Source organism: Fulvivirga marina (genome assembly GCF_016775155.1).
GTDB classification, from domain to species: domain Bacteria; phylum Bacteroidota; class Bacteroidia; order Cytophagales; family Cyclobacteriaceae; genus Fulvivirga; species Fulvivirga marina.
This window is the reverse complement of sequence record NZ_JAEUGD010000064.1, coordinates 1-230686: the sequence shown is the minus strand read 5'-3', so window position 1 is coordinate 230686 and position 230686 is coordinate 1. Positions and strand designations below refer to the sequence as shown.

Sequence of the window (230686 nt, the reverse complement as noted above, 5' to 3'; positions counted from 1 at the left end):
TATTGGAAAGCAGGCTGCAAAAACATTTGCGCAAACTCGGGATCACTTCTTTCCAGAAATATATTGACAATATCTGTAGCCGCACCGAAAGTGAAGAAGTGGTCAATATGATCAACCTTGTATCGACTAACAAAACCCATTTTTTTCGTGAATCCCTCCATTTTTCATTCTTGCAAAAAGAGATTTTACCTCATGTCAAGTCCTCAGCGAAAAATAAATTCCAAATCTGGAGCGCTGCCTCCTCCACTGGAGAGGAAGTCTACAGCATAGCCATTACTTTAGAGGAGTTTATGGCTAAAAATGGTCAGCATATAAGCTATTCTGTTTTAGGTACGGATATTTCAACGGATGCCTTGCAGGCAGGCAATAATGCTATATATAGTGAAAAACAAGTGGAGGGATTGCCCTTGGACCTGAAGAGGAAATACTTATTGAAAAGCATAGATAGAAAAGAGGGAAAAGTAAGGGTGATTAAAAAAATAAGAGATAAAACGCTTTTTAAACGTTTTAACCTTATCCAGAACAGGTACCCTGCCCCGGAAACACTTGATGTAATATTTTGCAGAAATGTATTGATCTATTTTGACAAGCCTACCCAGGAGCGAGTCATAAGAAGTTTAGCCCGGTGTTTGCGGGTTGGAGGATATTTATTTTTAGGCCACTCGGAGTCATTAATGGGAATAGACTTACCCCTTAAACCACGGATGCATACAGGTTATCAAAAAATATCTATATGCTAGTCTCTGCCTGGATGAATACGGATTACTTTTTAAAACCCGGAGAGTTGATTGTGACAAAAAATCCCATTCATATAACTACCATTCTTGGAAGTTGTATCTCCGTTAGTCTTTTTGACCCGGTACTCAAATTAGGTGGCATGAACCACTACATGCTACCCTTCTGGAACGGCCGCGACCAGAATCCTTTTAAATATGGAAATTGTGCAATTAAAGCATTGATTAAGAGAATGGTCAATAATGGTGCCGTTCACGACCGCATAATAGCCGGGGTATATGGTGGGGCCTTTAGCAGCAATTCTGTATTTAAAATAGGCCACCAAAACGCTATGATAGCGCAAGAAGTACTTCATGAACAGGGTATTAAAATACATGAACAAAACGTAGGCGGAAGATATGGCAGAAAAATCAGGTTTTCGGTATCAACCAACGAGGTAATAATTAATTATTTGAATTGAGAAAATTTGAAAAAGCCCATAAGTGTTCTCATAGTAGATGATTCAGCCTTGATCAGAAAGCTCCTGACAGATATTTTAAATTCTGACCCGGATATAGAAGTGTTGGCTGCTGTAGGCGACCCGTATTTTGCCGCTAAAAAAATCAAGGAACAGTTGCCCGATGTCATCACACTGGATATAGAGATGCCCCGAATGGACGGCCTGACTTTTCTCAAAACTATCATGTCGCAGAAACCAATGCCGGTAATTATTTTATCGAGCTTAACGGAAAGGGGTAGCCAAACAGCCTTGAAAGCACTGGAGTTTGGGGCTCTGGATGTAATCAAAAAACCTACCATGACAGCCCTTCGCAACCATGATGATCACCTTCGAAATCATTTGCTGGATCTGGTAAAGGCGGCGGCCGTAGTAAAAAATACCAAGCTGAAAAAGCTCCACACAAGTAACAAAGTAACTGTACAGCAAGTCAATGTTCCGGCTACCTCCAAAAGTATGATAAAGACCACTGAAAAGGTAGTGGTAATTGGTGCCTCAACAGGTGGAACCGAGGCTATCAAGGAAATATTAATGGCCCTTCCACATGACTCTCCTTCCATAGTAATTGTACAGCACATGCCTGAGACATACACAAAGGCGTTTGCGGACCGACTCAATCAACTTTGTAATATCACGGTTAAAGAAGCCACCAACGGGGACTCACTCATCAGGGGTCAGGCTTTGATAGCCCCTGGCAACTACCATACTGTAATCAGACGAAGTGGAGCAAGGTACTATGTTGAGGTGAAGGAAGGGGAACGGGTCAACAGACATCGCCCCAGTGTAGATGTGCTGTTCGACTCTGCAGTACAATACCTCGGCAAAAACTGCGTAGGCGTACTGCTTACCGGTATGGGCAAAGACGGCGCCAAAGGCCTGCTGAAACTCAAAGAAGTGGGAGCCTTCACCGTAGCCCAAAACCAGGAAACATCAGTGGTATTTGGCATGCCCAAAGAGGCAATAAAACTGGAAGCAGCCCTTACCATAGAACCCTTACAAAACATACCCTCCGTAATCTGCCAGCAAACTATGCAGTAAGCTTGTTTTTTGTATTGCCTTGGCTGCATGCGCTCGGTCAGGGAAAGGGAGTTATAATTACTATTGCTCTCGTTTATTATATCAAAGAATACTCTTACTATTTTACAACGCTCCAAAATAAAATAACACCGACAACACCCAAACCCATCATTCCTGAACTTTCGAGTGCGAGCATATTTTTATGTAGAGATGAATGAAAATATCAGGAATCTCTTAGCTATGGAGTACCTGCCTGCTCCAAACTACATAGCCGAGTCTTTCTGAAATGACTCCGTCAATAGTACTACTGCCCAAAATGTCCCCTTTAGGAGATTATAGGGCACTTTCAGTTGTAAAAGAGTCTCTCGTAAAACTCATAGAGGACTCTGGACTAAGAAGGGTCAACAGTTTCCGTACCTTTATTTTTCCTGAAAATACTGGTGACGCCTTTCATGCCTGATTTGATGGTACTCTTCCCGGCATTTTTTATTGCAGTCATCACACTGGTCACCACTTTGCCAGAGGATTCAATGACCAGATTTTTCAATAGACCAGAGGCAGTAACAAATGAATTTTTTCTAATGGTTTTTCGGTCGGCAATATCCCAGGAACCACAATAGCGCTGAGTTACTATGCCTACCCTTAATGTCAGAAAAGCATTGGTGGAACCTTCTAAAAGACTGTCTGTAACTATATGGGCCGCATGACCAATAATCGGAACAGACCTGCCAGGGCTGCGAAGTACGGCGTTGATGATAGGCTCTATCTGGCGGGTAATATCAATTTCATCGAGCTCAGAGGCAATAAGTGCTGTCGCACCTACATTGCCATACAGCTTAACCATGTCTCTCAGGGCCGGTCTTTGCCAGTAGATATGAGCAACCTTCCAGATCATTCTGCTTTGGGTAATGAATACGGTCAGTGCATCTAGCTTTCCGTTTTGCGAAATAGCGGTGGTAAAAAAGACACTTTTGGCCGTTTGTTTTATAACATCCTGAGCTTCATTGTTCAGCAGCTCCAGAGCCTGCTTCATACCCTCTTCGGTCCTTACATCCAAACCAGCCTTCTTCACCAATTTATTTCGAGCCAGACGACCTTTAAGGATGGTGTGATATTGAGCTTCATCCTCATAGTTATCAGGGAAAGCCACTGACTTGGGCAGTCTGGCAATCAGAACAATGGGAATGAGTAATAAGAGAAAAATCGTGATGCTGATAAACCCCGTAACCAGCCAGGCCAGGGTTTCATTGATGGTGGTGAGGTTGGCATGGAAGGCTATAATCTGATTGACAGCAAATAGTATAAAGCCGAGTATGAACGCCAATGATACTAGTAAGCCAATTTTTCTCAAGGTCTTCATATGTTACTAGACAGGAAAATCGACCAAAAGGTTACAGTTTAATCTGGCAGTTGTAAGTAAGCATCAATGGCTACTTCTGCAGCGCTAAATAAACTAATCTCTTGTTCAAGGGTTATATTTTTTACTAAATGCTATCTAATAACATTAAATAATATACCCATGACCAGCGAAGCACTTATCGAATATATCCATAACGTACTAATCACCATCCATGAAAACATTAGGGAGACCAGTGACCGGAAGGGCTGGGCTAATGAAGGTGAATTAACCCATATTGAAAGCAGGTTGCTGACCTACAATGAAGTACTACAGACTTTTAAGATCATAGCTCGGGAGATGGATTTGCCGGAGAGGGAGTTGGGGTTGTGAATTCCCTCAATCACAACCCATCATAATACCTAAAAAAGCTACACTCATCAATGATCTTCGAATAGAACTTCGTTGATTGGTATTCTGCCTTCAGCTTTTGAAAACTCTTTTTATACGGTAGTTCAACTTCGCTGACTTCCCCTTTGTAGTACCAATACCTGTTCGGCGTTTCGTTATACAATCGATTTAGCTCACACTTAGCCATCATATATAAGCATCTGGCATTAAGTTCTGTATCTGTGGAGTTTTCAATTACTTTCTGGTAATGCTCATAAGCCTTTTCTGCAAGATGGTAATCCGATCTCTTCTTGCCATCCAGGTAGTAAAGGTTGTATCCCCTATTATCGGCGATATACTCTTCTGATGTCATTTCACCCTTACTATAAGGAAAATAGTCATAGTTGCAGCAATTACCATCTCCGACTAAGGTGCCTCTGAAATAACCCGTGTTTGATACATTGAAGTAATAGTTGGCCAGCAGGTAATGAGATAGCTTTCGCTTCCACTGTTTAGTGTCTTGCGTCATGGAGTCAAGCTTTAATAGATTGGCTGCTAAATCGGCCTTGCTGAATGTGGGCTTGATGAATGAATATACTGAGGCCAGAAATACAGAATCTTCCATTACTTCAATTTCCTCGCAGTCAAAGCATTCCATAATGTTGTTGCTGAATACTCTTGCCGAAACAAAATTTGACATATCAATACCTGACTGAGCACTCATGGGATTGTCTTTCAATTGAGCTAACGCCTTGGCAGGATCTGCCTGAAGCAGGTAGTAGACTCCCTTTACAAACTTAACATACTCAGCTAGCCCATGTTTTCCGGTAGTATTACGAGTCCTGTCTATCAACTGCTTTTCAAAACTATTGTAGGTGCCCTGAGCTGCCAGTTTTTCAAAGTCTTCTATCAGAGCCAGAGAATTGATATAGCGTAATCTATCAAGATCATTATGGGTAAGAAAAGCTTTAGCCAGTTGTCCTTTTCTATAGTACAAATGACCGGCTTGATCCTGAACCAGGTGTTTCCAGTTTTCACTGGACAGGTAATAATAAGCATCGCCTTTCAGATCACCTATTACATTGGCAAGATAGGCCTCTTCCTTGGCTCCTATTGACTTCCATGAAAACACTTCATAGATATGCTTCAGTGTATTGACCTGGTCTGCATAAATACTTGACTTGACCGCACTCAACTTATCCTTTGCCGCAATGATATCCTTTTGCAGGAATGAGAGATAGGAATCAGCCAGCTTCCAGAAGTCTTTATTTTCTGTTTTTTTGTCATTGTAAATGGTGTAGGCCAACTGTTGAAGTTCGCGTAATTGCTTCTGATCACTGTCTTTAAGTGCAGGCAATACATATTCTGACAGACCGACATTCGTAGGCCAGGCTTCACGCTCTATAGCGTTGAGTGCTCTTGTAAAAAGTAATTCCAGTTTTCTATCGTTGGGTGAAGTGGTATATAACTCTCTCAAACCACTAAGCACATCAGTGAAGTCTCTCAGACTTTTTATGGTAATATAAGTGGCCTTATCCTCGCTACCCTTAAAATAGGTTTTACCCTCAGCCCCTTCATCAACGCAAAACTTATAGCTCAGGTAGGCAGAAGGTTTTCGGTCAGTACTGTTTTCAAATACAGTGAGGAACATATAGGCGGCTTTCTCATAATCGTGTAAAGAATAATGACAGCCTGCAACCTGATCAAGCAGATAATAGTCTATTTCACTGGCCGCGTCCTTTGTTACATGGGCATTATAAAAATCGATGGCTTCCTGAAATTGCTCGGTGTAGTGCAATATCCTGACCACCTGGTAGGCATACCTTGTCTTCAGCTGTTCATTTTGCTCTTCCTGATATTTTAGCATTCCCTCTTTTAACAAGGCTGCAATATCTGCAGGCGTAGCTTTTTTAATTTCTTCATACTGCCATGAATAGTATGATCTGTGGGCAAAAGCCTGACTACATTTTCTCGCAAAGGCCATGTATACCTTTGCCTTGTTTTCCTGAGTTCCTCGTTTCCCTGACCAAACCTGGAGAAACTCTTCATCCGTTTTTGCAAAAAGCGCCTTTTTAATGTCTCCAGTTGACCAGTTGGAAAGCAGCTGCTGCCATTGAGCAACATTGCCTGAGTGAATGTCAATTTCCAATTCGCCATCCATACCTTCATAAAACGTATGACTTTCATCGCGAAGAAAAGGATAATAAGCCTTATTAGAAATGTTGGATTGATGGAATAGATTGTAGAAGAAATAGAGGTCATTATCCGGCCCCCAGCCACAACCTATAGCGGACTTAGAAACGAAGAAGAGTAGTATTACGATCAGGAAGTGCTTCATATTTTTTCGAGGAGTTTAGCCAAATCCACTTGGATTAAAACATCATCATCAAGATGATACAAAATAACATTATTTAGTTTCAGTTTGCTATCCCTGACGATGGAATATGCATCCAAAATTTCTTCTACCCCACTTTCTTCCAGTTTCAGGCGATAGCCTTTCGAAAGATAAAAACCATGGTAAAGTGTATCACGGGTAACTTCAAATAAGTGATTGTCCAATTGCCTGAAATGCAGTGAATCTTCCTTCAAGGCTTCCGGCATGGATCTGTTGACCAACCTGACCTGTCCTCTGTTGTTTTTTATTACCGTTTGTGAAAACAAAGGAAGAGCAACATCGAGTGTTAACGGGTACGTGGTATGGCTTTCGATATAATCATCTACTATATCAGCCTGGATGATCGAGTTTTGCTGCTCATTTTTTAAGTCACCCATGTTATAAAGCATGAGCACACCATGTGATATCGGTGGCACGCCTGTTTGGGTTTTATATTTGATCTGATGAAGCCGGATGGTGGGCACTACTTCCAGGTGTTGATTCAACGACCTGATCAATTGGAAATATTTATCTCGGGTAGTTTCAGACCAGTCACAATCTAACTGGATGGTTTTGTGTTCCGAGCCAAAGTGGTGCAGACCTATTTCGTTAACCAGGCTTAAGATTTGATCGCTTAGCTGTTCAATATGGATACCCTCTTGTTGTAAGGAACGGTTAGTCACAAATACAACAGGCACAATATTGTATGCCTTAAATGCACTATCCACATCGTTTAACACATATACAGGATAGACACCCTTCTCCGTTTTGTCTACATCAAAATAATGCATGTAAATGGTGTTGTCAATACGAGGGTGCCGGAGCGCTGAAGCCATACCAGAGTTATGTTCAGCATTGTATTTCCAATGGTAGAATGAAACCTTAGACTCCGTGCTATCTGTGCAGGCGGATAGGATGATAAGTATAGTAATGTATAAATAGCAGGCTTTCAGAAGGCTTCTCATCTAATTAGTAACACCTAATTTGTAAGCCGTGAAATTATGCTTTTTTAGATAATTTAATAGGATAAGTTCTTTTTCACTTCTATTCTAATTATATTCGGCAAAACGAAACGTACATTTTTTAAAAACCAAAAGTACATTTTTGGTAGCTGGCTTCAAAACAAAAAAGAGGCTCCTCTGAAGCCTCTTTTAACACCCGTTTAACAACGCTTAAAGACTACCTAAAATAGGGAGCTAACACTGACGCTGGCAAGTCACTCAATAGGTAAGGAAGAGACGCAACGGTCCATGAGGCCGTTCCCTCAATTCTCCTTGATCCACCAAGCTCCTCATCACTAGCCAAGTTAACATCAAAGTCCATAGGTATAACACCAAGCTCCTTATCCAAAGCTGCATATGGTCTGAAATCCTCAAAGATAAAAACCATACTCCACTCGTTTGAAAAGTTAACCTTGTTCCAGAAGGCTAGGTTTGAGTCAACACTGTAGTGTTTAAATGGTATAGCATAACTGAATGAGCTTGTTTTCTCTTTCTTAAAGGCCATACCAGCCTTCTTGTTAGCAGTAGCCTTAGGCCAGTTACCAGAGAAGCCAGTAAGGATCTTTACATCACCAGCTGTAACAGCGGCATCAATGGTAACGCTATCAACCAAAGTTGTAGCATCGAACCCCTTCTTTATAAGCATACCACCAACGATTAGCGAGCCTTCTGCGATACATTCCCCTTCAGGTGTAAAGTCACCTAAAACACCGGCACCGCCACAGTCGTCATAGGCGGTAATTGCAAAATTCATGTGAAAATTTTTCATAGTAGATTAAAATTTAATAAAGGATACAATGATTTATATTTAAATATTTAAAGTCGTTCTCTCGCATTCATAATTTCCATACTCATGCGCATTGCACTATATACCACATCTTCAAGATTGGCAGTTCCATCTAATCCTAATGTAGATATTGGTATATTTTGCCAAAAATAAAGATCTTTTATGGCCCCCTCTATTTCAGGACTAACAGGCTCGCCAGTTTCTGCATTTACGATTGTGCCATGTGTGCCCACAGAAATTATGATATTTTTGAATGTTTCTCTTTGCCGCTTTCTCTGATCCTCTGTAATAGGGAGGGTGTTTATAGCTGTAAGAGTTTTTTCCCCGTAATTACCTTCTACATTCTCATAAAAGACAATTTCAACATCATGAATCATCTCAAGATTTTTTAATATTCTGAGCTGCCTATGCTCTAATTTTCGCTTTTTACCAGTTACTGGATCATCTCTGATTTCTATTTCTATAAAGTCAGTCATGTTATGATGTGATTAATGATGAATATTCTGAATCTAATTTTAATGTATTTACTGCAAGCGTTCTGAAAGCATCACATTCAGCAATACTCTTACCTGAAAGGTCATAGATGGCCTGCATCTTTGCTTTAAACTCTACATTCCCAATAGAGTTAAAACATGCTATACTAGACGCTTGACCTGAACCAAATGTAGGATTAAAGGTGATTGACTTAGCTGTAGATTTTACGTAATACTTTAGATTATTCGTCCCTGTACCACTGCCGTAATACATAAGTTGAATAAGAACAAACTCCTCCAAAGGAATGATGTTATCATCAGCAGAGTTATTAAAGCCTCCTATATTTGTACCTGCATCATTTTGCCACAAACATCTTAGTCTTCTTGTGGATGGAGTAATTCCAAAATTAATTCCTGGTTTTCCTATAGCACTTGATAATGGAAAACTCAAAACAGTACCTATTGTATCATTGAGACTAATCACTGTCATAATTAAAAATGCGCTACCATTATGGAGCTTATTAATTGCAGCAGATGGTGCAGCGGTAAAACTTGTAATATTCCCTATGTTACCTATAGCATCGGCATAAACTATTGGTCTCCTAACGTTATTAGATACACTTGGACTATTTAATTGATATTGATTAGAACTACCATCAGCTAATGATATAGCTCGTTGAGTACCTGAAAAGTCTGCCTGATTTAACCCATTTCTATAGTCGTACCAAGTAATTAATTTTCCTATAGTACTCATATCAGGAGTAGCACTGTAATTATATCCCTGTACTTTTGATGCTGAAATTATCATATAGCAGGATATATTACGTAAGAAAAATCTACCCAACAATCATACACTTGACCAGTTGATTCATTCTGGAAACGAAATTCTATTTCATCAGTGGTATCATTGTAATTTACATTTGGTCCACCATCAGCAGCACCTAGTCTTAATACTGAAATTACATCATTAGCACCTGATGTTGTTCCCGCAACATTCCTTGCTATTATCTTGATTGGATTACCGCTTTGTACATTACCATCGGCGCCTCTACCCCCAAATTGCTGCACAAATACTTCCACCACATTACCTGAGGGAACTGGGATTGATCCTATTATATTTTGAGCACTATTAGAAGATGTGGTTATAGAAAAAGCTTGAGCCTTTATGGTTCTAAATCCTAGGCCCTGATTATGTACAAATTTTTGTATAACCACTGCGGCTCTACCTTCTCCAGATGTATCCGTTTTAAACGTAATGTAATCAAACGAAGCATCATCTTTCAATCGGTATGCTATTGGCTGGCTACTAGGAAACTGGATTCCTGCATTACCCGAAGTAATTCCCGCCTGTACTTGTAAAAATGAGCTTACGCTACCCCCAAACTCAACGCTCCCGTCATTCCAAACCTTTAGTAAATTGTTCCCAAGATCATCAACAATCCATAAGCTATAATCAGAAGACAGGTCAGATTTACCAGCTAGTAACAGGGCCTGCTCTGTTTGATCTAGTTCGAATACTGAAACTAAACCTCCTGACTTAAGTACCTTAAAATTTTTAAGGACGTCAAGTTCTATTTCCCCATCTAAAGAGTTGTTGTAAGCATCCTGCAATGTTCCCCCAGGATTTCTCCATGTTGTATTACCAACAGCGGCATCAATAAGCGCTATTAATTCCCCTTCTGTATCTATGGTTTTGATAAAGTCAACAAGTTCCTGTAACGTATCATAGTTAACATCGTTGGAGGCTACGGCTGTTAGTATTGCGTTAACTGATGTCTTCACCTCATTAACAGCAGCAACTAAGTTCGTCTTATCAGTTGTCTGTAGATTATTTAACAAACCTAACATACCCAATAAATAGGCCTTAATGCTCTGTTGTGTAGCTCCCTTCGTTGCGGAATCACTGACAAAATCATCCTCATCGAGAAGCTCAAAACCAATAATCTCCCAATCCCCAGCCAGGTACTCAGCTTCCAGATCAGCAGTCTCATAAGGCCTTGTAGCAGATACCAACCTCAGCAGACACTTAGGATAGCCTGCCTTAGGCACACCAGTAACATACACCTCCTCTTGTTTAAATACTCCAGGCTTATGAGGTATTAACCCGCTTTCATTAGCGGATACCTCAGTCCAGTTGACACCTTCCACCGGTTGATTGCCTTGATTGTCATCTGTTTCTGACCTCCATAGCTTGTTGTTGAACTCAGCATATGATGGATTGCCGCTAACCGCTGCTGTGGCAGGAGTATCATAAGTAACCTCTGGGTCATATGCAAGTGATGCAGACTGCCCTGAACCTGTTATGTTACTCTTCCTGATCTTATAATCCTTTCCCTCACTGCTCTTCCTTATTACAATGAAGTCATCAGGGCTAGCCTCAAGCAGCTCTTTTAATCGGTCAAAATTTGTCGTTGTAAATGTCGTCATGCCGGGTTTACTTCAAATAGGTCATTATTAAGTTCTAGGATATTAAGAGGGGTATCAACATCCCCCTGGTCATCTGAGTTGTCAGCAACAAAATCGTATTGTCTAAGCTTTGCATTAACATGGCAAAAAGGATCGTTCTTGAAGTACTCAACTTCTATATCTTCTGTAGTTTGGTATCTGACATCATTTATATTGATATGATCATGGCCAAAGGCAAGCCCTATCTGCTCATATAAATAGGGCGGTATGTCAGGAACAAATAACGATGGATTACGCGTCTTATCTTCAGCCAGCTTAATAGCCCTGTTTCGGCTATCTTCTGTTACAGTCCTTTCCCCTCCAAGGGTCGGCCATTTAAATTCAGCAACAACCCGAATCAAATTCGTTAGGCCGGTTGAGTAGTACAGCTTATAAGCATTCTCATTATTCCTGTAGTCGATTAGCACACAATCAGGATGAGTGTCTTTAATATCTATTGGCTCACTTGGCGCTCTGTAATCAAGGAACTGATCATCAGTACCCTCAAGAACTATATAGTACTTACCAGAATCGTATACAGCCCAGTTAATAATGCTCTCATACACTTCATAAGGTTCTACATCATATATTGCCGATACGGTACCGGATAAAGGCACGGCGGTTGTTGCCGTTATTATGATTACTTCAAAACCATCGGCCAGCAATGTCCCTGGTTGAATAGCCATAATCTCATAGTCGCCATTCAACCCAGCGAAATCCGTAAGAGTAATGAGTTGCCCAGGCTCTGCATATTCCTGCAGACCATCCGCAAAGTATATTTGTGTCTGTGTTGGAGTCTCAGAAGGAGCCGCATAAGCCTCTGAAGAATCAGTGTACTGGGTGAATGAAGTCTTTTTAACAGGTGTTAAAGTGTCTGTTAAAACCCCGTCAATATCATAGATATATAAGGTGTTATTTTCGTAGTTAGAGCGGAACTGTACCTGAGTAACATCTGCATGCTCTATTAAGGTGTAGTACTCACAAGGATCTACACCAGGTATGCGCGTGTCCTTGAATAGACGATTGTCAAAGTTTGGCCTGTCAGTATTATCAAGTACAAAGCGATGGGTTTGAGCTATAGGAATATCAATGTAAGCCAACCTAAACCGCTTCACCTCAACAAGAGCCGTAGCGATACACCCAACCTCATCCCTTACTCTGATCAGATATTCTCCAGGTGAAAGATCTGTAAAGGTGTCTTCACTTTGATAAGAGACACCATCATTAATGCTATATTCTATTCCTGCATTGCTGCCTGATGCTATAATTCTAATACTGCCATTATCACCAAATTTAGTTTGTTCATGCGTCACCACAATAGCATCAATTGTTAGGTCGCAATCAACAGCAAACACGGTTACTGTCCTGGTATCAATGCAGCTGGTTTGATCTTTATACCTTACCTGTACATCATAGCTGCCAGCGGCAAGGTTAGTGAAAACAGGATCATCCTGCCACGCTCCAGCATCAAGCCTATATTCAACAGGCTTGACTACGTTATTGACTGTGTCTATTGTAATACTACCGTTTGAGGCTCCGGTATCAGCAGTAACTAGTATATTGCCCAGGGTAAGGTTACATACAACCACATCAGATCCAACCGCAAAATCCTGAAAGTCTACACATGCTTTTTGTCCAGGGAAATAATGCCTTGCATAACCTCTGTAAGTGCCTGCAAGCAGGCCGGTAAACACATTTGAAGCAACCCAATTTAGTCCGTCAATTGAATACTCCTTTGTTCCTCCTATTCCGGATAACGCATTGATTGTAGCCGTTCCGTCTGCTGTTTCTGTAGTGCTGGCATTGACGGTATCTATTGAGAATATTGTGATGCCACATACCTGATCAGCAACCTGTACAACCTGAGCATAAGGGGCTGAGTTCTTTGGCTTCACCTGGTAAGTCACCAGACCTTCCTTGTGTTGATAGATTACTTCAGGTGTCGGGGTATTGCATCCGCTGCTATCATCAAACACGCCTGATTCAATGACGTGGGTAACGTTGTTATAGACAATGTCATAGCGCTTACCGCCTAATGCTAAATTACAATATGATAGATTTATTAGTGCCATTTACAGGTTCGCTCTTAATAAAGTGAAACTTACCTCTCTAGTCCTCTGATCAGGGACAGCCTCAAGTATATAGCCCTTTTTATGGTTTCTATCCGTTGGACTGAATTCTATGTACTTTGTAGGGTGTTGGTTTATTGTCCGCCATTGCATAAGGGAAAGGCGGTGTTTGAATAAGTATATTTCATTCCTCCAGATCGCTTTACCAAGTTGCTCTTTGGTAATTTCCCCTGACTCTATTATCAGATCTTCCCCCGTTTTCTGGCTTAAGACCCTAGTATTACCTTCTCCGAAAGACATTTTTATACCCTCTTCTGACTTGATTAATGAAGCGGCTATAATGGCTCCATTCCTGATCAGATTACGGGATATGCTTAAATTTGCATTGTATACTGTGTTTGGGTCAAGGATATTATCCAGCATTGTGAAATCCTGATTACGTGCAGGTTCAAAGCCCCCAGCGGTACGCCTTAACTCTATGATAAAAGTTTCATTATCATTTTCATTATCCTTTGTTGTAGCGTCTTTATAACGATCTCTGCGAGTAAACTCAAGAGTGTACCCTCCCGCTATAAATGGACTTATCAGGTCAAGTGAATTCTTAACCTGAGTAATTGGTAAGGTCAATTCTCTCCTGGATAGAAACTCATCAAGATTATTGTATTCCTCATTTGCCCATTTTTTATATCCGGCCTTGATTTCATTGTAGAACCTTGTTGCATCTACTTTTTTTCGTATATCATTAACCCAATTGAGTATGATTGACCTTTCTTTGCTATAGAAGTGAGAAACAGGCTCCACCCGTATAACTTGCTTAGTTCCTTCCTTATCTATTCCAACTCCAATGGAATCAATTGCATTGCAGCCTTCAAACATCTCTTTAAAGCTCGTATGCATTGGATTATCCTTTAATGGGAATCCTCGAAGGAGCGCACCGTCTGTTTGCCCTCGTAAGCTACCCTCTCCATCAACAGAATATTGTCTTGGTTCCGAATCTGTTCGACCATAATAATCACTCCTGAAGCTATCTTCTTGATCGGTTATACTTTGACACACTCTACTCCAGGCTTCATGAATCAGTACTACTGGAGAGATTGTTGAAGGGAATGAGGTAGCAGAATCTATCCGCATGTATGAAGTATCTTTAAGGGTAATCTTTTGGCGATAAATCCAATCTCCACCGGATTCCCCCTCGTAATCTACATCGCTAAAGGCATGTAAATAAACCTCCTGCCCAGCCGTGAAATTGAAAGTATGTTGGTAGTTTACTGTATAGGTTTTCTTTCTCTTCCTAAATTCACCTACAGCATTAGGAGGCTCGTTAAGATTCATAACCTCTTCACTAAAAAATGCCTTAGGCGTAGTTTCATTGTGAATCAATGTTAACCCATCCTTTATACCAAAGAACACCTGAAAGTAATGAGTAATGAGGTCAAGCGCCCCATCTATATATTCAACCTCAAAATCAAGCTTGATATCAACATTATAACTACCCGCCTCTTTAAGCTTCATCAGATATAGTGAATTTTCTACAGGGTCAAGCTCTGACGGCCCGAAATTCATAAATGTATCTTCAATCTCATCCTGATTAATAACATCAAACCCAACCTTTATGAATGTTGTAGCGTTTAATCCAGCATTTAGCACATTAATTGCATCCTCATAATATTCCTGATTTGTAGATGCTACATCAAGAACCTTTTTGATACTTTTAGAGTGTAATAATATATTTTGAGTCTCTGAATCATAAGGCGAAAGGGTTACCCCGCCTTGACTGATAAGGCTTTGCAGGTTAACCTTAACATCCATTCGGTTCTTGAATTTTTGCAGAAATCCTGTGTTTTCCACATTACATGTAGCATATAATTCAGATATCTCAAGCGTAGTCATATTAAACCGTCCCGTATAATCTGTCGAGAATATTCTGGTTACAGGATCTTGAAACGTGACTATAAGGTATAACTCAACTTCAATACCATATTTCTCCAAGAAATTGTGAATTATAGCTTTACCCTTCTTAATGAATTGAAGTTTTGGAGTATACTCAAAGAATACTCCGTGCAGTTTACTATCTCGGATAATTTTTTTTCCAAGACCATCCCAACCAACAGGATCTTCAATTCTGATACGCCCAATTTCCTTATGATATATGTAAAAATTATACATTAGCAGCTATACCGTTTAGATGCATAGTTAGTCCACATCTGACCATTCTGAATACTCACATTAAAACCATTCTCATCAACATTTATATGACTCACTGGCTTATTCATAATGGCCTTTTTAATGTCCCTTAATTCCTTCTTAATTTCACCATCCTCATTATTGCCTGTCTTAACCCGCATGATATCCCCCCTTAAATGATTAGGAATGTGCTGATCTACAAGCTCTCTTAATTTTATGTTGTCAAAGCTTGAGTCCTCAATCATTGGCTTCAATAACCATCCAAATTGATTAGAAGCTTTAGCATGAACCACGCTTTCATTTTTACTAAGCGCAGCTAGAATACTATCACTTGTTTCGGTACCAGGCCCATCAATACTATACACACCATCCTTATACTTAGGAATGTGTTGAGACTTTACAGCAGCCACTTGCAAAGCGCCCTGAGCAATTGCAAAAGCCGAAAAAGGTAAACCGAATGTAGTTGGAGATTCAGAGATAGCTTTAGCTACAGCTTGAGCAGTATAAATAGCTATATTAAACAGGGCCAAATCTTGCTCTCTTCTGGCGCTCTTTGCCTTTATCTTCCTTTCTTTAGCATCAAACTCCTCATTAATCTTATCCCTGGCATCCTTGTTTTCCTCTGCCATTTTCAGCTCTACCTGCCGTTGCCGCTCAAGTGTTGATAATCGCTCATCCAGTTTATTTTGTTCTATCTGAGAAAAAGATGAAATGGCTTCATCGAACAAATCGTTTCCCGCTTTCCATAACCTTTCAAGGTATTTCTGATGATCTTCCTCATCTTTTTTTTGCTTCTTAAGTCTTTCCTGATTGGCCTCATACAGTTGCTGCATGTGTTTATCAAAATCCTCAAGAAGGGCATCATTGATAGCCTCCATATCTGGAAGAAAATCCTCTCCAAAATGTTTGGTAATAGCATCTGTAAACCTTTTGGCTTCTTCCGCAGGATCTCTCTTATCCAATAGGTCTGGAGCTAGTTCTTTTTGAATTTTACCTAACTCTAAAAGTCGTTGTATTTCAGCGTCAAGCAACTGAATTCGAAGGTTTGCTTTTGCTAACTGATCCACAGTGATTGCCTCGTCCCTTTGCTTCTTCGCTTCATTGAGTTGTTTTTGAAGTTCTCCAAGTATTGAAGTTTGCTTCTTTATATCTTCAGAACCTTTATTAAACTCCTTCATAAAGGCCTTGAACGAATCTTCAGCAATCTTAAGTATTGCTTTTGTATGCTCTAGTTCGAAATTGTAATCTTCAAGGATTATTTCTACCTGAGCCATACTAAAACCAAACTTATCAGCGGCCTGCTTAAGCTCTTCAGTAGACTGCGCCTGTTTTGATTCTGCATAGAACCCCTCAAGCCTTTCTAGCTCCGCTCTCCAGCGCTGTATTTCTCGAACTGTTTTATTTATAGCCTCGGCCTGATCTTTCTTAGTTAACTTTATGAACTTCTCAAGTTCCTCAGTAACTTCCTTATTTACATAATCATCAAAAGGGTTCTTGTTGGCAACCTCTATGAATTTGGTTATAGCTTCGGTTAACTCTGTAAATTGAACTATGAAGTATTCAATTATCCCCCCTTGGTTTTCACCTAGGGCAGCAAAAAATCTATCCAATGCATCTGAAGCATTGGATAGCTTGCCTCCTAAAGTTTCACTCACTACAGCCATCGATCCGGCTACACCTTCCAACTCTCCGAGAGAGAGTATATAATCCCTGATTGCACGATCCGTAAACTCAACTTCTTTAGTGACCCCTTTAAAAGTGAACCTTACTTGATTACCAGATTTTAAGGCTCTAATTCCAAACTCCTTCAATCGTTCAAACTCGCCTGTTGTTGCATCAAGTAAAGCCTCAACTATCTGATCAAAGTCCTTACCCATCGCGGAGGTAAGATCTCCGAGTTTGGTAAGCTCCTCGTTGGTAGGAACAAAACCTCTGTTCGCCAGCTTGATAAACCCGTCCGTAATCTGACTAACTTGAAAAGGTGTTTTTGCTGCAAATGTTAGAATATTCTTAAATGCAGCAGCTCCGGCAGACTCCGAACCTAGAGTATTATTGAGTATAGCTTTAAAGCGCTGAAATTGTGCGGTAATTTCGACTGTTTTAGTGAGGAATTCTTTTGCTTTATCCACACTCCAAAGAGCTAATGCTCCTTTTGCTGCCTTATTCATTAGGCCGCTCATATTATCAAGACTTTTGTTAATCCCGTTAATATTTTTTTCAGCCCTGCCAGTATCTCTAATTTGCTTTTCTAGCTGAGCCATTTCTTTCTCAGAGAGGTCAGCGGCCTTACCTACTGCACGCAGTTTTTTAATAAGATCGTCCAGGTCTTTATCATCGACTTTTGCCTTTACCGGAAATTCAGCAGCCATTCAGGTTTTATTTAGTTTTAGATTTATAGGCTCGGTAGAGCCAGCTATAGAAGTCTTCTGAAGTTTTTTTCTTTACTCGTTCAGCCTGGATCTCATCACCATTGGTATAGTGATACACCAGCTTTTCAAAGTTGTCTCGATTTCGTTGCCTTATACGCCGTAAAGCGTCTGATTGTAAGCGCGTAGTTTTACCATGCTTAGTTTCAAATATTGGTCTATATTTTTGGGTAATGACTTTCCAGTAATTTTCAAGCTTTGTTCTAACAGCGTCTTCAAAAAAAAACTTTTGTCTGGTAGACTCTTGAACTTGGTTATCTTATCTTGATTATAGTCCAGGTCATAGCAACTGATATCCTCATCTTTATCGAAATACATCAAACTAGCCATGTTATATAAAACCTCTATAGGTGTGCAGTCATTTATTGAAGACTGAGCCATATACACCAAAGATCCTACTCTGCTGACTTCACCCGAATCATTAGCCTCCTTAATGGCACTGAAGTATTTGTTGAGTGTTGTTCTATCCATTCCCATTTGACTCTCATCTCGAAAGTCAAGGTAATGGACAAACCTATTTTGAGGTATGTCGGCAGGTTGTACAAACTCGTAATACTGTTTGCCATCAATGATCAACTTAGGCACTGGGCGGATCATCTTTTTATTTACCCCATCAAGATAGACTCCTTCATAAGTTAGCTTATACAGAAATGAGATGAGCGAAAGAAGTAACTTATTAATCATACTTTAAATGGCTTTTAAAAGTCTGGAAAACACTAGGTAGGAAAACAGGACAATAACCGCCCAAGCTGAGAATCCCTGAAAGCCACGCCACAACTTATTATACCAAGATAAACCTTGATCAGGATCTAAAACCACTGTATCAGGACATTCAGATTCAACCTCAACAGGAATTGATTTCTTTTGAATTATAGTGTCAGGCAAGCACTCAACCTTTGATTTTAATACATTGTTGTACTTATCCTTCCAATACTTTACCTGAGCACGACCTGTTTTAATTGCGAAGGTATCTGCAATGTTATTTTTCATTGGGACTGCCGCCAAAAGACTATCTATGTTCATTTCTACATAAATAGTTTCAGCAGGTACTATCAATGATACCTCCTTTTCAACTGTGTCTTTAACCACTATTGTATGAGTCTCATTTGTCCCATACTTATCCTGGCATTTATCCCACGTAACACATCCACTAAGCCACATCATAAGCATTGTCAATCCAACAATTGTTACTATTGTCTTGATTGTGCCTGATCCAGAAATTCTCGGATCTTTAATGCCCAGAAGACTAAGCCCAAGAATAATTACTGTTATGCATTCCAACACACTAGCAAGAGGCAAAAAGAACAGGATCACGCCTGTTATAATTAGAATTATGCCTAATACACTTGTTATTATTCCCTTCTTGAAATTATCAATACTGAATCTTTTCATTTGAATAGTACTTTAAAGATTGACTTTTCCCTTATAGATATTTTTATCAGACACACCGATTGACCTGAGCCAAAGAGGTACATTGAAACTCGGACATTTTTTAGCCGTTGTAAACTGATTATGCCCACCGATCATAATAGAAGGATGCTCTTCTATCGTTTTTCTCACATAGTTGGCTAATGACAATCTTTGGCGAGATGTTCTTGTATCCATAACCGTTTTGCCAGTCTTGTCTTTACCACCAGAATAGACTACATGTCTGCTGAGCCAGTTGATGCCCGCAACCCCATTTGTAATTTCCCAAGGGTCAACTTCATCATCATTATTATATGGCACCAAGTTTACAAGCTCTCCCTTGAGTTGGATTAGGTCGCTATAGCCAACTTGTTTCCATCCTCTTCCTCGCGGTTTTGGCGATGTATGCCAGTCTTTTATATCAGCTGCACTAACTTCCCTACCTGCGGGTGTATCAGTGCAGTGTATAATCAGGTATTTTAATTTACTCATGATCTTTTGATTTTGGTGGGAGATGCCGAATTGCACCTACTTACTTCCTACATTTTCTATGAAGCTGTTATCTTAGCAGGGAGGGGACCAGTTATGGCTCATCCCTCATGTTCGCTAAGCCTGCTTACTTTTTAGAGCTTTTGCTTTGGCCTCAATGTCTTCTTTGCTGTTCTCCTCAAGTATTTCTTCTTGCTCCTTCAAAAGCTTTTCTATTGACTTGCGTTCATACAGCTTTATCTCAATTTCATGCTCTTTCATATACTCCTCAACTCTGTCTTTCTGATCCACCCTGAACACTGTACCGTTCTCAGCTATAATAAATGCATCTGCCCTGGTATTTTTAAAAAGGTCTTGAGCAATAGTGTCAAGAGCTTCTGTTGATAGTTTTTTCATGTGATGATTTGATTATCTTGTTTTTGATGTACTTACAGAAAGTGGTTACCAGAAAACCCGTAGCGGCTCCAATTGCAGATACCACAATTGACTCAACTATAACACTGAATGATAAGGTGGCTAAAACTTCACCGCTTGTTTCAATTGCCTTGTTGACAAAGGCTAGTATGGCACCAGTAACGGTGCCTACTGTCTTCGTCTGGTCAAAGTGCCAATTCATATTAGGCCTCCTGTACTATGGCTACACAGCCAGCCTCATCCTTGCGCTCTTTTCTTCCTCCACACCTCACCAATGCACTATAGATATCTCCTTGAGCAAGCGCATCCTGTAGCGTTTCAAAGAATTCAATAGAACCTACTGATCGGTGTACAAATCGCTCATCATAACAAAGAATAGCATCATTATCTGTTGCGGAATTCTTAGCATCAGCAGACTTTATTACGGGTAAAACTTCATTATCGAACCTTGGAACCACGTCAGTGCGTACAATATCGAACCCATGAAGTTTTACCAGTTCTCCATCTTTCCACACTGCACCTAATGCCGCCTGCTTATTAAGATCATTTACATCAGGATCTGATTTAAGTTGATTGTAGGCATCCTCAGTCATAATTGCCAAACGGGGGCCAGAGTCTTTTTTTGTAGACTTGTTCATTCGTGTTTTGGCAGCGGCAAGATCATTGGGGGTAAACAGCTTTCTAGTTCCTGTTTGACCGGAAAGATAAACAGCCGTATCAGCGCCTGAACTCCTAAGTATATTGTTCTCTGCTGAAGGATACCATTGTGCTAGCACATCACGTGCGACCTCCTCAGATAATACCCCTCTATGATCTCCAAATACTGAATCCATTTTATCATAGCTTAACTCTGCTTTATCTGCATTTGGTATGCGAGTGGCCTCAGTACTGAACTCATTCAATGCATAAGTTACATCATCGTCATTACGTTGTACTAGTGGCACAGGATAGACATTTCTATTCTTTGCAGCTTTAGGCTTAGCCCCTGCTTGAGGTATATGAACTACTTTTCCGTTGAGCACGTGCTCTGACCTATCCTTTGACCTTGTTAACCAGGGATAATCTCGGAAAAGGTTTTCCGCAATAAAACTCTCCCATATCTCCACCTGTACTGCTCTTAGCACAAGCCCCTGAGGAACCTGAGAAAAAGCGCTAATGACTAACCCCGCAAAAAATACACAGGCAGAAGTGTGTACGGGGTTAAGAGCCATAGATACGGCAATAGCGGAACCTATGAAGGCCGCTACAAAAAGATTGATTATAAGAAGTTTAAAAAATTTCATTGTATCAGTTATTTAATTGAAATGGGTTGATTAAAGACTTTTTAAAATGTTGTTAAATACCCCTATTAAGATTACGCGGCATCTACTACCTTATTCCATACACCTCCTACGAAGGAGGTACCGTTCCAAACCAGGGCAATAGTGTCACGGTCATTAGGCACACCAACCAGATCCGGCGCTACTATTGTATCACCTGTATTACCAAATGTCACGTTACGGCCAGTTGCATCCTGTATTATGTCAACATGTACCTCAGAGCCAACCACCAGACCATCATTTGCAACCAGGTCAAGTGTAACCGCTTCTACTGGACTTACCTGGATCAGTGTTTTTGTGTTTGCCACATCAACCGATATAGCTGCTGCTGAGTCTGGGGTTTCAAGCGTTGCGGCTCCAAAGGGAAATTTTATTATACTCATAGTTTATAGATTAAAATGAACAATATGATTTAAGAAGGTTTAAAACTCGAACAGAAAAGCACGACTATGCCTGGTACTCTCTGCCCCATTTCGCTTTGAACATCTCCGCATATTTGTCAGGACTATTAAGCTTAATTTTCTCCAGCTTTCCATCCTTAAAGTTTTTATCCCATGAAGCTGCCAGATCCTCGTCATTGGTAGTCGCTCCTGAGGAATTTAATTGAGCACTAATTGGTTGATATGCTTTTTTCTCTGCCAATTCTGTCTTTACAAAATCAAAGCCTTCCTCACTTCCAGAAGCAAGCTTCAAGTATCTCTCTTTTTGCGCTTCCACAATCTTACCAGCCGCCAGAGCTGCATCAACTACGGCCTCTGCTTTTCCTTTAAGGGCATTCCCCTGAGCTGCTTCCAAATCTGCTGTAAGCTTCTCCTTCTCTGAGGTCAGCGTTGTAATTGTTTCGGTTTTGGCTGTAAGCTCAGCCTTTTGATTGCTAAGAACTTTATTCATAGCCACAAGTATCTCTTGCTCACTAGCAGTACTGGAGAGGGTAATGCCCGTTTTTTCATGATACTTATTGATTTCGGAAATGATTAAATCCATCTTTTTGTGAGGTTTATTAGTTAAAAAAAGCTTGTTTAAATCTTGAGGGTTACTATCTGAAAGGCCAATTGAAACAACTAGCTCCTTGCCAAATAACCTTACCGCATTCCCATTACCAGGAATATCAGCTATGCTTGCCTCTTTCAATATTGACTTTGTAACTGTCGGGAGAGTTTGCCCCTTACCCATTAGCTTTGGGTCTTCGCTATATTCCAGCACATCGAGACCAGCACTGGCAGTGTTGAGAATACCTTTATCTATCTTGCTACTGATCTTCATCGCAAACTCATCATCTTCATCAAACACCGCATCAGCAAGGAGCTGTGAATCCTCTTTCCTTATATTCTCCCATCGGCCTATAGGAAGTATTACGCCATCCTTACCTTTACTTTCAAATGACCGGATATGAGCATAAAGCATTACCGGATTCTTTTTGAACCTCTTTAGATCAATACCTGCTGTCAGTATCCGAAATCCATATTCATTAACCGACTCATCAGAAAGTATGAAAGTGTGTTTCTTCATCGTTTTGCTAAATCATTTAGGCAAATATGAAAGCTTAAAAGCCCATTTAAAAGGGTGTAAAATTCATTTGCTAATATTTTTAGCTGTATTGGAGAGAATATTAACATCCTAAAATAAAGCCCTTTCCAGACCTGTCATTAGTATGCACTTTTGTACAAATCAAATGCTTTTACTATGGCTAAGAAAGAAGCGCAGGCACTGGCTAAGAACCTTTTTCTGCATAGCAATAAGACTCAGGAGGAGATAGCTGCTATCGTGGGGGTTACTAACAAAACTATGACAAAGTGGGTGCAGCCCTGGAAGAACATTAGGCATGCCCGTAATCTTTTACCTGATCAGCAGGTAGCAAAGATTTATGCACAGTTAGAGGCCCTTGACACTCAGATTGAGGATCAAAACAATGTCCCAACCTCCAAGCAGGCAGATATTAAAAAGAAGCTGACAGCGGCTATCAAGGACATTCAGAATGTCAGTCTTAAAGAATATGTGCTGTGCTATGAAGAGCTATTAAATCACCTCAAGCCTGTAGACCTATCCCTTGCCAAGATCCTGGTAGATCATGTTAATGATTTCCTTTTAATGAAGGCAGAACAAATGGAGTCATAAAATGGCAAGTAATAACGATAAGTACCTAAAGCGATTTAATGCGTTTAGCCAATCCATAAAGGCTGCTACACCAGACCAAAAGCTGAAGGAGACGCACGCAGAAAAAGAGGCGCGTAAAAAGAAGCTACTTAACAATTTTGAACAATTTTGTTACTACTACTTCCCTAAAGTAGCCAAGGCAAAGTTTGCCAAGTGGCATAGGAAGTATGCCAAACACACAATTGCGAATGATAGATCTATTGTTGCAGTGATGGTCGCAAGGGATCAGGCGAAGTCTTCTGTTACCGACATGCTTGATATCTTCCTATATCTCAATGGTGAAATTAGGTCTATGGCATTATTCAGTCATACAGAGACGCAGGCCAAACTCCTTTTAAAATCAATAAAAACAGCCCTTGAAAAGAATCAGCGAATCATCAATGACTTTGGTGTTCAAAAAGGAGCGCGCTGGCAAGACGAGTGGTTCATTACAAAAAACGGGGCATCATTTCGCGCTTTCGGGGCTGGACAAAATCCGAGAGGTGGTAAAGACGATGAAGAGGCTACACGATTTGACAGGCTCAGGTTTGATGACTTTGACGATCCGGAAGTTTGCAGAAATCCCACAAGAGTAGACCAACACTGGAAGTATGTGCAGGGAGATTGCTTTGGAGCCTTACATATATCTGGAAAAAGACGTATTACCTTCCTTAACAATAAGATAGACGAGGATTGTGTAATACAGCGTGCCTATGACCTGGTTAAAGATAAGCCCGGAGGCCTTAGGCTTAAAGTCAACCTATTAGATAAGGATGGAAATCCCACATGGCCGGAGGCATACACCAAAGAACAGTGCCAGGAAATGATTGACCTGATGGAGGATGAAGCTGACACTGAATATTTCAATAATCCGTCAATTAAAGGAAAAGAGTTTCAGAAGGACTACTTCATCTTTGCAAAGCTTCCACCACTTAATACATACCGATACTTACTCAGTTACTTGGATGGTGGATTTAAGAAATCTGAGTATTCCGATACAAAATGCCTGGTACTCATCGGCCTGCTTAATGGTGAATACCACATCAGGAAAGTTTATCTGAGAAATGGCACTAAGAACGAACAGATAGAGTGGCATTATGATTTGGATGAGTTTCTAAGGAAAAATAATGCTACAGCACAAATGTGGATGGAAGAGGTTTTTCTTTTAGATATGCTTTATGATAACTTCTCTGATGCCGCTAAACCCGAAAACTACGGGTATCAGATACCTATAAAAGGAGATAAAAGAAAAAAACCAGACAAGGATTTAAGAATAGCTGCAAACGCAGGCATGTTTGAGCGCAAAAAAGTCATTTTTTGTGAATCCCTTAAAGAGGACCCTGATACTAAGCGCCTCATAAATCAATATTTAAAATTTCGAGTTGGATCAAACACAAAAAAAGACGGGCCGGATGCCGTTGAGGGTGGAATATTCAAACTAAAGGAAATGATTTTCTCATGCCAACCCCCTAAGACAGGTATAAGAAAGAGAAACAGCAATATGTATTAAAACTATTTTAAATATGTTTATAGAGACAAATGATTATTCAGATCATGTTCAAGCAGACATCCTTGATAAAGTGATCAACTCAGATTCCAGTACGAGAATACAAGCTGAAGTAAAAATTCAATCACTGATTGAAAGTTATCTTAGTGTAAGGTATGATGTGAAAAATATCTTCAACAAGTCTGGTTCAGCAAGAAACCCAACAGTTGTAATGTATATGATCGACATGGTTGTGTATCGGGTATTTTCACGTTTATCTCCCGGACAAATTCCACAGCATATAAATGATAAATATTCAGATGCACTATTGTGGCTAAAAATGGTTTCTGCTGGCAAGCTAGAGCCTGACCTGCCAAAGCCATTAGGAGAATCCCTTGGGAGTAAGTTCAATGTAAAATATGGTTCTGAAAGAAAGCGAAACCCATATTACTAACTAAGGCTATCCACAAGGTATTTAAGAGCGTTTAAGAGCGCAGTTCTTTTAGCAATCATATCAATAGACCAAATCATTACTTTAATGGCTGAAAAACCCACAAAAACAAAAGCCCCAAAGCAGCAGGAAATAGTTATTAACCAAATCAACGTAGGACAACTTACACGCGGCAATCAAACAATAGATAAATGGATATCAAATATAAAGGCAGCAGAGCGGACAAGAAATCCATACAAAAAACCTTTACTTGACACCTATCACGACATTGATATAGATCTGCATTTAGATATGGTAAAAAGTAAGCGTGTAAGACCTGTAAAAACATGTCCCTGGGAATGGATGGATATGGAAAACGATCTAATAAAACAAAACTTCCGTGCCCCTTGGTTCTTTGAGTTCATGGAATCAATAATGGAGTTTGTATTTCAAGGACATGAAGTAATTGAATGTATATTTAAAGATCACCTCATTTATGACACTGAGATTATTCCAAGGCAAAATATATATGGTCAGGAGGGTATTATAACAAAAGAAATGTATGGGTCTAAAGAATCAGGATGGAGGTACAGAGAAGAACCAAACTGTTACTACATGCTGGAGATAGGAAAACCAAAAGATTTAGGTTTATACAGTAAAATAGCACCGTATATTCTGCTGACAAGGGGTAATCTATCTGACTTTAGCAGATATAACGAACTGTTTGGAATGCCCTTACGCCTTTATGAATATGATCCACATGATCCAGGCTCAAGAGATGAAGTAATTAATCAAGCAGAGTCACAAGGTGCCGCTGCTTATGTAGTGGTACCAAAAGGCACGGGATTCACAATGCATGAAACCAAAGGAACAGGAGGAAGCTCAACATATAAAGATCTTCATACGATTTTGAGAGACGAAGTGACAATTGGCGTGCTGGGTCAAAAGCTTACATCAAGTTCAGATGGAAAAGGATCTTATGCTCTAGGATCTGTTCACCAAGAAGTTGAAAAATCTGTTAATCTTGAGGATAGAATGATGGTCGAGTATATCTTAAACTATCAACTAAAGAACAATATACTTATCCCACATGGCTACCCCCTGGAAGGAATTAATGGAAGATTCCTGGTAAGCGAAGAATTGCCAAAGGAAAAGAAAGCAGAAATGTGGCTTAAAATCGAAGAAAGAGTGCCCATTGCAGCCGAGGACTTTTATAATGAGTTTGGAGTACCACATCCAGATGAGGCCGCTGTAGAGCTTTGGACGCAACGAAAATCAATTACGCAGCCTGGAGGTGCTGCCACAGAGCGGGGAAAGCAAAGCTGACCTTGGTAGGTCAACTGAAGCAACTTTACTCTCCCCGATGCAATCACGCTCAGGAGCGTCATAGAGAAATAAAGCTAACATACCAGGATGATCTGACTAAGATCATAGAAAAGCTAATTGAAAAAATCTACAACGGAGAGTCAGTGGCTATTGACCAGGAGCTTTACGAGCTTACAGCTAAGGAACTATTTGGAGCTGTAGAACAAGGTTTTGGTATGAGTATGGAAATAGCAGAAGGGGCTAATCTGGAAATGCTCGGCAAGCTTAGAGAGAATGTTTATGTGTTCTCCGGCTTCAAGAATTATCAGATGCTCAGGGAAGCTACCGATCTTCTTATAGATGAAAATGGTGCTCGTAGATCGTTTTCCCAATTCAGAGATATGGTACTTAAGCTTAACCAGGAATACAATGTGAACTTCCTTAGAGCGGAGTATAACCACGCAACAGCTTCAAGCAGGATGGCGAGCAAATGGGTGCAGATATTAAGCCAGGCAGAGACTTTGCCATTACTTGAATACATTACCGCAGGAGATTCAAGAGTAAGAGAAAGTCACAAAACTATGGATAGGGTTATTCTACCTGTAACGCATCCTTTCTGGGATAAATATATGCCTCCAAACGACTGGGGCTGTAGGTGTACAGTAAGACAGTTGGCTGAAGGTGATAGAACGAAGCCTCAAGATATCCCAGAACCACAGCTAAAAGAGATGTTTCTCAGTAATCCTGGTAAAGATGGTGTGGTCTTCCCTAGTACTCATCCATACTACAATATAGTTAACCCAGAGGACGCAGATAACAATTTTGGACTAAACATACCAAACGCATAAAGTACTATGTCAATAACAAGCTATACAACTGCTAATGCCTAACTACAAAATAGTAATTCAACGCCTTCAGGCTCTAAAGCGAGATCTTCCAATTCTTGTAGCAAATGAAATGGTTAACCATGCTATTGACAATATCCGAGCTGGCAGTTGGGATGGTGCCAAATGGCCAGTCAGATCAGATAATGCCCCCAGAAATAAAGGAAGAGGCTTATTAATTGACACTGGAGATGGTTTGAGATCAATATCATTCAAAATTCAAAAGCCTTTTGTATTACTTCAAATGGAAATACATATGGCCGCCCATAATGATGGGGCAACCATATCAGGGACTCAGAATGTGAGGAGCCATCGCAGAAAAAGAAAAGGAAGGACAGAGCAAGTAAGTGCCCATACAAGGTCTGTTAGTTTCAACCTCCCAAAAAGGCAGTTTGCAGGAGAAAGTAAGGTTCTCAACCAAAACATTAAAAAGATATTTGAGAAACGATTTAGAAAGGTATTCATTTAACCACATTTAAAAGCATGTACATAGAGAGAGAAATATACAGTGCCATTGAACAGAGGATTACGGACAACTCAAATTGGTTATTAACAAATGGAGCCAAACCCGTGGCTGACTATCAATGGTACAACAAACAATATGAAGAACAGGAGAACGACCTCCCGTTTACTCGTCCTGCTGTCTTTTTAGAGATGTCGGATATAGCTTGGGAGCATCATACCGCATTCTCCAGGAAGGGAATCCTTAGAATAGCTCTTCATATTGTACAGGATTTATATGTAGATGGTCGAAGGGAATCACCTCAAAATGATGATTTCAAAATTCAGCTTGACTATCCGTATTTGATTAATGAACTTTTCGACTCATGGAAAGGGGCAGGTACTTGTTTTAAGAGAATGGTATTAATAGGAACCCGTACTGATCATGACAACAACAACCTCATGGCTCATGTCTTCACATATTCAGCAGAAGTGGTTTCAAAAAAAAGCAATAATGCTCCTAGCTGATTTTTAACGTATATTTAAACCAATTTTAAAAACTATAAACTACTAAAATTATGAAACGATTCCTCCTTCTATTCTCTCTACTGATTGTTTTAGGTCTTAGCTCTTGCTCTGACGACATTGATGATGAAATTTTTGATTCAGGAAACCCTACCCTTAATCTTGATCCTCCGACTGGTGGAGATGATGACGACGAGGACGGCACAGCTCCACCACCAGCTCCCTGAAAACCGTTACAAATTTTAATGTAAGGAAATCTATCATTTTGAAATTTTTAAGGCAGCTATTCTAAGTTGCCTTTTTGTATATTTGATAGTATATAATTTATTATAGTTTCAATATGAGGTTTTTATTTCTGGGCTGCATTCTTATTATTTCTTTAACGGCATATTCACAAGAATATCACCAATTATATGACAGTGCAAGAAGGTATTACGCGAGTGATCCAACGCTGTGCATAGAGTTTGCTACTCAAGCAATGAGCGTGGCAACATCCAATATCGAGTTTGCAAATGCAAACTTTCTGTTAGGCTCAGCAAACTTTAACAGCAAAAATAATACAAAGGCCCTCATGTACTATTTTGAAGCTCTACGTCAATATCAAAACATTAATGATAAAAAAATGGTCAGTGATGTAAAACTCAACATTGCTGTAATTTTCAAGCATGCCTATACATATGATAAAGCCCTTAAGTTATATAAAGAGGTAGCGGATTTAAAAGCCCAGGTAAACGACAGGTTCCTGCTTGCTGAGACTTATAGAAATATAGCTAAAGTCTATAGATTAACGAATAACTTTGATTCAGCAAGCATTTACAATACAAATGCGCTCAAAATATATACTGAACTTGACAACAAACCCAGTCAGGCAATCATATACAATGAACTTGGCATTCTCTACAAAGAAGCTGAAAGCTACGACACTGCAATTCATTATTACTTCATAGCCCTCCGTTTAGACCCGAAGCGTAAAGCAAAAACCTACAACAACGCTGGCAATGCATATTTAGGAAAGAATGATTTCATTAAGGCAAAGGATTACTTGCTTAAAAGCCTGGATTTAAAACAAGCTAAAAAACCTGACGAATCGGCGCTAAGAACGCTTAATAATCTTGCAGAAACTTACAGAAATCTAAACTCCACTGACAGTGCCCTGCACTACCTTAATCTGGCATCAATATCGAACGACACTTTAAGTGTTGAGTTTTTAAGAACCAGAGAACTATTGGTTGAGCTTTATAGGGAGTCTGGAGAAATAGAGAAAGCCTTTGCTGTCTATGAACAAATAAACAAGTATGCTAGGGACGTTGCTCAGGTGCAAGATTACAGCAATAAAATGCATAACTTCTATGAGTTACAAGCTGGATTATCTGAAGTTGAAAAGATAGAAAAAGACAAGGTAGCGCAGAAAGAACGATTTCAATTGTTGCTTATAATAGGATTGTCTATTGCAGCGACAATCATCATAAGCTTAGCATTATTTCGGCTTTATAGAGGTTTAAAGAAAGAAGAGGCTAAGAAAGCGGAGTATAAGAAAGCTATCCTAAAAGAATTTAGGAGATAGCCTATTAAAGGTATCTTTCTACTTTTTCAAGTAACCTGTCTCGATCCTCATAAAGCTTAATTACCTTATTCTTCAACTCAATATTCTCCTTACTGAGTTCATTAATTACCATTTCTACCAAGCCTACTAAATGAGCCTGTCTGGCATCATGAACCATACCCCTTAATTCCATAATAATACTGGCGGTATCCTTATTATTTTTCAGGTATACTACAAATTCCTCCGCAACTTGATTTTGCGAGTCCCCAGGTCCATTGCTGAGTAACATTTCTCCCTGTCCTTTTAGTAGCCATGTTGGAGATAAATCAGGGTATTCTGAGAATATTTTCTCAAACTTATCTGAGCCTATAGAAGATTTGCTCTTTAGAGGTTTTGAGATTGACCCATTGCTAAGACCTACAATGCCCTCAAAAGAAGAGGGTTTAAGCCCTAAATAGTCAATAAATTGCGCAAGTCTATCGTGCCAGCTGGAGTGGTTCATATTTCAAATTTAGAAAATTTTCTCAGTCAACATTGTGTTATTAGAAAATTCTCTATATAATTGTTCTACAATCGACAATCAAATATGAACAAATTACACCAATTATCCGAACAAAAAAGAGAGCAGTTAGAACGCAAACTCAAGGAGAATAGTATATCCAAAAAAGAGCTTGCGTCTCGCGCAGGAGTAACACAGAGAGCAGTATCCTACTTTTTCGCTGGACGTAGCAACAGTCGTAAGATACACAACGCAGCTATCCAAATGCTCAATGAAAAGCTGAACGCCCAAATCTACCAGATTCAGTGCAACCACACCGACATACTTAAACTACAGACGGCATGACAGGGCAAACCATCACACTAAATGGAAAGCTATGCCTTGCTCTTCCTTCAAAAGTTGCTTCCATACAAAGCGGCCAGCTATTCAAGACCCGAGAGGACGACACCATATACAAAGCTTATAAGGTGGAACGCGGAGAGCTTATAGCAAAGAAAATAAAAGAAAAAGGAACACATAGGTTCCCAATTACTAAGACAAACCTAATGGTGATCATATGAAGAAGATAACCCAAGCAAAACAAATCATTGAAGGCTCTACTAATCTGGCTAAGAAGATTGTAGGGGTAGCTAACAACAATGTAGAAACACTAGCTACTGAACGATACGCAGTTTGCCAGCAGTGCCCCAACCTTACCATTACCAGCAACTGCAAACTATGCGGATGCTTCATGCCATCAAAGACACGATCTACAACAGCGACCTGCCCAATAAACAAATGGTAGTTAGAAAAGACATAGTTTGGTTAAGTGCTAGGGAGCTTTTGGAGTTGGTTGCACCTGACTACAGAACACAACTGGAAGAGACCATAAACAAAGGCAAGTACCGTAACAAAAATAACGGCCTTGACTCTTGGCAACATGAAAAGGTTAGCGGTGATGTTCTTATCAACTATAATACTATTCCGACACCTACCCTGGACAAATACGATCTTCCAGAACCCGCTCAGCTATTCAAACGAAACATAGAGCAACTGATAAGCATTCCCGCTAAAGCTTACGATTACTTTCTAGGAAAACCTGAGGTGTATGAGATAGCCAGAGAGTTGAGCGAGACAGCAGGCTGGTTATTATTCCTTTCCTCCGTTTCAAGAAGCCAGTCCACAAGCATGGGTTATAACTCCCTCGATGATCTCTACAATGATGCTATTGAACTTATGGGAGCAAAAGACGACTGGAGTAAATGGAAGTGTAACAGCATACAAGTCTTAAAGAGGAAGCTAAAACCATTTAACAAACTATTTAAAAAGCCTTTAAATGGTAATTACACTGATCAGGATCTTTACGAGTCACTTGACAGCCTTATCAGTAAAAAGTATGGCAACAGCAACAGTCAGAAGCTTGGAGAAGAACAAGAGGCACTTTTAATACAAATCTACAGCGAACCAAACAAGCCTAGCATTGAGCAGACCTACAACATGTACATGCGCAAGGCCAACGAAATGGTTCAGGCCTATGTAGTCAGTAATGGACAATACGGATGGAGCCATAAAGCACTTGTAAGTGACAGCACTGTTAAGCACTTCCTTATGAGTAAGGATGTACAGCAATTGGTCTACGAGCAGAGACATGGCCGTCAGCAGTACAGAGATAAGTTTGAAATAGTAACCAAGAGAAAAACGCCATCTTATGCCAATGCCCTTTGGGTACTTGACGGATCACCTGTACACCGTTATTACTTCGATCCTAAAACCAAAAAGGCGTACAGTAGGCTCAATGCTTTTGTCATCCTAGACGCCCATAGTTGGTGTGTAATCGGATTTCATGTAAGTACTACTGAAACTACAGAGGCAGTTAAAGAGTCTTTAAGAATGGCTTGTGAACTTTCAGGCTACCTACCTAATCAACTACAGTTTGACAACAGTTCAGCTATTAAGAGCTACCATGCTCAGCAGTGCATGCATGCCCTCACGGCACACTGTACACCTACTGCTGTAGGAAATGCAAGATCAAAGATAATAGAGAGCTTCTTTTCTAAATTCAATGACCAGATACTGAAATTTAGAACAGGATACACAGGCGGAAACATTACAGCCAAAACCCTGGACAGAAGTGGAAACAGAGAGGCACTTGCTAAGCAGGTTAAAGATGGATTGCTGCCTACAATTGACCAGGCTATTAAAGAGCTCCACGAAGATTTCACCCTCTGGAATCATAAATCATTTAATGGCTCAAAGTCTCCATTGGAGAAATATAAAGAGAGTATTGCCACTACCCAGAACCAACAAAGGCCATACACTCACAAACATGAGATTGAAGCATTCTATGAGATGCCTGGAGACTTAAAGCAAGTTAAGGTAGTTGACCAGGGCAAAACAAGACAATTAAACCAATTTGTCCCTCAGCCATACCAATATACCAATGTAGGCATGAAGCTTCAAATTGATAACCAGAGGCATGAACTAATCATTTCGGACCCAGAATTCAACTCCTTACATATAGGTGAGTCCTTCAATATCAAATACGATCCGCGTAATATAGAAAAGGTTTACCTATATCGAGACGGACGACCTTACCTCTTTAATGATAGCCACGTCTTCGCAAGTACAAAGCAAGAGTTCTCAATGGCTCTGGCAGACCGGACTGAAGGAGAAACAAAGCTTCTTAATGATCATCTAAACAGTAAAAAGAAGCAAAAGCTTATCACCACCAACAGGTATAACAGATTAGTTGAAATAACTAAGGAAAACGGAACATATACCGAGGCCATTACAGCTAACGCATACGACAAAAGCATACTAAACGCGGCTAAGGCCGACATGCTTGAAAAGCTGGTAAATGGAGACAGCTACAGACTTGATAAGGAAAATAAGGACAGACCTGAAGGATCAAAAAAGCTAAACAGATTCAATCCTTCGACCAATCAAATAGAAAATACACCTACGAAACGAGTAAATCGATGGTAGTCAAAATTAAAATACATTCAATGGATTACGCAGCTATGGACTTTGAGAAAGCCAAACTGTACAGACCCAAAACAACTGAAGATCTGATAGCGGATCGGGAATAACACTTAATTAAACAATTTAAGCCATGACAAAAGTAAAAATATTCATCGTTGGAGAAGCTGAGTTAAACCCTCCTAAAACGGGGACAAATCAACCTGATGCAATCATATTCAAGAGAGGTTCCCTATATACAGCCAAAATCACTATTGGTGGAGAAGAACACTTTACCGGAGATGTTATAATAGACAAGAATGGATCTCTTCAGATATCTATATCTCCATCAACAATTATCCCTAACACCCTTTATAGCATTTTCAGTTTACTGCTGGAGGAAGACAAAGGAAGAACTATCAAAGAAATCAAGGCATCAAATGTCAATGTGATTGACATAGATAAAAGCAAAGCCCCTTGATCGCGCCAACTCTCAAGAGGCCTTAACTATAATTTAAACGTGAATTAAAATTATGAATTTACAACACAAACAAAAAATCACCGAATCAGTCATCGAATGGATTGATTTCTCAGAAGAGAGATCTGCAAACAAGCTTTCTCAACAGTCTGGAGTAGTCTCAGCCTATATATCGCGCATAAGAAATGGAGAGTATTCCATGAGTACAGGAGAAGGGAAAAACAGCCCTATACCTGACAAGGTGTTTAATACACTATCAGACTTTTTAGGACTAAGATTCGATACAGAACTACACTGGGATACCAAAAATTACTTGTTAGTTCAAACGGTCTGCCAAAGTGCCCAGAGCAAAAGGCAAAGAATACTCCTGGAGGCGGACACAGGGCTAGGAAAAACATACTCTCTTGAGAGATACGCCTTACATAATGATAAAGTTCTATACATCAAAGTAACCAGGACAATGAGCGCTAAAGATATGCTTGAAGAGATCTGTAAGAAGCTTCTCATAAAAGATCAATTGCGTGGCAATAGGTCAAAAATGTTAGCAATCCAGAGAAAAGTAACGAGCGTAAATGGGTATCTAATCATTATAGATGAAGCTGAGTACCTTAAAAACAACCTATTTGACCTGGTTAAAGAAATAGCAGACTTCACTGATCGCAAATGCGGAATGATATTATCAGGGATGAACCTGATCAGCAAGATAAATACTATGGCTGATAGAGCAAAGCCAGGATTCCCACAACTGAGGCGCAGGTTCTTCCCTAACAGGGTAGAATTAAAGGAGATAAGTAAGGAGGAGATCAAAGAGATATGTAAAACCTCTGGAATTACTGACACGACAGCTATTAATGTGTTGGCAAAATACATTTTCGATTATGACATGCTTAGTCAGTATGTTCAGGTTATCCTGGAAAACATTCGCAACTGTGGCGAACAACTCAACGGAAAAGATATCATTGATCTATTTAACCTCGATTACTAATGGCTATTAATGTATGGGAATTGACAGAAATGGTTAAGAATGATGAAAGCTATAAGGCTGCATTAGAAGTCCACAGAAAAATGTGGGATCAGGAATGGATTAAGCTTAACCGAGACTTAGAGAAAATCAATAGGGATGATTTTCCAGGTCGAGTAAAAACACGCCAAACCATCATCATGGAGGAGCGCAAAGGGCTACTTGAACTTTATATCTCAGAGGCTGATGGCAGGATTTTCAGTATACGAGAGAGAATAGAACAAGTCAAATCTCAGGATATTGATGGCGTGCTGGAAAACAATGACCAAGAGATCATGACAGCCGATAGGCGTGCTGACTTGATAGGTGAAACAATTACTGAGATTGTACAATTGACAGAGGAGCTTGATAAACTAAAAGCTAAGTACGGCCCTCCTTACTTTACAAAGCACATTGTCCAGGAGAAAATTGACTGGCTTAGAGAGCTTAATAGAAAACTCACACATTTAAGAAAGGAGGAACTTGATTTTTTAATCAGGAGACGTGATGTAATAAGCAAGGCCATTTCTAGGTGCTCTCCAGGAGAATGGGTGGAACTGGAAGGAATAAAGGGAGAAATTGACAGTAAGATCAATAGGCTTAGAAAGGAGTTGAATAATGAGTAGTTCTACAGTCAAAATCAACTCAAAAGGAAGTGTACAAATATCTCTCAGTAGAAATCAAGCAGAATTAATTAAGCCAATTATAACAAGGCTGGTTGAAAGAATAAGTGGTGAACTTTTACATCGAGGCGGGCAAAAGCCACTTACGCTATCAAACTCAAACCTGATGCAGAAAGTGTATTTATTAAGAGAGGTATACACCAAATATTACACAGACCTGGACATGATCAAGGACATTTATAAAATGACCTGGACACCAGCTCAGGCAATATGTTTCTGGGAATGCAGCCAACTCTTTAGTGAAGTTGTCTACTGCCATCCAGTTATAAACAAATTCATGTACGAACTCCACCAAAAATTAAGTTGAAAGTCATGGCTAAGAACTACGGAAAGAGCGATATAATGAACTGGAAGTTTGATGAGCTTGAAATGCCACAGGAATGGGCTGACCATTTAGGCACTGTCTGCGAAAACTTTAGAATGCTCATAGAAGGCCCAAGCGGTCACGGGAAAACTGAATATGTAATGAAGCTTGCAAAGATGCTGGCAACTCACTACGGAAAAGTAAACTTCAATAGTACTGAACAAGGCAAGTCATCCACATTCCAGATAGCATACAAGCGCAATAAAATGTATGAGATCAAGGGAAGCAAGTTTATGCTAGCAGAAAAGTCTCAAAAGGTTTTTGAACCATATTTCAAGAAGGTACAAAAGCCCAATTCTGGCAGGGTTCTAATAATAGACAGCCTTGATTATATGAAGCTAACATTTGATCAGTTTAAGCAGCTACATGAGCGATTTCCTCACAAGGCGATAATAATAACCTGCTGGAATGATCCGATGGACACCCACGCCAAAAAGATTAAGTACTGCTGTGATATTAAGGTCAGTGTGAAGGACTTTAAAGCGGCCATACGTAGTCGTTTCGGAGGTAACAAGCCCTTTATCATATGGGATCAGCGAAGCAGAATGAGCACTCAATTACAAATGTCACTATCATGAATCAAGCAGATAAAGTAAGGCAGTTACATAATATAAACAGGGCTAAGGTGTCAATGCTCACCGGCCTCTCTGTTGAAGAGCTCTTCACCATGACATTTGAATCAGCATATAGCTACCTGAAAAATGTAATGCAGGTGGATGATTATGGCATGCAGCACCTACCACAAACCTCAGAGTTTTGGGCGTGGTGGCGTATGGAATGGAACCGTGTTGATATGATATTCATGTCAAAGATAAGAAAGGATCTAGGGGTAGGTTTATGTGCCATCGAAGATCCTAGATATGGTAATCTATGGGCCATGTATAGCAAAGGCGATCTGGCTAACTACTACAGGTTATACCACTTGGTTAGCCATGATAATGTACATATCAATTCAGCGGTGATGAGTGCCAGTGCTCACCGATTAATCAAATATCTCTAGCAAAACCAAAAGTTTAACAAGCAATTAAATACTCTTTAAAATGACAACAGAAGAATTAGACCAGTTAACAGACGATCAGCTTGAGCAGCTCCTGGAGAAGCGCAGAAAAACCAAGCAGAGAAAAGAGGAGGCCCGCCGCAAGAAATATGAACAAGACAGAGAAAACTTGATCAAGGATCTTACAAAGGAGGCTGTAGAAATTAGCATTGAAATCAAACATTTCAAGCGGGATGCATTCAATAAGATGGATCAGTTTTACGAGGTTATGAAGCAGTATGGAGATATTAAGCCCAACAGTAAAGGAGGCTTTAGCATTGAGAATGCTGAAGGTACACTAAAGATCAAATACAGCAGTCAGACTCGTAAAGGATTCGATGAACGTGCTGATATGGCAGAACAAAAGCTAAAGAGCTTCCTTGAAAGGTTTGTTAAAGTACGCGCCAAGGAAACCTATAAGCTAGTACTACAACTCCTTGAGAGAACCCACAGTGGAGATTTTGATGATAAGCTGATAATGAAGCTATGGAACATGGAAAACGACTTTGATGATGAGGACTGGAGAGAAGCAATAAAGCTGTTTAAGGAGTCATACAACCCAAAGGAAACAACCAGGTACATAAACTTCTACCAGCGCAATGATAAGGGGCAGTGGGAGCTTATTAACCTGAATTTTGCAAGTATAAATTTTTGATTATGCCATTGAAAAACAAAACTGTAATAGTAGAAGAAGACAATTACCGACTTGTACTAGTTGGAGGGACAACCATTCAGCTTCAAATAGAAAATGATGGTGATGATACCTTCTTTGATTTAAATAGTGATGAAGCTATTCAATTGGCAAACGCACTTATGCTATATGCAAAAACACCTTCAAGTGAGTTTTGTGACGATGATCTAAGGGGTGATCCAATGCAACTTTAACCTGTATAAAATGAATGATCTTAAATACATAATATTCAGAATAGGCACAGCAAAAATGTATTGGTATAAAGCATGTGTCTTTAATGGAATGCTTGTTCACGCAGGTATTGCCGCTGAGCATGTGAAAGAGGATGCTTATGAAGTGCATAGCGCAGGTTTTTGTAAAGTATCCATCAACGGGTACCCTATGGTAAAGTGTTGGGGAGAGTCAGAATCATTAAAAGTTAAGAGTGATCCCTCATTTGATGAACAAGTAATTACAGAAACATTATTCAATTTAACCAAATTTTAATGATATGTACTATGAAAGAAAAGAACAACAATCTAACAATCTCAGTAGATGAAAATGTCTATGATCTTGCTAAGGATGGCAAGATAAACTCAATAATGATAGAGACTGACACTGAACTATCAAAGAAGGCTTTAGAAAGAGATAGTGATGAAGTAATCATTACCTGCTCAGAGAAGCGTGGAAGCATTAAGAGAAGAGTTGTCCTTGTAGACCATGTCAAACACAGCTATTTAGGCAAAGGCTATCCAGCAGCGTACAGAACACGCAAACGGATGACCAGGATAATGATAGATATGTTAATCCCAAACCTTGAGAAAAATGAGCCGGAGCAAGTTACAACAATCAAATAAGTCTAATACCTCCGAAAGGAGGTATTTTTCTTCTCAAAACAATCGCATGCGTAAGAAGCTCCTATACCTTGGATATCAGATGGGTTATGATCAACCACGTAATCAGTCTCAGAAGGATCTACCAGCACATGAGATTAATAAGCAAAATGTATCTGGCTGGTGTGAGTCAGAAAAGTGCAGCATTCGCAAGCGATTAGAAGCAATGACAGGAAAGGAACTTGTGGATGCTGTTAGCCAATTTGAAAAGGTATACCAATCATTTTTATTAAAATATGCAGGATCGAAATCCTATAGCAATAAGAGATCGTGAGATCCGTGATGTTATTAACCACCTTAAGAAGCGTCATAACAAAGACTACATCAGTGATTTTATTTTCAGAAACTACTGGGTTATTAACTATTACAACATTCTCAAGCGAGTTGACTCCCGTCCGGTAGATCCTGAAAAAGCCAGTATAGTATATTCAAAAGTAATGAATAATGAATATTTCCATCTACAAGATAACAACCAGGAAAGCCGGTAGCCTCAAAGGCGCCGCATATATCCTATTTAAAGACGATATTTTAAGTGCTGTTAATTGGGAGTTTAAGAGACCTTTAACAGACAGAGAAAAGGATATTGTCCGTGCTAAGTTTCCATTCAATCTGACCGATTTAACAGCGCTTAAAGAGGTATTTGAAGTTACTGAGATGGAAGCCAAGACTGCACACGACAAACTAAAGTTATTCTGTATGTACTTTAAAGCTAAAAGAGGTAGTACATACACGGCTAAGAAGCAAGAAAAAGCCAACATTAAAGAGGTGGTCGTAACTAAAGGACTGTTAAACACCTATTTTTCAAATGATAGCTTTCCTTTAACATACGCTAAAAGTATCAACGATTACATACGGCACTACAACTACATTAGAGACATCAACAGAAACGGTCTACCTGAGAAAAGTAAGTTTCCCAATGAGTATGACGCACGCTTTGAAAAGCAACTTTCTCCTGAGGAATTGTCACAATATTGGTCACATCTACGTAACTTAGGTTTTAGACAAAACGACCGGAGGGTCTGGATATCTCCAGGGAAGCTAGACATCTAAGGCTATAAACATTTAAGTTAAAGCAAGCATGAAAATAATTCTCGCCATTATCATCACCGTTTTCCCCTTTATTACATCCGCTCAAGACGCCATAACGGCAGAGAATGGACTGTACACTTACCAAGAAGTAGTTGAGGCCACAGGAGACGCTCAGGAGCTTTACGGAAAGGCTAAAGAGTGGTTTGTTAACAGCTATAAAGATGCAAACGCCGTCATACAGCTAGAAGATGCCGAAAAAAGGAAGTTAATAGGTAAAGGAGTGATTAATGTAGTTCACACAATGGTAGGTCGTGACGTATACCATACAGTCACGATAGAGGCTAAAGACGGGCGTTATAGGTACACCATAGATCATTTCATAATAGACTGGATTACGGACGGTAGACACACACCACTTGAGAAGTACAAAGGCAAGCCAGGCAGTAAAAAAATGTTTGAAAGAGTTGATGAGGAAGTGCAGGATCTAATAGCCACTTTAAAGACTCATATGAGTGCCTCTGAAACCGTAGAATGGTAGCCTTCCATGTCCAGTTATACGCGTCCAGTTCGATACTTTAACGCAAAACGAAAGGTACATATTTAAGTACCTTTTTTTATGCCATATATTAACTATACATTCACCAGAAGCAGAATTTAAATAGTATTGATTGTTATACCGTGTCCTATTATCTTTACCGCAATATGTACTTAAATGTACTTTTCGTTTTGCATTGTGGTAATCCGGTTTTGCTCCAAAATCCCGCTAATTTTCCAGATTTCCGCAAATTTCCGCTAATTTTAATCTTCTTTTAATATGTACGTTTCGTTTTACCCCCGTCATAATGATGTCTTTTTAGTGTAAGAATACCCAAGGTTGGGTATTTACTTTGTTATATATAACGACTAATTTGAACTTATAGCCTGAACTAATATTAGCAAGGATGAAAGATAATTTATCTAACTCTACAAATACACTTGGAAATCGGTTAACTCAAAACCGTACCAGTTTAGACAGCAATAAACTTAACAGTACTGTTCAATTTTTAGACAATTTGAATCCTTCAATAACTTCGGAAAGATCTACTGATAGTAATATGCAGGAAGTTAGCCGCAGTCATAGCAGCCCTTCACAAGGTTCATCAGGCTCTTCGGTTATTCAAATGCTAAAAAAGAAACCTGTACACCCTGACCAAACACAGGCAGTGGAAGTACGTAAGTCCTTAGGTAAAAGCAGAAGGTGTGCAGGTTCGGGGCGGGTGAAGCAGAACGGAGTTTGGTCTGAAGTAAAGGCAGGGTCCAGTGCCGGAGCGGTAGGACCTCAGCAGCATGCTGAGAGGTTTGTGTTAAATCATTTTGTTGAAGGCTTGTATAACCAATCGAAGGAAGGCGTTTCTGGAAGTGGGTTTGCCAAATGGTTAAATATAAAGCAGGGAAAAGAGGCTGGTGCCTTACTAAAGAGTGCAAAAGTTACGGATATTGAGATGTATACTGAATTGCCACCTTGTTGGGGATGCGATCCTTGGATAAGCGAAATAGATAGCGCCATAGAAGGCGAGGTTGAAAGCAGCTATTCAATTATGCTGCAAAAATACTATGAAGACTACAGCACTTTAAACGCCATGAAATTAGGTGAACGTAAAGGGACGGAGGTGTTGTTTGATGCGCATATTAGCTATATTTTAGGAGATCATGAATCTGAACAACAGGCCTATAAAGCATTAAAAGCGAAAAACTATAATTCATTATCACTTTCTTTGTATTGGAATTACTATGGCAGCTTGCAAAAAATTGTTTTAGACGAATATGAGAGGGCGAAACTGATGGAAATGGAAATTTATGCTAATGGTAAATATACAGGTTGGTTGACTGAGGTACTCAATAAGATAAATAACACTGATCCTTTTCTGATTGTTAATTCCTTTGATCATATTAAACAACAAGTTGAGAAAGACACCAGAGATAAAGTAAAACTAATAAATACAGATTATGATAGCATTCAAGTGGAGCTTGACATGCTAGACAATTTTGAAGAGGTTGAAATGGATGAATACTCAGATGAAATTCAAGAGGAAAACAATTTTATTGGAGACGACGAAGTTGAAATGGTTGAGTTTCTGGATGAAATATAGTCTAACAGAAATAACTCTCATTGGTTACATTTAAAATAAGGGGCTTGTTTGTGTTAAGCAATTGTTCATGGTCACTGATCACTTAGTGAGCAATTGTTGTTTATAGCAATATACAGCAGGTAATGGGGACTCCGGTTTACCTAGAATTGCAGCAATCTCATCAACATCTGTTCCCAGACCTAGAGAATTATCATTCACGTTGTTCATAGCTCTTCGTTTAACCAGTCCCATCCATCGCTTGCGCAGTTCAGCCCATTCCCTACTCTGAAATCCCTGGTCAATGATGGCCTCAAAGGGTCTCATTTCAATATAAATAGTACGACGGGCTCCATGCTTAATTTTTGCCTGAGATCCGTGTAGTACCATCATATCCTGTATCAGGATGTCTCCGGCTTTGGCTGGTTGTTCAACTACCTCAGGTATATCCCAACCATGGTTTCTGATCATTTCACAGATATCCTGGGCTTTAGATTGCGTGCCGGGCACGTAACTAAGGCATCCGTCACCTTCTTCGGCATCGTCTAGGTACACCCCTATATTGAGATATGGAAATCTGCGATTATGCAAAGCATCCTGATGCCAGGGTATGACAGAATCTTTACATGGATGCTTATAAAGCACATCGCATGACAAAGGTACTACATCAGGTCCACAAAGCTCTTCTACAATGGCTAGCATAGCCGGAGATGAAAGAAGGTCCAATACGGCATCTGGATATATGCCCAGGATGTTATTACATCGTGTCAAAATGTTCTTACCCAGGCTTTCAATAATATGCATATCCTGAAGTTGTTCATCTCGATGAATGCTGGTGGCATGTTGGTACAATTCATCGGTTAGATGCTGCCATTGCTTCAGTAAATTGGCAGGAATGGCTTTGGGTAGCAAAACAAAGCCCTGTTTTAAAAAGCTATGCTTTTGAAGTGGGCTTATGTCGTATTTTTGTGACATCGGTTTGGAGATATAATGATGGCTTAAGATAACTTTATATGACGAATAGTACAACTCATATCGCTATTAGAATGCTACATCAGTAGGGTTGCCATCACCCACTCATTTATGTTTTAAACAATTGATATTCAATGTGCTTTAATTGATTAGGGTGTAAGATTTTACTATCTTTATAACTATCCCAAAGACAAAACAAATTCAGCACTTGGTTTTGGTCTTGTAAGCCGGGTTATATGTCTGTAAGTACATTAAACTGGATGAAAGACAATGGAGGTACAACCACAAAAAGGCTATATATTGCTGGCCGATATTTCCGGTTACACTGCTTTTATGGCCAATTCGGAACTAGCCCATGCGCCGCTTGTACTAAGCCATATTATACAATTTCTGACTAAAGAACTGACTCCCACTTTACAACTGGCTGAAGTTGAAGGAGACGCATTGTTTCTATATGCCACTGAAGAGGCTATTTCCAGAGGAGAGTTGCTACTGGAGTTAGTGGAATCTACGTATGTCAATTTCAGAATCAATAAAAGGACCATGATCCACAATATCACTTGTCCTTGCAGGGCTTGTCAGGAGGTGGCTAATCTGGATTTGAAGTTTGTTGTGCATTATGGTGAGTTCATGCTTCAGAGAATTGCAGGTAAGGTTAAACCCGTTGGTTCCAGTGTCAACCTAGCTCACCGGCTTTTGAAAAACAAAGTAACTGATACTACTGGCTGGAAGGGTTATGTGTTGTTTTCCAATATTTGCATGGACAAAATGGGTATTAGCCCTTCAAGTGTGCATCATGGTCATGAGCACTATCAGCATTTTGGTAAAATAGAGACAACGGCTGTTAATTTTGAGGAAAAATATGTTCAGTATACGGCTAATTGCAAAGATTACATTTCTGATGATCAGGCTGATGTATGTATTGAGCACACTTTTACTGCTCCACCGCCTATCATTTGGGACTGGTTAAATGACCCCAATAAGCGCAATTTATGGTATGCTGGCAGTAAGGCCAACTGGGTGAAAAAAGACAGGCCGGAAGGCCGTACAGGGCCTGCTTCAAATAATCATTGTACCAACTCCAATTTCATAGAGCATATACTCGATTGGCGGCCTTTCCGCTACTATACAGTATGTAATGAACGAGGATGGGTCAAAGCTAAAATTACGGGAGAGCTATATGAGCAAGACGGGGGTACTCATTATAAATGGAGAGTCAGGCTTTTGGGCATATTACCACGCAGCATCTTACGCCTTTTTAGTAGGTTTATTACCCACTCTGTATTACAAATGAACCAAAGTTTGGACAAAATGGAGCAGCTGAGTTGTCAGGCGCTCATGAAAGGTATGGCGCAAGAGGTACAAAGGTATAAGCATGTTGCTTCATACCAGGAAGCTTAAATCATTATTAACTGACCTGTTGTTATATACTTGTAGATATGAAAAATAAGTGTTTCTAGATATGTTCCACCTAAATTATAACCACTATGAAAACAGTAAGAGAAGTAGCTAACAGACTGGTAGATCTTTGCCGCAAAGGGCAATTTGATACCGCCGAACATGAGCTTTATGCAGATAATATATTATCCCTGGAGCCTGATAATACACCCGGACAACGTGTAGAAGGCATAAAAGGAAAACTAGAAAAGAGTAAGCATTTTAACGAAATGACCGAGGAGATCCATTCCATGGAAATTTCGGATCCTATTATAGCAGATAACTTTTTTGCCATATCCATGAAATTAGATGTGACAATGAAGGGAGTGGGACGAACAACTATGGAGGAAATATGTGTTTATGAAGTAGAAAATGGAAAGATTGTCACCGAACGATTTTTCTTCTCACCCACACCTCAGGCTGCATAACCCCGCAACTTTTTAGTTTCCGGAATCTCTAAATAGGCAGGCCGCTATGAAATGTTACATGGCGGCCTGTCTTGATAGGGGGCAAATCGTGCAGCTATTTTTATGCTTGATTGGATAAGGAATAAGAAAGACAAAGGGCTGAATTAAAGTCAGTATCTCTGTGACTTATTATACAGCCCATTGTGCCCTATAGTGTACCGGGTCTAATTCAGATCAAACCGGTCCAGGTTCATTACTTTGTTCCATACTTTTACAAAATCTTGCACAAAGCGCTCTTGTGCATCTGAGCAAGCATAGACTTCTGCCACTGCCCTAAGCTCTGAGTTTGAACCGAAGATTAGGTCTACCCGGGTACCGGTCCACTTTAGTTCACCACTTTTACGGTCACGTCCTTCGAACTCTAACTGGTCATCTGAGATACTTTTCCAGGTTGTACTCATATCCAGTAGGTTAACAAAGTAGTCGTTAGTGAGTATTCCTGGACGCTTAGTGAATACGCCGTGTTTAGAATGGTCATAGTTAGTGTCTAGTACACGCATTCCACCAAACAGAACGGTCAATTCCGGAGCAGTCAGGGTCATCAATTGCGCCCTGTCGATCAGCATTTCCTCTGCCGAAGCCGTTACCCTGCTGTTCTTCTTTACATAGTTGCGGAAAGCGTCAGCATTAGGCTCAAGGATATAAAATGCTTCAACGTCAGTTTGCTCCTGCGTTGCATCCGTACGCCCGGGTGAAAATGGTACAGTGATGTTATAACCTGCATCTTTAGCTGCCCTTTCTACACCAGCACATCCCCCTAACACGATCAGGTCAGCGAGGGAGACCTTTTTATTGCCTGACTGTGCCTGATTGAAGGCTTGCTGAATCTCTTCTAATGTTTTTAGTACTTTAGCCAGTTCTTCAGGATTGTTAACTTCCCAGTTATTTTGAGGAGTCAGGCGGATACGCGCTCCATTGGCACCACCTCTTTTGTCCGAATTGCGGTAAGTGGAAGCAGAAGCCCAGGCCGTAGTTACCAGCTGAGATACAGACAAGCCAGAATCAAGTAGCTTGGCTTTCAGATCTGCTATATCTTTTTCGTTAATCAGGTCATGATCTAAGGCGGGCAGTGGATCTTGCCAAATCAGCTCCTCTTCTGGTACCTCTGGCCCCAAATAGCGTGATAAGGGCCCCATGTCACGATGAGTTAGTTTAAACCAGGCTCTTGCAAAAGCATCAGCAAACTCATCAGGATTCTCATAAAAGCGTCTGGATATTTTCTCATATTCAGGATCCATGCGCAGTGAGAGGTCAGTGGTAAGCATAAAGGGCGCATGTTTCTTTGATGGGTCGTGAGCATCAGGAATTGTTCCCACTCCTGCTCCATTCTTAGGTCTGTATTGATGTGCGCCGGCAGGGCTTTTAGTTAGCTCCCAATCATATTTAAATAGATTCTCAAAGAAGCTATTGCTCCATTGGGTTGGTGTTGATGTCCAGGCTCCTTCCAGACCACTGGTAATGGTGTCACCGGCATTTCCGGTACCGTAAGTGTTTTTCCAGCCCAGACTTTGCTCTTCAATACTGGCACCTGCTGGTTCTTTGCCTACATACTTAACAGGATCAGCAGCACCATGTGTTTTGCCGAAAGTATGGCCTCCCGCAATCAATGCTACCGTTTCTTCATCATTCATGGCCATACGACCAAAGGTCTCACGGATGTGATGTGCAGCTTCTACCGGGTCAGGGTTGCCGTTGGGGCCTTCTGGATTTACATAGATTAACCCCATATGAGATGCAGCCAGAGGATTTTCCAATACATCACCGGCATGACGTTCTTTGTTGCCCAGCCACTCTCCTTCTGAGCCCCAATAAATGTCATCTTCTGGTTCCCATACATCTTCTCGCCCACCGGCAAATCCGAAGGTTTCAAATCCCATGGATTCCAGTGCGCAGTTCCCTGCCAGGATCATGAGGTCAGCCCAGGATATTTTTTTGCCATATTTTTGTTTGATAGGCCAAAGTAATAATCGTGCTTTATCTAGATTGGCGTTATCAGGCCAGCTATTGAGTGGTGCAAAGCGTTGTGTACCTGAGCCTGCTCCCCCACGGCCATCGGCAATACGGTAAGTGCCGGCACTATGCCAGGCCATACGAATGAAAAACGGTCCATAATGGCCATAGTCAGCGGGCCACCATTCCTGAGAATCAGTCATCAGGTCGAAAAGGTCTTGTTTTACAGCTTTAAGATCGAGGCTTTTAAATTCTTCAGCGTAATTGAAGTCTTCTCCCATGGGGTCAGATAAGGAAGAATGTTGATGCAAAATTTTCAAATTTAACTGATTGGGCCACCAGTCACGGTTGGATGTTCCATGGCCCGCAGTGAATTTCACATCTCCATGCATGAATGGACACTTGGCGGCTCCATTGTCACTCTGAATGGGGCTATCTGTGGCTGCATTGCTGTTTTTGTTATTCTCCATATCGATAAAATTTTAAGATTAAGGGTTTTAACTATAGCACTAAGGGGTTGTCGACATTCTTAGTAAGTTGGTTAGTTAAATATACCCTTTTATAAGGCTGAGAGCCAGTTTTATTGATTCTAAAAAACTATACTCTAATAGACAAAAGCTATATACCCTTGCATGGGTACCAAAATGGTTTAAAGTGCCAGCGTATTCCTCCTTTTTCGTTAATTTGCGCTCATGTCTACTACCGACATAATATTGGTTGTGCTCAGTGGTCTTGGTGTTATCCATGGCCTGTTTCTTGCTCTATTTCTGTGGACCTACCCTAAAGGCAATACAGTAGCCAACCAATTGCTGGGCCTGCTTCTGATTGTTTTGTCATTCAGAATTGGAAAATCAGTCTTTTTAGAGTTTACTGAAAACCTGGACGTCAAATTCATTTTCACCGGGTTGGGGGCAATTTTTGCGATGGGGCCACTATTTTACTTGTTTGTACGGTCATGTTGCCATAAGAACTTTAGGCTTAGATTTGTCCATGGGCTCCACTTCATTCCACTTCTGGCAGGGTTAGGTTTTGGGCTTTGGGTAGAGGAAAGTCACCTGACTTCCCTACCGATGGGACTTTTTATAACCACGTTTGCAGCTTATTATCTGCATTTCCTTTTCTACCTGGTACTTGGTCATACTTATGCATTAAAGCAAAGGCAGTCAGGCTTAGACGCTGATGTTTACCACTTTTTAAAGCTGCTATTCTATGGACTTTTGGTTATCTGGGTGGTTTATGTACTTAATCTTTTTGAAGAGCAGGTACCCTATATTGTAGGCCCTATACTGTACTCCATTGTGGCGTATTCTGTTAGCTTCATAGTTATCCGCAAAGGGTACATGGAAAAAATAAGCTATACCAAGTACCAAACTACAACGGTATCCGGTAAACAGTCTGAGGAATTATATTCCAGGGTTTTACATTTGATGAATGAAGAAGCTCTGTATAAACAAGCTGACCTCACCTTAAAATATCTTAGTGAGCAACTCAAAGTGAGTCCGCAGGTATTATCAATGGTGATCAATAAAATGAGTCAGCAAAACTTTAACAGCTTTGTTAATCATTACAGAGTTACCGAAGCTACCCGTATACTTGGGGAAGAAAAATACAGCAACCATACTGTTGCTGCGATAGCTTATGATGTGGGCTTTAACAGCATTTCAAGTTTTAACACGGCATTTAAAAAGCAAACCGGAAAAACACCTGTATCCTACCGAAAAGAGGTGTTAAAATGATCTTTTAGTCTTTCGAAATGATCATTTCGAAAGACTTTATCCTGACATATGGCCTCATTTGTAGCAAAAACAACGAAATATTATGTCTAGGAAAAAAAGAATTATCAAATGGTCCTTAATCTCTCTATTATGTCTGATTTTGTCACTGGCAGGATTCGGATATTGGTTTATAAGCTTACTTTATCCCATCGATACTGCATTGACCGGACTTGAATCCATGATGCCAGGAGACTTATCTTATGTCATGGAAAACCAGCCTGAAAAGCGAGGTAAAATACTGGCCGTGGTAACCAGTAGTGACACCATGGGAGAAAGCCAAAAGCCGACAGGCTACGAAATGTCAGAGCTCGCAAGGGCCTGGTATGTATTTGTGGCTAATGGCTTCGAAGTGGATGTGGCCAGTCCTCAGGGTGGTAAAGCTCCAGTCGTCATAGATGATGAAGATATGGGGGTTTATGATCATGCTTTTTTAAATGACAGTACTGCCCAGGCTAAGGTCAGCAATACCATAGCGATGGAAGATGTAGAACCTGATGATTATATGGCCATTTACTTTGTTGGTGGCAAAGGGGCCATGTTTGACTTTCCTCAAAACGCCCCTATTCAGTCCATTGTACGTGATTATTATGAAAAGGGAAAGGTGGTTGGAGCTGTATGCCATGGTCCGGCGGCTTTGGCGAATGTCAAACTCAGTAATGGAAACCACCTTTTAGACGGAAAAGCTATTTGTGGGTTTACTAATCAGGAGGAGCTTTTTCTTATCAAAGATGCTGCCTCTATATTTCCCTTTTTACTTCAGGACAAGCTGGTAGCTAATGGAGCTAACTTCAAAGCAGGACAAATGTACCTGGAGAATGTAGTTCATGATGGCAACCTGATAACAGGTCAAAACCCCTGGTCTACCTGGACTTTGGCAGAGGCAATGATAAAGCAATTGGGTTATGAACCTAAACAGCGTAGGAAGACGGGTGAGGAGAACACGGTTAAGGTTTTGACTACATTTCATAAACAAGGGTATGACGAGGCAAAGGAACTCATTACTAACTATCGAACTGTTAAGAATGCTCCGGTGAATCGGGAGCTTTTGGCTGTGCATAGTATTTTAGCTGCAATGCAACTGGATGTTATTAAAGCCATCAAAATTATTGGCCTTTTAAAATATGCTAAGTCCTTGGTTTGATAGATTTAAGGAGGGAGAAGCTGGTATCCGGAATTCGGCCTCTCCCCCATTTTGAATCAGTATATTAACGATGGGCAATTATCTTAGTTTACTTTAGCCGTAATCGATGCCAGGTTATTTATACTTGCCCTTTATTTTTATGGACTTTTAATGAATGGTATTGAAACGATCTATTATCATCATTCTGGCTGCACTGGCGGGAGCATGTGCAGGCACAAAAATCACCAAATATACGGGTAGCCCGAGATTACTGGCTAATACCAAAATCTTGTTCTTGTCTACTTTGTGGCTGAATGATTACAGATCTCAAGAGCTATTCGGGCTTGCTCAAAAGAAACTGGACGATAACAGCCAGTTGTATTACCTCCCGGGAGAAGAATATAACTTGATAAAAGCCGGTGTTGGTAGAGATCCTATCGCCAAAGTGTCCATAAGGGACACCGCAAGTCTGGCAGTGATTGCTGAAAAGCTGGGTGTCAGGTATGTTATCGGAACGGAGGTTATCGGCTTAAGGGAAGGCGGTTCGTATGGAACATATACCGAAAACGAACTTGATCCTTCAAATAGCATGTACAATGCAGATAATGAATCGAATAGCGCAAGTCTGATGTTTTTCATCTATGATCTAAATTCACGAAGTGTCAATTCAAAGTTTCAGGTAAAAACTACCATTGGAGCAATGCGCTTTCAAGATGATGAGGGCGGGGAATCAAGTGTTAATGTGACTGATCAGATCACTGCTTTGACAGTGGCCTATGAAAAAGGTATTAAACTGATCAGGAAAGAAATGGTTTCTATTACAACTTAGGCTCAGTACTCATACTCTTCAACCATGCTGAGGGAACTCAGACTGTAAGTTTAAAGCCGATTACTAACACATCATCGGTTTGTTTATTGTCCCCCTTCCATGTTGCAAGTGCTTCGTCCAACCTGGCTTTTTGCTCTTCCATAGGGAGCAAGTGTATTTTTTCAATGAGCGTTTTGAACTTTTTACTCATAAACTTCATGTTATCGGGCCCTCCGAACTGATCGACAAAACCATCTGAGTACATGTAGAAGTACATTTCTCCTTCAAGGTCAATTGTATGTTGAGTGAAACTGGCAGGTACTTTTCTTATGCCTCCAATAGGGTGTTTGTCCCCTCTGATCTGAAACACCTCCCCTTCCTTGATATAGATGAGGTGGTTTTTGGCTCCTGAAAAATAGAGTTGATCCCTGTCTGTATCAATAACGCATAAGGCCATATCCATGCCATCCTTATTACCGGTTTCTTCCTGCTTCAAGGCATTAAGCACCCTGCGGTGCAGTTCATGTAAAATCTTATCCGGTTCATCTACATAAGTGTTTACAATACTGTCCAGCGCATTTGACCCGATCATAGACATAAAGGCACCGGGCACGCCATGACCAGTACAGTCTACAGCTGCAACGGCTATTTTCTCATTATAGAGTTCATTAATCCAATAGAAGTCTCCACTCACTACGTTTCTAGGCTTAAACAAAACGAAGGATTGCGGTAGCAACTGCTCGAATTTTTCCTTACTGGGTAGCATGGCCTGTTGTATTCGCAGTCCGTAATTGATACTGCTCTCTATATCCATTTGCTTTTTATGAATCTCTTCACTGGCTTTCATCTTATCCTTGTAGCCTTTATAAATAGCTGCTCCTAATAGCCCAACTAATAACAGGCCAAATATCAATGAATTACGGATTAGCTTATTATTTTCCAGTTCGGCTTCCTTGGCTTTTAAGGTTACATCGGTCAGTTCTTTTTCAACATTGAGCAGATCAATTTTGAGTTGTTGTTCTTTAGTGATCTTGGCTATTTCTTTGAGTGAATCAGATACTTTTTCGAGCGTTTGCTCTTTGCTTTTTAAGGTTTGTTCCTGGCTTTTCAATGCCTGCAGCTGGCTTTCGAGTGTTTGCTCCTGGCTTTCCAAGGTCTGTTCCTGGCTTTCCAGTTCCTTTTCCACAGAACTGATCTTCTCTTCCATCGTACTCAGTTCTGTTTTCCTTTCTATGTCTCTATTGATGAGTGTGAAACTATTGTCATATTGCACAGCCTTTTCCTCATTCCCCATGGCTTTGTGGCTTTTACTCAGCCATGAGTAGCATTCTTTCTGGAGGTCTAAGTCTTTTATTTTAAGCGCGATATTCAAGGCTTCTTCAAGGGCATTAACCGATCTGCGATTTCTACCTCTAAGGAAATAACTTTTCCCAACGTATAACTGACAACGAGCCATGGACTCCTGGTCGTTATTGGATTTCGCATATTCCAGACTCTCTTCGAAACTTTTGATGGCATCATTATACGCATTGGAGTTGTACTGAATAAGTCCCAGGCTATACCAGCCATATTGTAACTGACCACTCAGTTTATTGTCTTCTGACAACCTAATTCCTTTTTGAAATAATTCCTCAGAATTTTTAGTATCACCCCTTTTCCAGGCATCGGAACCCATTTTATAATAAAGGTCAACAGCCAGTGGGTAATTCTTATTCTTTAAGGCAGCCTCCAGATCTTCGTTGGTCTGGGCATTAAGTTGAGCGGAATAAGAAAGTAGCAGGAAAACCAGGTTAAAAAAGAAAAGAATTCTAAGCATACAGACTTTATAAGATATATGATACATCCAAGCTTCTAAAATAGAAAAAAATGGAAGTACTTCCTATGGCATGGCCATGGTAAATGTTACAATCCATTTCCTGACCGAGTGGTTCAATAGAGGAGTTGGAATTTAGTATACCAGCCGAGTGATACATTAGAATGCAAAATATAATGAATGTTAAAATAAATAGTTGCAGTACTTTTATGATTATGGCGTAGGTCAGGTCAAGGTCTTGTGGCATTGCTGATTATTCTTTAGTTTTCATGTTTCTTTATAAATCAATACTTTATGAGCATCTTAAGACTAATATTAGCCATCATCCTTCCTCCCTTGGGGGTGTTTTTCACGGTAGGCATCAGGGGAGCTTTTTGGTTAAACATTTTGCTTACTATTCTTGGCTTTATTCCCGGAATTATTCATGCAGTATGGGTTATTGCCAAGCATGATAAGTGATAATTAAGTATAGATAAATGCCAGTATTATTGGCATGTAGAGATTTGTAAAGAGCCGGGCTGTTAAGAGTTAAGCCCGGCTTGGAAATGAATTGATATAGAGGTTTATCCCCTCGCTAGTTAACCTCACCTCCCGTCAGGTAAAAAGCCGTAAGGCTGATAGTATTGATAAGCACATGAGATAGTATAACTATAAAAAGTCTGCGCTTGGCCAGTAAGTATACCGTACCAAAAATCACCGCAATAAAGCCAGTGGTGATGATACCGTGTAAGCCCTGATAGCTATGCATTGCACCAAAAATTATGGAATGGATACATAGTGCTATGATATGAGCAGACTTGTTACTGCCGAAGAAGCAAGCCAGCCTGTTTAATAGAAAGCCCCGCATCAGTAGCTCCTCTCCCAACGCAGCTCCAAACCAGATAACACCAATGAGGTAAGCGATAAACAGTGCCGGCTTACCAAGGAAAAACCTGAACCTGTCTGCTGCTTCTGCCGGTTTCACTAAACCCATATTATTCAGCAAGGGGTCTAAAACCAGTCCCATAAGTAGAAAAACACCAATTACAGTAAGTAAAGCCAGACCAAGCTGTATGAACCACTCTTTACTTCCTTTGGGCAGTTGTAATCCCCAGTCAGTCCAGCGTATGCCTTCCTGTTTCATAAATGCAGTGGCTATCAATATGCCTGTCCATATGCCTATGGACCCGGCGCCGTTAATGCCAAAATAGTCGGCGAGAGTTTTGACACCGACAGTTGAAGCCATCACTACAGTAATTTGAATTAAGGTTTTAATATGAAAAGGTTTTGCAATGTCATATTTTACAGCATTAGTCTCCATATGTTTGATTAGGGGTTTAAGGTTAATAGCCTAGTATAAAGGTTGGGTGACCCAATGCTATTTTTATTACCTTAAGCCACTCATATACAGAGGAATGACTTATTTGGTGGTCTTAAATAGCTTGGCGTGTATACGTAGAGTTAGACTCACCAAACCTGAATATGGTTTCCAAGAGCCTGGTAAGAAACTGTTTAGTGGTAGATTATACCCTTAACCGGAACCTGAACATGATAGGAAAGCAGGCCTGGGTTAAACTAAGATTGGTTTTTCCTAAAGTTCACCCACTTTATAGAGCATCATCTCATGGGTTTTACCCTTCAATGATACCCTCCCTATTTCCTGGATGTTGTAGTGCGATACAACTCCAAGAGTATGATCCATATTAATATGTGTTTTAAAATGCCGTATATCCTTATTTTGATGCTTATAGAAAATAAAAAGCAATTGTAGCCTCAGTATTGTGGTTAAAATTCGTGGTTAGTTATTTTTTCAGCAAGTCTTTGAATATGTTAAATATAGGCTTTAACATAAAAGATTATCTACTAACAACCAGCGTGTTATGATTTATGAAAAACTACAAAAAACATACTTATATGCTTTAATAGTCAAAAAGTACCTTGCATAAATACCGGTTTTCGGTGATTTTATATTTTTATCAGAGTATTAACTTTGTAGGTTGAGTCTTTTACTGTACAAAAATAATTATATATGAAAAGGAAGCTTTTATCCCCCTCTTTTTATACTGCCATTACGCCTGTGGCAGACCATTTAGAGAAAGATGAACATAAGACCGCTATAAGCAAGGTGGATTGGGAAACCGAAGCCGTAAGGTGTTATACTGACTTGGTGTCTTTTTTTGAGCAAGTAGATACAAATCACCTGGGTAATAACAACATCGACAAAATAGGTGTGGTGGATATTTGCTGGAATGAATACGGAGGTGATATTGAGGTAGATTTTTTGCCTGAAAATGATATAGATACTGCTTTTGATGAGGGCTGTATTATGAACACTTCGGCCATCGACAATAATGTTTTTTTTGAACAATATTTTAACATTAGTGGTGAAGACAGTTTCGAAGTCATAGACAGGGACTACTCCGGGCTAATCATGTTTTTTTATAAAATAATGGGGGAAATTATAGGCTCCGTTGTAAAAACACAAGAATTCAAAAAGCTGCCCCTTAAGGAGCCTTTTTATGTCACCTTCAGTTTTTTTCATGATGATGAAAGGGATGTGATTTTCAGGAGTGAGTAGTATGACGGATCAAATTTAACTGAATACAGGTTTAAAACATGGGGTTCTATTCAAACCCTTATAACGATGGACTGCCCCAGTTATTAAAGCTCAAAACAAGGGATAACCTATTGGTCATGATCTGTAATCTACAGACCATAAAAAATGCTTTTACCTTTCTTTAATCGTTACTTTCCTCCTGCTCCCTATCCGTCAAGGCTGATCTAAGCTCATTTTCAACAAGTTTGCCCTTCTCGGGGCTTAATACCTTAAAAGTGATTGTCACAGATGATTTACCTTGCTCATCCGTATGGAATGTTATCGCCGGAGGGCTTAGTGTGCTCCACGGATTTTGAAGAATAATCTCTTTTATCGTGGCAGACGACATGGTGATATCCTTTCTAAGTCTACACTTAACCGTATATTCAATAGTATCTGAGCTGTCTTCCGAACTTACTGTTTGGGTAGGCCTTAAGTTCTTTCTGAAGAACCTGGAGACACCATCTGATAATCTGCGTAACTTCAACTTCATCGTATAACCTCCCTTTCTTTAAGCGCTCTTATCACAAACGGATGCATGAATGGGTTGATATGATAAATTCCCGATGCCTTTTCCTGAACTATACCTGCCCGAAGCATAGCCAGCAACTGACTTTTAACTTCTGGAGCTGTCCAGCCACTTACTCTTGCCATTTTTGCCTCCGTTAAGCGCTTATGCAATATAAATTGAGTCAGGAGCATAACCCAGTCTTCATTAAGCTCTTTAATACAGGTGGTTGATGGGGCGTCCGGTTTGTCAATAATCAGGCTATGTGCATGATGTTTCTTAATATGAGCCAGCCAGCCATTTAATGCTGTACCCGGACTACCCTCACTATAATTAAAATATGCATCAAATAATCGGGCCAGCTGTACCTCGCTAAGCGTTTTTTCCTGAGCATTGAAACCAACACCAAGTCCACTTGAGCGGTGTCTTTTCATAATTAGCTCTTTAAGATCTTCTGCGTCAAAGGGCACAAAATTTATAATCTCTATAAACCGGTCAGACAGGCGTGTCAACTGATTGATCACCCTAAAGGCATGAGGATTAATGTTTACAATAAACAGAATACGTTGGCCATAGTCATCGATTAGCTGCTGGAGCAAGTGTATTAGTGCCAATCCATCGGAATGCCTCTCCCAAAAGAGTTCAAGGTCATCTATAACCAGGATACTATCCTGAGGGATGGCACTTAAAATTTGGTTTACATCACCATTCATTTGTGTAGCCTTGCTGAGTGCCTGAGAGAAGGCCAGCGCTGACGTATCGCCCTGAACCGGAGGGAAAAGCGTATAAACCGAACCTGATTTAAGTGGTTGGGTCACGTGTCTGCAAAATGCAGTTTTACCCGAATTTCTGTCTCCCACCAGCAATATTCCACCTCCGAAACCTTCACGGTACCGTTTCAAGGCTGTAGCAAAGGCTTTCTCCTCAATAGTTCGTGGTATCCAGAAATCTCTTCCGATATTGGATTTGCCATTAAAGAGGGTAACATAGTAAGAAGGTAGAGAATGGAGTATATCCGCCGTGGGTGATACTTTCTCCTTCAGGTCAAGCATTTTACTATTCGGTGAAGTGAGGTCTTTCGCCCTGTTTAACTTTTTAGCAATAAGTATCCCTTCACTTCGGCTGTAAAACAGCTTGATGGTAATATCGAGCACCTTCTTTTTAAACCAGTCGGATACATGACTTATTCCTGTCAGTACTTTCTTACCCTGATAGTTGCGTAGCCCCGCGACAAAAGTATTAGCACTCTCTTCTATTTTTAAAGAAGATAACGGGTCAAAAGCTTCTGCAAATTGCTTTTGAGTAAATGTAAGGTAGTCTTGGATCGACTCATTTACACTTGTTTTCTCCTTCTCAATTTTCGTAACCAGATCTTCCAGCAGCTCTTTATCTTCAATTTCAGAGTCCGTATTTTCCAGGTTAAACTCTGCCAGATTTATAAGATCTTTGACGGAGTACATGGACCTTTTTAGCGCTTCAATCAGTTTGCCGAACTGCTCTTCTACAACCACCTCATATTGAGATTTCAGATAGTACTCGGCCATCCTCGCAACCGGAATAGCCAAAGTTTCCTGGTCTCCCTGGCTGTTCTGATTAAACGAATATACCTCCATAGCTTCAGGCATATGTTCCGTGAGGCCAATCATTCTGGTCATGTTATCACGGAATGTCTCCTGCAGCTCCACCTCAAAATGATCATTTAAGCGGACCTTTTGTAAGTCCGTTTCTTTTTTGTGTTTGTCTATACTGGTGATCAGCTCATCCAGGTTCTTGACGTACTTGCTCTCAACAATATCTCTCACATCATTTCCGAACCTGACCTGTAGCTCTTCGAGCCTGTTTTTGGTAGAGTTAACGGATAACTCCATCAAGATCATGTTGAGCAAGGTCTTAATTCTTAAATGTCGTTCTTCACTGAAATCTTTGGTGTTAAGACTAATCTCCTGATAGTACTTGGCTGGCCTTGATTTCTTTTTGATCCGACTATTGATATCGATCTTACCCAGATCATTACTCATTAACTGCAGGTTTTTCCTGAACTCAATCAATAACCTTCCTTCGTAGATGTTCAGTAGCCCTTTCTGGCGTACAGATTCACCACTTAACAAGTCTGCAATTTCGTTTATTTTAGTCTCATCGTTCCAATCCGGCAGTTGCTGCCATATTTTCTGTTCTGCCAGGTCTATGGTGTTGATCAGGGACCCTATCGTTTTCCTCAGGTCATGGTAAAATGATTTTTCATCGTCACCAAACTGATTGAGCAAGCGATTAAAATAAACAATTCTACTGTTGACCTGGTAGTATTTTGCCACCGCTCTAAAATTGACATGATGCTTTACAGGCGGGCCACTAAACCAATGCTTTATCAGTTTTAACCTTTTATAAAAACGTAGTGAAGCACTATCATCAGGCTGTATAGCAAATTCTTCTTTGGAGTATTCTACAATAAGGTCAGCAGGCATGTGCTTATGGTCGTTGACCAATCGCTCCTCATACCAGTCCGTAACATCAGTGAGTGCCGTAGTTTCTGCTGGCAGCGTACTTTTCTTGATTTGCTCATCCAGCAGGGCGTTGACCTTAAAGAAAACTTCATTTTTAAGTTTATCAATCTGCTTTTTTCTGCGATACGTGTCCGGGATGCTTTCAATATCAGCCAGCTCCTTCTTAATGGCACCTATTCGGGACTCCAACTCTTTGATTAAAATCAGCCTGTCGCTAATAATGGGCTGAAACAACTTTCTGTGCAGAGCCTTAACCAGTTTTTGGCCGTGATAGTCAATCTTTTGAATCTCTTTGACCACTTCAGGGTGTGGTGAATCTTCCAGGTCAGGAAGCACGTAATTGGCTTCTTCCAAACCCTCGATTTTAGATTTTGCCTTAGCCGGTGCAATCACTTCCATTTCTGCAAAATCATCTGAGGCATTGATGATCAATGCTGTGCCGGTTACTTCAAGTATACCATTAAGCTGATCATAATACTTATCCATTTGTCGGAATCTTTGATTCGGGATACCTATGATGCATAGGTCTGCGTCTTTTGATTCCGTCTCAATAATTTCTCTTTCGGAGATAGGGTTAACACCATTATTGACCACCCGGACTTCTGCCTCTACTCTAAAATCATTCAGTATGGCCAAAGTAGATTTATAAACGCTTTCAGCTTCCTCATTGATAGGATTAATAACAAGCACCCTCACCTTGGCCCTATTCCAAATAGAGGAGTTGTTGATATGACGCAGCAGGTTGATGGCCAGCGTGAGGTTTCTGCCTGCTCCACTCCACCAAATATCAATATGCTGGTGCTCACCAAACTTCTTTTCCGAATCATAATTCAGAAAAATCGAATTGTAGTTATTTTGATCAAAGCTCTCTGCAAGTTCTATAAACTTCTCCCTGTTTTTCGGCTTTTTGCTCCACCCCATCAAAATGGTGTTGGGCTCTATACCGGAGAAACCATACACCCGGCTGATCTGGTCCATACCGTCATAGATATCTCTGCAGTAAAGCTTATGTTGAAAATACCCTGCCGACTCTTTCTCTTCATGCAGGTTAGACTCAGTTTTGGCAAGTAGTCTCTCTTCACTTTTTACCAGCTCAAAAGCGGATAGAATGCCCAGCTTTCCGGAAATAGCCTTACCGACTTCTACCATATACTCCCGCATATCAGGGCTTCCGCTAAACATGATGGTATTGGGTCTCCAGTTCCTTTTATGAAGTTTATCCCTTTTCAGGTTAGTGATCCCGGTTTTGACCAGAGAGGCCCATACCCCACTCCAGGCGTCTCCAGACTCCAAAGTGAGTTCTCGCCTTTTGAGGTATAAGAAAAGCAAACCCAGCACCATTATAGCCACAAGCATGGCCACAAAATCCAGCTTGATCATGACTAAAATACAGGCTGCAGCCCCCAATATGCTTATCCAGCCGGGCACTTTGAATTCCGGGCGGAAATCAGCACTGGTCCATCTTTCAAAGGTTGCGCTGATATTCAGGAATCCATAGGTGGTGATAAAAAAGATAGAGACCACCCTGGCGATTACGTCAAGTTCTCCGATCAAAATACCAGCTTCTGCGATAACAAATGTCAGTAGCAAGGCATTGCGTGGCTCATTGGTTGGGCCGTACCCTTTAGAAAATAGTCTTGGAGTAATTCTATCCACCGCTGTGGCTTGTAATATCCGCGGAGCCCCTAAAATACTCCCCAAAGCGGAGGAAAGTGTTGCTCCCCATATACCGGCTATAACCAGCTCAGGAATCCATGAAATATTGAGCAATACCTGAGGATCATTGGCAAGCTTATCGCCACTTACGGTATAGGCAAAGAAAAAAGCAAGGCCTATGTACACCAGAAAACCTACCACAATAGCCATAATAGAGCCACTGGGTATAGACTTTTTAGCATTTTTCAGGTCACCTGACATGGAAACCCCAGCCTCAAAACCGGTAACTGCCGGGAAGAAAATACCGAAAAGCACCATGACAGGAACCGTCGACGAAGGGTTGGAAAACAAGGGCGCTTCCGGGGTAAAATTATGGGAGCCGAAAAAAATGGATAGCAGTGAAAGCACAATGGCTGCCATGATGAAGTACTGCGTTTTTATGGCTAAGGATGTACTGATGAAGGTCACCGTGGTAACGGCTACCAGCACCAGGGTACCAGTAAGCCTTATGTTATTGATGTTGCTATCAAACCCCCAATAGTTCAGAAAGCTTTCTGAAAAACCGATAAGATATAAACTGACGCTGAAGGATAACCCAACGAAAAGAGCAATACCGAGTGTACCCCCAATGGGCAGCCCCAGGCTTCTTGAGATCATATAATAAGTACCTCCCGCTTCCACCTTCTTATCAGTGGCAATGGCAGAAACGCTGAGCCCCGTTGTAACCGAAATGATGTGGGCAATTACGATAATACCTATGGTTGCCCATAATCCAGCTTCACCAATGATCATGGGAAGCCTGAGGTACATAATTACTCCTAAAATGGTAAGTATAGATGGAACGAATACGCCTCCGAATGTTCCAAATTTATTCTGTTTGGCCATAAACGGGTTATAATTAACAAGATTTAATGGTCTACTGTAAAATACGTAAATGTTTGCCGTATTTTTTCCGGCTTGAACGAATTTCGTCGCAAAGTATGAAAATCAGAGGATATGGTATCCGTTATTATCTGCCAAATGCAGAAAGCATGGGTTGATGTTGGTGTGAAGACTTCCCTTCTTTAGGACAGGTTTAAATTTAATTTTTTTCTCAAAGGATTTGTTTATCGTATTTAGCTATTTATCAATGATCCCACATTGTATCTTTTGGTTGATAAATTAAACTTTTCAAATTTATATCGGATATAGGTTGACATCTCTATTTCATGAGTTGAAATAAATATTTGTCTATCGTTAAAATCATTTCGCAAAACCTCAACAAAGCCAGAGGTATTCATATCATCCATAGACTGAACGGGATCATCTATGAACAGCAGATTAGAATTTGAATATTTCTTGTTTAGAGCCAGAGTAAACGCTATAACAAGTGCAGAAAGTTGACCATTGCTCATTGAAAAGACCGCATCATAAGTTTTTTCTGGTGAAGTCACAAACTTAATTTTGTCATTTTTATTAATAATAAATAACCCCAAACCACCCTGAAAGTCTTGTACAATTCGGCCTGAATAGATATGAAATAGTAATTCAATATCGCTGATTATTTTAGCATTATATTTTTTTAGAGAATCTTCTTGAATACCAACAATGCCTGTCACTTTACTTAATGATTCTTCTAGCTTTGTCTGCTTAACTAAGGTTCTATCTATAAGTTCAGTTTTATCTTTTATTGTGTTATTTTGAAAGATTGAATATTGCCATTTAATATATTTAGTTTTTTCTTCAATTAAATCTGCATCGAATTCATTTAGCTCATCCTCATTCTCTTCAAAGTAGGTTATAAAGAGATCATCAAAAGAAGGTTCAATATTCTCCTCGTCAATCCCTCGTTTTTTATATGTTAACATTTCAACAAATTCCTCTAATCTCTCTTCCTTAAATATTGTTTCTTTCGACAAATAACTCTCATAATCTATATTCAGTTCTTCCAATTCTCTCCTTCTCAATTTTAGGACTCTTTGCAGATTTCTCCTGAAAAAATCGTCCCTGAAATATTCTGGTTCATATAAATATTCAACAGTAAGAGCTTCAATACTTTCAATAAACTCAGGAAAGACAACTTCTTTGAATACGTCTATTTTTGTTGATAAACTAGCATTTAGTTCATCATTTAATTCCTTAATAATTTTAGTTTGGTCGTCGATTCCCTGAATTAATGCCTCCTTTGTTTCCCAGTGCTGACCACAAAGTTGACATATTCCATTTTCTTCTATTTCATTATGGAACTCTGTTTGATGCTTAATTAAATTTTCTCTTGTACTTATTAACTTGTTAAGAACTTTTGATGAAGAATTAGAGTTGAGTATAGCTCGTTTTACCAAATTAAGGTTGTTCTCATAGTTTCTGAACAATTCTGAATTATCTGTTACTTCTTTCAAAAATTGAGGGACGTCATACTCTCCATTTTCTATATTTTCAATATCGAAGTCCTTATGTAATTCCTTTATAACTCGAATATAATCATATACCCTTTTTTCGTTTTCTAAAAGCTCAGTTTTATCAATGAAAAAGTAATAGTCACAGAAAGATTGTAGCTCATTTCTATTGATTAACAGTCGATCTATTTTTCTATTAACTTTTGCCTGCAAGAAATCTCCTCTATATCTCAACAATTTGTTTAATTGTGGTAATACCCCATTTTCAGAAGACAGCCAAGTGAAATACTTATTTTCATCAAACTTGATTACCTCTGAATCCCATTCAAAGTTTTTCTCTGAAAAAAGGCGTACATATTGACTTTCATTTTGGGTAAGCAAAGATTCTTGCACCTTACTTACTTCTTCTTTAAGAACACGAATTTCTTCTTTAACTTTTTTTAGAAACTCATTTATTGTTGATTTAACCCTTTTGTATTTTTCTATTTCATCCTGAAACCGTGATGTATTAAATAAATATGCGATGCTTTCCTTCTTATCTCTTTCACTTTTTTTCAGTAGATATAAACTATCTTCTTGTTCTATATAATGAAGAAATTCAAAATCATTTTTGTAATTATCTCCAAGTAATTCCTTAAGTACATTTTCTGATTTTTTATTATTGTCACCAAGCAAAGAATCAATTGTCTCTGGGGAATGTAATGTGAATAAACTAAAGTCAATATCAGCCCCTAAATTTTCTTTACCTGGACTCCTTCTTGCTAAAACAACTTCATTACCACTAACTTCGAATGATGCCCTAATTTCAATAGGATCACCATCTCCTTCTGTACAATAGAAAGGGTTTTCGGTTCGTTTTTCTCTACCGTCTATGAGTCTACTTTTTATATATTCATAACGTCTAATTCTTCCGGTGAGCAATAATTCAATAGCATCAAAGATTGTTGTTTTACCAAACCCATTAGCACCGTCAAAAACTAATAAAGGGACATTAGTGAAATCAAAGTTTTGAGATTTATAAACTTTGAAGTTCTTTATAATTAGCTTTTTTATTTTAATGGAAGTATCACTGTTCATTATTTAATGGCTTTAGTATTGTTAGCAATTTTTCAAGTTCGATACTATCAATGTTTGCCATAATCTCTTCAGTAAACTTTGATTCTAATTCCTGATAATCATTTAATAGCCCCTGTTCTTCTATCTTTTTTTTAGTCTCTTCAAAAAGGTTTTCCAAATCGGTAACTTTTATGGCTTCTAAATTGAGAAAAGGCAATTTAGTCGCTAGACCATATAATAAATTGTACCAGGAATATTCAGTTAACTTATGGTTTTGCTTGTATAATTTAAAAGTTTCTTCATCATTTATTAGCTTAATTAGCTCCGTTACTTCTCCATCCTTACTTTTACGTTTTAATTCTGATTTAACTTCATCGGTGAATCTCAATACGTATTTTTTAAATTGATAAGGATCTTCTTCAATCTTATAAACCTTTTTCTTCCATGTCTCAAAATCTTCAGAATAGTTATTAAGGACAAGCATAGAGGTGTTTTTATCAAAATCGGAAAAATTGAACTTTTGTTTACATTCCGCAAACCATTGATCTTGCTTTTTTAATATCTCATCAATGTTTTCAACTAATACAACTATCCAATAGTAGGATTTTCCAATACCACTGTCTGTAACAGAAGAGTAATACAGCGAGCCGAAAGTTAGCTCTTCTTTCGCTTTTGAAAATCCCTGATGAGCGAATATCTTATCAACTATATCAACCATTTATTTTGGCTTTTGCGACTTCTCTTTTTATTAGGTGAATATTTGACCATTTATTTACATTATTTCTATCCTCTTTTCCCTCAACACTAAACTGCTTATTTATGGTTGTTTCAATACTTCCTTCCAAATCAGAGGTAATTAGAAAATCCGTTTGGTACAATGTGCCTAAGTCAGTATTAATAACATTATTATAAATATCCTTACAAATCTCTTCTAGGCTACTTTCCCCCTCATTAATTGCTGTTGCTCTATATTGCTTATTATCACTATCATTCCAGATTAAACCATCAACAATACCTGTTTTAGATACTACCAAATGATGTAAACTTTTCAAATAGGCAAGTTTAAATTCATTTTTTTGAATGTTATGATCTTTAAAGTCCGTTATACTTTCATATTTAACCTTTCTATGTGGAAGTATTGATTTAATAAATGTTATAAGGCCTTTGTCACTTAGCACATTGATTTGCTTTATGTACCCATCGAGTTTCTCTTTATCTGAGTCTTTGACAATTGCCCCCTCTTCTAACTCAAAACAAAATTCATTGTAATAACGATTTAATAGTTCTTTTGTGAGAAATGAATAATAGTCTTCATTCAAGCCCATGGATGGATCTTCTTCTAAAATTGTTCTGAAATCCGAAATTTTAATTATTTGATAATACGCACCTTTACTGATGGAAACCTTATTGTGATTGCTAGAATGTACTAAAATAACATGATCAAATAATTTCTTTTCCAGCTTACTTCTAATGATTGCAGTATTCCCAACAAAGTGTCCAAATTCTTTCTGGACAAGATACGATCTGATTAGCGCCTCTAATTTCTCATTAATATCATTAAGCGAACAATAGTAATTATTGTCGCGATACATATATAGCTCTAAGTTTGGATGCTTCTTATTTATATCATTAGCAGATTTTTCATTTTCAATTGCCAAGTGAAAATAGGCTCGATCACAAGGGTACTCGTTTTTTCTTTTTTCTAACTTTATAAAAGCTTTTTTAAAAGAAGAGTAGTATTTACTATTGACCGCTTTAACCTGATGTAAAGATATCGGTGTAATATCTTCATTTACGATTGCAAAGTCCTCTAGTGAATCTAGCTGTAAAAAGCTTTCATTATCAGGGTTTTCAATAAGTAATGTTAACACATGGTATAACGCAACTTTTCCCTGATATACAAAGCCACTCCATGTATCAATAGCTGTATGAATGTCCTTAGGATCAATTACCTGCTTCATATTATTTGTTCTCTCCACCAATTATCAATATGCACCTAATTTGCATTTAACTAACTTCATCGATGTCTGTAAAGTTTGCCCAACTTCCTTTATAGTTAGTATTATCGCAAGTGTATCTTTTAACTGGACACACATGACATATGAATAAAGCTATAAAGTTATCAACACACCTAAATATATCGATTCAATTAGAGATTAACCTGCAAAATTTTCCCAACTGCGCTATATATTTTCCGTATGCTATGCAAAACACAGATTAAATCTCGCGCAGGCATTCATATATGTCAATACCCAACCTTAGGCATTTTTCACTCCGAACCACCCTAACCCCAAAAATTCCCCCATCCCCTCCCATTCCACTTAAAAAGATACTATTTTAGCAGCCTATGAATGTCCGACTATCTCAAGAGCAAAAGATCAAGGTACTCAACTCTGAGGACCTGTATAAAGTAATGCAGCAGGTACTGCTGCGTGAAAACAAAATTGACCGGAATAAGGAACACTTCTGGGTGGTTTGCCTGGCGAGCAACAACCAGATATTGCTAATTGAGCTGATCAGTCTGGGTACCGTTAACCAGACGCTGGTGGAGCCAATGGAGGTGTTTAGTTTTGCTTTGCAGAAGCGGGCCGTTCAGATCATAATGGTGCACAACCACCCGAGTGGTGAGCTAAAGCCTACCAAAAGTGATATAGAAGTTACAGATAAGATGCTGGCTATTGGCAAGTTCGTCAATGTGCCGGTGATTGATCACCTTATCATTACAGAAGAGAAATACTACAGCTTTGTAGACTCGGGCATGCTGGAGAAGATTGAGAAGGAAACGACCTACGACCTGTCTTTTAAGCAGATTGACGAGCTGAAGAAGGAGATTGCCGGAATTGAGAAGAAGAAAGCTATTGAAATGGCTACTAGAATGTTAGAGGATAATCAACCTATCAAGGTCATTGCTAAATATACAGGCTTGTCTGAACAGGAAATCACTCGTTTGAGTAATCAGTAAGTAGTGGTTGGTATTCGGTTTGTTCTCCGTAATGGGGGGACTGCTTCCTTGTTCCTCGTCGCAGTGACGTAACGGTTTATTTGGTCGGTTCGTCTTTGGTGTTCATTTCCTTTGCCCATTTTCTGGCCCAGGCTCCTAGCGGACTAAGCAACTCAAAAAGCTCCTCTCCTCTTGAGGTCAGCGCATAGCCATCAATCGTTCTCTCTATTACACCGGCATGGGTCAGTTCTTTTATCCTAACATTGAGCGTGGTGGGTGAAATGGTTTCGCAATGCTCCTGTAGTTTTCTAAACGTACTGGGTCCTTCTTTCAGATACCAGATAACCCCCATAGCCCAGCTTCTCCCTAATAAATCTAATAATGCCATTACGGGTTGGCCTGTCTTTGAACCCCTTACGGGCTCGCCTGGTTTCGGAAATTTCATAGTCACTGCATTTTAAACGTTCAAATCTACATATAATACGGCCATTTTTGGGGCTATTGGGCTAAAAGTTCAATCTATTGATACTCGGCTGAGCACCTAGGTGTGGAGCACTTGTGTTTTTCCAGGCCTGGTGGTGATTATACTTAGCCAGTGCCGCTGTCTGTTTTGGTTAGCAGTCTCTTCTAATGGGGCTGGTCACTGAGGTGGTGTAAAATCATCTCTGAATAAGGCCATCTGAGTTCAAAAATTTTAGTATAAAATCTATTTGCATATTGTTACATTTAATGTAGTGTTACTACATAATAAGTAGCAAATGAAAACACTTAAACTACTGATTTTCATAAGGGTAAAATCCACTGACAAGGTCACTGATACTCCGGCTGCATCTATAAGTAAAGCAACAGAAGATATCGAAAAGGAGTCGCCTACTGCAAAGCGGATACAGGCTTACTGCGACTGTCCGCTTCATCCATTGAAGTAGGCTGTACATTGTTCTCCGTGCTATGAAATATTGAATGGCTGAGTGTGTATAGTGGTAGCCGGAACAGTAAAGCTTATAACTAATTCTCTACCATGTCAGTATTAACGAAAACAATACGTGAGTTCGTCAATGAAGAAAAGCTGGCCTTCATAGCCGCGGTATGCCCCGACGGAACTCCAAACCTCTCCCCAAATGGAACTGTAAGGGCTTGGGACGATAACCATCTGGTATTTGCCGACATCCACTCACCTAATACCATAGAAAACCTCCTGTACAATTCCGCCATCGAAATCAACGTGGTAGATATTTTCACCAGAAAAGGCTTCCGCTTCAAAGGGCATGCAGATGTGCTCTCGGAAGGTGAATTGTTCAAAAGCATTTTAACTTACTATAAACAAGGAGGCACACAGCAGCACATAGCATCAGACATATTGTACTCATTAAAGTAGAGCGCGCCGTCCCTTTGGTATCACCATCCTACTTCACTCCCCTGTCCGGAGAAGATATCCGCAGCCAGTGGGTTGGATATTGGGATGAGGTGAATGCGGGACGGAACTGAGTTCGGTATTCGGTATTCGGTAAGAGGTAATCAGTAATCGGTGTAAAAAAATACCCCTAACCATTTACCGATTACTGGTTACCGGTCACCATTCACCAATAACATCGATCTTCCGACTTCAAACTTCAAACTTCAAACCATGCCGTCATCACGAGGAAGCATGACGAAGTGATCTCCTTAATTAATGCAGTGTATGGAATCAGTAGTTGCCCAGAACAAGGGGATTGCTTTGTCGTTCCTACGTCTCTCCGCGCAATGACGAAACCTTAACCGATCACCATTACCATGAAGAAAGTCTACCGATTACCGCTCACTGATCACCGGTCACCATTCACCAATAACTTCGGTCTTCGATCTTCCGACTTCCAACTTCAAACCTCAAACTGTGCCGTCATCACGAGGAAGCATGACGAAGTGATCTCCTTAATTAATGCAGTGTATGGAATCAGTGTTGCCCAGAACAAGGGGATTGCTTTGTCGTTCCTTCGTCTCTCCGTGCAATGACGAAACCTTAACCGATCACCATTACCCTGAAGAAAGTCTACCGATTACTGATTACTGTTTACTGACCACCGTTTACCGATCACCACTTTTCACAAAAGTCTACCCCAATCCATACCATCCAAAGGACTAAATGATTATATTCAACGCAAATTAACCTTGAATAACCATGTTTCGCATTATAGACCTGCACAACCACCCTAGTATGAAACCTTATAACAATGACACCTATCGTGATGATGTGGACTTGTGGGATGGCATGGAGGCTGATGCGGAGAATTACTTTAAGCTTAACGGCCTGATCAGGGGTGTAATTACGGAAACGGCCCGCGACTCCCAGGCCCAAATGAGAGAATGGGTAAAGGGCAACCTGTCGTTGAGCATATGTGCCTTGCACCCTACTGAGCGTGGCTGGTTTGTGCGAAGCACCGAAAAGCGGGGTCGTATTCGAAAATTTTTACTCAAGCTATTTCTAGGCAATGACGATATAGCCCCATTAGGTGCTGCGCTTACAGGCTTCCCCCTGGCCAAGGTACAGAAAGTTATAGACCGGGTTAATAACAATCAGGGCATCGACTACTTCAATGACCCTGCCCTTGGCGAGTATAGTTACCTTAAAACCAAGCAGACTATACCTGGTCCGTGGGGCTTCACCTATAAAATTGTCAATGATTACAATGAATACCTTCAGGTACGCGCATCTGATAACCAGCTGGCGATGATCATCAGTGTAGAAGGTGGCCATGCACTCACCTCAATCACCAAGGGTTCGTGGTTTAACACAGCATATCAATACCTTTCAGACACCGATAAGGATACTTTTAAGGAATCCTTAAAGACTAATATTAAGCATTTAAAAGGTGTTGGCCCTGACCCTCAGCTTAACTTTGAGCATACGCCTTTATTTGTAACGCTGGTACATATGTACAACAACTTGCTGGCGGGACATGCTAAAAGTTATGGCGCAGGCCATGGTCTTATACCGGGTATGGACGACCTGCTATACCAAACCATAGGCATGAACCATGGTATTACAGAAGCCGGATGGCTGGCCATAGACATGCTGCTGGACCGTACCCTGGGCCGTAGGGTGCTGATTGATGTGAAGCACCTGAGCATGAAAGCTCGTGGCGAGTATTACCAATATGTGGCCGATAAAAAGGCAGCGGGCGATCATATCCCTATCATTGCCAGCCATGCGGCGGTCAATGGTTATGAACATAATGCTATCAGCCGAATGGACACTTACGGTCTGGATAAAGACACTTATCTGAGTCGTTGGTCTATAAACCTGAGCAATGAAGATATCAGGGCTATTCATGCTTCAGAGGGCATCATAGGTCTGGTAGTACATGAGGGACGTACACCGGGTGGCAAAACGAAAAAGCAGCTCAAGAAGCTAAAAAAATGTATAGCCAAAGGTGGCAAAAAGGCCTACCGCGCCCAGCAAGAGCTTGCAGACCTCTATTGTCAACTGGTACTAAGCAACATTTTCCAGGTCGTTTTGGCTGTAGGCGATGTGTCAGCCTGGGACATTATGGCCCTTGGCAGCGACTACGATGGCATCATGGACCCGTTTAACTGCTACCCTAAAGTCGGCGACTTCCATAAACTGATTGATGATATTGGTAAATTCCTCAACACCCCAAAACCCCTCAAGCTATATAAAAACGATAAGCTCACAACGGTAGAACCTTCGAAGCTAAAGGAGATGATGTATGGCCTCTCTCCTACGGATATCAAGCAAAAGATTGCTTATGAGAATGCGGAGGTGTTTTTGAGTAGATACTTTAATGATGGGTACCTGGCTAATTAGAAGCTGAAGTCAGATGGCCGAAGATAGAAGTAATCGGTGCAATAAGTAGTGGAGAACTAGTAGATAGCTTTATCAAACATACGTTTACTGCTATGATCAAAGGTATAGCTGAAGAGGCTGTTGCGGGAAACATTATATCAAAGCATGAAATGCAGCAAGTGGTTAATGACCTTTATAAAACGGCAGAGGGAGGTGCATTTTGTTATATTTCTTTCAAAATTGTAGGAAAGAAGCCATGATTTGGCGGTTCTTCATAGTTTTTTGTTGTGGCAGTTTTCACAAGTGCACAATTGCCTGGCCAGTCGGAAAACCTGATGATCGAACATAATAAAGAACAAAATAGTCTTTACCAGCCTTTTCGTTAATGGTAAGGAAGCCACTTTCATATTAGACAGTGGTTCAAGCATCTCTCTTCTGGATAAAGACCAGGCCAAGACAGGAAGATAAACGTGCTCGGCATATTTCCTAATCAGACACAAGGCTATCGTTGATTTCTTGTGGTGAGCAGATGAAGATTAAAGTAGGAAGCTATGCGCTTTTTCTGGGATTGATACTGACCAGGTAGCGCTCTAAATTTTATCAGGTATGAGTCGCTTTGCCTACTGCCAATTGATCATTATTTTTCTCTTTACATAAAATCAGGTAATAACAAGAGCGGTTAATAAAGATGCTATTTGAAATTGCTGATATGTATGGTATAGATGTAAATGATTATAAGGAGTGATTTTATATACTCTACATTTTCTAGTCAGAAGCATCGCAACGAAGTTGTTTAAAGTAATGAGCGGTTGGAAAAACCAAAAAGTACTTCTGCCCGGTGGCATTCATCAGTTTGACTGGCGCACCTTCCAGCTTGAGTATCGCGACTTTTTCGATATTACCAAGCTGGCTTCAACTTATACCTGGCTATGATACCCTTGCCGGCGCTTATGTTAACCATAAATATACAACTGGCTAGGGCAAATGCCATGCAGGTATATAGGGTGAGGTTTTTAAATAGCTTAATAACTAGTCCTCATCCTCGATAACTAATTTTTCACATTCATTAGCTACAATTTTTTCTTTCTCAGCAATTATTCCCTTAACATAATCAATCACATCTTCGGTAACTTTAGTACCTCCATTACAGGTTTTATAACCGGTATTGTGTATCCCAACAACATAATATTTGTCATTAACCTTCATCCATACTGGGGCACCACTGTCTCCTTTATGGGTATAGATTCCATAGGTCAGGTAATTTTCAGATGTAGTAACACACTCCTTTTTTGACCCTTTATTCCAAAGTGATCCCTCTTTGATAGCTTGTAAGTCAGCCGGGTAGCCCGTTATAAACACATCATCTGATGCTGAACCGGTACTTTCATATTCTGCCAGGTCAAAATGGCCCCCAGCCACCTTTCCAAGTATATCGGTTTTTAGCTTTATATACCCATAATCAAAAAGTCTACTCTTTTTCCCTTTAAACTGACTGTGGCTCTCTATCTGCTCAATCTCTGATCTGTCTAACTTAACAGATAGTGCACATCTATAGTCTGTAGTATCTTTGAAATATTCGAAAAGTTTTATTTCAACAGATTGAATTCTATTAGGAAATATCTTTCTGTATTCACCTACAGAATGGCCTGCTGTCAGAATTACGTTATCTGATACTAAAAACCCAGTGGAAGGAAAAGGACCTCCCCAGCGCCTATGTACAACCAGATGGCATATATATCTAAATGGCTCTTCATCTTTTACCACCTCATACCTTGCATTCTTGTCCATATTATAATTACCATATTGTATGTGGTTACTAACACAGCCAAAACCGGTTGCTATTAATAATACAAAAATGATCCTAGCCATAATTTACATTGATTTACTGTTTGCAATATTGATCAAAGGAATATCCCATGCCAACCTTAAAAATAACCTATCACCATTGACGAACTTCTCACTCCCATCCTGCAGTGAGATTTCCCTCAGTTCGGGAGTGTACTGATACCCTACAGCTAATGTCAAAGGTGAGTTTTTAAAACCATAATTGATGGATGCCCCGGGTGAAAACACCTGCTTGAACGTAACTTGGTCAGGAAGCTCGGAAGTGTCATCATCAAGTCTGAAATTTAGTATGGCACCGAGATCAGTCAATTGAAAAAACAAACCGATGGAACCTCGGGTATGGTTTAAATCAGGTTTGGGTTTAAATGTATATTCAAGCCCTATCGGCAAGGTAATTCCTGAAACAAAGCTCCAATCATCCTGATGCCTCAACTTTTCAGCGGAGACAAAATATCCTGGCTGGCCGGTAACAGAAAAAGTATGCCTGTAAGTTCTTTTCAAAATGTAGCTTGATGGCTGGGAGGCAAATTTGGTAATGATTTCCTTTACTTCATCCGAATTTTCTGCATTAATAACTTCTGACATGAAACTTCCATACTCCTCAATTTTGTATATCGTTGCCTGGTAGTTTTCATTGGCTTCTAGTAAATCATCAAGAATACGGAGTGCATAATATGCTGTATTGCTATAGTCGGCGTTCTTAATACCACTATAAACATGTACTAAATGTTGGGCAATTTTTACATATTTTGTCAAATCGGCATCATCTTCATTAAATTTCAATTTGATGATCAAATCAATATTTGCCTGAAGGTATTTCTCTAAAACCTCAGGAATTTCTTTCTTCTCATAGCTTTTCCCCGCCTGCTGAATGGTATTTAAAAGGCTTATTAAAGGGCTGATTTTGTCCTTAATAATTTTTCTTTGATCTTCTATTTTGGTTATATCAATATCAATGTCTTTGAACAAATGGTCAAAATATATATTGTCTTGCTGATAAAGAAGTGCAAAGAAAAGCTCAATTTCTTTTTCCGTGTTTAGCTGCTTCAGTTGCTCAAGGCTAATCCAAACGTTGGAAAACCCGCTGTTAATTACCTGCGCTGTGTCCCTGAGGTTAGATTGCAGAAGGTTTATGCCATGGATAACCTTTGCTATAGTATTTCCAGCCGACTTTGAGCTTAAACTATCTTCACTATAGTATTTGTCGTCTATGTAATTCAATACCTCAACCGGGTGTTGGTTTTCAATGAGTTTAGCGATCATTTCAGAAGAAATCACTGCAGGATAATAGAAAGAATGCCTTTTAATTTGAGTTAAATTTTTACCCTTGAGTAATGTGAGTTGATAGTCAGGCAATGCCTCTTCCGGAAAACCTTCTACATAGGTTAGTAAATTTGGCCATATATTTTTCAAATCCTCGTTAAAGATCTCTTTATATTCATTGCCGAGATCGGGAAATTTAGAAGGATCAGCCCTCTGAAGCTTCTTGTATGATTCAGGGAACAATATTCTTAATTCTCCTATCTGCCCGGCAGTAGCTTCAAACGCTTTCATGTAAGTTATTGTCTGTGCCTTTTTAAATTCTTCAGCATAGTATTTTGTAATCCCATCCAGGATATTGCTTTGTGCAGTATCGGTGAGTGAAAAATTGCCCGCTAGTAAACTCGGGATTAGCGTCAGAGCCAGGTTTTCTGTATTTTTTCCATTAGTTAAGGCCAAGCTAGCATTGTATACCTCTACATAACTATTGTAATTATTAACAACATTGCGGATAATATCGAGATTAATTGGGTGCACCTTTCGGTCGAAAGGCTTTTTTAAAAATAACTCTAAACTGTCTATTTCATTTTTCTCCATGTCGGTGAGGTTTAAAGAATCCTTAATGCTTTTTATTTTATCAACATCCAGCATGGCTAAATATTGGGCCTCATAAAATGCATTTTGCGAGAGTAAATTAGTTGAGATAAGGAGTAATGACAGGGTAAAAAACAATAAATAGGGGGTTTTCATATTATGGTAAAGTAGTCTGAAGGTTGATGTATAAAGTAATTTAGTTGTATTTGAGCCTTGTGTGACTAAGTCAAGGCTAGACAGTTTTTATTAAAATTGAACATTTGGTTTTACATTACATGTTTTTAAACGGTATTGGCATAGTATAAGCTGCTAAACTATACGTAATGATAGAGGGCGTCAATACCCAACCTTGGGTATTTTTAAGGTTTTATAGCATAAGACTGGTCAAATGGTGAAATAATGCGGATAAATGAGTAAATTTGCGGCTTTTAAGCTTAAAAACATTTATTATGTCAGAAATTAAACCTTGCCCCAAATGTGGTTCACAATTCGCCTACCCTATGGACTTATTGATGATCTGCCCGGAATGTAATCATGAGTGGAACCCTAACGAAGAGGTTGCAGAGGAAGAAACCGGTCTTGTAGTAAAGGATTCTAACGGTAACCGTCTTCAAGATGGTGACTCTGTTGTGGTTATTAAAAACTTACCGGTAAAAGGCTCTCCCCAACCTATAAAGGCTGGTACTAAAGTGAAGAATATCAGACTTGTTGATGGTGATCATAACATTGATTGTAAAATTGATGGCTTTGGTTCTATGGCTTTGAAGTCTGAGTTTGTGAAGAAGGCTTAGCTTTGGTAACCGGTGAGTGGTAATTGGTGATCAGGAAAACAGAGTAAACTCTTATCAATATAAAAAGCAGCCACTCTTAAGAATGGCTGCTACCAACTAACATGATCAAACTACTACTTATGGATCATTTTTTTGATTACGGACTCACCGCCTGCTTCTAACCTGTAGAAGTATATACCTTGTGGCAACTCCTGCCCTGAAAGTTTAATGCTGTGCTTGCCCGCATCCTTTTCTTCACTTACCAGCGTGAGTACTTCGTTTCCTTTGAAATCCATCACCGTTAACTTCACCTCACTACGTGTTTTAAGAGAGAAGTCAATAGTGGTTACTTCTTTAAATGGATTAGGATAGTTTTGCTGTAGAGCTGTAGCTTCTACCAAAGCACCTGAACCTATCGGTGAATGGCTGTTTACAGACATTTGCTGATCGTCCAGCACTTCAATATCCGTAAACTCAACTGGTGAAGTACCATTATCTTCATTAGGCATATTCGCCATACTCAGGTTGATCACGATCAGATCATTCATAGACCATGTTCTGAGTTTCAAATAATCCGAGCTGGTGGTGTATGCAGTGATTACCAGTTGGGTAGAGCTATTCATTACAGCCACTTCTGCCTGACCGATATTTTCACTTACATAAGTTCCCGTACGCATAATTCTGCCCTCAGAGCCAACATCCCAGACAGACATATTGAAGTTATTGTTATTGTCCTTTGCCACCACTACTTGTCGCTGACCAATTTTTAGCTGCTCGCTGGCAATATCCCTGATCCCCACATATCCGTCATCACCTTTTCTGGTTAAAGAGCCGTCTAAGCAGATCTCCCATACAATAGATTTTTGCAGTGAATTACTTTGCTTAACATTGGTAACAAATTGAGTGTATGACAACCCTGCAATAGAAACATCATCAATAGCACCTGCCGATCCTGTAGACTTAAGTGTAAGACCACCTGAGTAGCTTACGCCCCAATACTGTACTTCAAGATTACCCGTAACGTTATTTTTAGTAGCGGTAACTAATCTCATGGAGCTAAGTACTGCTGCTCCTGCTACGATATCGGCATTGGCAATGGTACCATCCCCTTCTCTGCTGATCTGCTCGGTTAGCTCAACATCCCAGATGATCACTTTCATGTCTCTTCCTGCTGTACTTACTGGCGTAGCAACTCTGCTTTGAGTTATTTTAACCAGGTCTATGTCACCCACTTCACCTGCATACTCTGTATCCTTTAAGGTGAAGGTACCGCTATTGTCTACTCTCCAATATCTTATTTGAAGATTGCCATTAGTCAATCGGGCAGCAGTTACCAAACGTCCGTTGGATAGCGTTACTGCTTTTACTGCGGTTATGTAAGAGCTTGTGGTATAACTCTTTTGTCTCGAAATGGTAGTACCATCATAAGCCACTGACCAAGAGATCAGTTTTAGTCTCCCATTGGCATCTCTGATCGCCGTTACCGCCTGAGTATTGCCTACAGAAACGATGCTGACGGCGTCATAGGTAGTGCCTATCTCCGGAGTAATTAATTCCCCTACCTTTTCCGTAGTATAAGATGCTTTAGCCAGCGCGAAGATGCTTTTGGTATTCCAGGTTTCCAATGCCGCCAAAAGCTCGTTTCTAAGAAGTTCTACAGTCGTTAAACGTGCCCCGCTGGTGAAGTCGGTTACCTGATCATAAAAGATGCAATAAGAATACTCCTTGTTGATGATGTTACCCGTGCCGCTATCTTTAAAAGGCAGAGATATCCAACCTGCATTAGAAACATAAGCAGTACCGATGTTACCAGCCTTGTGTACCAAACGGATCTGATCTTTGAAATCCTGGATCTGATCTGAGGTCAGGTTATCCAGATTGTTGCTCGCTATCAGGTTATCTACCTCCGTTTGTAGCATCCCTGACAGACCACCTGAAGTTTCGTTGATCATCAGGTTACTGAATGTCGTCCTTTGCGGGTCTGAAAGGTAGTTCCAGTTCATTATCCTGTCATAGAATCTGGCAAAATCCTTAGCCGTTGCGGTATTGGCAGGATTGTTATCAGGACCACCGCAGCCTAACTTGTGGTTGACTTTGGTTTTATCGGATATACCGAAATCATTGTCCAGCATATTGTTTATTCTGGTTCTTCCTAAAGGTGCGCTGCCATTGCCGATCAGCTCCATTACGGCGTTGGTCGTGCTATTGCCTGAGTTTACCATCATAATCGGCAAGGCATTTAACAGACTACGCGTAGCTACAGGTGAAGAGCCTGTATGGTCATCATCACACGATTCGTTAAAGCTATAGGCGAAGGTTAAAGTATTTAAATTGAAGTTGCGAACAGCATATGCATGAAGAAATACCTTCATGGTGCTCGCAGGGTAAAAGGCATAATCTTCATTACGACTGGCTATGGTTTTGCCACCTCTTTCCTGAAGGTAATATCCGTAAACACCCCCGTCAGAGTTTGCTCCCATATAACCATTCATGTTTAGCTCCAGCCGACAGTCAGTTTGTGCATTTAATGATCCTATAGTTAAAAATGCTGCAACCATAAACAGGAGCAGACGGATTAGCCCATTTACATGCGTCAATTTGGGCTTCATGTTTTGAGCTAATACTACTGAGGGTGGCCTGGTTGGCATCGTGTTTCTCATTTTATTGATTTTTGAATTAAACATATCCCGAAAGTATTTAGCAGTCAGTAGTTTAATTTCAATCAATGCATCTGCGGCCCTTTTGAATTTATGGATTAGGCTTTTGAGTTGACAGACAGATCTTGCATATGGCAGGAACCATGTGATATCATTTCGAGTAAGAATAACCGGGGTATAAGCCGTTAGTTTACAGTATGTTTTCTTATTTGGTTACCTTAACAGTGTATGTAAACACATAATCCCTGCCCATAAGTATGTGAAGTACATAGGTTCCTTTATATGGGAAAACATAGTCTACAGCATACAGACCTGTGTCATGATGATAAACTTCTCGCATAGTGGTGCTGACTCTACTTCCTCTTACCAGTTGAAGTTGAGCCTTTTTTACAACATAAGGGCTTTTAAACCGGAAGGTGATGGGCTGCCCCTTTTTCGCATCTACATTAAAGTGGTCTGGGTATACAGGCATCACCTGATGGTCTAATGCCTCCCTGTATATCAAGGGAGCATTTAAAAATTCCTGTAAGGTTGCTTTTTGTTCAGTTAGTAGCCACGCCGTGTCCAGAGGGTAATGATTGCGACCAAATGCTGAAGGTGCAGGAAGAAAATAGCTGTTACTGTACTGTTTAATAAACTTATGCTCGCCCGGATCAATGATACCACTCGACCACGTCGCATCACATAAATACCACAGACCGTCAAGCTCAACAGCATTCCATGAATGATTGGGAATGCCATCTCCTCCAATATTGGTATGAGCCGTACGACCATACCCATTGACTATTTCACAGGGGATGTCAGCATGGCGGGCGAGTTCCCTGACGACATAAGCATAACCGGTACAAACTGTTTTGTGATCGCTGAGAAGCTTTCTAAAAACGCGTGGCCCGAAGCTCTCATTCCAAGCATCAAGTTCCTCTTTGTTGTGCTTAAGCTTCTCTCGCTTCTTTTTGTTTTTTGTATAGAAGCTATAGTCGTTTTCAATGTTGTTACAGACCCAACGATAAATAGCCCTAAACTTTTCTGTATCTGAAGATAACGGTCGGGTTAACTTGCCAGACAGGCCTTTAAGGTCATTGAGTGAGTGTTTTGGATATAGGGAGGCCATACTATCTGCTTTGGCAAAGTGAGGATCAGCCTGTGGATCATGCTGAGCATAAATGCCTGTAGCTATACAAAGCAGCATAGCTATGGTAACCAAAAGCCTGAGTTCGTTAAATCTTATCATCAAAATAGGTTCTTTATTTTATGCCATAACCCTGCTATACCTGTCGGTTGCGCATATGCCCCTCCTATTACTACTTCTCCCATGATGTCAAACTCCATCCACATGGTGATTTCAATATTTGCCGGAGATTTTTTTCCAACTTTATATTCCTCCGTCGTTAACCCAATGAAACTAAACACCAGAACATCTCCTTCTTTAAGCTCAACCGGAAACTCAAACTTACCATCAATGTCCGTCACCATACCGGTTCTTGTTCCTTTGAGGACAACATTTACACCTGGCAAAGGCTCTTTATCTTCAGACATTACAATACCACGGACTACATGACCATCGGCTTTTTTAGGGGATAAGTCTGTCTTTTTATCGTCAGTATCAAAAATTTCTGTTTTTGCCATGGTTGTCGGCATGGCCATGCTCAATTCCCGGCTGATAAATACCAAAGCAGCGCTTAAAAGCCCGGTTTGCAGCCATTTGATCCCTGAACGGGAGTTGGTAGGTGTCTGGTGTTTATAGGTTTTGAGCTGATCTTTGCGAAAACGGCCACAGGTATTGCCAGATGTGTTTTTGAAATAGCTCATGATTTCCGCATCACTCATTTTGGTAAAGTCAATCACGTTTTTGCTACATGAAACGCAAAAGCCACCGGTGGATGTTGGTGTGAAATTGTTCCATTTTTCTGAGCAAGGCTGGGATACTGTAAGGGAGATATTATTTGCCATAAGTGTTTTTTATTTAAGGATGCTACCTGGGGTTGAATTCCATAAATGGATTAAAAAAATGTGAAATTCAATCGATCGGTTCAGCTGCACTCTGATCAATATATCCTCTTTTTTCTTTTTATAAGCTTCAAGGATAAATTAATGTTTGCTGAAAGTGTCAATTATTAATTAAAGGTAAACAAGCAATTTAATGTCTACAGTGGAAAATATTCAGTAGTAATTTTTTACGAGTACATTCTTTTACAGAAAAAAGAGAGTTTTCATCATTTCGTCCATACCCGAAAGTATGACAAGGGTGTTCCGGATTTTTTACCAAGCAAAAAATACGCCTAAGCCCTATGAAACCCTTTCATACCATCAGCTAAAATGCTATATTATAACATGGTTATGAGCGGTTTCGGCATTAGATCTGGATCAACGATAGCTTTGAGTATCGTTTTTATATTGATGTGCTTTACAGAAACAGTATCGCAAAGCGGGATGCGCTTTGAAAAAATTGATCCGTCAAAAGGGCTTTCCACAAACTCTATAAGCTGCATTATTCAGGATTCCAAGGGGTTTATGTGGTTTGGTACCCGAGATGGCATCAATAGATATGACGGCATTAAAATCAAAACCATCAGATTTTCAACTAATTATAATATCATCACTTCCATTTGCGAGTTGAAATCCGGAGCTATACTGGTAGGAACTATGAGCGGCGGTATCATTGAGCTCAATCCTGTTAATGAAAGGTATAAATCTTATCAACTTGAATATTCAGGTAATTTCACTTCCGCCGTTTTTATTCATGAAGATAATCAAGGGATTATCTGGGTTATTGATGACTTCGGGTCAATACTCCAGTTTGATATAAAGCATAAAAACTTTGTAAACTACAGGTCTAACGCATTATCACAAAGCCCAACGGATAAGATCACCTATTTTCATGAAGCTTCTGATGGAACCATATGGCTTGGTACTGCCAATAATGGAGTCATTAAATACAATAGAAATGGTGGCACCTTCGAGCAGGTTAGAAGTCAAACTGGTGAACTTCTTCCCTTTGCCAATGAGATCTTCACTGATCAGAATGAAAGAACATGGATAGCAACCAAAAATGGGCTGTTTTATAAGACTAAAGACGCACCATATTTCACAGAGGTAGCTCATGAACAAGTATTTAATGCAATATGGGAGGATCTTGAGGGGGTAATTTGGGTGTCATATGGTCAAGAATTGTTGAGTTTTGATGAAGTCACTCATATGCTGGAACACAAAAACTCTATTAAGGGTACTTATATACTTCCTCATATTATAGACTTATCACCTGTCACCAGAAACTCTGCCTACCTTAATCAAAGTAATGTAGGGTCAAAGTCGGTAGTTGTAGATGACAATAACAGGTTTTGGATCATTACTTCTGACGGGCTCGATATTTATGATCCTGTTGATTCAAAGATTTTACCGGTACGTGCTGAGGATGAATCAACTGATATCGGAGCAAATAAACTTACTACGCTTATGAAAGACCGATCTAATACACTTTGGCTCGGCACGGTGGCTTCGGGCGTGAGAAAATATACACCATCACTTTTTGTTCATTACCCTTTTCTCCCCAATACACAGGGAGCTTTGGGCAATAAGGTTGTTCATGCCATCATTGTTACTGACAATAACCATGCGTGGGTGGGGCAAATTGACGGTATATTTGCATTTTTTGATAGAGGCAATGGTAGCTTTAAAAGGTTCAAAATACCTGAAAGTAATTCCGCAATATTCGACATTCTGCCAAAGGAGAACGAACTGTGGTTAGCAACGTATGGCGATGGAATAGTGAACTATAATATCATCAATAACCAATACACATATTACCGCCATACTTCTGGTGATACATTAGGTTTACAGAGCAGTAAGGTGCAATGTATATTTGAGGACGGAAATGGTAACCTGCTGATAGGTTCTGACATTGGACTTGAGTTATTTGATCCTAAAAGTAAAAAATCACGTAGCATTCCGCTGGTTGACAATGACGGAAATTCTGTAATCAATGTATTTACAATTTTCCGGACAGATAGTACGCTTTGGATAGGTACATTGGGGCAAGGGCTCTTCCAAATGCACCCCGACACTCATGTGTATAGAAATTACAAAGCCAATGATAAGGATAGTGCTTCCATTAACCACAACTACATTACTTCTATACATGCTGACATGGAAGATGCGGATAAAATTTGGCTGGGAACGTATGGAGGCGGCATTAATGTGTTTAGTCAATCAAACCGTTCCTTTAAGCATTATGGCAAAGAATCCGGGTTGAAGAATACCGTAGTTTATGGCATAATGGAGGATACAACACAGAGGGTTTGGTTTAGCTCTAATGCCGGTGTGGCAATATTCGACAAAGCCAAAGGCAAAGTGGTTCGTGACTTTGATGTCAATGACGGGCTTCAGGCTAACGAATTTAACAGAGGTTCATATGCCGTTTTCCCCGATGGTACAATGGCTTTTGGTGGCGTTAATGGACTCAATGAGTTCAATCCGTATCAAAGTAACCTTACGAACTATGAGCCTAACATTGTATTGACAGATTTTAAAGTTTTTAACAATACACGACCAGACATACTTGATAAAATTAACAATAAGCAGGACGTTGTACTTCCTCATGATAATAACTTCATTTCTATTGACTTCTCAGTGCTTGATTATAGAAATACACATAGGAATGAGTATGCTTACCGGCTTAAAGGTTTGGTTGAAAGCTGGACCTACGTAACTAATGAAAGGCCCTTTGCCAACTACACGAATCTACCGTCCGGTCAATATAACTTTGAGCTTAGAGCAACCAACAGCGAGGGAGTCTGGCTTCAAAGTATGGTTTCAATTCCTATTTTCATACAATCACCTTTTTGGAAAACCTGGTGGTTTTTATCAGTCGTGTTGATCTTTATTATCAGTCTGGTTCTTTTTATCCATAAATGGAAGGTTAGAAGCATAACCAGACAGAAAGAGGTGCTTGATGAGCTTGTCAAGGAAAGAACCATTGTGATCCAGTCGCAAAATGAAGAGATAATGACTCAAAATGAAAATATTAGATTGCTCAACCATCAGCTAGAGTTTAAAGTAAAAGCAAGGACCAAAAGTCTGGAAGAAAGTAACAAACGTCTCCTCCAATATGCTCATGACAACGCGCATAAAGTCAGAGCACCATTGGCCAGATTGTTGGGTCTTGTATATTTAAATAAAATTTCCAAAAACGAAGATATGAGGGTACTTATGGAAAAGATAGGAGAAGCAGCAAGAGAGCTGGATGAAATAACCAGAGCGTTAGGGCGTAACCTCACTGAAAGGACTGGAATAGATCCGTTTGATGAAAATTCCCTGTCAGAGTAACAATTAAGAATCAATATTACAAGCATATGATATCAGCCCAGCTTCCTGATAATGAAAAAGAAAGACTTGATAACCTTTATTCATATCAAATACTTGATACAGCGGAGGAAGTAGGTTTTAATGAAATCATTAAAATAGCTGCTTATTGCTGTCAGGCAGAGTCAAGCCATATTACCTTTATAGATAAAGACAGACAGTGGAATAAGGCTCAGCTGGGTTTTGAGGGGAAGGAAGCCCCCAGAACAACATCCTTTTGTGCTCACACAATATTAGAACCTGAAATATTGGAGGTAACAGACGTAGAGAAGGATGAGCGGTTTCAAGATAATCCCTTTGTGAGCGGAAATTTAAAGCTCAGATCATATACCGGTGTTCCTCTTACTACAAAGGAAGGGTATAATATAGGTACATTATGTGTGTTTGATAGAAGACCAAGAAGGTTGAGCCATGAGCAGAAGGAAGTTCTTAAGCTACTGGCCAGAAGGGTGGTAAAGGAATTGGAGCTTAGGCTTCAAGTAACTGAAGCTGAAAAGCGAAGGAGTGAATTGCAAAGGCTAAATGAGTTTAAAGACAAACTGCTTTCCATCGTGTCTCATGATTTGAGGAGTCCGCTAAACTCAATTAAATCAACTATTCAACTTTTTGAGAGTGCTTCGCTTAGTGAAGCCGAAATCAAACAGCTGATGGGGTTTCTAAAGCTTGAAGCCAACAATACCAGCAATTTATTAGATAATATTTTGCAATGGGCCAAAGCTAAACTGGAAAACTTTGAGCTGGTAAAAACTGAGTTTAGTATTAACCCGGTAATAGAAGAAACGGTTAGTTTGTATAAGCCTGAAGCGAATCGTAAGAAGATCGATATAATCTTTGAAAGCACTAAAAGAAATACAGTTTACGGAGAATTTGAAATGATCAAATTGGTAATACGTAATCTGCTTAATAATTCCATTAAATATTGCAAAGGGGGTGATACCATTCGAATAAGCACCAAAGGAAAAGGTGCTTTTACACACATCCTTATTGAAGACACGGGTGTAGGTATGTCCAGTGAAAAACTTACCAAGATATTAGGGGGTGATATAATAGAATCTCAACCGGGAACATCCTTAGAAAAAGGCATTGGCCTTGGACTGATATTAATCAATGAATTTATAAACTCGAACAACGGAAGAATAATGGCTTCAAGCCAGCCTGATGAAGGCACTGTTTTCAGAATTGAATTGCCTTCAAGAAAACTGGCCCCTTAGAGTGATACTTAAAGCCCTAACAGGGGGTCTGTAAAGTGCTCCTCTCCCACTTTTTTATTTCAAAACTATATCAATAAGTTATAATCACCTTGATATTGATTGTCAATTATTTACTACAAGCTAAATAATTAATTATTTGATTATCAGTTATTTATGAATAATCTTTTAATGTTTTGTTTTAAATAATATCTGTCTAAATTATTAATTGAAGTGCGAAAACCACTCAGGATAAACCCGCACAAATTCATAAATAATTGTCAGACAAAAACTTACTCTAATGTGGTGATTCAGCCAACTCCTAGATGTCAGGTATAATGCCTGCAATAAAACTGAAAACCATTTATAAAAGATGACAGATTTTAAAAAAACTTTTGAAGGTGCAGGTTTCAGCATCGGAGATATGAAGGTGTTGTCAGATTGTAGTTCCGATCCCCTTCCCTATAATAGCGCACGGCAAATCTTTAACAGAAGGTTCCAATTTCGTCCTTGGGCTATAGTGTACCCAAGAACATCCGAAGATGTCTCTAACCTTGTTAAATTTGCTTATCAGACAGATCGCGAGTTTCGTGTAAGAGGTGGTGGACATGACCATGAGGGTGAATGTATGGCTACTGATGCTCTTGTGCTTGACATGAGGCATATGACAGATGCTTCTGTAGATCATACGGCCGGAGTGGCCAGAATTCAGCCCGGCTGTATATTTAAGAATCTGATTAAGGTATTGAACAAAAACAAAGTAGGCATACCTCATGGTACATGTCAGACCGTGGGTATAACTGGTTTCACCTTGGGAGGTGGCTGGGGGCCATGGACTCGTAAGCATGGCATGTGCTGTGAGAGCCTTATTGGAGCATCTTTGGTCCTCGGAGATGGTACTATTAAAACTATCACCGATCAAGGCTCTGATGAAGATAAGGAGTTGCTATGGGCACTGCGCGGAGGCGGGGGTTTTAGCTATGGTATCGTGACTGAACTGGTGATAAAGACTTTTCCACTCCCTGAAATCACCTATAAATTTGCAGCTACTTGGTATATGAAACCAGCATTAAAGGTACTGGAAGGTTGGGAAAATGCCATAGCACCTACTCAAAGTCCCAATCTTTTGGGCACTAACCTGCAGATCTTTGGCAAACCTGCAGATAGCACACCTGTCGAAAAGTCAGCCCATGACTGTACTTTCTTTGGGTATTATGCTGGTGCCAAGGAGGAAATAGAAGCTGAAATAAAACAATGGTTCCCAAATTTGCCTCCCGACAGATTAGAATTCTATTCCGATGAATCAGAAGATCATCATTTGCAGTTTTCTTCTTGGGAAATGACCCCGCACCGGCGTAGAATGGCTATCAAAAGTGGTTTACCTCTACTCAGGGACATACCTCTTGAAGATGATATTCCTGCTCCTCATAAGATCACTTCAAGGCTGGTCAATGCCAATGGGCTTGGAGATGAGGGGCGTAAAAAATTGATCAGAAGCCTGGAGTCTGAGCTGATATTTGAAAAAGGTGAAGAGCTTGGTGTCCGGGCGTATGTTACTCTTGGTGCTATATCAGGTCCATTTTATGCCAACTATAAATCTACAGATCATCCATTAGGAAGTGCATTTCCATACAAAGACCGCCCTTACACTATTCAATACCAAGTATGGTGGGATACCAGCAAAGAAATATTTCCCGAAGTATCTGAAAAAGCTGGGGTAAGTAACTATACCAATCGTGCCATGGACTGGATTGAACAATGTAGGAAGGCCGATTTTCCTGAGACCAGTGGGGCGTTTATTAGCTTTAAAGATAATGATATACCCACCGAAACATACTTTATGCAGAGTTATACAAAGCTAATTGAGATCAAAGAGAAATACAGTCGTGATCCTCAAAATAGGTTCAGATCCAGAAAAACGATCATTTAAACGAAAGAAGCCGTCATTCATCATAGCCTGTAGAATGACGGCTTAAATATTTATACAACAGAGCCGGTTAAGCTATCACTAAAGTCTTTTCCTTTCCTCCTTCTTTGTAAGTAATGTTAAAGCCCTTTTCAATCTCAATGGGATCTGCCAATTGTTGGTTCATGTCCAAAATAAGTCTACCCATAAACCTCAGGTTGAAATCTTTTAAGAACTTAGTTTTGTCAATGCCTTTAATTGACTTTGTAAATATTTTCTTTTCATAATGCACACGTGTGTTAATAGCTTTACTTAAATCATCATAAAAACCAGTTAGTCGGTTTACCATGATACCCACATCATTAAAATTGAGAATTTCAGTAGTTCTTGACGTATTATAAGCTTCATAGTTGCCTAATCCACTTTCGTACAAGCTTAGTTCAGGAAAGTTTTGCGTGTCAAAATATTCTGACAGGTCCTTTTTCACCAGACTAAGCATAACATCAGCCTGATTAAGAGCATAGCTGTTGAGATAGTTTGCCCAAAACGCCGTGTAATGTTTTCTGCGCAACTCAATGTTGTTTCTCACTCTAAAATCCGGAATATCTGCATAGTCTACTTGTAGCATGGAAGCCGCCAAAGCTCCAGGGATCAAAGTCTGAAGTGAGGGTTTAAAATAAGGAATAAGTTCTTCAAATTCTCCTTGAGGAACTTTTAGAAAACAGTGGTAAGTTACCTCGCTGGCACCTTTGTTCAGCACCTCGGTTTTGATCTTATTGATCACTTCAGCACTTTTCTCTTGTGGAACGATGTCCCAGGTTACCGCCCAATCCACAATATCTCTGAGTTCTTTATCGCTAGTCTTGTTTTCCTTCATATCAAAGGAAAGCCCAAAGGCAAAGTCAAACTTTTCCACAGTAAGATCTTCCTCCTTAGCAACGAATACCGGCATGGAGGCATCCATATTCAGAATGTATACATCACTGTTCTTTCCATGTTTATAAGAGCGGGTACTTTTTCGATTATAGGCATCAACTTTAAAGGCAAATCCTCCATCCGTCAGGAATTTCTTCTCTGTTACCTCTTTGAACTCTCTTTGGATACTTGACGTCAGTTTGAAATTACCGAAAGCCACGTTCAGTCCAAATGAACTTGTAATTTCTGTAGTTTTACGTTGTAAATAACTGGTTAGGTTATAGCTGCTCGGGTCTTTTTGGTATGCATCTATCAAATCTCCAACCTTTAGCTTTACAATATCACCGTGAAATTGATTCATGGCATTTTTACTGAATACCCCTGAGAATACCGATTCATTGGTTTTAATGTTACTATACTCATAGCTGATACCAACAGCTACCTTATTGGTGATCACTTCCAGAAGCTTCTCCTTTACTTTTTCTTTCTTTTGCTCGTATTGCTCTCTAAAGTCATCTACAGAAGAGATATCTGTAAGCTTGAGTAAAGATGCTGCCTTTAGTACCTTTTCAAGGTCTTCTTCTTTCAGCCCTGTAGTATCAATTTTTTCATTAATGTATTTGAACAGTTCCTCATCCACACCTTCAAAAAACTTGTTTACTAAGTCTTTGAGTTTATCGTTATCACCCAAAGCCGCCTCTATACCGGCCTTTGCTTTAAGCTCCTTGGTGCGCTTGATAATTTTATTAATACACACCTTAAACTTATCCTCTGCCTGGCGGATGATCACCACTGAAAAGTCATCCTCAATCTCGATTTTAAAATCTACAGAGGCAGAGGCATCCAGTTTCAAGTCAACCTGTCCGCTTAAATTCAACAACCCTGATACCATAGAGGCCGTACCGCTATAAACGTCTGTTACCTTTATGCCTGCATTTAAAGAAAGCTTGCCGGCAGCTTCAAAGGCCATAGCCTCATTAACCTTTAAGCTTGTAACATCATCCTTTTTGAAAATAAATTTGAAGGAAGTTACATCACCAGTAAAGGCGTCTTTTACGGTGGTATCACAGTCATGTATCCTGAAAGATTTGGCTTTGAAAGATTGTTCAGCATTGATGCCCAGTTCAAATTTTCCCAGATTTTCAGCAGAGGCATTAGCCTTAACTCTTCCTTCAAGTGAATACCCAAGTAGAGCCTGATTGGTGTATAGGGATTTGGCTTCAGGCCAATGTTCAAAAATTTTGGATTCGACGGAATGGTCATTAGTATCATTGAAAAGGTTTACAGAAAATGCCCCTTCAACTTTAGCACTAAAGAGAAAGTTTTCACCCGGAAGTGACAATGAAGGACTGGCCCCTCCTTCCGAGATTAACTCAGTAGATAAAGTTTTGTCACATACTTTTTTGTCATCGTCCTTGAGTAGTTTAGGTATTAGGTCTTTTATGTTCATTATATAATTTTTGTTTTCTAAAGATATTCATTCCTGCAAACTAAATAAGGAAGTTAAGGTACACATATCAATACCCAACCTTGGGTATTTTGTTTTTGTTGCTTTACAATCCATATAATAAAAGAAGCCGCCTATGGTAAGCGGCTTCTTTTAATGCTAAAACTTTATTAATTTAAATACAAGTCTTTCTACTTGATCTGTACCTTTCTCACTTTAACCTCATCTGCTGATACCACTTTTACGAGGTAGGTCCCAGATTCGAGAGCTGATGTAGACATGGTTAATCTCTCTCCCTGGTAGGTTTTAGAGTAAATCTCCTCCCCTGCCATGCTGTAGATAATCACCTGAGCCTTTTGTGATTGATCTTTAAGCTTTATCTGAAGCATGTCTTCAGCTGGGTTAGGGTAAATAGAGAAACCATTAATATAAGCCTCTTCTATAGCTTCATCAACAGTCTTTACGTCTTCCGCGAGCTGATCTTCCTGAGTCATGCGCGAAACACTCGATCCATAGTTATAATTAACGGCAGCCATGAAGTCGTTACGTGCGGTAGGCAGGTTTCCAGTGGTATTTGCCAGTGCAAAGTATTTCCACCTATCGTCGTTCTCATATACAAACCAGCAAAGGGCATTAATTTTTTGCCCATAGGTGTTCTCTCCTGTAGCATTGGTATTCCAACTGTTGATTTGGGAGAAAGCTTCCTGCATCCAGTTGTTGGTATAGCTCCATGCCGGAGCAGTTCCTCCTATCTGTTCAGGGTCGGTTTCACCATGAAAGGTATTAGTTTCGGTAATAAATACAGGTTTTGTGCGGGCATAGCTATATTTAGCCAATACATTCATCATTACTTTAAATGACCCAAACTCCCAGGAATTCTGGGCTCTATGCTCAGTTTTAAGGTAAAACGGTCTTTCAGCAGTTGGATACCAATCTCGGTTGTCAGCGCCGCCCGTTTTACCATAGGTATGTATCGCATAGCCATCACAAGTAGACCCGATCAGTTTAACTATTTCATCAAAATAGTCATCGTAATAAACTGCAGGACCCGTCCATGTTTTTTGACCCACTCCATTCCAGTTGGCAACAGGCCCAACTAAGATTTGCGCTTCAGGTATGGTTGCTTTTACCGTGTTGTATACCGTTTTGAAACAGTTGGCATATTGATCAGCCGGGACACCTTTACCATCTCCGTTCGGAGCGTATTCATAGTCTTGATTCATTTCATTACCAATATGGAAGTATTTTACACCGTAATTATTGTAGAGATTGCTCACTATACTTCTACATCTGTTAGCAAATTCCTGGTGTAAACTTGGGTCAGGTACGGTATTACCATAGTTCCAGTTTATTCTAACAATAGGTTGATAGGCTCCCTCGCTATTAATGGCACTGATTAATGAATTAAGAGCATTAGGGTTATTATCCTGAGCGTTGATTACTTCAAGAGTCCAACCTTTCTTGCCATTCATTAAGCTACCTGCTCCAGAGGCCCAAAAATGTATACCATAAATAGTTTGGTTGCCTCCGCCTCCACAGCCAGGCACAGTAAAGGACTGACCATTTGTATGGGTTGAACCATTCCATATCCTCCAATAGTAGGTCTTTCCAGGCTGTAGCGATAATGTTTGAGAACAATCGTAGTACCAGATACATAGTCCGCTGCTACTGGTGCTGGTCACGTTATCAATTGGTTTGTGGAAAGTTCTGGTATCTTGCGGGAAACTGCTGTTTTCAGATACATCAATCCACCAGCCAGAACCACTACCGGACCATGAAAAATTGGCAGTATAGGCAGAGCTTGAGCATGAAGGCTTGGATACACTTAAATTCGAAGGTGTACCAGAGCTAGCCGGGTTACCATATACCTCGATCTCAGGGATACGTGCATACTGATCAACAAAGTTTGCTTCATGAACATAGAATCGAACATACCTTGCCTTTTGCTGACTGGCCGGAGGATCATGATGTGTAGTGTGGTGTTGGTCTGTATTGGTGTAGGTGGCGACCGTTGTCCAATTACTACCATCCAGACTTAACTGTACGCTATACTTTTTAGTGTTCAAATAGTACGGTTCACCTCCTGTAGCTGCATGAAGTATCTTGACCCGGGTAACATTATACTGCTGCTGAAGATCAATTCGTATCCAGTGTGGTGCGTATGCGCTACTGCTCGTAGTCCATTTTGTACTGGTATAGCCATCTACAGCTTTACTCCCATCATAGGCGCTGCTATAGTTACTACTGGTAAGTGTGGGTTTGTTTTTCGCAATGTTCTGTGCATTTACCACATACGACGTCAGACACAGACATATCAGTGCCAGACATAGGTTTAAAAATCGGCTTTTGTTTTTCATAATATATTGGTTATTAGTTGGTTAATAAATTCTAATTAATGAGAAGATATGGTCAATTTCACGCTATGCCGTCAAAGCTTAATGGTGTACAAAGCGACGGTTTTCAGCTTGCTCTTCCCGCTGCACCTGTATAATGTAGATCCCTGGTTTGAGCCACCCTACATGCAATGGCTCCGTATGAGGACTACCAGGAGCCAATTCCTTTGTGTATAGCTCTTTACCCTGCATATCTGTGATGGTGAGTTGAGTTTTTAACTTTGAGGCACTGAGCTTTATATTAAGTGTATGGTCTGCAGGTACCGGGTAAATATTGAACAGGTCTGCTTCCTCATTATCCAAAGCGTCGTCAATTACAGGGGGTGAACTCAGCTGTCTGGCAGTCAATGCTGTAGAACTCACCCCTCTGTAGCTATACCATGCCGGCCTGGGGTTATGGTTGAGGTCCACCAGTCCATAACTTTCATCATATGGGTTCCAATGGGTGCGATCGTCCCAGGCAAACCAGAAAGCAACTTCTACTTTACGATTATTCCCGTCTTTTAAAGTTTTGAACAGGTTGTAGCAATTTGTCAGGTATTGCGCCTGCTGTTGTTGGTCGTTATTCACCTGCTGATATGCAATCCCAAACTCCGTAACCCAGATCTGGCGGCCTGAGGTGTGTCTGTAAAACTCATTGATTGCATTGTCCATTTGATCATGCGCAGGCCATCCTATACCTCCTGCCACTGCCTGATACGGATGTAATGCAGCCTTGTCAAAGTAAATATCTCCATTCCAATAGCTTTTTACATTGTCCAGATACTGGCCACCGGAAGCTGCTCCTGAAGCTAGTCCTGCAGAGACTACAATCGGCGGATTGGGCAGCGTTTTAACCTTGATATATGTCTGTTTGAGAAGAGAGGCATATTGATTTTCAGGAATGTGGAATTGTGGGATATCAGGCTCATTTCCGATCTGAACAGCAGATATCCACGGGTTTTCGCTTACAATTCTATGTGCTTCATTCGCAAAGTGAATAACATAGTCACTCCAGCTCATAGAACCTTGAGGTATGGTTTCACTATTGAAGATCACCAGCCATTTCACATTGTTTAAAGCATCCGATGGTGGAGTGAACCCTGCTTCGTACATAATGGATCGTACCCATTTGGCACCCAGATTTGTATACTCCTGTCCTGATGGGTTTTGTCCTGTAGCTACAGGGTTGGCATTAACGCAAAGGCCATAGAGCTCATCATCACTCCCCCCACACTCTCCTACCGTAAAAGGCTGACCCGTTGTATGTACAGATCCATTCCATATTCTCCAGTGATATGTTCGACCCGGTAATAGAGACAGCGTTTGGCTACAGTTCTCAAACCACATACAAAGACCACTACTGGTGGTGCTGGTCAGGTTATCAATACGCTTGTGGTATGTTCTTGTATCTTGAGGGAAACTGCTGTTCTCAGAAACATCCAGCCACCAACCAGGGCCACTTCCAGACCAGGTAAAGCTGGCAGTATAAGCAGATGAGGCACATTCAGGGGTAGCCACATTCAGGTTCGAAGGCTCTCCTGGGCTTGCAGGGCTGCCATATACTTCAATTTCCGGAATCCTCGCATATTGATCTACAAAGTTTGCCTCGTGAATATAAAACCGAACATATCTTCCCTTTTGCTGACTCGCGGGAGGATCATGATGGGTTGTATGATGCTGATCACTATTGGTATAGGTTGCTACAGTAGTCCAATTGCTACCATCCAGGCTTAATTGTACACTATATCTCTTGGTGTTGAAATAATTTGGTTCTCCTCCTGTAGCTGCATGAAGTATTTTAACTCTCGTAACATTGTACTGTTGCTGTAAATCAATCCTGATCCAGTGAGGAGCATCTACACCTGTCTGGGTGGTCCACTTCGTTCCTGTATCTCCGTCTACTGCCTTACTCCCGTCGTATGCATTGCTATAATTACTGCTTGTTAAAGTTGGTTTGTTTTGTGCTATATTCTGAGCTAAGGTATACTGGCAAAGTGCTGCTGATATCCATAGTATGATCGATAGCATCGATAAATTAATTACTCTCATGTAGGTTTGTTGGTTTACGGTTTTGTCTAATTCTGTTAATCATGTGATATGCAATTACATTTGTAGGTTTGGGGTTAAGAAACCACAGGCCATTCAGATTTTCAGGGGATACTGCCTGTTTTTCGAGTACTTGTTAAACACTGCAAGTACTTCACATAAATTGATGTACTGCTCTTGTAGGTCCGATTGATGATTTGCATATGATTACTGATTTACATTTACAACTCTTGCATGGCCAACTCAGAAAGTGTGGTAAATCAATAATTAATAGAAGAAATTCTGAAAAAAAGCGCTAGGACAATACTAGTACACCCGTTAAAATCTACTGATTTTCAGTAAAATACAGTCTTTTTGCTGACTTTTAGGTTACCTGAATTTCATGTCGGTTGAGCTGGTCTATCAGGAAAATGCTAACAATTTTATGTTTATCTCAAGTTGAAGGGCTAGCAAGACAAGGATGTTGGACTAAACATGCACGTTAAGGTCAGTTGTAATGAGAAGTGTACCTGTTCACTCTAATGATGATGATAGTACTCTACAATCTACCTGAGCTATATTTCAAACTATGGCTGGCGCGATATCGATTTTGATTTACCTGAAATATACTCAAAATAAGAGGTTTTATTTTCATTACAATACCAATGGGTGTTGCTCACCATATCACTAGATCGGAACTTTAGGTATCGGTACGGGTTATACAGGAGGTAAAGGGAAGAATAGGATTTCTGAATACCTCATATCTCAAATGAAGTTGCCTAACTTCGGCAATATACTGAAACCAGGTCGTGCATAAAAACCGGTACAAAATTGTAAATTAAGGGCTCTGGAATTAGAGCCCTTACTCTTTATAAATCAACACGACAGCGCGATTTCAACTGTATCCAGAATGGGCTTCTCTCGATCTTCGGAGGAGCCGAAAGCACCGGTGATTATATTATCACTAACAGTAAGAATACTCAAAGCCTTAACATTAGCACCTGCCGCCATAGTATAGAGCATGGATGTTTCCATATCGGCGCATAACATTTGATGCTCAGTCCAAATCTTCCAACGTTCAGGATCATTTTTGAAGTAGAAAAGGTCTGTACTAAAAACATTGCCTACCCTCACTTTAACACTTCTTTTATTCGCTACCTCCCAGGCTTTCATAAGCATATTAAAATCAGCCAGTGGGGCAAAATCCAAGCCATCAAAAAGCATCCTATTAGCATTTGAGTCAGTCGATGCACCTTGCGCAATAATTATCTCGCCCAGCTCAATTTCCGGCATCAAAGCACCACATGTACCTACTCTGATAAGTTTTTTTGCCCCATAGTTTTGGACTAATTCGTGAGTGTAGATGGCCAGTGAAGGCTGTCCCATGCCTGTACCTTGCACAGAAACCCGCTGCCCTTGGTAGAATCCTGTGAACCCCAGCATATTACGCACCTGAGAGTAACAACTGATGTTTTCCAACATATTTTCCGCAATAAATTTAGCTCTTAATGGGTCGCCGGTAAGCAAAACGGTTTCTGCGATATCACCTTTTTTAGCGCCTATATGTATACTCATAGATTGGATTGTTTTGATCACAAACTACTTCTTTTCATTGCTATACATAAAGGGCAAATGTTAGTTGAGACTATGACAAAAGTCATGAAGAACCAAAATACATGTGATGAACATTTGGCTGTATCTGCTTTTTAAGCAAAAAGCCCTGCAGAAATATTCCCACAAGGCTTTTTATCAAAACTGTAAATCAATTAACAATTAAAAGGTATGCTCATAAAGCTTAATTTCTGTAAGGTAGAAATCAGGGCCGTTTTTAGTGTTCATAGGAACCACATAAACCTCCAGGGCTTCACCTGCAGGCAGTTTTCTAACCGCTTCAGTAACATCGAAGACGAAGGTATGGCTAAACTCCTGCCCATTTACCATCGCTCCCATGCTATGGCCGGCATGCTCCATAGGGTGCGTAGAGCCAAATACTGCTGTAATACCATGGACAAAAGCATCATCCAGATTACAGGCATTCCAATCCATATTTGAGGGAATGGAAAATACTGCCAGTTGCTGGAACATATTTCGACCAAACTTCAGATTTACTTCTATGGTGTAGCGAACTTCCCCTGCATTAGCTTTCAGCCCCTGGGCTTTGACCAGTGGAATTGCATGAGGCTTGCCCACTTCATCCAAAACTTCGGGCATCTTCTTCACCTCTTCATGTAATAACTGAGTAGCCTTGGCCTTTTGCTTTGCACTCAGCATTTTCTGTGGTACCGTAGGCAATTGCTCATAAGTATAATCTATGTCATGGGCAGCATCCAACATTTCCTGCATGCTGTTATAAGTTACCCAAGAGTCGGTTGGTGTATCCCAAAACTGATAGATGTGCTTAATGGAATCCCACTTGCCGGCATATGTATTCATATCCTCTATCGTAATGGGGCCATAAGTTGCTTCCCAGGCTGCAAACATACGATCCACATTGGCATGGTGCAGGAAGAAAATTGGGTCGAAACCTGCACTCGGGATCTGCCCCATCAGACCAAACCCACTTTTCGTACTTTGGTAAATTCTGTTATACAAATCATGCGTTAAGTCAAGTGAGTCTACCGCACCACCAATGTAGTCATGCATTACATTATGCAAACGATCTTCGAGGCCTCGAGAGAACTCACTAACATCAGGCAGAGAGAGGAAGTCTGAGATATCCAGTGCTTGTTGCATGGTTTTGATACAAAGATTCTTAACGGAGCCATCAGGTAAAGTAACTGCAATACTATCCGTAGAGTTGTAGTCTATAGGTAGCTGTTTCATCAAGGTAGGTGAACGTCCAATCTCATAAAGCGGGTTTTTAGCCAGCTTCACGGTTTCAAAAGAGTAAGACTCCTGAGTAAAAGGTTTAGGCATTTCACCCTGATCTGTATAATCCCAATAAGGCAGGCTAAATTGGCTGGCAATCGAGTCCCCTAACCCAGGTAGTCCTGCACCACCATTAGCTATGTGATGACGGATGTTCCGCTCATAGTAATAGATATACAGTCTGTGCCATGTCAGAAAATTAAGCTGCTGATGTGTGGGGTACATGTGCGGGCATGAATTCCATGCTTTTAAAGGAGCAATAGAGTTATACGGAGCACACAACTCCACAGTAGGTCCCTCTATTTCATCTCTGGGAGGCACAGAGTGCATACTACCCTGATAGTACCAGCTAGCCGGATCAGTGCATTTCAGACCTTTGGTTATGGCCATTCCATAGGCATATAAATCGAGTACCTTGTCTGCATTGGCATTCGTATTAGCATTTACACGTTCATAACCGACTTCCATGACTGTTTCGTTGGTGTCGGTATTAGATTCTTTCGGCCCACAGCTGAATAATATAAAGCTAGCAGAAAGACTAAATAACAATTTTAGTTTTGTGGTTTTCAAATTTATATTGGTTTTAAATGGTTGGTTATGCATTTATCAATTTAAAGCTGAAAGGCAATTCACTGAAGCATGAAAACAAAAACAGAGGTGTAGCAATGGTGTCATTGTAGGCGCCCCCCACTACGGGGTTGCATACAATTTCTCGTAACACCGCGATTATTACCTCGAGTTTTTCGTTTTCAACTGCTTTCATGAAATACGCTCATTTTGCTTTACATACCTGTACACCAAAATGTGGTGTAAAAAGCATTATTTTAGCTTATACTTCACCTAATAAGCAATAATTATAGACTCAAGGCAATACCCAACCTTGGGGATGTTGGAAGGATTAAAGGCAAGCAGGTCATGGTCAGGATGTTCCTGAGAAAGAAAATTTGAGATTTTTTTTATGTTATAGCTCGGAATAAATTTTTCTTTTAAAATCACCGAAACTTGTTACAGGTCTTTCACTTTTTGGAAAATTAAAATAGACTACAGCATTTCGAGGTCATACTCATAATCAACACGCATATCATCATGAAGAGATAAAAGGGCCTTTTTTGCGCGTGTCAGCAGGCGGTCATAAAGGTTGCTGATCACACTGCTGCGGTGGATAGGTATGCCGGAAGATTTCATGGCCTTGGCAAAGTGAATGAGCACTTCCACTTCAGTTTGTTTATTCCCTGAATATCTGATGTATTTGTTTAGGTTACGGTTAATTTTTTGCAACCCTTTTTTGGCATAGTAGAGACTATCTGTATTAATCTCCTCAATCATATCATCAATTTCATATTTAATAGATGATATGTATGTTTCTTCATCACTGGCATCAAAAAGCAGGTATGTTAGCAGTTCCTTGTTATCCTTCTTGAAACGCCCTAGCCGAAGGCATATTTGCATAATTTCTTCGGGGTCTCGATGCTTCAGTTCTTTTTTAATCTCTGATAGTGTAGCTGCTTTCATTTATTGACTATTGTAAAGCGGATAGTTAAAATCTCCTGACATTTGCAAAGAACTAATTTTCATTCATGATTTCTGCAAATATCCTGTACGAATTGATGCGGTCTTCATGGTGAAACATATGAGACCCAACAATTACCTCATTAACGCTAGTCTGTTTGATAAATTCCTCTGTTTTACGCTTTACAGTATCTTTGCTGCCCACAAATGCATAGGTCAACATTCGTTGGAAAGCTTCATTTTGCTGTAATTCTCGCATTTCAGGGCTCATCTCTATAGGAGGCTGCATGTAGTCTATATTATTGGTCAGTACTCCTAAAAGCATTCGCATCATGGTCGTGGAAATTCTTTCGGCTTCCTGATCTGTATCAGCAGCAATTACATTAATACCTGCAATGGTATAAGGCTCATCAAGATACTCTGAAGGCTGGAACTGGTTGTAGTAAATATTCAGTGCTTCGAAGAGGTGTGTAGGTGCAAAGTGACTGGCAAAAGCATAAGGAAGCCCTGCTTTGGCAGCCAGATAGGCACTATCCGTGCTTGACCCTAAGATGTAAATAGGTACATTAACCCCTTCGGCAACATTAACACGTACCCTGGCTCCCCTGTTATCAGAAAAATATTGCTGGATTTGACTTACCGCATCCGGAAATTGATACACGGCCTGCATTCTTTCAGGCCTGATGGCTTGTGCTGTAACCTGATCCGTTCCTGGAGCTCTTCCCAGCCCTAGGTCAATTCGCTCAGGGTAAAGATTGCCTAAGGTGCCAAACTGTTCTGCAACAATCAGCGGTGAATGATTGGGAAGCATGATTCCTCCTGAACCTACCCTTATTTTTTTAGTACCCCCGGCGATATAACCTATCAGTACCGATGTAGCAGAGCTGGCTATACTTATCATATTATGATGTTCTGCCAGCCAAAAACGGGTATAACCCAGCTCTTCTGCTTGTTGTGCCAAGTCAAGGCTTCTTTCAAATGTATTATTGATTGTATTGCCGTAGGCTATACTGGCAAGTTCTAAAATGGAGTACTTAATATTCTTCAACATATCAAAGTTATAACTCCGATAATTGAGTTCATGTTACGTTTGACGGAAGAAAATTACAGGCAGTTTCTATTTACAACAACTAAATCAATGATTCGGCTTTCTTTGCCAGGCATTACTTCTCCAGATCTTACCGTACTACTTACAACTCTTTCTTTTATTTCTTATGGAATTTTTACTTTTATTGCACCATATGGGTGTGACGTTTTTGACATTGCCAATTATATAATCAACTTCCTTTTGCACACCCAAGATCTATACGATATGAGATACATTTTCCTGCTGATTTCCTTCATGGCCTTAACGCTTACCGGGCTTTCTCAAAACAAACAAGATTTCTATGCCACCAAATGGTTAAGGGTTTATCGCCTGGAGCTTAAAGATCTACCTAAATCTGCACTTACAGTGGTAGACTCCATTTATGATTTTGCCCTACGGCATAAGCATGATGAGCAACGCATTAAAGCCGTTATCTATCAATCCAAATTTGCCCTGACCCTTGAAGAAGATGCAGAACTAAAGGTTGTGCAAAGAATCAAAAAGGAAATAGATAAAAGCAAGGTGCCTGCCACTTCTATTCTTCATAACTACCTCGCAAAAATTTACAGACAGTACTTTAACAGGCACAGATGGGAAATGTATCGTCGCACAGAAGTTGATTACAAAGTGGATTCCGTGGACTTTCGCACCTGGGACATCAACACGCTGCTGAAAGAGATACACGGGCACTACCAACAATCAATGAGTCAATGGAATAGCCTTAAGAAAACAGATCTGGCTAACTTTAAAGCCCTGACCGAGTTTTATGACCCTAAGCACGATATCTACAGACCTACAATTTTAGACCTGCTGGTACATGATGCTATTAATTTTTACAAGTCAGATTACTCTACCTTAACACCGGACAAAGGTCTTCCATCTGACAGCTTATATTTTGAGGATTACACCAATATCAATCTTTCAGACACTGCGTCATCCTCAGAACATGAAGTACTTAGGCTTTATATCAGGTTATTAGCCTATCATGCTGAAAGAGGGGATGCCGATGCATTTGTTTCGCTTGATATTGAGCGACTCTCATACGTATCCGAGGTTACCGAAATGTATGGATCTCCATACAAAAATGCTCTAAACAGACTTTATGAAGCATATAAAGAGCACCCAGCCTCTACCCTCGTCGAATTTGCTTGGGCCGTACACTATCAAAGCAGATATAGTCTAAAGGAAGCGTTGAAATATTGTGAGCGTGCTATCAGGCATTTTCCAGATAGCGATGGGGCATTAAAAGCCAAAGAACTAAAAGCATATATACTGGCTAAAGACCTACAGATCCGTACAGAGGAGTTTATTGTGCCAGACCACCCCTTCAAACTGCTTGTTAACTATACGAATGTAGATTCATTGTATTTCAAGATTTTCAGATTGACACAAGCAGACGCTATGACCTGGCACAATATCAGATCGGACTCTGCCAGAACGGGTTTTCTAAAGAGCCTCCCCCCATTGAATGTATGGTCTGACAGCCTGGTTAATCCCGGGGATTACAACAGTCATGGCACGGAGATCATTTTTCCCGCTTTGTCTAAAGGTACTTACCTTATTTACGGTTCAACCAAAAACTATGGGAAGTTGCCCGCTATTACGGCATATGGCCTCATACAGGTAACAGATGTTGCCCTGGTCACTGCCACCATTAATCCACAGCAGAGATTTCAACTGGTTAACCGAAGTACGGGGAAGCCCATTGCAGGCGGGCATATTCACGTTAAAAATGATCCATCAAGTCATACTAATGTCAGTGTGGATGAGGTGCTTACTACCAACTCCAACGGTATGGCTTTCCTCCCGCTAACCGACAACTATATTCCTGCTCTGATCAAGGTTTTTATACCCGGTGACACCATCAACTTTGGCCGACACCATATCAACAGAAGATACCAACGAAGGGATAATAATGAAAACGGCAGCGTAACCGCCCGGGCCTATCTGTTTACTGACAGAACTATTTATAGACCAGGACAAACACTGTATTTCAAGGGAATTCTGCTCAAGCAGGTCAATGGAATATCATCGGTAGTTCCTGGTGAGTATGTGGAGATCTACCTTGATGATGTCAATGCAGAAGAAGTCGGTTTTTTGAGGCTAAAAACCAATGAGTTTGGCTCGTTTAGCGGTGAGTTTAAAATTCCAGCTAATGGCCTGAATGGAGAATATACACTTTATGCTGACGAGGATTCTGAAGAAGGTAGCAAATTTTATGATGAAGAAATAGATGACTTCGACTGGAATGAGTACTATATCTCAGTTGAGGAGTACAAACGCCCAACATTTGAGGTAAACTTCGACGCTGTGGAGCAGACTTTCGGTGTAAATGATTCCGTAAGGATAAGTGGACAGGCAAAATCCTTTAGCGGTTCTCAGATCAGCAATGCTAAAGTTCAATATGCCGTGGAGCGTATTGTTCAGCTTCCATACTGGTACGAATGGGGCTATCACTCAAGGTTTTATTCCCCTCCCGTAGAGATCGCTTCCGGTGAGGTGTTTACAGACCAGGAAGGTAAATATGAAATTAAGTTCAAAGCCATTCCTGATGAGAGTGTTTCAGCTTTAAGCCTACCTGTTTTCACCTATACCATAACGGCTGATGTTACTGATATCAATGGAGAAACGCGGTCTTCAACCACTACAATGAAAGTGGGCTACCATACACTGTCTGCTTCCTTAAGCATAAATAGCAATATTGATGTTCGAAGCAAGGATTCAAAGCTAACCTACGAGATCACCAATATCAACGGTGAGAAAGCAACAGCGAAAGGAAAGATCCAAATATATAAACTTCAGGCTCCTCCTGCACCACTCAGGGAGCGTCCCTGGCCACTGCCTGACCTGCCAAAAATATCAGAAGAAGAACATAAAACCCTTTTCCCGCATGAACCATATGGGGAAGTTGCCGACTGGAAGTCATGGCCTAAAGGAAATGTTTATCAGGATGTGGAATTCGACACTACTGACGATAACCGAGACCTGCCACTTACAATTGATGAACATTGGCCTTTGGGTGCCTACCTCGCAGAACTTACTACCACTGACAATAAAGGGAATGAAATTAAGGCAAAGACATGGTTTAAGGTATATAATTCCTCTATCCTCAAAGTCAGTGACAACCAACTCATAGAAATTAAAACGGATAAGCATGAATATAGGATTGGTGAGCAGGTTAAGTTAACTGTTGGTAGCGCATCAGAAGACCTGACACTCATGATAGAAATTGATAAAAATCATAAGATCAGCGAAACCCGCTTCATTCACCTTTCAAATGAGTCTAAAGAGTTGACAATAGATGTAACTCAGGATGCTGCTGAGGGTTTTGCGATCCACTATTACTTTATCAATTATAACACTTTTAAAAGTGGTACTCAAAGCATTCTTGTAAGCACCGCTGACAATAACTTTGAAATTGAAACACTAACCTTCCGCGATAAATTACAGCCAGGAGCAGAAGAAACCTGGAGTTTTAAGGTTAAAGGGAAGAAGAAAGAACGTGCAGAGGTAGAGTTCCTTACTTCTATGTATGATGCCTCTCTTGATCAGTTTAAGCCACATCAATGGAGGTTCAATATAAACCCCAAAGCTTATTACTACGCTTACAACCCCAATAGTGCCAATTCCTCTTTTGGGTCCATGAATTTTAATGTCCTAAATGTGTATCGATGGTACTATGATGCTCCTGTCACCCAGCATAATCAGTTTAACTGGTTTGGTTTTAATATTACAAATCCGTCATACTATAACAGACAGTATCTCAACAGCCTCCGGTTCTATAATCTGGAGGAACAACCATCTTCAGCAAAAGTGAGTCTGGACCAAACCAAGCCCAAAGGGTTTGTCTATGGTACGGTAACATCAATAGATGACGGAGCAAAACTCGTAGGTGTGAATGTAATCATTAAGGGAACAACCCGAGGGACAGTAACAGATGAACAGGGAAATTACCAATTGAAAATCAATAAAGGTAATGTAGTGGTATTTAGCTTTGTTGGTCTTAGCACATTGGAAGTTACTCCGAATGGCAACAATATCATTGATGTACAAATGTCTGCCGATGTCAGGCAATTAGCCGATGTAGTTGTAACCGCTCAGGGCATAGAAAGACAAAAAAGCGCCTTGGGATATGCTGTTTCAGAAATTGTTGAAGTGGCAGATGAAGAAGAGGTTGCAGAGGACGTAATGTTAGGCTTACAAGGAAAAGTTGCTGGTGTAGAAATTGCAGGTGAGCCGGGAGGCCACTCACAATTACTTATTAGGGGCAACAGTAACGTGAGTAATGACAAAGCTGCCCTTTTTGTGGTAGACGGTGTAGTGGTACAAAGTGCGGATCTTTCCCCTGATGATATTGCCTCTATGGAGGTACTCAAAGGAGATGCAGCTACTGCCTTATACGGAGCCCAGGCTGTTAATGGATTGGTTATTATTACAACCAAAGCAGGTCAAAAGAAGTTGGATGAAATACTTTCTCAAGTTAAGGCCAGAAGTGACCTGAGGGAAACAGCCTTCTTTTTCCCTCACCTAAAAACAAACAAAAAAGGAGAAGTCTCTTTCAATTTCACCACTCCGGAGGCACTGACTCGATGGAAACTTCAACTGCTGGCACATAACAAGGACTTAAAAACCGGATACAAATCTTTACAAACGATCACACAGAAAGAGCTGATGGTAGTACCTAATGCCCCGAGGTTTCTGAGAAAAGGTGACCAGTTAGTACTTACCAGCAAAGTAGTGAACCTCACAGGGAATACTCAGCAGGTCAATATAGACCTACAGCTTACAGACCCGATAACGGGTGATGAGATCACTAATAACTTTGTAAGTCAAACCAGGGTAACGCGAAATATTGCCGCCGGAGCTAATGCCAATGTCAGTTGGAGCCTGAATGTACCCCACAACTATGAAGCACTGCAATATAGAATAGTTGCCACCACAGGCACCTACAGCGACGGAGAGCAAAATATCATTCCTATACTATCGAACAGGCAACTGGTAACGGAAACGCTTCCGATAGCGGTAAAGGCTAACACCTCCAGAGAACTCTCGCTTGACAAACTTGTCACAAACAACTCTTCGACGCTGACGCATCACCGATTGACGTTGGAGGTTACTACCAATCCGGTATGGTATGCCATTAAATCTTTGCCCTACCTGATGGAGTATCCTTACGAATGCTCTGAACAAACCTTCTCAAGGTACTATGCTAATAAGTTGGCCAGTCATATAGTTGACAGTAACCCAACCATTAAGGAGGTCTTTGAGAAATGGAAGTCTGCAAGTGCTTTGGTTAGTAAGCTGGAAACCAATGCAGAATTGAAGTCCATTCTAATACAGGAAACCCCATGGCTTAGAGAGGCTAAAAGCGAGGCCGAACAGCAAAAACGGATAGCTTTACTATTTGATCTGGATGAAGTGGCGGCTGAATCAAAGGCTAACTTGCAAAAGCTGTCACAGATGCAATTTAGCTCAGGCGGCTTCCCCTGGTTTAGCGGCAACCCCTACCCTAACCGGTACATTACTCAGCATATAATCTCCGGACTTGGTCATCTTAGTCATATCGGAGAAACCATGGATTTAAGTGCTCATGAAGAGATGCTTGAAAATGGTGTTGCTTATATGGATAGCGAGATTATTAAGGATTATAAGCGGTTAATTGAAGATTCTCACAAACAGGAAAAGGGTTTCATGAAGAAGAATCATACCGGCAACTTACAGGTACAATACCTCTATGCGAGAAGCTTTTATGATTATGCTAAATCAGAAGAGTTACAGCCTGTTTACCAGTATTATCTGAACCAATCAGCGGAATACTGGACAGACTATGACCTGATGATCAAAGCTATGATCGCATTAGTTCAGCACAGGTCTGGCAATAAGGTGGTCGCTACTGAAATTCTTGCTTCGTTGAAAGAAACCAGCATTGTGAGCGATGAGCTCGGGATGTATTGGAAAGCCAATGTGGGTGGGTACTATTGGAACAGGTCTGACATCGAAACCCAGGCGGTGATCATTGAGGCGTTTTATGAGATGATGGATGAAAGTGAGGAACGACGGGAAATCTACAATGAACTCAATAATTGGTTACTTAAAAATAAACAGACTAACCGGTGGAAATCAACAAAGGCTACTACAGAAGCCATATATGCTTTACTATTGGACAAATACGCTGAAGTTGAAAATAGCAAAGATGTATCCGTCAAAGTAGGATCACTAGCCATTAATATCGATAATGCAGAAGCAGGAAGTGGTTATTTCAAAACTACGTGGCCTAAGGAGGAGATTACCCCTGAAATGGGTAAAGTGGCACTGGCTAATAAGGGAAATAAGCTGGTTTGGGGCAGCTTGTACTGGCAATATTTTGAAGATATTGATAACATTTCTACATCTTCTACAAAAGCGGTAGACCTTAACAAAAAGGTATTTCTGGTTACCAGAGAAGCTCAGGGAGAAGTGTTGACTGCTGTTAATGATTCCGTTAGTCTTAAACCTGGCGATATGTTGAGAATAAAGATCGTACTCAAAGTTGACAGGGATATGGAGTTTATGCATATGAAGGACCAGCGGGCATCGGGTCTGGAACCGGTCAGCACACTTTCAGAATACAAGTGGCAGGATGGTCTTGGGTACTATGAATCTACAAAAGATGCCAGTACTAATTTCTTCTTCGATGAACTGCCAAAAGGTGTTCATGTATTTGAATATGATCTCAGAGTAAACAATGCTGGTACCTTTACCAATGGCATTACTACGCTTGAAAGCATGTATGCACCAGAATTCAAAAGCCATAGTGAGGCCATAACTTTAAAAGTAGAAGCCGGAGAATAATAATTTAAAGACTGCAAGCTATAACATATAGCACCTTTCAGGCTTTCACACTTAAAAGTGAACCCTGAAGGGTGTTATAGCATATTGAACCCTCTGGGCAAACGCCTCACGTCTTACCCCTACTTATCATCCGCAGATGTACATCACGGTAACCCTTTGTCTCTTTATGGTTTAAGAAATACTATAAAAGTGTCTACGAATCTTTAACAAGGGAAAACCCTTAGACTTTAAGGGTAACAGCCAATTTTCAAAACCCGAGTTCCCCCGATTTTATTGGTTAGCACACATTCTATCTTTATCCAAGGACTTTCTAGTACCATACTAACTCAACCATATTATTTACTAAAACCCCAATCATCATGGCGATTGAAAAAAAATAAATAATGAATCCGCTATCGAGAGCAAAGAATACAAAGCCGGGATTCTGGTAAAACAGGTTCCAAGTACCCTGTCAGTTTATGAAAGTAACATCGAGGAAACCGTAAATATCATTGGTAATACTTCTCTGGAGAGAAACTATATCAAAGGTATTGTGAAAAAGGCCAAACGTCTGATCATTCTAATAGACACTATTAAAGTCATAGCAGAACAAGAGCTGCAAAACGTACATCAGGCAGCCGTTTAAAACACAACATAAACTTAAATATCGAAGTCATGTCTAAAAATGTGTTGATAGTAGATGATTCTCTATATATGAGAAAAATCATTAAAGATTTCATGGAGTCCTACGGGTATGTGGTAATAGGACAAGCCACCAATGGCGAAGAAGCCATTGATATGGCTTTTGAACTGATGCCCGACCTGATTACCCTGGATAATATTCTTCCGGATATGATCGGTACGGATATTTTGAAAGTATATAAAGATGAAGGTTTACCGTCAAAGGTTATCATGATAAGTGCAGTGGGGCAAGAATCCGTTATGAACGAAGGCTTATCGCTGGGTGCTATTGATTACCTGATAAAGCCTTTCACGAACGAACAGCTGTTTGAAGCTGTCACTAAAGTTTAGGGCTATGATCAAGGCTTTAGTGGTTGAGGACTCTGGATTAATGAGAATCCGTGTCACAAATGTATTAAGATCTGATAGGGCTATAAAAGTAATTGGGACAGCCAAAAATGGAGCCGAAGGTTTAGCGGCAATCAGGTTGAAAAAACCGGATGTTGTTATCACAGATATGGTAATGCCAGAATATGACGGGCTGTATCTTGTGAAGAATGCCATGAAACAACATCCGGTCCCCATTATTGTATTAAGTTCGCTCGAACGAAAAAACGCGCAGATATTTGAAGCATTGGCATTAGGGGCATTCGAATTTCTTGACAAACCCAGGAATGCGAGAGGGTTAGGTTTTAATCAGCCATTGATAAACCTTGTTAAAGCGGCCGCATCGGTTGACATAACTACTCTATGCAAATCGAGTGTAAAAAATAATGGTCATTGTCACCATTTTAGTGATGAGTTGATGTGCAATGTAGTTGCAGTCTGGGCGTCTACGGGATGCCCCGGCGCAATTGAGTGTTTACTCAGAGGCTTGCCTTCTAACCTTCCGGTATCCCTGGTCATAGCGCAGCATATGCCACCACGTTTTATTGAATCATTTGCTGATAGGCTGGATACATTATGCGGCCTGAACGTCAGGGTGGCCACTATAGGGGATGTGTTGGAATCCAATAATGTTTATATCTGCAACGGAGAGCAAAACATTGTTTTAGCGTAGTCCTAATTTACAAAATTACATACATAATATTTAACAATTATTCGTGTTTTTCATTATTGACAGTGTAACGACTTATTGTCAAACTATTGCATAACAATTGTCTACTAAGGCATTAAGCCATTACAAATGATATTTGTTAAAATTTGAATACTGATTATTAAACAAAAGTGGCTTTATAGAATCCACTAAAATTCTGAAGTGATTCTTGATCCTAAGCTCAAATATCATATTTAAAAACTTAAATATCAATATGTTGCAAACAAAAATTAACTCAGGTAAAGGCAAATTCACCGCAGTGCCTTACATGATAAAGCAATGTTAGCGATAGACTAAATAGAATCACTGCAGTTATCTGATGTGCAACTCCAAGACTGAGTGGTACAGCGAGAATAAGAGTTGAGATACCCAAGATAACCTGAACAAGAGCCATCAGCATCAAGTAGTTTGAGTACTTCCTTACTCGAAGGGTGCAATACCCTGTCCTGATTTTTAGCCATGTAGCTACCACAACACCAAAAACTATCCAGGCAAACCAGCGATGAAGGAATTGAACGAAGGAACCATTATCCCACAGGTCGCCCCTAGCAAAACTATCCCAAGGAATGAGCTGGCTATTCATTAGAGGAAATGTATTGTGGTAATACCCCGATTTGAGACCGGCAACAAATGCTCCTAGTACAACCTGGATAAAAATGAGTAAGAGACAGAGTGTTGCTAAGGGGAACCTGATAGTTTCCCAACAAATAAGACCTTTAAGGTCTGGGTATTTGATTTTAAGGATCAGCCATTGAATTGACCCGATTAATAACAGAGCCAAACTGAGGTGAGCAGCTAACCTGAAATGGCTCACATGAGGGTTGTTTATCAGTCCGCTTTTGACCATAAACCAGCCCATGGCTCCCTGTAGAATACCTAAGAATAGTATAAATATGAGATTTTTGATTTCTAGTTTGGAAAGTCGTTTCTTCCAGAGAAAGTATATAAAAGGAATGATAAACACTAATCCAGTGATTCTGCCTGCCAAACGGTGCGAATACTCCCACCAAAAAATACCTTTAAAACCTGATAAAGTAAGGTGATAATTCATCTTCTGATACTCAGGAAACTGTTTGTATGCGTCAAATGCTTTTTCCCATTCTTCAGCATTTAACGGAGGGATGGCACCTGAAATTACTTGCCATTCGACCATAGACAGGCCTGATCCAGTGAGTCTGGTTATTCCGCCGATCACAACCATGGCTACGACAAGAAAAAGTCCCGAATACAACCAGTTTACAACGGCAATTTTATGGTTTCCGGTCATTGTCTTATGTTTAATTTTTCGCAATGATCGTATATATGGGTTGCGAAATTTATGACTAGAATCATGTTTTTGACTGCCCTTTACCGGATAATGTTAACCTATAGAAATACTATAAGGTTTTAATTGGCAGGTACAAAAGATAGGGTGATAGGTATGTGGTAAAATCGGTGTTGATGATTTTCAGCAGCGCTTAACAAAAACAGGACACTCAGTGCATCATATGTGATCACCAAGTGTCCATTCATTGCTAATTAAGATTTTAAATCAATTACAAAGCGGTACTTCACATCGTTGTTTTCCAACCTTTCCATTGCCTCATTAATTTCACTGATTTGAATCAGTTCAATGTCTGCTGTGATATTATGTTCTTTGCAAAACTCCAGCATCTCCTGGGTTTCTGCGATACCTCCAATATTTGAACCTGCCAAACTCTTACGGCCATGTACAACATTAAAGGCTCCAATTTCCAAAGGCTCATTAGGTAAACCTACAAGCACTAGACTGCCATCCACTTTCAAAGTATTGATATACATATTTATGTCATGTTTGGCTGAAACTGTATCCAATATCATATCAAATCCCTTCTGTGATTTCATTTGCTCAGCGTCTTTGGATAATACAGCTTCGTCAGCGCCAAGTCTTTGGGCGTCTGCCATTTTATCAGGACTTGTGGTAAAAACAGTAACATGCGCTCCCATTGCTTTGGCTATTTTAATTGCCATGTGTCCAAGACCGCCAATACCGATGATTCCCACCTTCTTACCCGGAGCCGCGTTCCAGTGTCTGAGTGGAGAGTATACGGTAATTCCTGCACATAGTAAGGGTGCAGCAGCCGCAAGATCGTCAAAATCTGGCATTTTCAGCACATAATTGGCATCTGCTACTATGCTTTTAGAGAAGCCCCCGTAAGTCATTCCTCCCAGGTGTTTGTCGGGTGAGTTAAAGACTACAGTCCAACCTTCTTCACAAAACATTTCCTCACTATTGTGGCAATGTTGACAATTCCCACAACTATCTACAATACAGCCAATAGCTGCCAGATCACCTACATTGAACTTAGTAACCTTGTCTCCGGTTTTAGTGATTTTACCTACAATTTCATGTCCCGGAACTATGGGGTAGGTTGTTCCTCCCCAGTCATTTTTAATAGCATGCAGGTCGGAATGGCAAATACCACAATATAAAATTTCAATTTCAACATCATTATATAAAAGCGCTCTGCGCTTAATCTCCATATCATGGATCGGCGTTTCTGCCGAGTCCGCTCCATAGGCTTTCGTTTGCGTTACTCCCATTTCTTTTGACTAATATATTTTATTGTTTTACAGTTGTTCCTTTTAATGTCCCGCCAAAATTTGAACAGTAGCAGCTTTGGTCCTCTCACTGATCATAGCACTGAGATAAGGGCTACTGCTGTACTTTTGACGATACGCTTCATCGATCTTTTCGTTAATGCTTCCGCTCACTGGTTTAAAGCGAACAGCCTTCTCTAATCCGGCTGCTTTAATTTTGCCAGCCCCCTGGTTTATGGCTGACTGATACCAGCTGGATCTGACGCCATTATATGCCCGTACGAAAAGCTCTCCATTTACTTCTACAGCCCAAATCCATGTAGGAGTGCCGAATGTCTTACCATCCGCTCTTAAGGGGGCAATATGGAAGTCATCTTTTTGAGCAATAAGTGTAACTTCCCCTTTTGTTAATGTATTAGAAATGTTATCCATTTTTAGAATATTGTTCTTCTGAAACTTTCTCCATCCAGGTTACAACTTCTCCATCTACCTCTTCCTGAATGGCAATGTGACTCATAGCCTTGTTGGGTGATGCTCCATGCCAATGTTTTTCATTTGCCTCAAACCACACTACATCGCCAGGGTGGATTTCTTCTATCGGGCCTCCTTCTCTTTGCACCCAGCCTACCCCGGATTGTACAATTAAGGTTTGGCCGGCCGGATGTGTATGCCATGCTGTTCTGGCTCCTGGTTCAAAAGTTACCAGAGCTCCTGCCCCTTTGGTTTCCTCCCTTTTTCCAAATAAGGGATCAATTCTAACCATTCCTGTAAACCAGTCTTCCGGTCCTTTTATGGAATCCATTTTACCGTTTTTTACTATTTCCATATTCTTTACTTATCTTCTTTAAAAGTTGCAGATGAGTTTGAGGCTAAAGCTTTCACAAACCCATCAATGTCATTCATTTGCCCCATAGGGATAAGACCGCTTGCATATCCGACATTTTTGTAAAAAATGGCAATATTTCCCCAAGGGCCATAGCACATAATATCTCCAACCTTAGGGTCAGCCCCTTTTGGAGCTCCTGTTTTGCTCAAGGTTTCAATGGGATGGAAAATCTTTTCCTTGCCGGCATAATCTTCCAATTCAACCGTAAATGGCATTTGTTCGATTAAACTAAGTGAAGTAGGGTTATCGTACAATGTTGCTTCGAATACTTGTGAACCAACAATAATTTTTATTTGGCTTGTTAGCATATCTGTATTCATATTATTCGGTTTTTTAACATGCTTATGCTGGCAACTGGCAAAAATCCCCAGCGCCATAACAAAAAATATAGTTATTAAGGGTGCCTTCATAGAACCTACAATCTCTAGAAAGTGGCCGCGTCAATTACATACCTGTAGCGGGCTTTTTTATTTACAACCTTTTCCCACGCATTGTTAATTTCTGCCGCTTTTATCACCTGTATTTCTGGCTTGACATTATTATCTGCACAGTAATGGATCACTTCCTGTGTTTCGGGGATACCTCCGATCAAAGAAGAATTGAAATTAACCCTGCTGGCAGCAAGGGCCAGGTTGTTATAAGAGAGTTCAAAACCCTCTGGCATTCCCACATAAGTAAACGAGCCATATGGCTTTACACATGCTATGTACGGTGCTACATTGAATTGGTAAGGAATAGTACAGATCATATAATCCAGCTTCTTATTGTACGCCTGCATGCTTTTGAAATCAGCCCCCACGACAATCACCTCTTTTGCTCCCCATGACTTAATGTCCTCAACCTTATCAGGAGAAGTAGTGAACGCATATACTTCTGCGCCTTTAGATACGGCCAGTTTCACTGCCATATGCCCCAAACCACCAATACCTGCTACTCCTACTTTATCGCCAACTTTGATTTGCGCATTCATTAGTGGTGAATAAGTGGTAATACCGGCACATAATAGTGGTGCAGCCTCTTTAAAGCTAATGTGATCCGGTATGTGAACGGCAAAATGGTCACGTACCACTATTCTATTGGAATATCCGCCTTGGGAAATACCTGTTGGTTCTAACTCCATCGGATATCCATAAGTAAATACGGTCTCTCCCCTATCACAAAAATGCTCCTCTCCATGAGTACAACTTTCGCATTCCATGCAACTATCCACCATGCAACCGACTCCGGCGCGGTCTCCTACCTTGAATTTGGTGACATTTTTACCAACAGCGGCGACTACTCCTACGATTTCATGCCCTGGTATCTGTGGGTATTGCTGTTGTCCCCAATGTCCCTTCATCTGGTGAATATCTGAATGACAGATACTAGCATATTTGATATCGATCAATATATCATCATCGCCTACAGGTCTGCGTTCAAATTCCCAGGGACTAAGTTTTCCTGATGAGTCTTTTGCAGCATACCCTCTTGCCTTTATATTTTTACTCTTGCTTTGCTCCTGTCCTGGCTGAGAGAATAGTTGTAGTGGACTGGTTAGTGCCAAGCCTGCACCCGCCATTGCGGATTGCTGGATGAAGGTCCTCCTGGAGGTTTTACCTTCATATTTGTTTTTTGGTAATTCCATAGTGTTCCTATCAATTTATATTCTGATATTGTTCATCCGACACCGGTTCCATCCAGTTGACCACTCCCTTTTCAGTATTCGGTACAATATAAAGTTGCTGCATTCCGGTATCCGGACTGGCACCATGCCAGTGTTTTTTATTTGGGGGGCATTTAGCCACATCACCTTTTTTTAAAACCTGAATAGGCCCTCCTTCTATTTGGTGGTAACCTTTTCCTGCCGTAATGATCAGGATCTGACCAGCGGGGTGGGTGTGCCAGTTACTTCTGGCACCCGGCTCAAAAAAGACATTTCCCACAAGGGTGGTATAGGTAGAGTCCATAGGTACTAACCCATAGTTGTAAGCATTGCCGGTAAAATACTCAGCTGGCCCTTTTTGCCCTTGGGGAAATATTGCCTCCAGCTTATCCTCTGCTGGTTTCTGACAACCGCAGAGTAAGCCAAAGGCAAAGATCAACGATGTAACTACGTACCTCATGATCTGCTTATTTTAGGTTTTCAGTGAAGAAAGACTCCAGTTTATCAAAAGGGATCATATCTACTTTGTCATATAAGTCTATATGCCTTGCTCCTGGTATCACAACCAGTTCTTTGGGTTCAGCGGCTCTTTCATACGCATCTTCAGTGTAAAATTTTGAATGTGCATTTTCTCCCATGATGAAAAGAATCGGACGTGGTGAAATGTTTTCGATATCGCCCATCATTGGGAAGTTATTGAAGGCCAAGCTGCTGGTAACAGTAAAACTACCGGTTGCCCGAGGGTGGAATCCTCTTTCCATAGCATAATACTCAAAAAATTCACTGGTTACAGGATCCAGTCCTTCTGGGACTCCCGGAAGTGGTTGCTCAGGGAATGCCGGGGTTTGCGCATACTCACCGCTTTCAAAATCATTCCAACGTTGTTCACTAGCCTGTTTTAGAGTTTCCTTACGTTGCTCCTCGGTCATGCTGTCCACAAAGCCCTTACGATTCAAACGGCTTATGTCATACATACTTGTAGTAGCTATAGCCTTAATTCGGGTATCTACCTGTGCTGCTGTAATTGCAAAACCGCCGCTACCACAAATGCCAATAGCACCAATTTTTTCTCTGTCTACATTGGGATGTGTGCCAAGAAAATCAACTCCGGCACTAAAATCTTCAACAAAAACATCAGGAGAAGCAGCTTTACGAGGTTCGCCGCCACTTTCTCCATTGTATGACTCATCAAAGGCCATGGCTACGAATCCCCTCTCAGCCATATTCTGAGCATAAATACCAGCTCCCTGTTCCTTTACACCTCCATAAGGTGTCCCAATAATTACGGCAGGGTACTTTTTAGTCTTGTCAATATCTTTAGAAAGATATAAATGTGCCGCAACAGTTATTCCATACCTGTTTTTGTACTGCACTTTTTCCATAGTGACATTATCACTTAATGTGAATGTCAAATAATCTTTTTGAATAGCTTGTTCCATTTCAACTGTTTTTTTTGGTTCGTTATTTTGTTGTGTCTCCGCGCAAGCTTGCCCCAATAGTGTGAGGAATCCTGCTATAATAATTTTCGGATAATTCATTTTGTTTAATTTTTATGGTATTATTTTTATTTGCTTAGCTGGTATTCCGCCTACAACTGTATTGGCAGGAACATCTTTTGTTACCACGGCACCTGCTGCTATAACAGCGTTTTCACCAACCGTAACTCCAGGGAGAATTGTTGCACCAGCCCCAATCCAAACATTTCGTCTGATAACTACTGCATCCGGAACCAATGTCCTTCGCTCAGATAGTTCTACAGGATGGTTTTCGGAGGTAATATTTACCCTTGGTCCGATCATTACATTGTCTTCTATCGTAATACAACCCAAGTCCAAAAAACTGCAGGCGTGGTTAATAAATACATTTTTACCTAAAGTAATGTGCCGACCGAAGTTGGTGTGAAAAGGAGTGAAAACAGTGGTACTTTCATCTATCTTACTACCAATTATCTCGCTCAGATGTGCACGAATTTCGTTTACATCTGACGACGCGTTGAGCAGGTTTGAGAGCTTAATGGTGCGGTTTACCCTTTCCCTGATCCTGCTATACTGGGGATCATTCATGGGAATTGGCACTCCGGATCTTAGCCTCTCAAAGATATCATTACCAATTGCATTTTTTCTTTCTGATTTGTTCATTGGATTTGATTTGATAATGTTTAACAAAGGTATTTAATGCAATACCTCGAGAGTTAATGATTATCAAATCAAAACTTAAGAAATTCAAACCTTCTGCATGCGCATGGCTTTTGGAGTAGTATTGGTTAGTTTCTTAAAGAAGTTATTAAAGTAAGTAGGGTAGTCAAACCCCAAAGAATAGGCTATTTCACTGATATTCCAATTGGTGTGTTGTAGCAATGCTTTTGCCTCACTCAAAATTCGCTCAGCAATATGGGTAGATGTAGATTTTCCGGTTACATCTTTAACTGCTCTGTTTAAATAATTTACATGTACTGATAAGTCATTGGCATAATCCTGGGGCGTTCTTAAGCGCAGAGGACTATCAGAACTCTCAATAGGAAATTGTCTTTCCAGGAGTTCAAGAAATACTGAGGTTAAACGTGAAGCAGCATTTCTATGTTGGTCAGAATTTTCCAAAGGCTGCATTTTAAGGGCTTCATGGATGATCAGGTGGATATAATTTCGTATAAGGTCAGCTTTAAAGGAATAATCAGTCTGTTGTTCTTCTATCATCTTGCGAAAGATTCCATTTAAAAACTCCCGTTGCTCTTCATTAATACTTAAAATAGGTGTACCTCCTAACTTGAACAAGGGGGACTGCAGAATGCTTTCAGTCCGTTCTGACTGATTTAGGAAATCTTCGGAAAACAGGCAGGTATAGCCTACATATGTCCTGGAGACCGTTTCCCAGGAATAAGGAATGTGGGGGTTTCCAAAAAACAAAACAGTTCCTTCATGCTCAAAACTGCGGTCGGCATAATGGATCCTACTTTCTCCCGTAGTTAAACAAATCTTATAAAAATCTTTACGGCTGTAAGTTTTCATAGCGTTGCCATCACGCTCAATCTGAAAAGCATTAAAGCCTTTTAGCTTAAGTTCACTGTTAAACTCGGAAACTGATCTTTCTGTCTTGACGGTCATAGTGCAATATTAAGAAAATCAAACATTCTTTGTGAAAAACAATTGTTTGATCCAGGAAGTTTTTCTTTGTGTAAAAATTTAAGGCTGTCACTTTCGGTAACAGCCTTGACTTCTGCTTTATTATTGCAAAGAAATTTAATTCAGTAATTTACCTTATTACTATGCGCTGGCTGATCTGCCTGCCTTTATTGGTAGCCGACAACACATATATACCACTATTCAACCGTTGGCTATCAATGTATGTAATATTATATCCGGGTTTGGCATTGGCTTTCATCATATATACTGTATTTCCAACATTATCAATCAGTCTGAAGGTAACAGGTTCACTATTATCAGAGTTGTAATTGATCGTTAATACATCTGCAACGGGTACAGGATATAGCTTAACAAGACTGAAATCTGCAGCCTTCTGAAAAGCAGTTTCCACCCAGGAGTATTCATAGCTACCGTCAACATCTATCATTTTAAGTCTGTAATAATGATTACCATACCCAACATGTTTATGCATGAAAGCGTAACTGTTTTTTTCTGTCGAGTTTCCTGCTGCCTCTACCCTTCCGATCTTGCTGAAATTCTTACCATCAGTTGCATGCTCTATTTCTATATAATCGGAGTTGCTTTCAGCTGCAGAAGTCCATACTAGATCCACGTTACCATCAACAGGTTCGGCTTCAAAAGTAAGGAGTTTAATAGGCAAAGCCAGTGGTGGCGCACCGGGATCACCGGCACCAAATCCGGAGAAACCAGTAGTGAATGATGAAGTAATAGCATAACCATCGCCGAAGGCTACTGCAGAATTAGACAAGCCTAATTCTGGATTATAAGATCCTGAAGATGAGGAGTTAATATCGTTAATAGAAACATTTACTTTAGCTAGTTTCAAATCAACAACCGTCTTCCCTGTAGATGCAATCCAGCTATTAACTTCGGTCGGAGTATAGTAAAGTGTTATGTTGTATGTACCACTGATATTATTATTAGCCGGAGATACGAATACCGTTTTATCCATCAAATACTCGCTAACATCTGCGCTCCAGAACTCTTTGGTTCCTGTTCCCGACCGGTCAATTGAGATGGTTGTACATCCATAATCGTGGCTGGAGGTATTTTCTATTTTGGCCAGTAGTTCACCAGTACCTTCATCATAGAACATCACAGTTTCATTAGGTCCCAGATACTGCTCCGAGGCATAGTTTAGCGTGGTAGCAATGGTAGTGCCCGTTGCCGTTACACTAACATCATCAACCACAAAAGCTGGATCACTTCCTGTATTGGTATCATTTATCCATACAAATGCCAAATAGAATGATGTTCCTTCTAAATCTGCCGGAAGTGCTGTCTGAAAGGCTGTTGCAGAAGTAACACCCTGAAATTCCGAACCGAATGGAGTAAAGCTTGATCCATTAAAAGAATAGGCCAACATACCATAGTCCCAGTAGGTTGAACTGGAGTATTCACCATTGCACTTATAATTAAAACTTAAGCTTAAACCGGTATAACCTGAAGCATCAATTAGTGGCGTGATAAGATATGCCTCTGCATCATCATTGATATTATAACTACCTGTATTAGCATTACTACTTACATGTGCACTATAGGTTCCGGTGATAGCATTCTCTGTATCAATTCTCCAGTCGTTAACACTGGTTTTTGCTTCGGCTACTGTCCAGCCCGATGGTGTTGCTCCTCCCTCAAAGTTTTCTTCCAAAAGAGCGAATGTTCCAGCAAAACCAGGAACTTCGTCGTTATCATTGATAGTAAATGTATGCGTGGTCTTGGTAGATGACTTAATAGCATTAGTGGAGCCTGTAATAGCAAACTCAAATTCCACCACTTCAGCACTCTCTACACTTCCGTCATCATAAACACGCAAGGTAAAAGTCTTGCTGTCAGTTGCTCCATCAGCAAATAGTAACGTACTTGACTTACCGCCAGATGTAAAATTACCGTTTGTAGTAAAAACAAAGTCATCCCATTCGCTCGCACTAGTGCTTACACCAAGGCTTAATGTTACAGTAGCATCACCGGTTGGCGGATTAGCTATAGTCATGGTAATAGTGTGGTCTTTGTACGGACGACAATCACCTAACTGCGCTGCACTCTGTGAGGTTTCTGTATCTACCGTAGAGGCAGTCAGGAATGATATCTCAGGATTGGAGGTCGGCGCCGTTGCAAAGCTACTGCTTGAAAACAACCCTCTACCATGAGTGGCAGCAATCACTTCATTATCTGAAGCTCTGAGCTGAAGCATATCGGTTCTTACATTAGGGAAGCCTGAATCCGCGGGACCCCATGTAGTACTGGCTCCGTTGAGGTTGCTGGTGGTCCATACCCCTAATTCAGTAGCAATAATGGCCGCATTATTATCCAAAGGGTGAAACAGCGCCCAGCGTACAGGCATATCAGGCAGGTCCCCCTCTACTTCTGTCCACGAAGTACCTCCATCGACTGTTTCCCAAATACTGCTAACACCGTAGTTACTGAATACTACTAAAATATGGTTATCATCCCCGTTCTCAACTTCAACGCACGAAACATAGCTATTAGCCGGGAAGCTGCTACTCGAAATATCAGTAGCAGTTCGAGGCCCTGACATATTTGCATTATCAATTCTATACACTTTTCCGCCAGGACCAGCTCCAACTCCTGTTCCAGTGCCCACAAATAACCTGTTAGAAGTATTTGGAGAAACTGTAATCGCAGAGATCTGCCCTCCGTCTAAGCTGTTAAGTGTAACAAATGTTCCGGTACTACCAGTTTGGGCATTACTCCACCTGAGCATTTGATCAGTACCCGCAGCCGAGTACATAATGTTATTGGTATCATCGTACCTGCTGGGATTGATAAATCGACCTGTCGAACTACCAAACTCAGAAATTCCGGAAAATGATGTACCCCCGTTGGTTGATCTGTAAAAATTATTGTATACATATTGAGTCCATTGATAGTTAGGCTCATCCTGATCGATATTACAGTAAGCACCGTCTCCTCCTGAAACTTCAGTTGTTGAGTTCATGCCGGCGTTTCCAAACCTATGTGAGCCATTATCCTGAGCACCCGCTAGAAAGTGATTAGTGCCTGCTGTAGGGTGAATGGCTGCTCCGTAGAACTGAGTAACATTATAACCATTATTCCTGGCACTTATAGATGGGTTTCCGGCTGTTAAATCTGCTGAATAAAACACCCCTCCATCATTACCAAAAATCACTTCATCCACTGAATTAGGGTTAAAAAGAATCATGTGCTGGTCGGCATGTACGTAAGTATCACAACCTCCAGTCCAATATGAAATCAGGCTAAAATTGTTGCCGCCGTCCGTACTTCTGTACAGGTCTATTCCACCTATAACTACCGTATTGGCATCGGTGGGATGAACGGCCATAATCAAGTCATACCATGCCTGGCCTCTTGTAAAGTCCTCAGAGGAGCTATTACAGCTCTGAGCAGTATAACTTGGAACAGTCAAAGATGACCAGATAGTCGGGCTAGCCTGATCTCCTACCGTAGTTTTAACCATCCAGCCGACATTATTGCCGTCAGAGGCTATGGCATAAACAATACCGGCATTGGAAGGTGCACAGGCAAGTTCTACTCTTCTACCAGATCCCGGGTTGTAGGCCGTAGCCCAGGTAGTTCCGTTATCTGAGTATAGTATCCTTCCACCACCACTTGATGAATATACATCCGATGTAGTTCCTACAAATATTCTTCCTGAGGCACTTAATTCGATATCGGCAACATTATAGGTGTAGCTTTGAGATGGAACATTGGGCAATACCTGAGTAAAATTAACCCCTCCGTCTGTGGACCTGAACAGGCCTTGCTCTCCGGAAGCTGAATAGCCATGATAGGTATATTCATTGACGCTGTTCTGCACGGCTACATAAATAACGCTCGAACCTCCTTCATTTTTAACTATAATATCATTGACATAGTGGAAGTCATTATCTGTAGCATAAAAGCCATTGGAAGCCGTCATATGTGTCCATGTGCTACCTCCATCAATACTTTTATACATACCTTCACCTCTGGTAGAACCTATAACATGGCCTTCCCCGGTACCCAGGTACATAATATCAGTATTGTTAGGGTCATATGTAATGGCGCTAATGGAAATGTTATTCCACATATCACTTACATTCTGCCATGTACTGGCCGAGCTGGTAATATCATCATTATACCAAAGGCCTCCGGTTACACTACCAGCCCAAACTTTGGTATTACCGGCATCATTAGGATCCCACATTAAGGCTCTTGTTCTTCCTCCCACGTTATCCGGACCACGCTCGGTCCAGGTCACTCCTGATATTTTAGCTTGTGAATTTCTTGCTTTACGGATCTTGCTTTCTCTGAACTCCTGCGCCTTCTTTAATCTGGCTTTTGGAATATACTCCAATTTCGGGTCGCGGGTCATGTCGAATTCCTGACGCATAGCCAGGTCAATTCTATCTTTTTTAGCAATTTTGTTAGATTTTCTATCTAATGTTACATGAATATGTTTTGATTGATTTTGAGTAAAATAGTCTCGTGTTGTAAACCAACCAAACAAAGCTAAAGCTGCCAAAATGGCCAGCAAATATGGGGTTTTAATAATTGATCTAGGCAAGGGGGCGATTATTAAATTATTATAAAATTTTAAATTACAATGTAAGGTTTTTTAACATTTATTCGAAATTTTATTCGGTATATAAATAGTATTGCCGGATGAATTGCAGGTAAGATTATTATCCCCTTAGTTATTTAATATTATAAAATTGTTTACGCATATTAATGAGGATGGCGTCGAGTTTGCTAACGTCCGGAAATTCGGGTAAGTCAGAGTCCTGATAGCATCTTTCAATCTGGTCGATTTTGATTTGCGCTGACGATATTAGATCATCATAACTCCAATAACCATTTTTCACTTTAAGGAGGTACTCCCTGTCTTCCCTTCGTACATTCAGCTGCCCCAACCTTCCTATCTCTTCACACATATTAAGTAGTCTAAGTGTATGCATCATATTTTTTGCATCATACCCCATGCCATGACTCATAGTTCCTCTGTATCTTTTATCATTCCGCCTCTCAACCCACTCCCAGTAGGCCTTATACTCCTTACAATATGATGAATACGCTGATTTATTGAATGACATAATAGTTACAGGCTCCATACCTACCGGAATATGGCTCAAAGTGATGTCATTGGCATTCTCCCCATTAACTACTCCTTTAAACTCACCGCTCCCGATATATAAACCGTAGGTATCCGCCATATGAGGAATCTTTGCCAGCCCACAAGCCTCATGGCTACACCCATGTTGGTTAAGAAACTCTTTCAATGTTACTGATCCTTGTCCGTAAATGGCAAAACAAAAATCAAGCACACCCTTTCGCTTCTTTTCAACAGGGTTCAGAATCTTCTTATTCAGTCCTTTTGCTTTCCTTATCTGAGTCATGGCGTATCCACCAAAACTGTCTTTACATTGCCTGGAGAGAAAATTATATTGCCTCAAGGAAGCAAACAATGGATGCATGCTGATAATACAATCTTCCGGTGAGTATAGTAACTCCAGAATATTGGGGTTGCTTTTGGATAGCAACTCTATGAACCTCTTCAGTTCATAATAAACGGTATCATTCTTTTCATCACTTACCTGATCTACGTAGCTCAACCCGAAGAATTGATCTTCCGGGAGAATAAATACTCCTTTGATGTCAACATCTGAATCCTGAGTTGACAACCCGTAGGCATGGCTGCCACTCAGACATTCATAGATGATCAGGTCCTTTTGTCTCAAGTCTTCAATAGTCATCATACCTGATATTGCTCCTCCATTCCAGCATGCTTAACAACTTCTCTATAAAACTCATCCAGTAAGTCAAAATCGCCCTTAGCTGAAGGTAGTTGATTGGCTATGAGATCATTTTCCTGGATAGTCTCTGTTAAAAAATCATTTATCGATGGTTCGAAGGCGTGAGTATAACCTTCACTTTGGCAAGATTTAACATCAATTAATTCATGGATCTTTTTGCAAAGCTCTTTATCTGTTAATTCAAGCATCGTGGGTAATTGAATTGGAGGCATTGAGCGCTTTTCTCTTATCCACTTTCCTGCCATTGCTGCTCTTAACGCGTAAAAGTACTTTTTCAATTTTACCTCACTTTGTTCAGAACACATTTCGAAATACTTCTTAGCCATACTTTGATAGTGATGCATAACGGCTATCGGTGAAAAGTAATACGGACTCAACTGGCGAAACCTATTGATAAATGCATCATCAGCATAATAAACTATGGGAGACTGTATCCACTCTAAAAGTGGGGCGTTAGACTTCCATAGGAGCCCCAACGCCTTCCCTATTTCCCAGCCACCAATATCAAGCAAATCATTAACCGGCAGGTCTATGGTATCTCTCCTTTTTCTGATGGATAGATTCCAATCCAGATCATGGGTATAGATGAAACGCACGTCATAATCACTGTCAGGGGAAGGGAAACCCCATGCCCTCGAACCTGACTCACAGGCATAGAGTATCTTCACCCCTTTTTGTCTTTCTATTTCTTTAAGCTTCTGCTTTATTAAAGTTTCCATATTTAGTCTACCTCCTGAAATTTTTCGTCACCGCACATTCTTACAATTTTTGGCTGGAATGAGCCTACAACATCAACCAGGTCCTTTTGTGACTCCATAACTTGTTTGATATCCTTATAGGCCATAGGAGCCTCGTCAATACCAGACCCAATCACTTCTACACCTGCCGTCCGGATATGCTGAGCTACTGCCTGTTTATCAAGACTATTCTTTGCTTTTGTTCTTGACATGGCACGGCCTGCTCCATGTGAAGCTGAATTAATGGATGACTCTTCTCCCTTACCTCTTACAATATATCCTGGGGCAGTCATAGAGCCGGGAATGATCCCAAGTACACCTTTACCTGCTGGCGTAGCACCCTTTCTATGCACAATGATCTCATTGCCCTGAAGGTCTTTCTCTTTCCATGCGAAGTTATGGTGGTTCTCCACCATTGCTACCGGAGTAGCTCTCAGACCAACCGCCATTCTCTCATGGATTTGATGATGACAGGCTGATGCATAATCTCCGGCCAGATTCATAGCCAGCCAGTACTCCTGCCCATCCTCGGTATCCAGATCAAGCCATGACAGGTGACGTGCCTCATGTGGCAGTTTACATTTACTCATAGCCAGCTTAGTATAGTATTGGGCAATGGCCCCTCCAAACCCGCGTGAACCAGAATGTGATAACAAAGCCAGGTATCTACCCACAGGCAGTTTAAACTCATTATCAGGATCTTCAATTTCGGTAATACCAAACTCTACAAAATGATTACCACCCCCTGAAGAGCCGATCTGCGCTGCCGCTTTGTCTTTTAAGCCTTCTATGAGCTTAATTTCTCTAAACAATGAATTTTCCAGCACTTCATGGTCTTTGGGTTTGCTAAAGGTTGCTCTTCCGAATTTGGTGTTCCTGATTAACATCTGCTTCAAATCCTCTTTTCTCTCAGACAGAATGCTTTCAGGAATATCATAAATCGTCATGCACATTCTGCAACCAATGTCTACACCTACCCCATAGGGAATTACTGCATTTTCCGTAGCCAGTACACCACCTATGGGAAGACCATACCCCTGATGTGCATCAGGCATTAAGGCGCCTGCTTTGGCAATAGGTAGCCTCATAGCCATTTCTATTTGGTTTACAGCGCCCTGCTCAATTCCCTCCGCTCCGTATACTTTATAAAGATCCGGGGTATCTCTTAGCGGCAGCACCTCATCTTTTGGTTTCAATAGCTCATGAGCAATGGCAGACAATTTCTCATCATGAACAAAGTTATCTGGCTTTAACAGCACTGATTTTAGCACGCTGTAGGTTTCCTCTATACCGCAACCTCCAAAATGCTGTGCCGCAACTTCCAGAGCCACACCCATTACTTTTCCTTGTGGGTACCCTAATTCAAGTAATTCCTTTCCTGTAATATTTGCTTTAATCTTTTCCATGACTCAAAGTAAAGATGCATGTGCGCAGTGTTTTTGCGTAGCTGAAATTATTTTAAGTTTTTATAAATCAGGGTATCTAATAACCGCATTTTATCAGCCAGTGCATTTCGGAAAAGTGCCTGTCGGGGGACCATTAATTATGGTACAGTAGTGTCAATACTTCCATTGCTCAAAGTTCTTCAGAAATATCTGTGTTATATTTCGAGCATCATCGATACCACGATGATGGGTACCCGAGAACTTAATCTCCTCATGGGTTAGGGCTGCTTTCATGCCAATAGGCCTTTTCAACTTTTTCATCTCAGCAAACTGATGTTTTAAACTGATATGACTGTCAACCCACAGGGCATTAACATCGTGCAAGGAGCAATCGGCCTTCAATTGCGTTCTGTCGTAAAATCCCCATGAACAAAGTACATATGGTATTTCAAGATCAACCCATGTCTGAAAATCGCTGATCACTTGCGGAAACATTTCGGCTTGATCAATATCATCCTGGCTAATGGAAGTAAGCTCCTGACAAAAAGCTGAAAGCCTGGGATTTATAACGGGCTTGATAAAAGTATTAAATTCTGATATGATGCTTCGGTCACTGTCTACTTTAACAGCTCCTATTTCTATGATTTCTCTAATTCTACCTGACTTTTCCTTCCAACAGGTAGACTCTAAATCAAATATGATGTAATTCATTTATTCTAAATTGATAATTTCTTCAAAACGGGTAACCTCTACCCTGTTAAACCTTCTTTTAAGGTAAAGTACCTTTTCTTCATCCAAATCTGGTTGAATTTGATTTTCAAATCTCAATTGTGTTATATAGTGAGGCAATTGTAAACTTTAAAATATTGAAAAATTATGGCAAAAATATTTATCACCGGTTCTGCTGATGGTTTAGGGCTTTTGGGCGCCCAGGCTCTTATTTCTCAAGGACATCAGGTGTACGCCCATGCGCGAAACACATCAAGGGCAGAAGAGGTAAAGGATAAATTGGCCCATGTTACCGAAATACTGACAGCCGACCTTTCTAACGTTGAAGAAGTGAAGCAATTGGCTCATAAACTCAATACATTTGAAAAGTTTGATGCGATCATTCATAATGCAGGAATTTATTCAGGAAAGGGAAATGAGTTTTTCACAGTTAACGTGTTGGCTCCATATGTACTTACGGCATTGGTTGACTTACCACAAAGACTGATCTACCTAAGCTCAAGTATGCATAAAAATGGCAGACCTTTGCTAAACACTGAAGATATAAGGCATATCAATTACTCCGACTCTAAACTACATTTAACCACTCTCACAAAGGTCGTTGCAAGGCTATACCCAGACATCTATGTCAATGCGGTAGATCCAGGTTGGGTGCCCACCAAAATGGGTGGCCCACAAGCTCCCGACAATTTGCAAAAGGGCTATGAAACTCAGGTGTGGTTAGCATCGAGCCGGGATAAAGAGGCATTGGTTTCAGGGCAGTATTTTTATCACCAAAAACTACAACAGGCCCATCCGGATTCAGACTCAATGCAATCACAGGAAACACTGATTGAAATTTGCAAAGAGATCAGTGGTGTGAGTTTAGATCATAACTAAAATAAGCCTGACATCAATGAAGGTGTCTTGAACTGGCATGCCCTGTCATGTCATATTCCAAACACCTTCAGAATTCTACTTGGCTCCCGGAGTAAATATTCTTTTTAACTGGTTGATTACCTGGTCGTTTCCGGATACGGTGATCTCTCCAATTTTTTCAGCAATCTTCTCAACGTATTCCATCTCTTTGAGCTTGAATAACATCTCATTTTCTTCCATAAGCTTTGCTGTATTTAACAAACTTCTGGTTGAAGCCGTCTCTTCTCTCCTGGTGATCACGTTGGCCTGAGCTTTCTTTTGAGCAATCAATACCTGGTTCATGATCTCTTTCATATCACCGGGCAATATGATATCTCTCACTCCACAGCCTTTGATAACAACCCCCAGCCCTTCTGCTTTATCCTTTAAGGAGTTCATTACATGCTCACTAATAGTCTCCTTGCTCTCAAGCAATTCATCCAAAGTCAAAGTACCTATATACTCCCTTAGGGCAAACTGCATGAACACATACAACTGCTTTTGAAAGTCCTTATTTTCGACTACGGCCTTAGTGACATCAGTGACTTTATACTGCGCGTAAAAGTTTACCCTCAGGGCAGCCTTATCTCTTGTCAGTATCTCCTGACCTGAAACTTCCAATTGCAATTGTCTCAGATCTACCTTTGAAACGGATACTTCTTTGGCATTTTTCCAAAAGTAATATTCTCCGGGTCCAAGGACCTTCTCTGCTTTATTGTCTACGAAAAGCACACCATTTTCGAAGGATTCGACTTTACAAACCCTAACAAAAGGCACGAGCTCTCTTCGCTTAATAGCCAATAGGTCTATAGCCTCAGTGATCTCGATTTTGCTCAAATCAGCTTTTACAAAAGAGTACTCAACAACCCCCTTCCAGAAAGCATACTTCCCGGGTGTTAATACAGCTTTGAAATTCGCATCCTCATACTGCAATACTATTTCATTATCACCAACATCCACTATTTGCAGATGACGAGCCAACTCCGAGTCTCTTAAAAGCAAATTAAGTTCGATGGAAGGATAGAACGGCTTGGACAGATCATATTGCACAACTGTTTCAAATGGAGTAATCCAATAGTTACCTTCTGTTACTACCCTTCTGTAATCTCCATTTTTGAAGATTAAACCTATTTTTCCAACATTAATTCTAATCCTTTTCATCATCTTATATATTTATTCATTCATATTCATTTAAAATAAAAAGCAGTTAAAGTCAGACCATTCTTCTCACGTGGAATCATCATTGAGTTTGAATTAAATTCCTTGGTTTTCTTTAAGGGAACACTTTTTTCTGATCTGCCCAAAATGGACTTCACTTACTTTTAAGGTCAACTTCAAGAAAAGCAGTGGATTCGTATCAAACGGTATCCTCATAATTTCGTAACATCATCAGAACTGCGCCATCGTGTCGAAACACCATTTTGCCAGCCTGGCTTCTTCTGCTTTTTTAATAGAGCCATTTTCAGAAGTTGGCATCTTCAAACGGAACCTAAATCCGGTGTGTTATCCATTACACTATCTCAATTTTACGGATTGAGAGTGGGATTCGAACCCACATTACAAAGGGCTTGTACTCTAACCAACTGAGTTATTCCGGTATTACCCGAAAGAGGGATTCGAACCCTCGACATCAAGCGTGCGAAAAACAACATCGGGAGGAGTAGCATATCCCAATTCTTACCTTAGGATACTATGGAGCCATACAGAAACTCTCATCAGGTCTCTCACCTTCTGTTTTTTTCGTGCTTCCCTTTAGGGGAAGATTTTTAGTTCCTAACAGGAACAATATTTTTGATACTTTAAAGAACTTACTATTGCCAAATGGCACTGTTGCCTCTCTCCCCGGATTCGAACCGGGACTTCCCTTTAGGGACTCATCCGGCTATAAATGCGCTTCCCTACTCAACTTCTCCGAGTGGTTTTTCGGTGCTTCTGCAAATTCTGTCCATTTAAGGGCTTGCCCTAAACGGCATGTTCCGGATAATACACGGTTACGTCTAACTTTTACCGCAGCACTTCCTTTTATGCTAGAGAGAGTTTGTGGGGATGGCAGGATTCGAACCTGCTCAGCCATAAAGCACCAGATTTACAGTCTGGCCCGACTCTCCTCCGTCGGCGCATCCCCAATAATTTCAATGTCTGAGAAGCAGGATTCGAACCTGCGACCTCCTGCGTCCAAGGCAGGTAAACAACCACCGTTATCTTCTCAGTTTATTTCCCCCGACCGTTTGTCGGGGGGCATCTTGCACATGTTTTTGTATCCTTGTGCGTTATTGATGGTTCAAAGTTGAAGGGGTGATGCGCAATCTTTTTGCGCAGTAAATATTATTTTGTTTTTTTTATGAAAATATTTTTTGGAGCACCTCATCCCCGGCCCTTCTCCTCAAGGAGAAGGGGGCAAGTCCTCTCCTTGAGGAGAGGATTTAGGTGAGGTGTTAATACATTAATTATGAATAATTTACATTCAGGTGCTAGCGGCAACGACTTTAGAAATGCTAAAGAAAACAGACAGCAATTAACCTTTGCTGAGCAACTATTGTGGATGCAACTCAGGAACAGGAGGTTGAAGGGCTTTAAATTCAGAAGACAGCACCCTATATCGGCTTTCATAATTGACTTTTACTGTCATCAGTGTCTTTTGGCTATAGAAGTGGATGGAGGATATCATGAGGATCCTCAGCAAATGGAATACGACATTGAAAGGACTCGTGTGCTTGAGGAATTGGGGGTTCATGTAGTTAGATTTAGTAATGATGAGGTAGTGAAAAAGATGAGTTGGGTATTGGAGGAGATTGGGAAGCACCTCATCCCCAGCCCTTCTCCTCAAGGAGAAGGGAGCAAGTCCTCTCCTTGAGGAGAGGATTTAGGTGAGATGATCAAAAAAACAGATTAAATTATGCCAGTAAACAGAAATGCATTAGTTCGCTATAAAACCATAGACAACTGTCTTAGAAACAGGTACAGGCTCTGGACTCTTGAAGATTTAATCGATGCCTGCTCTGAAGCGCTATATGAATATGAAGGTATTGACAAGGGGGTGAGCCGAAGGACAGTTCAAATGGACATACAAATGATGCGTAGTGACAAGCTTGGTTATCATGCCCCTATAATTGTTAAGGATAAGAAATATTATACTTATGAGGATCCTGATTATTCCATTACGAATATTCCTCTTACTGATCAGGATCTTGGAAAGCTAACCGAAGTAGTCGATATATTGAAACAGTTCAAGGGCTTTACTCATTTTCAGGAGTTAAGTGGAATGGTGCAAAAACTGGAAGACAAAATACATGTTAGCAAAACCAAAGAACGCCCTATAATTGACATAGAGAAAAATGAAAACCTGAAAGGGCTTGAATATATAGACCCCTTATATCAGGCAATTAGTAGCAAAAAGTGCATTGAACTGACTTATCAATCCTTTAAAGCCCGCAGTTCTAACACCTTTATCTTTCACCCTGCCCTGCTAAAGGAGTTTCGAAACAGGTGGTTTGTATTAGGTAAAAAGAAAAGTAAAGACACATTCCTGCTGCTGGCACTAGACCGGATTGAAGAAATTAATGATTCGGATAAATCCTGCATGCCTTTTGATGAAGCATCTATTATAAATTTCTTTAAAGATGTAGTCGGTGTGAGCGTAAATAGCGGAGAAGAGCCTCAGGAAGTGATGCTATTAATTGAACACTCTAACGCTCCGTATGTACTCACCAAGCCTATCCATCATAGTCAGCAAATGGTGGAGAAAAATGGTCAGGGTGTTGTTATTTCACTTCAGGTTCAGCATAATTTTGAATTAGAAAGAGAGATTCTGGGATTTGGCGACTATATAAAGGTAATATCTCCATCACGCTTAAGGTCAAGGATAAAAGAAAGGTTAGCGCATGCCAGCGATCTTTACAATACAGAATTAAACAAAAGCAGGGTCAAACACTTTGGTAGAAAGCTCGAAGCCAGGGGCACTGTTATGACTAATCATGTATATACCCGCAAGGAATTATCCAAAATGGGCTCTCTTCTACATCATTACAAATCGATTAATGAATTAGAAAATGGAAAGGTATATGCTATCAGAAACTTACTGAATAAGATACCTGAGCTAAAGGTATTTCTGCTTAACAGAAATCTTAAAACGATCTTATCAAATATTGATGAGAATCTGTTTCTGACCAAAGCTCTGTTCTTCAATAAACCACCTCAGTCTAACTGGTACGTGACATGGCATCAAGACAAAACCATCAATGTTGTCGAAAAGACAGAAGTAGATGGTTTCAGTGGCTGGACCAAAAAGGAGGACCACTATGGAGTAGTACCTCCGGAGGAAATTTTGCTTAACACCGTTACGGTACGTGTTCATCTCGATGATGCAACTGAAGAAAATGGAGCGTTAAAGGTATTGGCGGGTTCGCACAACAAAATTCTTAATGATCACGAAATAGAACTGGTTACCGGAAATAGCATTGCCTCTACGGTCGAGGTAATGTCTGGAGGGATACATATCATGAAACCCCTGCTTCTACACGCTTCTTCAAAAACTACCAATAACAGAAACAGAAGAGTAATTCATCTGGAGTTTAACTCAAAAGAATTGCCCGGTGGGTTGGAATGGGCAGAGAAGTCAGTAGTAGTACACCCTGATTAACCGACAACAGAACAAGGGTGTCTACCTCTTCTCAAAAACCAGTCTGGCGTGACCTAGCACCTCCCTTTCGAAGCATACCTGACTAGGCCTTACCCTGAGAACGGCTAATTGATGACGAAGCTCATTATCAACAAGTAGCTTGGGTAATAAAGAAGCCAGCCACATATATTTTTTCAGCTCAAACCTGTAAAACCTTTTGGTCCATTCCTTATTCGTCTGAACATAATCCAGTCTGCCATCGCTGTAATATATGTTTTTGAAGTAAGGTTCAGCCATTCTGATGATGTGCTGATGTCCATAGGGCACCCATGAATTCTGCGTATGATTAAACAATAGTGCCAGCAGATAGCGAGTTGAATCTCGCGGTGCTTCGATATGAATATCTTCGTAAGGGATCATGTTCTTCTCGAAAGTCATGCTCTGCATGTAGAATCTACCTCCTTTATCAAGCAAGTTGGAGACATGCCGGAAGTAATCATCATAAACTTCATCCTGCTGACCATTGAGGTAGTCTTTTACCGATGATACATATTCAAAACTCCCAAAAGCTGTAACGGCATCAAAAACACCAAAATCCTCAGGTTTAATATATCGGTTATCTTTAAGGAAAACATTAAGCCCCTGCTCACGGCAAGCTTGTACCTGGCCATCTGAAAGGTTCACTCCAATGCCTCTGGCCCCTATTGTTTGCTGAATATGTCTAAGCCAGCCTCCCCAGCCACATCCCAAATCGAGCACCCTGCAACCTCGTTCAATGCCTAGCTGATCGGCTACAAATTCGTATTTTCTAATTTGGGCTTCTTCCAGTGACAACGTATAATCACCATTGTACATTGCATTGCTAAAATGGGCATTTTCGCCAAGGCTTATTCTTATGAACTTATCTATGCTGGTATAAGTGAAGTCCATCTCCATTTTCCTATCCCACACTTGTCCGTCCTTTTCACTTAAAATGGGCCATTTATTATTGATTTGAGTAGCCCTGGTGCCAAGGTCTTGGTTTGTGTTCATAGGTGTTTATGGTTAGGTAAAGATTGTTGGTCAGAATTTACACAATTTTTGTGACTAATACGAGTAATCGCTGGTATTGGGGCACTTAAGCTGCGGTAACTCAAGCTTATTTCATGCTTAATGAATTTCAGATTTTACTACTTTTACCTCGTTAGAAAATTATATGGCTGTATCTGAATATTTCTCAAAACTGTTTAAATGGCAGGACCCTGTTATCGTTATGCCTTATGGGGGCTATGCTAACGATGAGATGATACATGCTCAGGCACGTGTGTTGGAGGATGAGGGCATCAAACACTCTGCAAGTGATTCCGCTCTTCGAAATCTTTGGAACTCTTTTAAGCGGTTTGAATCAGATGAGAAAAAAGGTGCCAGAGTAAAAGTAACATGGGGTGATCAGGAGAAAATCTTTATTTCTGATAAAGAGGGTTATATCTACCTGAACGAGCCTTTGCAACAGGAGTTTCATCATAAGACAACGCTTTGGATACCTGTTACCTTTCAACTCATGGAGGGCTCCAACATCATCCATCAGATAACTTCCCAGGTAATGAAGCCCGCACCGGAAGCTGAATTTGGTGTTATCAGTGATCTTGACGACACCGTTATACAAACCGGAGTTTCTTCCACTTTAAAATGGAAATTACTGGTCAACTCTCTCTTTAGACATAGCCACAACCGCATGCCCTTAGAAGGTGCACAGGAATTCTACAAACTACTGCATAAAGGAAAGTCGGGATTTGCCACCAATCCATTCTTTTACCTTTCTAACAGTCCCTGGAATATTCATGACTACCTATGTGCTTTCCTTAAGAAATACGAATTTCCTCAAGGTCCGGTACTGCTAAGAGATATTGGTATTAGCTGGCCTAAAAGGAAGTCTTTTATGGAAGGTAATAAGTATATGAAAGTAAAGCACATCATAGAAACTTATCCGTCCACCCCATTTATCCTCATTGGAGATGCGGCCGAAATAGATGCTGACATTTATCTTAAAATAGCCAGAACTTTCCCGGGTCAAATCCTTTCCATATACATCCGGGCTGTAAAAAAGCAATCGCTTATAAGACGAGTTGAAAGTTTAATTGAAGCTAATACAGATATTAACGTGGTACTTATCAGAGAAAAGCAGGAAGCTATAGAACATGCAAAACGGCAAGGATATATTGATAAAATTTAGTGATCAGTGACCGGAAACGGTAATCGGTGTATAGATAAGGAAACATGTTTAGGCAATTCCCTGATCGGGAAAAGTGTTTTATTTTACCCACAACGGACTATGCACAGTTTGCTGTTTTGCAATTCTATGATTTGATGGTATATTCCAGCATGAAAAGAAGCTATAAGCAAATGTCGTTGTCTATAAAGTTGCTTAAAGTTTTGATGTGCCTGTACGTAATTACCACTTTAACCGGTTGCAGTGATGACGAGTCGGGCACTGCCCCTATTCATAATCCTCTGGCCAATCCTGCCGATGGACCTCCTGCAGGTAATCCAGGAGCGTCATACGTCATACCCAATGCAGCTACTCCGGAAGATGTATCTTCTCCCGATCATAAGGTTGGAAATGGTACACCTGAAAGCTGTACAGGACAGGTGGTAGTAGATGCTATTGCCAAGGGGGGTAAAATAGTTTTTGACTGTGGATCGGAACCTATTACCATCACCTTGCCTGAAACTGCCAAAATATTTAATGATGCCAATGATGAAGTTGTCATAGACGGAGGCGGGCTTGTAACACTGAGTGGCGGTGGTGTGAGAAGGATACTTTATATGAATACTTGTGATCAGGACCTGCACTGGACAACTTCACATTGTCAGGACCAGGACCACCCAAGACTGACCGTACAGAATATAACCTTTGCGGATGGCAATTCCGTTGCAGATACCGAATATAGTGGTGGTGGCGCCATCTGGGCCAGAGGGGGCAGACTTAAAATTGTTAACTGTCGCTTTTTCAATAACATCTGCGCGTCTACCGGTCCCGATGTTGGCGGTGGAGCTATCCGGGTTTTTGACCAGTTTCAGGACCAGCCGGTATATGTAGTAAACAGCACGTTTGGTGGCGCTGAGGGGTATGGCAATTCTGGGTCTAACGGCGGTGCAATCAGTAGTATTGGTATTTCATGGACAATCATCAATTCACTCTTCTCGCACAATACAGCTGTGGGCAATGGGGGTAACCCCGCAGAAGCAGGTACTCCTGGTGGCGGAAGTGGCGGCGCCATTTATAATGACGGTAATCAAATGACTCTCAGTATATTTGGATCTCTGATTGAACAAAATGAAGTAAATGCTTATGGCGCAGCTATTTTCTTCGTAACCAATAACCATACAGGCAATATCGTTATTGACGAATCTACAATCAGAAATAATAAGGGGGGCTCCTGGTACCCCGTGTATCCTGATATTTCTATGCATAGCGACACGGACATATCCGTATCAAATTCAGAAATAATTGATTAATTTATTTTTCTATTGAAAAGTACCTAATGCCGGGACTATTCCGGCATTAGGTACTTTTAGACATTATTCCAGTTAACCCTTATACGTGCCCTTCCCTGATCGTCAGTGTAGTTTTCAATATTTTTAAGTCCCTCCAGAGACTCTTTATTGGCCAGTTGAAGAGCGATATCACCGTTTAAGGTCATGGCTGTCTGGGCATCCATTAACTGAAGATCAAGCCCTTCAAGTTCCCCGCCCGTTAAAAGTGGATTGGGAGTGTAAACCAATTGTTTGTTTTTATCGAAGGGGCCAAATTTTTTTCGTGCCTGCTTTATCCGGTTATGGTAAGGGTCATCTTCTACCCCATTAAAGAACCCATTGACTATGAACTCCTTGAAATTATCGTAAACCATCAGTTCTGTAAAGGTTACTGCATACAGTTCATATACTTTGGCATTGTCTTCATTGTGGTGCAGGTCATGTAGGTTATAAGCGTATTGATTACCTGTAATGGACTCTCCAAAGCACAGGAACTGATCAGGGTATCCACCCCAGGCATGTTTCCATACCTGAGGGTGGTTCCAATAACCCATATCACGATATAATGATGTTCCGAGTCCGAAAATGCGATAACTGCCTTCATAAATCTCCATACCATTGCCATACATCAGTAGCTGCTGATGAGCTTCTGGCAAACTCAGATAAATCTGCTCTTCCAAAGAGTTCTGCGGAAATTTATCCGGATCCAAGCCGGGATACTTTACAAGTGTGTCCTTTGCTCCCTTATCTATTTTGACATTTTCCTTTTCCAAAAGAAAAGAGAGGAATTCTTCTACCTCAATGTCAGAAAGGTTGTCTTTATTCATGGTTTTATGGTTTGGATCATGTCAGATAAACAGATCATTTCTGTTGTAAACAAAGTTATAAATACAGCGCATCTATCTTATGTATATTTATAATAATTGCCATCAAGTTCACGTACAACAAACTGGTCAATCACCCGGCCAGCATAAACGCCACCTCCTACAAGGCTGTTTGACAGTTTGGTTTGAGAGAACCATCCGTAAAACGAATATGGCACACCAGTTATACTGACATCCGGCACGTGACCAACCACATTACCAGATGGGTAAGTGTTTGGTGTTGCAGTGTTGGTACCTTTCCTTTCTTTACTCGCAATTTGTCCTGCCTGGTAGCCCAATGAACCTGTAAGTTTTCTATCCGTTGATACCGCAGTAATGCTCCCCCCCTGGCTTGCAATATATTTATTGGCCAAAGCTGTGTAGTTGCGCACGTCACTTTGAGTCTGGGCATCCAAGGGCTTTTTATCCACGTTTACCCGATCGTAAAAATCAACAATATAAGGATTTCCTCCTGGTTTACCTGCAAGCTTCGTTGCCCCTTGAGCTGAAGGCAGGTTTTGAAAATTCATAATTACAGACGGCCCTCCCGGATTATAAAACGCAGGGGAAGTAGTATAACTTGCTCCAGATGAAAGCTTGGCAAGGTCATTTTTAAGGTTTTTAAGGCGTGTTTCAGCTCTTTTAAGTTGTGTTTCAGCGCTCTTTAACTTTAAGAGTGCTGCATTTTTGGCAGTTGCATTTTTGGCAACGGAAACCTTAAATTTCCATTTGCTCACTTCTGTCTTATACCGTTTTCTAGTGGCGGTCCAGCTTTTTATACTGGATTGTAATTGCGCTTTCTTATTAACCTTAACATACCCGGAAGGATCAGTGTATTTCAGTGGATTATTACTTACATAAGCAAGCAGATTAAGACCATCTATTGGTCCACCAGGGTCAGGATTAAGCCACCTGCCCATCCATGGAGCATAGTATCGTGCACCATAATAATATAACCCCGTTGAGTTATCTCTTTCCTTACCTGTGAAGTGATAAAATTTAAGCTTTACCTCCGCTGTAGATTGCCCGGATAAAATGGCTGTACCTCCAAAAGGAAAATATTCTTCGTAGCTGATGATATCCGCATTAGTATCTGTTTCCAGTGAGACAGAGTTCTGCAAGTTATCCAATTGATACCTTAACTGTGAGGTACCGGTAGGATGTTCATTATTACCAATTTTCCAGTAATACCTCACTAATGCACATGCACTCTTATTCATTACCCGCAACATTTGACGTTCGGTTTTCACCGTTTTGGTATTGCCCGAAACACTGCTGGTTCTGTATATCTGAAAGTTTCCGATATAAATGGTTTCGTCAATTTCTGTGACAGTTTCCTGCACCAGCCTTTCAATCACTTTCCTGACTCTCTCCTTGCCAGGATTGTATCTAAAATAATCTGCATCATTGGTGTTGTCAGGTCTCTCTATAATACCCGCGTAGGAAAGGTTACCTGCATAATCCCAAGAAAGGTTTACAGTACTTTCAGGCTTTAATTTAAGCATGTTGCCCGCCTCATCTGCAGGGACATTCTTAAGTAGGTTATTGCCATCCGATATTTCATTAACCATAGACCATGTACCTGAAGCTGCTGTATGTTTCTTAAGTGTAAGGTTTCCAGAGTTATCATAGGTATATTGTTCGGTATAGTTCTCCAGCTTTTCAGCATCATTGGGGTTTATATTTTTAATGAATTGACCATATTTTCCGGAAGTATGGCTCGTCCCCAAAGCCTGATGTTGTCTTCCAATAGCTATTTTCAACTGGTATATACAATCGTATGTATAATCACTAAGTGGTTCTATTTCCTGACCACCATTATAGATTGTATCGATACTGCTGTCCCTGGATCTGGTGGGGTTATCCACCGGGTCATAGGTATAAGCAATGTTCTGTAATACTGTTGGCCTGTCTCCTTCAGCAGCCCGTGTTGTTCTTATAAGCCTGACATTGGCGGTAGTATTTTCAATGACCTGTGTTGTAATGCTGCCATTAGCATAGGCTGTTCTGGTACTTGTACCAAATTCATCATAAGTGGCACTTTCTATTACAGTTTGCTCAGTACTATCTGCAAATTTCATGTACACTTGCTCCACCAATCCTCTTAAATTATAAGTATAGTTGGTTTTGGTACCATCAGGAGTGGTTTTATCTATGAGAAGTGCCAGGGCGTTATAGCTGAGATCTGTAGTATAAATATCGGGCTCCATCGGCACACTTCCGGGGTCAGACCAGTCTATCTGATTTTTATACTCAACCGCCAGTTGACGCCCTGAGGTCATCATTCTGTTCTGGATGTTATAGTCAGGTATGGTGATGATTCCGGCCTGATCATATAACCTATATATCTGCCCTATCAGGTTGTGAGAAGCGGCGTTATCCAGACCATCACCATACTCTATTCGTTCCACCACTCCTGACCATATCACCTCGCCAGTGCCGTCAGTCTCCGTCAAATATTTTCTGAGAGGCCGCTGTAAATGGTCATAAAAAACCCTGATTTTGATATTGTTAGGGTCAAATTGCAAAGCATTGTTTTCGAAAATATTCTTCAACACCTTCCGCAAGCCTGCATCAGAACTATTAATACTCCATGCCTCTGTTTCATCCATGGGGTATTCATTCTTCAGACTGTAGTAGCTCGTCCCTTGTTCGGTATTTTCATAATAAAGTCTGGGGTCAATCACCAGCACCTGCCTGCCTTCAACATCTACCTGAATAAATGTGGTTAATCTTCCCTGAAGCAGAATGTCATTAATGCCTTGTTTGATGGATTCATATACGGGATCCAACTGTAGACTGAACCCATTAAAATATGGTTGATATTTATCTGTTAAATATCCCTGGGCATCCAAATAACCCTTATTTACGAGCTCATTCCAAACATCAACAGAAGTTATTGGTGACTGTACAATGCTTTCAAAAGCGTTTTCAGAAACCTTCCCCAGGTTATCCTTGATTTCCCGAATTATCGAGCCTGTACTGTCCAATATCTGACGTAGTGGAGTGTTATAGCATAATGCTGCTTTATCCAATGCATCTTTTTCATCCTCCTGCTCCACAGTTGGATTGCCTGGGTATGAAGCCATGAAGGTTTTATAAAAGACAGCGTCCGTTACTGTATCATTCTCATCATAATAGGCAGTCTGCCAGGGTGAATAAATCGTCTTGTTAAAGAACCCTTTGGGTGTATCTTTTCTAACTACTCTGCCAATAGCATCGTAATGCGTGATCCATGGTGGTGGCACAGCTCCGGAAGCTGTTACCTGCTCTTGTGTTTCATATTGATAGATGTTGCTGAAGTAAGGTATGTATTCTTCAGCTATCTCGCCCTTATTATTGTAGACCACCCTGCCGGAAACAAGCCAGCGATCATTACTTTGCTCTACTATAAATCGACCTTTCTCTTTCTTTAGTGTGCCGAATTTATCGAACTGCAAGGCAGGTCCCGGTTCTGCATTGATCTTTCTTTCAATGGATCTTCCCGAACCATCATAATAATTGATGAGCTTTCTGATAGTAGCCGGATCTGACTCGGGTTGCTCTGTATAATATTCCTCTCGGATAAGGAGTATGGAGCCTGCCGGTTGGTTATCGGCCATTTGCTCATAGAAATAGTAATGTGTAGCCCCTTGTAAATAATAGTCGGGATGCTGCACTACATCTTCAAAACCAATTTCACCTCCATCTGTTGCATGTAACCTCGGGGTATATTCGGCTGGCTGCCCATTAACCGGATAAAGTCTCATGCCTCCAGTTAGGGAATCCCCGGCTTCGGTTCCTATAATTGAGACCACTGCCAGCTCACCAAGGGGATCAAACAAATACTGATGGATATTATCATTGATATCGGTAAGCTGCTTCACCTGTACACACTGATAATCCATTTCCAGTACTTGCCGGTGAAAATCGTTTTCGCTGTAGTATGTCTGTATTTCTTGTATATTCAGGTAATACCCGTCATAAAGCAATACTTCTTTCTTTGCCAACGAGGGGTCTTGTGTCCTATCAACCGGGATGTTGGGATATGGGTTAGCGATGGATTGTACTTGAAAAAATGCCTGAGGTGTAGTGTCATCATAATAGTAGGTCACCTCCCCCCTGTTCCACCAATAATTGCTCTCGTAAAGGTTGAAAAAATACCCTCCTATCTCACTTACTTCTGCAGCCTGAACATCATTACCATAAGTATCAGCGACCCATATATCCGAAAAGCTGGCTTTATCTATGTGATGCAATAACGCTCTGCTGCTGATAAATCCCGGACTTAGTGCGTCAGTTTGTTCTTCGTTCCAAAACAGCGTAATCTGCCATGATGTCAACATAACCGAAAGTCCGGTGGCATCTGGCGTATTGCTGTATGGAATAATAGTTTGGAGTGCATCAGCTACCTGTAATCTTACCTCTTCATATCCAAAATAGTTTCCTTGACTATTGTCGAGTTCAAATAGCTGATATGATCTGTTTTCATAAGGTATGCTTATGTAGCGGTATGTCTGGGTAATGTCATTATACTCCTCGGGGATGTTGATATACTCTGTAACGTTGAGAATCGCGGTTGTTTCAAGCTGTTCAGGGTAGATCACACGTTGTGCATTTGTTCTTCGGGGCAGGTATATCAGACAGCTTTCAGTCTCATGCCCAAAATTGTCCCAACCCACAACAAAAGATTGCGTTACCTGAGGGTCAGTGGGGTCCTGGTCGTACTGGTAATCGATGCTTTCCATAGCTATTGCCCTGAATACTCCCAGTTCAACCCCAAAGGGTTCCTGAAGGGCCTGAACCCGGTAATTATGCATTTCAACACTGTAAGGAATGCCATTGCCAACCTCAAATATTTCCTCTCTTATTAACCTGCCAGCAAGAGCTATTCTGGATTGTTTTTGAGCTTCAGTGTCTGTATTTACTTCATAAATGGAGGGTGGAAAATCAAGTGCTTCGAGATCTCCATTGAACTGTTCCCTTTCCATGGCAAAGTTCAATGCCTCTTCAAGCTCGTAAGCCCCCGTGTGATACCACTGCCTGGTTAACACCGGAGGCACATAAAGGTTCTTATCCAGAGCCTCCACAGGATAGTAAGGGTTGTTGCTTTTGAGTATCTCCTCATAGGTCTGAGAGTCGGTAGTTTCCACGTAACCAAAACCACGAAACTCTCTCTCCGCAACATCATAGAAGCCGTTGTGGTAACTATATGAATTTGTAGTTACCGTTCCCGCAATCTTATCCGTAAGGGTTGTTTTACTAATTAACTGAATTGGAAATGCAAGCTTACTCACCCATGGCTTTCCAGCTTTTTTATCTTCCAGATAATAGCTTGTGGAACTTTTATATTCAAATGAGGTGGTCAGCCCACTGCCATTCTCCATGGTAGTTAGCAGGTAGGGTTTCAGACTCTGTTCACTATTCGCTGGCTCAAAGCCCGTAAAATCAATAAAGTAGTGTCTGGGTGTATCGTCAATTTTGGTGAATACGAGGCTGGTGGTTCCGTTACCGGTAACATCCGCAAACTGTATTTCATCTAAGTCTGAATAGGGTTCGGGAAGCGTAACAAAAACAGGATCGGCAAAACTGTTCCCGCTCTGGTTAATATAGATCTCTACCTGGTCATGATGAACATAGGCGAGATCTGTAGTACCCGTACCATCGATATCCGCAAATTTCAGTCTTCCTTTGGCCAATCCTTTAGCAAAGGATGGTGCATTTCCCATGGTTATCACCGGGCCAAAGTTGCCGTAACCATAGCTTGGCCAGCACAGGACACTTCCGCTACGTATCTCTACCCGATGCGAAAGTCCATCACCAAACATATCCTGAAAGGCTACTACACCACGCACCAGATTTTTTTCTGCATGTGGAAAGCCTTCCTGACGAATTTGACTATACCCCTCACCATATCCAGTATAGCCTTCTGATGGATATATACTGATAAAGCTTTCTTCCACCTGCAAGATATCACTTCGCCCATCACCCGTGAGATCAGAGTGTTCTACAAATTCCCCATTCCGTAATGTAGGCATTTGCTTAAAAGGAGTAAATGGCTTCCATTGATGGTCCTGCCCGATTTTATAAAATCCGGATTTCTGAGGAGAGTCTACTACCAATTCCAGCTCAAAATCTCCATTGAGATCAGACAGGGAAAGTGTAGGGTTGGTGAGGTCATTATCTGTTGGCACCCTGATGAGTGACTGAGGTGTATTATACTTTCCATCACCCAGAGGTTCGTAGTAGAGAATATTATCAGGAACACTATGAACTATACCACTAATACCCTCACCATAAAGGTCTACTGGCAAATATTGTCCTTTATCCAGGTATCCTGGGATTTGATATCCGCCATCAACTTCCAGCTTTTTAAATCCTGTTGCCTCATTTGGGTTGAATTGAGAAAAACTGAATAATAAGGCAGGGGATGATTTTTCATTGATGGCGCCGGTTTCTAACAACTGCACCCCTATTTCCTGCATTTTTATGAGCTTGCTGACAACCGGATCCGCCTGATAGGTCAGTTCATATTTCCTTACTAGCAGTGGTTGCTCCCCCGTATGCTCTTTAAAGTAATTAAAACATAATATAGACTGGCAAAGCCTGTAGGTACGTATTTCGAACCCGGCATTATAACTCGAAAAAGGATCTTCTCTTACAGCCCATTCGGACGTTTTTTGACCCTGGGCATCATATTCTCCATAATTAAAGCACATGCGGTATGCAAACTGCTCATTGCTTTCATCATCCAAATAATTACCATATCGGACCTCTGATATGTATCGATTGGCCGTAACAATTCGATTCTTTTCAAACACGAGATTCTCTACATTGTCAGAATTCTCACCTTTGTAAAGATATTCTATCTTATTCCCATGTGCGTCTTCCTGATGTTCAACCAGCCATGTAAATACCTGTTGTGGATCATCAGGGTTAGCCACTCTTCCCAAGGTAGATTCGCCTAATACAGAGAGCATATTATCCCCGTTCCGGATCTGCCATTTGGATACTCCGGTTGCATCGTTTACCCAAAACTCAAGTCCGGGATAGTCCTTCTCAAACCGAACAACGTAATAGGCAACAGTCCATGAGACTCCTTGTTCGGTGACATTTTTGGTTATTGGTTTTCCTGCATCGTCGTGCATGGGAACCAATTCCTCCCCGCTGCTGAGCACAAAACGATCACCTCTCCTGTACCTGGGTATTCCCAGATTAGTTTTCCTGGAAATGGACAGCAGATTAACATCGAACCCCAGACCAAAAGGGCCATTACCTCCGGTAGACCTGTAGTTTAATGATATCTCCGGCTCAAACCCTCTTGCATCAAAGGTGTTGAGGGGTATATTGATAGAACCTGTGCCGCTAAAGTTATCATGTTTATAGCTTTCACCCAGGCCTTTAAGGGCACCCCCACCTTTAGGCAGGGAAACACGATCAACATTAAGTTTATTGGCAGGCTCCTGGTCTGCAGCAACTTCAAGAGGTGATTTGTCAGTCATTTAATCCTGATTACTTTATAAGTTCCATCCATTTGGACATGCCAGGTACAGAAGCATGCGCTACGGGACAATTTTCATGAGGTAAGCGCGCTTTATTAGCTGTTACGCAACCGCATTGCCCACATATCTTTCTATCCTTTTTTTCTTTGCTCGTTAACGAAGTCAGTTTATACAGTACATTTTCCGGAGGGTCCTGCCAATGCTCACACTGCTCACAAGCTGATAGACGTTGGTTATAAACCTCCTCACTTACGGTCTTAAATTTGGCTTTTGACCATTTGAGTATAGATTTTGAGGCCTTAGCCATCAATTCGAGACTAGTCTTCTTTTTTACTTTTGCATCGGCTTCCTTTTTACCGGATGAAGCAGGCGGATGACTTAACAGATAATTGATGAAAGCAGGTGTATCTTTTGAGGCCAACAGGTTATGCATATACCCCGGGTTATCTATTGCTGCTCGAAAAACCTCTTCGGTGAGAGGCTTTTTTATGCCAAGAATACCTGCCAACGCCTCAGGAGTCTGCTCAATAGGAGCAGACTCTTGTATGGTTATTTGATCAATCATATTCATATGCAATTTTTATAAGCATTCACAATTACAGCATTCTCCATCTACGCTGCATACTAAAACGTAATGACCTGCAGGCCAATTATTGTCTTTACAAATTTGGTTTAATTCCTTTCGTACACTCTCGCATTTTTGAGGTTCGCAAGTTGGTGCCATGGTGTAATCATGTTTGAACGGATTAACATAGATTTCTCCATTCACCATAACGGGTATTAGATCGCCGTCTTCGATTCCTTCCAGGTTAGAAGCATTGTGATTAGCTTGTTTTGCAATGCTTTCAATAATATTAGGCTCCAGACCTGATTCTTTTAATAAAGTGTAGTTTTTCATAGTATAAGTGGTTTTGCTGAATTAATGACATTTACAAAAGCAGCATGTTCCCGTCTCCATGGAACAGATAAGTATAGGAGCACCAATAGGCCAGTCATTTCGGCGACATACTTCATGTATAATTCTCGTATCATCATAACATCTCGTATCAGTGCACTCTTTATATTCATCGCCTGACGAATTGCCAGAGTACTCGACGCCATATACATCCTTACCTACTACCACCGGAATGAAATCTCCAATATCAATTCCTTCTATTTGGGTGGCCATATGGTTAACTTGTTGTGTGATCTTTTCAATGACATCCACGGAGCATTCAGCGGCCGAAATTGGTAATACTTCTTTCATAACTAAGAATTTATAGGGGGCTGGAAGCCCCCTGTTTATTGAATTATTTTGCTGTAAATTCAGCAGAACTTTTGTTTGGATTAGTTGGTTCTCCATTTGCTGAAAGCACATTAGAAACCGTTACCCGATAGTCAGATCCACTTTCAAAATTTGCCTTCAATACAACATCAACTCCCTTACGACCTGTTACCGTAGCGCTTTCTATTCTCACCCTCGGGTCGCAGACATAGTGCTCTACATTTTCAGCGGTGGCTTTGTTAACTTTCTGGTTAAAGGTAATAGTCACCTCTCCCTCATTATCAGCAACTGCACCTTCTACGGCCAGATATTCCTGGCTCGGTCCGCCTGCGCAGGCAGGTAGTTCCGGCTTTGTAGCTCCAGCATCAAGGGTCACAATTCTGCAATCCAATGTTGGCGATATACATACATCCGTATCTCCATTCGATATGTACTGGAAGGACTCTCTAACCTGCTCTATACCAGGGAATACCATAGACGCATATAAGTCATCGTACCACACTTTTCTCATCACGATGCGAACACCATAGTAATCGGCCTGCCCCATGCATGAATAGCCATCCTGACGTTCAGGTTCGCCACCATAAATTCTTCCTAGCTGATGAGCCAGTACAATTGACAAGCCTTGTAGCTTCAATGCTTCTATTCTTGCCAGTCCTCCGGTAACGATTATTACCTTCTGATCACCAAGGGTCGTAGAGTATGCATTGGCTTTTTCATTACTCCAGTCAAGGATGAAATGTACTTCAGGGTAAAATGCATGGTAAATAGTGAAGAGATATTCAACCTCAGCAATGATAGCACTATCGTAATAGGATGCTTTAGGAGCAAACTGACTCATTTGCTTAGCCTGATCCTCTGTAAGAAATGAAGGATCATTAGTAGGAATTGGGTCAAGTGCAATGCTGAATAACGTATGATTCCAATAATCGAAAGACTCCAACACTTTCTTGTCCAGTAAGTCCTTTAAAGCCATGGTTTTCTTTACAGTGTGTGTAGTAAGGGCATGTTCCTTGTCATATTCCCTTGTACCTACTTTAAATGCACCGATTTTACCATCATCCATAAATTGACCAAGCTCATCCTGAAAAAGCTGAACCACGTAATCGCCAACCACAATACCCTGAACGTTGAGCAGGTGACCATCTAAAGTGGTAGGTTTTTCGGTGCCTGTTGAGATATGATGAACACCTGTACTCACACTCACTCTGCGTATTTCTGTTACTTCAGCTGTATCTGATATCCCGGAAGCCTTTACCAGTTTATCTTTCCCAGGGACCAACTCATCTGCACGTTTCATTTTTCCATTGGGCATGAGGAAAAGGTTATCTTCCGTAACAACCAATTCCTTATTTTCACCACCATCATCATAGGTTACAGCTACCATGAAGGGAGAATTGGAGCTTCCGGCAGTACCGCCACTAAACTCCACTACCAGCTCTTTCCATGATGCTACATCAGGACCGGTAGCCAGTACGGGTTCACCTACAGCAAATAGTTCAACAGCTTTGTCCTTATCTGATGCATATGCTATGTGCGTACCAAATTCCAGGCATGAACAATGGCAATTACAGCACACTCCATCTGTACATACTAAAACTTTATGCCCTTCGGGCCATCCTTCATCTTTACAAATTTGATTTACATTCCCCTGCTGCTTACTGCAGTGGAAATCCGAGCAATCTTCTGCCATAGTTTTTACGTTTTTATAGGTTAATTAAATAGTTTAGTTGTTATCCCACTGCATTGCTCCCTTGTATGAGATCATAACTCCTATGTCGAGCAATTTAGCAGGATCAATGAAGCCATCAGTACCTTGCAGACTGGCCGGAATGCTGGCTTTATCTATGACGATCTTCCAGGTCCCGTAATAATCAGTTATGCTTTCAGGGACACTTTCCGAGTCAGTATTTGTATTGGAAAAAGTGAATTCAATACCATCAGCGGATAAGATATCCAATGTTGCTGTGAGAGTACCGGTGAGTGTTTCTCCATCGATAAGAGATAGCGTCATGCTAACTTCTTCGATGATCATGTTGGAGAGCTTTCCTCTAAACATGGCCGGAGTAATCTTAAATAACATCTCCTGTGTGTTGGCTGAGGCATTCGGATGCATGAAAGTGTACCATGAATCAGAGTATTGATGCGCCATGCTTAGCAATCTGGCACCTGAAAACTCGGCAAGAGCTGGCAGCGTGGTTACATTCTTTCTAAAGGCACTATCCCCTGCTACTGCATCATAGTTGAGTTCAATAATAATATCGGATATACTATTAAAATCTATGGGGTTAGTCGCCAGGGGCATTTCAAACTTCCATGTTGACACCGCACCTGTACCTTCAAAAGGCAGGTATCGCTCATCGCCAAAATTGAGTTGGAATAATCCGGAATCATTAACACCGGTAGAGAGTGCTATTTCCTGGCTTGCCCTCCAGTTAGAACGAAGTACGCTGTTATCCGGTGTAGAGGCATTTTCCCCGCCTAGAAGGAAGTTAACTCCATTAATATCCGGAGTAAGCAATACCTTGTTGGTCAATTGAGTAAGTACCGCCCTGATATTCTGATATGGACCTACTACCGCCGGAATCGAAATGGATATTGATTTGATCTGTCTGCGATATTGACCGGGATAATCAAAATCAAACAGTTTCTCCGTAAAGCTAAAAAAGCATACTCCCTTGGTTTTAAGGTCAATAAGAGCCTGAGGGTCTGTAAGCAGCAGAGAAATGCTTTTCTTGATTTCCATTTTTCTTTTGCCTTCAACCATATAGGCATTTTCTAACTGGTTCAGCCCAAGTGACAGTGATTCTCCAGCCAAAAGTCCTTTTTTGAGACTATCCCAATAACCGTACTCTATAAAGGTCTGGTTAGAGTTTCGTTCATACTGATAGCTCTTTTCGGCCGCAAGGGCAAGGTCAAAGGCGAGCTTATAGGTCTGGAAGTAAGTAGTTGACAATCTATTTACCATCCATTGATACAACTCTTTATTCGTGAACTTCTTTCTGTAGAAGTTTTCCAGCTCATTGTTTTGTTCAATGTTTTTTTGCTGTATAGCGATCTCCTGTTCTGCTATACTCAATGCCAGTTCGGCTGCCTCTATCTGTTCGTTGATCTGGCTTATATCATAATCTGCCAGTGTTTGTTGAAATTCCCATTCGGAGGCCCTGCGCTGATACCCTGCCATGGTGAGACTCATGGAGCCTATAAAATTGGAATAACTTGCCAGCATATCGAAGTAACCCCCTACGGCATTGAGGCTTTGCCCTACCTGTATACCACCGTAAGTCATGGCAAAAGGTGATCCTGCATTGGGTATAAGGTGGGCAATGGAGGAACTCATTTTCATCACACTACCGGCCAGATTCAGGTAATTAGCTACGGTGGTGGCAATGATATTTAGTATTTCGGTCGGAATAAGCCCCTCTTCTATCAGACCTGTATAGTGAGCTAAGCGAGCCTGGGCACTTTTCAGACCTTCCTGCAAAGCAGATAAATTAGCAGAGGCCTGCTCCCATTGTTGCTCCCTTACATTGAGCACCATGTTGTTTACATTTTGCTCTTGTGTTATCCTCAGTAGGGATAGATCTTCAGTATCTTTTTTCTCCAATGACGACAACAGTGAACCTCCCAGTTGCACCAGTGTAGAGGTAACATTTTTTGCCATGCCAAGCACAGTCGAGAATCTGTACGCAGGCACTTCGGGAACAAGCGCAGATACCACACTGGTGATATCACGACCTGACATAGAGGCCTTGATCAGCTGCATAGGATCTATCGGAGGCTGGAACAATGCCAATTGCCTTCTTTGCCCCTCAATATTCATGCAGTGTCTTATTTTAAAAAGCCTGTCCTCAACTTTGTCCCAGTACGCTTTGAACTTTTCATTTTCACCTACACAGAAATATGAATCTATATCGTTATAGGGTTTGGTATCCAGTAGTACACCATCAGTCTGAGAGGTATCAATAGAGTTCTCAAGCTGTATCAAAAACTCCGGTATATCGTCACCATACTTATCAAGAATATCCTGAAAGGTAGCTGTTTCTCTTTCTGCACAAGCACCGGTCTCAATCGGCTTATCACCCAGGAGGTCTTTAGCCATCACGTAGAGCATAGTGGCTTCTACTATAGATTCCCATGTATCCTGTGTGTACAGATAATCTCCCCAGTTGAGCAAATTATCTATATAGCGCATTACAATAGCTTTCTGAAATGCTGAAATGCGCAAGTGAGCAATCGCATCCGGGTCAAAGGGGTCGTTGTTATAAATTGCTATCTGCTCACTGTTGGTCAGTATTTCTTCAAGGCTTTGTGGCTCTACGCCCCAAAACGGCAGGAAACCCCAGTAGTGATCATTTGGGTTGTTACTGACTATAGTTGCCCGGTCGGTAGGGTTAAATATATACTGGTACCACTTTGTGGCTTGTTCAAACTGTTGATTTTCGCTCAGCGAATTAGCCACAAGGAAAGGTATATAGAAAAATACTTCCCAGAAATACAACCCATTGGCACCATTAAAGTCCAGTGTATCAGACATTGGGGGAATCACCGAACCCGGTCTGGTGCCGCCAGGGTAAAACCTGTTAAATGGCAATTCACTTAAAGTTTGTGAGTCAATGGTTAGTAGCTGATCAATGCCCTGAGTGAAAAGTATCTGACTTAGCTGGGGCACCACGTTGGTAGATAGCCTGTCAAATTTAAACTTCAGATCCGCGAAGTTCTCAGGAGTATCGGTATATGCGGTACAAAGCAAGTCTGTCTCATTGGTCTGATCAGAAAGCCCTTTATTGACCACAAGTATGTCATTGATCTGCTTCAGGCCACTTTCCTGTGACATCACCAGGAAGCTTTCGTCTCCATTGTCAAATACAAACCATCCTGGCTGATTCACCACCATGGAAATGGATGAATTACCTTCTGACAGGTTAGCGAGCAAACTTAATGTTGATCCCTGTGGAGCTGGCAACCCGTCTCCCACTCGGGTTATCATGTCTCCCATAAAATTATCGTATAGGAGGTTATTTGATTGTACCACATTCAAGGTGTAATTATTGACATCAATCATACCACGATATGGTTGTGGGTTACCTGGCGAGCTATTGTAGTTCATGAGCACCAGGTTAGTAATGTCATTTCTCATGTTTGTGGTTAGCATCTGGCCGATGGTCAGGGAAGTGTACCCGATCATGCCCTCATTAGTAGCTTTCACGGCCCGGTTAATTGAGTTATACCACATAGCATTGAGCTCATTCTGATCCTGATTACTTCCATATGGTGGCTCTGGCGGAGCCTGAGTTTCTGACGGAGGAAGGTTAGGCAGGTCGCCATACATCACAATGATATTCTCCAGATCATTTCCTTTTGTAGGTATATCCAATGCATAGGGACGGCGCCAGAATACATTTTTAGGATTAAAATTGATATTCATGCTATCAATGTAACCGGCAATGCTATTGATGTAAGCATCATTAGGGGTGTAGAATACAACTATATCCTCTCCCAAAGTTTGAGGTTGCACCCATTGCCCGTTAAAATTATAATATGAGTATTTGACCCGACCCTTGATAGTGGAGTTGTCCTTAGAGCTATTGTTCTCAATCGTAGACCCTTCGATTCTGTCTACATCAACCCAATAAATGAAAAGCTTGCCATAGGCATATACCGGTGTAATGAATTCTCCTCCTATACTTATTTCCATTTTTTCCCATGGGGTCCAGAACTTATAGTCCCCTTTGGTTACACCCTTGCGGTAATAATAAGTATAAGGTGAGTCAGCCGTTCTGCCAAAGGTAAACAGCGTTTTACTCTCCCCCCATGTAGGATCATCTACCTGGCGATAATAGGTACCAGCGATACGCAGATTGCCAACAACATTAAATTTGTCAAAATAATTGAAGTAGGCTTCAGTTACACGGTCTTCAGTGGCCTCTCCCTGTAGTAGGAAGTCATATAGCTCATTAAATTCTGTAGATTTCCTCTTTCTAAGAACAGGGTCAATGTAATTCTCAGGATATAAAAATACTTTTCTGTTAGCCTCCCAAACCCTGTAATTGGACATCCATGCCCAAAGCTTATCCGAAAGTTCAAACTTGTTAACCCCAACTTCGAGGTTCATTCTTGCCCTTTGTATGTATAATTGAACAGCACTAATGCCTTCCTTGATATAGGATATCTTGGCACAACCGCTCATACTTACATCGATCAGTAAAAACTGGTATAGATCATCTCGCGAAGTAAGGAGTATGCCGTCCTCGGTGAGATACCATATCATATAGTCTGCCAATACATCGCGCTCACTCTCCAGAATAGGTGACATGAGTTTATCATAAACTTCAGTCCATTTTTCATCGTCGTATTTGGCATTAATAACATCTATTAGTGATTGGGCATAGCTCTTGTAGAGCTCCCAATTGACATTATCAGAGGCAGGAAGGTCATTTATCTTGATCAGGCTCATGATGTAGTACACATCTACCCCTAGCGTATCGGCTATATTGAATGCTTGCTGGAGCCAGGCTATTGCCATTACAGATGAGGCTTCATTGCTATCAGGTAAATAAGCTCCAATCAAAGTACAGATCTGCAATTGATCCCAACCAGTGATCTGAGAAAGTACCTTACTCTTTTCTCCGGTCTTACAATCACTGTCTTCGGGCATAGCGAAATAGGTAATAAGACCATTGTTCACATCATTAAAGTCCTGCTGCAGGGCCTTAAATTTTGAAATGGTCATGATCTCACTGATAGAAAATTTAAATCCATTTTCCAGGTCAGCAATACCATAGCTTTCGGGATATTCAGCAATACTTTGTATCTCCTCAGCCGTTAACTGCAACTTCTCTACAACAAAAAGTAATTGTGAGATATTGCCCAAAAGATCATATATACTTTGCGGAAGAGGTGAATCCCTATCAACCGGATTGAGTAAAAGTGCTATGTAATTATCAATACCTGCAATACCTGCCGACAGGGCCAGCAACTCCGATATAATAGATGTTGAAGAGTTGTAAAAACCTGAAAGCTGCTCAACAGTCCCATTATATTGTAATGTTCTCAAATTGACAGTTGTTGCAAGCACATAGCTTGCCTGTCCGGTTACCTGTATAAGTACCTCCCGGGTGTCGGCAATCATGGCTTCCTGATTAGGTTCTCCGTCATACAGAAAGGAGAGATCAGTGGTTTCCGTAACTCTGACCTTTAACACACCATTGCTGGTTATTATATTATTGGTAACCAGATCATTAAAAGCAGATTGTGACTGGCTCTGGGTAATAAGTTTTCCTATAAATGATGTCGGCTGTGTAGCTATCAGGTAGCTCAGCTGCTTGATAATAGTCAGTATATTTCTTACCTGATCTGTTTTATCCTCACGCTGTGCATCTCCCTGAAATAAAAATGAAAGGTCTGTATCCACGGTGAAGCTTGGAATAAGATATCCTCCAACTACCACTCCATTACTCTCTAGATCAGCCAGGGCTTGGGTTGATTCTGTAAAATCAATAATGTCTGTCACGAATGATCCATTCTGTAGTTTTATCAGATCAGAGGTGTCAGTGAAATTCAACGCTTTATTTAAGAGTGCACCCCTCGTATTGGCGTATTCCGTGGCGATTAACTGTCGACCAATTACTGACGAATCCTGTATTGAAATTCCCTGAAAGACAAAAGATTGATCATTGATCAGCCAGGCGACAGATTGTGACCATAGATCCTGCAGCATAAGCCTGATCTCCTTATCCTGATGGACGGTATTTACAAATCTGTTGACTTTGCCGGTTCCAATGTACTGAAGTTCATATACATTAAAATTCGACTTTTTCATCCACCGGGTCACGGCACCCACGCCCATAAAATCAGAGATGGAGTCTATTTGTTTTGCCCCTATCAAGCCCAAAAGCACGAGATAATCCTTAACGGGTAATGCAAGCGTATACGCCTGCGTAGCATACCTGTAAAATAGGGTAAGCGTGGGCACGTCAAGGGGGATTTGATTATTCGTGATAGACAATACGTCCATCACTTGTTGTGCAATCAAGGTAAGTTCATCATCACTCACGCCGAGCGCGGCTACGAGTCGCTTTCTTATGGAAGAATCATGAGAGAGGTTTTGATCACTGTCAGTATATGGGTTCCAGTATAAAACCTCATCCTGATACAACGGATTCTCCGCATAGGTCGGATGATAAGGCGGCTGGTTTAATTTATTATCAGGGTTATAAAATGGTGTTGGGTAGTTGAAGGTCCTGTCGAACAGGTCTTTAGGTGTTTTGGTGTGGCCAACGCCTATGGTATTCATATCAGACCAAAAGGCACTTAGTTCCTGAACATTCAGATTATACTGTGCCATCAATACATCCATTTTGGCCATCCCCTCTATCAGCTTCTGGTTAATTTCATCTGCACCAATGGCTTTCATGAAAACATTGATATCCATATAAGCCCATGAAGTAGCATCAGCCAAACGGATAAAACGATTAAGCCTGTCAAGTGTATTCAGGTCAAGATTTACAATCTGAGAGTAAGGGTTATCAGGATCAGATTGATTAACCTCAATTTGCAGATAAGTATTCTCCGGAAGTACCTGATTAACATAAAGGCTGTGAGGTATGGCATTACTTTCTATTTCCTCCTGATTTAGATGCTCATATATAAGCACCTGTACTCTATCAATATGGAGACCCGTCTGATAGGCAAACAGCACCGTATGGTCCAGTCCTCCCAGACTGGTTTCGGTAATTTCTAAACCATAGCTATCCGTAAGTCCGGCAGGAGTAGCATCGGGCGTGGTTATCAGATCATACCCTTCTATGCTCAAGGTTAGCTTTTCTCTGGCCACTTCCATCTCAGGTACCTGATAGATTTCATAAATATCAGATAAGCTCATTCCAAAATGCTCGACACTTGCTCGTATTTTCTCCAATGGCTGATTATATGGAGCGTTGAAGGGATAGTTAGTCGTTGCCATGTACTGTAGCGTATCAACCTGCTTATCTACAGCTATTTTGACGATCATCACACCATTAACGATCTGAAGATATTGCACCAAATCATTGGTATGGCTACAATCCAGAGGTATTTGAAATAAATCAGGTCTCCTGGCCCTTAGCGTTCTGTCCGCCGGAATCGTTTGCTCATTAGGGACAGTAATATATTCATTGGTCACACGCATGAGGTCAACGAAGTAGGCTGCAGGACTTAGTATAGAGTTACAATGTCTACATTCACAATAATCCAATGTGCCAAACAGGTCGGTATATCCAGGGATTGAAGAATACTTCTCCGTGGTCTCAGCTCGTGTATTAGCAAACAGCGTACTGTTGTAAAAGGGTGAAGCTACCTGATCTTTGATATTACCATAAAGTAGCGCAGCTCTCTGCTTGACATCTGTGGCTCTTTTGTGTATATTCCTAACTAATTCATCATCAGTGTTAATATATTCTTTAACTAGCCTGACAAAGTTATCCTCTGAATAATGTGCTATTTTATGAGCTGAGGTCCATCCCTTTTCAATTAACTTTTCTATTATATCTTCATCAGGGGAAAGTCTCAGCAACCTTTGACGAACCTTCAACTGGTTGATGAATGCCTCAGTGTCTTTTATATCTTTAAGGTTGAGTTGACTAACCTGATCCTTAGCATGAAAATCAAAAGACAGAATGTCAAATGATCCGTTTGACTTATAGAAAGACTTAAATTGTGTACCTCTAAGCCGGAATACCTCTTTTTTCTTACTCATAAAGAATATGTTTCATAGTATGATGTCATCATTTACATCTGATTTCCAGTTGCATTCATAGTAAATTAGGTCAGCGCGGACTACCTATTGAAATTAATTGAGTGGGTAGGGAGTTTCCTTGAGTGAATGCTTAGATATCAAGAGTAAATGGATATCAGAGCTTAGCTGACATTCGAACCTGCATGCTGGTATAATGGAGATCTTATGAGTATGGTTAAGATGATGGCCAATAGATACTTTAAGACCAAACAAACTGTACCTTAGTGGTAAATATTCGTATATTGATTTGTATCCCTCTTATTTGAAACGGGTTTAGGATTTACATGAAAGAAGGACTTGATGTATTAATTCGGAAAATACTCTATAACAGATCACTTTCCTTTAAGGATAATCGCATCTACAGGATATTTAATATCATGTTGATACTGGCGATTATTGTAGTTTCACTTATGGGCATATTCCTGATCAGCCTTGGTGAGGCGTTACCATTTTGGCTCTGTATAGTTGAAGTTATGGTGTTTGCTGTTATGCTTCATTATCACATCGAAGGGTACTTCATGACCATACGGTACATATTCTTTCTGTTTGCTATATCCGTGCAGGTCTATGGCAGTTTATATCATGGAGTAAATGGTGGATTTGACTTTTACTTTCTGACCACGGCATTATCCCCTATCTTGTTCTTTGATAAAAAAAGATATTATTTATCCTTGTTCATTATCAGTATACTAACATATATCACCGTTAAAATCTTATATAACTATACCGTGCCGGTCCTACCTTTTGAAACCAGGCAGGTACTCCCTTATTATTTAAACATTATCATTAGTAGTATACTTATATACATTGGTTACGCCATGTTTAAATCGGAACATCTCAAATATGAACAGATGCTAAGAGAGCAGCGGGCCACTCTATCCGCGGTAAAAGGCCAACTTGAGGTACTCCTTCAGGCAAGGACCAGAAAGATCGAGGAGCATAACCAGAATATGATCAAGTACGCTTTCCTCAACTCACACAAAGTAAGAAGTCCTCTGGCACGTATATTAGGGCTCGTGAATTTAACCAAATACGAAGATCTGGACGGGGAGGACACCCGTCACTTTTATTTAAATGAGCTTAAAGTCAATGCGTGGGAATTGGATAAGGTACTTAAGGAAATAAGCCAGATACTTAATAATCACATTGATGAAGCTGAGCCAAACTAAACGCACTCACTTGTGTTTATAACTTGCGGACAGAGTAGTTGATCCTGTCTAAAAAGTATTTTGGCTTAAAAGTGAAAGACCCGCTGGCTTAAGTAATCTAATTGAACTAAATTAAAGGAATCATGGCAGAATATACTTTAAACATCAACGGAAAGCCCCATCACGTAGATGTGGCCCCGGATACACCACTATTGTGGGTATTGCGGGATCATTTGAAGCTGTTAGGAACCAAATTTGGCTGTGGTATAGGTCAGTGCGGAGCTTGTACCATCCATTTTGATGGTATCGCCACACGGTCATGCCTTATCCCGGTATCAGCAGCAGGTAGCAAATCAATCACCACCATAGAAGGGTTATCTAAAAAACAGGACCATCCTGTACAGCAAGCCTGGATTGAACATGACGTGCCCCAATGTGGCTATTGCCAGAGCGGGCAAATGATGAGCGCAGCAGCACTTTTAAAGCAAAACCCCAGCCCTTCAGATAGTGAAATAGATGCGGCAATGTCGGGAAACATATGTCGCTGCGGAACTTATATACGCATTAAGGCAGCGATCAAAACGGCTGCAACCAAAAGTTGATCCCGGTTCTCTAACTCAAAAATGACATTTCATGACACTTATTAAAACCAATTATAATAGAAGATCATTTCTGAAAGTATCTGCCGCGGCAGGTGGCGGAATTATTTTGGGTTTCAACTGGCTGGTATCATGTACCCCTTCAGAAAAGCAACTGGCTCAAATGCCTGAGGAATGGTTTAACATCAATGCATTTCTAAAAATCGGAGATAACGGTATTGTTACCATCATGTCGCCCAACCCTGAGATTGGCCAAAATGTAAAAACCTCCATGCCGATGATCGTCGCTGAGGAGCTGGATGTAGACTGGAAAAACGTGGTAGTAGAGCAGGCTGGCCTGGATACTCAAAAATATACCCGACAGCTTGCCGGAGGAAGCCAGTCGATACGCCAGGGATGGCAGAGCCTGAGAATGGCCGGAGCTACTGCGCGACGCATGTTACTTGAAGCTGCAGCAAAGCAGTGGAATGTGCCCGTGAGCGAACTCACTACAGCAGGCGGTATGATCAAAGACAAATCAGGACAGAGCATCAGCTATGGTGAAATTGCCTCAGCAGCAGCCAACATTGCTGTACCTGAAGAAGTAGAGCTTAAAGACCCAAAAGATTTTAAAATTATCGGACAGCCTACCAAAAATGTTGACGGTCCTAAAATCATTAAGGGAGAGCCTCTCTTTGGGCTGGATTATTATGAAAAGGACATGCTGATTGCTATGATAGTGCATCCACCTGCATTTGGTCTGAAGCCTAAAAACGTGGATGACAGCGAAGCCAAAGCATTACCTGGTGTCAAGGATGTTTTTATTATTAATTCCTTGCCGGACGGTATAGAAAAACAATGGTCTGATGTGAATGCCTTTCCGGAGCTAGTGGTAGTAGTAGGTACGAGCACCTGGGAGGTTATGAAAGCGAAGAAAGCTCTAAAAATAGAATGGGAAGAAGTAACGCCAGGTGAAAATACAGAGGACTACATGAATGGACTGGCCGCTTTAATGGACAAAGCTCCTGAACAGGCAGATCGTAAAGATGGCAATCCGGACGATGCATTTAAAAAGGCTACAAAAACGATCGAACGAACCTATACAGCCCCATTCCTGGCTCACAATACCATGGAGCCCATGAACTTCTTTGCCCATGTAACGGCTGATAAAGCGGAGCTTGTAGGCCCTATCCAAACTCCGGAATATCTTCGAAAAACCCTCGTTGAAACACTTGGACTTCCTGAAGATAAGATATCAATCATGATGACTCGTATGGGTGGTGGCTTCGGACGTAGGCTTTATGGTAACTTCGCTGTTGAAGCAGCTGCTATCTCCAAGAAATTAAATGCTCCGGTAAAACTGGTATATACCCGTGAAGATGACATGACTCAGGGAACATATAGACCGGCATACACAGTAAAATATCAGGCTGCCATCGATGCAGACAACAACCTTATTGGCTTCAAAGTGCGGGGGGCAGGTATTAATGGAAGCCCGGTTTTCAATAACCGTTTTCCTGCCGGTGCAGTGGATAATTATCTTGCTGAGAACCATTCTTTGAGCTCTAATATCTCCACAGGTGCCTGGCGAGCGCCATCATCCAATTTTATAGCTTTTGCTGAGCAGTCATTTTTAGATGAGATCGCCGAAACAGTAGGCAAAGACCCTATTGACTTTAGGCTTGAACTGTTTGACAGGGCCAAATCGAACCCTGTAGGTACCGAAAATGACTATGATCCTGAAAGATATGCGGGCGTACTTAAGCTGGTAAAGGAGAAGTCCGGCTGGGGTACCAGTAAGCCTGGTGTAAGCCGGGGTGTATCGGCCTATTACTGTCATAACTCCTACGTTGCCCAGGTTATTGACCTTGTGATGAAAGATGATAAACCCGTTATACAGAAGATCTGGTGCGCTATTGACTGCGGCATAGTTGTAAACCCGGAAGGAGCACTAAACCAGGTAGAGGGCGGTATGATCGATGGTTTGGGGCATGCCATGTATAGTGCTATGACATTTAAAGAAGGAAACCCCAATCAAAACAACTTCAATAACTATAAGCTGATCAGAATGAGTGAAGCACCTCTGGAAATAGAGACTTTCTTTGTTCAGAATGGTATTGACCCAACAGGTTTGGGCGAACCTTCCCTACCCCCAGTGGCTGCGGCTTTAGCTAATGCTATTTACTCTGCGACAGGATCAAGGATATCCAGCCAGCCTTTTGCAGAGCATATGGGTAAAGAGAAGGTGATGAATTAAAATATTTTGAAGGGAAGATTCAAAATTACTTAGATGACGATTTTTTAGAATACGTCATGATAATAGAAAAGGAGGACTTCTTGGTCCTCCTTTTTACTTTGATTTGTTATTTATTCAAACAAATATGCTTTCGTTTAAAAAGAATAAGAATAAGTCAAAGTAGCCGTAACCTCACTAAATTTAGTTGTAGCCTCACCGGTTTTGTTAAGGTAAATCAAGTTAAGCCCTAGTCTATGCTTGCCCGACCATTTCCTTTTTACAGGTTCTGCAGGTGACTCCTTTTGTACCACACCTTTTGGCAGGGTTTCACCTGTGGTTGTGCTATGCTCCTGATCCTTTTCTTTCAGTTCCTCTTCTTGTTTTTTAAGTTTTTCAGGTGTCAAATTGAGGCCTAGCCGTATGGTTAACACCTTTGAAGATGGATTATCAGAGTATTCCTGTATGTTGTAAGAAGTGGCTAATGTACTTCGTAAGGCTTTCTTCCACATGGATTTGGTTACAGATACATTAGGGCCAATGGTGGTCGATTCCGCCATACTCAATTCGCTTCGGTACATACTAACACCACTGGAAAGACTTAGGTTGGAAGCGGAGATCATATACCTATAGGCAAGGTTACCGTTGTAAAAATATGATGAGGTTGTTTCGTTTATCTCATCATTTTCATCGCTTGACTCCTGGTATGAGCCGGTAAACATTACGGACTGTTTGTTCTCTCTTGAACCAAAGGAATACCCTAATGACAATGCACTGTTTTTATTCACCTGATAGAAATTTAAAGTATCCAGATCATTTTGAAAGAAAGGATCAAACCTCGGCCTTACATTGGTAAAGGTGGTGAAGTTGGAATAGGTGGCGTTGATATTCCAATGTTGATCTGGAATATAGTTGGCATTGAATGATGCAATTACCCGTTCTGTAGAACTCACTTCCGTTTCTTCTAGGTTATTCTTCTGCGTTCCTACATTAGCTCCAAGGGTCAGTTTGTTTTTTAATGCCCTTACTGAGCCACTAACAGTTACGTTTTCAAGGTCATCGTTAAAAAAATATGCCCCTAGTGTATTGAAACCGGGATCGATTCGCTCATAGTTTAATTGCAATACATAGGTATTACCATTATAGGCTATGCTGGTATTAAAAGCATTGTTGAACTGACTGGACGCCCTTGCTGTAAACAATGGTGTTTGTGCCAAAGTATGACTGGCCTCAACCTCTTCACTTCGGATATCATGCGTTAATGCGCTGGTAGCATATTCCATATTCAGGCTAACTCTTTTGAACAATTGTTTTCGCCCTAAAAAGCTTATCACAAGGTTTTCCTTCGGCAATACTTCATTTTGAACAGGTACGTAAGGAATAGACCCCAATTCATCTTCCGCCTTAAATATGATCACCTCAAGACTGTGTGCCTGATCGTGGTACCCGGCCTTCATACCATACCCCATTCTTTTAAAAGCCGGTAAGTTAGAAGTGATGGCAAGGGTATCTTCCGGTACTGCTTTGTTAAGCTCTCCATACATGGCACTAAACTGCCACTTGCCTGGTGTAAGTTCTACGCCAGCTCCCAGAAACACATGTCCAGCCAAGGTATATTTGGAGAAATTCATACTGTTGTACCCCAGATAAGCTTTTACCCACTTATACTGAGGTGTTACCCCATACCTGTTAAAGGGCTGGCTAAAGCTTCTGTTCTGGTTGCTAAAGCTGAAAGAAAAAGGAACACTCCAACCATAAATATCCAGGTTCAGGTTTCCCGTGGTAAACCAATTAAAAGGATCTCTGCGGTTCTCAATACCCGAGGCATTGTAGAAAACTCCTGACGTGTTTACTGAACCAGAAACCTTGATTGGCTCCTGGTCTTTGAGGTTGTCGAGGTTTTGGGCCTGTACTCCGGTAAAAACTAAACAAAGAGTAAACGAAAATAAATAATACTTCACCTAAAGGGTTATTTAACTAAGTAACAAAGCGTTTATTTGATCAAGGTTTCTCAGGTTATAAATCCCTAATCTTCTCCATGATCATGTCCAAATTCTTCTTATCCATTTCAGTTAGAAGACCATTAACATCTTTTCTTCTCTGTTTCTTGCTTTCTTTGGAGCTATAAAAAGTGAAAGTGTTGAAAAATGCCTGATAAAATGGAGAGTTAAATTGATAGTTATGCTTGGCAAAAATAAAATTCTTTAGAATCAACAGTTCATTTAGATTAAGATCGACCACTGCATTTCGATTTAGTAGACTATCATAGTAAAGGTTATAAAATGCTCTCTCCATGGGGTATTTTAACTGTAAATCAAAATCACCAGTTGAGCCGTTAACATTAGACCTAACTCTATAGAACTTTTCATTACTGCGGAATGTATAACCTACTATCCCAATTTTGCGTTTTAACACCCTCCCTATGATCTTATACCTCTTGTCCATTACAAAAGCATCCTGATCCCATCGGGCATCACTTTCGTGAAAGTCAGAACTAAAGTAGGCCAAGGTATCAGAGCAATCAACAATGAAGCCATTACCAATCTTTGGCTCAAAACTTAAGTGCTTGTAATGAGGATAATTTACAAGGTGCTTTTTGGGATCAGATACTAACGTTTGAAAATTGGATGTTTGAGTAATATTCTGTACTTCATTTGCTCGTGTATCAAGTATAAAATAATTAAGATCTGTCAACCCTCCATCAAATATTCCGGTTTCCACCAAAATCTTATTATTTCTACCAATAGAATATAGTTTGGTGACTAATGGCAAATATGGAGACCAACTTTCATAAGATTTTATTTCTTCCAATTGATAAAAGTCAAATAGCATGTCTATTCCGTTTTCTCCAAATGCTCCCCGATATAACTTAAAACCATGCCCTTCGCATCTCTCTCCTTCGGTATTTACATATATATATTTGTCTACAAAATAGTTATACCCGTACAGGTATTCAAAAAGGTATAAAGTATCTAAACCTGAAATTTGATTAGATTGAAACTTATTTTGAAGGATAAAGATGTTTAATGACTGATTCGCATCCTTGTTTATATACCATGCATTAAACCTATCTCCTGGATTAATGGCTTCATGAAATTGAACGTACCCGTTATCAAAAGCCGATGAATCCAAAACAGTAGTGTCAGATTTTAGGTACAAAATCGATTTATACCTATATGTGTTATCTCTTTCATAAGAAATCTGTAAGTCTTCCAACTCAATTTGTTCGTGAATGTTCGAATCTTCAAGGTAGTTATAGTATTCCTCATTGGAAATTTGTGCATAAATATTTACCTGTGATAGAAACAGCGATAAAAGCAAAATATTAGCTATAATTTTAATCATACCAGCGTAAACAATCTTTTTATTGACGATGAGCATCTGTTCTTCTTAATTAAAGAAAAGACTATAAATCTCTAATCTTCTTTAAGATTACATCCAGATTTTTTTTATCCATTTCTGTAAGAAGATTATTAACATCCTTTCTTCTATGTTTTTTGCTTTCTTTGGAGTTGTAAAAAGAAAAAGTATTAAAATATGCTTGATAAAATGAGGACTGAAACTGATAGTTATGCTTGGCAAAAATGAAATTTTTTAGAATTGATAGCTCATGTATATCCACGTTGGCTAGGGATTCTTTGTTCAACAGGAGATCGTAATAAATATTATAGAAAGCCTTCTCCATTGGATATCTCAACTGAATATTAAAATCCAATAAAGTAGAATCCGAAGCTGACCTAATTCTATACCATGATTTTTTATCTTCAATAACAAAACCAACTTCATACAAATCCCTTTTCAAAGCTCTGTCAACAATTTGATAGTCTTTATTAATCACAAATGCGTCTTGCTCCCACCTTGCGGTACCTTCGGAAAAATCAGCAGTGAAATATGCCAAAGTATCAGAGGCATCCATTAAAAAGTAACTTCCTATCTGAGGTTCAAAATAGAGACGTTTAAAGTCAATATGATTGACGAGATTCTCCTTTGGATCAACAGTTATCTTTTGAAAATTTTCGGTTCTTGTAATATTCTCAACTTGTCCAGAAGAAACGTTAAGTATGAAATAATTTAGACTCATCAGCCCTCCATCGAATATTCCTGTTTCGATCAATATTTTATCATTGGAATCGCCAACTTGGAACACGTCTGTAATATATGGTACAACAGGAGCCCAGGTCTCGTAGTCCTTTATCTCTGGAATTTTGTAAAAGTCATATAAAAGTTCAAAAGTGCGACTAATTATATTTTGTCGGTAAAGGACTTGGCCTCCTACTTCGACAGGATCTTCACTTCCGTAGCTATTAAGTACTTTATTTGAATAATATGCATGATTGTATTGACGCTCAATGAAAATTAAAGAATCATCTAAGTATAAATCATGGAGTTCCAGTGTTTTGCCTCCAATGCTCAACTTTTGGTAACCTTTAAGTTCATTGGAATAACATAAAAATATTTTGCCGGATTCTTCAGAAATAGTATATGGCAACTTCAATACATTTTCATTGTCATACGATAGAGAATCTATTTTTTGATTTCTGTTAAAGAGAGTCAGCTTATTTTGATAGTTGAATTTTTCATCTATGCTCTCAATAACTTTAATATCATTTAGCCGCACAAAAAGTGAGTTTTTGCTATTATCCTCTACGCCAAAGTATTCTTCTATTGATTGAGCAGACCCAACCAAACTTCCTAGCAGAAGCAACATTAATAATGTTATATACCTAATCATTTCAAAATCTCAAAACAATAAACATTACTTCCATCATCGCCTAACAAATACTTATCCTGATAAGGGCGATCCAAAAATCGAAAACGGGTAAGGTCTAGTCGATTCTGAAGGATGTAATTATCTGGATCTTCCGGGGGATATTTCTCAGAAGTAAACTGAGCATATTCAATTTTGTGTGTATGACGGTTTAATGCGGTTATTACGCCTGCAAGGCTTTCCCTACCATATTGTTCAAAGAAAATATAATCATCTGTAAGGGTGATTTCCGAGACTATTTTTACATCCTCCGATACCCAATATACTTCCCCAGAGGTTTTGCTGATGCAATACACATTCATAGGGGTTCGGGCAAAAATACTGTCTCCGTCAAATATCATTTGCATAGTAAATTCCGAGTTATCACGACCAGCCAGCCATGTGGACTCTATTTGTCGTGTTTCCAGGTTCACTACATTCAACCCAAATGATTCTGCCCAAAGGTAAAGCTTATTGTCTTGTCTGTTCAGGCCACCATTTAATGAGGACTTTCCTTCGGTAATAATTGGAAGAGTCCAAAGTATTTCACCAGTACTTTTATCCAGTTGATAAAAAGAGGTTCGGGTGGTCAGATTGATCAGGTTTTGATTATACTCTTGAAAGGTATAAACCGTTTCTGGAAACTCCTTCTTACACACCTGCTCTTTGGTAAAGGGGTTAAAGCCAAATAGTTTGTTTTTATCTTCTAAATAGCATAGAACAGAATCCTTTAATAAATAAGGAAAGTCTCCATCACTTATAAAACCAAACTTTTTATATTTACGCTTATTGAGAAAAATTTCACCTGTATAAATATTTTTTATCACTATTTTATCCATCAAGTCATATACCAAAAGGCTATCCGGTAACCTCGATTTGATTACTTGCTGATCTACAATGTTTGAGAAAAACAGCAGCTTAGAGGTCTTCAAGTCCACCACAAAATCCATATTAAAATGATGAATAAGCAAGTCATTTTTAACCAGAACACGCTTGATAAAATATGCTGAGTAATCATTCTGTTCATAAGAGAACTCCCATTTTGGCTCAAGTATTTCAGCAAGACTTTTATTAGCATAAATATTGGTTATCACTTGTGCTGTTCCCTTAGATGAAAATAACAAGCTAAATGCAATTACAATTGTATATCTCATGTGTTTTCTTCTTAAAACTTATCTTTGGCTATGCTCTAGAATTCATAACCACCCTGGTAGCGTCCGCCACGGACCCTGTATCTTTTTGAGCGGACATCCTATTTCATTTTAGGTCTTAGGATCGCTACGCTAAAAAGTAAATGCAGTTAAGATCATGATATTTAAACGCATGCTTTAGTGGTATAGGCTATTTCATCAATTTAAACCCATAGATCTTATCATCTAGAACACCTATGATTATATCACCATTAACTACTTCACTACTAAAATGCATCATCATCCTATTTTCATTAGTTTCGTAATCATTAACTTCTGAGTCTTTGCCTATTAAAGCAGAATTAAGTCCTTGATATATTATACTACCACTCTTTTTATCTGCCACAGTTAAGAACTGGTCTCCCTCCTCGTATAAATAAAAAAGTAGAAAATCTTTTATAACCGTTAATTCGGTTTTTTCAATATAGCCATTGTCCGTTTCGTCAATAGTCCATTTTAGCACACCGCTTTCCTTATCCAATGCGAACAGCGAATTATCAGTTACATACACATATCTATCATCATAAGCTATTCTATTCTTTTTACTCGCATAACGCCCCAAAGGATAAGTCCAGATAACTTCATTTTTCATTAAATCAAATGCAACCAATCCAATATCCTTAACCACCATATATACACAGTCGTCGGAAATTTTCATTCCTGACAATACTTTGCCACCAATTGAATATCTACTTACCGGATTACCATTACGTTTATTTAAAATCATCAATGTTGATTCATTTACTACCAAGACCCGGTCTCCATTAATAATTGGACAATTAAATATTCTCGAATCTGATTTGGTTTGCCATAACTTGGCATTTGTTTTTAGGTTTATTCCTTCTATTAAATAATCATCAACAATGTCTACCCAAATACTGTCCTTAACAGAATGGATTTTGTTTTCACCTATGTAATAAGCCCTTTTCCTTGTGTTCTCAATACTATCTCCATTAACCTCCAGACTTAAAGCATGTAATTTCAAATCCGTACTATAGACAATGTATTGATCTGAAAACACACCCACATTCCCTTCGCTGCTCAATTTTGCGCCTGTAGTGACATCCAAAATACTGCCGTACAAATGAGCGTAATTCCCTTTTACAGCAGGTAAGACTTCTTTGAAATCCAAATCATTTTGCCAGATCAATTTTGCGAAATAATTTATGGGTTTTATTTCTGCATTTTGAGCGTTTATATGCAACGCACACAGGCTTAAAAAAACACTAAATATTATCTTCATATCTATATTAAAAAGTTCTATACTCTTCACTTGGTTGAAAATGCATCCAATCTCGCTTTCTGGTCCAATCTCCTCCCCATTCAATCTTATTACTATTCAAAAAGTATTTAACGAAATTGTTGTCAAGGTTAAAGAATCCAGTCTCACCCAAACTCAATATTGCACTTCGCGTGCCATTCTCATTCAGCCACCTAACGTAACCAGAAAAATTTGCCTTCATTTTTCGATGAGACAATATCTCATTAAAGCGCCCCATAAAAACCTTGCACATACTAACATTTTGAGTATCAAATTGAGGCACATTTTTGAGGTCATAGGTAATATCAAAATATGAAGGAAGATACCCAGGATCTTTAGTCTCGTTAATCTCACTTAATATTAGCTGATAAGCTGATTTATACGATGTCAAAGTTTGATTAAGAGCACTGAAATATGTCTTGTAATAATTCAACTCCTCTTTAAAATTTAAACTCCACAAAAAAGCCCTTCCATACCCCGTTTCGATTAATTTTTTTTGATTTTGTACTTCTGCCATCAATAAATTAATACCTTCTATAGTTGCTTGACACTGTAGCGGCACGTCAGTCTGCAATTCCTTTAGAAATTCTTGTGTTATATTGTTTTTAAACCATAACTCATTTACTAAGTATTTTACTCTCTTATGTATTTTTTCATAATCAGAATACAAAGTACTGTAGTCCTCAGATGTTTGTATATTAAAAATATCAAAGTCTTGCTCTCCAGAATTCTGGTCAATGTAATTAAATCCTTCTAATATTGAATTTAAGGAAGTGGAATTGATTCTGCTTTTAAACAGGTTACTTGCATCCTTCATTTGCTCTACTGACAAATCAGTATTCCAAAAATCAACATTAGTCACAACCTTGAAGAACAAGTTCATTTTTTCGTAAATCTGTGGATTTTTCAAAGGATCAATATCAATTGCAAATCCAAATGAGTGATCACTTATTGTTCTGGAGTGGTTCATAAATCTAATGCCATAATCAATTATACTATACTTATTTTTATACATACTATAATCACCAGCACTTTTCATTTTCGCTTCAATTTCTTCTAAAATGGGTCTGTAATTTTTATGTGTAGCTATTTTTTTGCCTAGAAACATGAATGTCGTGTCATTTTTATCCATATAATTCAAAGGTCCTGAATTAATATTTTCAATTCCAATGTTTTCAACCATATCATCCCTTAGCATTATATAGTATTGAAACTTGGTTGTTCCAATTGGAGCATTATTAATAAATATCCTTTCCTTAATTTCGTCTGAAGCGTCCATCCACTCATCAACATAAGGGTAAACCTTTCCACTTGTATATACAGTAAAATTATCAGTGAAATTCTCCAGCCGACTAGCAACAATTTTTACTTTAAATGGAGACATATCATGTCTAATATATTTTCCATTTTTATCTCCTTGGTTCATTTTCCCATCCCATTTAAAGCTTAAATTTTCGCCAATCTTTATATCCTCTTTGTTTACATAGACCAATGTTCCGTCCTTCTTATAAACCTCCAGCTTCGCATATTGCAAGGGATATTTCTCGGTAGCCTTGATTGAGTATGTGATTTCCAATTTATCGTTGTCAATACCAGATGCAAACTGATCATCGTTTATAGGCACAATAGTCACTAATTCAGGCCTCTCCTCTTCCTCAACAAGATAAGGACATAATATTTGAACAAGCTGATCCCACTGCTCCTCAGAAAGCTCACTGCTATAAGGAGGCCGCTTGCCTTTGAGCTGATCAACCATCAGTTCAACCTGAGGGCCATTGATGTCATCTTCTTTTATTAATACTAATAGATTATCAGGTTCATTAATTAGATCATCAATTTTTCCCAAAATAGCTTGCAACTTTTCTTCATCCTTTGGCAGACAATCAGGTAATGATTGTATTCTTCTAAGCAACACCTCATCCAAAGGCCCTTTGCCGTTATTTTCAAGGTAAGTGGTAATTTCCTGCTTGAAGTATTCTAAAGCTTCTTTAATTAGTTCTTTTTCAGTATCAATTGTTTCATCATCTGTAACATTACTGTTTCCTTGCGTAACATTCCCCTCACCATCCACAACCCAAGTATCTCCCGACCCATCTGTGAACCTGACATCCTCCTTCTCCCCGGTTTCCGGATCGACGGGCTGCTCATAGGTATGCTGCATTCCGTTCTCATCTGTCACTACAATTACTCCATCATCTCCCACGGTTACATCACTGATCTCTCCGTCATAATCAATATCTACGCCATCAAAGTCATTATTAGTATCACTGTTCTCATCGTCGGTATTATCGTCTCCATCATCAGAGCCTGCATCACCATCACCTTCCCAAGTCTCTATCAAACCATCAATACCATCCGAAAGGGCAATCACTTCCCCATCCACTACCTGGTACAGTTCATTGACCCGAATATTGTCAAACTTCACGGCGAGATTGAAACCGAGGAATGGGGTTTCAACAGAGCCATAGCCTGAGAATACACCGTCACCTCCCGTTACTTTAGTGAGCCTCATATTGAAGTCCCCTACTGTAAACACCTCTCCACGAATGGCAGAAATAAGAGGAGTGGTATTTAAAGGCTGCTGAACCTCCTGAGGATCACCGCAGGCAAATACCCGGGGTGGATAGGTGGTAAACCGTTTGGTTTCAGTCCATGAGCTGACAAAGGCTCCCCTCTTGCTACCAATACGAACCTCGTAGGCCGTTTGAGCCATCAGGTCTTGCAGTACCACATACATGCTGTCGGCCAGTTGTGCATCCGGCGGGAGCTGTAGTTCTTCCACAAACCATTCTGCCTGAGGATTGTCCGCCAGCCTGTATTCTACGGTATAGCCATCCGGTTCCAGCGAAGGAACCCATGAAGCCATACCCATACTCTCATTAAGCCCCCAGGCCTTAAACTCGTCCGGTTCAGGGAGCGGCTCTTCATTTTCGGCTACCCTGAAAGTACAGATCTTACTGTAACCATTGTTTTTGAAGCGATCTCTCCCTCCCAAGTCTATCGCCTGAACCTGCCAGACATATTCCATTCCCGGCACCAAAGGTGGTTCTGCAACACCGTAGAGCAGGCTCGTTTCAGCCGTTTGTAATTCATAGATCGGGTTGGTACTGAGCACAATGTCCGCAGGGTTTCGGCCTTCAGAACGGATTTCGTACAACCTGAAAATATAATCTGTTGTAAAGCTGGAATTGGGTGAAATAGCCATCGGTGTCCACTGGAATATCACCGATTGCTGCATCTCATTCAGCTCAAGCTCAGCGGCACATGCGGGCTGGTTGAGCATGGGCGGATCAGGACGTACCAGCCAGAGGTTCTGGCAGCTTTGCTGAGAGAGCTGTATTTCAGGGTGGCGGTAGTCGTAAACGGTAAAACAGAACTGGTAAAATCCTTCGGGTAACCTGCCATATCTTTCAAACTCCGATTTGCTGTAGCCGCTAAAAATGAGGTTTCTGCTCTCGAACAACGGCGCCAGATCAGTAGCATCCAGCCAGGTGGAAAGTCCTCCTTCGATGGTTATGGGCGCAGGGTTATAGGTGGGTGAAGTTTCTATCCTCACCCCCTGCCCTTTAATCACCAGTCTGAGCCTGACATCATAGACCGGCTCGGTAAGGTCGCGAAGGAAAAGGTTAAGTTTAAGCTGTTCTGACCCCGGCGCTACATAGTCGCTGATGAATACGGAGTATGGCGGTGCAATTTGGGTGGTAGCATTTACCGGATACATCTGAGAAAAAGCACTTTGAGCTACTCCCGTTAATATGTAAATCGCCGTCAACAAGGCAAAGATCAGGGGGTAATTATATTGGTATCGGTTCTTCATCTTGGTCATCTGTATCATTTGTTCACCAGCACTTTGATTACGGTCTCTTCATCTCCGGTCATTGCCCTAAGCAGGTAAACACCGCTCTGTTGATTTGAAAGGTCAAATGAAGTCATATAAAAGTCTCGCCCTGAAAACTGCTGTTCCGTAACTTTCAACCCGTACATATCATATATTTCCAGCATAAGATCAGCACGCTGATGCAACTCAATAACCACTTCAAATTTGCCCTGGTTGGGGTTAGGGTATACCCGGGCCGTTTTAATACCAAGCTCCCCAAAGAAGATGCGACCATTGTTTGGCTTTTCATCCTTGTCATATACTGTAATAGATTTGGTCTGATGATCTACACAACCTCCGAAATAAGCCGTAAAACCGATCTCGTATTCACCTGCCTGGCCGTAAAGTACTTGCGGGTGGCCTGATGAGTCATCTATAACGGTCATATCACCACCAAAATACCACTCCACACTATCCGGTCTTGGATCAGTTACATCAACAATCACCACGGTATCCCCGGCTTCGAGTTCGGTAGCCGTAAGGAAGTTGACATCGAACAGTACGTCCGAACGCTTCAGTTCAAACTGCTCGCTCATGACGCAACCATCAGGCAGGCTTACTTCGGCGGTATAAATCCCTTCTTCTGCTATGGTGATCCGGGCTTCGTTGCTGGTGAAGCCATTGGGCGAAGACCAAAAATAATGGGCACCCTCAGCATCATAGGTGGCATCAATGGTATAGGTCTGCCCCTGGCAAAGGGTAGCTTCCGGCTCTATGTCTATATTGTCCGGCTCGGTTATTTCGTATTCGCCCAGGACTATGCAGCCTTCGGCATCGGTTACGGTCAGAGTGTATCTGCCAGGTGCCAGAGATGTTACATCTTTGGTATCTGCTCCATGTGACCATGAGTAAGCATAAGGAGCCACGCCGCCCTGCATGGTCGTTTCGATATGGCCGTTGTCATAATTATAACATGAACTGTGCACTATATTAGCATCCAGTATCATCGGGCTGTTCAGTTCTATTATGGTTACCTCTATAAAGGTTTCACAACCGTTCAGGTCTTTCACCCCAAGGGTATAGGTGCCGGATGTAAGGGAAGTAAATATAGGCTGGTTTCCATAGGTTCCGCTATTCAGATTGTATTCATAAGAAGCAATACCTCCGTTTGCTGCTACCGTAATGCTCCCGCTATTATCGCCATAACATTTCACATCAGTCTTGTCTGTCATAGACAGTTCCAGCAACTCAGGTTCGGGCAGGTTCAATATTTTTTCTACCTCGCAACCGTTGGCATCTTTGATATAAAAAGTATGATCTCCGGCAGTAAGACCGCCTATAACGGGCGTTGTGCCAAAAGTCCTTTCGTCTACGCTGTATAGATAGGGCGAGTCTGAGTTAAAGGTTATACCACCTGAACCTGTCAGGTTCACCTCTCCATCGGCCCCACCAAAGCAGCTAATGCCATAACCGTTTCTGGATGTGATGGAAAGCGCCATATCCAGAGGCAGATCAGGGGTGAGAAATTCAATCGCATCGGCATAAACGGTTTCACATCCTTCCATGTCAATAGCTTTGATGTGGTATGTGGCCGGGCCAAATTGTTTTGTTTCGTCATAAGCTGTCCAGGTAGCCTGATTATCATTAGAATAGTACCAGGTATAACTACCCCATCCTCCTTTAATATGAGGAATAATGGTGCCGTCCACTTCGCCAAAGCATTCCGGCCTGTCCACGTCAACGGCTTCTATAACGAGTACTGCCGGCTCTTCCATAGTATAGGCTTGAGAGCTTTTGATACAGCCATTGCTATTGGTAATGGTCAGTTGGTAGGTGCCGGGAAGCAATCCGGAAATGGATAGAGTTTCACCCTGGCTTCCGGTCTTGTAAGAAGCGCCGTTCCATGTCCAGCCAAAGGTATAGTTGCTCAAAAGACCGGAAGTACTCACATTGATCCCTCCGTTGTCAGATTCAAAGCAGGTAATCCTTTTCGGGGACAGGGCAATGGTCATTTCTTCGGGTTGGGTGAGGGTAACTGTTCCTGGTAACTGGTATTGGTCAGTACAGGTCGTCACATCGTTTTTGATGGCCATCTGATAGGTTCCTGGTTTCAGCCCAGAAAAATCCCCGGTGGTATTGGTTATTTCTTCACCGGTACCTGTATGGGCAAGCATGTAAACATATTTATTGAAGCCTCCTGAGCCGGAAACGGTTATTTGTCCGTCGGCAGCGCCGAAGCATGAGATATTTTTTTGATCTGCCAGTGCCAGGGACAGTGGCACAACGGCGTCTACTTTCTGGGTGGTTTCAAAGGCGGCACATCCCGGCTGCCCGGCATCGGTTACTTTTATGGTGTAAGTATCACCGGCCAGTCCGGTAAAGAGGTGGCTGGTAGCTGTGGTGTTCAGTTCTTCATCCACCAGTTGGTTGCTGCTGTTGTAAAGCCTGTAGTTAAAGGTTCCTGAGCCATCCTTTACATAGTTTGCAAAGGTTTTGTCATAGCTCGCGTCGATGCCGATTTTGCCATCGGGTTCATTAAAGCATAGCGGTGTGGTGGGTTCGGTTGTAGCGGTTACTTTGGGTGGCTGCTGAACGGTAAATACTTTCGCAGTATCTTTCATACAGCCATCGTTTACGGTCACGGTGTACTGACCGGCTGCAAGCCCTGAGAAGCTTCCTTTGCGGGCAGTTGCACCTGCATTGAAATTCCCAACTTCAGGAGATAGCACATAGGTAAAAACTCCATCCTTACCGCCAGAAACCGCTATATTAACACTACCATCACTACCTTCGGGGCAGGTAACATCATCAGGAACGGCTGCATCTATCACCGGTAAAGGGATGGCGTTTACTGTTTTTACCATGTACCGCGCACAGTTCCCAAGTTCTCCGCCGTTATTGCCAACGTATACATAATATGTTCCTGGTTCAACATTGGGTATGGTTACTGACGAACCTGTAAAGTTACCTTTTGCGGCACCAAAACTAACGCAAGCATCGGCTTCAGGGTCATCACATAGGCTGGTTTGAAGATAGTAACGATACGAGCCAACCCCGCTGACATTGGTAATCGCTATTGTACCTGTGCCAGGGTCGGTTTGACAGGATGGGGTTGTATAAGCAACAGTAAAGGTTGGGGCAGCGGCGGCTACGTCCACAAACTTAGGATCAGAGTAATTACTGGTAGAGGTACCTGATGCGGCCCTTGCCCTGAAAGTAATCTTCAATATATTGTTTGACTTTACCTTTGAGGCAATCTGGGGAATGTCCCCAATCTTTAACTTCATGTATTCAACTGTGTCCTTATTATTGATTATTGTATAGGCCGAGGTTGGCAACGACCGCCATATATATCTTTTCGTGGTTTCACAAATTTGTGAGGGTTCATCACAGCAAGGCTGATTGCCGCCGTCAATGGGGGCAGCATTTTCTATTGCCCCGGAACGGCTCTCTATCCTTAAAGGGGTACCACCACTGCAAGGGCCACAGTATGCAGGGTTCGGACGGCATTTGGTTTCATTGACATGTTCACTATCGAAAAGGTACTCATAGGAGTAGCTGACATCTTTTTTCTTGAACGCCTTGGGTATCGTAGTTTTTACGCTAATGGAATCATCAAAACATTTTTGTGCCGGAAGGCCGAAGCTCTTAATGGTAGGTGCGGGTGAGGTGTACTGGATTGTAACTTCTGCTCCCCACAACCAATTGTAAAAAGTACCGCAACTGGGGGCACTCCGCAACTTGGCTACGTAGTTCTCGTAGTCGGATATTGACGAAAATATTACCTTTTTGGAAGTACATGCCTGCTTGTAAATCAGCATGTACAGCTTGTTGGCCTTTCCCACTTCATAGTCCATCGGATTGAAATAAAGGCTATACGGTCCGAGTTTGTAATCATCATTATCGCTACCGCCTCCGCCATCATACTCATAGGCCCTGAAGTCTATTTGAAAATTTTCAGGAGCACCTGTATAGGTACTATTCGATAGTAACAGGTTGGTTGAATACCATGTAGCCTCAGCCCCTCCGTCAATGCCTTTTTCCGGTGTACTCCCGTTATAGGCAAACCGGAATTTGTATTCAGGAGCACCATTTTTACTATCTTTACAGTACCCAATTGTTTTGGTAATCTTTACAGTAATGTTCCCCTGGCCTTCACCCGCATAACAATAGTTAAGGTTAAAAAGGAGCAGGACACATAACCAAAAACCTTTTTTCACTAGCATATCAGTATTGAATTTCAATTTCATCGCTTATAGGACTTTCTTCGCCGTTTTTGTCAATTACCTTAAACCTGTATTTGTAGAGCGTGCCAACTTTTAGCTGGTAGTCTGTAAATATTTTTTCCCCATCATTTATTCGGGCATACTGCCTGAGTGGGGCTTGGTTTTCACTGCGGTACACAATTACTTCTGCATAGGCTACAGGGTATTTCCAGCTCAGGGATATTTGTTTTTGCTCCCGGTCTGCCTGGTGGCTTACTTTCGAGATGGCAGGAAGGGGCATTGCCAAAGGTTGTGCAGAAAATTGGGTGGCTTCTGAGGCCAGGTTATCATCATCCACGGCCATCAGTGAATAGTTGTATGGCGTGCCGGTATCTGCCAGCTCGTCCTTAAAAGAGGTAGAATCTTTGGGAAGCAAAAATTCTTTCCATATGGTGGAGCCTGCTTTCTTTCTAAAGAGTTTATACCCTGCTATGTCGGTGGCCGATGCGGGGTACCAGTCAATAAAAACCGTTCCTTCACCGGGTGTGACACTTTTTAATACGGGTTGATCGGGTGGTACAATGTCCGGCCTTTTCAGAATGAGCGGCTGCGCATAGCCTGACTGGTTGTACCTTCTGTCCTGGGCGGTAACAGTATAGATAATTTCCTCTGTGAGGGTATTGATGTTGATGCTGTCGGTAAAGCCAGCGGTATTAATGGCTGCTTCGGTAACCTGAATATATTCTTCTTTCAGGGCGTTTGAACGGAATACCCTGTAACCGTAAAGGTCTTGCTCCGTGTTGGGCTGCCATGTAATGGTTACTCTTCCATTATCATCTACTTTTCCTTCAAGTCCGACCGGTGTAGCCGGGGGAATGCTGTCTTCAAGCTGCACCATAGCCGGGAAAGACTGCCGTACTTCACCATGCTTGCCATACGCTTTTATCACGTAGTAGTTAACGGACAAGGGCTGCGTGTCCTGAAAGGCCATTGTGCCGGTGGGTATATTGCCACTAACCAGTTGATAGGGGCCTCCTGCTTTCGGGCCACGGTCTACCGTAAAGTGTTTTACCTGTCCGATCAGGTCGTGGGCAAATTTCCAGATGATATTTACCATACCGTCTTTCATTACCACGGTTTCCGCGATTACCGGTATAGCATCGCCAAGGCTTACATAGCCCTGTCCTGCTACGGGTATGGATGGAGGGCCTTTTTCTCCAAAGGGAGTGATACCCACCACCCGGTATTGATAACTCATATTGTTATCAGGAATGGAATCCATGTAGTACATTTTTTCCAGTGGCCCAGAACCTTCCTTTTTCAGGCTAAAGAATTGCAGATCGTCTGGCAAGTGAAAGCTTTTGCCTCCATCATCTGAGCGTTCCACAACATAAGATGAGTAGATACCATCAAGATAGAAGGTATTCCAGGAAATATTCACACTATGGTCACCAAAGGTAGCCTCTACATTGGAAGGCTTGGGAAGTGACTTGGGCGCTGTAAAAGTGATTTTGCTGCTTCCCCGCTCTACCGGGTAATTTTCCATTTGTTTGTTCAGTTCCACCCTGTAGACATAGGTTGTGCCTTTTACCGCTGTTTTGTCCACCCAGCGCAAGCCCATGGCCTCGGCTGTCGCTATGGATACATCGGCTGCCAGTAGCGAAAAGCTAAACCTGTTTTCCTGTTCTGCGGCTGCATTAACAAAAGAGGTCGCGCCTTCTCCCGGATCAGCCAGAACGAAGTCCTCACCATAAATGGCCTGGGCTGCTATAGCTGCCCATTTATCACTGTTGGCTACGCCTTCCCAATCATTTTCAGGAAGTACATGCAAGCCGTTTGGCGTAAGCTTTATTTTTTCCGAATAACCTAAAGAATCGGATGGATACAGGGTGTAGCGGGTGAGCATATAACCATAGTTATTGGCAAGCTGCCAAGCCACTGGGGTGGTGGGTGCCCAACGGATAATTACACCCTCATCGGCTGAGGTAGTGATCACCTTAATGGCAGCCGTCTCTTCATTTTGCCCGCTTGCGGCAGATGTAATTGCCAGAGCAAATGCTGCTATATAATATTTCAGTCTCCTCATCCTAGAATTTGATATCGTAATTTCTCGTTGTGGTCACTTTTCCTCCGGGCAGTACGTACATGATCTTAAAACCGTAGTCCTGGTTGGAGAGCAGGTTGGAGTACCTGGTATTTAATAAGGTCCTGATTCCCGTGGGTAGTACATCGCTTCCGTCCAGATATTTGTTAATGGCCTTATTAGTCAATTCGTGGTAATCCCTATAGGTGAAATATTCCAGGTCATAGTTGAAATAGATGGTACCGGGCACTGCCGTTCCTAAAACTTCGTTTTCTCCAATATTTAGTTCTCTGTTGTATTGGTAGATGTTCATCGCCCGAAGAGGTGGTATGCCCTGCGGCCTGTTTGTGGGTTTCCAGTCGCTGATCACGATCTCATTATCAGGCGGATAATGCTGATAAAGGTGCGGATAGATGTGATTTTTATACCAGTTGTTACCTGTCAGTGCTTCCACCTGCACCAGTGATTGGGCCTCTTTCCAACCATAGATTTCAGACTGGTCAAGAATTTCGTCACTGTCAAAGGAGTAACCTAGTTTGATTAGATTCCAGCCTTCAATGAATACGGCTATGGATTTTTCCGCAGATGTTGCGGTAAGCTTTTCAGCAAAGGTGTTGTACTTACTGGTCCTGAAATAGGTCTCATAGAGGACAAAATCATCTGCCAGTGCCAGTGTGCCTTCGATTTTGGCTTTAGCTACTTCTACGGAATTATCATCTTCGCTATAAACGTTATCAGCTCCAAAACTCACATTGCTGTCCAGCGTCTTGTCTTCGGCGGGCACTTTCAATATCCTGATGTTATACACGGTTCCTGGCTGTAGCTCCTGCGGTACGGTCCAGCTTACTTCTCCTCCTGCTTTGCCGGAGAAGCTGGAATACACTATGGGTACATCAACTACCTGAGAGGCTTGTATACTATAAAGCCTGGCAAGGTATTTCCATTTCACACCCTGGTCATCTGAACCGTTGAACAGGTAGCCCTGGCCACTTTTCAGGGTGACATAGCTGCGATTGTGCTCGTTTTTATGAAAGTTATATTGTCCTTTGACGGGGTAGCTGTAGGCTACATTTTCTTCGGGTATGTTTTTAGGGGCTGCCCCGGTTTTAAATTTCCGGGTTTCAGTTTCGTATTCCTGAGAACCACTACCACCAAGGGGTTTCCATGAGCCATTTATCTTTTCTTCCCACAAGACTTTTACATCAGCCACCAAGGCTGTATTCGGAGGCAATATCTCATAGGATTTAAACAGGGCCACATCCTTGCTATCATTCCAGATAATGTCCCCCTCGATCTCTTTGCCATGATGAGTTACTTTGAAATAGTCGAGCTTTATTCTATAGGATTTGTATTCATTTTCTTTATCGAGTATTTCATAGGCTTTACCTATGCTCATTGTAAAAGCTGCCTGCGGTGTAGCGAATACACTCACGTCACCCTCTCCTTCTGCAGGCGACACATCTGACACCACTTTGATGCCTGTGGTTTCGCTAACGCCCAGTATTTCACATTCTTCGCCAATGGTCATTTTGAAACGACATTTTCCTTTGACAAGTCCTCCTAGTATCGAAAACTCCCCTCCAACAATTCCCTGCATATAGACTGGGTTGGGCAGTTTGGCCTGCAATACAGCTGCAGCTCCAATGCGAAGGATGTCAAACTCTCCTTTTATAAATTTCAGTTTTACCTTAATACCAATGCGACCCATCACATAAGCCCAGGCCTGGCCGGAAGCGTACCATCCGTTGATCCCTATAGGTCCACTACTTCCGGCACATTGGGCATTTCCATAGTCTTTGAGCATGATATCAAAACCCAGGCCTGCTTCAAATTCTCCATAAAACATAAGGAACCTGAGTTTACCGGTTCCAATCTGCATGGCGGTACCGAAAGCAAAACCTGCTCCTGAACCCAGGGCATTTTCATCACGCATAAAATCAAGATCCATATCCCCAAGAATCTCTGATACCTGGGCCGGTGGTATCGGCATGCCGGGTATGTTGGTACCTACCATAAAGTATGATCCTGTTCTTACGAGGCCTACAAACTCTAACCCTATGCGCTGGTCCGGTGTGCCTATATGGATGTACCACTCTTCGGGTGAGAAGTGGAGTACGGCTGAACCGGCCAGTCCGCGTTCATGGATACCTTTGATCAGGCCATATGCGTTGACATAGGTATCTACCGTGGCATGAAAAGTCTTGTTATTAAAGTCATAGAGCATCATCAGGTCGGCAAACATGGGAGCTTTTTCTATGTTCCGGTTTTTCATATCGGTCATGAAGTAGCCTTGTCCCGTAAAGCCTATGTAGCGCAACCCACCTGAATTGTTGAAGGCCATTTCAAAAGTAGCATCACCATTAAAAGGTTTGGGAGATGGAATGGTGCCCAGCATGACGGTGGCCCGAAAACCAAGACCTATGGAGGCATCCGGGGTAAAAACTACTCCACTTTGGGTTTTTCCTACCTGTAGGGTATGATTACCAGAAACAGAGGCATCACTAAGGGTTACCTGATCAAATTTCTGCATGATCATATGATAATACATGCCTCCGCCAAAGCCATAAATACCAAAGCCTGTTCCTATCGGTGAAGGCAGGCTCACTTTAGCATCAGTATACCAGTAGCGCATTTTATTAACGGAGCCAAACTGCGCAGTGGCTTCTACCATGGGACCGGGGTTGAAGGTGGCACTGATCTTACCTCTAAAACCTGAACCGTAGACGTTGTCGTTATCAAACAGGCTCAGGGTGCCTTCAAGTTTATAACATCCTCCGTTTGCCTTGATGTGAATATCGGCGACATTAGTGCCTCCGTAGACCCACTTTTGTTCGGTAACGGTTTCTTCTCCCACTTGTATGACTTCTTCTTCTATCTCTCCGAAAACCGAAACTGTTGTTTTAGCACCAAACCCTTTATCCTCTTTGTTCATTAATGCCAGGCTGACATCCGCAGTCAGTTTCATAAGCTGCTGGTTGTGTTGAACTACAATATTTTGAATGCTGACCGGAAAGTTGGCAACTTCTTGTTCTTCACCCACAAGTGACCATACTCCACTTCTTACATAAGGCTTCACGGTGGCCAGGTGAAGTTTTTGAAAGTGTAGTTCTTTAAAGTTGACACCTCCGGACTTGACGCTGGCTTTGCCGTTCAGTATGGCTTCAGGCCTGAACCTGCCATCAATTTTGGATATTTTGATAAAGGAGGATGAATCGAGCTCTATATCAGCTCCTAGGATGGGGGCATTAAAGCTCTTTCCGGTTTGTACGGAAAAGAGGTAGTTGGTCTGGTGGTCTTCATTGTAAATCAGGGCTTCATATCCCATGGGGTTGTTAAATATCGGCAGGGTGAGTTCGCCCTTGAAGCCTGCTCCTGATAGTTTATCTTTTAAAAGCGTAACGCTCAAATCAGTCACGGAAAGTGGCCAACCGTCCAATGTACCAGTCTCACTGTTGAAAATGTTGATGGCACTGAAGGTGCCAGAGACGCCGGCTTTATCAATGATCAGGTTTTCAGCCTGTATTTTCGCTCTACCATTTTTAGTGAGCAGTTCTTCAGGTAGGGTAACGGTGAGTTTTTTAAGGTAAAAGCCCTCCCAGAGCAATGCAAGTTGAGGGTCATTTTCATAGTCTTCAGGAAAACGGATAGCTGCAGGATTGGCAATATCGCTGTAATCAACAACGGCATCCTGTACTTCAAAGGAGAAGCCTTTTAAGGCTTTGACCTGGAATGGGGAGATATTTACTGCTGTGATGATCGAACCGGGATCTCCGGTGTTTACTTCGAAGGTGGCGGTAACTTTATCTTTTTTCGGATCATCTGAAATAAGCATGTCTTTACTGAATTCAAATTCGCCTTTGAGGTTGACAGATTTAAAACCGTTGCAGTCCCATTCTATAAAGTTCCTCTCTCCTTCAGCAGGCAGAACGAGTTTAATCTTGCTATTGATCTCTCTTTCATGTTTAGAGGCAAGTGTCAGACGCATCATGGAGCTATTTGCCAGCCCCCCGGGTTGAAAAGCTACATTTTGAGCTTTGAATGCCAGAGGTTTGGTTGAAAACGGTACCGACAGAGAAATATAGGCATCGAAAAAGGCTCCCTGAGGAGTAAATCTTGCTTTATCAATAGCTATGATATAGCGCTTACCACCAATGTTCTTGACAATGCCTATAGGTAAACTGGCCAGATCAGTTTCTTTGAAGGAAGTTGTTAGTCTGTCTTCACTGACCACCTTTTCGTGTAAGGCATGGATTTTCGCTTCGAGGTTGGTGGTGTCGGAAGTAGTACTGTCGGTAATATATGTTTCACCATAAGCGCAAAGGATGGTTATAACAGAAAACAGCAACGTAAGTAACTGCCTTTGAAATTGTTGTTTCATTTGTTGTATTTAAAAAATACTATGCGCAAAGGGCTGGGGCTCCCTAGCAGGCATAATAAGTCATTTAACTTATTTAATGGGGCGCTAGTAAATTTGTATATCAGAGGTCTTGACCTGACATACAGTTTCAAATGCATCTTTTTTTTGCATTTATTAACTTTCAAGCAGCTTACTTACGGATGTAATTGCCTAAAAAAAATGTATCACTTGTTAAAATTTAAACAACTATGTACAGAAGGACAGGGCTATCCTTTTGCTATGCATTACAAGCCGTTCTGCTTAGTTAATATGGGGATGATTCGTAATCAATGTATTCCGTGTAAAGACATTGACTAACTATATTATTTAAAAGTATAAAGCTACAAACTATTCGCTCACTATTAAAATGGCAGGCAATATGTTCAACTTAAATACCATAGAGTACCTCAAGATAAATAACTACTAATCAATACATTAATTCGAATCATTTTTTTCATTTTTTTTATTTTATTCTTATGAGTAGTGTCAAATACTTCCTATTGTAAACAAAAACATTTTTCATTTATAAGAGCAGGACATAGAGTTTATTACACTCCCTTTGCCCCCACTACCTTCTTCAGATTATCTGAAATGGAATACATCCACTTCAATTGCTCGGATATCAGCCTGATCTCTTGAATTTCAGGTGTAACTAAAACATTGGATGATTCATCGGCTATTCCTTGATTACTTTCATCAATTAACTTATGATACTGTTTTTCAAGATATTGTTGCGCCTCTTCTACTTTTGCTTCTGTTTCATGATCATGTACATATTCCTGCTTTACCGTACGCAAGGCAATATCCAGATTCTCACAAATACCTGCTATATACATTTCAAAATAGCGTGATGCTTCCGTGGTCTTATGGTTATGAATGTAAGTGCCCAGGGCAGCTGCCAAAGACAGGAATGTATGGTTTAAGGTAACTACTTCATACATATTCGAGAGGTTCTTCTGCTGTGATTTCGGTTCCTGAGCCATTCTTTGAAAAGCTGCGTTTAAGTTTCCTATGGCTAGAAAAGCATTCTTTCGTGATAGTTTATATGATGGATCTGTATCGTTTTTGTGGTGATAGTAATTATTGATTTCTTTTAAGTAAAGCATATTGGCTTCAATGGTTTCAGTAATGAATTCTTTTATACTCAAAGACTCCCATGAAGGCCATAAGAATGTATTGGCCGCTATCGCCAAAGCAGCACCTGTCAATGTATCTATCACTCTAAACCGGATTACGCTTAGCACATCGGGCTGAATAATTGCATAGATGAATACTATACTCAGCGTGATAAAAATCGCTGAGCTTTTATAATTGCGCTGCACAAGGGCAAAGGCCATTAAAAAGGTAACACCTGCCAACACGCCGTATACATAGAAATTCTGTGTAATCAAGACAACCACTACAGCTATTGCTGCACCAATCAAAGTTCCATATATCCGCTGCTTAGACCGCTGTTTCGTGAGCGAATAGCCCGGCCTCATAATCACAATGATGGTTAGAAGTATCCAATAGGAATTTTGAAATGGGAAGATGGCACCTACAATAAGTCCTACCAATATTGTGACTGCTAACCTTAAGCTGTGCCTGAATATCGGAGACTTCAAACTGATATTCTCAACAAGGTTTTTCAGGTCATAGTCTTGTTGTGTAATGAATCTGGATGAATATTTACCCCTGAGTAACACCTGGTTCCTGTTATACAGGTTGTTCATCACATTTTCTATCACCTCTAGCCTTTGAACCAATTTGTGCAGATAATCATACTTATTTTGTAAGTGGAGTACATTTTCTCTCACAACCGCAGAAGTATCAGACCTTGTATATGCCCTAATTTCTTCATTGGCTTTATCCAATAAATCATTAAGAGTCTGACTCACATTCAATGGCTTTCGACTCCCTATAGTCCTGGAAAAGTAATCGAGCCTATCAACGATCTCAAAAGCCAGCTTGGAAAAGGAATTAAAATATTTACCATCGTCTTGGGCAAAAAGTCTTTCATCATGTTTACCTGCAAGATTGGCTACTGCAAGTTCCAGGATATCAATAAGCTCTATAAAGATCAACACCTGCCTCTTGGCAAAGTTGGAAAGTCCAAAGTTCTGCCTTGAAACCAACAGAATTTCTCTTAACGTCTCATGCTTTTCGTTAAGTTGAGTTTGTAACTCAAACAGTTCATTCTGTAATTCTTTACTGTCATCATCTCTGAGAAAGGTCATCTGCGCTTTCACCCGCAAGTATTGAGAAGTTAAAGCCATACACTCTGCCATTAACTGTGAGGTATGATTTTTATCGGCTAAATGATGTGATAGTAGCGAAAACAGTAAATACCATAGACCTCCAAGGCCGATCATGGCCAAATGAAGCATCAGCTCCATGCCAGATTGCGGGTGTGCAAAGCTGAAAACGATCGCTAATAAACCTGCAAATGACACTAATGAGGCTCTGAAACCAAAAACGGAAATAATAGAAATGGCAAATACAAGAATTCCTAATACAGGTATCAGTAGCAGCAAATTAAAGGCGGTGAGATTAATAATTAGCGTGGCGAGAATGGTAAAAAAATTAGCGACAAGCAACCCTATAATACGATGTCTTCTCCCTCCTGCTATATCAGCCGGTGCACAGGCAAACATACCAATAATAAGCCCCATGCCTATATCATATCTATTGAATTGCCAGGCAAAAAAAAGAGAGATAAGTATAGATAGGGTAAGAATAAAACTCTTAAAAAAATCGAAACTTTTAAAGAATCTTATTACTGGTTCGATCATTCGGATTGTGAAGTTATGTTCGGGTTGGTTATTTACAATTTAGCTACCTTGAGATGCTCACAAAGTAATGAAGAAATTCCATAACCGCACTACACATCTACTCATCCTCAGGCAAATAAATATGGACAGATGTACCATTACCCGCCGAACTGATAATATCCAGTCGTCCTCCTATGAGCGCAAGCATATCTACGCAAAGCGCCAACCCTAAACCAGTCCCCTGTTCGCCTCCCGTTCCCTGTTCAGAGGTGTGTAAATGAGGTAACAGAAGTTCTTTGATCTTTTCCTTTGACATACCTATACCTGTATCCTCAATTACAATTTCCATTTCTCCATCCAGTCTTCGGGAGCTGATTGTTATAGTTCCTCCTGAAGTGAATTTTATCGAATTACTTAATATATTCCTAATGATTAATTTCAAGTGATCAGGATCTGCTTTGACTTTAACTGTGGTATCCAAATTGTTTATCAGTCTGATTCCCTTGGCATCAATATCTTCAGTATAGAGATCAGTACAGTTCGTTACTATATCACTGATGTTAACATTGGAAATATTTAACTTAAAACCCTCAAGCTGTGATTTAACCCAACTCAACAGATTATCCATAGTAAAAGAAACAGCTCTTACCTGCTTCTCTATCTTTCCCGTAATCTGCTGAAATTCATCAGGAGAAATACTGTGAGCTATAGATAAAAGACCCTGCAATGAACGGATAGGACTTTTCAGGTCGTGGGAAACAATACTCAGCAGTTTATTCTTGGTAGTATTCATTTGTTTGAGTTCATGTTCCGCATTTTTGAGTTGGGTAATATCAGCTACATAGACGACAAATGCAGTCACTTTCCCATGTTGGTCTTTGACAGGCTTATATTTACCAAATGCATAAAAAGACTCACCGGAGGGCAGCGTATTAAATTCGCTGAATTCAGCATCTTCTCCCTGCATGCACTTCTCAATTAAGGGCTGATGCACCTCTAAAAGATGGTTAGGCAACAGTTCTTTATAGTGCTTCCCTTCAATCTCATCTACTGGTAAACCAAAAGCATGTTCATAGCGCGCGTTTACAATCAAATACTTGCCCTCATGATCTACCATAGCCAGAAATAATGGTACATGGTCTATCATTGATCTAAGCAAATGTTTGTTAGCCGTTAAGGCCTCCTTTTGTTTTGAATTCTCTTCCTGCTGCTTTTCTAGTTGCTGATTATAACTCTGGAGTACCTCTAACGTAGCAAGTAAATCACTTTTGAAAGCTCCTGTAAATATATATATACAGATAAAAGACGCGAGCAAATTGATGAGTAAAAGCGCAAAGTCCCCATCAAATGCCCACCCCATGACTTCATGTTTAATGGTTTTTAGGGCTATCAGCGATAAAGCCGTTATGGAAAAGAAGATCTGCTTTTTGGGATTATCATAAAGCACAATGATCAATGCAGAAAAGCCAATCAGAATATTTTCCGTATCCGTATCTCTTAATTGACTAATGGTTACATACGATGCTGAATTGATAAAACATAGAGACATGGCAAGAAAGTAGATTCTGGCAAAGCTATTCTTTCCTATATGGTTTAAGTATAGTACTGGGATTGCCACAAACACTATGGCACCAAGATTCATGAATGCCTGATAATATACCCCAAGGAAAAAATCAATAATTAAGAAAAACAGGGACAAGCCTAAGCTTATCAAAGTGATAACGTTTAGAAGCCGGATACGTCTTTGCTGAACTATTGTCTGTCCTTCCTTAATCCCTAAGTTAGCTAAATGAAAAAGTGATTGTTTTACCTCCATCAATCAGGGTTTCTAACAAGAAAACAATAAGTAATATAAGTATAGAAATTTAGATTATACTAAAAAACATCTCTAATTATTGAGGAGTCATAGTATATTTTACAACTAATGGTAGCTCATGTGAATATTAAATATGGGCCTATTCTCCAAAATCATGTTTAAACATGTTTAAATTAATTAATTATTCAGATAAGTAAAAAAACTCTATACTGAACTTACATCTAATATTTGGCATGGCTCTTTAACCACTGCATCAATAATAATTTGATTAACAACAACATATAAGCTGACAACAATAAGATAACCACAAATATTTGCTATATTCATTGATCATAGTTTTTTATTAATGTTATACCTGTTTAAATCCCTGCTCCTCATTTTAACTTTGCTGCTGACGGGTAGCTATGCCTCTCACGGACAGTCGAAAAGACTTTCTATGCCCGGCAAACCCAACACGCAATATTATGTTGACAGGTGGACTACCGATGACGGACTTCCTGCGAACACATTAACTTATGTCCATAAATCAAACAAAGGGTATATCTGGATTTCCTCTTATGATGGTATTGTGAAATTCGACGGCATTGAGTTCAAAACTTATAACAGAGCTAAAAATGATCTACCCTCAAATGCTATTGCACAAATTGAAGAGGACTCCAAACACAAACTATGGATAGGGACATATGGAGAGGGGCTTATGTCATATGAAAATGGGGAGTTTAAGAGTGAAAATAATGAAAGCCTTAAAGCTCAATCCATTCAAACTATATACATAAACAATGAAGATCGCATCTGGATCGGCACCCGGGGTAACGGTTTACATTATCGTGAGAATAACGTGATCAAAAAGTTTAGACGTCATCCTTCGATTGAGAATATTACGATAAGTGCAATTATAGAGTCTGAAGATGGAGAATTATGGATAGGAACAGAAGGCAATGGGCTTGTAAAATATAAGGATAACAATTTCCAGGTATTCACTATGGAAGACGGCCTCCCTGAAGACCATATAGCAGTTGTGTATTTTGACAGTGTAGGTACCATGTGGGTAGGTACCAATATAGGTTTAACCCGATTTAATGGTAAATCATTTGAATTGATCAACGAAATAGGTGCATGCTTTATTACCAAAATGTTTGAGGACAAACAAAACAATCTTTGGGTAGCCTCTGATTGCGGTTTATTTAAAAAGTTGGCAGGTAGTACGAAGTGGCTTAAACTTCCATTGGAAGAGATCATACCTGGTGAGTTTTTTACCGATGCCTTTGTAGATGAAGATGGTAGTATCTGGGGCACCACTTACTATACAGGTCTGGCACTGATCAGAAAAAGTAAATTCATCAATTACACCGTACAGGACGGCCTGGCATCACAAGCCATAAGTAGCGTAGCTCAATATGACGACAGCACTTTTCTTATTGGAACAAATACGGGGGTAATTAATACGGTTCGTGACGGTGAGGTAGGACGACTTGACTTAAAAACAAATCTGCCTGACAGAAGGGTCAGAAGTATATTGAAAGACTCTAAAGGGAATCTCTGGGTGGGTACTTCCATGGGCCTGCTTTTGAAAAAGAAGTCAGGTGAGGAAAAGTGGTATACCATGGAAAACGGACTACCAGATATCAAAGTAAGACTTGTTTATGAGGATTCACACGGCACTATTTGGATCGGTACAAGGGCTGGAGGCCTGGCTAAGGTAACCAGTGAAGATCAATTTGCCATTATAAATAAATCAACTCTGCTAAATTCTGATTTTATTATGTCCATCAGAGAAGATAATCAGGGGAACCTGCTTATAGGAACTAACGAAAATGGTCTCAATATTTTACAACCAGATGGAAGTATTAAATACATAACCAAGGAAAATGGCTTGCCCAGCAACTTGATATTTAACACCTATACTGATAAAAACAATGTAACCTGGATAATGACTAACGCGGGCATATGTCGAATGAAAGGAAAAAACTTTTTCAATATAACTGCTGCACATGGACTTGCTACTGATGCTCCGTTTGATTTTCTGGAAGATGAGTATGGAGATGTCTGGTTGCCCACTAGTAAAGGTGTGGTAAAAGTAAGTAAAAAGCAGCTAAATGATTTTGCAGAAGGACGAATAGGGAGCATCAGCTTTCGAACGTATGATAAGCAGGACGGTCTCGATGTAGCAGAATGTACCGGAGCTGCTAAGTCTTTGATTAGCACCAACGGAAAGATATGGATACCGGCCCTCAATGGTGTATTTGTTATTGAGCCTGGATCTATAGCACATAACCATACACCTCCGCCGGTTTTTGTCACTAATGTAATTGCAAATACTACAGAACATAAGTTAAAAAAAGATACTATTAAGCTGTCCCCTGAGGTCCAAAGGATAGTCATCAAATATGAAGCATTAAACTATACTTCACCCTCAAAAGTAAAGTACAGGTTTATGCTTGAAGGGTTTGATAAGCAGTGGGTTGACGGAAAAACTATAAGGGAAGCTCAATATACAAACCTGAAATATGGAACCTACAAGTTCATGGTTACAGCAAGCAATGAAGACGGTGTGTGGAATGAAAATCCAGCTGTACTAACCATTATTGTAGCACCTCATTTCTATGAAACTTCAGGATTTATGCTTGGTATAATTCTAAGTGCAATGCTTCTTATTTTCGGAGCATTTCGCCTAAGTCTTTACAATGTAGAAAAACGCAACAAAACGTTAACGGCATTAGTACAGGAGCAAACCTCTGAGCTAAGAGATATCAATGCCCGCCTTGAAGAGCAAAAGGAAGAGCTTATGCAGCAACATGAGTTACTCTCCGAAAAAAATATAGAGCTTGAAGATGCCCATGAAAAGATCACTCATGTTAATGAGGAGCTTACAAAAGTAAATTCCAGACTGGAAGAGAAGGTTGAAGAAAGAACTAAAGACCTCAGCCTGACATTAGAAAGGCTAAAAGCTACCAATGAAGAATTGGATACCTTTATCTACCGAGCCTCACATGACCTGAAAGGCCCTACCGCCAGTCTTCTCGGGCTGGCAATGTTGGGCAAAACATTGTCCAAGGACCCAAAATATCTTGATTTTTTTGTTCGTATCGAAGAGACCTCTAATAATATGAACAACATATTAGGGAAACTCCTTTCCATGCATGTCATCATGCAAACCACAGTAAGCTATACTCCTATCAACCTGGAGACCTTGGTACATGATATTAAAAAATCGCTCCGAGTTAATAAAACTAATTATAAGATCATTAATCAGGCAGAAGACGACCTCATTTTCTATTCAGATCAGAATTTGTTGAAGATAATACTTGAAAATCTAATTGAAAACTCATTGATATTTAGTGAGTTATCAAGAGATATTACTATAAAAATAAAGGCAAAAAAGAAGCTCTCCAACATATATCTCAGTGTGGAAGATAATGGAGATGGCATAACAACGGACATTAAACCCAGAATATTTGACCTTTTCTATAGAGGTTCACAAAGATCAAAAGGAAATGGCTTAGGGCTGTATTTGGTTAAAAAGGCTGTACAAAAACTCAGTGGCTCCATAGAAGTTGATAGTGAGGTAAACAAATTCACCAAATTTACTGTCCAGTTGCCTTCAAAAGACATTATTTAAAGTGCAGCTGAAGTTCTAAATTGGAGTCTCTAGATTTGATCTTTTTAACTATTAATATAAATTTCTCGATGAATATTTCCAATAGACCAACGAGCGCCCATGATTTACCTCCTAGCTGTTTGTACGCTCCATAAGGATTAGAAAGTGTACGTCTTCCAACCGCTATCTCACCCACCATAACTGGTAAGCCAATTAAAAAAATCCATGCAACATAAATCAGCAAAAACGCTGCTCCTCCATTTTGACCTGCCACATAGGGAAACTGCCAAATATTGCCTAGCCCTACTGCGGATCCAGCTGCCGCTGCTATGAAACCTAACTTACTGGAAAATCCTCCTCTTGCTGCCATAGAATATTTATATGTTAATGAACAGCCAAAATAAAGTCTAATCTTTCGTTGTTAAAAACAATTCAGCCAGAAAGGATAAATTCATTTATAAAAAATCGTTTTGTAACACGTTGTATATGGCTGTTTTAATGGCCACAAATACATTTTTAAATAAATGTATTATTTCAGGTATAATAATTGATACGGTATCTGTTTTAATAATAAGAGTTACAAAAGCAGGTATGAAAACAAAGCCAATAGTTATTTTGACATTTCTTTATCTAGCCAGTTATGGCTTAATATCACAGCAAATTGAGAGAAGTAATGCTGCAATGTTGAACACAGCGGATCAGGAGCCCGATGTTTTAACAGCCAATTACATCAGAACTTATCCAAACCCAACAACGGGTCCTCTTTCCATCTCTATGGGTAAAGCTTATAGTAAGATAACTGTTGAAATCAGATCCATTTCAGGCCAGTTAATAGATAAGATGCAGTACGAGAACACTACAGAGATAAGTACAAACATAGATGCTCCAAGTGGAATATATCTGCTCAGAATAACCGGTGATGATCAACACCTAATGATTTACAGGATCACCAAGGAGTGAATAAGAAACATTTAGGATTCCTGCTGACTTTCAAGAATTTGTAACTCTTCATCAGTAAATAGGCGTGATTTAATAATAAAACGGATACCCATCGGGATTTCCAAAGAAAAGCTCGATCCCCGGCCTTTGGTAATATGTAGAGTAAGCTGCGTATGCTTCCAGTATTCAAACTGATCTCGTGACATGTAAAAAGGACAGTTTGCAACCGTTCCTAAAAGTATGTCACTCTCGCCCACCTTAAAATCACCATCTTCGAAACACATAGGTTGAGACCCATCGCAGCACCCACCACTTTGATGGAACATTAAAGCCCCATAGCGTTCTTGCAGCTGTGCTATCACTTGCAGGGCTTCTTCAGAAGCATCAACACGTTTAATCATATCGCTATCAATTTGGAAAAAGTTGGAAAAAGAAAGAGATGCCTGAACACCCCATCAGGCACCCCACCCCTCTCTCCTAAAACACACTTATCGATTAAAAGAACCCAAGCTTAGACTTGTCGTAAGAGATCAGCATATTCTTGGTATTTCGGTAATGGTTAAGCATCATTTTGTGTGTTTCTCTTCCAAAACCGGATTTTTTGTATCCTCCAAATGGTGCATGTGCAGGATAAGCATGATAGCAATTGACCCAAACACGACCTGCCTGTATAGCACGTGGCATCTGATATATTTCATGCGCATCACGAGTCCATAAACCAGCTCCAAGTCCATAAAGAGTATCATTAGCAATGGATATAGCCTCTTCAGTATCTTTAAAAGTAGTAACCGAGGTTACAGGCCCAAAAATCTCCTCTTGGAATACCCGCATTTTATTCGTGCCTTTAAATATAGTTGGTTCAATGTAGTAGCCATTTTCCAAACCTGAATTGAGTTTAGCCGGACCACCACCACACAGCACTTCAGCACCTTCCTGCCTGCCAATGTCCATATAAGATAGAATCTTCTCAAACTGATCATTAGACGCCTGAGCACCCATCATTGTATCTTCTGCCAAAGGATTACCCATTTTAATTGCCTTTGTGCGTTCTACTACTCTTTCCATAAAGCGGTCATATACTGACTCATGAACCAGTATACGCGAAGGACATGTACATACCTCACCTTGGTTCAATGCAAACATAACCGCTCCTTCAACACATTTATCAAAAAACTCATCGTCAGCATCAGCTATACTGGGCATAAAAATGTTGGGGGACTTTCCTCCCAACTCCATGGTAACAGGAATCAGGTTTTCAGAAGCATATTGCATAATCAGCCTTCCTGTAGTAGTCTCTCCCGTGAAAGCTACTTTGGCTATCCGTGGAGAGTTAGCTAAGGGCTTACCTGCTTCTGGTCCAAATCCGGATACTACATTAATTACACCTGGTGGCACTACATCTTGTATTAACTCCATCAGTACCATGATGCTGGTAGGGGTTTGTTCTGCAGGTTTTACAACGGTACAGCAACCAGCAGCCAGTGCAGGGGCGATCTTCCAGGTGGCCATAAGTAAGGGGAAATTCCAAGGAATAATCTGCCCTACGACTCCTAATGGCTCTTGTAAATTAATACTAATGGTATTTGCATCATGTTCTGATATGGTGCTTTCATCTGCCCGAATAACACCTGCGAAATACCTAAAATGATCAATACACAAAGGTATATCTGCCGCTCTGGTTTCTCTAAGTGCTTTTCCGTTGTCTACCGTTTCAACTCTTGCCAGATACTCAAGGTTCTCCTCAATAATATCTGCTATTTTAAGTAATACTCTGCTGCGTTCTGCTGCTGCAGTTGTCGACCATTTTGGAAAAGCCTGATGGGCAGCATCAAGTGCTTTATTGATATCTTCCTTATTACCTCTGGCAGCTCGTGTAAAAGCCTCACCGTCAATAGGGCTGATGTTATCAAAGTATTCTCCGCTGCTCGGACTTGTCCACTTGCCTCCGATGAAATGATCATAATGAGGCTTAAATTCAGGTCTCTCAACAGATGTCTGTTTCTGAGTTACAGTTTCCATATTCTTTAAGCTTTTGGTTCAACCCTTAAATTAGGATTTAACTATGAATAAAATTTTGCTCTCAGTCCAAATGAATATGCTCAGCGTCTATTTTAGACTCTGATAACAGAAATCATGGCCAATTTTTTTAGATTTCTTCTAGAAAAGGTGTAAATTCATAATATACCCTTACCCTATGAATAAGTACCTTATAGACCGATTTCCTATTCAAGAGGAACGCTCCCTTTTTACTCTTGTGGAGAACAGAACCTCTTATTCATTCGAGATGTGTGAACTAAACCTGTTTGAAACACATGAGAGTGTAGAAAATGTTAATCTGATATTTGATCATTTTGTGTTGACCAGTATGCTCTCTGGCAAAAAGATCATGAAACTGGCAGAACATGAGTCATTCGAATACCTACCAGGCGAGTCTGTTATACTACCTCCACGTGAACTCATGAATATAGATTTTCCGGAGGCTAAACTTGGAAACCCTACACAATGTATAGCACTTACCATTTCTGATGAAGTAATTCAAAAGACCTTTGACCTCCTCAACGAATATTATCCTAAGGCACCTACCTGGGGACAATGGGATATAGACCCGACCTATTTTCACCTCACCAATAACAAAGAACTGGCTGATACGATAAACCGCATTATCAGGATCACGAAAAGTGAGCACGGCAAAGCAAAGGATATCATGGTTGAGCTTACGTTGAAAGAAATGCTAGTAAGGCTTATGCAGACACAGGCTCGCTTACTTTTTGAAGGTTCATACCACCAACTTTCCAACAACAATTCCCTGGCAGCAGTTGTAAAATATATCAAAGAGAATTTAACTTCAAAAATAGACCTGAATAAACTCTCGGATAAAGCATATATGAGCAGAGCCAGCTTTTATAAGAAATTCAGGGAAGTTATGGGAAACACCCCAGCGCAATATATCCTAAAAGAGCGCATTAAATTGGCCAAAGAACAATTAAAATCTCCTTCATTTAATATTACTGAAGTCTGTTTTGCATGTGGTTTTGAAAACCTGTCTCACTTTATAAAATCGTTTAAAAACGAAGTTGGAATGACTCCTAAGGCGTATCAGTTGTCCTTCAAATAGAAAAAATGGGAGGGGGAAATCATTCCCCTGCATTAATTTTAATATTTTCCATTCAGATTATTTAGCAAAGTGTTAAGTTCGCACTTTATTTGACACTTTAATTTTTTAATCTATGGCTTTATTGAAGCATTTTTATTTCTCATTTTTTATTATTGCTTTAGCATCAACTTCAAGCTTCTCACAATCCTCAAAGATCAAGTTCGGATCCGTTTCTATGGAGGAAATGCAGATGACCCATTACGAAAAGGACTCAAGTGCCGATGCTGTCATTTTATATGACAAAGGTCGTTTCAATGCTAAGGAACTTAAGTTTTACAGACATGTAAGGGTAAAAATATTAAAAAAAACCGGTACCAACTGGGGAAACTGGACAATTAATACTCCATACCGTGGTTATATAAAAGCAGTGGTTTATAACCTTAAAGACAATGAGATTGTTGAAGAAAAGGTCGGAAATGATGCCTTATATGAAGAACAGGTAGTAGAAGATTTCTACGTTTATAAGCTTTTTGCACCCCATGTCACTGAAGGGACTGTAATAGATATTTCATACAGCCATCCTGGTTTACCTAATGAGTGGAGATTTCAAGAAAGGATACCCGTAATTTGCAACGAATTAAAACTTGAAATATCTGAGTATATCAAGTATACCAAAACCTTTTATGGTTTTGAGCCAATAGAAACCATTTCATTATCTGAATGGAAAGCAGAACATGTTCCTGCATTTATAGAGGAGCCATATCTTTCACATTACTCTAACTACATCACTAAATTTCAGTTTCAGGTAACCTCTTTTACCTTCTATGGAAGAAGAGTGTACCTTAACTCAAGCTGGTCAAATATAAACAGCTTGTTACTCAACTATTCTCAATTTGGCGGGTTGCTCAATAGCGGATTCTTGAACCAGCCTGCAAAAGAAATAGAAGCCAAAGCATCTACGACAGAAGAAAAAATTAACCTGGCGTACAAATACATACAGGATAATATGACCTGGAATAATCGCGTGGCGCTGACGGCTTCAACTAATGTAAAAAACAGCTTTCAAAACGAGCATACCGGTAATAGTGCTGAGATCAATCTACTTTTAACAGCCCTTCTTGAAAAAGTTGGCGTTAAATCATATCCGGTAGTTTTAAGTACCCGGGATAACGGCTTCTTATTCCCTCACAACCCTCCCTCTCTTAATCAGCTGAATTATGTTGTAGCTTATGTGAACCATGAAGGAACTGAAATGCTGTTGGATGCAACTTCAAAAGATCTCGTTCCTGGGGTTTTACCAACCAGATGTCTCAATGGTCAGGGTTTATTGGTACACAGAGACCATGTATTGTGGGTTGATCTCAACATGGGGAAAAGAAATATCAAACGTCAATTTGCCAATGTTACTATTAATGAAGATGGCAGCGCAAGTGCAAAATTAACAAACCAAAGCTCTGAATATGGTTACCTTGAATGGGTCGAGGAAAAAGATGACTTCCAAGAGGATGAAGCTTACATTCAGCATTTAGAAAGCAACTTTTCCGGAATAGATATTACCAACTATGAAGTAACTAAGGACAAAGAGAACCTGAAAGTAACTGAGGTGTTTAATGTAGACCTAACGGAAAACATACTTGATTTGGATAATGAAGTTATATTTTCACCATTCTTCATGTATGAATACAATGAAAATCCATTTAAAGCAGAAACCAGAAAGTACCCTGTTGACCTGACCTACCCATCAGAGTTTCAAAGTACCATTATAGTAGACTGTCCTTTAAACTATCAAATTAAAAGCATGCCGTCTTCAATAGCTATGAAAATGCAAAACGGAGGCGGTGAATTTACTTTTCTTTCCAATCAAATGGGTAATAAAGTACAATTTAAGGTTTTGATTAAGATAACCCAGCCTGTTTTTACAGAAACCGAGTACCTGGAACTCAAACAGTTCTTCAGTCAATCACTCGTAAAAGTGAATGAATCTATTGTATTTACTAAAGGAGTTTAAGATGCGCATAATTGTTATTTTATCATTTGTATTTGCTTCTCTGCTGGTAAATGCCCAAGAACATGCAAAAGTACTGTCGCAAAAAACGGTTTATAATATAAAGAGTATTGATAATGTTGAAATACAGAAATCATACTCCATTGTAATCAATTCTAAAAAAGGGTACCACTGGGCAGTTTTCAGAGATTATTTTGATGAGTTCAAAACAATCAAAAACCTGAATATGACCATAAGGGATGGGGCCTCAGGCGAAAAAGTTAAGAAATTTAACAAAGGTGATGCCCTGACATTAGGGTTTAGTTCTTCTTACGAAATTAATGACAGTAAGACACTTTACTTAGATCCTGACTACCACAACTATCCTTTCATAGTAGAGGTTTCCGTTGATATCAAGATTAAGGGCTTCACAGCCCTGCCTGTCTGGATACCACGACCCTACTTTAACCTGTCAGTGGATAATGCATCATTGGAACTAATTGTTGATGACAATGTAAATGTTAAAATTAAGGAGGAGAACATAACCCTGCACTCAGAGAAGAAAACTGAAGAAGGTACCTCAAAACTATACAGTGTATCATCACTACCACACCAGGATCAAAAAATACGCTTTAAAGAATTCTTTGAACAACAGCCAAGAGTTTATGTAAAGCCATTAGAGTTTCAATTGGACGGTGTTGTAGGAAGTACAGAATCATGGAAGGATTTTGGTGAGTGGTTTTTGGCTCTGAATAGCGATAGTTATGTGCTAACTGCAGAAACAAAAACATTTATTGACGCTCTGCCTAAAGGCAATAAAAAGCAGGTAATAGATGAGGTATATGGTTACATGCAAGACAAAGTACGTTACATCTCTATACAACTTGGAATTGGAGGTTTTAAGTCCATATCTACAGAAGAAGTGGAAGCTACCGGGTATGGTGACTGTAAGGCTTTAACAACCTATATGAAGAATATGCTGGATTATGCTGGAATAAACTCCAATTATATTTTAGTCTATGCTGGAAGTGATGTTCCTGATGTCCTGACTGATTTCCCGGGCAATCAGTTCAACCATGTTTTTTTAGGTATTCCTTTGGCTATGGATACTGTTTATCTTGAATGCACAAGTCAAATAGTCCCATCCAATTACATTGGTACCTTTACTGATAATCGCAATGTACTCTGGATAGCTAAGGGAAACAGTCAATTGATTCAATCAAGAACCTACACTTATCAGGATAATATTGAAAAGAACTTCGCCAAGATAAGTGTTGATGACAAAGGAAAGGGGAAAATAGCGTTAAGCACTGAAAATCGTGGTATTCTCTTTGACGACATTATGGTTTACAAATATGGCAAAGAAAACCACATCAGAGATGCCAATATTAGCAAATTCTCTTATAAGGATTTCACTATCAATAACTTCAGCTATAATCAAGATGATAAAAAAGTAGCTGCTTTTACTTCAAAGTTCTCAATTGAAGTTACAGGCATAGGAAGAAAAGTCGCCGACAAACTAATTACGTCTGCCAATTTGCTGAAGCCTATTGATAAATACCTCGACTACAATGAGTATTTAGGTTATGCTGATATTTTAAGAGGCATTACTGTTGAAGATAGTGTTGAATTACTTTTTCAGGATAAATATTGGGTTAACAAACTTCCTCAGGATGTGAGCTTAACTTCAGAGTTCGGTTCTTATACCATGACATTCGAAGCTAATGAAGACAAACTCATAGTTAGAAGAAAATTCTTCTTTACAAAAGGTAAATATATTGAAGAGCAGTTTTCAGAGTTTTCAAGCTTTGTAAATAAAATCAAGGCGGCTGAAAAAGCTAAAATTGTGATGGATTCTAAAACTTAACCTGAAATACATCTTTAATTAACTAATAATTCGTCCATCCTCCATAGTGATGATACGATCTGTTTTTTCAGCGAAATCATGGTCATGAGTAACTACCAAAAGTGAGAGGTGTTGCTCATGACTTAGCTTTCGCAGGATATTGAAAACATTCTCAGAGTTCTTACTATCCAGATTGCCGGTCGGTTCGTCGGCCATTATGATAGTAGGCTCATTGATCAATGCCCGAGCAATGGCTACGCGCTGCTTTTGCCCTCCCGAAATGCGTGAAGCAAGTTTACCAGCCTGGTCTCCGATACCCAATAGTTCAAGCTTGTGCATAGCATCATCTTTAATTTGCGCTGTACTCTTTCGAGCAAGTTTAAGTGCTGGAAGCATTACATTTTGCAAAACACTAAACTCTGGCAACAGATAATGAAACTGGAAAATAAAACCAATCTCTGAATTCCGAACAGCTGACAATTCTTTTCCCGACCTTCCTGTTAGCCTGTCCCCGGAGAGGTATAGCTCACCTGTATAGTCAGTATCCATGGTCGATAATACATATAGTAAGGTAGATTTCCCACATCCTGACTTACCCATTATAGAAACAAATTCCCCCTTTTTAATATTAAAAGTAATATCCCTCAACACATGAAATGACACCGGATCGGTAAAGTATTTATTAATATTTACTGCTTCCAAAACATTTACCATGAGATATTATTTATTGGCCTCTTATAATTTCTACAGGATCGATGCGCTCAGCTCTTCTCGCGGGTAAATACCCAGCAAAAAATGTAGATGCCACCGCAAAACCTATTCCTATCAGGTAGTAAACCGGATTAAAATTAACCGGAAAAGTCTTAATGGTAGGCAGAGCCTCTGTTTCAAATGGCGTATGATCAATCAATACAGAAATGAGATACCCGAAAATAAGGCCTATTACCCCTCCCACTACTCCAATAAGCATGGCCTGACTTATAAATATCATTTTCACATCCCTACCTGAAAACCCCGTGGCTTTTAGTATTGCTATGTCATTCATTTTCTCATAGATCATCATATTCAGGATATTGTAGATGCCAAAACCTGCCACGATCAAAAGGGTTATCGAAACTGCATAGGTGATAATGTTACGGATACTGGTTCCAGTTTCAAACTGAGCATTGGCAGTCTTTATATCTATTGCTGTCAGGTTATATTGTTTGCTAAGCTCCCGACTCATAGGCTCCGCCTCTTCAAGATCGTGAAGTTTTAGGTTGACATCGGTAATATAACTGTTACCCTCCCCTAATATTCTCTGTGCGGTCTTTAAATTGGTGTAACTCTGCACATTATCTATTTCTGCCAACCCACTTTGATATAGTCCAACCACTTTCAATTGAAAGAGATCACCCGAAGCGGTTGTTATTTGCACTTTATCGCCTATATCCAAAGACATTTTTTTTGCTATCCCAGCCCCAAGTAGTATACCATTATCATTTCGTGCCAGGTCCTGGGGCTCACCACTCACGATATAATCACCCAAGTTAAAAAGTCGAACCTCTTCCATGACATCTACACCATTAATAATGCCATTGAGCTTAATAGAACCTGCTACATAGAAAACTTGTGCCCTGACCTGAGGCGTTACCCCTCTAACTCTTGCATCTTTACGTAAATGCTCAAGTATAGGTAATGCGTTGTGTATTCTTTCTTGATTTTGCCGGGGCTTTACAGAATGAACTATATTAATACCCTCTGCAAATTTTTCTAACAGTTCAACCGGCTGTTGCTCACTGGGCTTAATTTCGTTATAAAGATGAACATGCGGAGTTCTATCCAGTATGAGGTTATCCAGTAAATGATTAAGCCCAGTCATAAAACTCACGAGAGTGATGAATGTCCCAATACCAAATGTAACACCCAAGGCGGCAATCGATGACTGCTTTAACCGTGAGAGCAGGTGTGTCTTTGAAATCGAAAGTATGACCGGCCAATTCATAAATCAGGGTTTATAGATATATGTGCTTGTGTCCAAACCATCAAGAACCTCTATTTTATCCATACTGTAAAGTCCTGTTTTGATTTCAACCATTCCTTCACTGGTTTTTACCTGATTTTCACCAATTAAATAGTTACGGGGAATGATTACAGCATCCTCCTTTTGGCTTATGATTATGTTAGCTTCTCCGGACAAGCCCGGATATAGTTTACCTGGGACTTCTTTAAATTTGGCCTCCGCAGTAAAAGTTTGAGTTCTCACATTTTTCTGAGGGTAGATTTTAGTGAGGGCTGCAGAGAAAACCTCTCCTTCATAAGCATCAAGGGTGATCAGCACTTGCTGTCCAACTTCAACTCTCGCTATATCAACCTCATCTATAAGCATCTCTATTATAAAATTGTTAGCGCTCCCTATAGAAGCTATAGGTTCCTGCAAACTGACAAGTTCACCCGGCTCCTTATAAATGCTATAAACCTTACCTCTAAGCTCACTTTTTACGGTATAGTCTCTACTCGCTATAAGAGAGGTCTGATGGTTTACTTCTGCCTGCTCCAGCTGGGTTTCCAACTCATTTCTGGTTCGGTTATAGCGATTTCCCAATGCCTGTAAATTCTTTTGAGAAATTTCATATGCTGTTTTTTTTGCATCATAATCATTTTGAGTCCCTACATTTTGCTTCCAGAGTTTTTTCTGCCTAAAATAATGGATAGAGTCTTGCTTAAGCTTTAATCTGGCTACTTCGATATCCTCCTTTAACTCTTTAAGCAATGCAGCATTTCCCTTTAGGTTTTCCCTCGCCAGTTCTACAGCAAGCCTTGCTTTTTCAGTATTCAATTCAGGTGCATCATTAGTAATTTGCATGACCCTTGCTCCTTTTTCAAGGCTTGCTCCTTCTTCTACATAAACTTCAGCAACTATACCACCTACTGCTGCATGTGCATTATAAAGACTATCAGGCTGCACAGTAATTGAAGCATACACTGATTCAGTGATAGTGCCTGTCAGTGGCTTCACCTTTTCTCCATTATTGTTGCAGGAGGATATCAAAACAATTAGTACGGCATTAAATATAGTTTTTATAGGCATTAGGTTCTTTTTGGTGAAACTATTGTTAAGTCATAAACTTAAATATATCAATGGTCAAATTTGATTATGATATTCATCATGACCTTTAACCCAGTATATGAGGACCTTGTTCTATTCTCTTAAATGAGCCTGGAAATTCTATATAAAGGAAAGGTTCAACCCCTAAGAAGATTTAATTACAAATATATCCATTAAACTATTGGTTTTTCATTTGAGTTATACCTTTTTGAAAAAGCTAAAAATAGAACTATATCACTATACCTCAACAAGGTAATTAATCAGTACATGAAAAGCCCACTTTTTACGATTCCTGGTGTCAATTATTTTCACCTGATGAGGAATCAGGCACTATTAAAGGGGGGCTACTCCTTTCTGTTAACCGCAAACTGGCAGGTCTTTTTGCTCTGATTGTTGCAACGGTTAAAATAAGAATAGTATAATATCTATGAACAACGCCACTTATTACAGAGTGGCTTTTCCCAGCCACTATATGCAATTTCTTCAACAACTATTGTAAAGAACCAGGTGCTAAGTTGAATTCTTTTATAATACTACATTCGCAGAATACGCTGGCTTTACAACAAATTATTGCCCCCCATAACATACAATCCTTAACACATTTTACAATTATAAAATCTAAATTAGCGCAGTAAACATTACAACCCCTATTAATATGGAAAACACCAAGCTCGTTACGATGCTGCATAACCAAGGATTTGAAAACAATCTGATCGATGAAATACTAACTGTTGGAAGACCTAAGAAGGTATCCAAAGGTTCTAGTGTAATTGCTCCCGGCTCAAAAGCCAGTGAGATCCCATTGGTCATCAATGGTACGCTAAAGGTAATGAGGCAAGATAAGGATGGCAGTGAGATTTTCCTGTATTATCTAGAAGGTGGAGAAGCTTGTGCCATGTCTATAACCTGTTGCCTTGAAAATAAAAAAAGCCAGTTTAGTGCTATTGCAGAAGAAGATTGCGTTTTATGGATGATCCCTATGGGCTCATTGGATGCCTGGATAGCCAAATATCCGTCATTTAGAAAGTTTGTGTTTACCTCCTATCAGAACCGCTTCGATGAATTATTGGTAGCCATCGATAGTATGGCTTTTATGAAAATGGACCAGAGGCTTTACAAGTACCTGCTCGATAAAAAACAGGCTTCCGGGTCATTTGAGATCCACAAAACCCATGAACAGATCGCCAGGGAACTCAATACCTCTCGCGTAGTAATATCTCGCTTACTGAAACAACTGGAAAACGAAGGGAAAATTGAACAGTATAGAAATAAGATAGAAATACTATAAGAAATTAACCTACGCTTTAGATACCCGTTCATCGAATTTTCAGCTAGTGGAAGTTTACAGCTATGTTTATTGTGGCACCAGACTTAATAATGTTTGGAAATTTAGTTTGTCACTTTTCCTCTGTAACATTTGTTACAACATAGCCCATTTCACACTCATACATTTGCTAGTAAAAATTTTAAAAAACAGAAATAAGTAATGAATGAAGTTATAAATTTTATCAGTCAACCATGGCCTTGGTATGTGGCAGGCCCAGTGATAGCCGTGGTTATGTTCTCTCTTTTAATGCTCGGAAACAACTTTGGTATTTCAGCCAACCTACGTTCCCTATGCTCTATAATGGGAGCCGGGAAGCATTGTGAATTTTTTGATTTTAACTGGAGAGCTCAAGTTTGGAACCTGATTTTTGCACTAGGGCTAATTATTGGAGGGTTAATAGCACATACCTACCTTACTCCTTCTACTGAAGTAAACATATCTCAGGAAACAATATCAGACCTGCAACAACTTGGCATTGAAAATCCAGGTAGCTCACTTGTACCTCAAAACCTCTTTTCATGGGAATCTCTTGCAACTGTTAAGGGCTTTATTATGTTGGTTATTGGTGGATTTTTAATCGGCTTCGGCACAAGGTATGCCGGGGGGTGTACATCCGGTCATGCCATCAGTGGACTCAGTGATCTACAGTTACCTTCACTGATAGCAGTAATAGGCTTTTTTATAGGAGGTCTTTTTGTAACCTATCTCGTGTTACCTTTTTTACTAACAGTTTAATTAAATTAAAAAATGAAAATATTAAGATATCTGATAATTGGAATCATTTTCGGGATCACATTAGCAAAAGCTGAAATTATTTCTTGGTATAGAATTTACGAAATGTTTAAATTCCAATCTTTTCACATGTATGGCGTAATAGGTTCAGCCGTTGTCTTGGGTATTGTATTCGTACAGATGGTAAAACGCTTCAAACTCAAATCAATTGATGGCAAGCCCATACAGATTTACCCAAAACAGAAAAGTATCCCAAGATACCTATTTGGAGGTATAATTTTCGGCCTAGGTTGGGCCATGACAGGAGCTTGCCCTGGTCCTATGTTTATCTTGCTAGGGAACGGTGTTAGTGTTATCTTGGTAATCATTGCTGCAGCATTACTGGGTACATACACTTATGGATTACTCAGAAATAAATTACCTCACTAAATGAGCTATGGAAATCTGGAAAATTTTGAAGTTGTTCACCAGAATCACATCAGTGTTTGTGGTTCTGGCAGCAGCTCTCTTACTAGTATTGGCCATTTATATTATAAAGCCATCCGTTTTTAATCAAAGGAAAAACCTAACTGACAAGGAATGGGTGCTTCGTAACATTGAAACAGACCTTCCTGAAGGTAAAGCTGGACAACTGATCAAATATGGCTATTTGCTGGTTAGCGAATCACCCAAGTGGATGGGGCCTATGGTCAAAGATAGTTCCTTAGTATATACCGGTAACAATCTAGCTTGCAAAAACTGTCATTTAGAAAATGGAACCCAGGCTGGCTCTGCTTCCTGGATTGGGGTAACTAACCGATACCCTCAATTCAGAGGTCGCGAAAATAAAATTGGTACAATTGAAGAACGTGTCAATGGCTGTATGGAAAGAAGCATGAATGGAAGGAAATTGCCTACTGACTCAAAGCAAATGGAAGCTATAGTTGCCTACATGGAATGGCTTAGCGATGGTCTCCCTGAAGCAAAAGAAAGTCAATACAAAGGGTTTGCTAAACTCAAAATACCTGATGTAGCTGCTGACCTGGTAACCGGAAAAGCAACATATATTAAGGAGTGCCAGGTATGTCATGGTGAAAAAGGGCAAGGCATAAAACTCGCTGACTCAACAAAAGGTTACCTCTATCCCCCACTCTGGGGAAAGGATAGCTATAACCATGGTGCCGGCATGCATAGAGTACTTACAGCGGCTCAATTCATCAAAGGGAACATGCCATTCGGACAGGCCACATGGGACAATCCAAAACTAACGGATGAAGAGGCTTATCATGTAGCTGCTTATATCAATAGTTTCGAGAGACCATTGAAGCAAAATACGGAAGCAGACTTCCCTGACCTAAAACTTAAGCCAGTGTCAACACCCTACCCACCATGGGATGACAATTTTTCTGCAGAACAGCATAAATATGGCCCTTATCAACCCATCATAGAGTTTTATAAAGAAAAGTACGGAATCACTAAAAATAAATAAACTTGAGAGGATTAATAGCGTGGATACTCGTGCTGGTTACTGTTCAAATGACCAATGGCCAGGAAAAAGACCAATGGCCGGGCAAGCTTTCAGGACAATTTAGAACCTATTACCTCGGCACCTTTAATAACGATAACCTCAAGGATTTCCAGGCCCTTGCCATTGGCGGAAAAATCAAATATGTACATACGTTTTGGAAACATATTAAGGTAGGCGGTGCCCTTTATACATCAGTAAATAGCGGCATTCAAGACCTCTCCATACCTGACCCGACAACAGGAAAGGTCAGTCGTTATGAGTTAGGCCTTTTTGATGTTGAACACCCTAATGATCATTTTATATTGATCCCTGGTGAGTTGTTTTTTCAGTATACTCACAAGAAACATGAAGCTACCATCGGGCGCATGAAAATAGCCTCCCCCTTTATCAACCCTCAGGATGGCCGCATGATCCCTACATTAGAGCAGGGCATATGGTATAAATATCAGCCAAATACCACTTTAAAGTTTCAATTTGGAGTATTCAATGCCATATCTCCCCGGTCTACACATAAATTCTTTGGTATTGGGGAAAGCATAGGTAAGTACCCTTCAGGTAGAACTGTCGATGGAAAACCAAGCCAATATGCAAAAAATACTACCTCTGATTACATTGCACTGGCCAATATAGATCTTCAAGCTTCTGAGGGATTAAAGTTATCTATCTGGAATTACTACGTTGATAATATTTTCAATACCCTTTACATGAAACCTACGTTTGATTTGGGTAACCAAGGAATGCAAGTTTCATTGGAATGGTTACATCAAAACCGTATTGGTACGGGAGGGAATTCCTCCGACAGTCTAAGGTACTATGCCCATAGCAGTGCTGATATTTTAGGCTTAGAATGGAGGTATAAATGGAAAAGGTCCAAGGTCTCCATTGGCTACGATCATATACTTAATCATGGTCAGTTTATATTTCCACGTGAATGGGGCCGTGAAGTATTATTCAGTTTTCAAAAAAGAGAGCGCAGTGAAGGATCTGCCAACAATCATGCAGTTGTACTCACCTATGCCAGAGACTTTATCTGGAGCAGTAGTAAAATACAAAGCATAATAAGTCTGGGGCATCAGTGGAAAGCCGATGTGACTGATGCCGAAAATAATAAATATGCAATGCCTGACTACACTCACCTGAATCTTGATATGTTTTATACTCATGAGACACTAAAGCACTTTGAACCAGAGCTTTTACTAACCTACAAACTAAGTCATGGGGAATTCCCGGAAAATGCCAATTTCGTACTCAATAAGGTTGATATGTTTCAGGTAAACCTTATCATTAATTACACTTTTAAATAGCCGTTTCACATAAAAACACTGGGCTACGGTTTCCTATAAATATGATGAATGTCATGTTTTCACAGTAACATAAGTTACATATTTACATCCCATAGACCCCGAAATTTACACTATTGTAAATCAAAGTATATCATTATGAAAGTAGAACAAATTTATACAGGATGTCTGGCAGAGGCCGCTTATTATATTGAGTCACAAGGTGAAGTAGCTATTGTGGACCCGCTAAGGGAGGTTGGCCCCTACATTGAAAAAGCAGAAGAACATGGAGCTAAAATCAAATATGTATTAGAAACTCACTTCCATGCCGACTTTGTTTCAGGACACCTTGACCTGGCTAAGAAAACCGGGGCTAAAATAGTATTTGGCCCGACGGCACAACCAAACTTTGATGCACATATAGCAACAGATGAGGAAATTCTCCCGCTTGGAAATATCAAAATTAAGGTAATTCATACTCCAGGTCACACTATGGAGTCTACCACATACCTATTGATTGACGAGGAAGGTAAAGAAAAAGCCATATTTACAGGAGACACTTTGTTCATAGGAGACGTAGGCCGCCCTGACCTGGCTGTAAAAACCAACCTAACGAGAGAAGATCTTGCAGCTCACCTATATGATTCATTACGCAACAAGATCATACCATTATCTGATGATATTATAGTGTATCCCGGCCATGGTGCAGGGTCAGCTTGTGGTAAAAGTATGAGTACCGAGACCACAGATACCTTGGGCAACCAGAAACGTTTTAACTATGCCCTTAGAGAAGGCATGACGAAAGAAGAGTTTATTAAAGAAGTAACAACCGGCCTGGTAGATCCACCGCAATATTTCCCTAAAAATGCGGTTATGAATAAGATGGGGTACGAAAGCTTTGATGAAGTCTTGTCTCGTGGAGCAGTTGGACTTGACCCAAGCAATTTTGAAAGTGTTGTGGACAAAAACAACGCCCTGATACTTGATACGAGGAATAAAGAAGAATTTATAAAAGGCTTTGTTCCAGGCTCAATATGGATAGGTATTGAAGATAAATTTGCTCCATGGGTAGGCGCGTTGATCACTGATCTGAAGCAGCCAATAGTATTTATTGCAGATAAAGGTATTGAAGAAGAAGTTATTACCAGACTGGCAAGGGTTGGTTATGACAATATTTTGGGATACATGGATGGTGGATTTGAAGCATGGAAAAACTCTGGTAAAGACATCGACACTCTTAATGAAATAGGACCACATGACTTCACCAATCTATATGACACTGAAAAACTAAATGTGTTGGATGTTCGCAAGAAGAGCGAATTTGAATCACAGCATATAGAAGGTGCCATCAACTTTCCGCTCGATTTTATAAATAAAAATATGGATAAGATCGACCGAAAAACACCTTACTTCCTGCACTGTCAGGGAGGGTATCGATCAGTAATAGCAGCCTCAATTCTCAAGTCAAGAGGCTTTAATGAAATTACTAATGTAAGAGGTGGTATCAATGAAATCATGAAGTCTTGTATAAAACTTACAAAGTATCACGAACCAGAAACAATGTTGTAGTTTATTTTATAAATGCCAAAAGAACCGCCCAGACTGTTAAAGGTCGGGCGGTTTTTGTTTTATTGCTTTCTCAAAAGTATCTGCTGTTGGGTAAAATTATAAGCTGCATCTAAAAACTCAACCATCAATGGCCAGTCTTCCTTTTTATTAAAGTTAGAGCTATAGTACTTCTTACTTTCAATAATCAGCTTATCACCATCGATTTTAGCCGCGCTAGTGAACCCTCCGGTAGCATTCTCCACATTATTTTCTAGTTTTTCCAACCCCTGCACCTCGTAACCTTCGGGTATAATGAACTCTATTCTATATTCAAATGACCGCGCGTAAGAATCATAAACATCATATTTGCGTTCCTTTCGCTCCTCATCGCTGAGGTGTATCTGTCCATCAATAAACTTACCTATGTTAACCAGGTAATTTCTGCCAGCCTTTTTGATTGCTCCACTAGCATCAGTGTTGCAAGTATAGATAAACTCTGGTTCATCGTGAAAACGACCGGTTTGTTTTACTTCCAAATCTTTTGGCTCATCAATTATCAGGTCAAGGTCATTGCTTACCACTGCTTTTAATGATTCATTGAATTGCTTTTCTCTATTGACCACATAGTCGGTCTTCCTCTGCAGCAACTTCTTTTGTTCCGATTTCTTATAGCCTTCAAAGTCCTCTCCCATATCGAAACGAGATGCTTCTTCCTCCTTAAAGTCGTAGATATCCATCAATACGTTTTGATAAAATATTCTGTTTGCTCCAGAGACTGATTTCTTAATGGCAATATTTACCTTATCCTCATCAAGATCCAATACCTTAATGGCATAAGTAGACATGGTATTGTTTTCTGATGCATTATGCACCGGCACTTTAGTTTCGTTTAACACCCAGTATGGTGTTGGCAATACTCCATCTACTTGATAAGCGCGAGTTCCCTGAAGGCTTTCATCAATCTCTCCAACAATAGAGTGGTTTGTGAACCTACCAACATAAAAAGGGTCCGTGGTCGTTACCTTAATCATCATCATTAACTCATTTTCAAGGATAAGATCATCAATACTGGAAATCTCCCTCGGAACTCCGATAATAACCTTGTGAGGAATATCATTCCATCTGTAATAATTAGAAAGGGTAATTACATCTCTAACAATACTGGAACTTTCATTGGCATTCTTGCCATATAGTAGTCTGGCCTCAGTATTTTTAATCCTGTTAATATTTCTGTAAGCATAATATGCTTCTCTGGCCAGCTTGTTAAGGTCTTTCTCCTTCTTGTGGTGCTTTTTCATATAGGCTTTGAGTTCTCCTCCATAGTACGAACTGGTATTGAACATATATTGCACAAGCTTTTTAGTCTCCTCTTTAGTCACTTCTGACTTTAAAACACCTGGTTCTCCTATAAAAGTAGGGGCACTAGCAGCAAATGATGAAGCATAAGTAATTTTGAATTTAATACTTGGTATCTGACGGTTAGGGTACAACCACCTGATATCTTTTATACTTTCGCGATCCTCGTCTACAAGGGTATAAGTGTTTTTATCATTTTTATGATCAGAAGCCAATGCAAAGTCAGGAGCCCCATTTAAAGATTTCAGGTTAATAAAGCACCTTCTTAGAACGTCAAAAGTGATTTTCTGCTTCATAACAGGGTAATCACCATGCAATTGAAAAATGACAGGATCAAAACTAAAGTATTTTGAGGCCAGTACGATGCGCCTTTCTTCTCCAAAATAATAATCAAGTATATCCCCTTCTTCCAGGTTGGGTATCGCCAGTTTAAGCTTATTAAAACCTGAGTTATTAACTTCCAATTCCTCTTTTACGGCCTTTGACAGTGGTATTTCAATTTCTCTTCCATCTGGTTTCACTATTTTAAAACCAGCATAAAAAGCTGATCTAATATTTCCGTAAGTGCCACTTTCAGGTATTGTAAATTGAGAATAATCCTCAATGGCAGACTTATCCAATAGCATAATCCTGTTGTGATTATAACGTATATACTCCAGGCTTGTACTCAATGCTGCCTTTCTATATGACAGCATGTTGTATTTAGCGATAATAACCGCTGATTTATCCTTCCATTTGTTAGGAATGGCTGTAACAGAAAACTCTGGGTCGGAATCCTTCCACATCATTTGCCTGACCTCTTCCGCCCTTTTCGGATCATCGTTAGCAGCTGATGCAACATGAGCTATAACCAATACAAAAAGTAGGATTTTAATAGAGTATTTAATCATCAGCTTTCAGTATTATTTGATCATTATAAAATTTATTGATATTATTCACCGTTGTATTCCATTCTCCAAAAGCGGAAACCGGCAACGTATTTTGAAGTAGTTTTATCTCTTTGGTATAAATAATTTTCCCCTTGACCATCTCGTATTTCATATCAAATTCAAAATAGTCATTTTGAACGTGGTAAGGTTCGGGCATATAGTTTATTTTATACCCCTTAGGTAGAGTAATCTCAGCAATGGTACGGCTAAAAGCTTTACGACCAAAGTCATAAGGTATATCCCTGTCATCATCAAGTTTCAGGTCTTTAAATTCCTTCTTAAAGTCCAGATCTAAATACATTTCATCGTCAAAAGTATTGATATGGTTATCCAGTCTGATACCATAAGTGATTGTAAGCGGAGTATTACGGTCCAGTTCCGAGTACTCTTCAATATTAAAATTATCAGGATTGCTACTACCAGAAACTATGGCCTGCAAAAACTTACCTATATCCTCTTTAGACAAGGCATGGATATAGTTAAACAAGTCCTTCTTATACTCCCCATGAATGTTTGACAGCCCCGTTCCTGCTAACTGGTTATCTGAGACATTAAAAGTTAATCTACTTTCATTAAGGTAATTCTCTATACGCTCTACTGCAACGGTATCAATTTCGTATGCAGTCCCATTCTCAATCAATATCTGTTTGCCCTGTATACGCTCTGCATGTTGGCCCAGAGGGTTATACTTCTCCGTAGGATCAAGTATATATTGCTTATTCGGCAAATAAACCGTGCAGATCATGTGATTATCAACTGCAAGAGATGGGATGTCATAAGTATAGGGTATTTTATTCGTTCCAATCCAGGAAAGGCGAGCATCAAAGCCCGCCAGTCTTAACATCGTCTTAGTAAGGTTAGCCATACCCTTACAGTCTCCATATCGATTATAGAACACCTTATCAGCTTCCTCAGGCTTGAAAGCTGCCAGTCCATTTTCAAAAGCAATATATTTGATGTTGTCCTGAACCCAGTAGTAAATGGCTTCAATGCGTTCTTTATCTGTAGATAACCCTAAGGTCAATTCTTTAACCTTTTTATCTATATCGGTAGTATTATGCCCGAGTTGACTTATAAGGGTGTAATACCAATCATAAAGATCATCGGTAGATGCAAGTACCGACACTTTAGATGCATTATAAACGTAGGACTTCGTAAGTAAAAGGATATGGGGAAGGTAAAGCAGAGAACCTGGAGCATTATCGTCATCAGAAAGCGTATCTACATTAGAGATAAGATAAGTGTATGTTGTCACCTCTCCTTTTGTAACTGACTTCTTAATATCGTACCCATCAAAATTCATTTCTACTAGTTCCACTTCTGCCCAATCAGGCACTTTAATGATTACCTCCCTCTGTACAACCGGAATATCATCATGAAAGAAAATTTTTGTCAGGTATCTCGGGTCTGAATAGACTGTCTTAGACTCAAAGTCAACCCCCTGCCCCTGAAGGCTCATAACGAAACGATAAGCACATATCATGGCATCCGAGTAGAATATATCACCTGACCTAAAGTGCCCACATGCCTTATCATGATCATAATTCTTCCCTCTATCAGACTTCAATGAGTAGCTTTCTATACTTGATTTATCATTATAGTAGTTCCTTTTTACAAAACTGGTATTTGACCTTAAAGCCAGATACCTGATATTTTCTTCATGACTTGCATTTAAAAAGCCTACCCTCTTATCTATAAAAAAATCATAAACAGAACGGGATGATAATGCTGCAACTTCAGCATCCGGATATGCCTTATTCAAATTTCTTGCTTCAATAAGAAGCTGATCATCGATTTTCTGGGCATTGACTTGAAAAGAAAGAAGAAATAGAAAAAGACTGAACCTTACCATTGGGTGGAGCTAAAAAATAATTAAAGAAACTACATTATAACTATAAGTAATTATAAAAGTCAATATAAGATAATAAAAAATAGCTGTAAGTAACCATTTCTTGAGAAGAAACCGCAACCTTTTTGGAAAGCAAGTCAGCATAAAATTTCATAGCCGGTATATGTGGTCTGTTGCTACGGCTTAAGTTGCTTAAATGCTATTAACATGGGAAAACCGTTGTTAAACAACCTCATATTAGAAGCTGTTATATAAGCCAGGCCTTGTACCTCTGTAACAAATGTTACGCTCTCTCCTGTTTGACTCAGATACATTTGTAACAAAGTATTTAACAGTGTTTAAAACAAATTTAAAAAAATGACAATATTTGAAATAGTCGGATATTTTGGAGCAGCAGCCATAGGTGTTTCGTTGGGGCTCATTGGAGGCGGCGGTTCCATACTTACTGTCCCTGTACTGGTTTACCTTATGGGGGTTGAACCTGTATTGGCGACTGCATACTCTCTTTTTATAGTAGGTTTCAGTGCATTAATTGGAGGTATAAACTATGCGCGAAAGGGCTTAGTAAGTTATAAAACAGGTATAGTATTCACAATCCCAGCATTTGCAGCAGTTTACCTTACGCGTCTGTTGTTAGTTCCAGCATTACCTGACGTATGGCTTACATTAGGTAGTTATAGTCTAACAAAAGATACAGGTATACTGTTACTGTTTGCTTTTCTTATGGTATTCGCTTCGGTATCCATGATACGTAAGAAGAAGACACAAAATAAAGATGTTGAAGAAGTTGAACCAAAGTTCAACTATCCCATGATCATCATAGAAGGGCTTGTAGTAGGTACGCTTACAGGTATGGTAGGCGCTGGCGGTGGTTTTTTAATCATTCCGGCACTGGTAATATTTGCAAAATTACCTATGAAAATGGCTGTAGGCACATCACTACTCATTATTGCAGTAAAATCATTAATTGGCTTTATTGGAGATATTCAAGCCGATGCCCCTATTAACTGGTCATTTCTTGGTGTATTTTCAATAATAGCCATTGTAGGGATATTTTTAGGTTCATACCTGGCACACTCCATCGACGGTCAAAAACTTAAAAAGGGATTTGGCTGGTTCGTTTTAGTCATGGGGGCATTTATGATCATCAAAGAGCTTCTTTTTTAGGAACTCCTTGTAACATTTGTTACCAACAGCCCTTAAGCAACACACTAGATTTGTAAAGAAAAGAAATAAAAAAATTAGTAATTGAGAATTAACAAAGCAGAAATGGAAATTAAACAAATATATGATAAAGCATTAGCGCATGGTTCTTACGCTATTGAAAGTAACGGTCAAATTGCATTGGTAGATCCGGGTCGTGATCCCCAGCCTTACCTTGATTTTGCCCAAGCTCACAATGGCAAGATAGTAGCCATATTCGAGACTCATCCACACGCTGACTTTGCCAGTAGCCATCTGGAATTCCAGAAAAAATATGGTGCTGACATTTATGTCAACCCTAAAGTGGGTGTTTCTTATGACTACAAGCCAATGGAGCACAACGATGTTGTGAAAATTGGAAATGTAGAGTTTAAAGCATTATTCACACCAGGGCATTCACCTGACCATAACTCTTATCTTTTGTTAGATGAGGAAGGCAAGGAAAAAGCTGTTTTCACAGGAGATTCATTGTTTGTTGGAGATGTGGGAAGACCTGATCTACGAGAAGGTGCCGGTAACATTAAAGTGAGCAAAAAAGAACTTGCAGGCATGATGTATGATACACTGAACTCTGTATTCAGTGAACTGGAGGAAGATGTAGTAGTTTACCCTGCACATGGTGCCGGATCGCTATGTGGTAAAAACATGAGTGATGATCTTTACAGCACCATAGGCCGTGAGAAAAAAGAAAACTGGGCATTTCAACTAAAGGAAAAAGAGAGCTTTATAGACAGCTACCTTGAAGGGCAGTCATTTATACCCAAATACTTTCCTTACGAGGTTGAGCTTAACCGTAAGGGACTTGAATCCTTAGATGAAAGTCTTAAAAAGGTCCCCTATCTATCAGCCACTGATACACTTGAAAAAGGCGTGCTGGTGATAGACGTCAGAGACCAGGAAAAATATAAGGCAGGGCATATCGATGGAGCTATTAATATTCCTAATAATGAAAATGATAAGTTCGAGACATGGCTAGGATCAATTGTCGGCCCTGAAGAACAGTTTTATCTTGTAGGAGATACCAAAGAAGAGCTCGATTATGCCGTAAAACGAGCTGCAAAGATTGCATATGAATCCAATATAAAAGGAGCTTCGTTGATCCCTGAAGGAAATCTTACCAGCACCGAGCCTATTGATCTACAAGATTTTAAGCAAAACCCAGATAAATATACCATCATTGATATCAGAAATACATCTGAAGTAGCTGGAGGAAAGTTCTTTGATGCATCCATTAACATTCCTCTGCCAGAACTTAGAGAGCGTGCCGGAGAAATAAGTGGCGATAAGCCCGTAGTAGTTCATTGCGCAGGTGGTTACAGGTCAGCAGCAGGTTCAAGTATATTGGCACAAAAACTTCACGTTAAAGTGTTTGATTTAAGTGAAGCAGTCAACGACTTCAAATAGTGGTAATGAGTAGAATAGATTTAGAGGAAGAAAAAAGAGAGAAGATCATGTTTGGATTTGGATATAAAACAACAAAATATCAAAACATAGGAGCCGAAGAGTTTCGTGATTTGATGAATGATAAAAATGCAGTAGTACTTGATGTACGTACTCCCGCTGAAACACAGGATGGCGTTATTCCCGGTTATAAAATGATTAACCTGATGTCGCCGGATTTCATGGATGAGATAAAAAAGCTGGATAAAGACAAAATCTACTTGGTGTATTGTAGAAGCGGAAACCGCAGTGGTCAGGCATGTAATATTATGGCGGACCAGGGATTTACCAAACTATATAATCTAGTAGGCGGAATTGGAGCGTGGAGATAAGAAATGAGTTAATAGATTAAAATAGTTTGCGTTGGTTTTAAACCTCCTGTTCGATTAGTCGGCAGGAGGTTATTTTTTTGATATACTTCAGTAATAGTACTCCTCATTTTTACTATATTGATAGAAGTTAGATTTCTAATAGCTTGTTAACAGGCTATACTTTTTTGTTCTAAATATCTTTTTAATGGTTCCTTACGCCTTTAGAATACTTATCTCAGTAATACTTTCGCTCTGCTTTATTCATACCCAGGCCCAGCATGAAAAGAATTACAGCCTACTCTGGCGAATTGATGGAAACAACCTCGAAGCTCCATCCTATCTCTTTGGTACTATGCATGTTAAAGATTCACGGGCCTTTAACTTCAGCGACTCTGTCTTATATGCCATTGAAAAAACCGGGTATTTCGCACTAGAGCTTCAGCCAGACTCTATGCTCAACAATGTTTTCAACAAGTACTTCGAAGATGACCAAACCTTCAGACATCTGTTTGATGACAACGAATACCAGGAACTCAATGAGCGCTTCAAGGAGGAAAAAGGTTTTGACCTGGATAAACTTAATATAAAAAACCCAATACTAATCCGCTCTCTTCTAACTCCCAATACACCAAAGCCGGATGATAAACAAACCTTTGTAGATGCCTATCTCTATGGGATAGCCAAAACTCTACGGAAAAAGGTCTTTGGCCTAGAAAAAGTTGAAGATCAAACAGATATTTTCTTTGGAGCATCAAGAGAAGAGCAAAAGCAAGAGCTTATGGAAGTATTGGAATCCAATACCGATGACTACCGTCGCAGCCTGGAATATATGACAGATGTTTACAGCAGGGGTAACATTGAAGAAATACAAAGGATGGTAGAACACCATGGCATCATGGACTCTATCATGATCCGAAGAAACCGGGTGATGACCAACAGTCTCAAACGGCTTATGAACCAATCTCCCACCTTTGCAGCCGTGGGATGTGCTCATTTGCCTGGAGAAAATGGCATTATACACATGCTCCGGAAAGAAGGTTATACAGTGAGCAAAGTAGAAGCCACATTCACAGGAGTAGCCGAACAGTATAAAATAGAGCCTTTGAAGATGCAGTGGTACGATTACCAAGATAAGGAGCTCGGTTACGCTTTAAAAATGCCTGGTATACCCATACCTGCAGATATATTCCCCGGTCTCAATATGATGATGTACCCCGACCTGATTTCAGAAACTGGCTTCTTTGTTATGACCATTGATTTACGCGGTGCCAGCAAAACGGTTAACAAAGATGAAATAGTGGAAAAAATGGTTAATGGATTTAAAGAAAAAAACAGCTTTAAAGTCACAAAAAGAAGAGAAGTAATAAAAAATGGAACACCAGCGATTGAGATTGTAGGTGAAAGCAATGACGAGCATATGATGCTTCAAATCACTATAAAAAATAATATAGTCTACTGCCAGTATGTGAATAGAAAAGATGAAAAGCCTGACAAAGAGTATACGGAATACTTTTTCAATTCTTTAAGGGCTTTTGAGCCTTCCGGACTTAAAGCTGCGGAATGGCAGGCTTATCGCTACAAAGATGCAGCCTTCAAAGTCCTTTTTCCTGTTCCTCCAAAAGAAACTCATAGAGTCTACGAAGAAAATGATACAAGACTTGACCTTGTCATTTCAACAGACATCAGAAATATGTCCAACTACATGATTGCCTATAATGACTATCCCCTGGGCTATTACCTCGACGACAAGCAAGAAGTCTTCAAATCACTTATTGAAGAGTATAATTCTGTAGGCAAGTTGCTGGCTTCACCGGACACCATTTGGTTGCAAGGTGTGGAAGGCAGAGAATATGAAATAATGCTATCCAATAAATATTATACAATTTGCCGCGTCTACATACGAGGCAACAGAGTGTATAAAGTACTGCACCAGAACCTGAATGAAAACGAACGACGTTTACCCCAAAACAATTTTCTGAACTCTTTTTCTTTTATTCCTTTTGAGGATGAGAAACTGGAGGAACATATTCCTGAAGGAGAAAACTTCAAACTTAAGCTATTTCCGCAGCGCCAAATCTCCATCGACTCCGCAGTGGACCATAGCTGGTACACACGCAGTACAACAACCTATACCCTGAAGGATGGTAAAACAGGTGGTGTTTACTCGCTGGAATTCAGCGAATTAAAAGACTTTTTCAAAGTAACCCATTTAGATAGCTTTTACACCAACATTATTGATAACAACATTCTGGGATGGACGGATTCCCTGGTCAGCTCTAAAGATGTAACCCTTAATGGTGCCCATGGTAAAGAAGTTGTTTCCATTAACAAATACAACCATCAGAAAACACGGTACCGGTTCTGGTTAGATGATAAAAAGCTCTTTTACATGGCTGCCTATGTTGCAGAAGAAGCTCTTTTTAATAATGCTTCCAATACATTTTTCAATTCTTATACAAGACCGAAAAAACTTAGTTCCTTCGATGTTTATGCTTCAAAAGCTGATAAAATCATTAAAGGGCTTAGTGCTTCAGACAGTTCTCTGTACAAAGCCTCAATCGGTGCTTTTAACTATTACGAATTTACTCGTGAGGATTTGCCCTTAATCTACGAAGCACTGAATACTACGTATGCAGATGACAGTATTGAGGGAGGAGCCCGCTGTAAACTTGTTGAAGAGTTAGCTGATATCGGAGAACCTACATCGCTACCGTATTTGAAAAAACTGTATAAAAACAAGACTACCAACGACATAACAAAAGCCTACATACTATCCAGCGCGATCAAGTTTCCAAATGATCAAGGTCTGGAGCTATTTTTAGAGCTTTTCATCAGCCACGCACCGGATCAACTGGGCAAAAAAGATTGGGCTATTTTCAAGACCTTCACCGATTCGTTAGACCTTGCTGTAAAGCACTTTGATAAACTATTAGAATTGATGGATAATGAGGAGTACCGCTCAAATATACTATCTATTGCCTCTGGCATGGCAGAGACAGATAGCCCTGAACAAGTATCTTTAGTTAAAGATCAATTAGGCTTACTCACCAGGTTTGCTTTTGAAGATTTGAAGACTTACATCAGTAAAGTTAATAAAGATACTTCTAAGTATGCTTACCATTATGACCCTAAGATTAATCAGTACCTGAGACTGGCCAATAGCATTAAAAGTAAAGAATTCGTATCAAAATTCACCCGTCAGCTGTTAGACAGTAAAATTACAGGCTGGATGCAAACCAAAGCGGTTACTGCCAGGGTATTTAATAACCTGGAGGTGGATGATCAACTGCTGTCAGAGCTATTGACATCAATGGATACACGATATACTATTATGGAGAGTCTGTTCAAAGCAGGCAAAACCAATAAAATTCCCAAAAAATATAGAACCCAGCATGAGTTTGCCAAAACATGTTTTTATGAATTTATGTCATATGAAGATGAGGTCCCTGACGAGATCGAACTGTTGGGACACCTTATAGTAGACAATAAAAAAGTATATGTCTTTTCATTTTGGTACGTTTACAATCAGAATGAAAAATATATTGGTCTATCCGGTTTTTATCCTACTGACAGTAACAAATTAGAATTTGACGGACATCTCTCCTATACCCCGTGGGAACACCTATTGGAAGATTGGCAAGAACAAGCCAGGTTGTATCTTCAGGATTTAAAAAATTACGGCTATTAGAAAAAGGCTCCCGGATCTACCGACCCGGGATTACCAACTAGCTGTATGGGAATGCTATTATCAAGCCTTCCTCCAGAATAGCAAAGTGCTAGCACAACAAGCATTTTTAGACACAGAACTTACATCTTGACATCATGTATATACCGCAACCTCAACTATTCCGATTAATTCACTTCTATTTACTCTTATGTAAAACGAAATAAAAAAAAAATGAGTGAATGAACATGTATTTTGAGTAACTGATAGGATTCCCTTAGTTTACTTACACCTTTTGATAATTATAAAATAAAGCTTGTAACTTAATCCCGATTTATAGCAAAAGTTATTTATCGTTTATTCGATATGTTTACAACGACCAGTTTTAACCACAAAACACAAGTTTTCAATGAGTAATGTCACCAAGCAAAAAGTAAATGTACTTGTAGTGGAAGATGAAATATTACTGGCCCTGGATATTAAAATGCTTTTAACTCGTCTAAATTATAATGTTCAGGAAATAGTATCTTCTGCCGACAAGGCATTAAACATTCTTGATGAGCGTGCCAAAGAAATAGACATCATGCTAATAGACATCGTTCTTGAGGGTGATAAAGATGGAATTGAATTTGCGAGGGTAATCAAAAAAAGATACAACATACCTTTTATATTTGTGAGTTCATACTTTGATGGTAACCTTATAGAAAGAGCTAAAAGTGTGAATCCATATGGATACCTCCTTAAGCCAGTCAATGAAAAAGAGCTGTTAATATCCATTGAGCTGGCACTATCTAACTTTTCAAATCAACCACCAGATAAAGCAATATCAAATAAACCCTGGCAAGGGGCAAATACCGATACAGCACTACAAATAAATGATAGCCTTTTTCTTAAAAAGGATCAGCACTTTCAGCGCGTAACCCTTGACGACATTTTGCTGCTTGAAGCAGATAATAACTATACACTTATCTATTCAAAATCAGAGAGGTTTCTATATTCCACAGTACTGAGGAAGATGGAAGAGAAACTACCTTCCGGACAATTTCTTAGAGTACATCGTAGTTATGTAGTAAACATTCAAAGTGTAACCGGTTTTGAGGGCAATACATTGTTTATCGGAGAAATGCGAATACCGGTAAGCAAGCAGTACAGAGAAGAAGTTTTTCGTTTATTCAAAGCAGTTTGATATTTTAGATTACAGTTTTACCTGGAAGAGTCTTAAACCTTAGACACAATCTTTTATAGATGACTATATACGGTATTCCTGGTTTAGGAGCTGATAAAAGAGTATTTCAGTATTTGTCATTAGACATAACGCCCATCCTCTGGCTACCCCCAAAAAGAAAGGAAACCTTAGAAAGTTATGTAAAACGACTTATTGCGCAAATAGATCAAAACAAACCTTTTATTCTGTTAGGTGTGTCCTTTGGTGGCATGGTGGCCATTGAAATGAATAAATTAATTACTCCCGAAAAAACAATAATAATCAGCTCTGCTGCCACTCAATATGAATTACCTGGTATCATCAAACTAGTTCGCAAACCTATTGTGCAGCATGTTATAAAAATATTACTAGTCAAGCCCCCACCCTTTCTTGCCAACTACCTCTTTGGTATAAGCACTGTTAAGGGTAAACAGCTATTGAAATCAATTATCCGGGACACTGATATCAATTTTCTAAAATGGGCCATTCAACAGATCATTTGTTGGAAGAACGTTGACATTCCAAAGAACCTGATCCGTATTCATGGCGACCACGACAAACTATTAAGGCTCCAAAAGGATATTAAATATCACGCTATAATTAAACGTGGTGGACATTTGACGGTTGTTGAACAAGCCTTAGAAGTGGAGCACCATGTAAGAAAGTATTTGTAATATTCCCCTAACTAGAGGTGCCTTTTAATTTCCTCATCCTGAAATGTTGAGATTCCGTTTTCAACATTGGGATAAAAATAGGGTCTGTTTTGCACATATTTTGCAACCTCAAGCGGTGATATTTCATTCACCCCGTCACGCTTTTTCTCTTTGGTAGCTGTGGCTATTAAAAAATCAAAGTCTACGGCTTCATCTGGCCACGGAGAGTCAAGCTCTCCTGTAGGATGTACACAATACCTTTGCGTGTTACTCTTAAAGTACTGATAACCTGCAGGGTTTGACATCAATTCATTTTGCCATTGGCTAAGAATATATGCTTTGGTAGAACTTTCTATTTTAGGATTAATCAATACCGTACAAACACACCATGCCCTTTCATTTTTTATAAAACTCTCGTCATGCTGCCCCTCGGCTTTAGAAATCTCCATGACTTCAGTTTTTATATCACCAAAATGCGTAATGTCAGTATTGCTAAATGGCACCGCTTTAGCTATACCTGCCTTGGCTTCCTTATCGAAAATCATTGTATAAGTATTGCTCATAGAAGAAAACCGGCCATACCGTATAGGTACCTGAACGTTAACTACCTCATTCATCTTTAACCGGCTTTGTCTCCAAGTCTTCCTTATCTCATCTCCACTTCCACGCACAAGGTCATCTTGCCAGAAAAGAGACCCAATAAGTAGCGCACCTCCCTTTAAATTAAACTTCATAGCTTTTATTTCAATGTTTATATGTAAATGCATTAGCAGGAATAAAAGTTTACGCAGTTGAGGAAATGTTCCGTAATAGCAACCAAAAACACATTAATTAAATATAATTCTTAACAAACACATTCTCATATATTACAAATGGCAGTTTTAAGGCCTCTATACACTATAAGGTCATTGATTTAAGAAACGATTATTCGTAAATTCAACATTTAGTATGCATGCATACTATAATTCAACCTAAACCCTATTTTATGAAAAGCAAATTCAATTTATTGTTCATCGCATTTCTGCTTCTATCTCAAATCAGTAATGCGCAATTTGATAATCCTAATATTGAGGATTATGGCACTGCCACAGAAATAAACCTTGGACACCCTGATACTAATGAAGGAGTTCAGTTTATACCTATAGGAATTGATCTTTGGGATGGCGAAGATGTCAATACCATTTACTATGGCCAAGTGCCGCAAAACTCAGTTAACAAGCCTATAATGGTATTCGTGCATGGTTATGCTTCTAATGCCAGTGTATGGTTCAAAGGAGAAGACAACATGTACTGGGATGTCTATCGCGACGGTTATCGTTCGGCATTTGTATCGTTAACTCCAAACCACCACATGTGGACTAACGGTAATATGCTCGCCAATATGCTCGACCAGATCATTGCACACTTCGGAGATGATAACATTGTACTGGTAGGCTGGAGCAAAGGTTCTGTAGATATTGATGCCGCTCTTGTGCATTCAGGGGCTCATTCTAAAGTATCCCAAGTCTTCACTCTTAGTGCTCCACATTACGGCACAGGCATTGCGGAGCTTGCCAATAGCATATTACTGAGTCTGGTTAATATCATTTTTATGCAGAACAACGATGCTACAGTATGCCTGAAACGCGGTTATATGAATTATTTTCGTTCTCTAACAGACATACATCCTAACAACACTGTCCATTATACTACCATAGGAGCCTGGGGTAATGGCCCGCTTAACAGGCTAATTATTCCTCAAGAATATTTGTACCTGGCCGGCGGTAGCAAAGACTCTGGTGGTAATGATGGCGTTGTGCCGTATTACAGTAGCAGACGGCCCGGCGGAACCGAACTTTTCAGTGGGCAGAGGAAGGAGTATCTGCTAGATTTTATTCCATACTACACAGGTCCTGATGAAACGAATCTAGACCATTATGAAATAACACGCGGCAGTAAGGCATGGCCACATATAAAAGCCAATCTCAATAACGCATATCAATACAATACCCTCACCCCTATCAGCTATAACCCCAATGCTACGGTAACCAGCAATATGCAAATAGTAACAGGCAATGCCGGAAAAACATCATTTGCGATTGAAGAGAATGCCCAAAAAGTGACGGTACTGATCTCTGCAGAGAGAAATGCCCATCTAATCCGAAACGAAAAGGGAGAAGCATATGCTGCAAAAAATTCGGCATCAGAACCTTTGTCTAATAACATTAATCTAACAACTTACGAACTTGAACCGAATAGTTCTGGCAAATATTGGATTGAGTCCGATAAAGACTTTACAGCCCTAATTATTGCTGAAGGAGGTATTGAGGCTCACCTCAATACCGGTTTATCTAATAAAAAGTTGGTTTATGAAAACGGAGAAACTGTTAGACTAGCCTTGACACTCACACAAGAAAACAATAATTATGAGGGAGAGGCAACAGTTACAGGTACCATCCTCCGCACTACAGATCTGCAACTGAGGCAAACTAAGGACAACCCCCAAATAGTGACTTTTAAAAGACATCAGGGACAGTTCATTGCCGAAATAAATAAAAACTTACCTCCTGGCATTTATGATATTATAGTTAATGCCAGCGGGAACAACTTTACAAAAACCGTATTAACAAGTATCGCGGTTACAGGCGATGTCCGTCCAATACAAGCCAACGCCTCTGAATCTCTATCCATAGACAATATTTACCCTAACCCAGGAAAAGGAAGTATCAAGATTAACCTGATGACGGATCATGAAAACACGGAACTGTCAGTATATAACATGTTTGGTCAAAAAGTGAAGGATTTTAATCTACACGGTGAATTGGGCCACGTTGAATTGCAGTGGAGTATATCCAATGACATACAGCCCGGTTTATATATTCTTCAACTGATGCATGGAAATAAAAAGGTCACCAAAAAATTGATAATCGAGTAATTAACACTTAAATATTAAAACCGGCCTACATGCCATAAAGGGCCGGTTTTACTTAAACTCATAGGTCAGGTTGCTACAGGGTTTTAATTAATTCCCCTGCTGCATTCAGATTCATAATACGCTGATCAATAATTATTTTTGCCAGGTGTGGATAATGCTTGACAAGTTCATCAATCAACATTTCATAAGGGATATCACTAAAAGTACCGTAGTCATGAACATATTCCATAAACTTGCCACCTGATTTACTAAACTGCTGAAAAACAGCATCTTCATAACCATCAAACTCTAAAGGATCAACATTTAACTTATTACACAAGCCCTTGTTAAATACTGGTGTAGCCTTAACCCACCGATCATTTAGCCATACCTCTGCATAGCCGTGAAAAACCAAAAGGTTTGTTTTAAGCACCTCTTCAAGCTTGGCAGTGCCTATATGATTTTTCACATTGGCGAAACCCATTCTGGCTGGTACTCCTAATGCCCGTGCCCCAGCGGCAAACAGACAACTTTTTTCTATACAATAGCCATAATCTCGGCTAACAATATGACTTGCCTTAATAGCTTCTGTTGTGAAATCGAGCCGATAGGGATCATACCAGAACTCATCCCGCACAGCATAGTAGAGTGCTTTTATTTTGTCATCGATCGTACTATAATCTGCTGTTCTTTCCTGGGCAAAACGAATCACGTCCCGGTGATCAGAATTGATATAAACTCCTGGTTTAAGGTATTCTTCCTTTATCTCTTCAGTCATAATCGTACAATTAGGCATTTTTGCCTAAACAAAGATAGGTATCACTAACCACAATTAGGCATATATGCCTAATTTTTTAATTCGTATTATTTTTTTAGTATTGTTTATAAATGGCTGGAAATATGGGGACTAAGCAAAGAATACTGGACAAGGCACTTCAACTTTTTAATGAAAGAGGAATAACCGCGGTTTCAAGTAAACATATAAGCGATGAACTGGGCATTAGCTATGGCAATCTTTGCTACCACTTTCCCAGAAAAGACGACATCATTCTTCAGCTGTACTTCAACATGCAGCAACACGTGGACGAGCAATTTAAGAATATAGAGAAAGAGGTGCTAAACTTTGAATTTATGCTCAGTCGCCTTAAAGTGTTGTTTGAAGAGATCTACCGTTATAAATTTATATACCTGGGTATCACAAAGGTTGTAAGGCATTTTGATCATATCAAAAGACATGCGCAGCAACAAATGCAAATGCGCAGAGACTTACTACACAATGTAGGTGACTTCCTGGTTGAGCAAGGATATATGAAACCTTTCAAAGCACAAAAGCACAAGGATATGCTGGTCAATGCTTTGCTTATGATCACCAACTCGTGGGTGTCGGATGCGGAGACTTTCTATACGGGCAAAGAGGAAGACAAAGTTGACTACTACATGCAGTTATACTTTAACCTCATTCACCCTTTCCTCACTGAAAAAGGCAGAGAGGGATTTCAAAAGTTTTATAAACCGGCTTAATTATTATATTTATTAGTAGCCCTTCGCTTTCAAAGAATTGTTTTCATTATTTCGAAGACTATGTCTATTTCCAAAGGCTTTTTAGGATCTTCAAACGGATACTTTAATAAACGTTGGGTACTCAAACTATCGCTAACAGCTTCCCGGTACTCATTCCCTAATGAACAAATCAATCCAATTGACCACCGTTAAATGTCACGCAACACATGGCGTGCTTATCCCGAATGGTATACTTTCTTCCCATATTTCAAAGATTAGCATTAAAGAATCAACCCGGGCGGAGCCCTATTCCATTTTAGGTCGTAGGACCGCTGCGCTTAACCTACATACAACCAGATGGTGTCCCCTGACAGACCTATGCTGCGGGGAGTTTGTTAATGATTTCCTTATACTCATTCAATACACGCTGGTATTCCTCTGTTCCTTGCAGAACCTCCGGTACAGATGCACGATCCAAATGAGATAGCCAGTTTAAGGCACTATCATGCCGTACCATTCTTTTCTCCATATTGAACTCGGCTACGTTTCCTCCTTGAAGGATATAGTAGACACGTCGGTTATTATATATCTTAATTTTACACATACAACTAGTTATATGGACAGTTGACAGGATCTTTAATAAACATCAGCTTTACCTCGTCCCGAAAGCGTTTATGCCTATGTATTTGACCCTTGAGTGAGTAATACATAAACTGAAACCCTCCTTCATATTCTTTCAGTAGTTTGGCCTTGTCCATTATATCTGTTAAGCCATTTTCATAGATCAGTTGGGCAAACTTCATGTTTGTCGCTTCATAGCTTTCGCCCAATTTGGTAGTGTTTTGAATCAGGTCTTCAAGACCCTCCAGTAGCATGGTGTATCTCTCCTGCGAACCTTCCCATGTAGGTTTTAAATTCTCCATAATTCATAATTTTAAAAAGGGCATCCGAAGGGAGACACTTGCAGCTCCCTCGAATGGCCTGGGTCAAACACATGGCGACATAAGTGTTTTTATATCCTGATCTTTTACAAATGTCATCACTACGCTGCCCTCGGTTGTATATCTATAGGTGTTTAACCTTCTGTCAAATACGATCGGAGCGTTAAAGTCTTCTTTCATGGCCCTAAGCATGTTAAATACACTTCGTTTTGATATGCCCAGCCTTTTGGCAATATCTTCTGCTTTACCGGCGCGTCGTTTCCTGATGAGCCTGTCCGTGCGCTCTATTCTTTCTAAATACTTTGATCCCTTCATTTTTGATGTGGTTAGTATGAGCATATTACCTGCTTTACATTAAGGCATTTGGGAGGTGCCGTTTCCCGCACCTCCCGCTGACCCGTCAACCTAAACCATAATCAACCGGGCTGCCAATGCCTTAGATAAGCGGTATCCGCTCAGTCATTAACTTTTCGCGAAACTGATAATTGACCTTTTCCCTTTTTAACAGTTTCGTTTCTTCTTCCATTTCTGCCAAAAGCCCTTGAAGCCTTGTGCTATAAGTAGCCAGACTACCACTTAATTCTTCTTTTAGCTTCGATGCTGCCAGCTGGCTAATGAACTCTATGTTCGCTTCAAAAAGCTCCTGTGTAATGGCTTCCATTTTCATGGTCAGCATGTCCATGCTTTTGATAACAGCCTGATAATCCTTTACAGTAGGCATGTTCTTAGTTTAGTTACTGTTCAGTGGGGCGAACTATTTCATTTTCCTTTGTTATAAACCCTTTACAAGAGGCCATTTGACTGTACCTCTTGTAATGGATTTTAGGCTCGTGACAATTCTTCACGTTTTATTATATTTGTTTCCGTTGCAAGAAAAAACACAATAAATGTGACGATTTCGTCACATAAAANACACAATAAATGTGACGATTTCGTCACATAAAACAAATATATGAAAATTGAGACGATACACGCAACAGTGGGCGAGAAAATTTCTTATTTCAGAACCAAATTGGGGTTGTCGCAGGTAGAACTTGCTGAAAAACTACAGGAATCGACCGGTGAATTATGCGACAGGCATGCCGTATCCAGATTTGAAAATGGTCATAGGAAATTGCCGATCAACTATGTGCCTATACTGGCTCAAATATTTGGCATCACCACAGATGAATTGTTCTACAGTGCAGAACAACTCAGAAAAACCAACAAAGACCCATTCGGCACCCAGGTGGCAGACTATAGGAAACTGGCAGAAGATAACCCTAAGGAAGCGGCGGGCAAAGCATTGGAGGCATTGCTGCAAGCCAAAAATGAAGTACAGACTTTAAAAGAGCAGCTTCGTAAATGTGAAGAGGAACTAGAGAAGAAAAGTACATTGGTGAAAAAGTATGCCGCGTTATCCAAAATGTTGAATAAGCTCCAGGAAGAAGACCAATAAAGAAAAGGTAGCCGATAACAGCTACCTTTAATTGTATTATTACAACTTCGCCTGTTAGGGCTCGTATGTAATCAACCGCAGCATATAACGTTTTATACGCTGTTGCCTTCAATGCTCTCACTGAGCGAATTCAATTCCCTTATTATTGCCGCTGATTTAGCATGCTTAATCTTATACTTTGTTAGCTTTCGCAACTTATTGGAGTAAACAATAACCACCACAATCAATACCACCAAAAGGGTAGCCATTACACCATACCAGAATTGCATTTGTCCATCCCTTCGGGCTATATCCTTCTTATATTTCTCTGATTCTTTTATTTGGGCAATTTCCAGCTCCGCCTTATCTACGTCCTCCTGTATATACCGGGTTTCTATGAGCTTCTTTTGCTCCTCCAATAATTTGATTCTTTTATCCTTTATTATACTATACTTCCGCATAGGGACCATCAGGCCAGATGCACTTGCAAGTGTATTGGTACTTAGGTTTTGTAGCGCATCGAGGGCCTTAGTTACTTCCTTAGAGAGTAATTCACTATCCGTGGTGGAAAGTGCTATCACCTGATCATAATAATTGAGCGCGGCTTTGTAATCGGCTTTAAGAACAGCCAACTCGCCCAGGTAATTAAAATTCGGACGTTTATCGGCACCATTCAAAGCGATCTTTAACTGTAGCGCTTCGTTTAACCATTTTTCCGCTTTGTTGAGTTCACCAGCTTTCATGTAGCATTCGCCTATATTTCCATGTAAGTAGGCTTTCTCTAGCTGTTGCTCATTATCTACATAGGTCAGGGCCTTTTCATAGCTTTTGATAGCTTCTTCAAACCTCTGCTGCCTAAAGTATAGCTCTCCATACGAAGCATTTGCATTATATACCCAATACCTTGATTCTAAATCTATACCTGCTTCAAGGCTTTTGTAAATGTAATGTTCTGCTTTATCAAACTGCTCCAAGCCTAAGTAAACCAAACTAAGGTTGTCATATATCAGTGGAAGCTTATGATTTTTATTTAACAGAACATATATTTTTTCAGCCTTATCAAGGTAAGTTACAGCCTTGGCGGGGCTTTCGGCAAGCCTGTATATGTTTCCTAAGTTAGCAGATGAATTAGCCACCTTGAATGAATCTTGTAGTTCAGTATAAAGAGATAAAGCCAATAAGTAAGACTTTATAGATTCTCCATACATGTTTTCATTTCCCTGAAGGTAGGCGTAGTTACTATAATATTTGGCAAGGTATTCTTTGTTATCCAGCTCAATCGCTAGTGCCTTCATTTTCTCAAGTAAACCGAAAGCTACCACTGGTTCCTCGTAGTGGTTGAGATAAGTTTGATAGGTGCTTTCTAAACTTTCAAGTTTGGCAGGATCGTGATCATATATCTTTTCCTGAGTACACGCTGCTATTAACAACATACTAAAGACCGCCAGAGTAATTAGTCTCGGCATAACATCAAGGTAGATTATAGGTTGAAAAATGTAAATAAATACCGGACAAAGATGCCGGTATTATTAAAATAATCAAGGGGCATATACTCAGCAAAACTTACGTGAATTAGAAAAGAGGCAGTTTTACTATATACAGACATAAATAACTAGTTACAAATCATCTGGGTCATTACTATGTCCTTCATTAACACCTTCCGTATTAAGTACATTATCAGTACCGGGTACTATTTCTTCTTCCTGGCATGCGGTAAAGGTGAGTCCAAACATGCCAAGCATGGCAATCAATACAACTTTTTTGATTTTCATTGTTTTTGAATTTAAATGGTTTTGGTTGATTTTAAGGTCATCAGACAATTGAATAAGACCGTCACAAACTTAATTGTTTCCTATACGATCATCCAATTGTACTCAAGGGCAATGTTACGCTGGTAATGAATCAGTTAGACTTACATGGCCCTACATTACAAACTAATTAACAGCCAACCACAAGTAAAAGCGCTTTTATACAACAAGCCGCGGCTTTGTTGTACTCGATACCCTAATACTGATGAAATCAGTCCATCAAAGTGTCATTTTGCCCCAATTGCTTACACGAAAATCTCAATGACTACCGATTACAATGTCGGCTTGGCATACACTAAAGCGTATATTTTTTTATGTTAGGATACTAAATATACCCAAGGTTGGGTATTGACAACAAGGTCATAGCTGGATTACCTTTAAAAATGCTTTGGAAACTTTGTATAAGTAATGCAAGGAAAGAGCTAAATATCAAGGCATGTAACCCACACACCCACCTTGGTCGTGCGTCCTCTACAGATCCGGTATGGTCTTTGAGCATCCGCCTAATTCTCGGCACTCAAGGGAGAGCTAAGATCCGGACTAAAAAATTTCCCCACATGTATTACATAGCTTCGCCACTCATCTGCTAGAAAATGGCACCAACCTTAGACCAATTCAGGTTTTGTTAGGGGCATAACTCAAGCCGCGCTACTGAAATTTACACGCATTAAAATAAACTCTTTGAAAGAGATTAAAAACCCCTTAGATTAGGAAGAATAAAGTGCGTATATGTGCAACCTTGCACATGTACAATTGCTGTGGAGCATTATAAAAAAACACAAATACAGTGATTAGAATTAAAAAAGGGGAAATTCCAGACATGTTGCGCGGTACCTTTATAAAAAAAAAGGAAATTCTATTCGAATATTTGAGAGATACAAGTCGTGTTAAGCGACCATCTTTTGTAGTAAGGGGAAAGGAAACTCCCTTGTATCAAGAGTTTAATTCTAAATGTGCATTTTGTGAGTCAAAGACAAAGAGTGTTGATGGTCTAAATTATCACCATTATAGACCCACCTACAACGCCACTGATAGACATGGAGAAATTTCTAAAAATCACTACACGTGGTTAATGTACGAGTGGGATAACCTGTATTTGGTTTGCAATACTTGTGCAAGAAATAAAGCCAACTATTTTCCTGTAATAAAATTAAATGGAAGGTTTGGATTAATTGAAGGTAAACCAGAATCTAATGAATTTGATAGGGAGGTCTTGAACGAAAAAGAGTATCCCTTAATTTTTGATCCTTGTCACTATGATCCTGAAGAATGGTTTTATTATTCTGATAATGGTACAATACATCTTTTAGTACAAAACAATGAGTTTGGAGCAGAAAGGTCTTCATACACAATACAGTGTCTGGATTTAAATAGAGAGCAGTTAATAGAGTCAAGAAAGAAAAGAATCGAGTGGATTAAAAATGTCATAGATCAAGTTAAGAAAAACAATGAAATCAGTGAGTTCCAATCGGAAGATGAAGCAAGTATAATCAATGAAGTTCTGAATGAAAGTCACGAAGAGTATTGTGGTGCACTTAGGTTTATTGTAAAGCGAAAAATTGCATCAGATGGAACCTTTATGAATTGGTTGGTTGAAAAAAAAATAATTACCAAGCAACAGGGAAAAGAAATCAAAGACTTTTTTGAAAAGAATTCATTCATAAAGATTCAAGGACAAAAGGAAGACAAAGTCATCTTGCGTTCTGAATCTCTAGGCCAAATAAGGGTTAATGAGATACGAATTAAAGGTTTTAGAGCCATTAAAGATGAGGTTACTCTGCAATTTCCTAATACGTCTTCAACTAGAGAAAATTGGCTGGTTTTAATTGGGGAAAATGGCTCTGGGAAAAGTACAATACTACAAGCTGTTTACGCTTGTTTATCAGGTGATTGGTACAACGTTTCAGAAGATGATTTCGAAGACTATGGGATCATCCATATTGGTACTGATGATGGGTACATAACTTTAAGGAAAAATGAAATCAGTGATACTCTTACTTCGGTAAAAAAAGGGAGTAATACCCCAATTCTTGGCTATGGCCCAATAAGACTGAGTTTAAGTGATTATTCTGATTCAGAATTAAACCCAGAACTGTTAGAAGGTTCCAATTTGGTAAATCCGTTACGACCATTACTGAATACTGGTCAATGGATAAAGGATAGAATTTTAAAAGGTGATTTTGACAAGAATACTATCAAGGAATCCTTACTTAAACTGGTTGATAGAGATAACACTTATGATATACACTTAGTAGATGGTAAGGCGCACATAGTAAGCAATTTAGATGAGAGCCAGAAACACGACTATCAATATCTAAGTACAGGATTTAGGCAATTACTTACGCTGGCTTGTGATATAATCGACTCTCTTAACCTTAAGTATAATGACATTCAATCGGCTCGGGGAATTGTCCTCCTTGATGAAATAGAGAACCATTTGCATCCTAAGTGGAAAAATAGAATCGTTGGTCAACTGAGGGAAATTTTTCCGATGGTCCAGTTTATTGTGGCCACTCATGAACCTCTCTGCATAAATAGTTTAGAAGAAGGCGAAGTATTCTTAACCAAGCGAAATGAAGACGGAAAAGTAGAAATACAGGGATTGGAAGTTCCTAAGGGAACTAAATCCAGCGAAATATTAACGGGAGAGTGGTTTGGCTTAACCTCAACGTTGGATACTAAAACATTAGACTTGATGGAAAGACACAGGGAAATGATGTATTCGAAAGCACTCAAAAGTGAGGATTATAACCAAGAGGAGCTGACTAGAATAGAATCTGAAATCGCTTCTAGGTTATCAAACTCAGCTGATAGAACATTGTTCGGAATATTTAAAGAAGAATATAAAGCTATACTGACTGATTCAGTCCAGTCTCTGGACTTTAACTCTAAATCTTTTCGTGATACTCTGAAAGCGAAACTTAAATCCAAACTAGATAATTAGAATCATGCTAAAGTTCACAAGACCAGATGCTCCTAATGGGTTTGAGAATAAGTCTAAACAGAAACTCGACCAATACAAGGAAGCTAAAGATAGAGGGGATGATCCTGATTTTAATGATAGCTTTTGGGGTGAATACAAGGGCAATTTGTTTTATGCTCAAAATAACAAATGCGGCTATTGCGAAAAGAAAATAACCGAGTCATATGGTGATGTGGAGCATTATCGCCCTAAATCGACTGTAGAGGTACTTCCTGATGATAAAGAGAAATGGGGTAAGGAACAGGAACCTAAGAACAATGTTAAAGGCAGAATATTTGAAAACGGATGTGAAAAAGGCTATTGGTGGCTTGCATATTCATGGGATAACTACCTTCTTTCATGTAGTATTTGTAATCAGCCTTGGAAAAGAGCTCTATTCCCTATTGCAGAAGACCGAGAGCCAAATGAGGACGGTAGCGATTTCCCCTTTAAATCACCAGTAGAAGGAAACGTTGAAACTCCCTTATTATTGAATCCATTCGATGAAACTTCTATTAAATTTTCGGATCACCTTTCCTTCACTGAAGCTGGTTTGATAAAGGCAAAGGAAGGAAGTCGACATGGGTTTGAAACAATAAGGACGTGTGGTTTGGATAGACCAAGTATAACGGATGCAAGATCTGAAAAGGCTAAATTGGCCTATTCACACATATTAAAATGGTCGGCCACCACTAGTACGGAACTTGATCAGTTTCTTGCGAATACAATTCTTGAGTTTGGAAACTCTGAAAATGAGTTTGCTGGTATGGTCAGGATCATTTTCGAAGAAATTGTTCAAGAAATATCTTGGGAAGAATTTGAAGAACTTTACACATAGTGGGGTATTAATACCGGAATCCATTCGTAAATTAAATGCTCCACATAAAAGTGTATAGTACATACCCTTCGGGATACGGACCCTTTTGGTCGATCTTTATTTCAATACCAGCCTCTGTATATTTCTTGACTTTAAAAAGCCTCAACTTACTGCTATTCATTAAAAAGGAGCCTGCATAACTGCTTACGACTCCTAGCTCTTCGACATTTGTAATGTCGAAGCCTTATCGTAGCGTTTGTAACGCGACACACATACATAATAAAAAATGATTAGTAGGGTTTTCAACTTGCACGCTAAATTAGCAGTATGGGATATGCATATGTAGTTCGAGATCAGGGGCTGTACATTAGTAACATTTACAGTGCATCAGTGGGTAGATGTATTTACCCATCTAGCCCAAGCGCTTGTACTCCCCCACTCTGGTCGTAGCATCCGCTCAATTCCCGTTACTCATCCCTAATGAACAAATCAATCCAATTGTCTACCGTAAATGTTACGAAATACATGGCGTGCTGATCCGCTCAATTATTGAATATGGTACAAAATACTACGACATACATAGCGTTTTGACCCCGAATTGGCCTATTTTCTTACTATGTTTTCAAAGATAGCATTAAAGAATCAACCCGGGCGGGCGCCCTATTCCATTTTAGGTGGTAGGACTGCTGCGCTTAACATACTAGCAAAGGGGGTAACTAGGCTGGCGTAGAAACTGAGAAAACGACACATCAGCAAATGCTATGAATGAATAGTGAGCTTATAGGTTAGGATTTTGTTGTGGGGATTGGAAAGTCCACCACAAGTTTTATATTTAAATCAAGGCGTGACTTGACCATGCGAAACGAAAGATTAGAGCTTTCTAACCCCCACTCATCATAGCTTGGTTCCTAAAGGAGATCGAAGCTCTTTTGGATATAAGTAAACCCCTCCAGTTCATCTATTAAATCACCGAACCAGAAGCCATTATTATTTACCACAAGACCCTTATCGTCATTTACTAAAATCACTTGCTCTCCGTTAAATAATAAAACCGAAAAATAGTTACTCCTTTTAATAAAGCTCAACGCAAATTTTATTAGGTTCTTCTTATAAATAGAAGGACTACTTTCTTTTGAAATTCTAAATGTCATAGAACTATCAAAGTCATATTCCGAATCATTGATAGTTAAATGTCTGTTAAAGCTTTCCATGAAATAAATAGTAAAACCGGGGGAATTTACGAAAGAGAACAATATACATTTCTCACTTACAACTTCCTGTTTGTAATGCCATTCTAGTACTTCCAGTATATTTTCAATTTGCACTTTTGCACTTTCTTGCGTTTTAAAATGGAGAGTATATTCCAAAGCCATATCTAAAATGGGTAAAAGGGTGTAACATCTTTATTTTTAATTATTATTATTTCTAACAATCCTTCGATTGGATAATCTGTTAGTTGTTTACGAAAATCCTCCATCGACAGCGAAGAATCATCAAGGTTTAAAACTATTCTATCGGTTTGGCCACTTTTCACTTTTCCTTCAATATTTGAGACTATGTTTCTTGGATTGCTTCCAGATGGTGCATAATTATCAAAGACTTTATTCTCAATTAAGTAATCTGGATTTTTATTTGAACCTTCAATTCTGGGGTTTTGCTCAATATCGTACCCCTTTTGAGCCAATACCCCTGCAGATTCATTTTCACGCATTAGGGATCTCCTTGTAGCTGCATCATCTAACTCGGAAATTTTAGTAACTGTCCCCCTGGGTTTTGAATCTGGGTTTTGTTGTTTACTTGGAATTGTTCTTTCGGCTCTTACGTCCAATGGATCGTACTTTCTTCCCGTAGTCTTATCTTTAATCAGACCATCCTCCATTACCTCTCCTAATTCCTCTCCCTCTTTAGTAAAAGCCCTTGCACCCTTTTGGTCGATCTTTATTTCAATACCAGCCTCTGTATATTTCTTGACTTTAAAAAGCCTCAACTTACTGCTATTCATTAAAAAGGAGCCTGCATAACTGCTTACGACACCCCAGGTAATCTTTATAAAAAACCTGCTCCAACCTTGGCCTTCCCATTCTGTCATCTGGACGTAAAGCCTTTTATAATCCTCTGGCCCCAAGCCTATCCCCAAGTCGGCCCCCATCTGTTCACCCATGGCTATAGCAAAACTCATTTTTACAGCGCCTATGGCCTGTTGCTTATAGGTTTCAGGATCGAGCATATCACGACCAATATCTCCCAACCCAAGCAACATGCCATCATACCAGCTACCTGCATTATTCTCAAATTTCTCTCCGTCCTGATTATAATAATCTTCCAGATATGTATTCCATAAGTATTGCTTACCACCGCTGGTAATGGAATAAACTACATCCAGTTTATCAAAAAGATATTCTCCTTCTGCATTTTGGGCATAATCTGTTCTTGAAGCATAGAACATTTGTCCGTTAGGCATTTTCCATAAGTTACAATCAGGACAATCTTCCAGCTTCATTACAACCATTTGGCTGGTTATGTCATCCTCCGAGAGCAATTGTTTGCAGGTTGCATCACCGGCCTGTTGCCAGTTTTTTGTCCCCAATACGCTTTCTATTTCACTTACTTCTGTATCTGTCGAGATATTCTGACCTATATCACTTAGAAAGCTGTTGTTTTGCTGAACTTTGGCCGCGAAAGCTTTCTTTTTAGCTTCGCTATTCAGCAATTCATCTACATAACCATAGACCTTGTTCACAAAACCTGCATTTTCCGGCAGACAGCCTGGCAGCCCTTCTGCCCACATCATTTCATAGTCAGACAGTGGCCCCTTGCCATGTACTTCAAGCCATGCTTCCATGCGGGTTTTGAAGTCTTCCAGCACCGCTATTACTATCTTTTCTTCTATGGTAAACTGTTGCTGGCTTCCATCATCAAGAGTGTTATTTCCATTATTTTGGCTGCTTTTGGTAACATTCCCGTCACTATCAACAATCCTCGTGTCCCCAGAGCTATCAGTAAACCTGACATCTTCCTTCTCCCCAGTTTCCGGATCGACAGGCTGCTCATAGGTATGCTGCGTTCCGTTTTCATCTGTAACCACAATTACACCATCATCGCCCACGGTCACGTCCCTGATTTCGCCATCATAAGCTATATCCTCTCCATTAAAGTCACCGTCCAGACTATCACTTTCACTTTCCGTATCTATGATAGTGTCCCCACCTTCGTCCCAAGATTCAATAAAGCTGTCAATACCATCCGAAAGGGCAATCACTTCACCGTCTACTACCTGGTACAGTTCATTGACCCTAATATTGTCAAACTTCACCGCGAGATTGAAGCCGAGGAATG

177 protein-coding genes and 3 tRNA genes (1 of these 180 cut by a window edge) are annotated in these 230686 nt (G+C 40.3%); 82 read left to right on the top strand and 98 right to left on the bottom strand.

What is annotated here, in order from left to right; translation table 11 throughout:
• The 3 genes in view from JMN32_RS19905 to JMN32_RS19895 are tightly spaced (at most 6 nt apart) and all read left to right on the top strand, a layout consistent with a single transcriptional unit that may run on beyond the window.
• Window positions 1-740 carry the 3' portion of a CheR family methyltransferase gene (locus tag JMN32_RS19905; RefSeq protein WP_202858125.1) on the top strand. The gene continues 133 nt to the left of window position 1, outside the view, so 740 of the gene's 873 nt are visible here — the last part of the coding sequence; its start codon lies beyond the left edge, outside the window; it ends in the stop codon at window positions 738-740.
• On the top strand, window positions 734-1195 hold the full coding sequence (locus tag JMN32_RS19900; RefSeq protein WP_202858124.1) for a chemotaxis protein CheD: 462 nt from the start codon (window positions 734-736) through the stop codon (window positions 1193-1195). Before JMN32_RS19905 ends, JMN32_RS19900 begins: the two co-directional genes overlap by 7 nt.
• A 6-nt stretch (window positions 1196-1201) precedes the next feature.
• The gene (locus JMN32_RS19895) at window positions 1202-2269 is read left to right on the top strand and encodes a protein-glutamate methylesterase/protein-glutamine glutaminase (protein WP_202858123.1); all 1068 of its coding nucleotides are present in this window, start codon (window positions 1202-1204) and stop codon (window positions 2267-2269) included.
• Between the two features lie 370 nt (window positions 2270-2639).
• On the opposite strand, the gene JMN32_RS19890 is transcribed toward JMN32_RS19895, so the two are convergent.
• Window positions 2640-3608, bottom strand: a complete 969-nt coding sequence (locus JMN32_RS19890; protein WP_202858122.1) for a DUF697 domain-containing protein — start codon at window positions 3606-3608, stop codon at window positions 2640-2642.
• Window positions 3609-3767: 159 nt separating this feature from the next.
• On the opposite strand from JMN32_RS19890, the gene JMN32_RS19885 reads away from it, so the two are divergent.
• Entirely contained in the window at window positions 3768-3977 is a 210-nt protein-coding gene (locus JMN32_RS19885; protein WP_202858121.1) for a hypothetical protein, read from the top strand.
• Window positions 3978-3987: 10 nt separating this feature from the next.
• On the opposite strand, the gene JMN32_RS19880 is transcribed toward JMN32_RS19885, so the two are convergent.
• From JMN32_RS19880 to JMN32_RS19800, 17 genes are all read right to left on the bottom strand, one after another.
• Window positions 3988-6312 carry a hypothetical protein gene (locus JMN32_RS19880; RefSeq protein ID WP_202858120.1) on the bottom strand — a complete coding sequence of 775 codons (2325 nt, stop codon included), beginning with the start codon at window positions 6310-6312 and terminating at the stop codon, window positions 3988-3990.
• Entirely contained in the window at window positions 6309-7313 is a 1005-nt protein-coding gene (locus JMN32_RS19875) for a hypothetical protein (RefSeq protein ID WP_202858119.1), read from the bottom strand. Before JMN32_RS19875 ends, JMN32_RS19880 begins: the two co-directional genes overlap by 4 nt.
• 214 nt (window positions 7314-7527) lie before the next feature.
• Window positions 7528-8118: a hypothetical protein gene (locus tag JMN32_RS19870; protein WP_202858118.1), complete on the bottom strand. Its 591-nt coding sequence runs from the start codon at window positions 8116-8118 to the stop codon at window positions 7528-7530.
• A 47-nt stretch (window positions 8119-8165) separates the two neighbouring features.
• Complete coding sequence (locus JMN32_RS19865) at window positions 8166-8612, bottom strand: hypothetical protein (protein WP_202858117.1); 447 nt, start codon at window positions 8610-8612, stop codon at window positions 8166-8168.
• Window position 8613: 1 nt separating this feature from the next.
• Entirely contained in the window at window positions 8614-9417 is an 804-nt protein-coding gene (locus JMN32_RS19860) for a hypothetical protein (protein ID WP_202858116.1), read from the bottom strand.
• Window positions 9414-11036, bottom strand: coding sequence for a hypothetical protein (locus JMN32_RS19855; RefSeq protein ID WP_202858115.1), 1623 nt, complete (start codon window positions 11034-11036; stop codon window positions 9414-9416). Before JMN32_RS19855 ends, JMN32_RS19860 begins: the two co-directional genes overlap by 4 nt.
• Window positions 11033-13126, bottom strand: a complete 2094-nt coding sequence (locus JMN32_RS19850) for a hypothetical protein (protein ID WP_202858114.1) — start codon at window positions 13124-13126, stop codon at window positions 11033-11035. The genes JMN32_RS19855 and JMN32_RS19850 overlap by 4 nt, the downstream gene beginning before the upstream one ends.
• A complete protein-coding gene (locus tag JMN32_RS19845; protein WP_202858113.1) occupies window positions 13127-15289 on the bottom strand; it encodes a hypothetical protein in 2163 nt (720 codons plus the stop codon).
• Window positions 15289-17676: a hypothetical protein gene (locus tag JMN32_RS19840; protein WP_202858112.1), complete on the bottom strand. Its 2388-nt coding sequence runs from the start codon at window positions 17674-17676 to the stop codon at window positions 15289-15291. Before JMN32_RS19840 ends, JMN32_RS19845 begins: the two co-directional genes overlap by 1 nt.
• A 150-nt stretch (window positions 17677-17826) precedes the next feature.
• The gene (locus tag JMN32_RS19835) at window positions 17827-18417 is read right to left on the bottom strand and encodes a hypothetical protein (protein ID WP_202858111.1); all 591 of its coding nucleotides are present in this window, start codon (window positions 18415-18417) and stop codon (window positions 17827-17829) included.
• Between the two features lie 3 nt (window positions 18418-18420).
• A complete protein-coding gene (locus JMN32_RS19830; protein WP_202858110.1) occupies window positions 18421-19125 on the bottom strand; it encodes a hypothetical protein in 705 nt (234 codons plus the stop codon).
• A 12-nt stretch (window positions 19126-19137) separates the two neighbouring features.
• Entirely contained in the window at window positions 19138-19632 is a 495-nt protein-coding gene (locus tag JMN32_RS19825) for a peptidoglycan recognition protein family protein (RefSeq protein WP_202858109.1), read from the bottom strand.
• Between the two features lie 114 nt (window positions 19633-19746).
• Window positions 19747-20025 carry a hypothetical protein gene (locus JMN32_RS19820; RefSeq protein ID WP_202858108.1) on the bottom strand — a complete coding sequence of 93 codons (279 nt, stop codon included), beginning with the start codon at window positions 20023-20025 and terminating at the stop codon, window positions 19747-19749.
• A complete protein-coding gene (locus JMN32_RS19815; RefSeq protein ID WP_202858107.1) occupies window positions 19997-20245 on the bottom strand; it encodes a hypothetical protein in 249 nt (82 codons plus the stop codon). Before JMN32_RS19815 ends, JMN32_RS19820 begins: the two co-directional genes overlap by 29 nt.
• 1 nt (window position 20246) lies before the next feature.
• Window positions 20247-21326 carry a hypothetical protein gene (locus tag JMN32_RS19810; protein ID WP_202858106.1) on the bottom strand — a complete coding sequence of 360 codons (1080 nt, stop codon included), beginning with the start codon at window positions 21324-21326 and terminating at the stop codon, window positions 20247-20249.
• Between the two features lie 71 nt (window positions 21327-21397).
• Window positions 21398-21745, bottom strand: a complete 348-nt coding sequence (locus JMN32_RS19805) for a hypothetical protein (RefSeq protein WP_202858105.1) — start codon at window positions 21743-21745, stop codon at window positions 21398-21400.
• 64 nt (window positions 21746-21809) lie between these two features.
• Entirely contained in the window at window positions 21810-22871 is a 1062-nt protein-coding gene (locus JMN32_RS19800) for a hypothetical protein (protein WP_202858104.1), read from the bottom strand.
• Window positions 22872-23045: 174 nt separating this feature from the next.
• On the opposite strand from JMN32_RS19800, the gene JMN32_RS19795 reads away from it, so the two are divergent.
• The 9 genes from JMN32_RS19795 to JMN32_RS19755 all read left to right on the top strand — a co-directional run bounded on the left by JMN32_RS19795 (window position 23046) and on the right by JMN32_RS19755 (window position 30130).
• On the top strand, window positions 23046-23477 hold the full coding sequence (locus JMN32_RS19795; protein ID WP_202858103.1) for a hypothetical protein: 432 nt from the start codon (window positions 23046-23048) through the stop codon (window positions 23475-23477).
• Between the two features lies 1 nt (window position 23478).
• On the top strand, window positions 23479-25005 hold the full coding sequence (locus tag JMN32_RS19790) for a hypothetical protein (RefSeq protein WP_202858102.1): 1527 nt from the start codon (window positions 23479-23481) through the stop codon (window positions 25003-25005).
• Between the two features lie 13 nt (window positions 25006-25018).
• Window positions 25019-25435: a phage protein Gp36 family protein gene (locus JMN32_RS19785; protein ID WP_202858101.1), complete on the top strand. Its 417-nt coding sequence runs from the start codon at window positions 25019-25021 to the stop codon at window positions 25433-25435.
• Between the two features lie 84 nt (window positions 25436-25519).
• Entirely contained in the window at window positions 25520-26737 is a 1218-nt protein-coding gene (locus JMN32_RS19780) for a phage portal protein family protein (RefSeq protein ID WP_202858100.1), read from the top strand.
• Entirely contained in the window at window positions 26671-27564 is an 894-nt protein-coding gene (locus tag JMN32_RS19775; protein ID WP_202858099.1) for a phage head morphogenesis protein, read from the top strand. The genes JMN32_RS19780 and JMN32_RS19775 overlap by 67 nt, the downstream gene beginning before the upstream one ends.
• 34 nt (window positions 27565-27598) lie before the next feature.
• Window positions 27599-28069, top strand: a complete 471-nt coding sequence (locus JMN32_RS19770; RefSeq protein ID WP_202858098.1) for a phage virion morphogenesis protein — start codon at window positions 27599-27601, stop codon at window positions 28067-28069.
• Between the two features lie 14 nt (window positions 28070-28083).
• Entirely contained in the window at window positions 28084-28569 is a 486-nt protein-coding gene (locus JMN32_RS19765; RefSeq protein WP_202858097.1) for a hypothetical protein, read from the top strand.
• Window positions 28570-28619: 50 nt separating this feature from the next.
• Window positions 28620-28793: a hypothetical protein gene (locus JMN32_RS19760; protein ID WP_202858096.1), complete on the top strand. Its 174-nt coding sequence runs from the start codon at window positions 28620-28622 to the stop codon at window positions 28791-28793.
• A gap of 113 nt (window positions 28794-28906) precedes the next feature.
• Window positions 28907-30130 carry a tetratricopeptide repeat protein gene (locus tag JMN32_RS19755; RefSeq protein ID WP_202858095.1) on the top strand — a complete coding sequence of 408 codons (1224 nt, stop codon included), beginning with the start codon at window positions 28907-28909 and terminating at the stop codon, window positions 30128-30130.
• 4 nt (window positions 30131-30134) lie between these two features.
• Here the strand turns inward: JMN32_RS19755 and JMN32_RS19750 are convergent, their stop codons facing one another.
• Complete coding sequence (locus tag JMN32_RS19750; RefSeq protein WP_202858094.1) at window positions 30135-30611, bottom strand: hypothetical protein; 477 nt, start codon at window positions 30609-30611, stop codon at window positions 30135-30137.
• Window positions 30612-30949: 338 nt separating this feature from the next.
• Between JMN32_RS19750 and JMN32_RS19740 the strand changes: the two genes are divergently transcribed.
• The 18 genes from JMN32_RS19740 (at window position 30950) to JMN32_RS19655 (ending at window position 41827) form a co-directional block, all read left to right on the top strand.
• The gene (locus JMN32_RS19740; RefSeq protein ID WP_202858092.1) at window positions 30950-31168 is read left to right on the top strand and encodes a hypothetical protein; all 219 of its coding nucleotides are present in this window, start codon (window positions 30950-30952) and stop codon (window positions 31166-31168) included.
• Complete coding sequence (locus JMN32_RS19735) at window positions 31165-31392, top strand: DUF6171 family protein (RefSeq protein ID WP_202858091.1); 228 nt, start codon at window positions 31165-31167, stop codon at window positions 31390-31392. The genes JMN32_RS19740 and JMN32_RS19735 overlap by 4 nt, the downstream gene beginning before the upstream one ends.
• Window positions 31386-33572, top strand: a complete 2187-nt coding sequence (locus tag JMN32_RS19730) for a transposase family protein (protein ID WP_238354554.1) — start codon at window positions 31386-31388, stop codon at window positions 33570-33572. Before JMN32_RS19735 ends, JMN32_RS19730 begins: the two co-directional genes overlap by 7 nt.
• A 127-nt stretch (window positions 33573-33699) precedes the next feature.
• Complete coding sequence (locus JMN32_RS19725; protein WP_202858089.1) at window positions 33700-34026, top strand: hypothetical protein; 327 nt, start codon at window positions 33700-33702, stop codon at window positions 34024-34026.
• 52 nt (window positions 34027-34078) lie between these two features.
• Window positions 34079-35008, top strand: coding sequence for an ATP-binding protein (locus tag JMN32_RS19720; RefSeq protein ID WP_202858088.1), 930 nt, complete (start codon window positions 34079-34081; stop codon window positions 35006-35008).
• A complete protein-coding gene (locus tag JMN32_RS19715; protein WP_202858087.1) occupies window positions 35008-35649 on the top strand; it encodes a hypothetical protein in 642 nt (213 codons plus the stop codon). Before JMN32_RS19720 ends, JMN32_RS19715 begins: the two co-directional genes overlap by 1 nt.
• Window positions 35642-36013, top strand: a complete 372-nt coding sequence (locus JMN32_RS19710; protein WP_202858086.1) for a hypothetical protein — start codon at window positions 35642-35644, stop codon at window positions 36011-36013. Before JMN32_RS19715 ends, JMN32_RS19710 begins: the two co-directional genes overlap by 8 nt.
• Window positions 36014-36018: 5 nt before the next feature.
• On the top strand, window positions 36019-36648 hold the full coding sequence (locus JMN32_RS19705; protein ID WP_202858085.1) for an ATP-binding protein: 630 nt from the start codon (window positions 36019-36021) through the stop codon (window positions 36646-36648).
• Entirely contained in the window at window positions 36645-37070 is a 426-nt protein-coding gene (locus JMN32_RS19700) for a hypothetical protein (RefSeq protein WP_202858084.1), read from the top strand. The genes JMN32_RS19705 and JMN32_RS19700 overlap by 4 nt, the downstream gene beginning before the upstream one ends.
• Before the next feature lie 40 nt (window positions 37071-37110).
• Window positions 37111-37761 (top strand): DUF3164 family protein, encoded by a 651-nt coding sequence (locus JMN32_RS19695; protein WP_202858083.1) that lies wholly within the window; start codon window positions 37111-37113, stop codon window positions 37759-37761.
• 2 nt (window positions 37762-37763) lie between these two features.
• Window positions 37764-37991: a hypothetical protein gene (locus tag JMN32_RS19690; RefSeq protein WP_202858082.1), complete on the top strand. Its 228-nt coding sequence runs from the start codon at window positions 37764-37766 to the stop codon at window positions 37989-37991.
• A gap of 10 nt (window positions 37992-38001) precedes the next feature.
• The gene (locus tag JMN32_RS19685) at window positions 38002-38283 is read left to right on the top strand and encodes a hypothetical protein (RefSeq protein WP_202858081.1); all 282 of its coding nucleotides are present in this window, start codon (window positions 38002-38004) and stop codon (window positions 38281-38283) included.
• Between the two features lie 11 nt (window positions 38284-38294).
• Entirely contained in the window at window positions 38295-38633 is a 339-nt protein-coding gene (locus tag JMN32_RS19680; protein ID WP_202858080.1) for a hypothetical protein, read from the top strand.
• A gap of 46 nt (window positions 38634-38679) precedes the next feature.
• Complete coding sequence (locus JMN32_RS19675; RefSeq protein ID WP_202858079.1) at window positions 38680-38943, top strand: hypothetical protein; 264 nt, start codon at window positions 38680-38682, stop codon at window positions 38941-38943.
• Window positions 38906-39157 carry a hypothetical protein gene (locus tag JMN32_RS19670; protein WP_202858078.1) on the top strand — a complete coding sequence of 84 codons (252 nt, stop codon included), beginning with the start codon at window positions 38906-38908 and terminating at the stop codon, window positions 39155-39157. The genes JMN32_RS19675 and JMN32_RS19670 overlap by 38 nt, the downstream gene beginning before the upstream one ends.
• Entirely contained in the window at window positions 39114-39719 is a 606-nt protein-coding gene (locus tag JMN32_RS19665) for a hypothetical protein (RefSeq protein WP_202858077.1), read from the top strand. The genes JMN32_RS19670 and JMN32_RS19665 overlap by 44 nt, the downstream gene beginning before the upstream one ends.
• Before the next feature lie 28 nt (window positions 39720-39747).
• Window positions 39748-40236 (top strand): DUF4468 domain-containing protein, encoded by a 489-nt coding sequence (locus tag JMN32_RS19660; protein WP_202858076.1) that lies wholly within the window; start codon window positions 39748-39750, stop codon window positions 40234-40236.
• A gap of 403 nt (window positions 40237-40639) precedes the next feature.
• Entirely contained in the window at window positions 40640-41827 is a 1188-nt protein-coding gene (locus JMN32_RS19655) for a hypothetical protein (protein ID WP_202858075.1), read from the top strand.
• A gap of 78 nt (window positions 41828-41905) precedes the next feature.
• On the opposite strand, the gene JMN32_RS19650 is transcribed toward JMN32_RS19655, so the two are convergent.
• Window positions 41906-42778 (bottom strand): phytanoyl-CoA dioxygenase family protein, encoded by an 873-nt coding sequence (locus JMN32_RS19650; protein WP_202858074.1) that lies wholly within the window; start codon window positions 42776-42778, stop codon window positions 41906-41908.
• A gap of 267 nt (window positions 42779-43045) precedes the next feature.
• Between JMN32_RS19650 and JMN32_RS19645 the strand changes: the two genes are divergently transcribed.
• Window positions 43046-44176: a DUF2652 domain-containing protein gene (locus tag JMN32_RS19645; protein ID WP_202858073.1), complete on the top strand. Its 1131-nt coding sequence runs from the start codon at window positions 43046-43048 to the stop codon at window positions 44174-44176.
• A gap of 86 nt (window positions 44177-44262) precedes the next feature.
• Window positions 44263-44640 carry a nuclear transport factor 2 family protein gene (locus tag JMN32_RS19640; RefSeq protein WP_202858072.1) on the top strand — a complete coding sequence of 126 codons (378 nt, stop codon included), beginning with the start codon at window positions 44263-44265 and terminating at the stop codon, window positions 44638-44640.
• A gap of 203 nt (window positions 44641-44843) precedes the next feature.
• On the opposite strand, the gene katG is transcribed toward JMN32_RS19640, so the two are convergent.
• Window positions 44844-47099, bottom strand: a complete 2256-nt coding sequence (katG, locus tag JMN32_RS19635) for a catalase/peroxidase HPI (RefSeq protein WP_202858071.1) — start codon at window positions 47097-47099, stop codon at window positions 44844-44846.
• Window positions 47100-47321: 222 nt separating this feature from the next.
• On the opposite strand from katG, the gene JMN32_RS19630 reads away from it, so the two are divergent.
• The 3 genes from JMN32_RS19630 to JMN32_RS19620 all read left to right on the top strand — a co-directional run bounded on the left by JMN32_RS19630 (window position 47322) and on the right by JMN32_RS19620 (window position 50353).
• The gene (locus tag JMN32_RS19630; protein ID WP_202858070.1) at window positions 47322-48365 is read left to right on the top strand and encodes a helix-turn-helix domain-containing protein; all 1044 of its coding nucleotides are present in this window, start codon (window positions 47322-47324) and stop codon (window positions 48363-48365) included.
• 82 nt (window positions 48366-48447) lie between these two features.
• A complete protein-coding gene (locus tag JMN32_RS19625) occupies window positions 48448-49545 on the top strand; it encodes a type 1 glutamine amidotransferase domain-containing protein (RefSeq protein ID WP_202858069.1) in 1098 nt (365 codons plus the stop codon).
• 160 nt (window positions 49546-49705) lie between these two features.
• Complete coding sequence (locus JMN32_RS19620; RefSeq protein WP_202858068.1) at window positions 49706-50353, top strand: hypothetical protein; 648 nt, start codon at window positions 49706-49708, stop codon at window positions 50351-50353.
• Window positions 50354-50390: 37 nt separating this feature from the next.
• On the opposite strand, the gene JMN32_RS19615 is transcribed toward JMN32_RS19620, so the two are convergent.
• Window positions 50391-52148 (bottom strand): SpoIIE family protein phosphatase, encoded by a 1758-nt coding sequence (locus JMN32_RS19615; protein WP_202858067.1) that lies wholly within the window; start codon window positions 52146-52148, stop codon window positions 50391-50393.
• Window positions 52149-52439: 291 nt separating this feature from the next.
• Between JMN32_RS19615 and JMN32_RS19610 the strand changes: the two genes are divergently transcribed.
• The gene (locus JMN32_RS19610) at window positions 52440-52604 is read left to right on the top strand and encodes a YqaE/Pmp3 family membrane protein (RefSeq protein ID WP_202858066.1); all 165 of its coding nucleotides are present in this window, start codon (window positions 52440-52442) and stop codon (window positions 52602-52604) included.
• A 115-nt stretch (window positions 52605-52719) separates the two neighbouring features.
• Here JMN32_RS19610 and JMN32_RS19605 read toward each other — a convergent pair whose 3' ends face one another.
• The gene (locus tag JMN32_RS19605; protein WP_202858065.1) at window positions 52720-53445 is read right to left on the bottom strand and encodes a CPBP family intramembrane glutamic endopeptidase; all 726 of its coding nucleotides are present in this window, start codon (window positions 53443-53445) and stop codon (window positions 52720-52722) included.
• A 708-nt stretch (window positions 53446-54153) separates the two neighbouring features.
• Here JMN32_RS19605 and JMN32_RS19600 point away from each other — a divergent pair.
• On the top strand, window positions 54154-54702 hold the full coding sequence (locus JMN32_RS19600) for a hypothetical protein (RefSeq protein WP_202858064.1): 549 nt from the start codon (window positions 54154-54156) through the stop codon (window positions 54700-54702).
• Between the two features lie 160 nt (window positions 54703-54862).
• Here JMN32_RS19600 and JMN32_RS19595 read toward each other — a convergent pair whose 3' ends face one another.
• The 5 genes from JMN32_RS19595 to JMN32_RS19575 form a co-directional block, all read right to left on the bottom strand.
• The gene (locus JMN32_RS19595; protein ID WP_202858063.1) at window positions 54863-55213 is read right to left on the bottom strand and encodes a hypothetical protein; all 351 of its coding nucleotides are present in this window, start codon (window positions 55211-55213) and stop codon (window positions 54863-54865) included.
• A complete protein-coding gene (locus JMN32_RS19590) occupies window positions 55210-60270 on the bottom strand; it encodes an amino acid permease (protein ID WP_202858062.1) in 5061 nt (1686 codons plus the stop codon). Before JMN32_RS19590 ends, JMN32_RS19595 begins: the two co-directional genes overlap by 4 nt.
• Window positions 60271-60500: 230 nt before the next feature.
• Window positions 60501-62837 (bottom strand): AAA family ATPase, encoded by a 2337-nt coding sequence (locus tag JMN32_RS19585; protein ID WP_202858061.1) that lies wholly within the window; start codon window positions 62835-62837, stop codon window positions 60501-60503.
• Window positions 62827-63534, bottom strand: coding sequence for an ABC-three component system middle component 1 (locus JMN32_RS19580; protein ID WP_202858060.1), 708 nt, complete (start codon window positions 63532-63534; stop codon window positions 62827-62829). Before JMN32_RS19580 ends, JMN32_RS19585 begins: the two co-directional genes overlap by 11 nt.
• The gene (locus JMN32_RS19575) at window positions 63527-64777 is read right to left on the bottom strand and encodes an ABC-three component system protein (RefSeq protein WP_202858059.1); all 1251 of its coding nucleotides are present in this window, start codon (window positions 64775-64777) and stop codon (window positions 63527-63529) included. The genes JMN32_RS19580 and JMN32_RS19575 overlap by 8 nt, the downstream gene beginning before the upstream one ends.
• A gap of 386 nt (window positions 64778-65163) precedes the next feature.
• Between JMN32_RS19575 and JMN32_RS19570 the strand changes: the two genes are divergently transcribed.
• Complete coding sequence (locus JMN32_RS19570) at window positions 65164-65778, top strand: JAB domain-containing protein (protein WP_202858058.1); 615 nt, start codon at window positions 65164-65166, stop codon at window positions 65776-65778.
• Between the two features lie 76 nt (window positions 65779-65854).
• On the opposite strand, the gene JMN32_RS19565 is transcribed toward JMN32_RS19570, so the two are convergent.
• Window positions 65855-66202, bottom strand: a complete 348-nt coding sequence (locus JMN32_RS19565; protein WP_238354553.1) for a winged helix-turn-helix transcriptional regulator — start codon at window positions 66200-66202, stop codon at window positions 65855-65857.
• Between the two features lie 313 nt (window positions 66203-66515).
• Here JMN32_RS19565 and JMN32_RS19560 point away from each other — a divergent pair, with 313 nt between their 5' ends.
• From JMN32_RS19560 to JMN32_RS27405, 5 genes are all read left to right on the top strand, one after another.
• Complete coding sequence (locus tag JMN32_RS19560) at window positions 66516-66683, top strand: hypothetical protein (protein WP_202858057.1); 168 nt, start codon at window positions 66516-66518, stop codon at window positions 66681-66683.
• A 92-nt stretch (window positions 66684-66775) separates the two neighbouring features.
• Window positions 66776-67132 (top strand): pyridoxamine 5'-phosphate oxidase family protein, encoded by a 357-nt coding sequence (locus JMN32_RS19555; protein ID WP_202858056.1) that lies wholly within the window; start codon window positions 66776-66778, stop codon window positions 67130-67132.
• 780 nt (window positions 67133-67912) lie between these two features.
• Window positions 67913-69559, top strand: coding sequence for an amidohydrolase family protein (locus JMN32_RS19550; RefSeq protein WP_202858055.1), 1647 nt, complete (start codon window positions 67913-67915; stop codon window positions 69557-69559).
• A gap of 92 nt (window positions 69560-69651) precedes the next feature.
• The gene (locus JMN32_RS19545; RefSeq protein WP_202858054.1) at window positions 69652-69798 is read left to right on the top strand and encodes a hypothetical protein; all 147 of its coding nucleotides are present in this window, start codon (window positions 69652-69654) and stop codon (window positions 69796-69798) included.
• 541 nt (window positions 69799-70339) lie between these two features.
• Window positions 70340-70471, top strand: a complete 132-nt coding sequence (locus tag JMN32_RS27405) for an EcsC family protein (protein ID WP_238354552.1) — start codon at window positions 70340-70342, stop codon at window positions 70469-70471.
• A 96-nt stretch (window positions 70472-70567) separates the two neighbouring features.
• On the opposite strand, the gene JMN32_RS19540 is transcribed toward JMN32_RS27405, so the two are convergent.
• Both JMN32_RS19540 and JMN32_RS19535 read right to left on the bottom strand, forming a co-directional pair.
• A complete protein-coding gene (locus JMN32_RS19540) occupies window positions 70568-71407 on the bottom strand; it encodes a trypsin-like serine peptidase (RefSeq protein ID WP_202858053.1) in 840 nt (279 codons plus the stop codon).
• A 3-nt stretch (window positions 71408-71410) separates the two neighbouring features.
• Complete coding sequence (locus JMN32_RS19535) at window positions 71411-73393, bottom strand: magnesium transporter CorA family protein (protein ID WP_202858052.1); 1983 nt, start codon at window positions 73391-73393, stop codon at window positions 71411-71413.
• Window positions 73394-73686: 293 nt separating this feature from the next.
• Here JMN32_RS19535 and JMN32_RS19530 point away from each other — a divergent pair, with 293 nt between their 5' ends.
• On the top strand, window positions 73687-74028 hold the full coding sequence (locus JMN32_RS19530) for a zinc ribbon domain-containing protein YjdM (protein WP_202858051.1): 342 nt from the start codon (window positions 73687-73689) through the stop codon (window positions 74026-74028).
• A gap of 113 nt (window positions 74029-74141) precedes the next feature.
• Here the strand turns inward: JMN32_RS19530 and JMN32_RS19525 are convergent, their stop codons facing one another.
• From JMN32_RS19525 to JMN32_RS19515, 3 genes are all read right to left on the bottom strand, one after another.
• A complete protein-coding gene (locus tag JMN32_RS19525; protein ID WP_202858050.1) occupies window positions 74142-76667 on the bottom strand; it encodes a serine hydrolase in 2526 nt (841 codons plus the stop codon).
• Between the two features lie 202 nt (window positions 76668-76869).
• Window positions 76870-77895, bottom strand: a complete 1026-nt coding sequence (locus tag JMN32_RS19520) for a transglutaminase domain-containing protein (protein WP_202858049.1) — start codon at window positions 77893-77895, stop codon at window positions 76870-76872.
• Entirely contained in the window at window positions 77895-78614 is a 720-nt protein-coding gene (locus JMN32_RS19515; RefSeq protein ID WP_202858048.1) for a carboxypeptidase-like regulatory domain-containing protein, read from the bottom strand. The genes JMN32_RS19520 and JMN32_RS19515 overlap by 1 nt, the downstream gene beginning before the upstream one ends.
• 366 nt (window positions 78615-78980) lie before the next feature.
• Between JMN32_RS19515 and JMN32_RS19510 the strand changes: the two genes are divergently transcribed.
• The 3 genes from JMN32_RS19510 (at window position 78981) to JMN32_RS19500 (ending at window position 85139) form a co-directional block, all read left to right on the top strand.
• Window positions 78981-81986: a ligand-binding sensor domain-containing protein gene (locus tag JMN32_RS19510; RefSeq protein ID WP_202858047.1), complete on the top strand. Its 3006-nt coding sequence runs from the start codon at window positions 78981-78983 to the stop codon at window positions 81984-81986.
• A 26-nt stretch (window positions 81987-82012) separates the two neighbouring features.
• Complete coding sequence (locus JMN32_RS19505; protein ID WP_202858046.1) at window positions 82013-83233, top strand: GAF domain-containing sensor histidine kinase; 1221 nt, start codon at window positions 82013-82015, stop codon at window positions 83231-83233.
• 349 nt (window positions 83234-83582) lie between these two features.
• Window positions 83583-85139 carry an FAD-dependent oxidoreductase gene (locus JMN32_RS19500; RefSeq protein WP_202858045.1) on the top strand — a complete coding sequence of 519 codons (1557 nt, stop codon included), beginning with the start codon at window positions 83583-83585 and terminating at the stop codon, window positions 85137-85139.
• A 67-nt stretch (window positions 85140-85206) separates the two neighbouring features.
• On the opposite strand, the gene JMN32_RS19495 is transcribed toward JMN32_RS19500, so the two are convergent.
• The 7 genes from JMN32_RS19495 to JMN32_RS19460 all read right to left on the bottom strand — a co-directional run bounded on the left by JMN32_RS19495 (window position 85207) and on the right by JMN32_RS19460 (window position 97305).
• Window positions 85207-87480 (bottom strand): hypothetical protein, encoded by a 2274-nt coding sequence (locus JMN32_RS19495; protein WP_202858044.1) that lies wholly within the window; start codon window positions 87478-87480, stop codon window positions 85207-85209.
• A 188-nt stretch (window positions 87481-87668) separates the two neighbouring features.
• Window positions 87669-89834 carry a discoidin domain-containing protein gene (locus JMN32_RS19490; protein WP_202858043.1) on the bottom strand — a complete coding sequence of 722 codons (2166 nt, stop codon included), beginning with the start codon at window positions 89832-89834 and terminating at the stop codon, window positions 87669-87671.
• A 78-nt stretch (window positions 89835-89912) separates the two neighbouring features.
• Window positions 89913-91901, bottom strand: a complete 1989-nt coding sequence (locus JMN32_RS19485) for a discoidin domain-containing protein (RefSeq protein ID WP_202858042.1) — start codon at window positions 91899-91901, stop codon at window positions 89913-89915.
• Window positions 91902-92753: 852 nt separating this feature from the next.
• A complete protein-coding gene (deoD, locus tag JMN32_RS19480; RefSeq protein ID WP_202858041.1) occupies window positions 92754-93452 on the bottom strand; it encodes a purine-nucleoside phosphorylase in 699 nt (232 codons plus the stop codon).
• A 198-nt stretch (window positions 93453-93650) separates the two neighbouring features.
• Window positions 93651-95315, bottom strand: coding sequence for a tyrosinase family protein (locus JMN32_RS19475; RefSeq protein WP_202858040.1), 1665 nt, complete (start codon window positions 95313-95315; stop codon window positions 93651-93653).
• A gap of 471 nt (window positions 95316-95786) precedes the next feature.
• On the bottom strand, window positions 95787-96257 hold the full coding sequence (locus tag JMN32_RS19465) for a hypothetical protein (RefSeq protein WP_202858038.1): 471 nt from the start codon (window positions 96255-96257) through the stop codon (window positions 95787-95789).
• A 52-nt stretch (window positions 96258-96309) separates the two neighbouring features.
• The gene (locus JMN32_RS19460) at window positions 96310-97305 is read right to left on the bottom strand and encodes an LLM class flavin-dependent oxidoreductase (RefSeq protein ID WP_202858037.1); all 996 of its coding nucleotides are present in this window, start codon (window positions 97303-97305) and stop codon (window positions 96310-96312) included.
• 87 nt (window positions 97306-97392) lie between these two features.
• Between JMN32_RS19460 and JMN32_RS19455 the strand changes: the two genes are divergently transcribed.
• The 4 genes from JMN32_RS19455 to JMN32_RS19440 all read left to right on the top strand — a co-directional run bounded on the left by JMN32_RS19455 (window position 97393) and on the right by JMN32_RS19440 (window position 105892).
• Window positions 97393-104172 carry an alpha-2-macroglobulin family protein gene (locus JMN32_RS19455; protein WP_202858036.1) on the top strand — a complete coding sequence of 2260 codons (6780 nt, stop codon included), beginning with the start codon at window positions 97393-97395 and terminating at the stop codon, window positions 104170-104172.
• Between the two features lie 376 nt (window positions 104173-104548).
• On the top strand, window positions 104549-104797 hold the full coding sequence (locus JMN32_RS27770; RefSeq protein ID WP_202858265.1) for a chemotaxis protein CheW: 249 nt from the start codon (window positions 104549-104551) through the stop codon (window positions 104795-104797).
• Between the two features lie 29 nt (window positions 104798-104826).
• Complete coding sequence (locus tag JMN32_RS19445) at window positions 104827-105183, top strand: response regulator (protein ID WP_202858035.1); 357 nt, start codon at window positions 104827-104829, stop codon at window positions 105181-105183.
• A gap of 4 nt (window positions 105184-105187) precedes the next feature.
• Window positions 105188-105892, top strand: a complete 705-nt coding sequence (locus JMN32_RS19440; RefSeq protein ID WP_202858034.1) for a chemotaxis protein CheB — start codon at window positions 105188-105190, stop codon at window positions 105890-105892.
• 271 nt (window positions 105893-106163) lie between these two features.
• On the opposite strand, the gene JMN32_RS19435 is transcribed toward JMN32_RS19440, so the two are convergent.
• From JMN32_RS19435 to JMN32_RS19365, 15 genes are all read right to left on the bottom strand, one after another.
• Window positions 106164-107195 carry a COX15/CtaA family protein gene (locus JMN32_RS19435; protein WP_202858033.1) on the bottom strand — a complete coding sequence of 344 codons (1032 nt, stop codon included), beginning with the start codon at window positions 107193-107195 and terminating at the stop codon, window positions 106164-106166.
• Window positions 107196-107446: 251 nt separating this feature from the next.
• Window positions 107447-108490 carry an NAD(P)-dependent alcohol dehydrogenase gene (locus JMN32_RS19430; RefSeq protein WP_202858032.1) on the bottom strand — a complete coding sequence of 348 codons (1044 nt, stop codon included), beginning with the start codon at window positions 108488-108490 and terminating at the stop codon, window positions 107447-107449.
• A gap of 42 nt (window positions 108491-108532) precedes the next feature.
• The gene (locus JMN32_RS19425; protein ID WP_202858031.1) at window positions 108533-108919 is read right to left on the bottom strand and encodes a DUF2255 family protein; all 387 of its coding nucleotides are present in this window, start codon (window positions 108917-108919) and stop codon (window positions 108533-108535) included.
• Window positions 108912-109313: a (R)-mandelonitrile lyase gene (locus tag JMN32_RS19420; RefSeq protein WP_202858030.1), complete on the bottom strand. Its 402-nt coding sequence runs from the start codon at window positions 109311-109313 to the stop codon at window positions 108912-108914. The genes JMN32_RS19425 and JMN32_RS19420 overlap by 8 nt, the downstream gene beginning before the upstream one ends.
• Before the next feature lie 5 nt (window positions 109314-109318).
• Window positions 109319-109693, bottom strand: coding sequence for a cyclophilin-like fold protein (locus JMN32_RS19415; RefSeq protein ID WP_202858029.1), 375 nt, complete (start codon window positions 109691-109693; stop codon window positions 109319-109321).
• A 104-nt stretch (window positions 109694-109797) separates the two neighbouring features.
• Window positions 109798-110997: an NAD(P)-dependent alcohol dehydrogenase gene (locus JMN32_RS19410; protein ID WP_202858028.1), complete on the bottom strand. Its 1200-nt coding sequence runs from the start codon at window positions 110995-110997 to the stop codon at window positions 109798-109800.
• A gap of 10 nt (window positions 110998-111007) precedes the next feature.
• Complete coding sequence (locus JMN32_RS19405; protein WP_202858027.1) at window positions 111008-111475, bottom strand: (R)-mandelonitrile lyase; 468 nt, start codon at window positions 111473-111475, stop codon at window positions 111008-111010.
• Between the two features lie 7 nt (window positions 111476-111482).
• Window positions 111483-112553 (bottom strand): alpha/beta hydrolase, encoded by a 1071-nt coding sequence (locus JMN32_RS19400; RefSeq protein WP_202858026.1) that lies wholly within the window; start codon window positions 112551-112553, stop codon window positions 111483-111485.
• 12 nt (window positions 112554-112565) lie between these two features.
• Window positions 112566-113153 (bottom strand): sugar O-acetyltransferase, encoded by a 588-nt coding sequence (locus tag JMN32_RS19395; RefSeq protein WP_202858025.1) that lies wholly within the window; start codon window positions 113151-113153, stop codon window positions 112566-112568.
• Window positions 113154-113237: 84 nt separating this feature from the next.
• Window positions 113238-114116, bottom strand: coding sequence for a helix-turn-helix domain-containing protein (locus JMN32_RS19390; RefSeq protein WP_202858024.1), 879 nt, complete (start codon window positions 114114-114116; stop codon window positions 113238-113240).
• 148 nt (window positions 114117-114264) lie between these two features.
• Window positions 114265-118725, bottom strand: coding sequence for a T9SS type A sorting domain-containing protein (locus JMN32_RS19385; RefSeq protein ID WP_202858023.1), 4461 nt, complete (start codon window positions 118723-118725; stop codon window positions 114265-114267).
• Window positions 118726-118855: 130 nt separating this feature from the next.
• A complete protein-coding gene (locus JMN32_RS19380) occupies window positions 118856-119914 on the bottom strand; it encodes a nucleotidyltransferase domain-containing protein (protein ID WP_238354550.1) in 1059 nt (352 codons plus the stop codon).
• Window positions 119911-120690, bottom strand: coding sequence for a nucleotidyltransferase domain-containing protein (locus tag JMN32_RS19375; RefSeq protein WP_202858022.1), 780 nt, complete (start codon window positions 120688-120690; stop codon window positions 119911-119913). Before JMN32_RS19375 ends, JMN32_RS19380 begins: the two co-directional genes overlap by 4 nt.
• Before the next feature lie 2 nt (window positions 120691-120692).
• Window positions 120693-122114: an RtcB family protein gene (locus JMN32_RS19370; RefSeq protein ID WP_202858021.1), complete on the bottom strand. Its 1422-nt coding sequence runs from the start codon at window positions 122112-122114 to the stop codon at window positions 120693-120695.
• A 153-nt stretch (window positions 122115-122267) separates the two neighbouring features.
• The gene (locus JMN32_RS19365; protein WP_202858020.1) at window positions 122268-122804 is read right to left on the bottom strand and encodes a 3'-5' exonuclease; all 537 of its coding nucleotides are present in this window, start codon (window positions 122802-122804) and stop codon (window positions 122268-122270) included.
• A gap of 165 nt (window positions 122805-122969) precedes the next feature.
• Here JMN32_RS19365 and JMN32_RS19360 point away from each other — a divergent pair, with 165 nt between their 5' ends.
• The gene (locus JMN32_RS19360) at window positions 122970-123701 is read left to right on the top strand and encodes an SDR family NAD(P)-dependent oxidoreductase (RefSeq protein WP_202858019.1); all 732 of its coding nucleotides are present in this window, start codon (window positions 122970-122972) and stop codon (window positions 123699-123701) included.
• A 75-nt stretch (window positions 123702-123776) separates the two neighbouring features.
• Here the strand turns inward: JMN32_RS19360 and JMN32_RS19355 are convergent, their stop codons facing one another.
• The 5 genes from JMN32_RS19355 to JMN32_RS19335 all read right to left on the bottom strand — a co-directional run bounded on the left by JMN32_RS19355 (window position 123777) and on the right by JMN32_RS19335 (window position 125929).
• Window positions 123777-124883: a slipin family protein gene (locus JMN32_RS19355; RefSeq protein WP_238354549.1), complete on the bottom strand. Its 1107-nt coding sequence runs from the start codon at window positions 124881-124883 to the stop codon at window positions 123777-123779.
• Window positions 124884-125248: 365 nt separating this feature from the next.
• Window positions 125249-125314, bottom strand: a tRNA-OTHER gene (locus tag JMN32_RS19350).
• 287 nt (window positions 125315-125601) lie between these two features.
• Window positions 125602-125793 carry a hypothetical protein gene (locus tag JMN32_RS19345; RefSeq protein ID WP_202858018.1) on the bottom strand — a complete coding sequence of 64 codons (192 nt, stop codon included), beginning with the start codon at window positions 125791-125793 and terminating at the stop codon, window positions 125602-125604.
• A tRNA-Tyr gene (locus JMN32_RS19340) sits at window positions 125761-125844 on the bottom strand. Before JMN32_RS19340 ends, JMN32_RS19345 begins: the two co-directional genes overlap by 33 nt.
• Window positions 125845-125857: 13 nt before the next feature.
• A tRNA-Pro gene (locus tag JMN32_RS19335) sits at window positions 125858-125929 on the bottom strand.
• A gap of 239 nt (window positions 125930-126168) precedes the next feature.
• Between JMN32_RS19335 and JMN32_RS19330 the strand changes: the two genes are divergently transcribed.
• Together JMN32_RS19330 and JMN32_RS19325 are read left to right on the top strand one after the other, a co-directional pair.
• The gene (locus tag JMN32_RS19330; protein ID WP_202858017.1) at window positions 126169-126573 is read left to right on the top strand and encodes an endonuclease domain-containing protein; all 405 of its coding nucleotides are present in this window, start codon (window positions 126169-126171) and stop codon (window positions 126571-126573) included.
• A 42-nt stretch (window positions 126574-126615) separates the two neighbouring features.
• Entirely contained in the window at window positions 126616-128358 is a 1743-nt protein-coding gene (locus tag JMN32_RS19325; RefSeq protein WP_202858016.1) for a WCX domain-containing protein, read from the top strand.
• Window positions 128359-128379: 21 nt separating this feature from the next.
• Here JMN32_RS19325 and JMN32_RS19320 read toward each other — a convergent pair whose 3' ends face one another.
• Window positions 128380-129369, bottom strand: a complete 990-nt coding sequence (locus tag JMN32_RS19320; protein ID WP_202858014.1) for an SAM-dependent methyltransferase — start codon at window positions 129367-129369, stop codon at window positions 128380-128382.
• 163 nt (window positions 129370-129532) lie between these two features.
• Between JMN32_RS19320 and JMN32_RS19315 the strand changes: the two genes are divergently transcribed.
• Window positions 129533-130549 (top strand): App1 family protein, encoded by a 1017-nt coding sequence (locus tag JMN32_RS19315; RefSeq protein ID WP_202858013.1) that lies wholly within the window; start codon window positions 129533-129535, stop codon window positions 130547-130549.
• A 44-nt stretch (window positions 130550-130593) separates the two neighbouring features.
• Entirely contained in the window at window positions 130594-131835 is a 1242-nt protein-coding gene (locus tag JMN32_RS19310) for a hypothetical protein (protein ID WP_238354548.1), read from the top strand.
• Between the two features lie 56 nt (window positions 131836-131891).
• Here JMN32_RS19310 and JMN32_RS19305 read toward each other — a convergent pair whose 3' ends face one another.
• The 7 genes from JMN32_RS19305 to JMN32_RS19275 form a co-directional block, all read right to left on the bottom strand.
• A complete protein-coding gene (locus JMN32_RS19305) occupies window positions 131892-132680 on the bottom strand; it encodes an SMI1/KNR4 family protein (protein ID WP_202858012.1) in 789 nt (262 codons plus the stop codon).
• 77 nt (window positions 132681-132757) lie between these two features.
• On the bottom strand, window positions 132758-140197 hold the full coding sequence (locus JMN32_RS19300; protein ID WP_202858011.1) for a SpvB/TcaC N-terminal domain-containing protein: 7440 nt from the start codon (window positions 140195-140197) through the stop codon (window positions 132758-132760).
• Between the two features lie 10 nt (window positions 140198-140207).
• A complete protein-coding gene (locus JMN32_RS19295; protein ID WP_202858010.1) occupies window positions 140208-140762 on the bottom strand; it encodes a hypothetical protein in 555 nt (184 codons plus the stop codon).
• A gap of 15 nt (window positions 140763-140777) precedes the next feature.
• A complete protein-coding gene (locus tag JMN32_RS19290) occupies window positions 140778-141095 on the bottom strand; it encodes a hypothetical protein (protein ID WP_202858009.1) in 318 nt (105 codons plus the stop codon).
• A 21-nt stretch (window positions 141096-141116) separates the two neighbouring features.
• On the bottom strand, window positions 141117-141443 hold the full coding sequence (locus JMN32_RS19285; protein ID WP_202858008.1) for a hypothetical protein: 327 nt from the start codon (window positions 141441-141443) through the stop codon (window positions 141117-141119).
• Window positions 141444-141486: 43 nt separating this feature from the next.
• Window positions 141487-143154, bottom strand: coding sequence for a hypothetical protein (locus JMN32_RS19280; protein WP_202858007.1), 1668 nt, complete (start codon window positions 143152-143154; stop codon window positions 141487-141489).
• 33 nt (window positions 143155-143187) lie between these two features.
• On the bottom strand, window positions 143188-151197 hold the full coding sequence (locus JMN32_RS19275; RefSeq protein WP_202858006.1) for a Tc toxin subunit A-related protein: 8010 nt from the start codon (window positions 151195-151197) through the stop codon (window positions 143188-143190).
• A gap of 323 nt (window positions 151198-151520) precedes the next feature.
• Between JMN32_RS19275 and JMN32_RS19270 the strand changes: the two genes are divergently transcribed.
• The 3 genes from JMN32_RS19270 to JMN32_RS19260 all read left to right on the top strand — a co-directional run bounded on the left by JMN32_RS19270 (window position 151521) and on the right by JMN32_RS19260 (window position 155219).
• Entirely contained in the window at window positions 151521-152405 is an 885-nt protein-coding gene (locus JMN32_RS19270) for a hypothetical protein (protein ID WP_202858005.1), read from the top strand.
• Between the two features lie 122 nt (window positions 152406-152527).
• The gene (locus JMN32_RS19265; protein ID WP_202858004.1) at window positions 152528-152986 is read left to right on the top strand and encodes a (2Fe-2S)-binding protein; all 459 of its coding nucleotides are present in this window, start codon (window positions 152528-152530) and stop codon (window positions 152984-152986) included.
• Between the two features lie 31 nt (window positions 152987-153017).
• Complete coding sequence (locus tag JMN32_RS19260; protein WP_202858003.1) at window positions 153018-155219, top strand: molybdopterin cofactor-binding domain-containing protein; 2202 nt, start codon at window positions 153018-153020, stop codon at window positions 155217-155219.
• A 134-nt stretch (window positions 155220-155353) separates the two neighbouring features.
• Here JMN32_RS19260 and JMN32_RS19255 read toward each other — a convergent pair whose 3' ends face one another.
• From JMN32_RS19255 to JMN32_RS19205, 11 genes are all read right to left on the bottom strand, one after another.
• Window positions 155354-157156 carry a hypothetical protein gene (locus JMN32_RS19255; RefSeq protein ID WP_202858002.1) on the bottom strand — a complete coding sequence of 601 codons (1803 nt, stop codon included), beginning with the start codon at window positions 157154-157156 and terminating at the stop codon, window positions 155354-155356.
• A gap of 55 nt (window positions 157157-157211) precedes the next feature.
• Window positions 157212-158540: a YARHG domain-containing protein gene (locus JMN32_RS19250; protein WP_202858001.1), complete on the bottom strand. Its 1329-nt coding sequence runs from the start codon at window positions 158538-158540 to the stop codon at window positions 157212-157214.
• Window positions 158541-158601: 61 nt separating this feature from the next.
• On the bottom strand, window positions 158602-159903 hold the full coding sequence (locus JMN32_RS19245) for a YARHG domain-containing protein (RefSeq protein ID WP_202858000.1): 1302 nt from the start codon (window positions 159901-159903) through the stop codon (window positions 158602-158604).
• A gap of 20 nt (window positions 159904-159923) precedes the next feature.
• Complete coding sequence (locus JMN32_RS19240) at window positions 159924-161096, bottom strand: outer membrane protein assembly factor BamB family protein (RefSeq protein WP_202857999.1); 1173 nt, start codon at window positions 161094-161096, stop codon at window positions 159924-159926.
• A gap of 187 nt (window positions 161097-161283) precedes the next feature.
• Window positions 161284-162375: an outer membrane protein assembly factor BamB family protein gene (locus tag JMN32_RS19235; RefSeq protein WP_202857998.1), complete on the bottom strand. Its 1092-nt coding sequence runs from the start codon at window positions 162373-162375 to the stop codon at window positions 161284-161286.
• 7 nt (window positions 162376-162382) lie between these two features.
• Window positions 162383-166210 (bottom strand): hypothetical protein, encoded by a 3828-nt coding sequence (locus JMN32_RS19230; protein WP_238354547.1) that lies wholly within the window; start codon window positions 166208-166210, stop codon window positions 162383-162385.
• A 14-nt stretch (window positions 166211-166224) separates the two neighbouring features.
• Complete coding sequence (locus JMN32_RS19225) at window positions 166225-170436, bottom strand: T9SS type A sorting domain-containing protein (RefSeq protein WP_202857996.1); 4212 nt, start codon at window positions 170434-170436, stop codon at window positions 166225-166227.
• Window position 170437: 1 nt separating this feature from the next.
• Window positions 170438-172501: a fibronectin type III domain-containing protein gene (locus JMN32_RS19220; protein WP_202857995.1), complete on the bottom strand. Its 2064-nt coding sequence runs from the start codon at window positions 172499-172501 to the stop codon at window positions 170438-170440.
• Window position 172502: 1 nt separating this feature from the next.
• Window positions 172503-176876, bottom strand: coding sequence for a hypothetical protein (locus JMN32_RS19215; RefSeq protein WP_202857994.1), 4374 nt, complete (start codon window positions 176874-176876; stop codon window positions 172503-172505).
• A 566-nt stretch (window positions 176877-177442) separates the two neighbouring features.
• Window positions 177443-179665: an FUSC family protein gene (locus tag JMN32_RS19210; RefSeq protein WP_202857993.1), complete on the bottom strand. Its 2223-nt coding sequence runs from the start codon at window positions 179663-179665 to the stop codon at window positions 177443-177445.
• Between the two features lie 97 nt (window positions 179666-179762).
• On the bottom strand, window positions 179763-181460 hold the full coding sequence (locus JMN32_RS19205; RefSeq protein WP_202857992.1) for a sensor histidine kinase: 1698 nt from the start codon (window positions 181458-181460) through the stop codon (window positions 179763-179765).
• A gap of 346 nt (window positions 181461-181806) precedes the next feature.
• Here JMN32_RS19205 and JMN32_RS19200 point away from each other — a divergent pair, with 346 nt between their 5' ends.
• Window positions 181807-185079, top strand: a complete 3273-nt coding sequence (locus tag JMN32_RS19200; protein ID WP_202857991.1) for a sensor histidine kinase — start codon at window positions 181807-181809, stop codon at window positions 185077-185079.
• Here the strand turns inward: JMN32_RS19200 and JMN32_RS19195 are convergent.
• Window positions 185072-185428 carry an SLC5/6 family protein gene (locus JMN32_RS19195; protein WP_238354546.1) on the bottom strand — a complete coding sequence of 119 codons (357 nt, stop codon included), beginning with the start codon at window positions 185426-185428 and terminating at the stop codon, window positions 185072-185074. The two genes, JMN32_RS19200 and JMN32_RS19195, sit on opposite strands and share 8 nt — an antisense overlap.
• A 116-nt stretch (window positions 185429-185544) precedes the next feature.
• Here JMN32_RS19195 and JMN32_RS19190 point away from each other — a divergent pair, with 116 nt between their 5' ends.
• Window positions 185545-186018: a T9SS type A sorting domain-containing protein gene (locus JMN32_RS19190; protein ID WP_202857990.1), complete on the top strand. Its 474-nt coding sequence runs from the start codon at window positions 185545-185547 to the stop codon at window positions 186016-186018.
• A gap of 11 nt (window positions 186019-186029) precedes the next feature.
• Here the strand turns inward: JMN32_RS19190 and JMN32_RS19185 are convergent, their stop codons facing one another.
• Both JMN32_RS19185 and JMN32_RS19180 read right to left on the bottom strand, forming a co-directional pair.
• Window positions 186030-186398, bottom strand: coding sequence for a DUF779 domain-containing protein (locus JMN32_RS19185; RefSeq protein ID WP_202857989.1), 369 nt, complete (start codon window positions 186396-186398; stop codon window positions 186030-186032).
• Between the two features lie 94 nt (window positions 186399-186492).
• Entirely contained in the window at window positions 186493-188016 is a 1524-nt protein-coding gene (locus tag JMN32_RS19180; RefSeq protein ID WP_202857988.1) for an aldehyde dehydrogenase family protein, read from the bottom strand.
• 175 nt (window positions 188017-188191) lie between these two features.
• Between JMN32_RS19180 and JMN32_RS19175 the strand changes: the two genes are divergently transcribed.
• The 3 genes from JMN32_RS19175 to JMN32_RS19165 all read left to right on the top strand — a co-directional run bounded on the left by JMN32_RS19175 (window position 188192) and on the right by JMN32_RS19165 (window position 192942).
• Window positions 188192-189112 carry an AraC family transcriptional regulator gene (locus tag JMN32_RS19175; RefSeq protein WP_202857987.1) on the top strand — a complete coding sequence of 307 codons (921 nt, stop codon included), beginning with the start codon at window positions 188192-188194 and terminating at the stop codon, window positions 189110-189112.
• Window positions 189113-189224: 112 nt separating this feature from the next.
• Complete coding sequence (locus JMN32_RS19170) at window positions 189225-191099, top strand: hypothetical protein (protein WP_202857986.1); 1875 nt, start codon at window positions 189225-189227, stop codon at window positions 191097-191099.
• Between the two features lies 1 nt (window position 191100).
• Window positions 191101-192942, top strand: coding sequence for a DUF3857 domain-containing protein (locus JMN32_RS19165; RefSeq protein WP_202857985.1), 1842 nt, complete (start codon window positions 191101-191103; stop codon window positions 192940-192942).
• 18 nt (window positions 192943-192960) lie between these two features.
• On the opposite strand, the gene JMN32_RS19160 is transcribed toward JMN32_RS19165, so the two are convergent.
• The 3 genes from JMN32_RS19160 to JMN32_RS19150 are packed head-to-tail and all read right to left on the bottom strand — an operon-like array spanning window position 192961 to window position 195991.
• The gene (locus tag JMN32_RS19160; RefSeq protein WP_202857984.1) at window positions 192961-193635 is read right to left on the bottom strand and encodes an ABC transporter ATP-binding protein; all 675 of its coding nucleotides are present in this window, start codon (window positions 193633-193635) and stop codon (window positions 192961-192963) included.
• Between the two features lie 10 nt (window positions 193636-193645).
• Window positions 193646-194905, bottom strand: a complete 1260-nt coding sequence (locus JMN32_RS19155; protein WP_202857983.1) for an ABC transporter permease — start codon at window positions 194903-194905, stop codon at window positions 193646-193648.
• Window positions 194906-194908: 3 nt separating this feature from the next.
• Window positions 194909-195991 carry an efflux RND transporter periplasmic adaptor subunit gene (locus JMN32_RS19150; protein WP_202857982.1) on the bottom strand — a complete coding sequence of 361 codons (1083 nt, stop codon included), beginning with the start codon at window positions 195989-195991 and terminating at the stop codon, window positions 194909-194911.
• A 673-nt stretch (window positions 195992-196664) separates the two neighbouring features.
• Here JMN32_RS19150 and JMN32_RS19145 point away from each other — a divergent pair.
• The 6 genes from JMN32_RS19145 to JMN32_RS19120 all read left to right on the top strand — a co-directional run bounded on the left by JMN32_RS19145 (window position 196665) and on the right by JMN32_RS19120 (window position 202424).
• Window positions 196665-197297 carry a Crp/Fnr family transcriptional regulator gene (locus JMN32_RS19145; protein ID WP_202857981.1) on the top strand — a complete coding sequence of 211 codons (633 nt, stop codon included), beginning with the start codon at window positions 196665-196667 and terminating at the stop codon, window positions 197295-197297.
• Window positions 197298-197495: 198 nt separating this feature from the next.
• The gene (locus tag JMN32_RS19140; protein WP_202857980.1) at window positions 197496-198071 is read left to right on the top strand and encodes a YeeE/YedE family protein; all 576 of its coding nucleotides are present in this window, start codon (window positions 197496-197498) and stop codon (window positions 198069-198071) included.
• Between the two features lie 12 nt (window positions 198072-198083).
• Entirely contained in the window at window positions 198084-198497 is a 414-nt protein-coding gene (locus tag JMN32_RS19135) for a DUF6691 family protein (protein WP_202857979.1), read from the top strand.
• A 7-nt stretch (window positions 198498-198504) separates the two neighbouring features.
• Entirely contained in the window at window positions 198505-199536 is a 1032-nt protein-coding gene (locus JMN32_RS19130; protein ID WP_202857978.1) for a c-type cytochrome, read from the top strand.
• Window positions 199537-199538: 2 nt separating this feature from the next.
• On the top strand, window positions 199539-200879 hold the full coding sequence (locus JMN32_RS19125; protein ID WP_202857977.1) for an OprD family outer membrane porin: 1341 nt from the start codon (window positions 199539-199541) through the stop codon (window positions 200877-200879).
• A gap of 135 nt (window positions 200880-201014) precedes the next feature.
• A complete protein-coding gene (locus JMN32_RS19120; protein WP_202857976.1) occupies window positions 201015-202424 on the top strand; it encodes an MBL fold metallo-hydrolase in 1410 nt (469 codons plus the stop codon).
• A 59-nt stretch (window positions 202425-202483) separates the two neighbouring features.
• Here JMN32_RS19120 and JMN32_RS19115 read toward each other — a convergent pair whose 3' ends face one another.
• On the bottom strand, window positions 202484-204649 hold the full coding sequence (locus tag JMN32_RS19115; protein WP_202857975.1) for a hypothetical protein: 2166 nt from the start codon (window positions 204647-204649) through the stop codon (window positions 202484-202486).
• Complete coding sequence (locus JMN32_RS19110; protein WP_202857974.1) at window positions 204642-206540, bottom strand: transglutaminase-like domain-containing protein; 1899 nt, start codon at window positions 206538-206540, stop codon at window positions 204642-204644. The genes JMN32_RS19115 and JMN32_RS19110 overlap by 8 nt, the downstream gene beginning before the upstream one ends.
• 354 nt (window positions 206541-206894) lie before the next feature.
• On the opposite strand from JMN32_RS19110, the gene JMN32_RS19105 reads away from it, so the two are divergent.
• From JMN32_RS19105 to JMN32_RS19080, 6 genes are all read left to right on the top strand, one after another.
• On the top strand, window positions 206895-207704 hold the full coding sequence (locus tag JMN32_RS19105) for a sulfite exporter TauE/SafE family protein (protein WP_202857973.1): 810 nt from the start codon (window positions 206895-206897) through the stop codon (window positions 207702-207704).
• A 102-nt stretch (window positions 207705-207806) separates the two neighbouring features.
• Window positions 207807-209144 carry an MBL fold metallo-hydrolase gene (locus JMN32_RS19100; protein WP_202857972.1) on the top strand — a complete coding sequence of 446 codons (1338 nt, stop codon included), beginning with the start codon at window positions 207807-207809 and terminating at the stop codon, window positions 209142-209144.
• A 5-nt stretch (window positions 209145-209149) separates the two neighbouring features.
• On the top strand, window positions 209150-209512 hold the full coding sequence (locus JMN32_RS19095) for a rhodanese-like domain-containing protein (protein ID WP_317191795.1): 363 nt from the start codon (window positions 209150-209152) through the stop codon (window positions 209510-209512).
• 184 nt (window positions 209513-209696) lie between these two features.
• Window positions 209697-213179 carry a TraB/GumN family protein gene (locus JMN32_RS19090; RefSeq protein WP_202857971.1) on the top strand — a complete coding sequence of 1161 codons (3483 nt, stop codon included), beginning with the start codon at window positions 209697-209699 and terminating at the stop codon, window positions 213177-213179.
• Between the two features lie 385 nt (window positions 213180-213564).
• Window positions 213565-214341 carry a LytR/AlgR family response regulator transcription factor gene (locus JMN32_RS19085; protein ID WP_202857970.1) on the top strand — a complete coding sequence of 259 codons (777 nt, stop codon included), beginning with the start codon at window positions 213565-213567 and terminating at the stop codon, window positions 214339-214341.
• Between the two features lie 59 nt (window positions 214342-214400).
• Complete coding sequence (locus JMN32_RS19080) at window positions 214401-215033, top strand: alpha/beta fold hydrolase (RefSeq protein ID WP_202857969.1); 633 nt, start codon at window positions 214401-214403, stop codon at window positions 215031-215033.
• Between the two features lie 11 nt (window positions 215034-215044).
• Here JMN32_RS19080 and JMN32_RS19075 read toward each other — a convergent pair whose 3' ends face one another.
• A complete protein-coding gene (locus tag JMN32_RS19075; RefSeq protein ID WP_202857968.1) occupies window positions 215045-215746 on the bottom strand; it encodes a hypothetical protein in 702 nt (233 codons plus the stop codon).
• A 251-nt stretch (window positions 215747-215997) separates the two neighbouring features.
• Between JMN32_RS19075 and JMN32_RS19070 the strand changes: the two genes are divergently transcribed.
• A complete protein-coding gene (locus tag JMN32_RS19070; protein WP_202857967.1) occupies window positions 215998-217926 on the top strand; it encodes a T9SS type A sorting domain-containing protein in 1929 nt (642 codons plus the stop codon).
• Between the two features lie 73 nt (window positions 217927-217999).
• Here the strand turns inward: JMN32_RS19070 and JMN32_RS19065 are convergent, their stop codons facing one another.
• Window positions 218000-218683, bottom strand: a complete 684-nt coding sequence (locus tag JMN32_RS19065) for a transglutaminase-like domain-containing protein (RefSeq protein WP_202857966.1) — start codon at window positions 218681-218683, stop codon at window positions 218000-218002.
• A gap of 122 nt (window positions 218684-218805) precedes the next feature.
• Between JMN32_RS19065 and JMN32_RS19060 the strand changes: the two genes are divergently transcribed.
• Window positions 218806-219426: a TetR/AcrR family transcriptional regulator gene (locus JMN32_RS19060; protein ID WP_202857965.1), complete on the top strand. Its 621-nt coding sequence runs from the start codon at window positions 218806-218808 to the stop codon at window positions 219424-219426.
• Between the two features lie 355 nt (window positions 219427-219781).
• On the opposite strand, the gene JMN32_RS19055 is transcribed toward JMN32_RS19060, so the two are convergent.
• From JMN32_RS19055 to JMN32_RS19040, 4 genes are all read right to left on the bottom strand, one after another.
• Window positions 219782-220009, bottom strand: a complete 228-nt coding sequence (locus JMN32_RS19055) for a hypothetical protein (protein WP_202857964.1) — start codon at window positions 220007-220009, stop codon at window positions 219782-219784.
• A gap of 4 nt (window positions 220010-220013) precedes the next feature.
• Window positions 220014-220328, bottom strand: coding sequence for a hypothetical protein (locus JMN32_RS19050; protein ID WP_202857963.1), 315 nt, complete (start codon window positions 220326-220328; stop codon window positions 220014-220016).
• Between the two features lie 63 nt (window positions 220329-220391).
• Window positions 220392-220661, bottom strand: a complete 270-nt coding sequence (locus JMN32_RS19045; protein ID WP_202857962.1) for a hypothetical protein — start codon at window positions 220659-220661, stop codon at window positions 220392-220394.
• A 121-nt stretch (window positions 220662-220782) separates the two neighbouring features.
• Window positions 220783-221067 carry a hypothetical protein gene (locus JMN32_RS19040; protein WP_202857961.1) on the bottom strand — a complete coding sequence of 95 codons (285 nt, stop codon included), beginning with the start codon at window positions 221065-221067 and terminating at the stop codon, window positions 220783-220785.
• Between the two features lie 231 nt (window positions 221068-221298).
• Here JMN32_RS19040 and JMN32_RS19035 point away from each other — a divergent pair, with 231 nt between their 5' ends.
• A complete protein-coding gene (locus JMN32_RS19035) occupies window positions 221299-221784 on the top strand; it encodes a helix-turn-helix domain-containing protein (protein ID WP_202857960.1) in 486 nt (161 codons plus the stop codon).
• Between the two features lie 92 nt (window positions 221785-221876).
• On the opposite strand, the gene JMN32_RS19030 is transcribed toward JMN32_RS19035, so the two are convergent.
• Complete coding sequence (locus JMN32_RS19030; RefSeq protein WP_202857959.1) at window positions 221877-223229, bottom strand: tetratricopeptide repeat protein; 1353 nt, start codon at window positions 223227-223229, stop codon at window positions 221877-221879.
• 150 nt (window positions 223230-223379) lie between these two features.
• Window positions 223380-223535 (bottom strand): hypothetical protein, encoded by a 156-nt coding sequence (locus tag JMN32_RS19025; protein WP_202857958.1) that lies wholly within the window; start codon window positions 223533-223535, stop codon window positions 223380-223382.
• An 823-nt stretch (window positions 223536-224358) separates the two neighbouring features.
• On the opposite strand from JMN32_RS19025, the gene JMN32_RS27655 reads away from it, so the two are divergent.
• Together JMN32_RS27655 and JMN32_RS19015 are read left to right on the top strand one after the other, a co-directional pair.
• A complete protein-coding gene (locus JMN32_RS27655) occupies window positions 224359-226515 on the top strand; it encodes an AAA family ATPase (RefSeq protein ID WP_202857957.1) in 2157 nt (718 codons plus the stop codon).
• Between the two features lie 4 nt (window positions 226516-226519).
• Window positions 226520-227371 (top strand): HNH endonuclease, encoded by an 852-nt coding sequence (locus JMN32_RS19015; RefSeq protein WP_202857956.1) that lies wholly within the window; start codon window positions 226520-226522, stop codon window positions 227369-227371.
• Between the two features lie 887 nt (window positions 227372-228258).
• On the opposite strand, the gene JMN32_RS19010 is transcribed toward JMN32_RS19015, so the two are convergent.
• Window positions 228259-228723: a SitI3 family protein gene (locus tag JMN32_RS19010; protein ID WP_202857955.1), complete on the bottom strand. Its 465-nt coding sequence runs from the start codon at window positions 228721-228723 to the stop codon at window positions 228259-228261.
• 2 nt (window positions 228724-228725) lie between these two features.
• Window positions 228726-230686: CdiA C-terminal domain-containing protein (locus JMN32_RS19005; protein ID WP_202857954.1), on the bottom strand; the 1961-nt coding region annotated here is incomplete at its 5' end.

Bases quoted from the DNA above. Each gene is read 5' to 3' on its own strand.
- JMN32_RS19900 (WP_202858124.1), top strand. From the start codon at position 734: ATGCTAGTCTCTGCCTGGATGAATACGGATTACTTTTTAAAACCCGGA.
- JMN32_RS19890 (WP_202858122.1), bottom strand. From the start codon at position 3,608: ATGAAGACCTTGAGAAAAATTGGCTTACTAGTATCATTGGCGTTCATA.
- JMN32_RS19885 (WP_202858121.1), top strand. From the start codon at position 3,768: ATGACCAGCGAAGCACTTATCGAATATATCCATAACGTACTAATCACC.
- JMN32_RS19880 (WP_202858120.1), bottom strand. From the start codon at position 6,312: ATGAAGCACTTCCTGATCGTAATACTACTCTTCTTCGTTTCTAAGTCC.
- JMN32_RS19875 (WP_202858119.1), bottom strand. From the start codon at position 7,313: ATGAGAAGCCTTCTGAAAGCCTGCTATTTATACATTACTATACTTATC.
- JMN32_RS19870 (WP_202858118.1), bottom strand. From the start codon at position 8,118: ATGAAAAATTTTCACATGAATTTTGCAATTACCGCCTATGACGACTGT.
- JMN32_RS19865 (WP_202858117.1), bottom strand. From the start codon at position 8,612: ATGACTGACTTTATAGAAATAGAAATCAGAGATGATCCAGTAACTGGT.
- JMN32_RS19860 (WP_202858116.1), bottom strand. From the start codon at position 9,417: ATGATAATTTCAGCATCAAAAGTACAGGGATATAATTACAGTGCTACT.
- JMN32_RS19855 (WP_202858115.1), bottom strand. From the start codon at position 11,036: ATGACGACATTTACAACGACAAATTTTGACCGATTAAAAGAGCTGCTT.
- JMN32_RS19850 (WP_202858114.1), bottom strand. From the start codon at position 13,126: ATGGCACTAATAAATCTATCATATTGTAATTTAGCATTAGGCGGTAAG.
- JMN32_RS19845 (WP_202858113.1), bottom strand. From the start codon at position 15,289: ATGTATAATTTTTACATATATCATAAGGAAATTGGGCGTATCAGAATT.
- JMN32_RS19840 (WP_202858112.1), bottom strand. From the start codon at position 17,676: ATGGCTGCTGAATTTCCGGTAAAGGCAAAAGTCGATGATAAAGACCTG.
- JMN32_RS19835 (WP_202858111.1), bottom strand. From the start codon at position 18,417: ATGATTAATAAGTTACTTCTTTCGCTCATCTCATTTCTGTATAAGCTA.
- JMN32_RS19830 (WP_202858110.1), bottom strand. From the start codon at position 19,125: ATGAAAAGATTCAGTATTGATAATTTCAAGAAGGGAATAATAACAAGT.
- JMN32_RS19825 (WP_202858109.1), bottom strand. From the start codon at position 19,632: ATGAGTAAATTAAAATACCTGATTATACACTGCACTGATACACCCGCA.
- JMN32_RS19820 (WP_202858108.1), bottom strand. From the start codon at position 20,025: ATGAAAAAACTATCAACAGAAGCTCTTGACACTATTGCTCAAGACCTT.
- JMN32_RS19815 (WP_202858107.1), bottom strand. From the start codon at position 20,245: ATGAATTGGCACTTTGACCAGACGAAGACAGTAGGCACCGTTACTGGT.
- JMN32_RS19810 (WP_202858106.1), bottom strand. From the start codon at position 21,326: ATGAAATTTTTTAAACTTCTTATAATCAATCTTTTTGTAGCGGCCTTC.
- JMN32_RS19805 (WP_202858105.1), bottom strand. From the start codon at position 21,745: ATGAGTATAATAAAATTTCCCTTTGGAGCCGCAACGCTTGAAACCCCA.
- JMN32_RS19800 (WP_202858104.1), bottom strand. From the start codon at position 22,871: ATGAAGAAACACACTTTCATACTTTCTGATGAGTCGGTTAATGAATAT.
- JMN32_RS19795 (WP_202858103.1), top strand. From the start codon at position 23,046: ATGGCTAAGAAAGAAGCGCAGGCACTGGCTAAGAACCTTTTTCTGCAT.
- JMN32_RS19790 (WP_202858102.1), top strand. From the start codon at position 23,479: ATGGCAAGTAATAACGATAAGTACCTAAAGCGATTTAATGCGTTTAGC.
- JMN32_RS19785 (WP_202858101.1), top strand. From the start codon at position 25,019: ATGTTTATAGAGACAAATGATTATTCAGATCATGTTCAAGCAGACATC.
- JMN32_RS19780 (WP_202858100.1), top strand. From the start codon at position 25,520: ATGGCTGAAAAACCCACAAAAACAAAAGCCCCAAAGCAGCAGGAAATA.
- JMN32_RS19770 (WP_202858098.1), top strand. From the start codon at position 27,599: ATGCCTAACTACAAAATAGTAATTCAACGCCTTCAGGCTCTAAAGCGA.
- JMN32_RS19765 (WP_202858097.1), top strand. From the start codon at position 28,084: ATGTACATAGAGAGAGAAATATACAGTGCCATTGAACAGAGGATTACG.
- JMN32_RS19760 (WP_202858096.1), top strand. From the start codon at position 28,620: ATGAAACGATTCCTCCTTCTATTCTCTCTACTGATTGTTTTAGGTCTT.
- JMN32_RS19755 (WP_202858095.1), top strand. From the start codon at position 28,907: ATGAGGTTTTTATTTCTGGGCTGCATTCTTATTATTTCTTTAACGGCA.
- JMN32_RS19750 (WP_202858094.1), bottom strand. From the start codon at position 30,611: ATGAACCACTCCAGCTGGCACGATAGACTTGCGCAATTTATTGACTAT.
- JMN32_RS19740 (WP_202858092.1), top strand. From the start codon at position 30,950: ATGACAGGGCAAACCATCACACTAAATGGAAAGCTATGCCTTGCTCTT.
- JMN32_RS19735 (WP_202858091.1), top strand. From the start codon at position 31,165: ATGAAGAAGATAACCCAAGCAAAACAAATCATTGAAGGCTCTACTAAT.
- JMN32_RS19730 (WP_238354554.1), top strand. From the start codon at position 31,386: ATGGTAGTTAGAAAAGACATAGTTTGGTTAAGTGCTAGGGAGCTTTTG.
- JMN32_RS19725 (WP_202858089.1), top strand. From the start codon at position 33,700: ATGACAAAAGTAAAAATATTCATCGTTGGAGAAGCTGAGTTAAACCCT.
- JMN32_RS19720 (WP_202858088.1), top strand. From the start codon at position 34,079: ATGAATTTACAACACAAACAAAAAATCACCGAATCAGTCATCGAATGG.
- JMN32_RS19715 (WP_202858087.1), top strand. From the start codon at position 35,008: ATGGCTATTAATGTATGGGAATTGACAGAAATGGTTAAGAATGATGAA.
- JMN32_RS19710 (WP_202858086.1), top strand. From the start codon at position 35,642: ATGAGTAGTTCTACAGTCAAAATCAACTCAAAAGGAAGTGTACAAATA.
- JMN32_RS19705 (WP_202858085.1), top strand. From the start codon at position 36,019: ATGGCTAAGAACTACGGAAAGAGCGATATAATGAACTGGAAGTTTGAT.
- JMN32_RS19700 (WP_202858084.1), top strand. From the start codon at position 36,645: ATGAATCAAGCAGATAAAGTAAGGCAGTTACATAATATAAACAGGGCT.
- JMN32_RS19695 (WP_202858083.1), top strand. From the start codon at position 37,111: ATGACAACAGAAGAATTAGACCAGTTAACAGACGATCAGCTTGAGCAG.
- JMN32_RS19690 (WP_202858082.1), top strand. From the start codon at position 37,764: ATGCCATTGAAAAACAAAACTGTAATAGTAGAAGAAGACAATTACCGA.
- JMN32_RS19685 (WP_202858081.1), top strand. From the start codon at position 38,002: ATGAATGATCTTAAATACATAATATTCAGAATAGGCACAGCAAAAATG.
- JMN32_RS19680 (WP_202858080.1), top strand. From the start codon at position 38,295: ATGAAAGAAAAGAACAACAATCTAACAATCTCAGTAGATGAAAATGTC.
- JMN32_RS19675 (WP_202858079.1), top strand. From the start codon at position 38,680: ATGCGTAAGAAGCTCCTATACCTTGGATATCAGATGGGTTATGATCAA.
- JMN32_RS19670 (WP_202858078.1), top strand. From the start codon at position 38,906: ATGCAGGATCGAAATCCTATAGCAATAAGAGATCGTGAGATCCGTGAT.
- JMN32_RS19665 (WP_202858077.1), top strand. From the start codon at position 39,114: ATGAATATTTCCATCTACAAGATAACAACCAGGAAAGCCGGTAGCCTC.
- JMN32_RS19660 (WP_202858076.1), top strand. From the start codon at position 39,748: ATGAAAATAATTCTCGCCATTATCATCACCGTTTTCCCCTTTATTACA.
- JMN32_RS19655 (WP_202858075.1), top strand. From the start codon at position 40,640: ATGAAAGATAATTTATCTAACTCTACAAATACACTTGGAAATCGGTTA.
- JMN32_RS19650 (WP_202858074.1), bottom strand. From the start codon at position 42,778: ATGTCACAAAAATACGACATAAGCCCACTTCAAAAGCATAGCTTTTTA.
- JMN32_RS19645 (WP_202858073.1), top strand. From the start codon at position 43,046: ATGGAGGTACAACCACAAAAAGGCTATATATTGCTGGCCGATATTTCC.
- JMN32_RS19640 (WP_202858072.1), top strand. From the start codon at position 44,263: ATGAAAACAGTAAGAGAAGTAGCTAACAGACTGGTAGATCTTTGCCGC.
- katG (WP_202858071.1), bottom strand. From the start codon at position 47,099: ATGGAGAATAACAAAAACAGCAATGCAGCCACAGATAGCCCCATTCAG.
- JMN32_RS19630 (WP_202858070.1), top strand. From the start codon at position 47,322: ATGTCTACTACCGACATAATATTGGTTGTGCTCAGTGGTCTTGGTGTT.
- JMN32_RS19625 (WP_202858069.1), top strand. From the start codon at position 48,448: ATGTCTAGGAAAAAAAGAATTATCAAATGGTCCTTAATCTCTCTATTA.
- JMN32_RS19615 (WP_202858067.1), bottom strand. From the start codon at position 52,148: ATGCTTAGAATTCTTTTCTTTTTTAACCTGGTTTTCCTGCTACTTTCT.
- JMN32_RS19610 (WP_202858066.1), top strand. From the start codon at position 52,440: ATGAGCATCTTAAGACTAATATTAGCCATCATCCTTCCTCCCTTGGGG.
- JMN32_RS19605 (WP_202858065.1), bottom strand. From the start codon at position 53,445: ATGGAGACTAATGCTGTAAAATATGACATTGCAAAACCTTTTCATATT.
- JMN32_RS19600 (WP_202858064.1), top strand. From the start codon at position 54,154: ATGAAAAGGAAGCTTTTATCCCCCTCTTTTTATACTGCCATTACGCCT.
- JMN32_RS19595 (WP_202858063.1), bottom strand. From the start codon at position 55,213: ATGAAGTTGAAGTTACGCAGATTATCAGATGGTGTCTCCAGGTTCTTC.
- JMN32_RS19590 (WP_202858062.1), bottom strand. From the start codon at position 60,270: ATGGCCAAACAGAATAAATTTGGAACATTCGGAGGCGTATTCGTTCCA.
- JMN32_RS19585 (WP_202858061.1), bottom strand. From the start codon at position 62,837: ATGAACAGTGATACTTCCATTAAAATAAAAAAGCTAATTATAAAGAAC.
- JMN32_RS19580 (WP_202858060.1), bottom strand. From the start codon at position 63,534: ATGGTTGATATAGTTGATAAGATATTCGCTCATCAGGGATTTTCAAAA.
- JMN32_RS19575 (WP_202858059.1), bottom strand. From the start codon at position 64,777: ATGAAGCAGGTAATTGATCCTAAGGACATTCATACAGCTATTGATACA.
- JMN32_RS19570 (WP_202858058.1), top strand. From the start codon at position 65,164: ATGAATGTCCGACTATCTCAAGAGCAAAAGATCAAGGTACTCAACTCT.
- JMN32_RS19565 (WP_238354553.1), bottom strand. From the start codon at position 66,202: ATGAAATTTCCGAAACCAGGCGAGCCCGTAAGGGGTTCAAAGACAGGC.
- JMN32_RS19560 (WP_202858057.1), top strand. From the start codon at position 66,516: ATGAAAACACTTAAACTACTGATTTTCATAAGGGTAAAATCCACTGAC.
- JMN32_RS19555 (WP_202858056.1), top strand. From the start codon at position 66,776: ATGTCAGTATTAACGAAAACAATACGTGAGTTCGTCAATGAAGAAAAG.
- JMN32_RS19550 (WP_202858055.1), top strand. From the start codon at position 67,913: ATGTTTCGCATTATAGACCTGCACAACCACCCTAGTATGAAACCTTAT.
- JMN32_RS19545 (WP_202858054.1), top strand. From the start codon at position 69,652: ATGATCAAAGGTATAGCTGAAGAGGCTGTTGCGGGAAACATTATATCA.
- JMN32_RS27405 (WP_238354552.1), top strand. From the start codon at position 70,340: ATGAGCGGTTGGAAAAACCAAAAAGTACTTCTGCCCGGTGGCATTCAT.
- JMN32_RS19540 (WP_202858053.1), bottom strand. From the start codon at position 71,407: ATGGCTAGGATCATTTTTGTATTATTAATAGCAACCGGTTTTGGCTGT.
- JMN32_RS19535 (WP_202858052.1), bottom strand. From the start codon at position 73,393: ATGAAAACCCCCTATTTATTGTTTTTTACCCTGTCATTACTCCTTATC.
- JMN32_RS19530 (WP_202858051.1), top strand. From the start codon at position 73,687: ATGTCAGAAATTAAACCTTGCCCCAAATGTGGTTCACAATTCGCCTAC.
- JMN32_RS19525 (WP_202858050.1), bottom strand. From the start codon at position 76,667: ATGAGAAACACGATGCCAACCAGGCCACCCTCAGTAGTATTAGCTCAA.
- JMN32_RS19520 (WP_202858049.1), bottom strand. From the start codon at position 77,895: ATGATAAGATTTAACGAACTCAGGCTTTTGGTTACCATAGCTATGCTG.
- JMN32_RS19515 (WP_202858048.1), bottom strand. From the start codon at position 78,614: ATGGCAAATAATATCTCCCTTACAGTATCCCAGCCTTGCTCAGAAAAA.
- JMN32_RS19510 (WP_202858047.1), top strand. From the start codon at position 78,981: ATGCTATATTATAACATGGTTATGAGCGGTTTCGGCATTAGATCTGGA.
- JMN32_RS19505 (WP_202858046.1), top strand. From the start codon at position 82,013: ATGATATCAGCCCAGCTTCCTGATAATGAAAAAGAAAGACTTGATAAC.
- JMN32_RS19500 (WP_202858045.1), top strand. From the start codon at position 83,583: ATGACAGATTTTAAAAAAACTTTTGAAGGTGCAGGTTTCAGCATCGGA.
- JMN32_RS19495 (WP_202858044.1), bottom strand. From the start codon at position 87,480: ATGAACATAAAAGACCTAATACCTAAACTACTCAAGGACGATGACAAA.
- JMN32_RS19490 (WP_202858043.1), bottom strand. From the start codon at position 89,834: ATGAAAAACAAAAGCCGATTTTTAAACCTATGTCTGGCACTGATATGT.
- JMN32_RS19485 (WP_202858042.1), bottom strand. From the start codon at position 91,901: ATGAGAGTAATTAATTTATCGATGCTATCGATCATACTATGGATATCA.
- deoD (WP_202858041.1), bottom strand. From the start codon at position 93,452: ATGAGTATACATATAGGCGCTAAAAAAGGTGATATCGCAGAAACCGTT.
- JMN32_RS19465 (WP_202858038.1), bottom strand. From the start codon at position 96,257: ATGAAAGCAGCTACACTATCAGAGATTAAAAAAGAACTGAAGCATCGA.
- JMN32_RS19460 (WP_202858037.1), bottom strand. From the start codon at position 97,305: ATGTTGAAGAATATTAAGTACTCCATTTTAGAACTTGCCAGTATAGCC.
- JMN32_RS19455 (WP_202858036.1), top strand. From the start codon at position 97,393: ATGATTCGGCTTTCTTTGCCAGGCATTACTTCTCCAGATCTTACCGTA.
- JMN32_RS19445 (WP_202858035.1), top strand. From the start codon at position 104,827: ATGTCTAAAAATGTGTTGATAGTAGATGATTCTCTATATATGAGAAAA.
- JMN32_RS19440 (WP_202858034.1), top strand. From the start codon at position 105,188: ATGATCAAGGCTTTAGTGGTTGAGGACTCTGGATTAATGAGAATCCGT.
- JMN32_RS19435 (WP_202858033.1), bottom strand. From the start codon at position 107,195: ATGACCGGAAACCATAAAATTGCCGTTGTAAACTGGTTGTATTCGGGA.
- JMN32_RS19430 (WP_202858032.1), bottom strand. From the start codon at position 108,490: ATGGGAGTAACGCAAACGAAAGCCTATGGAGCGGACTCGGCAGAAACG.
- JMN32_RS19425 (WP_202858031.1), bottom strand. From the start codon at position 108,919: ATGGATAACATTTCTAATACATTAACAAAAGGGGAAGTTACACTTATT.
- JMN32_RS19420 (WP_202858030.1), bottom strand. From the start codon at position 109,313: ATGGAAATAGTAAAAAACGGTAAAATGGATTCCATAAAAGGACCGGAA.
- JMN32_RS19415 (WP_202858029.1), bottom strand. From the start codon at position 109,693: ATGAATACAGATATGCTAACAAGCCAAATAAAAATTATTGTTGGTTCA.
- JMN32_RS19410 (WP_202858028.1), bottom strand. From the start codon at position 110,997: ATGGAATTACCAAAAAACAAATATGAAGGTAAAACCTCCAGGAGGACC.
- JMN32_RS19405 (WP_202858027.1), bottom strand. From the start codon at position 111,475: ATGAGGTACGTAGTTACATCGTTGATCTTTGCCTTTGGCTTACTCTGC.
- JMN32_RS19400 (WP_202858026.1), bottom strand. From the start codon at position 112,553: ATGAATTATCCGAAAATTATTATAGCAGGATTCCTCACACTATTGGGG.
- JMN32_RS19395 (WP_202858025.1), bottom strand. From the start codon at position 113,153: ATGAACAAATCAGAAAGAAAAAATGCAATTGGTAATGATATCTTTGAG.
- JMN32_RS19390 (WP_202858024.1), bottom strand. From the start codon at position 114,116: ATGACCGTCAAGACAGAAAGATCAGTTTCCGAGTTTAACAGTGAACTT.
- JMN32_RS19380 (WP_238354550.1), bottom strand. From the start codon at position 119,914: ATGATGACTATTGAAGACTTGAGACAAAAGGACCTGATCATCTATGAA.
- JMN32_RS19375 (WP_202858022.1), bottom strand. From the start codon at position 120,690: ATGGAAACTTTAATAAAGCAGAAGCTTAAAGAAATAGAAAGACAAAAA.
- JMN32_RS19370 (WP_202858021.1), bottom strand. From the start codon at position 122,114: ATGGAAAAGATTAAAGCAAATATTACAGGAAAGGAATTACTTGAATTA.
- JMN32_RS19365 (WP_202858020.1), bottom strand. From the start codon at position 122,804: ATGAATTACATCATATTTGATTTAGAGTCTACCTGTTGGAAGGAAAAG.
- JMN32_RS19360 (WP_202858019.1), top strand. From the start codon at position 122,970: ATGGCAAAAATATTTATCACCGGTTCTGCTGATGGTTTAGGGCTTTTG.
- JMN32_RS19355 (WP_238354549.1), bottom strand. From the start codon at position 124,883: ATGATGAAAAGGATTAGAATTAATGTTGGAAAAATAGGTTTAATCTTC.
- JMN32_RS19345 (WP_202858018.1), bottom strand. From the start codon at position 125,793: ATGGCTGAGCAGGTTCGAATCCTGCCATCCCCACAAACTCTCTCTAGC.
- JMN32_RS19330 (WP_202858017.1), top strand. From the start codon at position 126,169: ATGAATAATTTACATTCAGGTGCTAGCGGCAACGACTTTAGAAATGCT.
- JMN32_RS19325 (WP_202858016.1), top strand. From the start codon at position 126,616: ATGCCAGTAAACAGAAATGCATTAGTTCGCTATAAAACCATAGACAAC.
- JMN32_RS19320 (WP_202858014.1), bottom strand. From the start codon at position 129,369: ATGAACACAAACCAAGACCTTGGCACCAGGGCTACTCAAATCAATAAT.
- JMN32_RS19315 (WP_202858013.1), top strand. From the start codon at position 129,533: ATGGCTGTATCTGAATATTTCTCAAAACTGTTTAAATGGCAGGACCCT.
- JMN32_RS19310 (WP_238354548.1), top strand. From the start codon at position 130,594: ATGTTTAGGCAATTCCCTGATCGGGAAAAGTGTTTTATTTTACCCACA.
- JMN32_RS19305 (WP_202858012.1), bottom strand. From the start codon at position 132,680: ATGAATAAAGACAACCTTTCTGACATTGAGGTAGAAGAATTCCTCTCT.
- JMN32_RS19300 (WP_202858011.1), bottom strand. From the start codon at position 140,197: ATGACTGACAAATCACCTCTTGAAGTTGCTGCAGACCAGGAGCCTGCC.
- JMN32_RS19295 (WP_202858010.1), bottom strand. From the start codon at position 140,762: ATGATTGATCAAATAACCATACAAGAGTCTGCTCCTATTGAGCAGACT.
- JMN32_RS19290 (WP_202858009.1), bottom strand. From the start codon at position 141,095: ATGAAAAACTACACTTTATTAAAAGAATCAGGTCTGGAGCCTAATATT.
- JMN32_RS19285 (WP_202858008.1), bottom strand. From the start codon at position 141,443: ATGAAAGAAGTATTACCAATTTCGGCCGCTGAATGCTCCGTGGATGTC.
- JMN32_RS19280 (WP_202858007.1), bottom strand. From the start codon at position 143,154: ATGGCAGAAGATTGCTCGGATTTCCACTGCAGTAAGCAGCAGGGGAAT.
- JMN32_RS19275 (WP_202858006.1), bottom strand. From the start codon at position 151,197: ATGAGTAAGAAAAAAGAGGTATTCCGGCTTAGAGGTACACAATTTAAG.
- JMN32_RS19270 (WP_202858005.1), top strand. From the start codon at position 151,521: ATGAAAGAAGGACTTGATGTATTAATTCGGAAAATACTCTATAACAGA.
- JMN32_RS19265 (WP_202858004.1), top strand. From the start codon at position 152,528: ATGGCAGAATATACTTTAAACATCAACGGAAAGCCCCATCACGTAGAT.
- JMN32_RS19260 (WP_202858003.1), top strand. From the start codon at position 153,018: ATGACACTTATTAAAACCAATTATAATAGAAGATCATTTCTGAAAGTA.
- JMN32_RS19250 (WP_202858001.1), bottom strand. From the start codon at position 158,540: ATGATTAAAATTATAGCTAATATTTTGCTTTTATCGCTGTTTCTATCA.
- JMN32_RS19245 (WP_202858000.1), bottom strand. From the start codon at position 159,903: ATGTTGCTTCTGCTAGGAAGTTTGGTTGGGTCTGCTCAATCAATAGAA.
- JMN32_RS19240 (WP_202857999.1), bottom strand. From the start codon at position 161,096: ATGAGATATACAATTGTAATTGCATTTAGCTTGTTATTTTCATCTAAG.
- JMN32_RS19235 (WP_202857998.1), bottom strand. From the start codon at position 162,375: ATGAAGATAATATTTAGTGTTTTTTTAAGCCTGTGTGCGTTGCATATA.
- JMN32_RS19230 (WP_238354547.1), bottom strand. From the start codon at position 166,210: ATGAAGAACCGATACCAATATAATTACCCCCTGATCTTTGCCTTGTTG.
- JMN32_RS19225 (WP_202857996.1), bottom strand. From the start codon at position 170,436: ATGCTAGTGAAAAAAGGTTTTTGGTTATGTGTCCTGCTCCTTTTTAAC.
- JMN32_RS19220 (WP_202857995.1), bottom strand. From the start codon at position 172,501: ATGAGGAGACTGAAATATTATATAGCAGCATTTGCTCTGGCAATTACA.
- JMN32_RS19215 (WP_202857994.1), bottom strand. From the start codon at position 176,876: ATGAAACAACAATTTCAAAGGCAGTTACTTACGTTGCTGTTTTCTGTT.
- JMN32_RS19210 (WP_202857993.1), bottom strand. From the start codon at position 179,665: ATGATCGAACCAGTAATAAGATTCTTTAAAAGTTTCGATTTTTTTAAG.
- JMN32_RS19205 (WP_202857992.1), bottom strand. From the start codon at position 181,460: ATGGAGGTAAAACAATCACTTTTTCATTTAGCTAACTTAGGGATTAAG.
- JMN32_RS19200 (WP_202857991.1), top strand. From the start codon at position 181,807: ATGTTATACCTGTTTAAATCCCTGCTCCTCATTTTAACTTTGCTGCTG.
- JMN32_RS19195 (WP_238354546.1), bottom strand. From the start codon at position 185,428: ATGGCAGCAAGAGGAGGATTTTCCAGTAAGTTAGGTTTCATAGCAGCG.
- JMN32_RS19190 (WP_202857990.1), top strand. From the start codon at position 185,545: ATGGCTGTTTTAATGGCCACAAATACATTTTTAAATAAATGTATTATT.
- JMN32_RS19185 (WP_202857989.1), bottom strand. From the start codon at position 186,398: ATGATTAAACGTGTTGATGCTTCTGAAGAAGCCCTGCAAGTGATAGCA.
- JMN32_RS19180 (WP_202857988.1), bottom strand. From the start codon at position 188,016: ATGGAAACTGTAACTCAGAAACAGACATCTGTTGAGAGACCTGAATTT.
- JMN32_RS19175 (WP_202857987.1), top strand. From the start codon at position 188,192: ATGAATAAGTACCTTATAGACCGATTTCCTATTCAAGAGGAACGCTCC.
- JMN32_RS19170 (WP_202857986.1), top strand. From the start codon at position 189,225: ATGGCTTTATTGAAGCATTTTTATTTCTCATTTTTTATTATTGCTTTA.
- JMN32_RS19165 (WP_202857985.1), top strand. From the start codon at position 191,101: ATGCGCATAATTGTTATTTTATCATTTGTATTTGCTTCTCTGCTGGTA.
- JMN32_RS19160 (WP_202857984.1), bottom strand. From the start codon at position 193,635: ATGGTAAATGTTTTGGAAGCAGTAAATATTAATAAATACTTTACCGAT.
- JMN32_RS19155 (WP_202857983.1), bottom strand. From the start codon at position 194,905: ATGAATTGGCCGGTCATACTTTCGATTTCAAAGACACACCTGCTCTCA.
- JMN32_RS19150 (WP_202857982.1), bottom strand. From the start codon at position 195,991: ATGCCTATAAAAACTATATTTAATGCCGTACTAATTGTTTTGATATCC.
- JMN32_RS19145 (WP_202857981.1), top strand. From the start codon at position 196,665: ATGGAAAACACCAAGCTCGTTACGATGCTGCATAACCAAGGATTTGAA.
- JMN32_RS19140 (WP_202857980.1), top strand. From the start codon at position 197,496: ATGAATGAAGTTATAAATTTTATCAGTCAACCATGGCCTTGGTATGTG.
- JMN32_RS19135 (WP_202857979.1), top strand. From the start codon at position 198,084: ATGAAAATATTAAGATATCTGATAATTGGAATCATTTTCGGGATCACA.
- JMN32_RS19130 (WP_202857978.1), top strand. From the start codon at position 198,505: ATGGAAATCTGGAAAATTTTGAAGTTGTTCACCAGAATCACATCAGTG.
- JMN32_RS19120 (WP_202857976.1), top strand. From the start codon at position 201,015: ATGAAAGTAGAACAAATTTATACAGGATGTCTGGCAGAGGCCGCTTAT.
- JMN32_RS19115 (WP_202857975.1), bottom strand. From the start codon at position 204,649: ATGATTAAATACTCTATTAAAATCCTACTTTTTGTATTGGTTATAGCT.
- JMN32_RS19110 (WP_202857974.1), bottom strand. From the start codon at position 206,540: ATGGTAAGGTTCAGTCTTTTTCTATTTCTTCTTTCTTTTCAAGTCAAT.
- JMN32_RS19105 (WP_202857973.1), top strand. From the start codon at position 206,895: ATGACAATATTTGAAATAGTCGGATATTTTGGAGCAGCAGCCATAGGT.
- JMN32_RS19100 (WP_202857972.1), top strand. From the start codon at position 207,807: ATGGAAATTAAACAAATATATGATAAAGCATTAGCGCATGGTTCTTAC.
- JMN32_RS19095 (WP_317191795.1), top strand. From the start codon at position 209,150: ATGAGTAGAATAGATTTAGAGGAAGAAAAAAGAGAGAAGATCATGTTT.
- JMN32_RS19090 (WP_202857971.1), top strand. From the start codon at position 209,697: ATGGTTCCTTACGCCTTTAGAATACTTATCTCAGTAATACTTTCGCTC.
- JMN32_RS19085 (WP_202857970.1), top strand. From the start codon at position 213,565: ATGAGTAATGTCACCAAGCAAAAAGTAAATGTACTTGTAGTGGAAGAT.
- JMN32_RS19080 (WP_202857969.1), top strand. From the start codon at position 214,401: ATGACTATATACGGTATTCCTGGTTTAGGAGCTGATAAAAGAGTATTT.
- JMN32_RS19075 (WP_202857968.1), bottom strand. From the start codon at position 215,746: ATGAAGTTTAATTTAAAGGGAGGTGCGCTACTTATTGGGTCTCTTTTC.
- JMN32_RS19070 (WP_202857967.1), top strand. From the start codon at position 215,998: ATGAAAAGCAAATTCAATTTATTGTTCATCGCATTTCTGCTTCTATCT.
- JMN32_RS19065 (WP_202857966.1), bottom strand. From the start codon at position 218,683: ATGACTGAAGAGATAAAGGAAGAATACCTTAAACCAGGAGTTTATATC.
- JMN32_RS19060 (WP_202857965.1), top strand. From the start codon at position 218,806: ATGGGGACTAAGCAAAGAATACTGGACAAGGCACTTCAACTTTTTAAT.
- JMN32_RS19055 (WP_202857964.1), bottom strand. From the start codon at position 220,009: ATGTGTAAAATTAAGATATATAATAACCGACGTGTCTACTATATCCTT.
- JMN32_RS19050 (WP_202857963.1), bottom strand. From the start codon at position 220,328: ATGGAGAATTTAAAACCTACATGGGAAGGTTCGCAGGAGAGATACACC.
- JMN32_RS19045 (WP_202857962.1), bottom strand. From the start codon at position 220,661: ATGAAGGGATCAAAGTATTTAGAAAGAATAGAGCGCACGGACAGGCTC.
- JMN32_RS19040 (WP_202857961.1), bottom strand. From the start codon at position 221,067: ATGCCTACTGTAAAGGATTATCAGGCTGTTATCAAAAGCATGGACATG.
- JMN32_RS19035 (WP_202857960.1), top strand. From the start codon at position 221,299: ATGAAAATTGAGACGATACACGCAACAGTGGGCGAGAAAATTTCTTAT.
- JMN32_RS19030 (WP_202857959.1), bottom strand. From the start codon at position 223,229: ATGCCGAGACTAATTACTCTGGCGGTCTTTAGTATGTTGTTAATAGCA.
- JMN32_RS19025 (WP_202857958.1), bottom strand. From the start codon at position 223,535: ATGAAAATCAAAAAAGTTGTATTGATTGCCATGCTTGGCATGTTTGGA.
- JMN32_RS19015 (WP_202857956.1), top strand. From the start codon at position 226,520: ATGCTAAAGTTCACAAGACCAGATGCTCCTAATGGGTTTGAGAATAAG.
- JMN32_RS19010 (WP_202857955.1), bottom strand. From the start codon at position 228,723: ATGGCTTTGGAATATACTCTCCATTTTAAAACGCAAGAAAGTGCAAAA.